At 69.1% G+C, this 224,146-nt stretch carries 226 protein-coding genes, 3 tRNA genes and 1 other RNA gene (1 of these 230 cut by a window edge); 175 read left to right on the forward strand and 55 right to left on the reverse strand.

Translation table 11 applies throughout. The features are described 5' to 3' along the window. Positions 1 to 74: 74 nt before the first annotated feature. The gene (locus WFM69_RS12980) at positions 75 to 305 is read right to left on the reverse strand and encodes a response regulator (protein WP_337005306.1); all 231 of its coding nucleotides are present in this window, start codon (positions 303 to 305) and stop codon (positions 75 to 77) included. A 228-nt stretch (positions 306 to 533) separates the two neighbouring features. Between WFM69_RS12980 and WFM69_RS12985 the strand changes: the two genes are divergently transcribed. Beyond that, on the forward strand, positions 534 to 1,676 hold the full coding sequence (locus WFM69_RS12985; protein WP_337005308.1) for a sensor histidine kinase: 1,143 nt from the start codon (positions 534 to 536) through the stop codon (positions 1,674 to 1,676). A gap of 253 nt (positions 1,677 to 1,929) precedes the next feature. Here WFM69_RS12985 and WFM69_RS12990 read toward each other — a convergent pair whose 3' ends face one another. After that, on the reverse strand, positions 1,930 to 2,673 hold the full coding sequence (locus WFM69_RS12990; RefSeq protein WP_337005310.1) for a GntR family transcriptional regulator: 744 nt from the start codon (positions 2,671 to 2,673) through the stop codon (positions 1,930 to 1,932). A gap of 171 nt (positions 2,674 to 2,844) precedes the next feature. Between WFM69_RS12990 and WFM69_RS12995 the strand changes: the two genes are divergently transcribed. The 6 genes from WFM69_RS12995 (at position 2,845) to WFM69_RS13020 (ending at position 9,419) form a co-directional block, all read left to right on the forward strand. Next, the gene (locus WFM69_RS12995; RefSeq protein ID WP_337005312.1) at positions 2,845 to 3,774 is read left to right on the forward strand and encodes a phosphate/phosphite/phosphonate ABC transporter substrate-binding protein; all 930 of its coding nucleotides are present in this window, start codon (positions 2,845 to 2,847) and stop codon (positions 3,772 to 3,774) included. Positions 3,775 to 3,900: 126 nt separating this feature from the next. Next, positions 3,901 to 4,725, forward strand: a complete 825-nt coding sequence (phnC, locus tag WFM69_RS13000; protein ID WP_337005314.1) for a phosphonate ABC transporter ATP-binding protein — start codon at positions 3,901 to 3,903, stop codon at positions 4,723 to 4,725. After that, positions 4,722 to 6,482, forward strand: coding sequence for a phosphonate ABC transporter, permease protein PhnE (gene phnE / locus WFM69_RS13005; RefSeq protein ID WP_337005316.1), 1,761 nt, complete (start codon positions 4,722 to 4,724; stop codon positions 6,480 to 6,482). The genes phnC and phnE overlap by 4 nt, the downstream gene beginning before the upstream one ends. After that, entirely contained in the window at positions 6,479 to 7,615 is a 1,137-nt protein-coding gene (locus tag WFM69_RS13010) for a TIGR03364 family FAD-dependent oxidoreductase (protein WP_337005318.1), read from the forward strand. The genes phnE and WFM69_RS13010 overlap by 4 nt, the downstream gene beginning before the upstream one ends. Next, complete coding sequence (locus tag WFM69_RS13015) at positions 7,612 to 8,319, forward strand: HAD family hydrolase (protein WP_337005319.1); 708 nt, start codon at positions 7,612 to 7,614, stop codon at positions 8,317 to 8,319. Before WFM69_RS13010 ends, WFM69_RS13015 begins: the two co-directional genes overlap by 4 nt. A gap of 11 nt (positions 8,320 to 8,330) precedes the next feature. Further along, positions 8,331 to 9,419 (forward strand): alcohol dehydrogenase catalytic domain-containing protein, encoded by a 1,089-nt coding sequence (locus WFM69_RS13020; protein WP_337005321.1) that lies wholly within the window; start codon positions 8,331 to 8,333, stop codon positions 9,417 to 9,419. A gap of 76 nt (positions 9,420 to 9,495) precedes the next feature. Here the strand turns inward: WFM69_RS13020 and WFM69_RS13025 are convergent, their stop codons facing one another. Both WFM69_RS13025 and WFM69_RS13030 read right to left on the reverse strand, forming a co-directional pair. Further along, entirely contained in the window at positions 9,496 to 9,969 is a 474-nt protein-coding gene (locus WFM69_RS13025) for a hypothetical protein (protein WP_337005323.1), read from the reverse strand. Between the two features lie 68 nt (positions 9,970 to 10,037). After that, entirely contained in the window at positions 10,038 to 10,394 is a 357-nt protein-coding gene (locus tag WFM69_RS13030; protein WP_337005325.1) for a DUF7882 family protein, read from the reverse strand. 77 nt (positions 10,395 to 10,471) lie between these two features. On the opposite strand from WFM69_RS13030, the gene WFM69_RS13035 reads away from it, so the two are divergent. From WFM69_RS13035 to WFM69_RS13045, 3 genes are all read left to right on the forward strand, one after another. Then, complete coding sequence (locus WFM69_RS13035; RefSeq protein ID WP_337005327.1) at positions 10,472 to 10,819, forward strand: DUF7882 family protein; 348 nt, start codon at positions 10,472 to 10,474, stop codon at positions 10,817 to 10,819. 86 nt (positions 10,820 to 10,905) lie between these two features. Beyond that, positions 10,906 to 11,790, forward strand: coding sequence for an SDR family oxidoreductase (locus WFM69_RS13040; RefSeq protein WP_337005330.1), 885 nt, complete (start codon positions 10,906 to 10,908; stop codon positions 11,788 to 11,790). Between the two features lie 39 nt (positions 11,791 to 11,829). Next, positions 11,830 to 12,747, forward strand: coding sequence for an EamA family transporter (locus tag WFM69_RS13045; RefSeq protein ID WP_337005332.1), 918 nt, complete (start codon positions 11,830 to 11,832; stop codon positions 12,745 to 12,747). Here WFM69_RS13045 and WFM69_RS13050 read toward each other — a convergent pair. Next, a complete protein-coding gene (locus tag WFM69_RS13050) occupies positions 12,719 to 13,498 on the reverse strand; it encodes a YidC/Oxa1 family membrane protein insertase (protein ID WP_337005334.1) in 780 nt (259 codons plus the stop codon). The two genes, WFM69_RS13045 and WFM69_RS13050, sit on opposite strands and share 29 nt — an antisense overlap. Before the next feature lie 63 nt (positions 13,499 to 13,561). Beyond that, positions 13,562 to 13,834 (reverse strand): DUF6412 domain-containing protein, encoded by a 273-nt coding sequence (locus tag WFM69_RS13055; RefSeq protein WP_337005336.1) that lies wholly within the window; start codon positions 13,832 to 13,834, stop codon positions 13,562 to 13,564. A 96-nt stretch (positions 13,835 to 13,930) separates the two neighbouring features. On the opposite strand from WFM69_RS13055, the gene WFM69_RS13060 reads away from it, so the two are divergent. The 4 genes from WFM69_RS13060 to WFM69_RS13075 all read left to right on the forward strand — a co-directional run bounded on the left by WFM69_RS13060 (position 13,931) and on the right by WFM69_RS13075 (position 16,687). Next, positions 13,931 to 14,974, forward strand: coding sequence for an NAD(P)H-dependent flavin oxidoreductase (locus WFM69_RS13060; RefSeq protein WP_337005338.1), 1,044 nt, complete (start codon positions 13,931 to 13,933; stop codon positions 14,972 to 14,974). 87 nt (positions 14,975 to 15,061) lie between these two features. After that, positions 15,062 to 16,003, forward strand: a complete 942-nt coding sequence (locus tag WFM69_RS13065) for a DUF1214 domain-containing protein (RefSeq protein ID WP_337005340.1) — start codon at positions 15,062 to 15,064, stop codon at positions 16,001 to 16,003. A gap of 34 nt (positions 16,004 to 16,037) precedes the next feature. Further along, positions 16,038 to 16,295, forward strand: a complete 258-nt coding sequence (locus WFM69_RS13070; RefSeq protein WP_337005342.1) for a type II toxin-antitoxin system Phd/YefM family antitoxin — start codon at positions 16,038 to 16,040, stop codon at positions 16,293 to 16,295. Then, positions 16,292 to 16,687 (forward strand): type II toxin-antitoxin system VapC family toxin, encoded by a 396-nt coding sequence (locus WFM69_RS13075; protein ID WP_337005344.1) that lies wholly within the window; start codon positions 16,292 to 16,294, stop codon positions 16,685 to 16,687. The genes WFM69_RS13070 and WFM69_RS13075 overlap by 4 nt, the downstream gene beginning before the upstream one ends. 1 nt (position 16,688) lies before the next feature. Here WFM69_RS13075 and purU read toward each other — a convergent pair whose 3' ends face one another. Then, positions 16,689 to 17,540 (reverse strand): formyltetrahydrofolate deformylase, encoded by an 852-nt coding sequence (purU, locus tag WFM69_RS13080; RefSeq protein ID WP_337005346.1) that lies wholly within the window; start codon positions 17,538 to 17,540, stop codon positions 16,689 to 16,691. Between the two features lie 86 nt (positions 17,541 to 17,626). Between purU and WFM69_RS13085 the strand changes: the two genes are divergently transcribed. Together WFM69_RS13085 and WFM69_RS13090 are read left to right on the forward strand one after the other, a co-directional pair. After that, positions 17,627 to 18,841: a cation:proton antiporter gene (locus WFM69_RS13085; RefSeq protein ID WP_337005348.1), complete on the forward strand. Its 1,215-nt coding sequence runs from the start codon at positions 17,627 to 17,629 to the stop codon at positions 18,839 to 18,841. Next, positions 18,838 to 19,308 (forward strand): glutaminase, encoded by a 471-nt coding sequence (locus tag WFM69_RS13090; RefSeq protein ID WP_337005350.1) that lies wholly within the window; start codon positions 18,838 to 18,840, stop codon positions 19,306 to 19,308. The genes WFM69_RS13085 and WFM69_RS13090 overlap by 4 nt, the downstream gene beginning before the upstream one ends. 19 nt (positions 19,309 to 19,327) lie before the next feature. On the opposite strand, the gene WFM69_RS13095 is transcribed toward WFM69_RS13090, so the two are convergent. Genes WFM69_RS13095 through WFM69_RS13110 form a run of 4 tightly spaced genes read right to left on the reverse strand, consistent with a single transcriptional unit; the run spans position 19,328 to position 22,712 of the window. Next, positions 19,328 to 20,044: a glutamine amidotransferase-related protein gene (locus WFM69_RS13095; RefSeq protein WP_337005352.1), complete on the reverse strand. Its 717-nt coding sequence runs from the start codon at positions 20,042 to 20,044 to the stop codon at positions 19,328 to 19,330. 40 nt (positions 20,045 to 20,084) lie between these two features. After that, positions 20,085 to 20,819 carry a LysR substrate-binding domain-containing protein gene (locus WFM69_RS13100; RefSeq protein WP_337005354.1) on the reverse strand — a complete coding sequence of 245 codons (735 nt, stop codon included), beginning with the start codon at positions 20,817 to 20,819 and terminating at the stop codon, positions 20,085 to 20,087. A 10-nt stretch (positions 20,820 to 20,829) separates the two neighbouring features. Further along, positions 20,830 to 21,141: a hypothetical protein gene (locus WFM69_RS13105; RefSeq protein WP_337005356.1), complete on the reverse strand. Its 312-nt coding sequence runs from the start codon at positions 21,139 to 21,141 to the stop codon at positions 20,830 to 20,832. Beyond that, the gene (locus tag WFM69_RS13110; protein WP_337005358.1) at positions 21,141 to 22,712 is read right to left on the reverse strand and encodes a PspC domain-containing protein; all 1,572 of its coding nucleotides are present in this window, start codon (positions 22,710 to 22,712) and stop codon (positions 21,141 to 21,143) included. Before WFM69_RS13110 ends, WFM69_RS13105 begins: the two co-directional genes overlap by 1 nt. A gap of 114 nt (positions 22,713 to 22,826) precedes the next feature. Between WFM69_RS13110 and WFM69_RS13115 the strand changes: the two genes are divergently transcribed. Both WFM69_RS13115 and WFM69_RS13120 read left to right on the forward strand, forming a co-directional pair. After that, positions 22,827 to 24,074 carry an ATP-binding protein gene (locus WFM69_RS13115; RefSeq protein ID WP_337005360.1) on the forward strand — a complete coding sequence of 416 codons (1,248 nt, stop codon included), beginning with the start codon at positions 22,827 to 22,829 and terminating at the stop codon, positions 24,072 to 24,074. Continuing rightward, positions 24,067 to 24,726, forward strand: coding sequence for a response regulator transcription factor (locus WFM69_RS13120; protein ID WP_337005362.1), 660 nt, complete (start codon positions 24,067 to 24,069; stop codon positions 24,724 to 24,726). Before WFM69_RS13115 ends, WFM69_RS13120 begins: the two co-directional genes overlap by 8 nt. 40 nt (positions 24,727 to 24,766) lie before the next feature. Here WFM69_RS13120 and WFM69_RS13125 read toward each other — a convergent pair whose 3' ends face one another. The 8 genes from WFM69_RS13125 to WFM69_RS13160 form a co-directional block, all read right to left on the reverse strand. Then, positions 24,767 to 25,174, reverse strand: a complete 408-nt coding sequence (locus WFM69_RS13125) for a DapH/DapD/GlmU-related protein (protein WP_337005364.1) — start codon at positions 25,172 to 25,174, stop codon at positions 24,767 to 24,769. Positions 25,175 to 25,254: 80 nt separating this feature from the next. Next, complete coding sequence (locus WFM69_RS13130; protein ID WP_337005366.1) at positions 25,255 to 26,028, reverse strand: DNA-formamidopyrimidine glycosylase family protein; 774 nt, start codon at positions 26,026 to 26,028, stop codon at positions 25,255 to 25,257. Further along, positions 26,028 to 26,810, reverse strand: a complete 783-nt coding sequence (locus tag WFM69_RS13135; protein WP_337005368.1) for an EI24 domain-containing protein — start codon at positions 26,808 to 26,810, stop codon at positions 26,028 to 26,030. Before WFM69_RS13135 ends, WFM69_RS13130 begins: the two co-directional genes overlap by 1 nt. A 22-nt stretch (positions 26,811 to 26,832) precedes the next feature. Further along, positions 26,833 to 31,410 carry an ATP-dependent helicase gene (locus WFM69_RS13140; RefSeq protein ID WP_337005370.1) on the reverse strand — a complete coding sequence of 1,526 codons (4,578 nt, stop codon included), beginning with the start codon at positions 31,408 to 31,410 and terminating at the stop codon, positions 26,833 to 26,835. Between the two features lie 55 nt (positions 31,411 to 31,465). Then, positions 31,466 to 32,074 (reverse strand): hypothetical protein, encoded by a 609-nt coding sequence (locus WFM69_RS13145; RefSeq protein ID WP_337005372.1) that lies wholly within the window; start codon positions 32,072 to 32,074, stop codon positions 31,466 to 31,468. 26 nt (positions 32,075 to 32,100) lie between these two features. Continuing rightward, positions 32,101 to 33,789, reverse strand: a complete 1,689-nt coding sequence (locus WFM69_RS13150; RefSeq protein WP_337005374.1) for an ABC-F family ATP-binding cassette domain-containing protein — start codon at positions 33,787 to 33,789, stop codon at positions 32,101 to 32,103. A 234-nt stretch (positions 33,790 to 34,023) separates the two neighbouring features. Continuing rightward, on the reverse strand, positions 34,024 to 34,356 hold the full coding sequence (locus WFM69_RS13155) for a hypothetical protein (protein ID WP_337005376.1): 333 nt from the start codon (positions 34,354 to 34,356) through the stop codon (positions 34,024 to 34,026). Positions 34,357 to 34,516: 160 nt separating this feature from the next. Then, positions 34,517 to 35,173 (reverse strand): alpha/beta hydrolase, encoded by a 657-nt coding sequence (locus WFM69_RS13160; RefSeq protein ID WP_337005378.1) that lies wholly within the window; start codon positions 35,171 to 35,173, stop codon positions 34,517 to 34,519. 72 nt (positions 35,174 to 35,245) lie between these two features. On the opposite strand from WFM69_RS13160, the gene WFM69_RS13165 reads away from it, so the two are divergent. The 7 genes from WFM69_RS13165 (at position 35,246) to WFM69_RS13195 (ending at position 42,686) form a co-directional block, all read left to right on the forward strand. Next, positions 35,246 to 35,851 (forward strand): NUDIX hydrolase family protein, encoded by a 606-nt coding sequence (locus tag WFM69_RS13165; RefSeq protein ID WP_337005380.1) that lies wholly within the window; start codon positions 35,246 to 35,248, stop codon positions 35,849 to 35,851. 199 nt (positions 35,852 to 36,050) lie between these two features. Beyond that, the gene (locus WFM69_RS13170) at positions 36,051 to 37,538 is read left to right on the forward strand and encodes an APC family permease (protein ID WP_337005382.1); all 1,488 of its coding nucleotides are present in this window, start codon (positions 36,051 to 36,053) and stop codon (positions 37,536 to 37,538) included. A 32-nt stretch (positions 37,539 to 37,570) separates the two neighbouring features. Then, the gene (locus tag WFM69_RS13175) at positions 37,571 to 38,347 is read left to right on the forward strand and encodes a gamma-glutamyl-gamma-aminobutyrate hydrolase family protein (RefSeq protein WP_337005384.1); all 777 of its coding nucleotides are present in this window, start codon (positions 37,571 to 37,573) and stop codon (positions 38,345 to 38,347) included. Positions 38,348 to 38,370: 23 nt separating this feature from the next. Continuing rightward, entirely contained in the window at positions 38,371 to 39,135 is a 765-nt protein-coding gene (locus WFM69_RS13180; RefSeq protein ID WP_337005386.1) for an SDR family NAD(P)-dependent oxidoreductase, read from the forward strand. After that, positions 39,120 to 40,505, forward strand: coding sequence for a glutamine synthetase family protein (locus tag WFM69_RS13185; protein WP_337005388.1), 1,386 nt, complete (start codon positions 39,120 to 39,122; stop codon positions 40,503 to 40,505). Before WFM69_RS13180 ends, WFM69_RS13185 begins: the two co-directional genes overlap by 16 nt. Before the next feature lies 1 nt (position 40,506). Next, positions 40,507 to 41,949 (forward strand): aldehyde dehydrogenase family protein, encoded by a 1,443-nt coding sequence (locus WFM69_RS13190; RefSeq protein ID WP_337005390.1) that lies wholly within the window; start codon positions 40,507 to 40,509, stop codon positions 41,947 to 41,949. Between the two features lie 14 nt (positions 41,950 to 41,963). Next, positions 41,964 to 42,686 carry a FadR/GntR family transcriptional regulator gene (locus WFM69_RS13195; RefSeq protein WP_337005392.1) on the forward strand — a complete coding sequence of 241 codons (723 nt, stop codon included), beginning with the start codon at positions 41,964 to 41,966 and terminating at the stop codon, positions 42,684 to 42,686. Between the two features lie 164 nt (positions 42,687 to 42,850). Here WFM69_RS13195 and WFM69_RS13200 read toward each other — a convergent pair whose 3' ends face one another. Further along, the gene (locus tag WFM69_RS13200; protein ID WP_337005394.1) at positions 42,851 to 43,918 is read right to left on the reverse strand and encodes a threonine aldolase family protein; all 1,068 of its coding nucleotides are present in this window, start codon (positions 43,916 to 43,918) and stop codon (positions 42,851 to 42,853) included. Positions 43,919 to 44,001: 83 nt separating this feature from the next. Here WFM69_RS13200 and WFM69_RS13205 point away from each other — a divergent pair, with 83 nt between their 5' ends. Continuing rightward, the gene (locus WFM69_RS13205) at positions 44,002 to 45,378 is read left to right on the forward strand and encodes an MFS transporter (protein ID WP_337005396.1); all 1,377 of its coding nucleotides are present in this window, start codon (positions 44,002 to 44,004) and stop codon (positions 45,376 to 45,378) included. 92 nt (positions 45,379 to 45,470) lie between these two features. Here WFM69_RS13205 and WFM69_RS13210 read toward each other — a convergent pair whose 3' ends face one another. Together WFM69_RS13210 and WFM69_RS13215 are read right to left on the reverse strand one after the other, a co-directional pair. Continuing rightward, on the reverse strand, positions 45,471 to 46,115 hold the full coding sequence (locus WFM69_RS13210; protein ID WP_337005398.1) for an SDR family NAD(P)-dependent oxidoreductase: 645 nt from the start codon (positions 46,113 to 46,115) through the stop codon (positions 45,471 to 45,473). 107 nt (positions 46,116 to 46,222) lie between these two features. Beyond that, positions 46,223 to 47,662, reverse strand: coding sequence for a DUF6421 family protein (locus tag WFM69_RS13215; protein WP_337005400.1), 1,440 nt, complete (start codon positions 47,660 to 47,662; stop codon positions 46,223 to 46,225). Positions 47,663 to 47,734: 72 nt separating this feature from the next. Between WFM69_RS13215 and WFM69_RS13220 the strand changes: the two genes are divergently transcribed. After that, positions 47,735 to 48,193 carry an Lrp/AsnC family transcriptional regulator gene (locus WFM69_RS13220; RefSeq protein ID WP_337005402.1) on the forward strand — a complete coding sequence of 153 codons (459 nt, stop codon included), beginning with the start codon at positions 47,735 to 47,737 and terminating at the stop codon, positions 48,191 to 48,193. A 15-nt stretch (positions 48,194 to 48,208) separates the two neighbouring features. Here WFM69_RS13220 and WFM69_RS13225 read toward each other — a convergent pair whose 3' ends face one another. Continuing rightward, positions 48,209 to 49,234 (reverse strand): ArsR/SmtB family transcription factor, encoded by a 1,026-nt coding sequence (locus WFM69_RS13225; protein ID WP_337005404.1) that lies wholly within the window; start codon positions 49,232 to 49,234, stop codon positions 48,209 to 48,211. Positions 49,235 to 49,279: 45 nt separating this feature from the next. On the opposite strand from WFM69_RS13225, the gene WFM69_RS13230 reads away from it, so the two are divergent. Genes WFM69_RS13230 through WFM69_RS13240 form a run of 3 tightly spaced genes read left to right on the forward strand, consistent with a single transcriptional unit; the run spans position 49,280 to position 50,958 of the window. After that, positions 49,280 to 49,642, forward strand: coding sequence for a cupin domain-containing protein (locus tag WFM69_RS13230; RefSeq protein ID WP_337005406.1), 363 nt, complete (start codon positions 49,280 to 49,282; stop codon positions 49,640 to 49,642). Positions 49,643 to 49,656: 14 nt separating this feature from the next. Beyond that, complete coding sequence (locus WFM69_RS13235; RefSeq protein ID WP_337005408.1) at positions 49,657 to 49,947, forward strand: DUF4287 domain-containing protein; 291 nt, start codon at positions 49,657 to 49,659, stop codon at positions 49,945 to 49,947. 36 nt (positions 49,948 to 49,983) lie between these two features. Then, positions 49,984 to 50,958, forward strand: a complete 975-nt coding sequence (locus WFM69_RS13240) for a 1,4-dihydroxy-2-naphthoate polyprenyltransferase (RefSeq protein WP_337005410.1) — start codon at positions 49,984 to 49,986, stop codon at positions 50,956 to 50,958. A gap of 34 nt (positions 50,959 to 50,992) precedes the next feature. On the opposite strand, the gene WFM69_RS13245 is transcribed toward WFM69_RS13240, so the two are convergent. Both WFM69_RS13245 and WFM69_RS13250 read right to left on the reverse strand, forming a co-directional pair. Further along, on the reverse strand, positions 50,993 to 51,280 hold the full coding sequence (locus tag WFM69_RS13245) for a DUF4229 domain-containing protein (protein ID WP_337005412.1): 288 nt from the start codon (positions 51,278 to 51,280) through the stop codon (positions 50,993 to 50,995). A gap of 9 nt (positions 51,281 to 51,289) precedes the next feature. Continuing rightward, positions 51,290 to 52,213, reverse strand: coding sequence for a hypothetical protein (locus WFM69_RS13250; protein ID WP_337005414.1), 924 nt, complete (start codon positions 52,211 to 52,213; stop codon positions 51,290 to 51,292). Between the two features lie 627 nt (positions 52,214 to 52,840). On the opposite strand from WFM69_RS13250, the gene WFM69_RS13255 reads away from it, so the two are divergent. The 9 genes from WFM69_RS13255 (at position 52,841) to WFM69_RS13295 (ending at position 60,780) form a co-directional block, all read left to right on the forward strand. Then, complete coding sequence (locus WFM69_RS13255; RefSeq protein ID WP_337005416.1) at positions 52,841 to 53,962, forward strand: glycoside hydrolase family 16 protein; 1,122 nt, start codon at positions 52,841 to 52,843, stop codon at positions 53,960 to 53,962. Between the two features lie 94 nt (positions 53,963 to 54,056). Beyond that, positions 54,057 to 55,934 (forward strand): DUF7507 domain-containing protein, encoded by a 1,878-nt coding sequence (locus WFM69_RS13260; RefSeq protein WP_337005418.1) that lies wholly within the window; start codon positions 54,057 to 54,059, stop codon positions 55,932 to 55,934. Positions 55,935 to 56,042: 108 nt separating this feature from the next. Beyond that, positions 56,043 to 56,333, forward strand: coding sequence for a YciI family protein (locus WFM69_RS13265; RefSeq protein ID WP_337005420.1), 291 nt, complete (start codon positions 56,043 to 56,045; stop codon positions 56,331 to 56,333). Continuing rightward, the gene (locus WFM69_RS13270) at positions 56,330 to 56,584 is read left to right on the forward strand and encodes a DUF1737 domain-containing protein (protein ID WP_337005422.1); all 255 of its coding nucleotides are present in this window, start codon (positions 56,330 to 56,332) and stop codon (positions 56,582 to 56,584) included. Before WFM69_RS13265 ends, WFM69_RS13270 begins: the two co-directional genes overlap by 4 nt. Positions 56,585 to 56,671: 87 nt before the next feature. Beyond that, positions 56,672 to 56,747: transfer RNA gene (locus WFM69_RS13275), tRNA-Met, on the forward strand. An 85-nt stretch (positions 56,748 to 56,832) separates the two neighbouring features. After that, a complete protein-coding gene (locus WFM69_RS13280; protein WP_337005424.1) occupies positions 56,833 to 58,419 on the forward strand; it encodes a DUF7507 domain-containing protein in 1,587 nt (528 codons plus the stop codon). Between the two features lie 49 nt (positions 58,420 to 58,468). Beyond that, entirely contained in the window at positions 58,469 to 59,470 is a 1,002-nt protein-coding gene (locus tag WFM69_RS13285) for a TIGR00341 family protein (protein ID WP_337005426.1), read from the forward strand. Between the two features lie 217 nt (positions 59,471 to 59,687). Beyond that, on the forward strand, positions 59,688 to 60,128 hold the full coding sequence (gene arfB / locus WFM69_RS13290) for an alternative ribosome rescue aminoacyl-tRNA hydrolase ArfB (RefSeq protein WP_337005428.1): 441 nt from the start codon (positions 59,688 to 59,690) through the stop codon (positions 60,126 to 60,128). Between the two features lie 73 nt (positions 60,129 to 60,201). Then, complete coding sequence (locus WFM69_RS13295) at positions 60,202 to 60,780, forward strand: hypothetical protein (protein ID WP_337005430.1); 579 nt, start codon at positions 60,202 to 60,204, stop codon at positions 60,778 to 60,780. A 12-nt stretch (positions 60,781 to 60,792) separates the two neighbouring features. Here the strand turns inward: WFM69_RS13295 and WFM69_RS13300 are convergent, their stop codons facing one another. Beyond that, positions 60,793 to 61,410 (reverse strand): TetR/AcrR family transcriptional regulator, encoded by a 618-nt coding sequence (locus WFM69_RS13300; protein ID WP_337005432.1) that lies wholly within the window; start codon positions 61,408 to 61,410, stop codon positions 60,793 to 60,795. Positions 61,411 to 61,480: 70 nt separating this feature from the next. Between WFM69_RS13300 and tet(42) the strand changes: the two genes are divergently transcribed. Then, positions 61,481 to 62,755: a tetracycline efflux MFS transporter Tet(42) gene (tet(42), locus tag WFM69_RS13305; RefSeq protein WP_337005434.1), complete on the forward strand. Its 1,275-nt coding sequence runs from the start codon at positions 61,481 to 61,483 to the stop codon at positions 62,753 to 62,755. Between the two features lie 7 nt (positions 62,756 to 62,762). Here tet(42) and WFM69_RS13310 read toward each other — a convergent pair whose 3' ends face one another. After that, positions 62,763 to 64,211, reverse strand: a complete 1,449-nt coding sequence (locus WFM69_RS13310) for an MDR family MFS transporter (protein ID WP_337005435.1) — start codon at positions 64,209 to 64,211, stop codon at positions 62,763 to 62,765. A gap of 72 nt (positions 64,212 to 64,283) precedes the next feature. Between WFM69_RS13310 and WFM69_RS13315 the strand changes: the two genes are divergently transcribed. Continuing rightward, a complete protein-coding gene (locus tag WFM69_RS13315; protein ID WP_337005437.1) occupies positions 64,284 to 64,883 on the forward strand; it encodes a TetR/AcrR family transcriptional regulator in 600 nt (199 codons plus the stop codon). Positions 64,884 to 64,885: 2 nt separating this feature from the next. On the opposite strand, the gene WFM69_RS13320 is transcribed toward WFM69_RS13315, so the two are convergent. The 4 genes from WFM69_RS13320 to WFM69_RS13335 all read right to left on the reverse strand — a co-directional run bounded on the left by WFM69_RS13320 (position 64,886) and on the right by WFM69_RS13335 (position 69,055). Next, positions 64,886 to 66,964 (reverse strand): bifunctional lysylphosphatidylglycerol flippase/synthetase MprF, encoded by a 2,079-nt coding sequence (locus WFM69_RS13320; RefSeq protein ID WP_337005439.1) that lies wholly within the window; start codon positions 66,962 to 66,964, stop codon positions 64,886 to 64,888. Positions 66,965 to 66,999: 35 nt separating this feature from the next. Then, complete coding sequence (locus WFM69_RS13325; RefSeq protein WP_337005441.1) at positions 67,000 to 67,806, reverse strand: tyrosine-protein phosphatase; 807 nt, start codon at positions 67,804 to 67,806, stop codon at positions 67,000 to 67,002. 107 nt (positions 67,807 to 67,913) lie between these two features. After that, on the reverse strand, positions 67,914 to 68,564 hold the full coding sequence (locus tag WFM69_RS13330) for a DsbA family protein (protein WP_337005443.1): 651 nt from the start codon (positions 68,562 to 68,564) through the stop codon (positions 67,914 to 67,916). 68 nt (positions 68,565 to 68,632) lie between these two features. After that, on the reverse strand, positions 68,633 to 69,055 hold the full coding sequence (locus WFM69_RS13335) for a hypothetical protein (RefSeq protein ID WP_337005445.1): 423 nt from the start codon (positions 69,053 to 69,055) through the stop codon (positions 68,633 to 68,635). Between the two features lie 77 nt (positions 69,056 to 69,132). On the opposite strand from WFM69_RS13335, the gene WFM69_RS13340 reads away from it, so the two are divergent. The 3 genes from WFM69_RS13340 to WFM69_RS13350 are packed head-to-tail and all read left to right on the forward strand — an operon-like array spanning position 69,133 to position 72,006. Next, entirely contained in the window at positions 69,133 to 69,483 is a 351-nt protein-coding gene (locus tag WFM69_RS13340) for a PLDc N-terminal domain-containing protein (protein WP_337005448.1), read from the forward strand. A gap of 14 nt (positions 69,484 to 69,497) precedes the next feature. Beyond that, positions 69,498 to 71,147 carry a 2-succinyl-5-enolpyruvyl-6-hydroxy-3-cyclohexene-1-carboxylic-acid synthase gene (gene menD, locus WFM69_RS13345; RefSeq protein ID WP_337005777.1) on the forward strand — a complete coding sequence of 550 codons (1,650 nt, stop codon included), beginning with the start codon at positions 69,498 to 69,500 and terminating at the stop codon, positions 71,145 to 71,147. Positions 71,148 to 71,163: 16 nt separating this feature from the next. Beyond that, positions 71,164 to 72,006: a PPK2 family polyphosphate kinase gene (locus WFM69_RS13350; RefSeq protein WP_337005450.1), complete on the forward strand. Its 843-nt coding sequence runs from the start codon at positions 71,164 to 71,166 to the stop codon at positions 72,004 to 72,006. 18 nt (positions 72,007 to 72,024) lie between these two features. Here the strand turns inward: WFM69_RS13350 and WFM69_RS13355 are convergent, their stop codons facing one another. Next, a complete protein-coding gene (locus WFM69_RS13355) occupies positions 72,025 to 73,287 on the reverse strand; it encodes an isochorismate synthase (RefSeq protein WP_337005452.1) in 1,263 nt (420 codons plus the stop codon). A gap of 56 nt (positions 73,288 to 73,343) precedes the next feature. On the opposite strand from WFM69_RS13355, the gene WFM69_RS13360 reads away from it, so the two are divergent. The 5 genes from WFM69_RS13360 (at position 73,344) to WFM69_RS13380 (ending at position 78,245) form a co-directional block, all read left to right on the forward strand. Then, the gene (locus tag WFM69_RS13360) at positions 73,344 to 73,907 is read left to right on the forward strand and encodes a DUF402 domain-containing protein (RefSeq protein WP_337005454.1); all 564 of its coding nucleotides are present in this window, start codon (positions 73,344 to 73,346) and stop codon (positions 73,905 to 73,907) included. Continuing rightward, positions 73,904 to 74,623 (forward strand): class I SAM-dependent methyltransferase, encoded by a 720-nt coding sequence (locus tag WFM69_RS13365; protein WP_337005456.1) that lies wholly within the window; start codon positions 73,904 to 73,906, stop codon positions 74,621 to 74,623. The genes WFM69_RS13360 and WFM69_RS13365 overlap by 4 nt, the downstream gene beginning before the upstream one ends. Before the next feature lie 46 nt (positions 74,624 to 74,669). Further along, the gene (locus WFM69_RS13370; RefSeq protein ID WP_337005457.1) at positions 74,670 to 75,731 is read left to right on the forward strand and encodes a polyprenyl synthetase family protein; all 1,062 of its coding nucleotides are present in this window, start codon (positions 74,670 to 74,672) and stop codon (positions 75,729 to 75,731) included. A 60-nt stretch (positions 75,732 to 75,791) separates the two neighbouring features. Continuing rightward, positions 75,792 to 77,165, forward strand: coding sequence for an FAD-dependent oxidoreductase (locus WFM69_RS13375; protein WP_337005459.1), 1,374 nt, complete (start codon positions 75,792 to 75,794; stop codon positions 77,163 to 77,165). A gap of 72 nt (positions 77,166 to 77,237) precedes the next feature. After that, positions 77,238 to 78,245 (forward strand): alpha/beta hydrolase, encoded by a 1,008-nt coding sequence (locus tag WFM69_RS13380; RefSeq protein ID WP_337005461.1) that lies wholly within the window; start codon positions 77,238 to 77,240, stop codon positions 78,243 to 78,245. Here the strand turns inward: WFM69_RS13380 and WFM69_RS13385 are convergent, their stop codons facing one another. Then, positions 78,246 to 78,884 carry a GntR family transcriptional regulator gene (locus WFM69_RS13385; protein ID WP_337005463.1) on the reverse strand — a complete coding sequence of 213 codons (639 nt, stop codon included), beginning with the start codon at positions 78,882 to 78,884 and terminating at the stop codon, positions 78,246 to 78,248. 445 nt (positions 78,885 to 79,329) lie between these two features. Then, positions 79,330 to 79,818, reverse strand: a complete 489-nt coding sequence (locus WFM69_RS13390) for a YajQ family cyclic di-GMP-binding protein (RefSeq protein ID WP_337005465.1) — start codon at positions 79,816 to 79,818, stop codon at positions 79,330 to 79,332. 188 nt (positions 79,819 to 80,006) lie between these two features. Between WFM69_RS13390 and WFM69_RS13395 the strand changes: the two genes are divergently transcribed. From WFM69_RS13395 to WFM69_RS13450, 12 genes are all read left to right on the forward strand, one after another. Next, on the forward strand, positions 80,007 to 81,215 hold the full coding sequence (locus tag WFM69_RS13395; protein ID WP_337005467.1) for a sugar ABC transporter substrate-binding protein: 1,209 nt from the start codon (positions 80,007 to 80,009) through the stop codon (positions 81,213 to 81,215). A gap of 69 nt (positions 81,216 to 81,284) precedes the next feature. Then, complete coding sequence (locus WFM69_RS13400) at positions 81,285 to 82,889, forward strand: ABC transporter permease subunit (RefSeq protein WP_337005469.1); 1,605 nt, start codon at positions 81,285 to 81,287, stop codon at positions 82,887 to 82,889. 1 nt (position 82,890) lies between these two features. After that, entirely contained in the window at positions 82,891 to 83,820 is a 930-nt protein-coding gene (locus WFM69_RS13405) for a sugar ABC transporter permease (RefSeq protein ID WP_337005471.1), read from the forward strand. 30 nt (positions 83,821 to 83,850) lie between these two features. Then, a complete protein-coding gene (locus WFM69_RS13410) occupies positions 83,851 to 84,705 on the forward strand; it encodes a chitosanase (RefSeq protein ID WP_337005473.1) in 855 nt (284 codons plus the stop codon). A 44-nt stretch (positions 84,706 to 84,749) separates the two neighbouring features. Further along, positions 84,750 to 85,082 carry a PadR family transcriptional regulator gene (locus WFM69_RS13415; protein ID WP_337005475.1) on the forward strand — a complete coding sequence of 111 codons (333 nt, stop codon included), beginning with the start codon at positions 84,750 to 84,752 and terminating at the stop codon, positions 85,080 to 85,082. Next, complete coding sequence (locus WFM69_RS13420; RefSeq protein WP_337005477.1) at positions 85,079 to 85,735, forward strand: hypothetical protein; 657 nt, start codon at positions 85,079 to 85,081, stop codon at positions 85,733 to 85,735. Before WFM69_RS13415 ends, WFM69_RS13420 begins: the two co-directional genes overlap by 4 nt. Positions 85,736 to 85,805: 70 nt before the next feature. After that, a complete protein-coding gene (locus WFM69_RS13425) occupies positions 85,806 to 85,958 on the forward strand; it encodes a hypothetical protein (protein ID WP_337005479.1) in 153 nt (50 codons plus the stop codon). A 113-nt stretch (positions 85,959 to 86,071) separates the two neighbouring features. Next, entirely contained in the window at positions 86,072 to 87,085 is a 1,014-nt protein-coding gene (locus tag WFM69_RS13430) for an ABC transporter (protein ID WP_337005481.1), read from the forward strand. 125 nt (positions 87,086 to 87,210) lie between these two features. Beyond that, the gene (locus WFM69_RS13435) at positions 87,211 to 87,582 is read left to right on the forward strand and encodes a hypothetical protein (RefSeq protein WP_337005483.1); all 372 of its coding nucleotides are present in this window, start codon (positions 87,211 to 87,213) and stop codon (positions 87,580 to 87,582) included. Between the two features lie 66 nt (positions 87,583 to 87,648). Further along, entirely contained in the window at positions 87,649 to 88,296 is a 648-nt protein-coding gene (locus WFM69_RS13440; protein WP_337005485.1) for a spermidine/putrescine ABC transporter substrate-binding protein, read from the forward strand. 83 nt (positions 88,297 to 88,379) lie between these two features. Next, a complete protein-coding gene (locus WFM69_RS13445) occupies positions 88,380 to 89,378 on the forward strand; it encodes an ATP-binding cassette domain-containing protein (protein ID WP_337005487.1) in 999 nt (332 codons plus the stop codon). Next, entirely contained in the window at positions 89,375 to 90,208 is an 834-nt protein-coding gene (locus WFM69_RS13450; RefSeq protein WP_337005489.1) for an ABC transporter permease, read from the forward strand. Before WFM69_RS13445 ends, WFM69_RS13450 begins: the two co-directional genes overlap by 4 nt. Before the next feature lie 27 nt (positions 90,209 to 90,235). On the opposite strand, the gene WFM69_RS13455 is transcribed toward WFM69_RS13450, so the two are convergent. Next, a complete protein-coding gene (locus WFM69_RS13455) occupies positions 90,236 to 93,445 on the reverse strand; it encodes an ATP-binding protein (RefSeq protein WP_337005491.1) in 3,210 nt (1,069 codons plus the stop codon). Between the two features lie 232 nt (positions 93,446 to 93,677). Here WFM69_RS13455 and rpsL point away from each other — a divergent pair, with 232 nt between their 5' ends. The 36 genes from rpsL (at position 93,678) to rplQ (ending at position 123,067) form a co-directional block, all read left to right on the forward strand. After that, positions 93,678 to 94,046 (forward strand): 30S ribosomal protein S12, encoded by a 369-nt coding sequence (gene rpsL / locus WFM69_RS13460; protein WP_017201609.1) that lies wholly within the window; start codon positions 93,678 to 93,680, stop codon positions 94,044 to 94,046. A 5-nt stretch (positions 94,047 to 94,051) separates the two neighbouring features. Further along, complete coding sequence (rpsG, locus tag WFM69_RS13465) at positions 94,052 to 94,522, forward strand: 30S ribosomal protein S7 (RefSeq protein ID WP_017201608.1); 471 nt, start codon at positions 94,052 to 94,054, stop codon at positions 94,520 to 94,522. A gap of 87 nt (positions 94,523 to 94,609) precedes the next feature. Then, complete coding sequence (gene fusA, locus WFM69_RS13470) at positions 94,610 to 96,724, forward strand: elongation factor G (RefSeq protein WP_337005493.1); 2,115 nt, start codon at positions 94,610 to 94,612, stop codon at positions 96,722 to 96,724. A gap of 160 nt (positions 96,725 to 96,884) precedes the next feature. Next, positions 96,885 to 98,075, forward strand: a complete 1,191-nt coding sequence (gene tuf, locus WFM69_RS13475) for an elongation factor Tu (protein WP_017829210.1) — start codon at positions 96,885 to 96,887, stop codon at positions 98,073 to 98,075. Positions 98,076 to 98,246: 171 nt separating this feature from the next. Continuing rightward, a complete protein-coding gene (locus tag WFM69_RS13480; RefSeq protein ID WP_045264638.1) occupies positions 98,247 to 98,459 on the forward strand; it encodes a hypothetical protein in 213 nt (70 codons plus the stop codon). A gap of 363 nt (positions 98,460 to 98,822) precedes the next feature. After that, a complete protein-coding gene (locus WFM69_RS13485; protein ID WP_337005495.1) occupies positions 98,823 to 105,782 on the forward strand; it encodes a DUF5979 domain-containing protein in 6,960 nt (2,319 codons plus the stop codon). An 807-nt stretch (positions 105,783 to 106,589) separates the two neighbouring features. Beyond that, the gene (gene rpsJ, locus WFM69_RS13490; protein WP_017201594.1) at positions 106,590 to 106,898 is read left to right on the forward strand and encodes a 30S ribosomal protein S10; all 309 of its coding nucleotides are present in this window, start codon (positions 106,590 to 106,592) and stop codon (positions 106,896 to 106,898) included. 8 nt (positions 106,899 to 106,906) lie between these two features. Next, complete coding sequence (gene rplC, locus WFM69_RS13495; protein WP_337005498.1) at positions 106,907 to 107,566, forward strand: 50S ribosomal protein L3; 660 nt, start codon at positions 106,907 to 106,909, stop codon at positions 107,564 to 107,566. A 2-nt stretch (positions 107,567 to 107,568) separates the two neighbouring features. Continuing rightward, positions 107,569 to 108,231, forward strand: coding sequence for a 50S ribosomal protein L4 (gene rplD / locus WFM69_RS13500; protein ID WP_337005500.1), 663 nt, complete (start codon positions 107,569 to 107,571; stop codon positions 108,229 to 108,231). Then, on the forward strand, positions 108,228 to 108,551 hold the full coding sequence (gene rplW / locus WFM69_RS13505) for a 50S ribosomal protein L23 (RefSeq protein WP_017829206.1): 324 nt from the start codon (positions 108,228 to 108,230) through the stop codon (positions 108,549 to 108,551). The genes rplD and rplW overlap by 4 nt, the downstream gene beginning before the upstream one ends. Before the next feature lie 20 nt (positions 108,552 to 108,571). Continuing rightward, entirely contained in the window at positions 108,572 to 109,411 is an 840-nt protein-coding gene (gene rplB, locus WFM69_RS13510) for a 50S ribosomal protein L2 (RefSeq protein WP_017201590.1), read from the forward strand. 12 nt (positions 109,412 to 109,423) lie between these two features. Continuing rightward, a complete protein-coding gene (rpsS, locus tag WFM69_RS13515) occupies positions 109,424 to 109,705 on the forward strand; it encodes a 30S ribosomal protein S19 (RefSeq protein ID WP_017201589.1) in 282 nt (93 codons plus the stop codon). After that, entirely contained in the window at positions 109,705 to 110,103 is a 399-nt protein-coding gene (rplV, locus tag WFM69_RS13520; RefSeq protein WP_337005503.1) for a 50S ribosomal protein L22, read from the forward strand. The genes rpsS and rplV overlap by 1 nt, the downstream gene beginning before the upstream one ends. After that, on the forward strand, positions 110,103 to 110,858 hold the full coding sequence (gene rpsC / locus WFM69_RS13525; RefSeq protein WP_017201587.1) for a 30S ribosomal protein S3: 756 nt from the start codon (positions 110,103 to 110,105) through the stop codon (positions 110,856 to 110,858). Before rplV ends, rpsC begins: the two co-directional genes overlap by 1 nt. Continuing rightward, the gene (gene rplP, locus WFM69_RS13530) at positions 110,858 to 111,277 is read left to right on the forward strand and encodes a 50S ribosomal protein L16 (RefSeq protein ID WP_129385843.1); all 420 of its coding nucleotides are present in this window, start codon (positions 110,858 to 110,860) and stop codon (positions 111,275 to 111,277) included. Before rpsC ends, rplP begins: the two co-directional genes overlap by 1 nt. After that, positions 111,277 to 111,594 carry a 50S ribosomal protein L29 gene (gene rpmC / locus WFM69_RS13535; protein WP_017829202.1) on the forward strand — a complete coding sequence of 106 codons (318 nt, stop codon included), beginning with the start codon at positions 111,277 to 111,279 and terminating at the stop codon, positions 111,592 to 111,594. The genes rplP and rpmC overlap by 1 nt, the downstream gene beginning before the upstream one ends. Further along, positions 111,594 to 111,911 carry a 30S ribosomal protein S17 gene (gene rpsQ / locus WFM69_RS13540; protein WP_247625175.1) on the forward strand — a complete coding sequence of 106 codons (318 nt, stop codon included), beginning with the start codon at positions 111,594 to 111,596 and terminating at the stop codon, positions 111,909 to 111,911. Before rpmC ends, rpsQ begins: the two co-directional genes overlap by 1 nt. After that, positions 111,908 to 112,276: a 50S ribosomal protein L14 gene (rplN, locus tag WFM69_RS13545; protein ID WP_017201583.1), complete on the forward strand. Its 369-nt coding sequence runs from the start codon at positions 111,908 to 111,910 to the stop codon at positions 112,274 to 112,276. The genes rpsQ and rplN overlap by 4 nt, the downstream gene beginning before the upstream one ends. A 2-nt stretch (positions 112,277 to 112,278) precedes the next feature. Next, on the forward strand, positions 112,279 to 112,626 hold the full coding sequence (gene rplX / locus WFM69_RS13550; protein WP_337005509.1) for a 50S ribosomal protein L24: 348 nt from the start codon (positions 112,279 to 112,281) through the stop codon (positions 112,624 to 112,626). Continuing rightward, complete coding sequence (gene rplE, locus WFM69_RS13555) at positions 112,626 to 113,216, forward strand: 50S ribosomal protein L5 (protein ID WP_337005512.1); 591 nt, start codon at positions 112,626 to 112,628, stop codon at positions 113,214 to 113,216. The genes rplX and rplE overlap by 1 nt, the downstream gene beginning before the upstream one ends. Positions 113,217 to 113,347: 131 nt before the next feature. Beyond that, positions 113,348 to 113,746, forward strand: a complete 399-nt coding sequence (gene rpsH, locus WFM69_RS13560) for a 30S ribosomal protein S8 (RefSeq protein WP_337005514.1) — start codon at positions 113,348 to 113,350, stop codon at positions 113,744 to 113,746. 6 nt (positions 113,747 to 113,752) lie between these two features. Then, complete coding sequence (rplF, locus tag WFM69_RS13565; protein WP_337005516.1) at positions 113,753 to 114,289, forward strand: 50S ribosomal protein L6; 537 nt, start codon at positions 113,753 to 113,755, stop codon at positions 114,287 to 114,289. Positions 114,290 to 114,291: 2 nt separating this feature from the next. After that, positions 114,292 to 114,651 carry a 50S ribosomal protein L18 gene (gene rplR / locus WFM69_RS13570; protein ID WP_337005518.1) on the forward strand — a complete coding sequence of 120 codons (360 nt, stop codon included), beginning with the start codon at positions 114,292 to 114,294 and terminating at the stop codon, positions 114,649 to 114,651. Then, positions 114,648 to 115,352, forward strand: coding sequence for a 30S ribosomal protein S5 (rpsE, locus tag WFM69_RS13575; protein ID WP_442928415.1), 705 nt, complete (start codon positions 114,648 to 114,650; stop codon positions 115,350 to 115,352). Before rplR ends, rpsE begins: the two co-directional genes overlap by 4 nt. Further along, positions 115,352 to 115,537, forward strand: coding sequence for a 50S ribosomal protein L30 (gene rpmD / locus WFM69_RS13580; RefSeq protein WP_017201575.1), 186 nt, complete (start codon positions 115,352 to 115,354; stop codon positions 115,535 to 115,537). Before rpsE ends, rpmD begins: the two co-directional genes overlap by 1 nt. Continuing rightward, positions 115,537 to 116,172 carry a 50S ribosomal protein L15 gene (gene rplO, locus WFM69_RS13585; RefSeq protein WP_337005521.1) on the forward strand — a complete coding sequence of 212 codons (636 nt, stop codon included), beginning with the start codon at positions 115,537 to 115,539 and terminating at the stop codon, positions 116,170 to 116,172. Before rpmD ends, rplO begins: the two co-directional genes overlap by 1 nt. Positions 116,173 to 116,355: 183 nt before the next feature. Next, the gene (secY, locus tag WFM69_RS13590; protein ID WP_337005523.1) at positions 116,356 to 117,678 is read left to right on the forward strand and encodes a preprotein translocase subunit SecY; all 1,323 of its coding nucleotides are present in this window, start codon (positions 116,356 to 116,358) and stop codon (positions 117,676 to 117,678) included. Next, complete coding sequence (locus WFM69_RS13595) at positions 117,675 to 118,280, forward strand: adenylate kinase (protein ID WP_337005525.1); 606 nt, start codon at positions 117,675 to 117,677, stop codon at positions 118,278 to 118,280. The genes secY and WFM69_RS13595 overlap by 4 nt, the downstream gene beginning before the upstream one ends. A gap of 1 nt (position 118,281) precedes the next feature. Further along, complete coding sequence (gene map / locus WFM69_RS13600; RefSeq protein WP_337005527.1) at positions 118,282 to 119,133, forward strand: type I methionyl aminopeptidase; 852 nt, start codon at positions 118,282 to 118,284, stop codon at positions 119,131 to 119,133. After that, positions 119,133 to 119,801, forward strand: a complete 669-nt coding sequence (locus tag WFM69_RS13605; RefSeq protein WP_337005528.1) for a DsbA family protein — start codon at positions 119,133 to 119,135, stop codon at positions 119,799 to 119,801. The genes map and WFM69_RS13605 overlap by 1 nt, the downstream gene beginning before the upstream one ends. Before the next feature lie 163 nt (positions 119,802 to 119,964). Then, positions 119,965 to 120,186 carry a translation initiation factor IF-1 gene (gene infA / locus WFM69_RS13610; protein ID WP_017201569.1) on the forward strand — a complete coding sequence of 74 codons (222 nt, stop codon included), beginning with the start codon at positions 119,965 to 119,967 and terminating at the stop codon, positions 120,184 to 120,186. Between the two features lie 64 nt (positions 120,187 to 120,250). Beyond that, positions 120,251 to 120,367 (forward strand): 50S ribosomal protein L36, encoded by a 117-nt coding sequence (gene rpmJ, locus WFM69_RS13615; RefSeq protein ID WP_005050492.1) that lies wholly within the window; start codon positions 120,251 to 120,253, stop codon positions 120,365 to 120,367. Positions 120,368 to 120,547: 180 nt separating this feature from the next. Beyond that, positions 120,548 to 120,922: a 30S ribosomal protein S13 gene (rpsM, locus tag WFM69_RS13620; RefSeq protein WP_017201568.1), complete on the forward strand. Its 375-nt coding sequence runs from the start codon at positions 120,548 to 120,550 to the stop codon at positions 120,920 to 120,922. A 31-nt stretch (positions 120,923 to 120,953) separates the two neighbouring features. Next, entirely contained in the window at positions 120,954 to 121,352 is a 399-nt protein-coding gene (gene rpsK / locus WFM69_RS13625; protein ID WP_017829189.1) for a 30S ribosomal protein S11, read from the forward strand. Between the two features lie 131 nt (positions 121,353 to 121,483). Further along, entirely contained in the window at positions 121,484 to 122,473 is a 990-nt protein-coding gene (locus WFM69_RS13630; protein ID WP_017201565.1) for a DNA-directed RNA polymerase subunit alpha, read from the forward strand. A 33-nt stretch (positions 122,474 to 122,506) separates the two neighbouring features. Next, entirely contained in the window at positions 122,507 to 123,067 is a 561-nt protein-coding gene (gene rplQ, locus WFM69_RS13635) for a 50S ribosomal protein L17 (protein ID WP_337005531.1), read from the forward strand. Between the two features lie 73 nt (positions 123,068 to 123,140). On the opposite strand, the gene WFM69_RS13640 is transcribed toward rplQ, so the two are convergent. Both WFM69_RS13640 and WFM69_RS13645 read right to left on the reverse strand, forming a co-directional pair. Then, positions 123,141 to 124,715: an AMP-binding protein gene (locus WFM69_RS13640; protein ID WP_337005533.1), complete on the reverse strand. Its 1,575-nt coding sequence runs from the start codon at positions 124,713 to 124,715 to the stop codon at positions 123,141 to 123,143. A 101-nt stretch (positions 124,716 to 124,816) separates the two neighbouring features. Beyond that, positions 124,817 to 126,028, reverse strand: coding sequence for a PAS domain-containing protein (locus WFM69_RS13645; protein ID WP_337005535.1), 1,212 nt, complete (start codon positions 126,026 to 126,028; stop codon positions 124,817 to 124,819). A 162-nt stretch (positions 126,029 to 126,190) separates the two neighbouring features. Here WFM69_RS13645 and WFM69_RS13650 point away from each other — a divergent pair, with 162 nt between their 5' ends. From WFM69_RS13650 to WFM69_RS13685, 8 genes are read left to right on the forward strand one after another with little or no spacing between them, the layout of a single operon-like run. Continuing rightward, on the forward strand, positions 126,191 to 127,207 hold the full coding sequence (locus WFM69_RS13650) for a Bug family tripartite tricarboxylate transporter substrate binding protein (protein ID WP_337005537.1): 1,017 nt from the start codon (positions 126,191 to 126,193) through the stop codon (positions 127,205 to 127,207). A gap of 1 nt (position 127,208) precedes the next feature. Further along, the gene (locus WFM69_RS13655; protein WP_337005539.1) at positions 127,209 to 127,778 is read left to right on the forward strand and encodes a tripartite tricarboxylate transporter TctB family protein; all 570 of its coding nucleotides are present in this window, start codon (positions 127,209 to 127,211) and stop codon (positions 127,776 to 127,778) included. Beyond that, the gene (locus WFM69_RS13660) at positions 127,778 to 129,325 is read left to right on the forward strand and encodes a tripartite tricarboxylate transporter permease (RefSeq protein WP_337005541.1); all 1,548 of its coding nucleotides are present in this window, start codon (positions 127,778 to 127,780) and stop codon (positions 129,323 to 129,325) included. Before WFM69_RS13655 ends, WFM69_RS13660 begins: the two co-directional genes overlap by 1 nt. A 37-nt stretch (positions 129,326 to 129,362) precedes the next feature. Next, positions 129,363 to 130,160, forward strand: a complete 798-nt coding sequence (locus tag WFM69_RS13665; protein WP_337005543.1) for a sulfite exporter TauE/SafE family protein — start codon at positions 129,363 to 129,365, stop codon at positions 130,158 to 130,160. Positions 130,161 to 130,190: 30 nt separating this feature from the next. Beyond that, a complete protein-coding gene (locus WFM69_RS13670; RefSeq protein WP_337005545.1) occupies positions 130,191 to 130,649 on the forward strand; it encodes an FAS1-like dehydratase domain-containing protein in 459 nt (152 codons plus the stop codon). Continuing rightward, positions 130,649 to 131,047: a MaoC/PaaZ C-terminal domain-containing protein gene (locus WFM69_RS13675; RefSeq protein WP_337005547.1), complete on the forward strand. Its 399-nt coding sequence runs from the start codon at positions 130,649 to 130,651 to the stop codon at positions 131,045 to 131,047. The genes WFM69_RS13670 and WFM69_RS13675 overlap by 1 nt, the downstream gene beginning before the upstream one ends. Positions 131,048 to 131,060: 13 nt before the next feature. Then, positions 131,061 to 132,194, forward strand: coding sequence for a UDP-N-acetylmuramate dehydrogenase (locus WFM69_RS13680; protein WP_337005549.1), 1,134 nt, complete (start codon positions 131,061 to 131,063; stop codon positions 132,192 to 132,194). Positions 132,195 to 132,238: 44 nt separating this feature from the next. Then, positions 132,239 to 132,640 (forward strand): VOC family protein, encoded by a 402-nt coding sequence (locus tag WFM69_RS13685; protein ID WP_337005551.1) that lies wholly within the window; start codon positions 132,239 to 132,241, stop codon positions 132,638 to 132,640. 62 nt (positions 132,641 to 132,702) lie between these two features. Here the strand turns inward: WFM69_RS13685 and WFM69_RS13690 are convergent, their stop codons facing one another. Further along, positions 132,703 to 133,902: a pyridoxal phosphate-dependent aminotransferase gene (locus WFM69_RS13690; protein ID WP_337005553.1), complete on the reverse strand. Its 1,200-nt coding sequence runs from the start codon at positions 133,900 to 133,902 to the stop codon at positions 132,703 to 132,705. A 154-nt stretch (positions 133,903 to 134,056) separates the two neighbouring features. Then, positions 134,057 to 135,151: an alanine dehydrogenase gene (gene ald / locus WFM69_RS13695; protein WP_337005555.1), complete on the reverse strand. Its 1,095-nt coding sequence runs from the start codon at positions 135,149 to 135,151 to the stop codon at positions 134,057 to 134,059. Between the two features lie 106 nt (positions 135,152 to 135,257). Between ald and WFM69_RS13700 the strand changes: the two genes are divergently transcribed. Beyond that, entirely contained in the window at positions 135,258 to 135,776 is a 519-nt protein-coding gene (locus WFM69_RS13700) for an Lrp/AsnC family transcriptional regulator (protein WP_337005557.1), read from the forward strand. 25 nt (positions 135,777 to 135,801) lie between these two features. Here WFM69_RS13700 and WFM69_RS13705 read toward each other — a convergent pair whose 3' ends face one another. The 3 genes from WFM69_RS13705 to aceA form a co-directional block, all read right to left on the reverse strand. Next, on the reverse strand, positions 135,802 to 136,233 hold the full coding sequence (locus WFM69_RS13705) for a hypothetical protein (protein ID WP_337005559.1): 432 nt from the start codon (positions 136,231 to 136,233) through the stop codon (positions 135,802 to 135,804). Positions 136,234 to 136,325: 92 nt separating this feature from the next. Continuing rightward, complete coding sequence (gene aceB / locus WFM69_RS13710) at positions 136,326 to 137,981, reverse strand: malate synthase A (RefSeq protein ID WP_337005561.1); 1,656 nt, start codon at positions 137,979 to 137,981, stop codon at positions 136,326 to 136,328. 121 nt (positions 137,982 to 138,102) lie between these two features. Continuing rightward, positions 138,103 to 139,428 carry an isocitrate lyase gene (gene aceA, locus WFM69_RS13715; RefSeq protein WP_337005562.1) on the reverse strand — a complete coding sequence of 442 codons (1,326 nt, stop codon included), beginning with the start codon at positions 139,426 to 139,428 and terminating at the stop codon, positions 138,103 to 138,105. Positions 139,429 to 139,561: 133 nt separating this feature from the next. On the opposite strand from aceA, the gene WFM69_RS13720 reads away from it, so the two are divergent. From WFM69_RS13720 to WFM69_RS13745, 6 genes are all read left to right on the forward strand, one after another. Further along, on the forward strand, positions 139,562 to 141,013 hold the full coding sequence (locus tag WFM69_RS13720) for a helix-turn-helix domain-containing protein (RefSeq protein ID WP_337005563.1): 1,452 nt from the start codon (positions 139,562 to 139,564) through the stop codon (positions 141,011 to 141,013). Between the two features lie 113 nt (positions 141,014 to 141,126). Next, positions 141,127 to 142,230 carry an ABC transporter substrate-binding protein gene (locus tag WFM69_RS13725; RefSeq protein ID WP_337005564.1) on the forward strand — a complete coding sequence of 368 codons (1,104 nt, stop codon included), beginning with the start codon at positions 141,127 to 141,129 and terminating at the stop codon, positions 142,228 to 142,230. Then, a complete protein-coding gene (locus WFM69_RS13730) occupies positions 142,230 to 143,027 on the forward strand; it encodes an ABC transporter ATP-binding protein (RefSeq protein WP_337005565.1) in 798 nt (265 codons plus the stop codon). Before WFM69_RS13725 ends, WFM69_RS13730 begins: the two co-directional genes overlap by 1 nt. Further along, positions 143,020 to 143,868, forward strand: coding sequence for an ABC transporter permease (locus tag WFM69_RS13735; RefSeq protein ID WP_337005567.1), 849 nt, complete (start codon positions 143,020 to 143,022; stop codon positions 143,866 to 143,868). Before WFM69_RS13730 ends, WFM69_RS13735 begins: the two co-directional genes overlap by 8 nt. Positions 143,869 to 143,979: 111 nt before the next feature. Further along, entirely contained in the window at positions 143,980 to 145,359 is a 1,380-nt protein-coding gene (locus WFM69_RS13740; RefSeq protein WP_337005569.1) for an NtaA/DmoA family FMN-dependent monooxygenase, read from the forward strand. After that, positions 145,352 to 146,236: a ribokinase gene (locus tag WFM69_RS13745; protein WP_337005571.1), complete on the forward strand. Its 885-nt coding sequence runs from the start codon at positions 145,352 to 145,354 to the stop codon at positions 146,234 to 146,236. The genes WFM69_RS13740 and WFM69_RS13745 overlap by 8 nt, the downstream gene beginning before the upstream one ends. 16 nt (positions 146,237 to 146,252) lie before the next feature. Here the strand turns inward: WFM69_RS13745 and WFM69_RS13750 are convergent, their stop codons facing one another. Then, a complete protein-coding gene (locus tag WFM69_RS13750) occupies positions 146,253 to 146,861 on the reverse strand; it encodes a PadR family transcriptional regulator (protein ID WP_337005573.1) in 609 nt (202 codons plus the stop codon). Between the two features lie 103 nt (positions 146,862 to 146,964). Here WFM69_RS13750 and WFM69_RS13755 point away from each other — a divergent pair, with 103 nt between their 5' ends. Both WFM69_RS13755 and WFM69_RS13760 read left to right on the forward strand, forming a co-directional pair. Next, positions 146,965 to 147,474, forward strand: a complete 510-nt coding sequence (locus tag WFM69_RS13755) for a flavin reductase family protein (RefSeq protein WP_337005575.1) — start codon at positions 146,965 to 146,967, stop codon at positions 147,472 to 147,474. Then, complete coding sequence (locus WFM69_RS13760; RefSeq protein WP_337005577.1) at positions 147,471 to 147,857, forward strand: riboflavin kinase; 387 nt, start codon at positions 147,471 to 147,473, stop codon at positions 147,855 to 147,857. The genes WFM69_RS13755 and WFM69_RS13760 overlap by 4 nt, the downstream gene beginning before the upstream one ends. A gap of 114 nt (positions 147,858 to 147,971) precedes the next feature. On the opposite strand, the gene WFM69_RS13765 is transcribed toward WFM69_RS13760, so the two are convergent. Next, positions 147,972 to 149,480, reverse strand: a complete 1,509-nt coding sequence (locus WFM69_RS13765) for a PucR family transcriptional regulator (protein WP_337005579.1) — start codon at positions 149,478 to 149,480, stop codon at positions 147,972 to 147,974. Between the two features lie 97 nt (positions 149,481 to 149,577). On the opposite strand from WFM69_RS13765, the gene gabT reads away from it, so the two are divergent. The 7 genes from gabT to poxB all read left to right on the forward strand — a co-directional run bounded on the left by gabT (position 149,578) and on the right by poxB (position 159,636). Further along, positions 149,578 to 150,945 carry a 4-aminobutyrate--2-oxoglutarate transaminase gene (gene gabT / locus WFM69_RS13770; protein ID WP_337005581.1) on the forward strand — a complete coding sequence of 456 codons (1,368 nt, stop codon included), beginning with the start codon at positions 149,578 to 149,580 and terminating at the stop codon, positions 150,943 to 150,945. 107 nt (positions 150,946 to 151,052) lie between these two features. Further along, a complete protein-coding gene (locus tag WFM69_RS13775) occupies positions 151,053 to 152,435 on the forward strand; it encodes a flavin monoamine oxidase family protein (RefSeq protein WP_337005583.1) in 1,383 nt (460 codons plus the stop codon). Beyond that, a complete protein-coding gene (locus tag WFM69_RS13780; protein ID WP_337005585.1) occupies positions 152,435 to 153,319 on the forward strand; it encodes a universal stress protein in 885 nt (294 codons plus the stop codon). The genes WFM69_RS13775 and WFM69_RS13780 overlap by 1 nt, the downstream gene beginning before the upstream one ends. Continuing rightward, positions 153,319 to 154,878, forward strand: coding sequence for an APC family permease (locus WFM69_RS13785; protein ID WP_337005587.1), 1,560 nt, complete (start codon positions 153,319 to 153,321; stop codon positions 154,876 to 154,878). The genes WFM69_RS13780 and WFM69_RS13785 overlap by 1 nt, the downstream gene beginning before the upstream one ends. Before the next feature lie 26 nt (positions 154,879 to 154,904). After that, positions 154,905 to 156,371: an NAD-dependent succinate-semialdehyde dehydrogenase gene (locus WFM69_RS13790; protein WP_337005589.1), complete on the forward strand. Its 1,467-nt coding sequence runs from the start codon at positions 154,905 to 154,907 to the stop codon at positions 156,369 to 156,371. Positions 156,372 to 156,396: 25 nt separating this feature from the next. Next, a complete protein-coding gene (locus WFM69_RS13795; RefSeq protein WP_337005591.1) occupies positions 156,397 to 157,761 on the forward strand; it encodes an NAD-dependent succinate-semialdehyde dehydrogenase in 1,365 nt (454 codons plus the stop codon). A 150-nt stretch (positions 157,762 to 157,911) separates the two neighbouring features. After that, the gene (gene poxB / locus WFM69_RS13800) at positions 157,912 to 159,636 is read left to right on the forward strand and encodes a ubiquinone-dependent pyruvate dehydrogenase (RefSeq protein WP_337005593.1); all 1,725 of its coding nucleotides are present in this window, start codon (positions 157,912 to 157,914) and stop codon (positions 159,634 to 159,636) included. A 10-nt stretch (positions 159,637 to 159,646) separates the two neighbouring features. Here poxB and WFM69_RS13805 read toward each other — a convergent pair whose 3' ends face one another. Together WFM69_RS13805 and WFM69_RS13810 are read right to left on the reverse strand one after the other, a co-directional pair. Further along, positions 159,647 to 162,445: a hypothetical protein gene (locus WFM69_RS13805; protein ID WP_337005595.1), complete on the reverse strand. Its 2,799-nt coding sequence runs from the start codon at positions 162,443 to 162,445 to the stop codon at positions 159,647 to 159,649. 22 nt (positions 162,446 to 162,467) lie between these two features. Then, positions 162,468 to 164,291: an HSP90 family protein gene (locus WFM69_RS13810; RefSeq protein WP_337005597.1), complete on the reverse strand. Its 1,824-nt coding sequence runs from the start codon at positions 164,289 to 164,291 to the stop codon at positions 162,468 to 162,470. Between the two features lie 195 nt (positions 164,292 to 164,486). On the opposite strand from WFM69_RS13810, the gene WFM69_RS13815 reads away from it, so the two are divergent. The 9 genes from WFM69_RS13815 to WFM69_RS13855 all read left to right on the forward strand — a co-directional run bounded on the left by WFM69_RS13815 (position 164,487) and on the right by WFM69_RS13855 (position 170,194). Further along, a tRNA-Trp gene (locus WFM69_RS13815) sits at positions 164,487 to 164,559 on the forward strand. 40 nt (positions 164,560 to 164,599) lie between these two features. After that, positions 164,600 to 164,872: a preprotein translocase subunit SecE gene (secE, locus tag WFM69_RS13820; RefSeq protein WP_337005598.1), complete on the forward strand. Its 273-nt coding sequence runs from the start codon at positions 164,600 to 164,602 to the stop codon at positions 164,870 to 164,872. A 42-nt stretch (positions 164,873 to 164,914) separates the two neighbouring features. Then, positions 164,915 to 165,934, forward strand: coding sequence for a transcription termination/antitermination protein NusG (gene nusG / locus WFM69_RS13825; protein WP_337005599.1), 1,020 nt, complete (start codon positions 164,915 to 164,917; stop codon positions 165,932 to 165,934). 266 nt (positions 165,935 to 166,200) lie between these two features. Continuing rightward, on the forward strand, positions 166,201 to 166,632 hold the full coding sequence (rplK, locus tag WFM69_RS13830) for a 50S ribosomal protein L11 (protein ID WP_045256170.1): 432 nt from the start codon (positions 166,201 to 166,203) through the stop codon (positions 166,630 to 166,632). 11 nt (positions 166,633 to 166,643) lie between these two features. After that, complete coding sequence (gene rplA / locus WFM69_RS13835; protein WP_337005603.1) at positions 166,644 to 167,333, forward strand: 50S ribosomal protein L1; 690 nt, start codon at positions 166,644 to 166,646, stop codon at positions 167,331 to 167,333. Positions 167,334 to 167,509: 176 nt separating this feature from the next. Further along, entirely contained in the window at positions 167,510 to 168,331 is an 822-nt protein-coding gene (locus WFM69_RS13840) for an amino acid ABC transporter substrate-binding protein (RefSeq protein WP_337005605.1), read from the forward strand. A gap of 3 nt (positions 168,332 to 168,334) precedes the next feature. Then, the gene (locus WFM69_RS13845; RefSeq protein ID WP_337005607.1) at positions 168,335 to 169,000 is read left to right on the forward strand and encodes an amino acid ABC transporter permease; all 666 of its coding nucleotides are present in this window, start codon (positions 168,335 to 168,337) and stop codon (positions 168,998 to 169,000) included. After that, positions 168,987 to 169,790: an amino acid ABC transporter ATP-binding protein gene (locus tag WFM69_RS13850; protein ID WP_337005609.1), complete on the forward strand. Its 804-nt coding sequence runs from the start codon at positions 168,987 to 168,989 to the stop codon at positions 169,788 to 169,790. Before WFM69_RS13845 ends, WFM69_RS13850 begins: the two co-directional genes overlap by 14 nt. A gap of 47 nt (positions 169,791 to 169,837) precedes the next feature. Beyond that, positions 169,838 to 170,194, forward strand: coding sequence for an iron chaperone (locus tag WFM69_RS13855; protein WP_337005611.1), 357 nt, complete (start codon positions 169,838 to 169,840; stop codon positions 170,192 to 170,194). A 3-nt stretch (positions 170,195 to 170,197) separates the two neighbouring features. On the opposite strand, the gene WFM69_RS13860 is transcribed toward WFM69_RS13855, so the two are convergent. Continuing rightward, entirely contained in the window at positions 170,198 to 170,851 is a 654-nt protein-coding gene (locus WFM69_RS13860; RefSeq protein ID WP_337005613.1) for a LysE/ArgO family amino acid transporter, read from the reverse strand. Between the two features lie 70 nt (positions 170,852 to 170,921). Here WFM69_RS13860 and WFM69_RS13865 point away from each other — a divergent pair, with 70 nt between their 5' ends. Further along, positions 170,922 to 171,866, forward strand: coding sequence for a LysR family transcriptional regulator ArgP (locus tag WFM69_RS13865; protein ID WP_337005615.1), 945 nt, complete (start codon positions 170,922 to 170,924; stop codon positions 171,864 to 171,866). Here WFM69_RS13865 and WFM69_RS13870 read toward each other — a convergent pair. Further along, positions 171,805 to 172,293: a MarR family winged helix-turn-helix transcriptional regulator gene (locus tag WFM69_RS13870; protein ID WP_337005618.1), complete on the reverse strand. Its 489-nt coding sequence runs from the start codon at positions 172,291 to 172,293 to the stop codon at positions 171,805 to 171,807. The two genes, WFM69_RS13865 and WFM69_RS13870, sit on opposite strands and share 62 nt — an antisense overlap. Beyond that, a complete protein-coding gene (locus WFM69_RS13875) occupies positions 172,280 to 174,001 on the reverse strand; it encodes an MDR family MFS transporter (protein ID WP_337005620.1) in 1,722 nt (573 codons plus the stop codon). The genes WFM69_RS13870 and WFM69_RS13875 overlap by 14 nt, the downstream gene beginning before the upstream one ends. Positions 174,002 to 174,271: 270 nt before the next feature. Between WFM69_RS13875 and WFM69_RS13880 the strand changes: the two genes are divergently transcribed. The 5 genes from WFM69_RS13880 to WFM69_RS13900 are packed head-to-tail and all read left to right on the forward strand — an operon-like array spanning position 174,272 to position 177,314. Next, entirely contained in the window at positions 174,272 to 174,892 is a 621-nt protein-coding gene (locus tag WFM69_RS13880) for a SipW-dependent-type signal peptide-containing protein (protein ID WP_337005622.1), read from the forward strand. Between the two features lie 7 nt (positions 174,893 to 174,899). Next, the gene (locus WFM69_RS13885) at positions 174,900 to 175,517 is read left to right on the forward strand and encodes a SipW-dependent-type signal peptide-containing protein (protein ID WP_337005625.1); all 618 of its coding nucleotides are present in this window, start codon (positions 174,900 to 174,902) and stop codon (positions 175,515 to 175,517) included. Between the two features lie 29 nt (positions 175,518 to 175,546). Next, positions 175,547 to 176,158, forward strand: coding sequence for a signal peptidase I (locus WFM69_RS13890; RefSeq protein ID WP_337005627.1), 612 nt, complete (start codon positions 175,547 to 175,549; stop codon positions 176,156 to 176,158). Further along, positions 176,155 to 176,820, forward strand: a complete 666-nt coding sequence (locus WFM69_RS13895; RefSeq protein WP_337005629.1) for a hypothetical protein — start codon at positions 176,155 to 176,157, stop codon at positions 176,818 to 176,820. The genes WFM69_RS13890 and WFM69_RS13895 overlap by 4 nt, the downstream gene beginning before the upstream one ends. Then, positions 176,817 to 177,314 carry a hypothetical protein gene (locus WFM69_RS13900; protein WP_337005631.1) on the forward strand — a complete coding sequence of 166 codons (498 nt, stop codon included), beginning with the start codon at positions 176,817 to 176,819 and terminating at the stop codon, positions 177,312 to 177,314. The genes WFM69_RS13895 and WFM69_RS13900 overlap by 4 nt, the downstream gene beginning before the upstream one ends. A 27-nt stretch (positions 177,315 to 177,341) precedes the next feature. Here the strand turns inward: WFM69_RS13900 and WFM69_RS13905 are convergent, their stop codons facing one another. Continuing rightward, positions 177,342 to 178,022, reverse strand: a complete 681-nt coding sequence (locus WFM69_RS13905; RefSeq protein ID WP_337005633.1) for a YqaJ viral recombinase family protein — start codon at positions 178,020 to 178,022, stop codon at positions 177,342 to 177,344. A 344-nt stretch (positions 178,023 to 178,366) separates the two neighbouring features. On the opposite strand from WFM69_RS13905, the gene WFM69_RS13910 reads away from it, so the two are divergent. The 3 genes from WFM69_RS13910 to rplL all read left to right on the forward strand — a co-directional run bounded on the left by WFM69_RS13910 (position 178,367) and on the right by rplL (position 180,697). Continuing rightward, positions 178,367 to 179,341, forward strand: a complete 975-nt coding sequence (locus WFM69_RS13910; RefSeq protein WP_337005635.1) for a hypothetical protein — start codon at positions 178,367 to 178,369, stop codon at positions 179,339 to 179,341. A 435-nt stretch (positions 179,342 to 179,776) separates the two neighbouring features. Then, on the forward strand, positions 179,777 to 180,265 hold the full coding sequence (rplJ, locus tag WFM69_RS13915) for a 50S ribosomal protein L10 (protein WP_183150716.1): 489 nt from the start codon (positions 179,777 to 179,779) through the stop codon (positions 180,263 to 180,265). Positions 180,266 to 180,313: 48 nt separating this feature from the next. Beyond that, the gene (gene rplL / locus WFM69_RS13920; protein WP_337005640.1) at positions 180,314 to 180,697 is read left to right on the forward strand and encodes a 50S ribosomal protein L7/L12; all 384 of its coding nucleotides are present in this window, start codon (positions 180,314 to 180,316) and stop codon (positions 180,695 to 180,697) included. A gap of 90 nt (positions 180,698 to 180,787) precedes the next feature. Here rplL and WFM69_RS13925 read toward each other — a convergent pair whose 3' ends face one another. Continuing rightward, positions 180,788 to 181,792 carry a LacI family DNA-binding transcriptional regulator gene (locus tag WFM69_RS13925; RefSeq protein ID WP_337005642.1) on the reverse strand — a complete coding sequence of 335 codons (1,005 nt, stop codon included), beginning with the start codon at positions 181,790 to 181,792 and terminating at the stop codon, positions 180,788 to 180,790. Positions 181,793 to 182,080: 288 nt separating this feature from the next. Between WFM69_RS13925 and WFM69_RS13930 the strand changes: the two genes are divergently transcribed. The 8 genes from WFM69_RS13930 to WFM69_RS13965 all read left to right on the forward strand — a co-directional run bounded on the left by WFM69_RS13930 (position 182,081) and on the right by WFM69_RS13965 (position 191,230). Continuing rightward, the gene (locus tag WFM69_RS13930; RefSeq protein WP_337005644.1) at positions 182,081 to 183,397 is read left to right on the forward strand and encodes an ABC transporter substrate-binding protein; all 1,317 of its coding nucleotides are present in this window, start codon (positions 182,081 to 182,083) and stop codon (positions 183,395 to 183,397) included. 105 nt (positions 183,398 to 183,502) lie between these two features. After that, positions 183,503 to 184,642 (forward strand): carbohydrate ABC transporter permease, encoded by a 1,140-nt coding sequence (locus WFM69_RS13935; RefSeq protein WP_337005646.1) that lies wholly within the window; start codon positions 183,503 to 183,505, stop codon positions 184,640 to 184,642. Beyond that, a complete protein-coding gene (locus tag WFM69_RS13940) occupies positions 184,639 to 185,601 on the forward strand; it encodes a carbohydrate ABC transporter permease (RefSeq protein WP_337005648.1) in 963 nt (320 codons plus the stop codon). The genes WFM69_RS13935 and WFM69_RS13940 overlap by 4 nt, the downstream gene beginning before the upstream one ends. 96 nt (positions 185,602 to 185,697) lie before the next feature. Then, positions 185,698 to 187,086, forward strand: coding sequence for a cystathionine beta-synthase (locus WFM69_RS13945; RefSeq protein WP_337005650.1), 1,389 nt, complete (start codon positions 185,698 to 185,700; stop codon positions 187,084 to 187,086). A gap of 71 nt (positions 187,087 to 187,157) precedes the next feature. Beyond that, complete coding sequence (locus tag WFM69_RS13950; RefSeq protein WP_337005652.1) at positions 187,158 to 188,312, forward strand: cystathionine gamma-synthase; 1,155 nt, start codon at positions 187,158 to 187,160, stop codon at positions 188,310 to 188,312. Between the two features lie 226 nt (positions 188,313 to 188,538). Then, the gene (locus WFM69_RS13955; protein WP_337005779.1) at positions 188,539 to 189,936 is read left to right on the forward strand and encodes a multidrug effflux MFS transporter; all 1,398 of its coding nucleotides are present in this window, start codon (positions 188,539 to 188,541) and stop codon (positions 189,934 to 189,936) included. A gap of 31 nt (positions 189,937 to 189,967) precedes the next feature. Beyond that, the gene (locus tag WFM69_RS13960) at positions 189,968 to 190,597 is read left to right on the forward strand and encodes a phosphatase PAP2 family protein (protein ID WP_337005654.1); all 630 of its coding nucleotides are present in this window, start codon (positions 189,968 to 189,970) and stop codon (positions 190,595 to 190,597) included. Between the two features lie 30 nt (positions 190,598 to 190,627). Then, positions 190,628 to 191,230: a GNAT family N-acetyltransferase gene (locus WFM69_RS13965; RefSeq protein ID WP_337005656.1), complete on the forward strand. Its 603-nt coding sequence runs from the start codon at positions 190,628 to 190,630 to the stop codon at positions 191,228 to 191,230. 111 nt (positions 191,231 to 191,341) lie between these two features. Here the strand turns inward: WFM69_RS13965 and WFM69_RS13970 are convergent. Beyond that, positions 191,342 to 191,429, reverse strand: a tRNA-Ser gene (locus WFM69_RS13970). A 175-nt stretch (positions 191,430 to 191,604) separates the two neighbouring features. On the opposite strand from WFM69_RS13970, the gene mpaB reads away from it, so the two are divergent. The 14 genes from mpaB (at position 191,605) to trhO (ending at position 203,035) form a co-directional block, all read left to right on the forward strand. Continuing rightward, positions 191,605 to 192,672 (forward strand): daptide biosynthesis RiPP recognition protein, encoded by a 1,068-nt coding sequence (gene mpaB / locus WFM69_RS13975; protein WP_442928373.1) that lies wholly within the window; start codon positions 191,605 to 191,607, stop codon positions 192,670 to 192,672. A 25-nt stretch (positions 192,673 to 192,697) separates the two neighbouring features. Then, entirely contained in the window at positions 192,698 to 193,951 is a 1,254-nt protein-coding gene (mpaD, locus tag WFM69_RS13980) for a daptide-type RiPP biosynthesis aminotransferase (RefSeq protein ID WP_337005659.1), read from the forward strand. Then, a complete protein-coding gene (mpaC, locus tag WFM69_RS13985) occupies positions 193,948 to 195,150 on the forward strand; it encodes a daptide-type RiPP biosynthesis dehydogenase (RefSeq protein WP_337005661.1) in 1,203 nt (400 codons plus the stop codon). Before mpaD ends, mpaC begins: the two co-directional genes overlap by 4 nt. Continuing rightward, positions 195,147 to 195,275: a daptide-type RiPP gene (locus tag WFM69_RS13990; protein ID WP_337005663.1), complete on the forward strand. Its 129-nt coding sequence runs from the start codon at positions 195,147 to 195,149 to the stop codon at positions 195,273 to 195,275. Before mpaC ends, WFM69_RS13990 begins: the two co-directional genes overlap by 4 nt. A 44-nt stretch (positions 195,276 to 195,319) precedes the next feature. Next, positions 195,320 to 195,445, forward strand: a complete 126-nt coding sequence (locus tag WFM69_RS13995; protein WP_337005665.1) for a daptide-type RiPP — start codon at positions 195,320 to 195,322, stop codon at positions 195,443 to 195,445. Between the two features lie 46 nt (positions 195,446 to 195,491). After that, positions 195,492 to 195,599 (forward strand): daptide-type RiPP, encoded by a 108-nt coding sequence (locus WFM69_RS14000; RefSeq protein ID WP_337005667.1) that lies wholly within the window; start codon positions 195,492 to 195,494, stop codon positions 195,597 to 195,599. 79 nt (positions 195,600 to 195,678) lie between these two features. After that, positions 195,679 to 196,464, forward strand: a complete 786-nt coding sequence (gene mpaM, locus WFM69_RS14005) for a daptide-type RiPP biosynthesis methyltransferase (RefSeq protein ID WP_337005669.1) — start codon at positions 195,679 to 195,681, stop codon at positions 196,462 to 196,464. After that, positions 196,461 to 198,152 carry a daptide biosynthesis intramembrane metalloprotease gene (gene mpaP, locus WFM69_RS14010; RefSeq protein WP_337005671.1) on the forward strand — a complete coding sequence of 564 codons (1,692 nt, stop codon included), beginning with the start codon at positions 196,461 to 196,463 and terminating at the stop codon, positions 198,150 to 198,152. The genes mpaM and mpaP overlap by 4 nt, the downstream gene beginning before the upstream one ends. Beyond that, a complete protein-coding gene (locus WFM69_RS14015) occupies positions 198,152 to 199,021 on the forward strand; it encodes a hypothetical protein (protein ID WP_337005673.1) in 870 nt (289 codons plus the stop codon). The genes mpaP and WFM69_RS14015 overlap by 1 nt, the downstream gene beginning before the upstream one ends. Next, complete coding sequence (locus WFM69_RS14020) at positions 199,018 to 199,746, forward strand: ABC transporter ATP-binding protein (RefSeq protein WP_337005676.1); 729 nt, start codon at positions 199,018 to 199,020, stop codon at positions 199,744 to 199,746. The genes WFM69_RS14015 and WFM69_RS14020 overlap by 4 nt, the downstream gene beginning before the upstream one ends. Next, a complete protein-coding gene (locus WFM69_RS14025) occupies positions 199,739 to 200,464 on the forward strand; it encodes a hypothetical protein (protein WP_337005678.1) in 726 nt (241 codons plus the stop codon). Before WFM69_RS14020 ends, WFM69_RS14025 begins: the two co-directional genes overlap by 8 nt. Beyond that, entirely contained in the window at positions 200,461 to 201,213 is a 753-nt protein-coding gene (locus WFM69_RS14030; protein ID WP_337005680.1) for a hypothetical protein, read from the forward strand. The genes WFM69_RS14025 and WFM69_RS14030 overlap by 4 nt, the downstream gene beginning before the upstream one ends. Before the next feature lie 98 nt (positions 201,214 to 201,311). Then, positions 201,312 to 201,875 (forward strand): hypothetical protein, encoded by a 564-nt coding sequence (locus WFM69_RS14035; RefSeq protein ID WP_337005682.1) that lies wholly within the window; start codon positions 201,312 to 201,314, stop codon positions 201,873 to 201,875. 266 nt (positions 201,876 to 202,141) lie between these two features. After that, positions 202,142 to 203,035, forward strand: a complete 894-nt coding sequence (gene trhO / locus WFM69_RS14045; RefSeq protein WP_337005683.1) for an oxygen-dependent tRNA uridine(34) hydroxylase TrhO — start codon at positions 202,142 to 202,144, stop codon at positions 203,033 to 203,035. 30 nt (positions 203,036 to 203,065) lie between these two features. Here trhO and WFM69_RS14050 read toward each other — a convergent pair whose 3' ends face one another. The 3 genes from WFM69_RS14050 to WFM69_RS14060 are packed head-to-tail and all read right to left on the reverse strand — an operon-like array spanning position 203,066 to position 207,511. Continuing rightward, on the reverse strand, positions 203,066 to 205,333 hold the full coding sequence (locus WFM69_RS14050; protein WP_337005685.1) for a transglutaminase family protein: 2,268 nt from the start codon (positions 205,331 to 205,333) through the stop codon (positions 203,066 to 203,068). After that, on the reverse strand, positions 205,320 to 206,510 hold the full coding sequence (locus WFM69_RS14055; protein ID WP_337005687.1) for a DUF58 domain-containing protein: 1,191 nt from the start codon (positions 206,508 to 206,510) through the stop codon (positions 205,320 to 205,322). Before WFM69_RS14055 ends, WFM69_RS14050 begins: the two co-directional genes overlap by 14 nt. A gap of 11 nt (positions 206,511 to 206,521) precedes the next feature. Further along, positions 206,522 to 207,511: an AAA family ATPase gene (locus WFM69_RS14060; RefSeq protein WP_337005689.1), complete on the reverse strand. Its 990-nt coding sequence runs from the start codon at positions 207,509 to 207,511 to the stop codon at positions 206,522 to 206,524. 140 nt (positions 207,512 to 207,651) lie between these two features. Here WFM69_RS14060 and ffs point away from each other — a divergent pair. The 14 genes from ffs to WFM69_RS14130 all read left to right on the forward strand — a co-directional run. After that, positions 207,652 to 207,748, forward strand: an RNA gene (gene ffs, locus WFM69_RS14065) — signal recognition particle sRNA small type. A gap of 75 nt (positions 207,749 to 207,823) precedes the next feature. Further along, positions 207,824 to 208,435 (forward strand): rhomboid family intramembrane serine protease, encoded by a 612-nt coding sequence (locus WFM69_RS14070; RefSeq protein ID WP_337005692.1) that lies wholly within the window; start codon positions 207,824 to 207,826, stop codon positions 208,433 to 208,435. Next, positions 208,432 to 209,130 (forward strand): hypothetical protein, encoded by a 699-nt coding sequence (locus tag WFM69_RS14075; RefSeq protein WP_337005694.1) that lies wholly within the window; start codon positions 208,432 to 208,434, stop codon positions 209,128 to 209,130. Before WFM69_RS14070 ends, WFM69_RS14075 begins: the two co-directional genes overlap by 4 nt. Positions 209,131 to 209,195: 65 nt before the next feature. Further along, on the forward strand, positions 209,196 to 211,313 hold the full coding sequence (gene pta, locus WFM69_RS14080) for a phosphate acetyltransferase (RefSeq protein ID WP_337005695.1): 2,118 nt from the start codon (positions 209,196 to 209,198) through the stop codon (positions 211,311 to 211,313). After that, entirely contained in the window at positions 211,310 to 212,530 is a 1,221-nt protein-coding gene (locus tag WFM69_RS14085; RefSeq protein ID WP_337005697.1) for an acetate/propionate family kinase, read from the forward strand. The genes pta and WFM69_RS14085 overlap by 4 nt, the downstream gene beginning before the upstream one ends. 100 nt (positions 212,531 to 212,630) lie before the next feature. Then, on the forward strand, positions 212,631 to 213,401 hold the full coding sequence (locus WFM69_RS14090; protein WP_337005699.1) for an HAD family hydrolase: 771 nt from the start codon (positions 212,631 to 212,633) through the stop codon (positions 213,399 to 213,401). Then, a complete protein-coding gene (locus WFM69_RS14095) occupies positions 213,398 to 215,905 on the forward strand; it encodes a glycoside hydrolase family 65 protein (protein ID WP_337005701.1) in 2,508 nt (835 codons plus the stop codon). The genes WFM69_RS14090 and WFM69_RS14095 overlap by 4 nt, the downstream gene beginning before the upstream one ends. A 165-nt stretch (positions 215,906 to 216,070) precedes the next feature. After that, the gene (locus WFM69_RS14100; RefSeq protein ID WP_337005703.1) at positions 216,071 to 218,323 is read left to right on the forward strand and encodes a DNA polymerase III subunit gamma and tau; all 2,253 of its coding nucleotides are present in this window, start codon (positions 216,071 to 216,073) and stop codon (positions 218,321 to 218,323) included. Further along, positions 218,323 to 218,916 carry a recombination mediator RecR gene (gene recR, locus WFM69_RS14105; RefSeq protein WP_337005705.1) on the forward strand — a complete coding sequence of 198 codons (594 nt, stop codon included), beginning with the start codon at positions 218,323 to 218,325 and terminating at the stop codon, positions 218,914 to 218,916. The genes WFM69_RS14100 and recR overlap by 1 nt, the downstream gene beginning before the upstream one ends. Further along, a complete protein-coding gene (locus WFM69_RS14110) occupies positions 218,913 to 219,830 on the forward strand; it encodes a DMT family transporter (protein ID WP_337005707.1) in 918 nt (305 codons plus the stop codon). The genes recR and WFM69_RS14110 overlap by 4 nt, the downstream gene beginning before the upstream one ends. A gap of 110 nt (positions 219,831 to 219,940) precedes the next feature. Continuing rightward, positions 219,941 to 221,221, forward strand: a complete 1,281-nt coding sequence (locus tag WFM69_RS14115; protein ID WP_337005709.1) for an aspartate kinase — start codon at positions 219,941 to 219,943, stop codon at positions 221,219 to 221,221. Between the two features lie 180 nt (positions 221,222 to 221,401). Continuing rightward, positions 221,402 to 222,472, forward strand: coding sequence for an aspartate-semialdehyde dehydrogenase (locus WFM69_RS14120; RefSeq protein WP_337005711.1), 1,071 nt, complete (start codon positions 221,402 to 221,404; stop codon positions 222,470 to 222,472). A gap of 82 nt (positions 222,473 to 222,554) precedes the next feature. Continuing rightward, a complete protein-coding gene (locus WFM69_RS14125) occupies positions 222,555 to 224,027 on the forward strand; it encodes a malate:quinone oxidoreductase (RefSeq protein ID WP_442928372.1) in 1,473 nt (490 codons plus the stop codon). Positions 224,028 to 224,036: 9 nt separating this feature from the next. Next, positions 224,037 to 224,146, forward strand: partial view of a thymidine kinase gene (locus tag WFM69_RS14130; protein ID WP_337005713.1) — the 5' end (the start) only. 541 nt of this gene lie beyond the right edge of the window; 110 of the gene's 651 nt are visible here — the first part of the coding sequence; its start codon is at positions 224,037 to 224,039; its stop codon lies off the right edge, out of view.

Consider the following 224,146-nt stretch of genomic DNA (forward strand, 5'->3'; position numbering starts at 1 on the left):
ACTTACGAGGTGTCCTTCCGGACTGGTAAACGTTGCTCTAGACAATCAACATTTTCCCAGACCAGAAGGACATTTCACTTCACGGCACGCCCACGAACCGCACCCGACATGGTGGATCGGGGCTCAGGCATCTGCACGTCCATCATCACGACGTCGGGCTGCTCGCGCTCGACGGTCGAGATCGCCTCGAGGCCGTCCTCGGCTTGCGCGATCACGGTGATCTCCGGGTCGCGGGAGACGAAGTGCGACAACGCCGATCGGACGAGGGGATCGTCGTCGACGATCACGACACGGATTTCCTGCATGAGGGAGAGCCTAACGGCGTGGACGCCTCACGAGCTGCATGTAGACCTTTGGCCAAAAAGGTCTGGACTTGAGGCTGATGTGCGCTGCGGAGATCGCCGAGAAGATGAATACAGACATCGACGAACGACTAACAAACGGAGGTGAATGTAATGACTTTCTGGCAGCAGGTTGGCAAGTTCTTTGGTCTCGTCCGCTAGAGTACCTGGCGAATAGGAGATAGTGAACCCATGGCCTTCGACCAATCGATCCGGCGATCTACGGATTCGTTCCGATTGGGCAGAGGCGAGAAGCTCAGCGCGATCGAGCGGATCGTCATCCTGGTCATCGTCTCCGTCACCATCGCCGTAGACGTCATCGGCTTCATCACGACTCCGGATGTGAATCCGGTAGCCCTGTTGGTGAGCGTCTCGTCCACGGCAGTGTTCGCCCTGTATCTCTGGAATCCACTCATCGCGACATGCGCCCTCGGCGTCGTGTTCGCCACATCTTTTCTGGCAGGAACCGAATCCCAGGTTCTGACCGCCGCCGCCGTCGCGGCCGGGTTGGTCATGAGACTGGGCTGGACGTCCTTGATCCTGTCGTACACCGGTGCGTTCCTCATCGCTGCCGCACTCGTCGCCAACGGCGACGTCGCGGCCGGCGTGAACGTCGGTCTCTTTCTCGTCTTCGCAACACTGGCGGGTGCTGTCGGGTTCGCCCTGCGGCTCGCCTTCGCTCGGGGCAGTCGCCTCGAGCGCGAACTCGAGGAGCGGGCCGAGCAGGAGCGCCAAGCAGTGCTCGCCGAACGACGATGGATCGCCGGTGAGTTGCACGACAGCATCGCGCACCACCTGACGGTGGTGGCGTTGCACGTGCAGATGCTCGAAGACCCCCAGACCAGCACCGACTCGCAGGAAGCGATCCGCGTCGCCGCGCGCAAGGCCATGACCGATCTCCGGTTCGTGATCGAGCTCGCGGATGATGGGCCGCAGTCCTCCAGCGTTCAGACCGGCGACCTCGCGGCCGCCGTCGACGAGGCGCAGGGCGAGTTCGAAGCAGCGGGCCACTCGGTGGCCCGCGAAGGGGACCCTCGTGACGAGCGCATCCCGCGGGCGGTCGAGATCGTCCTCGCGCGCATCGTTCGCGAGTCAGCCACCAACATCCTCAAATACGCCGGTCCCGGCGAAGTGCAGATCCATCTTCTCGTCGATGACGAGATCGCACACCTCACCCTGCGGAGTCCGCTCCCGACCACACCACGTCGAGAGCTCTCCTCCAGCCGTACCGGTCTCGGCCGCATGGCGGAGCGGGTCATGGGCGCGAGCGGAGAGTTCAGCGCCGGCGAAGTCGACGGGTTCTGGGTCGTGTCGGCCCGACTTCCGGTCGTCTGATGCCCTAGAGTGTGGAAGCACTCCTTTTTGATTCCGTCAGACCCTAGACAAAAGTCTAGAAGAGTCTCGACGTTCGACTCTTCAGGAGGGCTTGCGCCTCGGCCTAACCTGGAGGCTCCCCAGATAAAGCGTCCCCAGCGCTGCGATCGCGGGCGCGACCTTTCTGGCTTCTGAAATACTTTCCGCGCTCGCGATCGCCTTCTGCGTTAAGGGCCTGTTCTCCAGCCCGCCGCCCGCCTGTCGAGCCGCGCGATCACGCGCCGACGGCCCGCATGTAATGGCCGTCCGTGGAGATGCCGGACGCGGCCACCGTGAAGCGCACGACCTCGCTGAGGTAGCGATCCTCCGAGGCCTCGAAGATCCGCCCCTCCGCGTCGCGAGATGTGCGGGTGAGCCGCAGGATCGGGGTGCCCCGTGGCACGCGCAGGAGCGCGGCGTCCTGATCGTCGGCGGCCACGGCGTCGATCACGTGCTGCAGCGTGACGATCGGGTGTCCCACCGACGTCAGGTACTCGGTGATCGAGACCTGATCGAGGTCCACCTCGAACAAGCGCCGTCCGGCGACCTCGGTGTAGTTGAGACGTTCGAGCATGGTCGGGCGGCCGTCGAGGAATCGCAGCCGCACGACGCTGACGATGGTGTCGTCCTCGGCGACCCCGAGGCTCGCCGCCATGTCGCCGGCGCGGCGCAGGCTCAGCTCCTGCGTCTGCGCTCCCGGCGTGACCCCCAGCTCCCGCGCCCAGCGCGTGAACGGCACCGACACGTCCACGGCTTGACTGGCCTTGCGCGCGACCACACGCGCGGGCCGCCCTCGACTCGTCTCGATCAGTCCCTCGGCGCGCAGCGCCGCGAGCGCATTGCGGATCGGCCCGCGCGAGGTGTGCCAGCGCTCGGCCAGCTCCGCCTCGGTCGGCACGTCGTCTCCGGGGCGCAGTCCACCGTCGGCGATCTGGGCGCGGAGGTCGTCGGCGATCTGGGTGTACACAGCTTCAGCCACATAGGTACATTACTTCGTCATGCCCTGTGGTGCGAGGGCAGAGCCGGAATGTTCATCCAGGCGAATGCTTGGTAAACGACCCCTGAACTCTTCCGAGATAGGTACATATCTCGGGTCGGCACCTGCGAGAGTCTTCCGTGGATCACCCCTCACACCTCCTGAAAGGTCCTCATGAAGCTTCGCGCTCTCCCCGCCCTCGCCGGCGTCGCGCTCCTCGCCCTCGGCCTCGCCGCCTGTTCCGGCTCGGCCGAGGCCACCGGCACCCCGGGCGCTGACGCATCGTCGGCCGCCAGCGGCTTCGCGGTCGACGAGAACACCCTCGTCTTCGGCGTCGTGCCCGACTCGGTCGACACCGAGACGAACTACCAGCCGCTGATGGACTACATCGCCCAGATCACCGGCAAGACCGTCGAGTACCACGAGTCCACCGACTACGCCGCCCTCATCGAGGCCGCCGTCGCCGGCAAGGTCGACGTCGCCTCGTTCTCCGGCTTCACCTACGTGACCGCCACCAACAACGGCGCCAAGCTCACCCCGATCTCCTCGATCGTCACCGAAGAGGGCCAGGAGCCCGGCTACTACTCGCAGGCGATCGTGCCCGTGGGCAGCGACATCACGAGCCTCGAGGACTTCAAGGGCAAGAAGGTCTGCTTCGTCGACCCGTCCTCGACCTCCGGCTACCTGTTCCCGTCGTACAACCTGCTCAAGGCCGGCATCGACCCGACGACCGACATCACCCCGGTCTTCGCGGGCAAGCACGACGTGAGCGTCACCAAGGTCGGCGAGGGCGTCGAGTGCGAGGCGGGCTTCGCCGAGGACTCCGAGGTCGAGAAGTCCGACAAGGTGAAGGTCATCGACGAGACCATGGTCCCCGGTGCGCCGCTGGTCTACTCGTCCACGCTTCCCGACGACGTGTCGAAGAAGCTCATCGACGGACTCTCCGAGATCACGATCGACGACATCATCGCCGCCGGTATCGACAGCGCCGACACCGACGCCTTCCGCAGCGTGTTCTACGCCACGAAGCCGGTCGACGACGCGTACTACGACCTGATCCGCGACATCTGCAAGGAAACCGAAGCGGAGCAGTGCAAGGCCTGACGCACTGACCGGTCGCCGAGCGGGCGGGGTGGGACTCCTCGTCCTGCTCCGCTCGCTCGATGGCCGACACCGACCGCGACGCCTCGCCCCCTCGCCCGACGACCGGAAGACCGACAGGACACTGACATGACTGCATCCGACGCCCTCATCCGCCTCGATGGCGTGACGAAGACCTTCGGCACGACCACCGCGTTGAAGAACGCCTCGCTCGAGGTCTCCCGCGGCGAGATCGTCGTGCTCCTCGGGCTCTCCGGCTCTGGCAAGTCCACCCTGCTTCGCCACCTCGACGGCCTGGAGATCCCCACCTCGGGATCGGTCGAGGTGCTCGGCTCCGCGGTTCCTGAGCTGAAGGGGCGGGCGCTGCGCAACCTGCGCAGCCGCGTCGGCTTCATCTTCCAGCAGTTCGAACTGGTGCCGTCGCTCACCGTGCTCGAGAACGTGCTCACGGGCTCCCTCTCCGGCGTGCGCGGCCCGCGCCTCGGGCTCTGGGGATACTCGCGCGCCGCGAAGCTCACCGCGCTGGAGCATCTCGACCGCGTCGGACTGCTCGACCGCGCCTACCAGCGCAGCGACACCCTGTCGGGGGGACAGCAGCAGCGTGTGGCGATCGCCCGCGCCCTCATGCAGAAGCCCGCCATCCTGCTCGCCGACGAGCCGGTCGCCTCCCTCGACCCGGAGTCCAGCGAACAGGTCATGGCCCTCATCCGCGAGATCGCCGCCGACGAGGGACTCACCGTGGTGTGCAGCCTGCACCAGGTCGACCTGGCCATCTCGTGGGCCGACCGCATCGTCGGCCTCCGCCACGGCGAGGTCGTGCTGGACACCCCGACCGGCGACCTCACCAAGGCCGAGGTCATGGAGATCTACGGACGAGTCGCGACCACGACCGCCGAGATCCGCGCCGTCCAGGAGGAGCTCGTGGAGGCGGCGGCGCAGGTGGCCGCATCATGACGGCACTCGACGCCTCGACGGACTCCACCACACGAGGCGGAGGAACGGCTGCGCAGAACGGCGCCGGAGCGACCGTCGCGGATCGCGCCCCGAAACGCCCGATCTCGCCCGAGCGGATCGCGGCATCCCTCACGCTCACCGCCCTCGTCGTGCTCGGCATCGTCGCGGTGCAGGACGTCGGCATCTCGATCCCGGCGATGGTGCAGAGCTGGGGCAACGCCGAGAACTTCATGGCCCGTGTCGGCGGACTCACGTTCCCGGCGCCCGGCGACCTCGCCTGGCTGATCGCGCTCACGGTCGGCCTCGTGCTCGTGGGCACCCTGCTCGCCGCCGTGCTGTCGGTGCCGATCGCCTACCTCGCGGCCTCGAACACCACCCCCGCGAACGGCTGGCGCGCCGCCGCCCGCTTCATCGGCGTGCTCACCCGGGCGCTCCCCGATGTCGTGCTCGCCATGGCGTTCGTGCTGATGTTCTCGCTCGGCACGCTCCCCGGCATCCTCGCGATCGGCATCCACTCGATCGGCATGATCTCGAAGATGTTCGCCGATGCGATCGAGCAGATCGACGAGGGCCCCCGCCTCGCCATCCGTGCCGCGGGCGGATCGAAGCTGCAGGAGTTCACGGCGGGCATCCTGCCGCAGGTGCTGCCGAGCTGGGTGGCCACTGTGCTGCACCGCAACGACATCAACCTGCGCGGCAGCGTCGTGCTCGGCTACGTCGGCGTCGCCGGACTCGGCCTCGAGATGTCGTATGCGTTCAAGTCGCTCAACTACGGCAAGGGCCTCGGCATCGCCCTCGTGATCTTCCTCCTCTGCATCGCGATGGAGGTCGTCTCCAGCCTGGTGCGCGGCGCGATGCTCGGCGAGCAGAAGCACACCCGCTCGTGGATGGACCGACTGCTGCACCCGCGCCTCAGCGCCCGCACCGCCGCCGCGTCGACCGCCCGGCCCGCGTGGGCCACCAGCCCGCAGACCGCCGTGCGCCGTCCCTGGACCGCACAGCGCGTGCGGCACGCGATCGCCGGCGTCGTCGCCGTGCTCGTGGTGATCGGCAGCGTCGTGGTGAGCCAGATCAACTGGATGGACCTGTTCACGTTCTGGGCCAAGCTGCCCGAGGTCGCCGCACGATTCTGGCCGCCCTCGTTCGGCAACTACGACGCGAGCGCCATGTTCGAGGCGATGCGGCAGACCGTCGCGATCGCGCTCGCGGCGACCGTGCTCACCCTGCTCCCGTCACTCCTGCTCGGCTCGCTCGCGGCGCGCAACGTCGCCCCGAACAGCGGAGCGCGAGGGACGGCACGGCTGCTGCTCGTCGGCATCCGCGGCATCCCCGAGCTGATCCTCGCGATCGTCCTCGTGGTGATCACCGGCCTGGGTGCACAGGCCGGTGTGATCGCCCTCGCCATCGGCGGGATCGGCCTGCTCGGCAAGCTCATCGCCGACTCGTTCGAGGAAGTGGACCGCGGCCCGGAGCGCGCCCTGCGTGCCGTCGGGGCCACGCGCCTGCAGACCTACACCGCGGCGACCGTCCCACAGGGCATGCAGGCGCTCATCGGCCACAGCTTCTACATGCTCGACACCAACATCCGCGCCGCGACGATCCTCGGCATCGTCGGCGGCGGCGGCGTCGGCTACTACCTGCTCAACGCCAGCCAGGGCTCGCGCTACGAGACCGTGACGGCGATCGTCCTGATGATCTTCGCCACCGTGCTCGTGGTGGAAGGCCTCGCGATGTGGATGCGGAAGGTGTTCCGATGAACCGCCCTCTGGACACGGCCGACGTGGTCGTGGTCGGCTCCGGCATCGTCGGTCTCGGCGCTGCGTACGCCGCCGTGCGACGCGGACTGCGCGTGATCGTGGTCGATCGGACCGACGCACCCGTGGGGGCCACGATCCGCAACTTCGGCCACCTCTGCATCGGCGCCCAGGGCGGCGAGGCCCGACGCTACGCCGGCGCCTCCCGCGAACTCTGGCTGCGCCTGGCGACGGACGCCGGGTTCTGGCTGCGCGAGTCGGGCACGCTGGTCGCCGCACGGCACGACGACGAGATCGCGGTGCTCGAGGCGGCTGCCCTCGACGGGGGCATCCGGATGCTCGACGCCGCCGAGATGCTGCGGCGGGCGCCGTTGCGCGCCGAAGGACTCGTGGGCGGCGCGCACATCGAGAGCGACCTGCAGACCGATCCGCGCACGGCCGCGAGCGCCATCGTGCGGTACCTCGCCGGGCAGGGAGTCGAGTTCCGCTTCCGCACCGCCGTCACTGCGGTCGGCGTGGGGCGCGTGGACACCACCCGCGGGCCGATCAGCTGTCGCAGCGTGGTCGTCGCCGTGAACCATGACATCGACCAGTTGCTCCCCGACGTCGCGGAGCGGCACGGGATCGTGCGGTGCGCGCTCGACATGATGCGGGCGGCCGTGTCGTTCCGGCATCCGCTCAGCGCCCCGCTGCTCACCGGCTGGTCGCTCGTGCGGTACGGCCGCTTCGCGGGCGGGCCCGAGGCGACCGCGCTGCGCGAGCGGCTGCACACCGAGCGCCCCGACCTGGCAGTGCTCGACCTCAACCAGATGTATACGCAGCTCCCGGACGGCACGCTCATCATCGGCGACTCGCATGCGACATCGGCCGCGCCGGCGCCGTTCCAGCCCGAAGCCGCCTTCGCCGCCTTCCTCGCCGAGGCGGAGGCCCTGTTCGACGCCCCGGCGCCGCGGGTGATCGAGCGCTGGCAGGGCGTCTACGCGAAGGGTGCGCAGGAGTTCCTGATCGATCGGGAGGACGACGGCGTGCTGGTGCTCGCCGCGACCACCGGCATCGGGATGACCTGCGGTCTCGGTCTGGCCGAACAGAACCTCACCGCCGCCTTCGGGTGGGCAGCAATGGAAGGAACCTCATGACCACTCCTCTCGAACTCGTCGTGCTCGACATGGCGGGAACCACGGTGCTCGACGACGGCGTCGTGGAACAGGCGTTCCAGCGGGCTGCCGAGCGCACGGGCGTCGCGGACCGGATGCCGTGGGCCGAGGCGCTGGACTACGTGCGCGTGACCATGGGGCAGTCGAAGATCGACGTGTTCACCCACCTCGCCGGCGGAGACGTCGACGCCGCCACGCGAGCCACCGCCGCATTCGAAGGCGCCTACGCCGAGATCGTCGCCGAACAGGGTGTCTCCGAGGTGCCCGGCGCAGCCGATGCGATCCAGGACCTGAAGGACGCCGGACTCGCGGTCGTGCTCACTACCGGCTTCGCGCCGGTGACCCGGGATGCCCTGATCGACGGCCTCGGCTGGCACGGGCTCGTCGACCTGGTGCTGTCGCCCGTCGACGCCGGCCGCGGCCGCCCCGCTCCCGATCTGGTGCTCACGGCGCTGCTGCGCACGCGGACATCGTCCGTCGCTGCGGTGGCCGTGGCCGGAGACACCGTCAGCGACGTCGAATCCGGGCGTCGGGCCGGTGCCGGCTTCGTGGCCGGCGTGCTCACCGGCGCGCACGACCGAGCGTCGCTGAGCGCGGCAGGCGCCGATGCCGTGCTGAGCGACGTCACCGCGCTGCGCGGCGCACTCGCCCAGCGCGAGCTGCTTCCGTTCGTCGCGACCTCCTGAGCGGGCACGACATGGGAACGCTGCTGATCCGCCCTCCCGGGCATCGGAGGGATGTCGCGCTGCGCCCCGCGGCGACCGCGATGGTGTGGATCGGCGAAGGACACCCGCACGAGACCATCGCCGTGCCCGGGGTGGCGCTCGCGGACGGCGATGTGCTCGTCGCGGTCGAGATGTCGACGATCTGCGGCTCCGACGTGCACACCGTGCAGGGGCGGCGTTCCGCACCCGTGCCGCTGGTGCTCGGTCACGAGAGCGTCGGGCGGGTCATCGCCACGGGCGACGCCGGGGTGAACGCCGTGGACGGGACGCCCCTGCGCATCGGCGACCGGGTGGTGTGGTCGGTGACCGTCTCGTGCGCCGCCTGCGACCGCTGTCTGCACGGGATGCCGCAGAAGTGCCGCAGCCTGGGCAAGTACGGCCACGATCGGGTGGGCGCGCACGGCGACCTCACCGGCGCGTTCGGCACGCACGTGCAGCTGCGTCAGGGCACCGCGATCGTCCGAGTACCGGAGGCGCTGCCGGCGACCGTGCTCGCTCCGGCCTCGTGCGCCACCGCTACGGCGTGGGCGGCTGTGGCGCGTGCCGCGCGGGACCGCGACCTCGACGGTGCGGCCGTCCGCATCCACGGGGCCGGACTCGTCGGACTGTCCGCCGCCGCCATCGCCGCCGAGCAGGGCGCCTGCGTCGAGGTGCTCGATCCGAACCCGGAACGCCGGGCGCAGGCGGCACGGTTCGGCGCCGGCGTCCTCGACCGTGAGCCCGACGTCGTGATCGAAGCCTCGGGGCATGCGGTGAGCGACGCGTTCGAGGGCGTCGCCGTCGGCGGAACCGTCGTGCTGGTCGGCAGCGTCTTCCCCGCCGATCCCGTGCCCTTCGACGCGGAGAGCATCGTGCGACGACTGGTCACGGTCGCCGGTGTGCACAACTACACCGGCACCGAGCTTGCCGATGCGGTCGCGTTCCTCGCGGGACGAGGGCGGGCGTACCCGTTCGCCGATGCCGTGGGCGCGGTGCGGTCGTTGCTCGACGTCGACGCGGCGCTGGTCGAGGCGGCAGCACCGGGAGCACCACTGCGGGTCGGCCTGATCCCGGGGTGCTGAGAACAGGCGATCCCGCCGGATCAGGCGCTCTCTGTCGCGGGATGCCTGCGGCGGAGGAGCCGCCTGATCCGGTCCTTCAGGATTCCTCGGAGTAGTCCGGCCGCGGACGCTGCAGCGGCTGGTCGGAGTACTCGCCGCCCTCGCGTCCGCCGTAGGGGCGGCCGTGGTCGGCGAACTCATCGCGCGCGAACACGAAGGCCCACGGCCCCGCGGTGAAGTGCGCTCCGGTGCGCAGCGTCTCGGCGTTCGCATTCCCGTGGGTCGCATCCACTCCGAGGCTCGCGTTCGTCTCGCCTTCCCCGTGCAGGGTCAGCACGTACTCGTCGCGGTCATCGTGGGTGATCGTCGCATGCACGGGGTCGGTCTCCGCGAGGCGAAGCTCGTTCCCCTCGGCCGACCCGATCCGGACCACCTCGGCGTCCAGTGCGAACTCGGTGCGCTCGTCGTCACGCGTGATGCGCAGCCGGGGGTTCCCTGCGCCGCGCGCCGCGTGGGTAGTGGTCGGCGTATAGCCGTCGTCAGCTCGATCGTCGAGGTGTCGTTCGGTCATGGCGGGTCCTCCTCGGGGCGTTTCCCCGACAGTAGGTGCGCCGTGCCCCGCGACCGAGGGGGTTGACTTCAGGCCTCGACGGAGTCTGCTTCCACGGACGGTTCCGTGTCGCTGGCGGCGGTCGGGAGCATGTCTGCCGTCAGCAGCGTGATGCCTCCGCTGGAGTTGACGGAGTGGGCCAGGGCGGTGATCCACTCGGGACGCAGCTCGGGTGAGACGGGGTCGTCGAACACGAAGCGCAGCGGGATCGACGGATGCAGCCAGATGGTCGAGCGGCCTGCGGGTTGGCCTTCGGGATGGCGCCAGGAGAGGGTGAAGCTCTCGTTCCGGCGCAGCTTGGTCGCGATGACGACCTTGAGGTGAGCGAGGGTCAGATCGTCGATGGGGATCGGGTTGGTGCCCGAATGATAGAACAGCGCTCCCATGGGCATACGCTACGCAAGGGGGACGGATCCGACAAGCGATGCCGTCCCGGCGCGGAGCCGATCGAGGAGTAGCACGAATGGGCAAGTTCATCTACGAGGGTGGTGTGAAGACCGAGGTCGAGGATCGCGCTCTCACCCATCTGCAGCTGGTCATCACCGCGAAGCTGCGCCGCGGGGAGCCGTTCCCGTTCAGCTGGCGGGAGGACGCGAGCGTCGGCGGTGGCCGCACGACCGTGTGGATCCACCCCGGAAGCTCGCTCGTCTTCAAGTACTTCGGCAGTCGGCAGCCGTCGATCAACCGTGCCTGGATCGAGGCGCTCGCCTTCACCGCCAACGCTCCCAGCGGCCTGTACCTCGTCCCGGAGCCCGCCGAAGCCGGCGTGGAGCCCGGCACGGGAGAGGTCCCGGCCACTCCTCCGGTCTGATCCGGGTCTGCACGTGTCAACCCCCTGACGGGGGCGTGCCGACTCGGCGAGGGTGGGTCTCGTTCGACGAGACGAGGAGGATCGGCATGGCCGACAGTACACCCGACCCCAGGAACGCACACCGAGTGGCGGGGTTCCCCGCCCAGCACCAGGACCAGCCCGGGTTGACCGAGCAGACGCGACCGGAACCGGACCACGGTGAGGATTCGTACCGCGGCCACGGGCGTCTGGAAGGACGCCGGGCACTCATCACCGGCGGTGACTCCGGCATCGGCAGAGCGGTGGCGATCGCGTTCGCTCGTGAGGGTGCCGACGTCGCGATCGCTCACCTCCCGGAGGAGCAGGACGACGCGGAGGACACGCTCGCCCTGGTCCGCGAGGCGGGTCGCGAGGGCATCAGCATCGCGGGCGACCTGCGCGAGGAGGAGTTCGCCACGTCGGTCATCTCCGAGACACGCAGCGCGTTGGGCGGACTCGACGTGCTGGTGCTCAACGCCGGGTACCAGCACGACATCGACGGGTTCGAGAACCTGGAGACCGAACGGGTGCGCCGGGTGTTCGACACGAATCTGGCCGGACTGCTGTTCACGGCGCGTGCGGCGTATCCGGACCTCGAGCCGGGCGCGAGCATCATCGTGACGGCATCCATCCAGGCGTACAGTCCGTCGCCGGGACTGATCGACTACGCCATGACGAAGGCCGCGCAGGTGGCGTTCGTGAAGGCGCTCGCGGAGGAGGCGGGACCGCGCGGGATCCGGGTCAACGCCGTCGCGCCCGGCCCGATCTGGACTCCGCTGATCCCGGCGACCGGATGGGATGCCGAGCGACTGGCGACGTTCGGTGCCGACACACCTCTCGGTCGGGCCGGTCAACCGGCGGAACTCGCTGGGGCGTATGTGTATCTCGCCTCGTCCGAGTCGTCGTACACCTCCGGTTCGGTGATCGCCGTCACAGGTGGCAAGGCACTCTGACGGAGACATCGCCGCCGACGCGCCGCCTAAGCTTGTCTGGTGCAGAGACCCGCCGCCTCCGGCCCCCTCGTCGGGGTGGCGCTCGTCATCGGATCGTGTCTGTCGCTGCCGTTCGGCGCGGCCGTGGCGGCACAGCTGTTCCCCGTGCTCGGGCCGTGGGGCGTCACATCGCTGCGCGTCGCGATCGCCGCGATCCTGCTGCTCGTGATCGTGCGCCCGAAGCCGCGCCGGTGGACGCGAGCGCAGTGGCTCGCGGCCGTGCTCTTCGGCGTCTCGCTCGCGGCCATGAACGGGTTCTTCTACGCGGCGATCGACCGCATCCCGCTGGGGCCCGCCGTCGCGATCGAGTTCCTCGGTCCGCTCGTGCTGGCCGCCGTGCTCACGCGCAAGCTCGCGGACGCCGCGTGGGTGGGCGTCGCCCTCGTCGGCATGGTCGTGCTCGGCATCGACGGGATGATCGGCGCGGAACCGCTCGATCCGCTCGGCGTCGTCTTCATCCTCATCGCGGCCGGGTTCTGGGCCATGTACATCCGGATGAGTGCCCGCGTCGGCGCCCTCATCCCAGGCAGCGGCGGCCTCGCCATGGGACTGCTCGTCGCTGCGATCCTGCTCATCCCGGTGGGTGTCCCCGCGGTCTCCACGGTCGCGGCCGACCCGCACCTGCTGCTGCTCGCCGCCGTCACCGCGGTGCTCTCCTCGGTGATCCCGTACAGCTTCGAGCTCGCCGCGCTGCGACGGCTGCCGCAACGCGTGTTCGGTGTGCTGCTGAGCCTGGAGCCGGCGTTCGCGACGCTCGCCGGATGGCTGATCCTGGGGCAGGATGCGACCCCGCTGCGGATGCTGGCGATCGCGCTCGTGATCGCCGCGAGCGTGGGCACGACGCTCGGCGTGCGGAGGGACCGCCGCGACGACGGCCCCTCCGGTCCCTTCACCGCGCCGATACCGCTGACCGACTGACCGTCGCGACCGGCAGCGGGAACCGCCGGCGCAGGATGACCCGCTGCACGAGCGTCCACACCACCGTGACCGTCAGGTACAGCGCGGCGGCGAGCGGCACGAACGCGGCGAACACGGCCGTCAGGTAGTGCAGCGACGACATGACCCGCAGCATGGTCGGCGAGTTCAGCGGCGAGTCGTCGCCCTCGACGGGGACGGGACGGAACACGCGTCGGGTGATCTCGGCGACCGCGATCATCACCGCCAGCAGCACCCCGAACACCAGGAACGTGGCCGGCGTCGCGGTGCCGCTGGACAGAGCCGACACCAGGCTGGTGCCGAGCGGGGCGCCGAACAGGTCGTGCGTGAGCAGCTCGTTCGGGTGGCCGGCGATCTCGGGGCGCAGGAACAGCGTGTAGAGAAGGCCCACCACGGGCGCCTGAGCGAGCACGGGGAGCATCCCGGCGAACGGCGAGGTGTTCTCAGCGCGGTAGAGCTCCATCATCTCCTTCTGCAGGCGCTCGGGGTTCTTCTTGTGGCGGCGCTGCAGCTCGCGCAGCTTCGGGGCGAGGCGGGCCCTGGTCTGCTCGGCCTTGGCTTGAGAGACGCCCACTGGGATGAGCAGAGCTCGCACCAGCAGGGTGACGAGCACGACGGCGAGGGCGGCGGCGGATGCCCCGGCGAGCGGGGTGAGGAGGTCGGAGAGGCCGGCGAGAGCACCGTAGGCGGTGTTCAGGAGCGCGGCGAGAGGCGGGAAGGCGAAGATGTCCAAGAGAGTGTCCGTTCGTAGCGGCGGGAAGGGTCGACGAAGGCCGCGCGATCCCGCAGGAGCGGACTACGCGGCGGTCGCGACTCCCGGCGCCCGCGGACGAGGATGCCCCGCGGCATCCGGATCGCTCTGGGGGAGGAGGGTGCCGACGTCGATGGCCCGCAGGGGATGCGGGGCGTCGGAGGCGGCTTCAAGGCGCACGCTCAGCACGATCGCGAGCGTCAGTGCGGTCACGGCGAGCAGCGCGACGGCGAGACCGAGGGCTGCGGCATCCGGCATCGACACGAGGCCGAATGCGGTCGCGACGACGCTCAGCATCTGTCCGAACCACTCGCTCATGCGCACTCCTTCCTGCTGCGAGGCTAGCATCGGCTGCCGAGATGAAGGCCGTCATGGTCGGCCCTCGCGCTACGCCTCGGGCGTAACGTCGAAGGCATGAGTGACCTTCGCACCCTGCTCGGGATCGACAATCCGATCATCCTCGGCCCGTTCGGCGGGCTCTCCTCCGTCGCCCTCACCGCCGCGGTGAGCGAGGCCGGCGGTCTCGGTTCGTTCGGCCTGTACGGCTACGACGGCGACCGGATCCGCGCGACGGGTGCGGAGCTGCGTGCGGCGACCGACCGGCCGTTCGCCCTGAACATCTGGCTGCCCACGGGCGATGAGGTGGAGCCGAACCCGCAGCACACGGTGTTCGCGCAGGCGCTGCAGCCGTTCTACGAAGCGGTCGGCGTCGAGGTGCCCGCCCGCCCCGAACGGTACAACCCTCCCCTCGAGGAGCAACTCGACGCGATCTGGGAGGTCGCTCCTGCCGTGCTCAGCGTCGTGTTCGGTGTGCCCACGCCGGCGGTGATCGACGAGGCCCATCGTCGTGGCATCCGCATCATCGGCACGGCGACCACCGTCGCGGAGGCGGTCGCGCTCGCCGAAGCCGGCGTGGATGCGGTGGTCGCGACCGGAGCCGAGGCGGCCGGCCACCGCGTGTCGTTCCTGCGTCCGGCGGAGGAGTCGCTGGTGGGCACATTCGCGCTGGTGCCGCAGGTCGTCGATGCCGTGGACGTGCCCGTGATCGCGGCGGGCGGCATCGCGGATCGTCGGGGCGTGGCCGCGGCGTTCGCACTCGGGGCGGACGCCGCGCAGGTCGGGACGGCCTTCCTCGCGACGGTCGAATCCGCCGCGACCGATGCCCACCGTGCGACGATCCGCGCGACCGCCGCCGACGAGACCGTGCTGACCCGCGCGATGAGCGGACGCCTGGCGCGCGGCGCTCGCAACCGTGCCGTGCGGGCGATCGAGGCGAGCGGCACGATCGCGCCGTTCCCGATGCAGAACTGGCTCACCGGGCGCTTCCGCACCCCGGCCGGGCAGCAGAACCTCGGCGAGCTGCAGGGGCTGTGGATGGGACAGGCCGCGCCCCTCGCACGCCAGGACAGCGCCGCCGAGGTGTTCGCGGAACTGGCGGCGGGAGTGCCGCGCCGCTGAGAGCTGCGGTGGGCTCGCTCGTGATGATTGAACGCCGAGCCATCCTCCAGCATGCTGTTGGCATATCGCCGATCGAGGGAGCCAGCAATGTCAGACGCCGTCGCCGTGAATGTCGACAACTTCGCCCGCGCCGAATCGGAACTCGCGTTCGCCGCCACGCAGAAGGACGCGGGTGGTGTGAACACCTGGATCCACAATCGCGTTCCCACGCCCTTCGATCGGCAGCCGGTCATCCGGCAGAATCGGGACACCCTCTACAGCGGCGCGGTCGTGAACGTGTCGGAAGGGGCGACGATCACGATCCCCGATGCGGGTGACCGGTACCTGTCGGCGATGGTGATCGACCAGGACCACTACGTACCGCATATCTTCCACGGCGAAGGCACGCACGTACTCTCGCTCGCGGACAGCGGGACGGAGTTCGTGCTCGTCGTCGTGCGGATCCTCGTCGACCCGAACGATGCGGACGACCTGGCCGCGGTCAACCGCCTACAGGACGAGCTCGTCATCGACGCACGCGCGAGCGCGGCGTTCATGCTGCCGTCGTACGATCTCGACTCGATGAGGGACACGCGGGCACACCTGATCGGGCTGTCCCGGGGGATCGGCGACTTCCGCGGGGCGTTCGGCCGGCGCGGCGAGGTCGACGAGATCCGCCATCTTCTCGGCTCCGCCTCCGGCTGGGGCGGTTTCCCCGAGTCCGAGGCGGTGTACCTGAACGTCGATCCCGGTCTGCCACTGGGAGAATACGAGCTCACCGTCGGCGATGTCCCTGTCGACGCGTTCTGGTCGATCACGGTGTACAACGCCGATGGGTACATGGTCGACAACCCCGGGCACACGGTGAGCGTCAACAGCGTCACCGCGGTTCGCGATGACGATGGCACCGTCACCGTGCGGTTCGGGGACTCCACGGCGCCGAACAGCATCCCGATCACCGAAGGCTGGAACTACTTGGTCCGGCTGTACCGCCCGCGCCAGGAGGTCCAGTCGGGCGATTATCGGTTCCCGGAGATCGTCCGACTCTGAGGAATATGGCTAGCAATCTGGCTAGAATGGCTCCATGTCCACCCACAACGTTCTTGAGGCGCGGAACAACCTGTCGCGGCTGATCGCGGATTCACAGGCCGGCGACGACGTCGTCATCACCAAGCGTGGCAAGCCGGTTGCGAAGCTCGTGCCCGTCGGCCCGGTGGACTTGGTGCGCAGCGGCCGGTTCCTCGTCGAGTGGATCGAGCAGAACCCGGTTCCGCGGCGCTTGTCCCGTTCGTCCGCCGAACTCGATGCGCAGATCGAGGAGAGCAGGAACGCCTGGGAATGATCTACCTGGACTCCTGCATCCTGATCTACGCGATCGAAGACGGCGGACCACGGGGGATCGCCGTGAGAAACGCCCTCAGAGAGGTTGACGTCGCCGTCTCGTCCAGCCCGCTCGCGCTCCAGGAATGCCTCGTCGGTCCGCTGAAGGGTCGCAACGTGGAACTGCGTGATCGCTACCTTGACGCGTTCGACCGTATCGAGCAGATCGCCCTCGATACGAGGGCCTTCGTCCGTGCCGCGGAACTGCGGGCCGATTTCGGGCTGAAGACGCCCGACGCGCTGCATCTCGCCGCGGCTCAGCTCGCAGGATGCACCGAGCTGTGGACCAACGACAAGCGCTTCCTGGCCGCCTCGCACGGCCTGGCCGTCGACGTGACGGACCCTCGCGGCTGAGCTAGAGGATGACGGTGGACTTGCCGTGCACGATCACGCGGTCCTCCGCATGCCACTGCACGGCACGGGCGAGCACCAGGCGCTCGACGTCGGCTCCGCGGCTCTGCAGCTCTGCCGCCGACTCGGAGTGGGTCACGCGCGTGACGTCCTGTTCGATGATCGGGCCCTCGTCGAGGTCGGCCGTCGCGTAGTGCGCGGTGGCGCCGATGAGCTTGACGCCGCGGTCCTTGGCGCGCGCATACGGGTTGGCGCCGATGAACGCGGGCAGGAACGAGTGGTGGATGTTGATCACCGGGGCCTCGAGCGCGGTGATGAAGTCGTCCGTGAGGATCTGCATGTAGCGGGCGAGCACGACGAGGTCGACGTTGCCGCGCAGCAGCTCGAGCTGGCGCTCCTCCATCGCGGCCTTGTCGCCGGACGGGATGTGCACGAACGGCACCCCGAACGAGCGGACCGACTCGGCCAGGTCGGGGTGGTTGGAGACGACCATGGTGATGTCGATGTCGAGCTGCCCGCGCTGGGTGCGCCACAGCAGCTCCATGAGGCAGTGGTCGTACTTCGACACGAAGATCGCGACGCGCTTGCGGCGGGCGACGTCGTGCAGCGACCACTCCATGCCGAAACGGTCGGCGACGAGCGCGATATCGGCCTCGAGCGCGAGGCGGGCGGCCGCGAGACCGGGAAGGTGGATGACGGTGCGCTGGAAGAACCGGCCGCCCTCGGAGTCGGTCGAGTGCTGGTCGAGGGAGATGATGTTCGCGCCGTGCTGCGCGAGCACACCGGCCACGGCGGCGACGATGCCGGGCTGATCGTCGCAGGCGATGAGCAGGCGGGCGGTATCGGGCTGGGACATGGGGGCTCCTCCAGGGTGTGCATCGATTCTGCCGTGGATGCGACGAGCGGGCGAATCGCGGGAGCCGACTCGCTACTCTGAGACTCGTGGACGCGAGCGACCTCGGCCTGGTGCTGATCCCCCTGCTGGCGGTCGCGGCACCGCTGCTCGCCCGCGGTGTGCGGCCGGTGGTGCGGGTGCCCATCGTCGTGTTCGAGCTGGTGCTCGGCATCCTCGTCGGTCCTGCGGTGCTCGGCTGGGTCGAGCCCGGCGCGCTGCTGGACAAGCTCAGCGACTTCGGCCTGGCGATGCTGTTCTTCATCGCCGGTACCGAGATCGACTTCAAAGCCGTCGCGGGCAAGCCGCTCGTTCGCGCCTCCCTGGGCTGGCTGTGCAGTGTGCTGCTCGGCATCGGCCTGGGCTTCTTCTTCGTCCCCGGCGAGGGGATGGTGGTGATCGGGATCGCGCTGAGCTCCACGGCACTGGGGACCCTGATGCCGATCCTCCGCGACGCCCGGGAACTCGACACCCCGTTCGGTCGAGCGATCAGCGCGATCGGCGCGGTGGGCGAGTTCCTGCCGCTCATCGCGATCTCGCTCTTCCTCAGCACCAGGACCACGCCGATCGCCACTGCGGTGCTGCTGACGTTCGTGGTGCTGGCCGGGCTGGCCGTCCTGCTGGCGCATCGCATGCCTCACGGACGGCTGCACGGCGTCGTGCGCGCGACGCTGCACACCTCGGACCAGTTCGGGGTGCGGTTCGTGATCCTGCTCATCGCGGCCCTCGTCGGGCTCAGCGTGATGCTCGACCTCGACATGCTCCTCGGGGCCTTCGTGGCGGGCGCCGTCTGGCGGATCATCATGGCTCGCGCCCCGAAGAAGGACGCGGAGGAGGTCGAGAGCAAGATCGAGGCGATCGCCTTCGGGTTCCTCGTCCCGATCTTCTTCCTCTACACCGGCGTGACGTTCGACCTGCAGGCGCTGCTCGCCTCGCCCACGGCCCTCGCCCTGGTGCCGATCTTCCTGATCGCCCTGCTCGTGATCCGCGGGTCGGCCGCGCAGCTCTCGGCACCGGTGGGCGCGAGCACACGCGACCGTGCCGCGCTCGGGCTCCTCGCCGCCACCGGACTGCCGATCATCGTCGCCGTGACGGCGATCGGCGTGGACCAGAAGATGCTCGACTCCGGGACGGCGGCCGCGCTGGTCGGCGCCGGGATGCTCTCGGTGCTGCTGTATCCGCTCATCGGCATGACCCTGCGCGGCGACCGCGACGAGGTCGCCGGACCTGAGCGGGTCGGCGAATCGACCCAGGGAGAACTGTGACCTCTACCTCTGCACTGCTCACCCAGGCCGTGCGCGACCTCGCCGGTGCCCCGAAGGAAGGGCTCGGCGAACAGCGTGATTCACGGTGGCGCGGACGCCGCATCGTGCGTGTGGGGGAGGCCTGGCACCTCGGCGTGCTGCTGCTCACCGACACGCATGCGCTCGCCACGGCCGAGGTGCTGCGTGCTGCCGACCCCGGCCGTCGCGGCTACACCGCCGAGTCGGCTCGCGAACGCGCGGAGCGGCGGGCGGAGGCCCTGCGCGGAGGGTTCGGTGAAGGCGACGTCGTGCACGTGGGCTGGAGCGTGATCGACGTGGACGTGGTGGATGCGGGTGGCACCTCCGGCCCGCTCGCGCTCGTCGACGGCGTGCCCTCGGTGCGATGGAGCACCGCCGGCGGATTCATGCCGCTGGAGGCATACCTGCGCGAGCGGGTGCCGCTGTTGCGCGGATCCGCGGACAGCTGAGCTCCGCGGACGGCTGCGCTCAGCCGAACGTCTCGGCGAATCGACGGAGGAGAGCGGCGCCCTCGGTGACGGATGCCGCGAGCACCTGCTGCTGCACCGCATCGAACTCGTCGGGGTCGAAGTATCCCGTGGTGCGGTAGAACGTCATGCGGTCGGCGAAGTCGCGTGGAGTGGGCTCCGGATGGAACTGCGCCGCATACAGATGGGTGCCCACGCGGTAGGCCTGCACCGGGCAGACCGCGTTGGTCGCCAGGAGGGTGGCGCCGGGCGGGGTGCTCGCGGCGCTCTCCTTGTGCGCGGTGAACACGGTCAGCGCGGGGCCGCTGGGCCCGAAGACCGGATCGGTCGCGGCATCCGCGGTGGTGTCGATCACCGTGGCGCTCGCGGGTTCCGGCGTATCGACGACGACCTCGCCGCCGAGCATCCGGGTCACGACGCCGATGCTGAAGCAGGTGAAGAACGCCGCGACCTCGGCGGCCATGGCCGCCTGAGCCAGCGTGCGCAGATCGGCCTCGACGCGCAGCTGCTCCGGGGACTTCACGGCATCCGAGACGTTGAAGGGCGAGCCGCCCACCACGACGCCGCGGTAGCCGCGCAGCAGCTCGGGTCGCAGCGGGGTCTCGAGCAGGTCGAGCCGATCGACCACGTCGACGCCGAGTGCACGGCGGAATGACGCGTGCTCGGCATCCGCCGCCCCGAGCTCGGGCCGCACACAGACATACAGAAGCGAGGCCATCAGGAGATTCTAGCGATCGCGGCGTGCCCGACCGACGCCGTCACCGCGAGGAGTTCGCGGTGCGTCCGCGCACGATACCCACGAACGTCTCGACGTCGGACGTGGTCCGCTCGCGCGGCCACGCGAGCGCCACCGTCGATGTCGGCCCGTCCGTGAGCACGCGGTGGTCGACATCCTTGCGGTGATGCAGGCGGGCCAGCGACATCGGCACGATCACGACACCGACACCGGTCGCCGCGGTTGCGACGGCCTCGGCGGTCGGCAGCGCGGCGAAGGCCGCAGGCTGCGTGCCGGGGAGGCCGAGCGGGCCGAGCACGTCATCGTTGAGAGCGATCACCACCTCGCCGTCGAGGTCGGCGGGCGTGAGCTCTTCGGCGGCCATCAGGTGCGAGTCGACCGCGGCCACGACGACCGGGACCTCGTCGTACAGGGCGATGACGTGCAGGGCGTCATCCGTGAGGGGGAGACGCACGAGCGCCGCGTCGACATGATCGAGCGCGGCGCGCTGCGTGGCGGCATCGATCGGGACGAGCTCGAGCGGCACGCCCGGCATCCGCTGCTTCCAGGCATCGATCCACTTGCCGGGAGTCGCGCCGGGCACCGCGCCCAGACGGAACGTGCGCGGTGCCTCCGGCTCCGGCTGCGGGGCGTCGAAGACGACCTTGGCGGTCTTCTTCTTGTTCGTCGCCTTCCGCGTGGGCACGGCGGCCTTGTTCCGGCGCGGGGGCGTGCCGCGGCCTGCGCCCTTCGCGGACCGTCGTCCCTGATTCGCCATGGAGTCCAGGCTACTCGGCGGGCGGTGCGGGCACGTCGGGAGCCGTGGCCGGAGCCGTGGCTGCGAGCTTCCGCTGTGCACGGCGCACGAGGCCGGCCGCACCGCCGACGAGCAGCAGCACACCCACGGTCAGCAGCACGATGGTCAGGAGCGTCGTCGGCGTGAGCGTCACGAGTCCGTCGGCGACGGCCTCCCGGCGTCCGGCATCCGCCAGCATCCAGAGCGCGGTCGCGGCGATCGCGGCGAACAGCAGACCCCAGATGATGGCAGCCCAGCGGGTGCGCGGCGGCGTGATCGTCTCGGGGATCGTCGAGGTGCTCATCACTGGTCTTCCTTCGCGGGCTCGTAGATGGTGACGGAGATGGTTCCGCTCGACTGGGTGATGGTGACGGGCTGGACGGTCGTCGGCGACGTACGCTCCGAAGTCACATCCTGGACGACGACCGAGTCGCCGTTCCGCTCCACGACGGGCCAGATACCGCTGTCGATGACGCTGGCGGTCTCGCCTTCCACACGCATCCACCGCACGGATCCGGTGTCGAGCGTCGCATCCAGTTCGAGCTCGACGCCCGCGTCGACGTAGATCTCGGTCGTGCCGGAACCCTTCTCGATCACGATCGGGCGGGGTGCTCCATCGTGTTGATTGAGTGAGACGAAGAGGTCGCCGAACGGCTGACGCACGTGCGCCGACTGGTTGTTCGAGATCGACGCCCAGCCGATCGTGAACCCCTGCAGGCTGGAGAAGGCGCCCGCCACGAGTCCGCCCACGAGCGTGAGCACCGTGACGAAGGCGAGGAAGCCGCTGCGTCGGCGGAGGGCGCCGGCGACGATCATCCCGAGCGCGAGGATGAGGGCTGCGCTGAGCAGTCCGAGCGCGCCGCCGAGTGCATCTCCGCCGGTGGTGAGGCCGACGGTGGCGCCCGTGATGATGGCGAGGCCGGTCATGGTCGCGGCGAACGCGAACCCGGCCCGCGGATTCGACGCCCGACGGATGCGGCGACGCTCGGCGGCCTCCGCGGCGAACACGGCGGCCTCGGCCTGACGCTCACGGCGCAGCTGATCGCGCGCGGCCCGCTCGACATCCTGTTGCTGACGCCGCCACGCCTGATCCTGCTCTTTCCAGGCGGCATGCTGCGCACGCCAGGCTTCCAGTGCCTCGGGGTCCTGCGACCCGGGAGGCAGCGGTGCGGGCGGGGTGGGCGGAGTGGCGGCGAGCAGCGCGGTGTCGGCCGCGGAGTCGGTCGCCGACACAGCGGGGTGCGTCGGCTCGGTGGGTGAGGCGTCCGTCCCCTCGGCGGTACCCGAGTCGCCGAGGGGAGCGGACGCGTCCGGGGCCGTCTGATCTGCGGAAGCCATCGGCAGATCAGACGAGGAAGCACCCGGAGTGCGGCTGGCAGCACGCACGATCAGGAAGAGCAGGCCGGCGACGAGCACGAGCCCGACGATCCAGCTGAGGAGGGACAGTGACGACCAGCCGTCGTAGCCGAGGCCGAACAGGCGTCCGGCGAGCGGTGCCGTCGGGAACAGGCCGATCACGGCCATCGCGAGGATGCCCCACTGCACCGGTTGGTAGTCGCGCCGCAGCAGGTCGCGCACGTGCACGCGTCCGTCGATGTCGGGCAGCAGCGCCCACGCCGCGGCGTAGAGGAAGATCACCGGGAGGCCGAACAGCGCGGCGACCACAAGCACACCGCGTACGATGAGCGGGTCGATGCGCAGTCGTGCGGCGATGCCGGCGGCGACACCGCCCAGCCACCCCTCCGACCGGGCGACGCCCAGACCGGCGACCCACAGCAGGAAGCGCTCGGCCCCGCGGGGGATGCCCGGGCCGGGTGTGCCGGCGGCCGGCTCGGCGTGCTCGGCAGGGGGCGGTGGCGCAGTCGGAATCGTCATGCTTCGATCCTGGCGACATCCGCGGGGCTCCTGCCATGGGGGGATCCCCTGAGCGGCCCCTGATTCTGCGCCCGGGAGGACCCGGAGGGTCGCGGCGGATGATTGGATGGCGACATGTCCTCTTCGGCGCACGCTCCTGCGCGACCTCCGCGCGTGGCCGCGCCACCGCGTCCGCCGCTCACCCGCGATCGCGAATGCCTGGTCACCGGTGTCAGTGCGGGACTCGCCCGTCACCTGGGCGCCCGCGTGTGGACGGTGCGGGCGCTGTTCGTCGTGCTGACGCTGTGCGGCGGTGCCGGCATCCTCCTCTACGCGTGGTGCTGGATGTTCACGCCGTGGGCCGCGGGAGAGAGCGCCCCGACGCGACGGATGCCGGTGGCCTGGCTGCTCCTCGTGCCCGCCGCTGTCGGCATGCTCGTCGTCCTGGTGTGGCGCGGCGGCTCCGAGTGGTTGTCCGGGAGCATCCCGCCCGAACTCGCTGCCGTGATCGTCGGCGGCACCGCGGCGTGCGCGACGGCGGCCGGGCTCTGGGCCACCTTGATCGATCGCACCGACACCGCCCGCGGGCCGCGGCACACCCTGAGCATCCGCATCCTCGCGGTCCTGGTGCTCGCGCTGCTGTTCACCGTGCTGCTGTCGTGGCCCATCGCACGCTCCGGCGTCGCACTGGTGCTCATCCCGCTCGTCGGGCTCGCCGCCGTGCTGTCGTCGACACTGATCCCGCGCTGGCGAGAGCTCTCCGGCGAGCGGGTCCGCCGTATCCGGGAGGAGCAGCGCAGCCAGATGGCCGCCCACCTGCACGACTCGGTGCTGCAGACCCTCGCGCTTATCCAGAACCGGGCCGGGGCCTCCAGCGAGGCCGCCCGATTGGCACGCGCGCAAGAACGCGAGCTCCGCGCCTGGCTGTACGACGGGGATGCCCCGGCCGACAGCGACCTGCCGACCGACCTGCGCGACTATGCCGGGGCGCTCGAGCTCGACTACCCGGTGCGCATCGACGTCGTCTCCGCCGGTCTCTCCGCAGAGCGGGCGAGCGGCGAGTTGGCGGCCGCGGCCCGGGAGGCGATCCTCAATGCTGCCCGGCACGCGGGCGGAGAGATCTCGGTGTACATCGAGGGGAGCGCGTCGGGGGTCGACGTCTTCATCCGCGACCGCGGCACCGGCTTCTCACTGGACGAGGTGCCCAGCGACCGCCTCGGCGTGCGCGAATCGATCATCGGCCGGATGAGGCGCGCCGGTGGCGTCGGAGCTGTCCGCAGCGACGAGAACGGCACCGAAGTGCACCTGAGCATCACGGCAGGGGCCCACCACGACCGGTCTGCTGCGCGACCGGCACCCGCGCGCGAGGAGACGCATGACTGAGAGCATCCGGGTCGTGATCGTCGACGACCACTCGATCTTCCGCTCCGGCCTGCGCGCCGACCTCGACGCGACCGTGGAGGTGGTGGGCGAGGCCGCCGATGTGCCGTCGGCGATCACCGTGATCCGCGAGACGCAGCCCGATGTCGTGCTGCTCGACGTGCACCTGCCCGGGGGCGGAGGCGACGATGCGGCGGGTGGGGAAGCGGTGATCCGCGGCTCGCTGCCGACCACCACCACGTTCCTGGCCCTGAGCGTGTCGGATGCGGCGGCGGATGTCGTGCGGGTGATCCGCGCCGGCGCCAGGGGCTACATCACGAAGGGGTCTTCGGGCATCGAGGTGAGTCGAGCCGTGCACGCGGTGGCCGACGGAGATGCCGTGTTCTCGCCGCGGCTCGCCGGCTTCGTGCTCGATGCGTTCGGGGCGGTCGCGGGCGAGACCGCCACGGCGACCGACGAGCTCGACCGGCTGTCGGCACGCGAGCAGGAGGTGATGCGCCTCATCGCCCGCGGCTACGCCTACAAGGAGGTCGCGGCCGAGTTGTTCATCTCGATCAAGACGGTCGAGACGCACGTGTCGTCGGTGCTGCGCAAGCTGCAGCTGTCGTCGCGGCACGAGTTGACCGCGTGGGCGTCGGAGCGCCGGCTGCTGTGAGCGCGTCCGGCCGTGTGATCAGGTCTTCTGTGGCGCGCGGTCAGGCCGCGAGCCACAGGCCCTTCTGATTCGTCGCGACGGTGAGCCCCGCCGCGACCGTCTCGTCGTCGCCGATCCGCGCGCCGCGAACGATGCGCGCTCCTGCCCCGATGTCGGTGCGGACGCCGACGTAGGCGTGATCGCCGATCGCTGCGCCCTGACCGATGTGCGCGTGCGCGTCCACGAACGCGCCCTCGCCGATCACGGCGTCCTCGTCGATCCAGGCGCCGCGGGCGATGGTCGCCCCGGCGCCGACGCGCGCGCCAGGTTCGATATAGGCACCCGCCTCGATGTGCGCCTTCGGATGCACCTTCGCGCCATGCGCGACGAGACCCCGACCGTTCGCGTGCTTGCGGTATCGCAGCGTCGCGCCCTGGTCGTTCTCGATGTCGACGTAGTTCTTGCCCACGATTCCTCCCGTGTTCCGGAGTTCTCCGGATATATCAACAACCACGGTGGGGTCCGATTCATTCCCTCGGATGGAGGGGGTCAGCGCTGGCAGGACGGGCACCAGAACGTGACACGTTCGCGGGTGGGATCTGCGCCCTGCTCCCCGCGGCGGATGAGGGTGCCGCAGCGTCGACAGGGACGCCCCGCGCGACCGTAGACCCAGGTGCCCTGACCGGCCCGGTCGATGCCGGTGAACGTACGGTTGCGGCGGTCGCGGTTGGCCCGGATGGTGCGCACACCGAGATCGATCAGTGCGGCCACATCGACCTCGGGTGTCGGCGTGGTCGGCAGGATTCCCCGCAGGAACAGGAGTTCTGCGGCGTACTCGTTCCCGAACCCTGCCACGTTGCGCTGGTCGAGGAGGGCGACGTGGATGCTGCGATCATCGGTCTCGAGCCGGCGTACCGCCTCCGCCGCATCCCAGTCATCGGCGAGCGGATCCGGGCCCAGATGACCGACGAGCTGCTCCTCGTCGCGGGTCGGCACGACCTCGACCTCGGCGACGTCCACGCCGACCGCCTCGTGCCCGGCAGTGCCGACGATCGCGCGGACCTTGAACGCCGGATGACGCCACTTCTCGCCCGGGCGGTAGACGAACCAGGCGCCGTCCATGCGCAGATGCGAATGCAGTGTGCTGTCGCCGATGCGCATCAGCAGGTGCTTCCCGCGGGGGACCACCGCGTGCACGGGTGCGCCGGTCAGATCGAGCGTCGCGAAGCGCGGCACGCGCAGGTCGAAGCGGGTCACCTCGGAACCGGCCAGCGCCTCGTCGAGGCGCCGAGCCGTGCGGAAGACCGTGTCGCCCTCGGGCATCAGGGAGCGGGGGGAGCGATCGACGGAGACGGAGCGGGCATGGGGGCGGTGCCGCTGCGGGCGAGCATGTCACGGGCGAGCATGGTGCTCCCGGCGACCGCAGCCGGCATGATCGCGACAGCCCCGCCCGGGATGAGGAAGCACAGCTGCGTCGCCACGCCGAATCCCAGCACCCGGGCACGGCTGCCGGAGAACAGCGCGGATCGGTCGGCGGGACTGAGGTCGCGGGCATCGAACGCGCGACCCGTGAGCTCCCGGGCGAGCAGCCGACCGGTCAGGACCACGCCGGAGACCGCACCGAGGAAGCCGCCCACCGCCGGGATGAACCCGATCAGCAGCACCACGATCGCGATGAGGATGCCGAGCAGGACCAGTCGCAGTCCCTCGCCCAGCGCCGTCCAGAAGCTGCCGCCATCGGCGGGAGGAGCGTCGCCGAGGTCGGTCTCGACCGCGTGCCAGATCCGCTGATAGAACGGGTCGCCGATGGTCAGCGTCAGAGCGCTGAAGACCACGCTGGCGAGAGCGAGCGCGGCTGCCACGACCACGAAGCTCACCGCGGCACGCAGCAGGCCTCGCCACGGTTCGAACCAGCCCTCGGCGAACGGGGTCAGCCAAGCCGAGACCGACGGCAATCCGATCACGAGCGGGATGATGGCCGCCGCCAGGACGACGACCGCGATGATGGCCGGGATGAGTCCGAGCACCATGAGACCCGGGCGGGTGCGCCACAGACCGAATCCGCGCAGGAGAGTGCGGATGCCGATGGCGAACTCGCGGATCATGGCTTCCAGCGTAGGGGCAACGTCAGACGGCCTTGCGGAGCGTGTAGCCGCGCGGAGTGGCCACGAATCCGGCCTCCTGCAGTGCGACCGCCAACTCGGTGCCGTAGACGCCCTCGCCGTTCACCTTCTCGACCGTCAGCGTGTCGAGTCGGCGGGCGCGGGCTGTCGCGGCGAGATCGGATGACGCGGCCCGGAGCACCTCGCCGTCGTCGCTGAACGACAGCACCGTGCGCCCGCCGCGCTCCAGCGAGAGCACGAGAGCCCCGTCGACCAGCACGACCAGGCCGCCCGCCTTGCGTCCGGGGCGGTGTGAGACGCCGTCGAGCTTCGGCCAGCCGAGGGCGGCGCCGTACGGGTTCGCGGGGTCGGTCGCCGCGAGCGTCACGGTCTGCCGCGGCGGCGGATCGGCGAGTCCCGCGTAGGTGCGCAGTCGGTCGACCGTGCCGGAGGCGGCGAACTGCGCCGCCCCGAGCTTCTCGATCACATAGCCGCGGCGGCAGTGGCCCGCCTCCTCGAATCCTGCGAGCACGCGGTAGGCCTGGGCGAAGCCACCCGGCACGCCTTCGGCCTGCACGGCGCCGCGGGTGACCACGCCGTAGCGGTCGAGCAGCAGTCCTGCGGTCACGGTCGCGCGTCGGGCGGGGTCAGTCTCGAGTGCGGGCAGCAGCGACCAGCGTCCGCCGATCGACGGCGGGCGCGGGGTGGACGCGCCGCTGAAGGACACGCCACGGTAGGTGCGGGCGCGGGGTGCTCTGCGCTTCACCTTGTGCGCCTGCGATCCTCCGGCCAGGAGCGACCGGATCGGCGCGAACGTGTCGTTCGTGACATACCCCGACCACGTCAGCGACCACAGCGCCTCGAGCACCGACTGCTCGTTCTCGGCCGCTGCCATGTCCTTGAGCTGCGCGGCGAAGTACGCTCCTCCCACGTCGAGGGCGATCAGGATGCGTGACTCCAGCGAATCCGATGCGATCTCGGCCTCGCGCTCGGGGAGGGTGAACGGCGCGATGTCGGCGGGATGCAGCGACACCCAGCCGTCGCGCCCCGGAAGAGTGCCGTGGCCGGACCAGATGACCTCGCCCGCCGCCGTCAGCTCGTCGAGCATCGCGGGGGAGTAGTCGCGCACCCGGGAGGGGAGCACCAGCGACTCCCAGGCGCTCGCGGGGATCGGCACGCCCGCGAACTGTTCGATCACCGTGAGCACGCCGTCGACGCCCTCGAGCGGTCGACCGAGGTGCTGCCAGTCCGGCAGGAACCGCGCGTACGCCTCGGGCGAGACCGGCTCGACGGACCCGCGGATGGCGGCGAGCGACCGCATCCGCAGTCGACGCAGCACCTCGGCGTCGCACCACTCGATCGCATCGCCGCTGCCGGCGGCCTCGGGGAGGAAGTAGCCGCTGGTGACGCGACCCGCGTTCTCCAGCCGTTGCAACGTGTGGCGGGCGACCGCGGCGCCGAGGCCGAACCGCGTGGCGACGGCATCCGTGGTGAAGGGACCGTGTGTGCGGGCATGCCGGGCGACGAGGTCTCCGAGCGGATCGGCGACCGGTTCGAGGAACGCGACTGGTATGCCGGTGGGCAGAGCCGCACCGAGCGCATCGCGCAGGCGCCCGGCATCCTCGATCGCCGCCACGCGGTTCGCCCCGGCGATGGTGACGGGGATAGCACGGCGCGCGGTGATCAGGTCGTCGAGCAGGGCAGCGGCAGGACGGTCGGCCGACTCGGGGTCGAGGCGCGCTGCGACCTCCTCGGCATCGAGCGGGCCGAGCATGCGCAGCAGATCGGCGACGCCCTCCAGCCCGCGGGCGCGACGGTCGGGTTCGAGGCGCTGCGCCTCGCGTTCGAACTGCGCGATCACCTCCGGGTCGAGCAGTTCGCGGAGCTCGACCGTGCCCAGAAGTTCGCCGAGCAGTGCCGGATCGACCGAGAGCGCCGCGGCCCTGCGCTCGGCCAGCGGCGAGTCGCCCTCGTACATGAAAGCGCCCACGTAGCCGAACAGCAGGTCGCGGGCGTACGGCGAGGGCTGACCGGGCTCGGTCTCGACGAGGCGGATGCGGCGGTCGGCGATCGACGTGGCGAGCTTTCGCAGCGAGGGGAGGTCGTAGACGTCCTGAAGCACCTCGCGCAGGGTCTCCAGGATGACCGGGAAGGTGGGGTGGCGCCGGGCCACTTCGAGCAACTGCGCCGACCGCTGTCGCTGCTGCCAGAGCGGGGTGCGCTTGTTCGGGTTCGTGCGCGGCATGAGGAGCGCCCGCGCCGCGCACTCGCGGAACCGGGAGGCGAACAGGGCGGAGCCGCCGACCTCCTCGGTGACGATGTGCTCCAGCTCATCCGGTTCGAACACGAACAGCTCCGCGCCGGGCGGCTCGGCCTCGGCATCCGGGATCCGCACGATGATGCCGTCGTCGCTCGCGACAGCCGATCCCTCGACGCCGAGCCGTTCCCGGACTCGCGCATTGATGGCCAGCGCCCACGGCGCATGCACCTTCATGCCGTACGGGGAATGCAGGATGACCCGCCAGTCGCCGACCTCGTCGCGCCCGCGCTCGACGGTGAGGGTGCGGTCGGTGGGCAGCGTGCCGGTGGCCTCGCGCTGCTCGGTCAGATGGGCCATCAGATTCGCCCGCGCATGCTCGTCGAGCCCGGCGTCGATCAGCCGCTGCGTAGCCTTCTCGGGGGCGGCCGTCGACACCTCGCGGGAGAACGCCCCCAGTGCCTCGCCGAGCTCGAACGGGCGGCCGATGCCGTCGCCGTGCCAGAACGGCACCTTTCCCGGTTGTCCGTAGGCGGGGATCACGTTGACGCGGTCGTGCGTGATCTCGGCGATGCGCCAGCTGGTCGTGCCGAGCGTGAACACATCGCCCACCCGCGATTCGTAGACCATCTCCTCGTCGAGCTCGCCCACGCGGGCACCGGTGGTCTCTCCGGCCACGAACACGCCGAACAGCCCGCGGTCGGGGATGGTCCCGCCGCTGGTCACCGCGATGCGCTGTGCTCCCGGTCGTCCGGTCAACGTGCCGGCATCGCGGTCCCACACCAGCCTCGGGCGCAGCTCGGCGAACTCGTCGGACGGGAACCGGCCCGCGAGCAGATCGAGCGTCGCCTCGTAGGCCGACCGCGGCAGGGACTGGAACGGCGCGGAGCGGCGCACCGTCTCGAACCACTCCTCCACGCTGATGGCCCCGAGCGAGCTCGCCGCCACGGTCTGCTGGGCCAGGATGTCGAGCGGATTGCGCGGCACCTGGATGGCCTCGATCTTGCCCGCCAGCATCCGCTCGGTCACGATCGCGGTGTGCAACACGTCGCCGCGATGCTTGGGGAAGAGCGCCGCACGGCTGATCTCGCCGACCTGGTGTCCGGCGCGACCGACCCGCTGCAGCCCGGAGGCCGCGGACGGCGGGGCTTCGACCTGGATGACCAGGTCGACCGCGCCCATGTCGATGCCGAGTTCGAGGCTGCTGGTCGCGACGACGCAGCGCAGCACACCCGACTTCAGCTCCTCCTCGACCTGGGCCCGCTGCTCCTTCGACACGGACCCGTGGTGCGCCTTCGCGAGCACGGGGTCAGCGCCCGCGGTCGTGCCCGACTGCGCCATCATCTGCGCGGGCACCGTCGCGGCGGGCAGCTCGATCCCGGTCCGCTCGGAGTAGATCTCGTTCAGGCGACCGGTGAGCCGCTCGGCCAGTCGTCGCGAGTTCGCGAACACGATGGTGGAGTTGTTCTGCAGGATGCGGTCGACGATCGCCTCCTCCGCATGCGGCCAGATCGATCCGGTTACCTCGGTGTACTCGGCATCCGCGGCCTCGCCCGGCACACCGGGGGGCGGCGGCGGATTGGTCATGTCGTCCATGGGTACGACCACGCCGAGCTCGAAGGTCTTGGACGCCGGTGGAGCGACGATCTCGACCGGTGCCGCCCCACCCAGGAACCGGGCGACCTCGTCGATGGGTCGCACGGTCGCCGAGAGTCCGATCCGCTGCGCCGGAGTTGTCGCTCCGTGGGACCGGCGCAGGGCGTCGAGGCGTTCCAGGCTCACGGCGAGGTGGGCGCCGCGCTTGGTCGCCGCGACCGCGTGTACCTCATCGATGATGACGGTGTGCACGTCGCGGAGAGTCTCGCCCGCACGGCTCGTGAGCATGAGGTAGAGCGACTCGGGCGTCGTGATGAGGATGTCGGGCGGATCGGAGACGAGCTTGCGCCGATCGCTCGACGTGGTGTCGCCCGAGCGCACGCCCACCGTCACCGCGGGGGCGGGCACTCCGAGCCGACGGGCGGACTGCCCGATGCCGATCAACGGTGAGCGCAGGTTGCGCTCCACGTCGACGCCGAGGGCCTTCAACGGGGAGATGTAGAGGATCCGCGTGCGCGAGCCGTCTTTCTTCGGCGGCTCGGTCTCGGCCATGCGCTCGCGGAACACGCTGTCGATCGCCCACAGGAATGCCGACAACGTCTTGCCGGAGCCGGTCGGCGCGACCACCAGTGCATGCTTCCCCGCCGAGATCGCCTCCCACGCGCCGGCCTGCGCGGCGGTGGGCGCGGAGAACGCCCCCCGGAACCAGTCCTGCGTGGCGGGGGTGAAGCGGTCGAGCACGTCGCTCATTCCTCCATCTTCGCGGAGTGCACCGACATCGGGGCCGCGACGTCTGAGGACGCCGTCACCTGTCGAGGAGCAGGAGCTTGACCGTGAGCGCTGCGAAGAACAGGACGCCGAAGACCGTGGCGGCGATTCTCATCTTCTCGGTCGCGAGAGCGACGGCGGAGATGCCGCACGCGAGTGCGAGCGATGACAGCGAGATGATGCTGATCGTCACGGCTGCTTCCTGTACCTGCGCGTCGCCGTGGAAGGCGAGAACGAACGTCGTGATCAGTCCGCTGATGACGATGAGGACGAACAGGAACCAGGTCACCCAGGCGACGATGTCGACGATTCGCGTGTGGGGGAGCTTCGAGGAGGCGGCGTCCAGTTGCTGCTGCACCCTCTCCGTCGTCGGGGCATCATCGGGGAGGCGGCTGAGCGCGTGCATCCGACGGGCATCGGCGCCGAGACCACGGAGCATGGCGGCGTAGGCGCGCACCTCATGCTCCGTGGCGAGGCCGTCGATGGCGACGGCGTAGCGGCCCGCCTGATCCTCGTGACCATTCCGCCGGTACCAGTCGACGAGTGCCTGGCGTGCCGATGCGTCACCGGCATCAGCGGCGAGACGGGACTTGAGCCCGCCGAGCTCCTGCGGGCTCGGGGGGAAGTCCATCGGGTTTCGTGGCACGGCCTCATTATCCCGGTGCGCTCAGATCACGTGTCCAGTTCGACCTCCTGCAGCGCTCCCTCGGCGTCGATCTCGAGGATGAGGTCGAGGTCGAGCCGGCGCAGGAACGCATCGTCATGACTCACGACCAGCACGGCGCCGCGGTACGCGCGGAGGGCCTCGACGAGTTGGCCGACCGTGTCGAGGTCGAGGTTGTTCGTCGGTTCGTCGAGCACCACGAAGTGCGGGGCGGGGTCGGCGAGCAGCAGCGTCGCCAGCGCCACGCGGAAGCGCTCGCCCCCCGACAGCGATGCGACGGGACGATCGGCCGTGGCCCCGCGGATGAGGAAGCGGGCGAGCCGGTTGCGCAGCTCCTTCTCCGGCACCTGCGGCGCAGCGGCAGCGATGTTGTCGAACACCGAGCGCTCGTCGTCGAGACCATCGACCCGTTGCGGCAGGTAGCCGATCAGGTCGGTGTGCGCCTCGGCGCGGAGGGGCGGCCGTGCAGAACTCAGGATGTCGGCGCCAGACCGGGTCTCGTCACCGGAAATCGGGTCGGTTCTCTCGAATTCTCCTGAGTTGTGCGCGCCGCCAGCGACCAACCGCTCCAACAGGGTCGTCTTGCCCGCGCCGTTGCGCCCGACGAGGGCGACGCGCTCCGGTCCCTGGACGATCCACGACCGCTTCGCGTCACCGACCTCGGCGATGCGGCGCGACCGCGACACCTGCGGATCGGGCAGCTCGATCTTCATGGAGGCGTCGGAGCGCACGCGGCGACCTGCCTCCTCCCGTGCGGCGTGCGCGGCCTCCTCCTTCGCGCCGACCTCTGTGCGGAGCTTGCCGGCCGAGACCTCCGCCGCCATCTTGCGGCCGTGCGCGATGATCTTCGGCACCCGCTTCTCGGCCTCGGCCTTCTTCGCGGTGCGGGTGCGGTGGGCCAGCTTGACCTCCGCCTCGATGCGCTGTCGCTTCTCCTTGCGGAGTGCCTGCGCGGCGGTGGCCTCGGCCTGCCTCGCCGCATCCTGCTCGGCGTCCAGCCACGCGCGCCACTCCGAATACGGACCGCCGAACACGCTCAGCGTCTGCGCGTACAGCTCGGCCGTGTCGTCCATCAACTCCAGCAACGACAGGTCGTGGCTGACGACGATGAGTGTGCCCTTCCAGGACTGCACCATCGCCGCGAGCTTCGTCCTGGCGTCGCGGTCGAGGTTGTTGGTCGGCTCGTCGAGGAGTGTGATCGGTGCGCGGCGCAGGCGGATGCCGGCGATCGCGACGAGCACGGCCTCCCCGCCGGAGAGCTCACCGATCCTGCGATCGAGGAACTCCGGGTCGAGGCCGGCTTCGGCCAGCGACGCCGCGGCGCGTGCCTCGATGTCCCAGTCTTCGCCCACAGCGTCGAAGTGCGCCGGATCGACGTCACCCGCGGTAATCGCCCGCACGGCGTCGAGCGCTGCGGAGACGCCGAGGAGGTCGGCGACGCGACGGTCGACGTCGAGCGTCAACTGCTGCGGCAGGTAGGCGACCTCGCCGGACGTCGTGACGACGCCCGCGGTCGGGTCGAGCTCGCCGGCCATCAGTCGCAGCAGTGTGGACTTGCCGGCGCCGTTGCGGCCGACCAATCCGGTGCGTCCGGCGCCGAAAGCCCCGGAGACGCCGTCCAGCGCGGGGGAGCCGTCGGGCCAGGTGAAGGTGAGCCGGTCGAGGGTGACCGATGCATGGAGGGTGGGTTGTGACATGGGTGTCTCCTGTCGAGTGCGAGGGTGCACTGACACCGGTTCCCGCCGGAGCCCGGGAACGTCACGGGATGCGGGGGAGAGGGTCTGCCGTGGAGTCGGCGATCGTCGGGTCAGCGCGCGGAAAGTGGAGCGCGGAGGCGACGGATCAGATCAAAGGACTTCCAGACACGGCGGACAGGACTCCCCGACGATACCCGGGCGTGTCGGAGTTCCGCAACTCCCGGGCGTGTCGCGTCAGTCGCGGTCGAGGCCGAACGTGTTCTTCACCAGCGCGCGCACGTCGCGATCAAGCCCTTCGATCCGAGCGTCGACGGCATCGAAACGCGTATTGACCGTCTCCAGCCGGGCGTCGATCGTGGCGAAGCCCGCCTGCATCTCGGCGCGCAGGCCACCGACTTCGGAGCGCATCTCAGCGCGCAGGCCGCCGACTTCGGAACGCATCTCGGCGCGCACGCTCCCCACCTCGGTGCGCACGACACGAACGAACAGCGTCGACACGACCGTCAGCATGCCGAACATCAGCGCGATGAAGGCGCCCATCATCGTCCAGATCTGCGGTTCGGTCATGGTGAGCACCCTTCCATTGTGAGTCGGCCACACCAATCTGCCAACACGTCGGGTGCTTTCGAGCAGATCTGCATCGTCTCGCCCGGGGACAGTGGAGAGCGCGTCGTCCGGGTCGAGTGGGGAGGAGTGGTGACGCGGATCGGGGTGCCGCAGGTGTCGATCAGGCAGCGGCGATGCTGTCGAGCCACTTCGTCAGGAACCGGTGCACGTCGGCCAGCTCCTCTTCGGAGATGCTGTGCGTGAGGCCCGTGTACACGCGCCCGGAGAGCTCGGAGTGACCGGGGAGCCACTGCGCCGTGTGGTCGATGAGCCGGGGCGGGATGACGTCGTCGTGCGTGCCGCGCCCCCAGAACACCGCGGGACGCAGCTCGGCCAGGGACTCGTCGCGGGGCAGCTCGCCCGGTGCGGCGTATCCGCTCAGGGCCACGACGGCGGCGAACCGTTCGGGCGCCAGACGCAGCGCCTGCAGCGACACCGCCGCCCCCTGCGAGAAGCCGAGCAGCGCGATCGACGGGGCATCGCCGGCCGCCGCGTCGATCCAGGCGAGGAGCGCCTCGGCCGCGGTCGTCACGGCCTCGGGGCTGCGTCCGTCGAGGCCGTCGATCGAGTACCACGAGCGGCCCGGCATGGGCCACGGCGGGGCGAGCGGCGCGGCGACGGATGCCACGGCGATGCCCTCGGGCAGATACGGAACGAGTCCGAACAGGTCGTGCTCGTCCGCACCGTAGCCGTGCAGCAGCACCAGGAGCGGGAGCTCTCCGCGGTCGGGGGTGGACCATCGGGTCGCGGTGTCATCGATCGTCAGTTCCTCGCTCACACCGTCATCCTGCCAGCAGCCGCCGACGTGCACCCGGTGTCGGTCGTCGGAGGCGGCTGGTAGAAAGGACACATGGCGGTCCGCACACCTGATCCCGATCCGGAGCCCGACGACGAAGGTCTCGGAGGCTTCCCGGATGCGAACCCGCCCGTGCCCGATACGAACCCGGGCTGGCTGAGCGAGTTCGAGCTCGAGGAAGCACGGCGTCGACTGCCGATGCTCTACGTCGAGGCGATCCCGGTGCGCACCGACGGCTCCGGGCAGGTGACCGAGATCGGCATCCTGCTGCGGTCCACCCCGATGGGGGAGATGACCCGTACGATCGTGTCCGGCCGGGTCCGCTTCGGCGAGACCATCCGCGACGCGCTGTTCCGTCACATCGAGAACGACCTCGGCCCGATGGCCTTCCCCCTGCTGCCGCCGCAGGTGCTGCCGTTCACGGTGGCCGAGTACTTCCCGCTTCCCGGGGTCAGCGCGTTCCACGACGACCGGCAGCACGCGGTGTCGCTGGCCTTCGTCGTGCCGGTGACGGGCACGTGCGAGCCGCGTCAGGATGCCCTCGAGGTCACCTGGTTCTCGCCGGAGGCTGCGGGTTCCGACGCGGTCGCCGCCGAGATGGAGAATGGCCGCGGCACGCTCATCCGGCAGGCTCTCGCGAGCCTCGGCCTGCTGCGCTGACACCCGTCACGCACGTCTTTCTCACGCACGTCGACCCACCCCTCTTCGCGCGAGCCGGCCCGCTCCGTCCGCTCGCACGGGGGTGGCTCGCGCGCAACGGGGTGGCTCGGCGCGGACCGGAACTGAGGAGACTCTTGCGTCGCCTGGGCTAATGGGCTAGAAAGTAGACCATTAGCCCAATGGCAAAGGATGGCTCCACATGGATGCTTCGACAACGACGTCGCGCAACACCGCAGGACCGGCCACGGAACGAGACCTCCGAGGAAACCTCGGGGCGGTCGCCGTCACCTTCATGGTGATCGCCGCCGCCGCTCCGCTCACCGTGGTCGGCGGCCTCGTGCCGATCGGGTTCATCATCGGCAACGGCATCGGCTTCCCGGTCATGTTCCTGGTCGCCACCGTGATCCTGCTGCTGTTCTCGGTGGGCCTCACCACGATGAGCCGCTATCTGCCGAAGGCCGGCTCCTTCTTCGTCTTCGCCACACACGGCCTCGGTCGCACGCCGGGGCTGGCCACCGCCTACCTGGCGCTCATCTGCTACACCACGGTGCAGATCGCGGTGTTCTCCTACCTCGGCGCGACCATCAGCTCCAGCATCGTGCTGCTGGGCGGACCCGAGATCCCGTGGTGGCTGCTCACCCTCGCCACCGTCGCGATCGTCGGCGCGCTCGGCTACCGGCAGATCGAGCTCAGCTCGCGCGTGCTCGTCGTGGTGCTGCTCGCCGAGATCGGGATCGTCGTGCTCCTCGGCGCCGTCATCCTCGCCACCGGGGGAGCGGACGGAGTGACCTACGGCACCTTCCTCCTCCAGAACGTCCTCTCCGGAGCCCCTGCGCTCGGGCTGATGTTCGCGATCGCGAGCTTCATCGGCTTCGAGTCGACCGTCGTCTACCGCGACGAGGTGCGCACTCCCGAGAAGACCATCCCGCGGGCGACGTACGCATCCGCCATCGTGATCGGACTGTTCTACGCCTTCGCGTCCTGGGCGATCGTCGTCGGCGTCGGCGAGGGCGACGTGATCGACGAGGCCGCCGCCGACCCGACCACCCTCATCGCCCGCGTCACCGAGCAGTACCTCGGACCGGTGGGATCCGTCGCGGTCGCGCTGCTGTTCCTCGGCAGCATGTTCGCCGCGGTGCTGTCGCTGCACAACGTCCTCACCCGGTACCACCACGCGATGGCGAACGCCCGCGTGCTGCCCGACCGCCTCGGCACCGTGCACGCCCGTCACGGCTCGCCGCACGTCGCCTCGATCGTGCAGGTGGCGACCTCCGGGCTCGCGATCATCCTGCTCACGATCATCGGCTTCGCGCCGGAGAACATCTTCTCCTGGTTCGCCGGCATCGGCACCCTCGCGATCGTCATCCTGATGGCCGTCACCTGCCTCGCCGTCATCGTCTACTTCGCCCGCACCAAGGCGCTTCGCAGTCCCTGGCACACCGTGATCGCCCCGGGTCTCGGCTTCGTCGGGCTCGCGGTCTCGGCCGTGCTCATCGCCGCGAACTTCCCGCTGCTGGTGAGCGACGTCGACGCCGACGGCAACCCGGCCTGGGGCCCCATCAGCATCACCCTCGTCGCGGTCGTCGTGCTCGCACCCATCGCCGGGGTGATCCAGGCCGCGATCATGCGCTCCCGGCGTCCCGAGTCGTACGCGCAGATCGTCCGTCGATTCGACGAGAACGCGTGACGTCCTCGACACGCGACCGCCCCACACCAAGGATGGAGTCCATCATCAGCATCACGCCGCCCCTCCGACCCCTGATCGGCATCACCGGACGACGCACCCGTGCGGGTGTGATCGGCGCGCCGCACGGATTCGCCGACGCGCCGCTCGAGGCCTACCTGAGCGAATACGCGACGTCGGTGCTGCAGGCCGGAGGACTCCCCGTGCACCTGCCGATGGACGCGGACCCCGCCGAGCTCGTGGAGCGCCTCGACGGCATCGTGATCGTGGGCGGCGACGACGTCGACCCGCGGCGATACGGCCAGGCTCCGGGACCGTTCACACTCGCCGTCGACCCGGAGCGCGATGACTTCGAGTCGGGCGTGATCGAGGCCGCGATCGCACGCGGCATCCCGGTGCTCGGGGTCTGCCGCGGCGCGCAGCTGATCAATGTCGTCCGCGGCGGCACGCTGCGTCAGCACCTGGCACACGGCGAGGGTGAGTCGCACGGCTCCTACGCCTACCCGCGCGCCCATCGCGTGCACGATGTGCGCACGGCCGCGGGCAGTCTCGTGCACGAGCTCTACGGCGACACCACGCGCGTCAACTCGTTCCACCATCAGGCGGTCGATGCCCCCGGCCGCGGAGTCGTCGTGACCGGCACGGCGCCGGACGGTGTCGTCGAGGCGATCGAGGTCGAAGGTCTTCCCGTCGTCGGGGTGCAATGGCATCCGGAGACCTTCGACGCCGACCCGATCTTCGGCTGGCTGGTCGACCAGGCAGCCGTCTACGCGACGCTCGGCGCCGCGTCCGAAACGCAGCACGTCGCCTAGGCGTCGCTGGACAAGGAGAAGAAATGCGACACGCAGACAAGAACGCCTTCATCACGGGCGCCGGATCCGGCATCGGTCGGGAGACCGCGCTCCGCCTCGCGGGCGAAGGAGCCCGCATCCTCGTGACCGACGTCTCGGCGGAGGGTGCGGCCGAGACCGTGCGCCTCATCGAGGAGGCCGGCGGCACCGCGCTCGCCGCCGTGGTCGATGTCCGTTCGCGGGAGCAGATCCGCGCCGCGGTCGACCTCGCCCGCGAGGCGTGGGGGTCGCTGCACCTGCTCGTGAACAACGCCGGCGTCGTCACCGAGCACTCCTTCGAGACGCTGACCGAGGAGGCCTGGGACTTCGTCTTCGACATCAACCTGAAGGGGCAGTTCCTGGTGGCGCAGGAGGTCGCGCCGCTGATCGCCGAGTCCGGCGGCGGTGCGATCGTGAACCTCTCCACGGTCGAGGCGCTCGTCGTCGTGACCAGCACGGGCACCGCGCAGCCGCACTACAACGCGAGCAAGGGCGGCGTGCCGATGCTGACCAAGGCGCTCGCGGTCGAGCTCGCCGCGAAGAACATCCGCGTCAACTGCGTCGCACCGGGACCCATCGCGACCGACTTCTTCGATTACGAGAGCGTCACCAGCCCCGAGGCGCTGGAGTTCATGAAGCAGCGCCTGCTGGTGCCGCGCGTGGGCGTCCCCGCCGACATCGCCGCAGCCGTCTCGTGGCTGCTCAGCGACGAGGCGTCCTGGATCGACGGCATCCAGCTCCCCGTCGACGGAGGGTGGCTGACGCGATGATCGACGACGTGCGCCTCGCGCCGGACGAGCTCGAAGCCGCCGGCATCCGCACCGTGATCGTGGCGACCCCCGACCTCCAGGGTCGTCTGGTCGGACGCCGCATCCCCGTCGAGGGATTCGGACGCGTCGTCGAGGACGGCGTCGACATCTGCACCTGCGCCTGGGCGTGGGACATCGACCAGGGACTGGAGCTGATCGACCAGAACAAGTTCGCGCTGTGCGGCATGCACAACGGTGTGCCCGACGTGACCCTCATCCCCGACCTCGACACGCTGCGCCCGGCGGCCTGGCTGGAGGGCGTCGCGATCTGCCTCGCCGACCCCGTCGACGTGCACACGCACGAGCCGATGGCGCTCTCGCCACGCGTGCTGCTCAAGCAGGAGCTCGCGCGTATCCGCGAGCGCGGCCTCACCCCGCTCGCCGGGACCGAGCTGGAGTTCTACCTCTTCCGCAACGACCCGCGGGAGCTGCGCCGCTCCGGCTTCCGCGACCTCGACCCGACCACCCTCACCCCCTCGGACTTCATGATCCACGAGGGCAACCTGTACGAGCCGTTCTTCCAGAAGCTGCGCTCCGACCTGCGCGCCAGCGGCATCCTCGTCGAGGCTGCGCAGAGCGAGTGGGGTCTCGGACAGTGGGAGATGACGTTCGAGTACGGCGATCCGCTGGAGATGGCCGACCGGCATGCCCTGTACAAGCTGGCGGTGCGCGACACCGCCGCCCGCGCGGGCATGTCGGCGACGTTCATGGCCCGACCCCTCAACGACCAGCCCGGGTCGTCGTGTCACGTGCACGTCTCGTTCGTCGACGAGGAGGGCACGGCGGTCTTCTGGGACGAGTCGGCGCCCGATCGTCTGAGCGGACGGATGCGCTCCGCGATCGCGGGCGCACTGGAGCACGCACCGGCGCTGATGGCCTGGTACGCCCCGACCGTCAACTCCTATCGCCGCAGCAACTCGTCCGACGTGGCGGGCAGCGGGCGCACCTGGGGCTTCGACAACCGCACCACGACGGTGCGCGTGGTGGGGCACTCCCCGAAGGCGCTGCGGTTCGAGTTCCGTCTTCCCGGTGCCGACACCAACCCGTACTTCACCCTCACCGGTGTGCTCGCCTCGGCGCGCGACGGGATGGACAAGCAGACCGTGCTCGGCGATGCCGTCGTGGGCAGTGCGTACGACCTGCCGGGTGACGGCGCCATGCCCGCCGACCCGCGCCAGGCGAGCGTGCTGTTCGGGGAGAGCGCCCTCGTGCAGGAGCTGCTCGACCCCGAGCTCATCTCGCACCAGCAGGTGCTGCTCGACCACGAATGGTCGACGTTCATGTCCCGTGTCACGGACTGGGACCTGCACCGCTACTTCGATCGGATCTGACATGACGTACCCCTCCCTGCGCACCTGGATCGGCGGCGCCGCCGAGGAGAGCCCCGAGAGCGACGGCTCCTGGCTGCACGACCCGAACACGGGGGAGGCTCTGGCCGCTTCGGCGTCCAGTTCCCTGGAGCAGGTCGAGCGCGCCGTGGCAGCCGCCCAGCAGGCGCACGACGATGCACGCTGGCGCGGGCTCACCCCGGAGCGGCGGGCCGAGAAGCTCGATGCCCTGGCGGACTGGCTCGACGAGCGGGCCGAGGATGTCGCCCGTCTGGATGCGCTCAACAGCGGGGTGCCGATCTCGATCACGCGCCTCTTCGGCGGTGCGAACGGCGCGACACTGCGAGATGCCGCGCGGCGGGCGGTGGCGATCGGCGATGTGCGCGATGTCCCGTCCGAACAGGGCGGCGTGCGACTGCACCGCGTGCCGTGGGGACCGACCGCGCTGATCCTGCCCTGGAATGCGCCGAGCGCCATGGCCGTCAAGAAGACCGCGTTCGCGCTCGCCGCCGGGGCGCCGGTCGTGCTCAAGCCGTCGTCGTTCTCACCCTGGAGCGCGCAGCTCCTGCTCGAGGGCGTGCACGCGGTGGGCATCCCCGACGGTGTGGTCGGGCTCGTGCAGGGGAGCGGGGGCGTCGGTCGCACCCTGGTCGCGGATGAGCGCATCGCCGCGATCTCGATGACCGGATCGACCCCCACGGGTCGCGCGATCGCTGCGACGGCTGCGCCGCGGTTCGCCCGGCTGCAGCTGGAGCTGGGGTCGAACAACGCCGCGATCGTGCGGGCGGATGCGGACCTTCCCGCCGCGGCGAAGGCGCTGGCGGACGGGGTGCTCAAGCTCTCCGGGCAGTGGTGCGAGGCTCCGCGGCGCGTGCTGGTCGATCGCGCCCGTCGCGACGAGCTCGCGGGCCTGCTGATCGCGGAGTTCGGTCGGCGTGCGATCGGCTCGAGCCTCGACGAGGCGACCCAGGTCGGTCCCGTCGCGTTCGCCGAGCGTCGTGACGAACTGATCGAGCAGCGGGATCGACTGGCGGAGGCCGGCGCCGAGATCCTCCGCGTCACGCAGGTGCCTTCGCGGGGCTGGTTCTTCGAGCCGACCGTGGCGGTGCTGGACGGGCCGGGGCTGGCAGACGAGGTGTTCGGACCGATGCTCCTGGTCGGCGGCTACGACAGCGAGGAGGAGGCGGTGACGCTCGCGAACACCGGGCAGGTCGGCCTCGCCGGCTACGTGTTCGGCTCCGACGTCGAAGCCGCTGCCGCACTCGGCACCCGCCTGATCGCGGGCGAGGTCAAGGTCAACGGCACGAGCGTGCTCGACATGTCGCCCGAGTCGTCGCAGAGCTTCTTCGGCGCGAGCGGTCTGGGCGGGCACGGTGACGACGATGTGCTTGACTTCTTCGTGGGGAAGCAGATCGTGGGCACAGACCGCCCGGGTCTTCCCCTCTGACCGGAGGAGCACGGATGAGCGAGCGTGACGACGCGCCGCACGACTTCTCCCGTGCCGTGCTCCAGCCCGTGTCGGGGTATCAGGCCGTGGCCGGGTTCCTGCGACGCGAGATGGCGCTCGGCCGCATCCGTCCGGGCGATCGGCTTCCGCCCGAGCGTCGACTCGCCGAGCAGCTGGGCGTCTCGCGCGAGACGCTGCGTCAGGCCCTGCGCATCCTGGAAGGCAGCGGGCAGATCGTGATCTCGCGCGGTGCGTCCGGTGGTGCGATCGTGCAGGACGCCGCGCTCGACCCTCGCCTGATCCGCGAGGAGGTGCGCACGCGCTCGGCCGAGATCGGCGAGCTCACCGAGTTCCGCTCCATCGTGGAATCCGGCGGTGCAGCACTGGCGGCGAGTCGTCGCAGCGACGCCGATCTCGAGGCCATGGCCCTGGCGCAGCGCGACCTTGCCGCCGCCGTGACCAAGGCGGAGTCCCGCATCGCCGACACCGACTTCCACATTGCGCTCGCCGAGGCCTCGGGCAATTCCTTCGTGCGCGATGCCGTCGAGGAGGCGCGGGTGCGCATGTTCGAGCCCGTCGACCTGATGAGCTTCGACTTCGTGAAGGAGTCGAGCTGGGCGGCGCACGAGCAGATCCTCGATGCGGTGCGTCGGGGCGATGGCGAGGCCGCGGATGCCGCGATGCGCGCGCATCTGCGCACGACCCGCGAGGAGTTCACGCGGGTCGTCGAGTCCTGACGCGCGGCGCGCTGGTACCACCCCTTCGCCCGAATCACCCCCTTGCTCCCCGAACCACCCCTTTGCGCGCGTGCGAAGGGGGGTGGCTCGCGCCAAAAGGGGTGGGTCACCACGCTGCGCGAACGCGCATTTTCAGCGCCGGGTGACCGGCTGGCGATGAGGGGTCAGCGCGTGGTGAGGCGCGACAGTTCGGCGACGAACGCGTCGACGTCGGCCTCTTCGGTGTCGAATCCGCACATCCACCGCACCTCGCGGCGCGCGGCATCCCAGTCGTAGAAGCGGAACACGTCGCGGAGCTTGTCGGCGACGCCCTCCGGCAGGGTCGCGAAGACGCCGTTGGACTGGGTGGGCTGGGTGAACTCGACGCCGGCGATGGATCCATCGGCGATGCCGGCCTCGATGGCGAAGCGCAGGCGAGCCGCCATGGCGTTGGCGTGCTGGGCGTTGCGCAGCCACAGGTCGCCCTCGAGCAGCGCGATCAGCTGTGCCGACACGAAACGCATCTTCGACGACAGCTGCATGTTGAACTTGCGGGAGAACTTCAGGCCGTCGGCCGCGTCGGGATTCAGCACCACGATGGCTTCGCCGAGCATCGCCCCGTTCTTGGTGCCGCCGAACGTCAGCACATCGACGCCGGCATCGCGCGTGAACGCCCGCAGCGGCAGGTCGAGGGCCGCGGCCGCGTTCGAGATGCGGGCGCCGTCGAGGTGCAGCTTCATGCCGCGCTCGTGCGCGTGATCGGCGATCGCACGGATCTCGTCGGCGGTGTACAGGGTGCCGAGCTCGGTGCTCTGGGTGATCGAGACGGCCAGCGGCTGCGCACGGTGCTCGTCGCCCCAGCCCCAGGCCTCGCGGTCGATGAGCTCGGGGGTGAGCTTGCCGTCGTCGGTGGGGACGGTGAGCAGCTTGAAGCCGCCGATCTTCTCGGGGGCCGCGGCTTCGTCCACGTTGATGTGGGCGGTGGATGCCGCGATCACGGCGCCCCAGCGCGGCAGCATCGACTGCAGGCCGGTCACGTTCGCTCCGGTGCCGTTGAACACCGGGAACGCCTCGACGCCCTCGCCGAAGTGCGCCTGGAAGACCTCCTGCAGGCGCGCGGTGTACGCGTCCTCGCCGTAGGCGCTCTGGTGGCCTCCGTTCGCCGCGGCGATGGCCGCGAGGACCTCGGGGTGGATGCCGGAGTAGTTGTCGCTGGCGAAGCCCCGGATCGCGGGGTCATGCTGGATGGTCACCCGTCCAGCCTAATTGCCGCGCGTCCCCTCCCGTCGCGGCGGTGGGGTTCCGGATGTCGGAGGCCCGTCCTACCCTCGAAGGCATGGAGCGCACCGCCGCGCGTCGGGCTTTCGCCAACGTCCTCATCAACACGCTCATCGCCAACGTGACGACGAGCTTCCTGTGGTTCGCCCTCACGTTCTGGGTGTACGTCGAGACGCGGTCCGTGCTCGCGACGGGCATCATCGGCGGTGCGTACATGCTGTTCATCGCGTTCTTCGCGATGGCGTTCGGCACGATCGTCGACCGCAATCGCAAGCACACCGTCATGGTGATCTCGAGCGTCATCTCGGCGCTGGCGTTCCTCGTGGCCGGAGTCCTCTATGTGTGGCAGCCCGAGGCGGCGCTGCTCGATCTCGGCGGGCCCTGGTTCTGGTTGTTCTCTGGCGTCATCCTGTTCGGCGGCGTGATCGAGCAGCTGCGCAACATCGCGCTGTCGACCACGGTCACCCTGCTCATCCCGGAGGAGCGGCGGGCCATTGCCAACGGCCTCGTCGGCACGGTCCAGGGCATCGCGTTCCTGGTCACGAGTGTGTTCTCCGGGCTGTCGATCGGCTTCCTCGGCATGGGGTGGACGCTCGTGATCGCCATCGGTGCGATGGGCCTGACCTTCGCGCACCTGCTGTTCATCCGCATCCCCGAGGGTGCGCCGGAACCCGATCCGGATGCGTCCAGCGCGCTCGACTTCCGCGGCAGCGTGCGCGCGATCCGCCTTGCGCCCGGCCTGTTCGCCCTCATCATCTTCTCCACGTTCAACAACCTCATCGGCGGCGTCTACCTGGCGCTGATGGATCCGTACGGCCTCACGCTCTTCGACGCGCAGACGTGGGGGTTCGCGCTGGCCTTCGCCTCGACCGGCTTCCTGATCGGCGGAGGACTGGTCGCGAAGTTCGGCCTCGGCCCCAAGCCCATGCGCACGATGCTCCTCGTCGTGATCGCGATGGGACTGCTCGGGGCGGTGTTCATGCTGCGCGAGTGGTGGCCGCTGTACGTCGTCGGGATGTGGGTGTACATGGCGCTGGTGCCCCCGGTGGAGGCGGCCGAGCAGACGGTGATCCAGAAGGTCGTGCCGTTCGAACGGCAGGGGCGCGTGTTCGGTGTGGCCGCGGCGATGGAGGCGGCAGCGGCTCCGATCACCGCGTTCCTCATCGCGCCGCTCGCGGAGTTCCTGATCATCCCGTACATGAACACCGCCGAGGGCGAGCAGCAGTGGGGATGGCTGCTCGGAGAAGGGGAGGCGCGGGGTATCGCCCTGATCTGCCTCTTCGCGGGCCTGATCATGGTGGTGGTGGCCACCCTGGCCTTCTTCACGCGCTCGTACCGCAAGCTCACCGAGCTGTACGCCCAGGCGCCGGAGCCCGAGCCTGAACCGGAGGCCGAGGTCGATCCGGAGGCGGAGGTCTCCGAGCAGCGCGACTGACGCGACACGAACATCGCAGAACGACACGAACTTCGCAGACTCTCGCCAGATTCGTGCGAAGAACCTGCCGTTCTGCGAGTTCAGGCGACGGGTCAGTCCAGATCGAACACGCGATCGTTGAGCTCGGACGCGTCCTGATCCCACAGCGTGAGGATCCGTGCGACGAGAGTCTCGGGGTCGAGCGCCTTGGCGCGGAACACGACGGATGCCGCCCGCAGCGGCTCTTCCGCCTCACGCGCGGCCTTGACGTATCCCTGAGCGACGGCTCTGGTCCAGGCTTCGCTCCCAGCCTTCACCGCGGCGTAGTTCGCGCCTCCCGCGAGGGGTCGCGCGACGGCGGTGGACGACACGATCGCGAAGCGCCCGGCGGGGGAAGCGCGCAGGGCGTCGTCGAATGCGCGGCTGGTGGCGCGGACGGCATCGAGCGCGGGAAGCAGTGCCGCGAAGTCGTCGTCGGATTGCCCTGCGAGGCCGCCGCCGCCGCGCCAGCCGCCGACGAGCGGGATCACCGCATCCACGGGGCCGATGCCTGCGGCCAGCGCGGTCATGTCGTCGAGCGAGGTCGCGTCGGTGACGACCGTTTCGGCGCCGGCGACTCGATCGGTGAGCTCGGCGAGTCGCGTCGCGGACCGTCCGGTCACGACGACGCGATGCCCCGCCCCGACGAGCCTTCGCGCGAGCACCTCTCCGGTTGCTCCGCTCCCGCCCGCGAGAACGATCACGCGCCCTGCACTCATGGCCGAACCACCCCTCTTTCTGCGAACCACCCCCCCGCGAACGTACGCAAAGGGGTGGTTCGACCACAAGCGGCCGGATCGGCGTGGGCCGACCCGGCCGCGTGTCGTCAGTCGTCGCTGCCGCGGATGCCGACGGTTGACTCGATGACCGGCTTCATCTTCTTGTCGAGGGTCTCGAAGAACATCGACAGGGGGAACTCGTCGTCCATCACCGCGTCCGTGTAGCCCTTCGGCGCGCCGGCGAGGATCTCGTCCGACAGGCCGCGGGCCCACTGCGATGCGGGGTGCGGGGTGAGCGTGCCGCGGACGAGTTCGTACGCCGCGAGCCAGTGCGCGACCTTGGGACGGTCGATCGAGTGCCAGTACAGGTCGTCGATCGCGTCTCCGAGCGCCACGACCGCGTCGGGCACGGCGTCCCAGTCGAAGGCGAGGGCCGTGTCGGTCCAGTGCAGCACACCGCGCTGGTGCAGCCACGCGAACAGCAACTGCCCGCCGACCGCGTCGTAGTTGCGCGTGCGGGTGCCGGTGATCGCGAAGCGGAAGATGCGGTCGAAGATCACCGCGTACTGCACGAGGTGCGCGTAGTCGTGGGTCTCCTGCTCGATCGCCGTGAGCTCCTCGCCGGCGGCGATCCGGGCCGCGAGGGCCCGCTCGATCTTCACCGACTCGCGGAACGCGGTCATGTCGCAGCGCATCTCCTCCAGCGAGTAGAGGAAGAACGGCATCCGCTGCTTGATCATGAACGGGTCGAAGGGCAGATCGCCGCGCATGTGGGTGCGGTCGTGGATGATGTCCCACATCACGAACGTCTTCTCGGCCATCGCCTGGTCGTCGAGCATCGCGGCGGCGCGCTCGGGCAGGTCGAGGTTGGTGATCTCGGCGGCGGCCCGCGTGACGCGGCGGTAGCGGGCGGCCTCGCGGTCCTGGAAGATCGCGCCCCACGTGAAGGTCGGGATCTCGCGCATCGCGACGGTCTCGGGAAACAGCACGGCCGAGTTCGTGTCGTAGCCGGGAGTGAAGTCGACGAGCCGCAGCGAGACGAACAGCTTGTTGCCGTAGTCGCCCGCTTCGAGTGCGGCGATGAACTCCGGCCAGATCGTCTCGACGATCAGGGCCTCGACCAGGCGGTCGCTCGAGCCGTTCTGCGTGTACATCGGGAACACGACGAGGTGGCGGATGCCGTCGATGCGGTGCTGCTGGGGCTGGAAGGCTACGAGCGAGTCGAGGAAGTCGGGCACGCCGAAGTCCGAGGCGGACCAGCGGTCGAAGTCGACGACCGACGCGGCGAGGTAATCGGCGTCGTGCGGGAAGGCGGGGGCGAGGGCGCGGATCGCGGCGGTGATGGCACCGACGAGCGCGCGGGCATCGTCGTGGTGTGCGGCATCCGGGATGGATCCGTCCTTGATCTGCAGCTCGCGGATCGCGATCGCGGCGTCCTTGAGCTGCGCCCAGGCGGTGGACTGCTCGGCGACCGATGCGTCCTCGACGACCTCGGGTTCGCCGACGATGGCCTGAACAGCGGAACTGTTGGCGGAAATGAGGGACATCGGGACCTCCGATCGGAGTGTTTGACGGAAAGATTCCGGCGTATGCGGAATCCTGACGATAATCTTACAGCCATGGATGACTCTGTCGACCGTGCGATCCTGGCCGCGATCTCCCGTGACGGGCGCGCCACCCTCTCCCAATTGTCGGATGCCGTCGGCCTCTCGGTCTCGGCGGTGCAGTCGCGGTTGCGTCGGCTCGAGACCCGAGGCGTGATCACCGGTTACCGCGCGATCCTCGACCCCGAGCAGGTGGGCACTCCGCTGTCGGCGTTCATCGAGATCACCCCCCTCGACCCGGCTCAGCCCGACAACGCGCCCGAGCTGCTCGAGCACCTGGATGCGATCGAGGCGTGCCACTCCATCGCCGGTGACGCGAGTTACATGCTGTTCGTTCGGGTCGCCTCCCCGCGCGCCCTCGAGGAGCTGGTGCGCGACGTGCGTCTCGCGGCGAACGTCAGCACGCGCACCACCGTGGTGCTGCAGACCTACTACGAACACCGCCCGATCATCCCGGTGGGCTCTGCCGAGTAGTCCGTGCCGCGAGTGTCACAGCGCGGCGCCCACCAGAGCCTCGCCCAAGGGGGTGCGCAGGTGGAGCATCCTGCTCCCGTCGCGCTCGCTGGCGATCAGCCCTGCACCGCGCAGCACGGTCAGATGATGGGATGCGGTGGATATCGCAAGGCCGGCATCGAGAGCGATCTGGGTCGTCGTGCGGGCGGTGCCGGCCCGAAGCAGCATGCCCGCGCGTGCCGGACCCAGCAACGCGCCGAGAGCGTCGGCGATGTCCGCGGAATCCCGCGCCCACCCGGCCGTGACGCCTCGCGCAGGATAGAACAGGGTGGGCTGAGCCGGTGGCTCGGTCAGGACCATGCAGCCCCATGACGACATGACGGACGGGGCCAGCACGAGGCCGCTTCCGCGGCAGTCCACCTGTTCGCTGTGACGGCGCAGTGAGACGCGGACGGCGCCGTCGCCCCAGGTGACCTGCCGGTGCAGATCGCCGGCCATTCCCCCGATGCCGGTGCTCGCGATGGTGCGTGCGCGGACGGCGATGTCGGCGCGCAACAGCCGTTCGAGTTGCGGCCACACCGGGGCGAGGGCTGCGTCCCACACGGCCGACCAGGCGTCGGCGATCATCCGACGCGCCTGCTGCGGATGATCTCTCATGTCCCGCAGTGCTTGTCGGCGGGCGCCCGTCGAGCGCACCACCATCTTCTCGAAGTCCACGCGCATCGGGGCGAGAGGCGCGGCGCGCAGCTCGGCGAGTTCGACCGCGGGAGTCAGGTCCCACCGGGGTGCGGTCGTCAGGAAGTCGGGCAGGTACCCGTCGTCGCCGATCACGGTCGCGAGCAGCGCGAAGTCGTCTCGGGGCAGGCGGGCGCGCACGGCTCGCAGCCATCCCCATTGCAGGGGATGTGCCGCCGGACGCAGCAGTACCCGCACGGCGTGGGCCAGCTCGTGCCCGGGCGAGATGCCGAATCGCACCGCCTCGATGTCGCCGGGGCTCAGGTGGAACTCGACGCGGTGGTCGGGGTGCTCGACGCCCTCGACCGGAACGGAGTTTCGATCCACATCGAAACTCTAGGGCTTGCCCTGAGCGCTGTCGAGACTGGGATCATGAACAGCACACCACTTCTCCCGGGTGTCGTCGCCGCCGCCGACCTCCGCATCGGCACGGGGCGTAGCCGCCGGTTCGTCGGTGCCGACCACGGTGCTGACGTGTCGTACTTCTTCGTCGAGAATCAACCGGGGGAGGGGCCGGGAATGCACTGGCATCCCTATCCTGAGACCTGGGTGGTCATCGAGGGCGTCGCGTCCATCACGGTGGGCGAGGAGACCTTCCTCGCCCAGGCGGGAGACACGGCCACCGGGCCCGCCTACGTTCCGCACCGTTTCACGAACGTGGGCGACGGGGTGCTCACGATCATCGGCATCCACGCCTCCGCCACCATCATCCAGACGTTCCTCGACGAGGACTGAGCATCGGAGCAGACATGTCCTTCCAGGCATACCTCGACAACATCGAGACCAAGACCGGCCTCACCCCACGGCAGTTCATCGCGCTGGCGACGGAGAAGGGCTTCGACAGCACCACGAAGGCCGCACCGATCGTGGCGTGGTTGAAAGAGGACTATCAGCTGGGTCAGGGGCACGCGATGGCGCTCGTGCACGTGATCACGAAGGGGCCGCAGATCAGCGCCAAGCACGTCGGCTCGGGTGGCGCTCACGCGGATGCGTCCGACACGCTCTGGCTCGACGGCAAGGACAGCAACCCGCACGCGTGAGGGGCGGGCATCGGCCCGGCCAGTAGGATTCCCTGCGTGGCAGCATCCTCCCAGCGCAAGAAGAAGACCCAGAGTGCGAAGCGCACGCCGACCCGCACGAGCGGGAATCCGGCGAAGCGCCCGGTCGTCGAAGCGGGGCCGGTGACGGTAGCCGATTGGATCGGGGCCGCACGTCTGCGCACGCTGCCGCTCGCGATCGCGCCGGTTGTCATCGGCACGGGTGCGGCACGCAGCACCGAGCCCGAGTTCCACTGGGTCATCGCGCTGGCCTGCCTCGCCGTGGCGGTGTTCCTGCAGATCGGCGTGAACTTCACCAACGACTACAGCGATGGCGTGCGGGGCACCGATGCGCACCGGGTCGGGCCCGCACGTCTGACCGCCTCGGGCCGCGTGCGTCCGCGCACCGTGCTGATCATCGGGCTGGTGTTCTTCGCTCTCGCAGCACTCGTCGGGCTCGCGATCGTGGTGCGCACGGGGCAGTGGTGGATGCTGGCCGTCGGCGCCGCGTGCATCGTCGCCGCGTGGTTCTACACCGGGGGCAAGCGGCCCTACGGATACTTCGGCCTCGGCGAGGTCTTCGTGTTCGTGTTCTTCGGCCTGGTCGCCACTCTCGGCACGACGTGGGTGCAGATCTTCGACCTGCCGCAGCAGGCCTGGCTCGGGGCGATCGCGGCCGGTCTCTTCGCCTGCGCCGTGCTGCTCGCGAACAACCTCCGCGACATCGATCAGGACCGGTTGGTGGGAAAGCGCACGCTGACGGTGCTGATCGGCCGCCGCGCGACCCAGGTGCTGTTCACGCTGTTCGTGCTGGCGCCGTTCGTCATCGCCGCGGTCCTGGCGCTGCTGTTCCCGGTCGCGTGGATCTCGCTGCTGGCTCTGCTGGCGGGGCTGCCGGCGATCGCGATCGTCTGGTCGTACCGCCAGCCGAAGGAGCTGGTCACGGCTCTCGCCCTCACGTCGCTGACGGCGCTGCTGTACGCGGGGGCACTGTTCTGGGCTTTCGTGGCCTGATCCTTCGAGTCGAGCTCAGTCGCTCGGGCACACGTCAGTCGCGGGCGTCGGCGTCGTCGACGGCCTGGTCCTCGGCGTCGGCATCGGCCTGGCTCGCGGACGAGCGGCTCTCTCGGCGTTCCTGCAGGCGCGCAGAGGCGTCGGTCAGGGGCGCGCGCAGGAACAGCATCGAGATGCTGACGCCGATGAGGGCGGCGAAGATCGCGGCCAGCCACCAGAACTCGCGGAAGATCGGGAAGAAGAACCAGAGGATCGCGAGCGGGACGAGGAACGCCAGCAGCCGCAGCACGGTGTAGACGAGGAAAGGCGCGGGCTTCTTCACCCCACCAGTCTACGTTCGCGGTGCGGGGGCGCCGTCAGCGTCGCTGTCGATGCCGAGACGAGCGAGGGGGATGCCCCGTACGACACGGTGCCACGGGTGCTCCCCGAGTGACCACAGCAGGCGGGCATCGGGGTCGAGCGCCAGGTCTTCGCACCCGACGGGGAGCGGCACGCGGTCGCGCTGCAGTGCATCACGTGGCCCTGCCCACAGCGTGCCGGGGTGCATTCGATCCGACTGCGACACGAAGTGGCGATCGCCCCAGCGGACCGCTCCCTGCATGCGGGGGATGGCGGGGGAGAAGCGGTCGACCTCGCTGAAACTGTCGCCGTCGCTCTCGGGGACCGTGAACTCGCCGATCCGTCCGCTTTCGTCGGTGCGGTGTTCGCCGATGAGAACGCGACGCAGGGGTGTGCCGTCCTGGTCGAACACGCGCCCGAGGTAGGAGCAGCGCAGCGCCACCGGATGCACGCGGGTCCGCACCGCGGCGAGTGCCGTCGAGCCCTTGCCGCGCCCACCTCCGGCGAGCCGGTGAGCGAGTTCGCCGCGCACCTCGCGGATGTCGGACAGGTCGAACTCCCAGATGCCGCGTCCGGTCGCCGCGACGAACAGTCGATCATCGAACCAGGCGAGACCGCCGGCGTGAATCGGGGCGGGTGCGAGTCCGCCCTCATCGTCGGCGACGGCGAGGAGCACATCGAGGTGTCGTGAGCGGTCGAGGTCGATGAGGGTGACGCGCGAGGCGAGGTGCGTTCCGGTGAGTTCCTGCCGGAACCAGGTCACGGCCAGGGCTCGTCTCCCGCGCCACTCGCCGAGGTCGATGCCCTGCGGGTACCAGCGTCGGGTCCACGCTCGGGCGCTCAGCCATCGCAGGTCGACCGTGTCGCGGCGCGTGTGCCGCACCGGGCGCCAGGTCGATCCGAATGGCCAGAGCATGCTCCCCATCGTCGTCGATCGGGATGGTCGCGCGTGCGGCGACGGCGCGCTGTCAGCGTACGCACAGGGTTGTATATCGGTGACCTGTAATGTGTTACCTGCTGCGGTTCCTCCTTCCGGAGGATGAGCCTCTGCGGTCGACTCGATGGGGGTCGGGATGACCGCGGAGTGGCCGGCCCCCGCTTCGGCGGGCGGCCGGCCTCCCGGGTGCTTCGCGCCCGGCCAGTGCCACGCACTGGGAGGTGCGGCTTGGTTTCGGGTACGGGGCCGCACCTCCGCGTGGACGCACGGTGCATGGCGAGAAGCTCGCGAGGTCTTTGGATAGTCGCACAGACCTTGTAGCATGTTACGTGTTGCATGTCGTGCGCTACTGGGGAAGAACGACTGGAGAGCAGTGCAGGAGGGGTCGGTGACGGCGCGAGTTCCCACCGACGCCTCCTGCACTGTCGTCGCCTTCCTGAGGGACGCCCATGTTCATGCTCTGGTCCGGTGCGCTGCGCCGGTCACGATCCCGATCCCGACGGAAAGAGGCATCCCATGTCACCCCGACTCCGCGTCATCGTTCCCCTTCTCGTCGTGGGGAGCTGTGTCGGGTTAGCTGCGTGCAGCACCCCGGTGCAATCGCAGATGGCCGATGAAGTCACATCGACGGCTCCTCGGTCGACGCCGAACACCGAAGACCTGACGATGCCTCCGAGCGAGGAGCCGGCGACGGAGCCGCCAGCCGACGAGGAGGCCACCGACCCGGGTGCGGAGGACGCGGGCCCACCGGCGGCGTCGGTGCCGGTCCCACGGCCGGTGACGCCGGTCACTCCGGTCGCTCCGAGCAAGCCGGTCGTCCCCGCCGCTCCCGTCGCTCCGGCGTCGCCGCCGTCTTCGTCCGGATCACCCGCGCCAGAGGAGTCGACACCGCAGGCGCAGGCGCCACAGGCCGCAAGCCGTTCATCGGTGCGCGCGGCGCGGGTTCCGCTGGCCGCACCGGCGTCTCCGGTCGTGCCGCAGACCGATGACCAGTCGGATCAGGGCCCCAGTGACGCGCTCCCGGTCGGAGACCTGCCCGGCTGGCACCAGATCCTGGCGGAGGACTTCGACACCTCGTTCGCACAGGGCGGCTTCTCGAGCAGTGTCTACGCCGATCGGTTCAATACGTACGACGGCATGAAGGATACCTCGGGGCACGGGACGTACGACTCCGACGTGCTCTCCGCGAAAGACGGCGTGCTCGACTGGTATCTCCACTCGACGGCGCAGGGGCCGCGGGTCGCCGCCTTGGTGCCCGAGGTGGAACAGGGCAACTGGGGGCAGCTCTACGGCCGCTACTCCATGCGCTTCCGCAGTGATCCCGTCCCCGGGTACAAGGCGGTCTCGATTCTCTGGCCCGACTCGGACGTGTGGCGTGAGGGCGAGGTCGACTTCCCCGAGCTCTCCGACCTCGGCACTGACCCGTACATGTACGCGAACCGCTATGCCGCAGGGCGCGGCGATCTGAACGGTGACACGGCCGGCGTGCGCACCAAGGTGTCGGCCTCCGACGGGAACTGGCATGTGGCCACGATCGACTGGCAGCCCGGCAGCCTGACCTACTACCTCGACGGTGAGCGGCTCGGCACGACGACCGATCGCGTGCCGGCCACCGAGTTCCACTGGGTGCTCCAGCTCGAGACGGCCGTCAATTCACCGTCACCCGATCCGTCCGCCGCCGGCCACTTCCAGGTCGACTGGGTGGCGATGTACTCGCGTGCGGAGTGAGGAAGGGTCCGCGCAGCGGGCGCGGCGAGAGACCACCGCACGAGCAGCCGTCGGCAGACGCCGAGTCGCAATGAGCTCCACCAAGGGGGAACGAATGAGAAGAAGAACGTCCGGATTCGGCATCGCGGGGGTGATCGGCGCAGCGTTGCTGACGCTCGTGGCTCTCACGCCCGCAGCGGCGGTCGAGAACGTCTCGGGAGCCACGCTCGTGGGAACGCCGGGTGTGCGATCGACGGTGAGCACCACGACCGGCACGCCCTGCGGTGCCGGAGTGCCGGTGTGCGGGGCTCCTGTCGACGTGCACTACGGGTCGGGCGATGCCCGCAGCGTGACCTCGTACACGATCGGTGGGAGGGTCTTCGAGTTCGTTCCGACCGCCGACGGCGGCGTCGATCCCGGTACCAAGACGGCCCTGCGCGTGCCCAACGCGCAGGTCTCGACCGATCGTCAGATCATCTGGAGCGTCGACACCGGCACGCATGATGACATCCTGGGCTCCGACCCGGGATCACGGGACATGTTCGACATCCTCTCCGACGAGGTGCTCACCGACGGGGCGGACAACGTGTTCGCGAACGCGGGTGGGGCGAACGTGAACGACATCGAGCGGATCGACGTGAAACGCGAGCCGTTCGCGACGAACGATCCCGCGGGGACGGGTGTGATCATCGCCGAGCGCGGCGGCAACGATGCGTTCAAGATCGCCGCGATCACGGCTGTGGCAGCGGACGGCAGCCCGACGGCGTTCGGCCCGGTCCTGCCGATTCCGGTCTCCCAGTGGGCGGGTGCCGCGAACCTGATTCCTGCCGTGAGCGCGACCGTGCTGCGCAAGGACGTCACGGACACGGTCTGGCACCCCAGCGATGCGGTGTCGGGTCAGAACATCCGCGGGCTCTACATCTCACTCGCCGACCTGGGCATCCCGTCTGGGCAGACCGTGTACGGGGTGGCGCTCGTCGCCAACGACGAGACCAGCATGAACCCACCCGCATGGAACCTGACGACCGACGCGAACGTGAACGGCGGCCTCGATCTGGTCGCGGCGCAGTTCGTCACGACTCCGTCCATCGCCCTCGAGAAGAGCGTCACGCCGACGTCGGCGTCGAACGTGGGAGACACAATCGCGTACACCTTCCACGTCACGAACACCGGTCTCGTCCCGCTCGCGAACGTCACCGTGAACGAGACGGCGTTCACTGGCACCGGCAGCCTGGGCCCGATCACGTGCGGTCCGAACAGTGTCGCCAACGGCACAGCGACGCTTGCGGTGGGGGCCGCTATCGACTGCACGGCGACCTACCAGCTCACCGCGGCGGACACAGCGGCGGGGCAGGTCACGAACACCGCGACGACGACGGGCACGCCGCCCTCCGGTCCGCCCGTCGTGTCGCCGCCCGACGACGGGAATGTGATCATTCCGCCGGCTCCGTCCCTATCGCTCGATAAGGAGGCCGATCCGGCGACCGCTGCGGCGGTGGGCGACACGATCACCTACACGTTCCACGTCACCAACACGGGGAACGTCCCGTTGACGGACGTCAGGGTCGACGAGACCGCGTTCAGCGGCACGGGGGCGTTGGGGGTGATCACGTGTGGTCCGGATGGGATCGCGAACGGCGCGGTCACTCTCGGCGTCGGGGCGGCCATCGACTGCTCGGCGACGTACCAGCTCACCGCGGCGGATGTCACGGCCGGCACGGTGACCAACACGGCGACGACCACGGGCACGCCGCCGAGCGGACCACCGGTGGTATCGCCGCCCGATGACGGCAACGTGGAGATCCCGCCCGCGCCGGTACCGACGCCGACGCCGACGCCGACGACTGCTCCGACGAGTGCTCCGACTCCGACGGCTGGGGGTGGCCTCGCGATCACGGGTGGAGATGTTCCGGTCGTTGTGCTCATCACCGGAATCGGCGCGGTCGCGGCAGGAGCCGTCCTGCTGCTGGTCCGCCGACGCGCCCGTCGCTGATCGCGCGACCTCACCCGCCCCGCCGCCCGCTTGTCTCCGGGCGGCGGGGCGTTCCGCGAACACACCCCGACGGCGACACGCGGCGCCGTCGCAACGAAAGGATGCGAGATGTACATCGTCACGCTCACCTACACCGTCGGCCTCGATCGCATCGACCAGACTCTGCCCGACCACATGGTCTGGCTGGAGAAGGGCTACGCCAGCCGGGTGTTCATCGCCTCCGGCAGGCGCTCGCCGCGTGTCGGCGGGGTGATCCTCGCGGCCCCGGTCGAACGGTCGGTGCTCGAGGATCTGCTGCAGCAGGATCCGCTCGCTGTGCGCGGTTACGCGGAATACGACGTCGTCGAGTTCGATCCGACGACGATCGCCTCCGGCATCGTGCTGGAGCACCGCCGGTGAGCGAGCGGCTGCCGCGCTACCGATTGCTCACGGGGCCCGATGACGCCGTGTTCTGCCACCGCGTCAGCCGCGCCCTGGAGCTCGGGTATGAGCTGTACGGAAACCCCGCGCTCGCGTGGAACGGCACGAGCGGTTACGTGGCGCAGGCGGTGGTGTGGCCGGCGCAGGTCGCGCCACCGGAGCAGCCGAAGTCGACGGTTCCGCACCTGCGTCGCACGCGGGGCGATGCCGCGCCGGAAGACCTCGGGTGACCGATCGGCGTCATGCGCGGACTCATAGGGTTATCCCAGGGAACGGTCCTGGCGGGAAAGATCACGGCCGGGTAACGTCATTCCCATCGCGGCGATCCGGGCGGTCCCGGGCTTCAGTTCATACCTGATGGCGTTGCGGGTTCGACTCCCGCCGTCGCGTCCACTCCGGATCCTCGAGCCTGACACCCTCGCCCACGGAGGGCGACGACCCGTTGTCCGTGCCTGCGTGCGTCGCTACTGTGGCCACCATGCGACGTCGGAGCGGGAGCAGGACGGCAGCGATCGTCATCGGATGCGTGGTGGCGGCCATGTTGGTCGCGGCGGGAGGGGCGGCGTCCGCCGCAGGACCCGCCGTGCGCATGCAGGCGAGCGGCCCGCTGCTGCTCGATGAGGACTTCACCGGGGCGACCGCCGTGCCCGAGTTCACCGGCTATGGCAGCGCCTGTCTCACCGGCGCACCGGTCGGCGGAGCGCTCGCGGCCGGTGAGCACACCCTCGCCGGATGCCCCGCACAGGGCACGCCTCCTGCCGGATTCGAGGCGCTCTTCCCTGTGTCGCCGCCGCTCGGTGCCGCCCCTGCCGGATACCTCCGTCTCACGGACGCCCTTCCCGACCAGGCCGGCGCCGTGCTCTACGACACCCCGATCCAGGCGACGGACGGCGTCGAGATCACCTTCGAGCAGTGGCAGTACGGCGGCTATTCGACCATCCCGCAGTTCGACGGCGAGACCGCCGACGGCATCGCGTTCTTCCTGGTCGACGCGTCGGCGACCCTCGATGCGCCGGGGGCCTTCGGCGGAAGCCTCGGCTATGCGAAGAAGCTCCCCGATGACAACCCCGCAAACGCCATGGTGCCCGGTGTCGCCGGCGGCTACCTCGGATTCGGGTTCGACGTGCTCGGCAACTTCTACGGCGACTGGGAGCAGCGCGGAGCGGGCTGCTCCGGAGACCAGCTGTCCCCGGCCGGATCCTCGTTCCTCATCCCCGCACCCGGCAAGAACATGCTCACAGTCCGCGGACCCGTGGGCGCGGATCAGACCCTCGGGTACTGCTTCCTCGCCGCGACCGCGACCGGACCGAACGCCTCGACGCTCCCCGGCACCCTGCACGGAGCCACGGTCGGGCCGCTGTCCACCGACCCTGCCGCCGCGGTCACGGCGCTCGAGCCGTCGCGCCGCACGGTGACGATGCTGCTGGAGCCCGAACCCGTGCACACCATCACGGTGTCGATCGACTTCCACGACGGCAACGGTTCCCAGCAGGTGCTGACCATGCCGGCGCCGACTCCGGTGCCCGACGCGGTGAAGTTCGGCTTCGCGGCATCCACCGGAGCCTTTACCGATGTGCATCTCATCCGCACGCTCCGCATGCAGGCGATCGATCCCGAGCCCGCGCTGACGCTCACCAAGACGGTGACGCCCGCGGTCGCGGGAGACGTCGGCGAGGGTGCACAACTGCGCTACTCGTTCGTCGTCACGAACACCGGCGGCGGCACGGTCGACGACATCGTGATCGACGATCCGATGCTGGGCGTCGTCACCTGTCCGGCAACGTCGTTGGAGAGCGGCGCGTCGATGACGTGCACTGCGTCGTATCGGATCACGGCCGCCGATGTCCGTGCGGGCACGATCACGAACGTCGCCACCGTCACGGGAGAGGGACGCGGCGGCCCGGTGCCACCGCAGACGGCGACGGCCACGATCTCGACGAGCGTGCTGGCGTCGAGCGGTCTCGACGCACCGGTCGGCCTGTGGCTCCTCGCGGGTCTCCTGCTCGTCGCAGCCGGAGCGCTCGCTTCGCACCGACTTCGCACTCCACGGCACGACCGGGGCTGAGCCGGGACGTGTCCGCGGGGTCGAACACCGGCAGAGACGGAAAGGGCACATGTCGCGACTGACGCAGACGCTGATCCCGCGAACGCAACGGCTCACGGCCGAAGCGCTGCACGATGCGCTCGACCTGAGCGCGGGGGACACCCTCAGCAAGCGGACGGGCTTCCTCATCATGCTCACGCTCTCCGGCGTGATCGCGATCGCCGGGGTGCTCACCGACTCCACGGCGACCGTCATCGGCGCCATGATCATCGCCCCGCTGGGCACACCGATCCTCGGCATCGCCTGGGGTATCGTCACCGGTCACCTCCGACTGGTCGTCTCCTCGATCCTGTGGGTGCTCAGCGGCGTCGGCATCGTGATCGCCCTCGGGCTCGTGTTCGCCGTGTTCGTCGCCACCCCCGAGAGCCTCTCCACCAACTCGCAAGTGCTCGGACGAACCTCCCCGAGCCTGATGGACCTGATGGCCGCGCTCGCGACCGGATTCGCCGGCGGCTTCGCGATGTGCCGCAAAGACCTGAGCGCGGTGCTCCCCGGCGTCGCCATCGCGATCTCCCTGGTCCCCCCGCTCGGCGTGGTCGGCGTCTGCGCCGGGCAGGGTCAGTGGCCGCAGGCGCTGGGGGCCCTGGTGCTGTTCCTCTCGAACGTGTTCGCGCTCGTGATCGCCGGCAGCATCGTGTTCACCATGGCCGGGTATGCCCGGGATCCGGGATCATCCCCGACAGCGAACCGCCGCCGCGCCTACGCGATCGTCGCGACGCTGGCCCTGATCATCGCCGTCCCGCTGGCCGCCAATTCGATCGCCTCGGTCGCGATCGCGCGCTGGTCGGTCGACATCCAGAACGCCACGACCGAGTGGGTCGGGGCGGATCCCGAGGCGCACATCCACGGCGCCGTGCAGTGGACGGGGTTGACCGCGACGATCTCGCTCACGACCCCCGACGGTTCGACGCCGCCGCTCGACGAACTGCGCGACGAGATCGCGAAGGCACTGCCGTCCTACGTCGGCGTGGTGGTCGATGTCGGGCAGGGGACCGAGCTGACGGTGCAGTGACGCCGGAGGAGCGGGTGCAGTGCGGGCCAGGGGCAGGCGAGGCCAGAACATCTCCTTCTCCGGGAGACGCATCGCGTCCACTCCGTCGAAACCGGCGACGACCTCGAACACCGGCGGGAGTGCATGGCATCCCGATCGGGACGCCGAAGCTCCGCCCGCCACGCTAGCCGTGCGCCGTCGGGTCGAGGATCCGCTCGCGAGGCCGGATGATGGAGGCATGGCCACCGCTCCTCGTCCCGGACTGCGCGTCTCGGCGGGTCTCACGATCCCCGAGGCCGAGCTGTCGTGGCGCTTCTCCCGCTCGTCGGGGCCGGGAGGGCAGGGCGTGAACACTACGGACTCGCGGGCGGAGCTCGTCTGGGATGCGGCGAACTCGGCTGTGCTCTCGCCGCAACAGCGGGATCGACTGCTCGAACGGTTGAGCGGTCGACTGGTCGGCGGTGTCCTCACGATCGCCGCGTCGGAGCATCGCGCGCAGCTGCGCAACCGGGATGCGGCACGCGACCGACTCGTGGCTCTGGTCGCCGAGGCACTGCGTCCGCCGGCTCCCGCGCGGCGGCCGACGAAACCGAGTCGCGGATCGAAGGAGCGTCGGCTCAAGGCCAAGCAGCGGCGCACCGACGTGAAGAGTCTCCGTCGGCGGCCTCGCGAGGAGTGACCGCGTCCGTCGGTCGTGCGGCGATGCGCGATCGTGATCCCGCGGGAGGGTCGACGTCCCTAGGCTCGGGGCCATGGTCGAGCAGATGACGTGGGTGCCGGAGCCGGTCTACCGCCGCTCGGTCGGAATGCTCCGCGGCTGGGTGATCGCCCTGGCGATCCTCGTTCTGATCGGTCTGCTCATCCTGGGCGGAGTGGTGTTCCGCACTGTCTTCGCGACATCGCCCTTTCCCGTCGTGTCGTCGTCGCCACGGGACTGCCGCCTCGGCGGAGACAGCCAGGATCCCAAGCTCTACGTCGTCGTCGATGCCGCGATGATCGTGAGTGCGAGTCTCGCGCAGGCGTCCACGCTGGGGCCGTCGGGGCTGAAGATCGAGGCGATCGGGATCGTGCCGTCGTTGGTGCCTCTCTCGAGGCTCGACGATGCGGAGTTCGAACAGATGGTGGAGGCGGCCGGAGAGCGATCCGGCCGCCTCGACGAGAACGAGCCGACCGGCGTCATCGTGGCGGTCGTAGACACCGACGGAGAGCGCAGCGGGTACGTGAGGGGACTTCAGACGGTCTGGGCGCTGGGCGAGCCGGCTGTCGAACAGGTGATCCCGCTCGGGGTCGACTTCGCCCCGACGGGTTGCACGGTGACGACTGCGCGCTGACCCGCGTCGCTGTCAGGCCTTCGTGGCGTCGGCGAGGGCGGCCTCGACCGGATCCCAGCCGTGCTCGAGCACTCGGAACCCGGCCTCGAGTGCGGCGAGCTGGTCGTCGCTCTCCGTCACGAGCAGCTGCAGCTGCAGCACGAACCGCGCGTAGATGCGGATCTCGGCGGTGGGGTCGGCGAGTCCGAGTTCCCCGGCGATGACCTCGGCGAGGGCGTCTTCGTGGCGGAGCCACATCCGTGCGGCATAGTCGCGCAGGGCCGGGGTCTCGTTGAGGAAGCGCATGAACCGGCGGGATACCTCGTCGCCGTGCTCGCTGAGGTTCACGCGGATCTCGGACTCGTAGAAGTCGTGGATCGCACGGTTGATCGTGCTGCCGGCCGCCCGGTTCCGCACTGCGGCGACGAGCAGTTCGCGCTGCTCGTCGTCCTCGTCGAACACGAGGGCTTCCTTCTGCGGAAAGTGCGCGAAGACGGTCGTGGGGGAGACGTCGGCGGCGTCGGCGACCTCGCGGATGCTCACGTTGTCGAAGCCGCGCTCGAGGAACATCACCGTGGCGACGTCCGAGATCGCCTTGCGGGTGGCGGCCTTCTTCCGTTCGCGGCGTCCGATCGGCTCTGGGTTCGTCATGCGCACAGCCTACCGTGTATTCGATACAAAACTGGCTTGACACCAAAACTGGTACGGATACACTTTCGGTATGACTTCACTCCACTCCCTCACGCGACGGGATCAGAACCGCGCCTGGGTCATGCTCATCGTGCTCACGATGCTGACCGTCATCGGGATGACGGTCGTTCTCCCCGTCCTGCCCTTCGTGGTGCTGCAGTACGTCTCGCACGAGAGCGACCTCGCCATCTGGGTGGGTGTGCTCGAGGCGATCAACGGACTCTGCGCGTTCCTCGTCGCGCCGTTCCTCGGGCGTCTGTCCGACCGCTTCGGTCGTCGCCCGGTCATCATCGTCGCGGCGTTCGGGGCGGCATTCTCGATGGCGATGTTCGGCATCGGCGGCGCCCTCTGGGTGCTCGTCCTCGCCCGTGTCATCCAGGGGTTGACCGCTGGCGACCTGCCCGCGTTGTTCGCCTACCTCGCCGACATCACCCCGCCCGAGCAGCGTGCCAAGCGCTTCGGCCTCCTCGGCGCGCTCTCCGGCATCGGCACCATGATCGGCCCCGCGATCGGTGGTCTGCTCGCCGCGATCAGCATCCAGCTGCCCGTCTTCCTCACGGCCGCCGTCGCGCTCACGATCGCGATCCTCAGCATCTTCCTGCTCCCGGAGAGCCTCAAGCCCGGCAACCGCATCAGCACGATCCGAATGCGCGACGTGCAGCCGTTCGCAGTCTTCAAGGAGGCCTTCGGTCGCAAGGAGCTGCGCGGACTGATGATCGGCTTCGGGTTGCTCGCGCTCCCGTTCGGCTTCTTCGTGAACAACTTCAGCGTGCTCGCACTCGACTCGATCCAGTGGGGTCCGACGCAGATCGGGCTCCTCACCGCGGCCGTCGGCATCATCGACATCCTCATCCAGGGCGTGCTGCTCGGCATCCTGCTCCCGCGCATCGGCGAGCGCGGTGTGATCATCAGCGGCATCATCGCGCAGATGGTCGGACTCGCGGGCCTCGCCCTCGTGGCGTCGCTCTTCGCCCAGCCCTGGCTGTTCATCGTCGGTGCTCTCATGCTCGCCGCGGGTCAGGGCGCCTCGCAGGCGGCGATGGACGGTGCCATGTCGAACGCCGTCGGCGACGACGAGCAGGGCTGGCTCGGCGGAGCCACCCAATCGCTGAATGCCGCGATGGGAACCGCGGCCCCGCTCATCGCCGGTGCGCTCTACGCGCTCGTCAGCCATGCCGCCCCGTACTGGCTCGGCGTCGCATTGATGATCGTCGCGGTGATCGTCGTCGGTCGTGCGCACATCGCGAACACCGCCAAGCGTGCGCCGGAGGACGCAGCGCTCGAGCCCGCGGGCGCGGTCGGCTGAGCCGAGGTCACGCCTCGCGTGCGTCGACCGGTGCCGCGGGCGGAGTCGGCGTCGCGGGGGTCGCGGCAGCGGGGAGGGTGAAGCACACGGCGATCGCCACCACGGTGAATCCGACCGCCCACCAGAACGCGGTGTCGAATCCGGCGGCGAGTTCCGCGATGCTCCCGGCCCCTTCGTTCGCCGACTCCAGGATGACGGCGAGGATCGCGGTGCCGAACGCCCCACCGATCTGCTGCGCGAGCCGGGTGATGATGCTCGCGTGCGGCACCTCGTCGCGCTCCAGGCCGACGAACGCGACCGACATCACCGGGATCATCACGGCTCCCATCCCGAAGCCGCGCACCAGCAGCACCACGGCCAGCCAGAGCTCGTTCGTGGTTCCGTCGGACAGCGCGAACGGCACGGTGGCGAGGCCCATGATGAGGAAGCCGGCGATCGCGACCGCGCGCGCTCCGAGGCTGTCGGTGAGGCGGCCGGCGAGCGTGCGGCTGAGGAGTGCGCCGACACCCTGTGGAATGAGGAGCAGCGCCGCGGTGAGGGCGTCGGTTCCCCGCACCATCTGGAAGTACAGCGGCAGCAGCAGCATCGCGCCGTACAGGGAGGCGCCCGAGAGGAACAGCACGGCGGAGGATGCCGCGACCGGGCGTCGCTTGAGCAGTTGCAGATCGATGAGTCCCTGCGTGGGCGTGCGTCGCAGCTGCGCCCACACGAAGGCGGCCATCAGCACGATTCCGCCGACGAGCGGGAACCACACGTCTGCGCGGGAGAATCCGCCGTCCTGGCTCACGTTCGACAGGCCGTAGAGGATGCCGACCAGGGCGGGGGAGATCAGGAGCAGTCCGACCCCGTCGAGCACGGGTCGCCCACGCGGCGGGTCGGAGGGCAGGAAACGCCATGCCAGTGCGAGTCCGACCACGCAGAACGGCACGTTGACCCAGAAGATCCAGCGCCAGTCGAACCAGTTGAGGATGAGGCCGCCGATGGTGGGGCCGAGGATGGGGCCCAGGGCGGCGGGCAGGCTCACCATGGCCATCAGGCGTCCGAGTCCTGCGCCGGCAGGCACCTGCTGGATCGCGAGCGTCGCCATCAACGGCATCATGAGGCCGCCGCCGAGCCCCTGCAGCACGCGGAACGCGATCAGGCTCGGGGCGTCCCACGCCAGACTGCAGGCGATGGAGGCGACGAGGAAGACGGTGAGCGCGATCATCCACAGCCGCTTCCCGCCGATGCGTGCCTGCGCCCATCCCACGATCGGGATCGCGACGCCGAGGGCGAGCAGATAGGCGGTCGTCACCCATTGGATCGTGCTCACGGGGACCTCGAGGTCTTTCGCGAGGGTCGCCAACGCGATGCTCATGATGGTGCTGTCGAAGATCACGGCGAGGCCGCCGGTGACCAGGACGAGCGCCGAGACGATGGCGCTGCGGGGGACGGCGGGTGCGGACGTGTCGGCCACGATGAACTCCTCAATAAGATACATACGTGTATCTCCGATGCGAGTGTAGGTCGGGGCCGATAAGATACACAAGTGGATCTTGAACAACGGGTGCGACGACGACGCGGGCAGGAGCTCGAAGACGCGGTGCTGACCGCCGGCTGGGAGCAGCTGCTCGACGGCGGGTACAACGGCTTCACGATCGACGCCGTCGCTGAGCGGGCGGCCACGAGCCGGTCGGTGATCTACCGTCGCTGGCCCAGCCGCGACGAACTGCTCGAGGCGACGCTCACGTTCGGTCTGAACCAGGGGCGCACCGAACCGCCGGATACGGGAAGCCTTCGCGGCGATGTCCTCGAGTCGCTGCGTCGCTCGAACCGCTCCCGCGCCGCGATCGCCCCGCTCATGAGCGTGTTCATGGGTGCCTACTACGCCGAGTCCGGACGCACGTTCGCCGACGTCCGCGAGCGCGCGTTCGGGGCGTCAGCGGGGCGCTCTCTCGACGTGATCCTCGAACGGGCCGTCGAACGCGGCGAGGCCGATCCGGCCCGCCTAACCTCGCGGGTGCGCAGGGTCGCCGCCGACCTGTACCGCCACGATCTCCTGATGACGGCCGCACCGCTCAGCGATGAGGCGATCGTGGAGATCGTCGACGAGGTGTTCCTGCCGCTGGTGCGCCCCGCGTCCGCCTGACCTCAATCCTTTCCGCCGCCGCGCACGAGCTCCAGACCGGCGCCCGCGAACTGCCGCAGCGTCGCATCCGGGAGGAACGCGCGGGTGAGGGCACCGCCGATCCTGGTGAGGTCGCTCTCGTCGCGGAACAGGAGGTACATCGTCTCGTAGCGCGGATGGAACTTCTGCTTGAACCGGTGCAGCGACCCGAACCCGTAGACCGGTTCCAGGGCGTCGGCGAGCCGATCGCTGAGTGCGGCGATCATCCCCGCGTCCGGCGGATAGTCATGGGCGAGCGGGGCGCCGGAGAGCGACATGATCTCGGCGCCCTCATCGGAGAACTGCTTCGCGGAGGAGCCGATCAGGAACTCCATCACCGGTCCGAAACCGCCCTCTCGGCGCCGCATCAGGTCGAGGGTCCATCCGCGCACGGTGCCGTCCGCGCCGTGCACGGGCAGCCACGACAGGAAGCCGTCGACGTCGCCGTTGGGCGCGAGCGCGAGGGCGAGTCTCACCTCGGGGTCCTCAGCCTCATCGAGAGTGCCGAGCGTGAAGCGCATCTCCGGCAGATCCTTGTCGCCGACCCAGGCCTCGGAGATCGCGCGCAACTGCTGCTGCACACCCCACGGCTCGGCCTTGAGATGCGTCATCCGGAAGGTCATCTCCTCCCGGCCCGCCTTGTTGAGCGAGGTGCGCACCGAGTTCCACCGCTTGCCCGTGAACTCGAGTCCCGGCAGGTCGACGATCGTGTCGTCCGCCACCACGATGCTGCGCCACGTCGCGGGGACGGCGTCGCGGGTGGCCTCGTCGGCGCTGAAGAAGCACGGCACGAGACCCGCCTGCTCGGCCGTGTGGATGAACGCGGTAACCGCTTCGGCGCGGGCATCCGCGGGGCCGATCGGATCTGCCAGGGCCAGCGCGACTCCGTTGCGGCGCTGGTAGGCGACGATCCCGCCGGCCACGCGGGCATAGCTGTTGCCGTCCCACGTCGTCATCCACGACAGCGTCCCGCCGCCGTGTGCGCGCAGCTCCCGCTTCATGTCATCGACGGTCGGCGCCGGTTGGATGCCGAGTCGGGTGCGCCGTCGGGCACGGAACGCCCGACGCACCCAGACCAGGTAGACGAGCACGATCAGCCAGAGGAATCCGTTCGCGAGCGCGAGCTCGGTCTCGCCGTCCCACCGGATGTCGAGCTGTGCCTGGCTGAAGACCGTGATCAGGGTGAGCACGAGCGCCGCGACCAGCACGTTGAAGATGCCGAGGAGGAAGGCGAGCACCCACGACCAGCGGCGGCCGCGGCGCAGACCGTTCACGAGCACGAGGATCACGACGAGGTCGATCGCGAGATCGATGAAGCCCCCGGAGGCGGGGTCGGTCGGGCCGAACGGGCCGTCCGTGGGGACGAGGGTGGTGATGATCTCGACCGCACCCAGCACGATGATCGCCATCACCGCGATCAGTCGCTGCTCGCGGACGGTGGTGTGCCGCACTCGCAGTGAACGGTCGACGGCGAGGATCAGCAGCACGGCGAGCAGGTGCTCGAGATCGGCGACCTTGCCCCGGAACAGCATCGCGATGAAGACGAAGCCCAGCAGGATGAGCCAGCCGCGCACCCGCCACGGCGGGCGGAAGAGGCCGACGGCGGCGGCGATGCAGGCCATGGTGCCGCCGGATGCTCCGACGTCGAGCGCCTGCGCCTGCTCAGCCGCCCAGGCCCACGGGAACTGCGACAGCACCAGCAGGAGCAGCGCCGTCGCACAGATGGCGAACAGCTGACCGACCCAGTAGTACGCGAGCGCGACCCGGGATCCGCGGTGGTACTCCAGGAGTCCCATGCCCCAGAACCCGGCGATCGTGAACACGTAGACCCACGGCTGGTTGACGAAGAACGTGCCCGTGAACGGGGTCCACCACTTGCCGTCGGCGAGGTTCGGCAGCCCATAGGCCACGGTGCGGAACAGGTCGGTGTCCTCGAACGGCGCCCACAGCCCGCGCCACACGACGCCGACGGCGAGGATCAGCAGCACCATCACGAGCGTCGCCGGGATCCGACGCACGAAGGCGGCGACGGGGTGCGGCGAGGGGGAGAGCTCCGCTGTCATGCGCTCAGCGTAGCGAGGTGTTCCGTGGCGGGCGGCTACTCACCGCGGAGCACGCGACGCAGGTCGGCGATCTCGGCGTCGGTCATGCCCCCGCTGCGGAGGTAGCCGGTGACATCGCCGTGGTTGTCGGCGATCCAGTCGAGCGCGGTCTCGATCGCCGACGCGGGCGACTCGGTCGCCAGGGTCTTCAGCGCGGGAGTGAGGGGGATGCCGATCGTGGTGATGAGGCCGGTGAGCGAGTCGGCGAACCCGCGGGCGAGGTTCTCGCCGGTCAGGGTGTAGTCGGCGACGATCTCTTCTCGCGGCACCTCGGCGACCGACAGCAGGATGGCTGCGGCCAGCCCGGTGCGGTCCTTGCCTGCCGTGCAGTGGAACAGCACGCCGGGGCGGTCGGTGCGCGAGGCGTCGAGGACGGCGCGGGCGACGGTGGCGAACTGCGTGGCGCTGCCCTCGAGGATCGCGACGTACAGGTCCTCCAGGGTCGGCACCTGCTGCAGCACGGCGGCGACCTGGCTGACCGAGAGTCCGGAGCTGCCGGCGGCGGGCAGCATCTGCTTCACCATCTCGTCCATGGCGCCGCCCTGCACGGGCAGGGCGATCAACGTGACGCTGCCGTCGTCGGGCAGGCGGTCGGCTGCCCGCGAGCGCTCGCCGTCGGTGCGCAGGTCGATCACGGTGCCGATTCGCAGGTCGGCGAAGGCCTGCAGGCCGTCGTCGCTGAGCGTGGCGAGCGCATCCGAGCGGAAGAGGATGCCGGGGGCGAGGGTTCCTCCGTCTGAGGTCGGGAAGCCGCGGAGTTCGCGAGCGTTGTGCGTGACCTGCAGAAGCGAAGTGATGTCCATCGTGGCGGGGCCCTCTCCCTGATTTGGTCTCAGCGTATCGGGGTCCGCAACCGATATATCGCAGCTCCGGGGGTGGTGTCGCGCGACGTCACCCCCGGAAACCGTCGTCAGCGATTCACGGCCGCATCGATCGCCTGCTCGAGGTCGTCCCAGGCCTGCATCGTGACCTGTTCCCCGTCGACGAAGAAGCTCGGGGTGCTGTTCACGCCCAGCCTCTCGCCGTCGCTCTTGTCCGCCTGCACGCGCTTCGCTGTCGCGGGATCCGCGATCGCGGCGTCGTAGGCCGCCATGTCGAGTCCGAGGTCCTCGGCGAATGCGCGGAACAGCTCCGGCGTCTCCTCGCTGCCCTCGCCCCACTGCGCCTGGGTCTCGAACAGGCGGTGGTACATGTCCTCGAATCGGTCCTGCTGCGCGGCGGCCTCGGCGGCGAGGGCCGCCTGGGTGGAGTTGATGTGTCCCGGCAACGGGAAGTACCGCACGACGTAGGTGATGTCGCCCCGGTACTTCTCGCGGAGCTCTTCGACGATCGGGTAGAACGCCCCACAGGCCTCGCATTCGAAGTCGAGGAACTCCACAACTGTGACGGCGTCCGCGCCGCCCTGGTCGAGGACGTGCGAGTCGGTGCGGACGGTCTGCTGCTGATCACCTTCCGCGGGCGGGGCAGGCTGCTGTTGCGTGAGGGCGAAGATGATGCCGGCGATCAGCAGGACGACGGCGACGGCGATGGCGACGAGGGTCGCCTTGACAGAGTTCTTCATGGGGTCTCCAGACACAGGTGTACGACGAAGGAAGGTGCCGCGGGGCGGCGCGAGGCGTTCGTCGTGGTTCAGGTGCGGGAGATCGAGAGCTCGGTGAGGGTGAGGGCGCGGATCAGTGCGACCGGGCCCGCGCGGGGTGGCGTCGTGCCGCGGGGCGTGCGGCTGCCGAGCGGGCGGGTGCCGCGGCCGAGCAGCCGCCGGAAGAGCAGCACGAGGGCGATCACGCAGAGCACCGCGATGGCGCAGATGCCGAGGTCGGATGACAGCACGTCGATCGACGGCGTGCCGTCGGATGCGGCGGGGGTGGCCGCTGCCGGCGCCGCGGTGCCGGCGGCGAGGCAGAGCGTGCCGTGCACGTCGGCAGCCCCGCGCGGCGTCGACCACACGCCGATGACGAGCAGGAGCGCGAGGCCGACGGCGATGACCAGTTGTGCGATCAGCATCCGTTCGGCCCGCGCTCGCGGCATCCGGGACGGCGATGAGGGCAGCATTTCCCGCGCAGTCTAACAACGTCACACCTGTGTCTCGTCTGGGGCCGAGCGGGCGACGACACGCCTAGACTGGAGGGGTGGCGAGAGTACTGGTGATCGGCGGCTTCCTCGCCGCCGTGTTCTGGGTTTTCAGCATCGTCGACTGCGCTGTGCAGCCGGCGACGCGACACCGGGGCGTGTCCAAGACCGCCTGGGTCTTCATCGTCATCCTCCTGCCCGTCATCGGCGGCATCCTCTGGTTCGCGATCGGCCGTCGCCGTGCGAACGACCCGGGTGTCCGCCCCGTCGTGGCGCCGGATGACGACCCGGCCTTCCTGCGCCGGATCAGCAAGACCGAGCAGGATGCGCGCATCGCCCGCCTCGAGGAGGAGCTCGCCCGCCTCGACGAGGAGACCGACGAACCGCCCTCCACGGATCAGCGCCCGTGACGTCGTCGCCGGCCATGCAGGCCGCGGCGTCCCTGATCGCCGACCTCATCGCCCACGGTGTGCGTGACATCGTGCTCTCCCCGGGGTCGCGGTCGCAGGCGCTCGCGCTCGCCGCCGTGCGCTTCGCCGATGAGGGACACCTGCGCGTGCATGTGCGCATCGACGAGCGGGTGGCCGGATTCACCGCGCTCGGCCTCGCCAGGGAGACCCGTGTGCCTGCGGCGGTGATCTGCACGTCGGGCACTGCTGTCGCCAACCTGCTGCCCGCGGTCATGGAGGCGTTCCACTCCGGCGTGCCGCTGCTGCTGCTCACCGCCGATCGGCCGCCCGAGCTGCGCGGTGTCGGCGCGAATCAGGCGACGATCCAGGACGGCCTGTTCCATCCGTGGGTGCGCGATCAGCTCGACGCACCCGTTCCCGGCGACGGCGACTGGGACGGACTCGGCGCACGCGCGGTTGCGGCGGCGATGGGCGCTGCCGAGGTCGCACACGGCATTCCCGGTGTCGCGGGTCCGGTGCACCTGAATCTCCCGTCCCGGGAGCCGCTGTCGGGCACCGTTCCGGCGATCGTGGCCACGCCTGGCGAGGCTCCGCAGCCGTCGGTGGACGAGCCGTTCGTGCTCGCCCGGGGACCGCGCACGGTCGTGATCGCGGGGGCGGACGCCGGCCCCGATGCCGAGGAGATCGCGTACACCGGCGGCTGGCCGCTCATCGCCGAGATCGTGAGCGGTGCGAGGTTCGGCCGTCAGATCGTGCACGGCTACCGCCGGCTGCTGGCGCGCGACGACCTCGGGGGACGCATCGAGCGCGTGGTCGTGCTCGGGCATCCGACGCTCAGCCGTGAGGTCGCGGCGCTGCTCTCCCGACCCGACATCGAGGTGATCGCGCGGCACCACGGCGGAGAGGAGCTGAACCTCAACCACCGCACGCGCGGCGTCGATGCCGTCGCTGTGGCTCCTGGTGCCGCCGACCGTGCCTGGCTGGGCGCGTGGCTGCAGGCGTCCGCGGCCGAGACCGTCGACCTCAGCGAGCACGCGCCCGATCCGGAGGGTCTCGCATCCACCGACTTCGCCGCCCGCCGGGAGGCGGTGAAGGCCGAGCTCGACGCGGTCCGTCGTCCGCTCGATCGGGAACTCCTCGCCGACGCGGTGTGGCGCGCCACCTGGCCGCATGACCGGCTCGTCTTCGGCTCCTCGCGGTTGGTCCGTGTCGCCGATCAGGTACTGGGCGGCAAGAAGGTCCCGGTGCACGCCAACCGTGGCCTCGCCGGGATCGACGGCACGATCGCCACCGCGACCGGTATCGCCGTCGCCAGCCAGGCCGGCGGAGCCCCGGGCGTGACGCGGGTGCTGCTGGGGGATCTCGCCTTCCTGCACGATGTCGGCGCCCTGCTGCTCCCGCCCGATGAGACCGAGCCGCGACTGCAGGTCATCGTCGGCAACGACGGCGGCGGCACCATCTTCGACGCGCTGGAGGTCGCCGCGACGGCCCGTGCCGGCGACCTCGACCGGGCCTTCTACACTCCGCACACCGTGCGTCTCGAGCACCTCGCCCTCGCGTACGGGTGGGAGTACCAGCGGATCACCACCCGCACGGCTCTCGACCAGGCGCTGACCACGCCGCGCGGCGGACGTCAGATCATCGAGGTGCCGCTGGCGCGTTGACTGGCAGGATGTGCGTATGAACGCGCACACCTGGACGCAGACGCTCCGTATCGGTGAGGGGTTCCGCCTCGCCGACGTCGACCCCGACAGCAAGCCCGGGTACGACCACGGCAAGTCCCGGGGCGCGTCGGACCTGGCGGCGGGTCTGGCCGATCTCAACGTGCTGCAGGAGCGCCTGTTCGCGGAGAGCCGCGTGGGGGTGGCGAAGGATGCCGTGCTGCTGGTGCTGCAGGCGATGGACTCCGCGGGCAAAGGCGGGATCGTGCGGCATGTGGTCGGCGGCGTCGACCCGCAGGGCGTCGCGCTCGCCGCGTTCAAAGCGCCGACCGCCGAGGAACGCGAGCACGACTTCCTCTGGCGCATCGAGAAGCGGCTGCCCGAGCCCGGGTTCATCGGGGTGTTCGACCGGTCGCACTACGAGGACGTGCTGATCGGACGGGTCCGCGAGCTCGCTTCGGCGGCCGAGATCGAGCGCCGCTACGACGCCATCAACGAGTTCGAGGCCCGGGTCGCGGCATCCGGCACCCGCATCGTCAAGGTGATGCTGCACATCTCGCCCGACGAGCAGAAGTCGCGGCTCATGGAGCGTCTGGAGCGCCCGGACAAGCACTGGAAGTACAACCCGGGCGATGTGGACGAGCGGCTGCTGTGGCCGCAGTACATGGAGGCCTACCAGGCCGTCTTCGACCGCACGTCCACCGAGGTCGCGCCGTGGCACGTGATCCCCGGGAATGCCAAGTGGTACTCGCGGCTGGCGGTGCAGGAGCTCCTGCTCGCGGCGCTCGAGGACATCGACCCGCAGTGGCCGCGCGCCGACTTCGACGTCGAGGCCGAGAAGAAGCGCCTCGCCGCCAGCTGACCCGGAGGTGAACCCGCCTCAGGCGAGCGCGTCGACCAGCGGTCTGAACTTCACTCTGGTCTCGAGCAGCTCGCTCTCCGGATCCGACCCGGCAACGATGCCCGCCCCGGCGTAGGCCGTCACGCCGATCGCGTCGTCGGAAGCGACGAACTGGGCGCAGCGCAGCGCGATCGCCCATTCGCCGTTGCCCGCGGCGTCCACCCAGCCGACCGGACCGGCGTAGCGGCCGCGGTCGAAGGGCTCGAGCTCGCGGATCGCGGCGATCGCGGCCGCTGTCGGCGTCCCCGCGACGGCGGCGGTCGGATGCAGCACCTGCACGAGATCGAGCGCGGACTCGCCGTCGCCCAGCTCCCCTTCCACGTCGGTCGCGAGGTGGAACAGGTTCGGGAGCTTCAGCAGGAACGGCTGCTCGCTCGCAGCCAGCGCCCGGGTGTGCGACCGCAGGGAGGCGAGCACGCTCTGCACCGCGTACTGGTGCTCGTCGAGGTCCTTGGTGCTCGAGGCGAGGTGGGCGGATGCGGCGGTGTCGGCGTCCGCGTCGGCTCCTCGGCCGATCGTGCCGGCGAGCACACGGGCCGTGACCGTGCCGTTCTGCACCGTGACCAGGGTCTCCGGGCTGGCACCGATCAGACCGTCGACGGCGAAGGCCCACGTGTCGGGGTATCCGGTGGAGAGGGCTCGCACGAGGCGGCGCAGGTCCGAGCCGCTCGGGATGCTCCCGGTGAGGTCGCGCGCGAGCACGACCTTGCTCAGCTCGCCGTCCGCGATGCGTCCGAGCGCACCGCGCACCGAGTCCTGGTACCCCTGCGGGCTCTGCGCGCCGGGGCCCACGGTGCCGGCCCAGTGCGGTCCGTACGGCTGCGTCGCGAACGTCGACGGAGTGTCGGGGGAGTCGGGGGAGTCGGCGTGACGGATGCGGGTGCGCCAGAACCGGTCGCCATGCCGTCCCCGCACTTCCGAGGGCACGACGAGCACGCTGTCGGCGGCGGAATCCTCATCGAACACCAGCGCGCCGAACGCGACCAGTCCGGTGCCGGGGAGGGAGAGCGGATCGTCGATCTCGGCGCCCGCGGTGAGGTCGCGCCAGGCTGCTGCGAGTGCCGCGGTGCGGGGGACTGCTCCGCCGGCGGGCAGACGCAGTTCGGTGAGTGCCTCGCCGACCGCGACGATCCCATCCCCGCGCCGCAGCCAGGCGAGCGGCTGAGCGGGATCCGCGTAGGCGAGGAGGTCTTCGACCGGGTCGATCTCTCGGGTCTCCACGACCAGGGGGGTGGTGTGCACGCATCCAGCCTATGCCGCGGCGGCGAGGGGGATCCGCGCGGTCGTAGGGTGAACGGATGAGCGATGCACGTCCCGCACCCGGCACCGAGATGGTCTTCCAGTGGCGCAAGTGGGACGGGTCGCCGCACTGGCGGCACGAGAGCGTGTACCTGGGGGCGGACGAGTGGGGCGATTGGATCGGTCAGCCCGTCGGCTGGCACAGCGTGCGCCCCGGCGCCGAGTTCCACGCCGGCGGCCCCAACGTCACGCTCATCCCGGCGAGCGGAGATCACGCCGTCACGGTGAACCGGCGTCATTCCAAGGGCATGCGCATCTACATCGACCTGGGGTGGGACATCCGATGGTCCGAGGATCCTCTGCTCGCGACCGGCATCGACATGGACCTCGACGTGGTGCGGGTGGAGGGTGCGCGCGGCACCTGGGTCGACGACCGGGACGAGTGGGCGGAGCACAGTGCTCGCTACGGCTACCCCGCCGACGTCATGACCCACCTCGAATCCCTCGCGCTCGACCTCGAGGAGCGGGTCCGGGCGCGGGTCGCCCCGTTCGACGATGCCACCGCGGATCCCTGGCTCGACCGCCTCGAAGCGCTGGGGCTCGCGCCTAGACTGGACGCGTGACCTCGAACGAACCCAACCGCGCCGATCTCGGCAAGGACCCCGCCCGCGTCAGCGGCATGTTCGACCAGGTCGCGGCGGGCTACGACCGCACCAACACGGCGATGACGTTCGGCAACGACGTCCTCTGGCGTGCGGCGACCACGCGGGCCGTCGCGCCGAAGCCGGGCGAGCGCATCCTCGACCTCGGTGCCGGAACCGCGTCGTCGTCGGCATCCCTCGCGCGCAGCGGTGCCGAGGTGATCGCGGCGGACTTCTCGCCGGGCATGCTCGCCGAGGGGGAGCGTCGGCACGGCACCATGCGCAACCTGTCCTTCGTGCAGGCCGACGCCACCGACCTCCCGTTCCCGGATGACCACTTCGACGCCGTCACGATGTCGTACGCGCTGCGCAACGTGAACGACCCGAAGAAGGCGCTCCGTGAGCTGTACCGCGTCACGAAGCCGGGCGGTCGGCTCGTGATCAACGAGTTCTCGACCCCGCCGGGCAAGCTGTTCCGCGGCGCCTACCGGTTCTACAACGCCCAGGTGCTGCCGCGGGTGGCCCGCGTGGCCGGCACGAACGGCGACGCCTACGACTACCTGAACGAGTCGATCCGCGAATGGCCCGACCAGAAGCGGCTCTCGGCGTGGATCCGCGAGGCGGGCTGGACCGAGGTGGCGTACCGCAATCTCACGTTCGGCATCGTGGCCTTGCACAGAGCGCGCAAGCCCGAGTGATTTCCGCGGGCGAAACCGCGCCACCCGACGAAGGTAGGCTGGGACCGTGACTTCGAGCCCCATCGCCCCGGGTTCGCGACTGGCGAGCCGTCTCGGCTTCAGCGATCGCGTCTTCATCGGCCCTGCCGCCCGACGTGTCGCGCGCGCCATCGAGGACGGACTGGAGCTGGTCGAGACCGGCCTGGCCGAAGACGTCCGCGTCGCCGATCCACTCGCCGATGCGGCCAGTCGCTACCTGTACGAAGCCGGTGGCAAGCGCATCCGCCCGGTGCTCACGCTCCTCGCCGCCCAGCTCGGCGAGGGCAACAGGGCCGAGGTGATCGATGTCGCCAAGGCGCTCGAGATCACCCACCTGGGTTCGCTGTATCACGACGACGTCATGGACGGCGCCGACCGCCGCCGCGGTGTCCCGGCCGCGCATGCGGTGTGGGGCAACAACATCGCGATCCTCACCGGCGACATCCTGTTCTCCCGCGCCAGCCAGCTGATGTCCCGGCTGGGGGAGCGCGCCATCCGGCTCCAGGCCGACACGTTCGAGCGGCTGGTGCTCGGCCAGATGCACGAGACGCTGGGCCCGCAGGAGGGCGACGACCCGATCGCGTTCTACATCCAGGTGCTCGCCGACAAGACGGGGTCGCTGATCGCTGCGGCCACGCAGGGCGGCGTGATCTTCTCCAACGCCCCGTCGGAGTACGAGGAGCCGCTGCGGGTCTACGGCGAGAAGATCGGCGTGGCGTTCCAGCTGCTCGACGATGTGATCGACCTGTCCGCCAAGCCGGAGGAGACCGGCAAGGTTCCCGGCACCGATCTGCGTGCCGGCGTCCCTACCATGCCGTACCTGCTGTTGAAGGCCGAGGACGATGCGGCGTCCGTCGATCTGGCGGCTCGGATCGACGACGGCGTCGCGCTCATCGCCGATGGTGCGGATCCCGCGATCCTCGACGGTCCGCTGGACGAGCTGCGCGACCACGCGGTGACGCAGAAGACCCTGGAGCTCGCGCACGCCTGGACGAAGGATGCGGTCGACGCGCTCGGCCCGCTCCCGCGTGGCACGGTGCGTGAAGCCCTGACCCGATTCGCTGAGACCCTCGCCGAACGCTCCAGCTGACTCTGCGCGGCGGCCCGTCGGGTCGCGCGCCGGCTGCGACGGCATACGAAAGGACCTCCCATGACCAAGCTCAGACTGGCCATCGTCGGTGCGGGCCCCGCCGGCATCTACGCCGCGGACATCCTGCTGAAAGCGGAGCGCAAGTTCGACGTCTCGATCGACCTCTTCGAGCAGCTCCCTGCACCCTACGGCCTGGTCCGCTACGGCGTCGCGCCCGATCACCCGCGCATCAAGGGCATCATCACCGCGCTCCGCGACGTGCTCGATCGCGGGGACATCCGCCTGTTCGGCAACGTCCGTTTCGGTGAGGACATCACGCTCGACGACCTCAAGAAGCACTACAACGCGGTGATCTTCGCGACGGGTGCGATCCGTGACACCTCCCTGGAGATCCCCGGCATCGACGCGGTCGGATCCTACGGCGCCGCCGACTACGTCAGCTGGTTCGACGGACACCCCGATGTGCCGCGGGAGTGGCCGCTGGATGCCGCCGCCGTCGGCGTGCTCGGCAACGGCAACGTCGCGCTCGACGTCGCCCGCATGCTCGCCAAACACGCGGAGGATCTGCTCGTCACCGAGGTGCCCCAGAACGTCTACGAGGTGCTCAAGGCCAGCGAGATCACCGACGTGCACGTCTTCGGACGGCGCGGACCGGCGCAGGTGAAGTTCACGCCGCTCGAACTGCGCGAGTTGGGCGAGCTGCGCGATGTCGACATGGTCGTGTATGACGAGGACTTCGACTACGACGAGGCGTCGAAGGATGCGGTCGCCAGCAACAAGCAGGTCATGGTCATCGACCGCATCCTGCAGTCCTGGCGCAAGCGCGACTCCGTGAACAATGCGGGCGGAACGGCGTCGCGTCGCCTGCACCTGCACTTCTGGGCGCGTCCCGTCGAGGTGCGCACGGACGAGAGCGGCCGCGTCGCGGCGCTCGTGTACGAGCGCACCCAGCCCGACGGCGAGGGCGGCGCGATCGGCACCGGCGAGCTCCGCGAGGTCCCGCTGCAGGCGCTGTACCGCGCGATCGGCTACTTCGGCTCGCCCCTCCCCGGGGTGCCGTTCGACAAGAAACACGGCGTGATCCCGAACCGCGAGGGCCAGGTGCTCGCGAAGGACTCCAACGAGCGCGTCCCCGGCATCTACGCGACCGGCTGGATCAAGCGTGGTCCCGTGGGCCTGATCGGTCACACGAAGTCCGACGCGATGGAGACGGTGCGCCACATCATCAACGATCAGGGCTCGTGGTGGCACCCGGAGGACCCTTCGGAAGACGCCATCACCGCCCTCCTGCAGGAGCGGGGGGTGCGCTGGACCGATCTGGACGGCTGGCACCGCCTCGACGAGCACGAGATCGCCCTCGGTGCACCCGAGGAGCGGGCACGCGTCAAGGTGGTTCCGCGCGACGAGATGGTGCGGGTCTCGCGCGGCGAGTGACCACGCCACGGCTCGGGCCTCCCGCCCACGGTCGCACGCTCGGCTAGCCTGGCGGCGACGGGGGAGGAACCGATGGCCGACTGGACGCCTGATGTGCTCGGCGACGAGTTCGAGCAGCTGACGCTCGATCTGGGCACGGACGAGCAGGGACCTGTCGTGGCGACCCTGGTGCGTGCACTGCCCCCGGTGCAGGGCTGGTGGGATCGGATGCGCGGTCGCACACGACTCCTCGACGGAGTCGACGTGCTGTACGTGCACGGGTGGTCGGACTACTTCTTCCAGAAGCGCCTCGCCCGTTTCTGGACCTCCCGCGGCGCCCGCTTCTTCGCGCTCGACCTGCGCAAGTACGGCCGGAGCCTCCGTGAGGGGCAGACGCCGGGATACATCGCCGACCTCGCGACGTATGACGAGGACATCGCGGCCGCGTTGACAGCGATGGGGCGCGGTGAGGGTGGGACGGACTCTGGTCGACGCCTGGTCCTGTTCGGGCACTCCACCGGCGGCCTCACGCTGAGTCTGTGGGCTTCGCGGCATCCGGATGCGGCGGACGCGGTGATCCTGAACAGCCCGTGGCTGGAGTTCCAGTTCGCGCCGGCACGGGCCGCGCTTGCGCCGGTGGTTGAGCTGCAGGCGCGGATCCGCCCGATGGAGGTCGCGCCGCAGGTCGATCTCGGCTACTACACCCGCGCTCAGCAGGAGGTGGCCGATCCCGATGATCCGATGGACGTGAATCTCACGTGGCGCCCCGCGCAGACCATGGCCGTCTATGCAGGCTGGCTGCACGCGATCCTGTCGGGTCACAAGACGGTGGCGGCCGGACTCTCGATCACGGCTCCGGTGTGCGTGCTGCTCTCGGCGCGGTTCGTGCCGCCCACCCGCTGGTCCGACGATCTCACCTCCGGCGACTCCGTGCTGGTGGTCGACGACATCGCGCGTGCGGCGCTGCGACTCGGCTCGACCGTGACCGTGGAGCGTATCGACGGCGCGCTTCACGACGTGTTCCTCTCGCGGCACGAGGCAAGAGAAGATGCCTATGCGCGGTTGGAGCGCTGGGTCACGGGGTGGCGCGCGGCCGGCTGATCACTGCTCCACGTAGTGCATCGCGCGGGCGAACCGCTCTGCCGCTTCTCCGTCGCCGCTGCGGACCGCCTCACCGAAGTCCGCGTAGACCTGCCGCATCCGCTCGCGATCCGCGCGGGGGACCGTCCAGTCGCGAAGATTGCGGAACAGGACCATGCTCGCGTCCTCGATCAGGGTGCGGTGCTGCGCATTGCCGCTGCGCTCGCTGAGGTAGGAGAACACCGCCCAGCGCGCGTCCGAGGTCTGCGACGCGTCGTCGAGCGAATCCTCCATGTCGGCGATCAGTTCCGCCAGAGAGGCGCGCTGCGCGGAGGTGAGCCGCGGCACGGCCATGCGTGCGGCGATGCCCGCCTGGTAGCCGGCGAACTCGAGCGACTGGGTCACGGTCTCGGGGGTGACCTCGGTGACCTCGGTGAAACGGCTCGGGTACATCGTCACCATCCCGAGGCGTTCCAATCGCTGGAGCGCTTCGCGCACGGGCGTGCGCGACACGTGCAGTTCCTCCGCGACGTCGACATCGCGGATGCGCTCACCCGCGGCCAGCGCGCCGTCGATGATCTGCCTGCCGATGTGACGGAAGACCTCTTCTGCCAGAAGCTGCTTGCTCTCGCCGATGGTCGTCAAACCGATACTGCCCATGGACCTGCCCCCAGTTGCCGTTCAAACCCCGAGCGCCCCATGACCCGCCCCGGCAGGGCAACTACATCACGAAGTCGGCTCGGATGCCAATAAGCCCGCCTGACTCCGTGATCCGCGTGGGGGCGCACAGCACGGGTCGGGCGGACGGTTTCTACTCGTGTTTCTGTGGCCGACGGCGGTCGGGGCCGCCGTCGGCCACAGAAGAGACGCGAGCGCATGGAACTGCCGTGGCCTCGTCCCCACGAGGGCAGGCTCGCAATCCCGAGAAGCGCAGAGCCATGGACGGCAGTCCGTCACGTGGCGTTCGCATCAACGGTCGTATCGAGTCGACCGCTTCCAGTCTTGGGCACGCCAACCGGTATATCGGCATGCAATCTGACGGGTGCGAAAAAGGAGGGGGCGGATGCCGAAGCATCCGCCCCCTCCCACTCGCGTATCGCCGGTGTCAGCGGTAGTTGATGAACTGCAGATCGACGTCCAGATCGGCGCCCTTCAGCAGCGCGATGACCGCCTGGAGGTCATCGCGGCTCTTGGACTGCACGCGCAGCTCGTCGCCCTGGATCTGGCTCTTCACGCCCTTCGGGCCCTCGTCGCGGATGATCTTGCCGATCTTCTTCGCGTTCTCGGAGGAGATGCCGTCCTTGAGGGTCGACACGATGCGGAACTCCTTGCCGCTCGCGAACGGGTCGCCCGACTCGAGGCTCTTCAGCGAGATGCCGCGCTTGATGAGCTTGGACTGGAACACGTCGAGCACGGCCTTCGCCCGCTCCTCGGTGTTCGCGATGATGAGGATGCTCTCGCCGCTCCAGGCGATCGACGCACCGGTTCCCTTGAAGTCGTAGCGCTGCTCGATCTCCTTGCGGGCCTGGTTCAGGGCGTTCTCGGCCTCCTGGTGATCGACCTTCGAGACGATGTCAAATGAGCTGTCAGCCATAAGGGAAGTGTATCGAGCCCGCCGTTTTCCCGATGTCGTGGAAGCGTTTTCACTCAACGAGCGATCGATTGTCTCGGTCACGGGTTGATATCAACGCTGTCGTTCGTTGCAAACGACGTTGATTTCGATGCATACTGTAAGCGCTTGCAGTCCTTGCAGGTGATCAGCACTGAGAGAGGCACACACCAATGAAGGTGAACAAGAGGGGCATCGCCGCCATGGGCGCGATCGCCATCGTTTCGACTCTGACGCTTGCCGGCTGCTCCACGGGGACCAGCGGCGACGACTCGTCCTCGTCTAAGGACGGCAGCAAGCTGACCGTCTGGGTCGACGCCGAGCGCGTCGACGCGCTCAAGGGTGCCGCAGACGCGTACCAGGACAAGACGGGCGTCAAGGTCGACCTCGTGGGCAAGTCCGTCGACGACATGAAGGATGACTTCATCCAGCAGGTGCCGACCGGCAAGGGGCCCGACGTCGTCATGGGTGCCCACGACTGGCTGGGCGAGCTGTCCACCAACGGCGTCGTCGCACCGATCGAGCTCGGCGACAGCTCTGCCGACTACCTCCCGGTCGCGCTGCAGGCGGCCACCTACGAGGGCACCGTCTACATGCTCCCCTACGCGGTCGAGAACATCGCCGTGCTGCGCAACGCCGACCTCGTCCCCGAGGCGCCGACCAGCTTCGACGACATGGTCGCCAAGGGTACCTTCGTCGTGGAGCAGGGTGCCGAGGGCAACCCGTACCACCTGTACCCCTTCCAGACGGCGTTCGGCGCCCCGGTCTTCGGCACCGACGACTCCGGCAGCTACGACCCGACCGACCTCCAGCTCGGCAGTGAGGGCGGCTTCGCGTTCGCCGACTGGCTGGGCGCGCAGGGTGCCGCGGGCACGCTGAACACCGACATCGACGGCGAGATCGCCAAGCAGCAGTTCCTCGACGGCACCGCGGCCTTCTGGCTGACCGGCCCGTGGAACGTGGGTGCGGCCACCGACGCCGGCATCAACGTCGCGATCGACCCCATCCCGAGCCCGACCGGTGAGACCGCGTCGCCGTTCGCCGGTGTGAAGGGCTTCTTCGTGAGCGCCGAGTCGAAGAACAAGGTCGCCGCGAACGACTTCCTCGTCAACTACATCGGCACCGAAGACGTGCAGCTCGAGCTCTTCAAGGCCGGCAACGTGCTGCCCGCACTGACCGCCGCCGCCGACACCGCGGCATCCGACCCGATCGTCGCCGGCTTCCAGGCTGTCGGCGCCGACGCCGTGCCGATGCCCGCGATCCCCGCCATGGGCGCGGTCTGGCAGTACTGGGGCGTCGCCGAGGCGGCCATCATCAACGGAGCGGACCCGGCGTCGACGTGGCAGAAGCTCGTCGACGACGTCTCCGCGGCGATCAAGTAACAGCCAGAACACTGACCCTGCCGGGGTGGGCTTCTCCGCTCGCCCCGGCAGGCTCATGACGAGGACGACATGACAGACACCGACGAGCGCATCGCTCCTCCGACCCGACGTCAGCGCCAGGCTGCGAAGATCGCGGAGGCCGCGTCCGGCCCCATCGGCTGGATGCTGCTGAAGATCCTTCTCCTGGCCGTGGTCGACGCGATCGCGCTGAACGCCGCGTTCGTGCTCTTCGCGCACCAGGAATGGCTGATCCTCGGCGTCGTCGTCGCGGTGGCCGTCCTCGTCAACTACATCTACTTCTCCCGCAAGCGCATCGCGGCGAAGTACCTCACCCCCGGCATCATCTTCCTGGTCGTGTTCCAGGTGTTCACGTTGCTCTACACCGGGTACATCGGCTTCACCAACTACGGCACCGGGCACAACGGCACCAAGGATCAGGCCATCTCCTCGCTCCTCGCCTCCGCGCAGGAGCGGGTCGAGGACTCGCCGACCTACCCCGTGACCGTCGTCGAGCAGTTCGGCACCTACGGCCTGCTCGTGACCGACCCGGACTCCGGTGACGCGCTCCTCGGCACCGCCGAGCAGCCGCTCGAAGAGGTCGACGCCGAGTTCGAGGCAGGCAAGGCCGTCGCGGTCGACGGGTGGACGACGCTGCCCCTCGCGACCGTGTTCACCCTCTCCGAAGAGCTCGAGAAGCTGTCCGTGCCGTTCAGCGACGACCCCAACGACGGCAGCCTGCGCGCGCCCGACGGGCAGAAGGGCTACCTCTACGTCTCGACGCTCGAGTACGACAAGGCGGCCGACACGATCACCGACACCACCACCGGGATCGTCTACTCGGATACGGGCGACGGCGCCTTCACGGCGGAGGACGGGGAGCAGCTGCTGCCCGGGTGGCAGACGACCGTCGGCTTCGACAACTTCGTGCGCGCGGTCACCGACTCCTCGATCCGCGGGCCGTTGATCTCGGTGACGCTGTGGACGTTCGCGTTCGCGCTGATCTCGGTGGCGACGACGTTCTTCCTCGGGCTCCTGCTCGCGTTGGTCTTCAACAACACCCGGATGCGATTCCGCAACGGATATCGGATCATCCTGATCCTGCCCTACGCGTTCCCGGCCTTCCTGTCGGCGCTCGTCTGGGCCGGAATGATGAACGAGAGCTTCGGCTTCATCAACCAGGTCATCTTCGGAGGGGCCTCCATCCCGTGGCTCACCGACCCGGTGCTGGCGAAGGTGTCGGTGCTGCTGGTGAACCTGTGGCTGGGCTTCCCCTACATGTTCCTCGTCTGTATGGGAGCTCTGCAGGGCATCCCGGACGACGTGAACGAGGCCGCCGTCATGGACGGTGCGAACCCCTGGCAGATCTTCCGCCGGATCAAGCTGCCGCTGCTGCTGGTGACGGTCGCACCGCTGCTGATCTCGTCGTTCGCATTCAACTTCAACAACTTCAACCTGATCTACATGCTCACCAACGGCGGTCCACGGTTCAGCGACGTGTCGATCCCCGTCGGGCACACCGACATCCTGATCTCGATGGTCTACAAGGTGGCCTTCACCGGGCAGACGCGCGACTACGGTCTGGCGTCGGCCTTCACGATCCTGATCTTCATCGTGGTCGCGACGATCTCGATCATCAGCTTCCGCAAGACCAAGGCCCTCGAGGAGCTGAACTGACATGAGCACCACCAGCACCGCCACTCGCGAGCAGAGCTCCACCACCGACATCCGGGATCTCGGTCCGCGTCGTCGCAGCTTCGGCGCGTGGTTCGCCGACACCGGATGGCGGCATCTCGTCGCGATCGTGGTGAGCGCGTTCGCGCTGTTCCCGCTCCTGTACGTCGTCTCGGCCTCGCTGAACCCGAAGGGGACGCTGACCGGATCGAACCAGCTGTTCTCGGCGATCGGGATCGACAGCTACGTGCGCATCCTCAGCGACCCGCAGAATCCGTATGGGACGTGGTTCCTCAACACGCTCCTGATCGCGGTCGTCACGGGTGCGGTGACCGTGTTCATCGGCGCCTGCGCGGCATATGCCTTCTCGCGCATGCGCTTCGCCGGGCGCCGGGTGGGGCTCGTCACGATCGTGGTCGTGCAGATGTTCCCGCAGCTGCTCGCGGTCGTCGCGATCTTCCTGCTGATGTCGACGCTGGGGGACTGGTTCCCCGCCATCGGGCTGAACACGCACACCGGCCTGATCCTGGTGTACCTCGGTGGAGCCCTCGGCGTGAACACCTACCTCATGTACGGGTTCTTCAACACGATCCCGAAGGAGATCGACGAGGCCGCGCGGATCGACGGCGCCGGCCACGCGCGCATCTTCTTCGCGATCATCCTGCGCCTGGTCGCCCCGATCCTCGCGGTCGTAGGACTCCTGTCGTTCATCGGCACGGTCAACGAGTATGTGATCGCCAGTGTGATGCTCGTCGACGTGGATCAGCAGACCCTCGTGGTCGGACTCACCAAGCTCGTCGCCAACCCGCGCTACGCGGACTGGTCGGCGTTCTCCGCCGGTGCGGTGATGGCTGCGATCCCGGTGATGATCCTGTTCCTGTTCCTGCAGAAGTACATCGTGGGTGGGCTGACCGCCGGAGCCACGAAGGGCTGAGCGGTAGGCGGTGTTGTCTACGATGCGTAGATGACCGCTCCGATCCCTCCGGCCGAAGCGCGGCGCGGGCGCCGTCGTGCCGCGCTGCTCGTGATCCTCGTGATCGTGGTCTCGGCCGCGGCCGGCTTCGGGATCTGGGCGATCGTGCGCGGCGCCACCGCATCGTCGGTCACGCTGCGCGACCCGGTCAAACGGGAGATCGCGATGGAGATCGTGGCCTCGGCCGAGAACTCGACGCTCGCCTGGTACGACCGCTACGACTACATCGAGGACATCGGCGACGAACGCGGGTATACGGGTGGGCTGGTCGGCTTCACCTCGGGCACGCGCGACGTGCTGATGCTGGTCGAGCGCTACACCGAGGAGGTGCCGGGAAACGCCCTCGCCGCGTACCTGCCCGCACTGCGCGCCGTCGACGGCACCGATTCGCATGAGGGTCTCGGGGCGGAGTTCGAGGAGGCGTGGCGGGCGGAAGCCGCCCACGAGGGGTTCCAGCAGGCGCAGCGCGACGAGGTGGCGCGGCTGTATCTCGACCCCGCTGTCGACCAGGCGCTCGCAGACGGGCTGGGAGTGCTGGGACAGTTCACGTACTTCGATGCGATGGTCATGCACGGCGACTCCGGGTTCGCCTCGATCCGCGAGCAGGCGCTGGATACGGAGGACTCTCCGGTGGATGGCGGCGATGAGGCGGCGTTCCTGGGGGCGTTCCTGGATGCGCGCGTTGTCGAGATGCGCCGCGAGGCCGCGCACGAGGACACCTCCCGCATCGATACCGCGCAGCGCGTGTTCCTCGATGAGGGCAACTTCGGACTCGAGGTGCCCCTGCGGTGGTCGGTGTACGGCGATCCCTATGAGATCCTCCGGGATCCGACGTCTCGATGGTGATCGCGGTTGCAAGCTAGCTTGTCTCGCATGCTAGCTTGTCATGCATGACAGCTGACGTCGGCGCCCAGATGCGCAAGGGAGTGGTCGAGTACTGCGTGCTCGGCCTCCTCGCGCGCGAGCCGATGTACGGATGGCAGCTCGCCGACGCGCTCACGAGCGCCGGGCTGATCGCGAGCATCGGCACGCTCTATCCCCTGCTGGGTCGTCTGCGAGACAACGGCTGGGTCAGCACGTTCGATCAGCCGTCCGAGAGCGGCCCCGTGCGTCGGTACTACCGACTCACGGAGGCGGGCACCGAGCAGCTTCAGCGCTTCCGCGCGCAATGGACACCGTTCGCCCGTGTCGTCACGGGCCTCGTCGGAGAGGGACGACCATGACACCGACTGCCGCTGACGCGCTGCGCGAGGACTACCTCGCCCGGCTCGACGAGGCCATGCGCGGGCTGCCGCACGGCGTCGCGTCCGACATCCACGCCGGAATCCTCGAAGAGCTCCAGGGGCTCGACGCCGCGGCGACCGCGGCGCGGATCGCGCAGCTCGGCGATCCCGTCGTGATCGCGCGCGGGGCCCACGACGAGATGCCGTCCCTGCCGTCCACCGTCGTCGCCCCACCTGTCGCGGTGGTGAGCGCTCCGCGGCCGGCGGCGACATCGACGAGAGGTTTCGCGATCGCGGCAGCGCTGACCCTGAGCTTCGGGGGATTCCTCGTCCCGGTCGTCGGCTGGATCGTCGGAGTCGTGCTCGTCAGCCTGAGCGCACTCTGGAAGACGTGGGAGAAGGTCGTCGCCATCATCGTGCCCTTCGTGTTCACGGGGCTCTCCTTCCTGATCGTCTCGACCATGACCGGATTCTCCACGGGGGAAGCCAGCGGCTCCTCTTCGGGGACCGGGACCCCGCCCGAGAGCGGCGGCGAGAATCCGCTGGTGCCGGGGATGGGGGAGTGGCACCTCCTCGTCCTCCTGGGCTTCCTGCTGATCCCCGCATCCGGCCTGTGGCTGCTGTGGAGGCTGCGCGGACGCAGCGCACGCTGAGCCGGAAGGGCACAGCGAACGTCGGCGTTGCTTCCGGGACACGCCGACGTTCCGTCGTAGCGTGAAGGACATGGCACGGGTCGGTGGTCGCAACCTCGGGATGAGCTGGTTCGCCGGCATCGTGTGCGCGGGCGTCATCGGAGCGCTCATCTGGCTGTCGTTGCCGATCCTCCCTGTGCTCGCTGGGTTCGCCGGCGACACACTCCGCAACGTCCTCCCCTGAGGGCCGGAGCGTCGGGTGCCCGCGTGAATGACGACACGTCGGCACGCCTCCGTGAGCCCTCGCGCGCGCGGAGGTACCCTCGCAATGCACGTATCCGATGAGAGGCGCACCCCATGAGTGACCCCGACGTTCCCCAGCCCGAGAAGCCGGCTGACGTCGACGACGTCGTCGGCAGCGCGAACGCCGGACTCGACGCCGCGGCGGCCGCCCGCGCGGATGTCCCCGGCACCGCAGACGCGCCCGAGGGAGAGACGGTCGCGCCGACCGAGCCCTCCGTGGACCCCGACCTCGCCGCGTTCGAAGCCGCCGAGCGCGAACACCCCGGCACCTTCGCGCCCCCGCCCCCTGCGGCGACCCCGGCCGTCGCCGATGAGCCGCGGACGTGGGCGGACGAACCGCGCGATGCCGACGCGACCGCCGCGCTTGCGGCCCCGACCTTCGCCGCGCCCGTCGCGCACGAGGAGTCGGGCATGGCCGACGCGGCATACGCCCCCTATGCCGACGAGGCCGACACGCGCATCGTCCCCTCCGAGCCGCTCGTCGCCGCAGCCGCCGCGTCGCCGCAGCCCATCTTCGTGCAGGCTCCGGAAGCGCCGCGCGACCGCGGTAACCGCGGAACCGCCGGCGCGATCGGTCTTCTCGCGACGCTGGTGTTCGCCGTGCTGTACCTCGGCGCGACGCTCGGCCTCGGAGCGATCTCCGGCGACGTCACGGGAGAGAACATCGGCCAGACCGCCGTCGCCCCGCTGATGACGTGGGGCTACTGGACACCGGTCGTGGTCTTCTTCCTCGGCTTCTGGTTGCTCGGCGCGATCATCAACCGCGGCCGCTGGGGACTGTGGGTGGTCTTCGGCATCATCGTCGGAGTGATCGCCTACGCCGGACACATCCTGGGACAGCTGTTCGAGGCTCCGTTCTGGAAGCTCACCGCGTCCCAGGGGCTCGACCTCGTCGGGGGTCAGCTGCTCGCGCCGCTGGCCATCGCCGCCTTCGTGTTCGCCCGTGAGCTGACCATTTGGTTCGGCGCCTGGGTCGCTCGCAGCGGTGCCCGCAAGACCGAGCTGAACATCGAGGCGCAGCGCGAGTACGAGCGCACACTCGAAGCCGGCCCGACGCTGCCGAGGTAATCACGAACTCCACCACGCCGAACCCCCGCGGACCCGAGTCCGCGGGGGTTTCGGCTGTCCTCGCCACCGTCCTCGCCACGATCAGCTTCTTCGCCCTCGCGGTGTTCGGGCTCGGGGCGCTGAGCGTGGCCACCGACACCGACATCATCGCGGTGCCGGATCTCGGGCAGGCGCCGGGCGTGGTCGGCATGCTCGCGGCGGTCGTCGCGTTCGGGCTCATGCTGTGGTCGACGCTGCGGCGTCAGCGACCGTCTTACGTCGCGACGATCGCGATCGCTCTCGTCGCCGCGCTGCTTCACCTGGCGGCGGTGTGGCTCACGGTGCTCATCGGCGACGGGAACGTGGTGCTGGCGACCGCCGTCGCCGGCGATCTGGTGCGCGGCGGTGCGAGCGCGGTCATCCTCGTCGCCGGTCTGATCGCCGCGTGGGGCGGAATCGCACTGCGACGCACCCGCGCCGAGCACCCGCGCTGGCCGTGGGAGCGCGAAGAGGAGTGACCCTCTCGCCCCGCCGTCGCGTGGGAAATCGCGGCGGCGACGCGCGACGCGCCGTACGCTGGTGGGGTGGAGCGCTCATTGGAGACGCAGGTCGACCAGGCCGTCGACGCCTGGTTGCGCTGGGTGCCGCGCTGGGAGCCGGCGACCCACCGTGGTCGCGTCGCGCCCTGCCGTCGCTGCCTCGGGTCGCCGATCCTGTCGGCGGCGGGCATCGGTGCCGACACCCCGCATGGTGTGCAGCACGGACTCTCGACACGGATCAAGACGATCATCGACCATGCCGTCGCCGACTACACCGCGCGGAATCTGCCGATGCTGCAGCGCGAACTCGACCAGCAGGCCGCCCGCAACCGTGCGCGCAGCTATCGTCCGGCCGAGGATCTCGACCCGGAGTTCGACGGGCTCCCGCTCGACCCGGAGCCGGTCCCGGGGGCGCCGTTCCTGTTCACGATCGCCGGACTCGCGGATGACTCCGCCGCCGATCTCCCGGCCCTGCCGCCGCTGACGGAAGAGGCCAAGATCGCCCTCCGCCAGGAGGTCGCGCTCGCGGACGAGTACGCCAACCTGGTGGGGCGTGAGATCTGCGGCATCCTGCTGCGCCACCGCATCCAGATCCAGGCGGCGATCTCGCAGCATGTCGAGCCGCAGATCGAGGCGCTGCTGGCGGAGCTGACCGAGTCTCTGGACTCGCCGTTCGACCCCGACCTGCCCTGAGCCCGAGCCAGGGTCGCCTGCGGTGACAGTCGCTGTCAGCGCGACGACAGTGCCGTGAAAGCGGCCCGGCGGATGCTTTCCGAATGACAGATCTCACATCGGACTGGGCCGTCGAGGCCGAGGGGCTCGTGAAGGTGTTCGGTCAGAACCGGGCGGTCGACGGCGTCGACCTCCGCGTCAAGACCGGCACCGTCTACGGCGTGCTCGGCCCGAACGGCGCCGGCAAGACCACCACCATCAACATGCTCGCGACGCTGATGCGCCCGGACGGCGGCAGCGGCCGCGTCTTCGGGCACGACGTGGTGCGCGAGCCCCAGGTCGTGCGCCAGCTCATCGGCGTCACCGGGCAGTTCGCCTCCGTCGACGAGACGCTCTCCGCGACCGAGAACCTCATCATCTTCTCGCGTCTGCTCGGACTATCCCGTGCCGAAGCACGGAGAAAGTCGGTCGAGCTGCTCGAGCGCTTCGGGCTCAGCGAGGCCGCCCGCCGACCGCTCAAGGACTTCAGCGGGGGGATGCGTCGGCGCCTCGATCTCGCCGCATCCCTCATCGCGCAGCCGCCGTTGATCTTCCTCGACGAGCCGACCACGGGCCTCGACCCCCGCACCCGCGGACAGATGTGGGACACGATCAGGGAGCTCGTCGCGACCGGGTCGACGGTCTTGCTCACCACGCAGTACCTCGACGAAGCGGACCAGCTCGCCGACCGTATCGCCGTAATCGATCGCGGCAGGGTGGTCGCCGAAGGCACCGCCGACGAGCTCAAGGCCTCGGTCGGCAGCTCGAGTCTGCAGCTGCGACTCGCGGAGGCTGCCGACACCTCGGACGCGCTGCTCGCGATCGAGCGGATCCTCGGTGTGCGCGGCACGCTTTCCCCGGAGGCGGCGCGCATCACGGCGCCGATGGCCGATGCCGACCGCATCGCCGACCTGCTCATCGCTCTGCGTGAGTCCGGGATCGGCGTCTCGGAGCTCAGCGTGCAGAAGCCCACTCTCGATGAGGTGTTCCTCACGATCACCGGCCACGACGCGACCGACCAGGCGGCGTCGAGCGACACCCAGAAGGAAGAGGTGCACGCATGACGGCCATCGCACCGGCCCCGCGCCGGATGATCACCCCGGCATCGGATCGTCGGCTCAAGAACCGCACGAGCGTCGCCCAGACCGTGCAGAACACGTTCACAATGGCGTACCGCGGACTCGTCAAGATCCGTCGCACTCCCGAGCAGCTGTTCGACGTCACCCTGCAGCCGATCATCTTCACGCTGATGTTCACCTACATCTTCGGGGGCGCGATCTCCGGGGATGTGGCCTCCTACCTGCCCACGATCATCCCGGGCATCCTGGTGCAGACCGTCATCACCACCTCGGTCGTCACCGGCACCCAACTGCGCGAGGACATGGACAAGGGCGTGTTCGACCGTTTCCGCTCACTGCCCATCGCCCGCATCGCGCCGCTCTCCGGCGCACTGCTGGCCGACACGATCCGCTACGCGATCGCCACCACCCTCACCTTCACGATGGGCTTCATCATGGGGTTCCGTCCTGCGGGCGGTCTCGGCGCGGTGCTCGTCGCCGGTCTCCTCGTCATCGCGTGCTCGTGGGCGATCAGCTGGATCTTCGCCTTCTTCGGGGTGATCGCGCGGACCGCGTCGAGCGTGCAGGGCATCTCGATGCTGGTGCTGTTCCCGCTCACGTTCCTCTCCAACGCGTTCGTACCGGTCGACACTATGCCCGGCTGGCTGCAGGGCTTCGTCAACATCAACCCCGTGTCGCACCTGGTGACCGCGGTGCGTGAGATCGTCAACAACGGCGCCTTCGGAGTCGACGCCTGGATCTCGCTCCTCGGCGCCGCGGTGATCGTCGTGATCTTCGCGCCGCTCACCGTGCGGGCCTACATGCGCAAGGCCTGAGTCCTGCGCGCGAAGCGCCCTGCGTGGTCAGTCCGCGTGGGGCGCTTCGCGTATCCGCAACAGCGCCAGCGCCCTGGCGGGAAGATCGGCGGACGGATATCCCGCGACCCGGGCCCTGGCTGCGGCGACCCCTTCGCGCCCGACGATCGCGGTCGCATGGGAGCGCAGCACGTCGAGATGCAGGCTCGGCAGATCCTGGCGTCCGCCGAGTGCCTCCGCCAGGGCGAGAGCACCCAGCCCGCGCTCCCGCAGCTCGGGCACAGTCAACGCCCAGGTCGACCAGCCAGCCAGAGTCGTGCCGAGCACAGGGCGGTCGACGTGTTCCGGCCGCATCCGTGCGATGGCCAGCATGCGCGTGCGGAGGCGGTTCGCCCAGCGCACGGCCCCGAGCTCGATCCGCAGCTCGTCGAGAACGACGGCGGAGACGAGGCTCGCCATCACCATCAGGAACCACGGCGATGCGCGCTGGTCGTGCGAGCGGAAGGTGGCCATCGCGCGGTCGTAACGGGCGGCGGCGCTGTCGAACCGTCCACGGGCCCGGTCGGCCTCGGCAAGACCGACCCATCCGACCGAGGCGAACTCCAGGCCCTGCGGTGTGAGCTCGGTGATGTGGGTGAGCCGCTCGAACAGCATCTCGGCCTCGTCGAGCCGTCCGAGGCTCATCAGGCTCACTCCGCGGATCCAGTCCTGTTGGCGGCGTTCGTCGAGCGCGTCGAAGCCGTCCGAGCTGCGTTCGGCGCGGTCCATCCAGGTCAGAGCTTCCGCGGGTCGGGCGGACTGGCTGGCCACCTGCGCCGCAGAACTGGCGGACAACGACGCCAGCCAGCGGTCGCCGAGGCGCTCCGCCAGCTCCCACGCCCGCTGTGCCGCCGCTCCGGCGATCGCTGCTTGGCCCTCGTTCTCGGCGGACTGGGCGGTGAGGAACTCGCCCACCAGTCGCACCGACGCCTCCGACGACAGCCGCTGCTCCGCGAGTAGGGCGGCCATGCGAGCAGGGCGCGCGGCCACGCTGGCGACCGCGGCGAGAGCATTCCACGCGGGACTCAGGTCGCTCGAGTCCTCCCGCAGTCGGCGGACGAGGCGGAACACCCGCAATCCGCGCACGTCGTCGCCGACCAGCGCCATCAGCGCGCACACGAGCAGCACCGGTGCGACGACATCGGACGGCAGCAGCCCCGCCGAGAGGCCCTCGATCGTCGGCAGCATCACCGGAGCGAAGCCGATCAACTCGGTGAAGGCGCCGCGCACGACCCACGACGACGTCAGCGCGGCGAAGATCGACACCGCCTCCGCCTGCTGCCCGGTATCCATCGCGCGGCGCAGGGCGGCGACGAGGTTGTCGTTCTCGAGGTCGAGCTCGCGCAGCACCTCAGGACGCAACGGCCCGTACGCTCCGAACAGTCCGGCCCCCGGCTTCCGGCTGAACGCGCCCGCCCAGGCGAGCACGGCATCCCAGGCGGCATCCTCGTCACCGTCGTCGACGAGCCTGGCGAGACCGAACTCGCGCACCGTCTCCAGCATCCGGAACCGGATGCCATCGTCGCCCGCGCTCTCGACCACCACGATCAGTGACTGACCGGCAAGTCGGTCGAGCAGATCGTCGACGGTGTCCTCGCCGAGCACGGCGGCGGCGGTCGTGGCGGTGAAGCCGGCGGGAAGCACGGAGAGGAGAGCGAGCGCGTGCCGGGCGTCTGGGTCGAGCAAGTCCCAGCTCCACTCGATGACTGCCTGCAGCGTGCGGTGGCGAGCCGGTGCGGCGCGGTCGGCGGTGGTGAGGAGGGCGAACCGATTCTCCAGCCGTGCCTCGATCTGTTCGGCTGTCATGGTGCGCATCCGAGCGGCGGCGAGCTCGATCGCCAGAGGCAGGCCGTCGAGCCGCCGGCACACGCGGGCGATCACCGCCGGAGGGAGCGAGGCACCGGGGCGCACGGCCGTGGCGCGCTCCCGGAACAGGCGCACAGCGGGACCGGAGTCACCGGACTCCTCGATCGGGAGCGGCGCCAGTGGATACACCGACTCGGCCGAGATGGAGACGGGGGTGCGACTGGTCGCCAGAACGCGCAGGTGCGGCAGCGACGAGAGCATCTCGGTCGTCCAGGCGGCGACGGCATCGATGATCTGCTCGCAGTTGTCGAGCACGAGCAGGGCTGGCCGCTCGCCCAACAGCGCGACGATGCGGGTGCGCAGATCGGGCTGAGATCGTGCATCGGCGAGCGTGGTTCCGGTGCGCGTCTCGCTGATGCCGAGCGCAGCGCCGATCGCCGGCTCCAGATCGGCGGCGGCTCGGATGCTCGCCAGCGGGATGACGGCGACCATCGGTGCATCGGATGCCGCGGCCACCGCCTGTGCCAGCCGGGTCTTGCCCAGACCGCCCGCGCCGAGGATCGTGACCAGGCGCGACCGGGTGAGCTGGTCCGCGATGCGGGCGAGGTCGTCGTCGCGACCGATCAGCACGTTGGGGGCCGAGCGCAGGCCGATCCGCACCGGGGACGAGGGGGACGTGGCCTCGCCGCGGAGGATGCGCGCGTGGAGAGCCGAGGTCGCCTCTGCGGGCGAGGTGCCGAGTTCGTCGCGAAGGCGCGCGCGCAGGTCAGCGTAGACGGCGATCGCCTCCTGCGGGCGGTCGGCCGCCGCGAGAGCGGCCATGAGTCGTGTGTGCACTCCCTCGTCGAACGGGTGCGCCTCGACGAGGGAGCGCAAGGTGCCGATCGCCTCGCCGGCTCTGCCGACGGCGAGCAGGGTCCGGCTGCGGAGGTCGTCCAGCCGTCCGCGCAATGCGGCGGCGACCTCGACCAGGTCGGCGGAGACGGGCGCGTGACCCAGATCGGCCCCGACCTCGCCGCGCCAGAGCGCGAGGGCGTCGTCGATCAGCACCAGTCGAGCCGGATCGCCTTCGGGAAGAAGTGCGGCGTGGGTCTCGAGCGCACGGGCACGGGCGAGATCGGTGTCTTCCGGGGCGACGAGTGCATATCCGGCGGTGCCGCTGCGCACGAGATCGGCGCCGGCGACCGCCCGCAGCCGGGAGACGAGTGTCTGCAGAGATCCGCGCGGATTGGCCGGCAGATCGTCGTCCGTCCAGATGTCGGCGGCGATGGCCTCGACGCTGCGCGGGTGAACGGAGCCGAGGGCGAGAGCAACCAGAAGCGCGCGAGCGGTCGGACCGGGAAGCTCGACCACACCGGCATCCGACACCACGGTCGCAGGGCCGAGAACGGCGACCCGGGGCGGCTCCTTCATCACCACGCCAGCCTAGCCGTGGCGGACTTGCACTCATTTGACCGGCACGTTACGCGGCATTACAATTGATCAGGTGTGTGCACGTCTTGACGTGCGCACTGGGCGTCGGCACCTTGCCGGTCCGCTCCCACGGCATACCCACCACACCAAAAGCCCGCCGATTCCGGCGTGCCGGTGGGTCATGATGTGAAACCCATCACGCTGTCACCGTGCAGCACTAAGAGGAGAGAACGTGCCAACCATTCAGCAGTTGGTTCGCAAGGGTCGCTCGCCCAAGGTCACCAAGACCAAGGCGCCAGCGCTCAAGTCGAACCCGCAGCAGGCCGGGGTCTGCACCCGCGTCTACACCACCACCCCGAAGAAGCCGAACTCGGCGATGCGCAAGGTCGCTCGTGTGAAGCTCCGCAACGGCACCGAGGTCACCGCGTACATCCCCGGCGAGGGCCACAACCTGCAGGAGCACTCGCTCGTGCTCGTGCGCGGCGGTCGTGTCAAGGACCTCCCCGGTGTGCGTTACAAGATCGTCCGCGGCGCCCTGGACACCCAGGCTGTCAAGAACCGTAAGCAGGCTCGTTCCCGCTACGGCGCGAAGAAGGGTTGAGTTAGATGCCTCGTAAGGGACCTGCCCCGAAGCGCCCCGTCGTCAACGACCCGGTATACGGCGCACCGATCGTCACCTCGCTGGTGAACAAGATCCTCGTCGACGGCAAGAAGTCGCTGGCCGAGTCGATCGTCTACGGCGCCCTCCGCGGCGTCGAGGCGAAGAACGGCCAGGACGCTGTCGCCACGCTCAAGAAGGCGCTCGACAACGTGCGCCCGACCCTCGAGGTCCGCAGCCGCCGCGTCGGTGGCTCGACCTACCAGGTGCCGGTTGAGGTCAAGCCTCACCGCGCCAACACGCTCGCTCTGCGCTGGCTCGTGAGCTACGCCAAGGGCCGTCGAGAGAAGACGATGACCGAGCGTCTGCAGAACGAGATCCTCGACGCGTCGAACGGCCTGGGCGCCGCGGTCAAGCGCCGCGAAGACACGCACAAGATGGCCGAGTCGAACCGCGCGTTCGCTCACTACCGCTGGTAATCAGCTCCGCCCGTCCCTCGGCCACACGCCGAGGGACGGGCACCCCCTCTTCGCAGTACGACTGCTCCAAAAGATAAGGACACTCCTGTGGCACAAGACGTGCTCACGGACCTGAGCAAGGTCCGCAACATCGGCATCATGGCGCACATCGATGCCGGCAAGACCACGACGACCGAGCGCATCCTGTTCTACACGGGCGTCAACCACAAGCTCGGCGAGACGCACGATGGTGCGTCGACCACCGACTGGATGGAGCAGGAGAAGGAGCGCGGCATCACGATCACGTCTGCCGCCGTGACCTGCTACTGGAACAAGAACCAGATCAACATCATCGACACCCCCGGTCACGTGGACTTCACGGTCGAGGTGGAGCGTTCGCTCCGCGTGCTCGACGGTGCAGTCGCCGTGTTCGACGGCAAGGAGGGCGTCGAGCCCCAGTCCGAGACCGTGTGGCGTCAGGCCGACAAGTACAACGTCCCCCGCATCTGCTTCGTCAACAAGATGGACAAGCTCGGCGCGGACTTCTACTTCACGGTCGACACCATCATCAACCGTCTCGGCGCCAAGCCGCTCGTCATCCAGTTGCCCATCGGCGCGGAGAACGACTTCATCGGCGTCGTCGACCTGGTCGAGATGCGCGCGCTGGTCTGGGCGGGTGACGCCAAGGGTGATGTGACCATGGGCGCCTCCTACGAGATCCAGGAGATCCCGGAGGACCTCAAGGAGAAGGCTGCCGAGTACCGTCAGCTGCTCCTCGAGACCGTCGCCGAGTCCGACGACGTGCTGCTCGAGAAGTTCTTCGGCGGTGAGGAGCTCACGGTCGCAGAGATCAAGGGCGCCATCCGCAAGATGACCGTCGCCAGCGAGCTCTACCCGGTGCTCTGCGGTTCCGCGTTCAAGAACCGTGGCGTCCAGCCGATGCTCGACGCGGTCGTCGACTACCTCCCGAACCCGCTCGACGTGGGCTCGATCGAGGCGCACGACCCGAAGGACTACGACACGATCATCGAGCGTCACCCCGACGCGAAGGACCCGTTCGCGGCCCTCGCGTTCAAGGTCGCCGTGCACCCGTTCTTCGGTCGCCTCACCTACGTGCGCGTCTACTCGGGTCACCTCGAGTCGGGTTCTGCGGTCGTCAACTCGACCAAGAACAAGAAGGAGCGCATCGGGAAGATCTTCCAGATGCACGCCAACAAGGAGATCCCGGTCCCCTCGGTCACCGCAGGCAACATCTACGCGGTCATCGGTCTGAAGGACACCACCACGGGTGACACCCTCACCGACCCGGCAGCCCCGGTCGTCCTCGAGTCGATGACGTTCCCGGAGCCGGTCATCGAGGTCGGCATCGAGCCGAAGACCAAGGCCGACCAGGAGAAGCTGGGTGTCGCCATCCAGAAGCTCGCCGAAGAGGACCCGACATTCCGCACGGAGCTCAACCCCGAGACCGGTCAGACGACCATCAAGGGCATGGGCGAGCTGCACCTCGACATCCTCGTGGACCGCATGAAGCGCGAGTTCAACGTCGAGGCCAACGTCGGCAAGCCGCAGGTGGCGTACCGCGAGACGATCCGCAAGACCGTCGAGAAGCACGACTACACGCACAAGAAGCAGACCGGTGGTTCTGGACAGTTCGCAAAGATCCAGTTCACCATCGAGCCGCTCGACCTCGATTCCGAGAAGACCTACGAGTTCGTGAACGCCGTCACCGGTGGTCGCATCCCTCGTGAGTACATCGGCTCGATCGACGCCGGTTTCCAGGACGCGATGAACGTCGGAGTCCTCGCGGGCTACCCGATGGTCGGCGTCAAGGCGACCATCGTCGATGGTGCGGCACACGACGTCGACTCCTCGGAGATGGCGTTCAAGATCGCGGGATCCATGGGCTTCAAGGAGGCCGCGCGTCGCGCCAACCCCGTGCTGCTCGAGCCGCTGATGGCCGTCGAGGTCCGCACTCCCGAGGAGTACATGGGCGACGTCATCGGCGACCTGAACTCGCGTCGTGGCCAGATCCAGTCGATGGAGGACGCCGCCGGCGTCAAGGTCGTCCGTGCTCTGGTTCCGCTGTCCGAGATGTTCGGCTACATCGGCGACCTGCGCTCGAAGACCTCGGGCCGCGCCGTCTACTCGATGGAGTTCCACAGCTACGCTGAGGTGCCCCGCGCAGTGGCCGACGAGATCGTCCAGAAGACCAAGGGCGAGTAATCACCCTTCTGGGAGTCGGCTCCTCGTGAGCGAGGGGCCGGCTCCCAGGTCCCCTACAACTTCACATTCCCTCTCTACTAAACTGAGAACCTAACCCGTAGAGAACCGGTCGCAAACCAGTGCCCGGTCACCTCTGCAACGACGTCCTGAGGAGGACCCAGTGGCTAAGGCCAAGTTCGAGCGGACCAAGCCGCACGTCAACATCGGAACGATCGGTCACGTCGACCACGGCAAGACCACGCTCTCCGCAGCGATCTCGAAGGTGCTTGCTGACAAGTACCCGTCCGACACCAACGTGCAGCGCGACTTCGCTTCCATCGACTCGGCGCCGGAAGAGCGCCAGCGTGGTATCACCATCAACATCTCGCACATCGAGTACGAGACCCCGAAGCGCCACTACGCGCACGTTGACGCTCCCGGCCACGCCGACTACGTCAAGAACATGATCACCGGTGCGGCTCAGATGGACGGCGCGATCCTCGTGGTCGCCGCCACCGACGGCCCGATGGCTCAGACGCGCGAGCACGTGCTGCTCGCCAAGCAGGTCGGCGTTCCGTACCTGCTGGTCGCGCTGAACAAGTCCGACATGGTCGACGACGAGGAGATCCTGGAGCTCGTCGAGCTCGAGGTCCGCGAGCTGCTCGCCGGCCAGGGCTTCGACGAGGACGCTCCTGTCGTCCGCGTCTCCGCTCTCAAGGCGCTCGAGGGCGACGAGAAGTGGACCCAGGCGATCCTGGACCTGATGCAGGCTGTCGACGACAGCGTTCCGGACCCGGAGCGTGACCGTGACAAGCCGTTCCTGATGCCCGTCGAGGACGTCTTCACGATCACCGGTCGTGGCACCGTCGTCACGGGTCGCGCCGAGCGTGGCACGCTGGCCATCAACTCCGAGGTCGAGATCGTCGGACTCCGTCCGACCGTCAAGACCACGGTCACGGGTATCGAGATGTTCCACAAGCAGCTCGACGAGGCCTGGGCCGGCGAGAACTGTGGTCTGCTGCTCCGCGGCACCAAGCGTGAGGACGTCGAGCGCGGTCAGGTCATCGTCAAGCCGGGTTCGGTCACGCCGCACACCGACTTCGAGGGCACCGCGTACATCCTGTCGAAGGACGAGGGTGGCCGTCACAACCCGTTCTACACGAACTACCGCCCGCAGTTCTACTTCCGCACCACCGACGTCACCGGCGTCATCTCGCTGCCCGAGGGCACCGAGATGGTCATGCCCGGCGACACCACCGACATGACGGTCGAGCTGATCCAGCCGATCGCCATGGAGGAGGGCCTCGGCTTCGCCATCCGTGAGGGTGGACGCACCGTCGGCGCCGGTACGGTCACGAAGATCATCAAGTAAGCATCTGCTTCCTCGCAAAGGGGTCGGACCTTCGGGTCCGGCCCCTTTGTCGTTGGCGGGTCGCTTGTCGTTGGCGGGTCGTCGCGAGGGTTCCCTTTGTCGGGCCCGACATGCACAATGAGTGTGGTCGACCCGACCGGCCGACCGCACTCACGTCAGAAGGGGAATCACATGGGCATCGAAGACGCCGTGAACAAGGGCAAGGACCTCTACGAGCAGAACAAGGACAAGATCGCCGAGGCCGTGAAGAGCGAGCAGGCTGAGGACATCAGCGACAAGGTGCTCGACGGCGTCGCCGACTTCGCCAAGAAGATCGCCCCGGGTGCGGCAGACAAGATCGACGAGATCCGCGACAGTGCGGACAAGGCGGTCGGGAACGAGTAGCACCCCGCGCTTTCGCTGAGCGGCGGCACATCCTGCAGGGATGGGCCGCCGCTTTCGTGTGTGCGCGACATGGTCGTCGCCGTCGTGGCGGAGTGGCATGACCCCTTTCGGGGGTAACGCGTGCGTCGATTGGCATTCGGAAGTATCGGTATGCCAGGATGAAAGAAGTAGTCCACCCTCGACCTTTGGCTAGTCCAGAAAAGAGGTGGTTGGTCGTCTTGCCAGAGACGGCCGGACTCGTCCGTTCGCCCAAGGGGGGTGGTCGGAAGACATCGCTCTGCCGCGCGCACGAGCGTAAGTCGCCCTTGCCAGAGGGCGCGGGGAGGGCCGTCGACACGTCGACGGCTGGGGAGGAGTGCGCTCTTGCGCGCCCAGAAAACGTACGTTCATGCTGCCCGCCGCAGGCCGTGGGCCATCATCGCGGCGATCGCCGTTCTCGCCTCCGCGCTCGTGGTGCCGCCGACCGCGGCCTACGCCGCCGCCGGGGATCCCGAGTACCTGACTGTCGCGAAGAGCGTTGCACCCGAGGTCGTCTCGCCGGGGCAGCCGTTCACCTACACGCTCGCCGTCAACTGCTCCGAGAGCTCGTGCCTCGACGCGAAGCTGCACGATGCGTTCCCCGCAGGACTCGCCGGATACACGGTGCAGAACGTCTCGATGCAGCCGGGCGCTGCGAGCGTTCCGCGCAACGTCACGTGGTCCGTGGGCGGAACCGCCATCGGAGCGGCAGCCCCCTCGGTCCTCACGGCGGACACCGTGCTCGACGTCGACTTCACCGGCGCGATCAGCGCGCCCGCGGGCACCGGCCTCCAGAACGGTCAGACGTTCACGGTCACGGTCACCCTGCAGGTGCCCGACACTCTTCTGCCCGGGACGCAGGTCATCACCAACACCGCGACCACCGAGGCGACGAACTCCGCGCCCGGCATCGACGATGCGACGATCACGGTCATGACGCCGGAGACGATCGACGTCGACGTGACCAAGGCATGGTCTCCGTCGCCGCAGAGCTTCAACCCCGGTGCCGCATCGACGATCGCGCTCGGCATCACCAACGCCTCCAACGGTCCCGTCGAGACGCTGATCCTCCAGGAGCCCGCCACCGCGGAAGACGGAGCCGATGCGCTTGCGGCGAGCAACCCGTTCGTCATCACGGACTTCGCGGGCTTCGGTGCCTCCACGCTTCCTGCCGGTGCGGACACCGTCCAGACCGACCTCTACCTGCAGCAGGCGGACGGAACGTGGAAGTGGGTGCCCGGGCCTCCGGCAGCCGCCCCGCAGATCCCCGTAGGCGTCGACCCCGCCGATATCGGCGGCATCCGTCTCACCTACACCGGCACCGCGATCCAGGAGGGCGCGACCGGCACGATCGCGATCGACGTCGTCCAGCGCGAGACCAACCGCAACACCGACGCCGACCTGTCCACCGCGACGCACAAGATCGACAACGTCGTCACCGGCACGGCAGCGGTCGAAGACCGTGACCCCGTCACCGACACCGCCGGCGCCACCTACCAGGTCGTCCCGGCGACCATCGCCGCGTCCACGACCAAGAGCATCAACCCCGACCGCATCGCCGCGGGGGACACGACCGAAGCACGGATCGTCGGCGTCAACACCTCCGACATCGGCGTCAACGAGCTGCGCGTCGCCGATCTCGACTTCTTCGACGAGCAGGTTCGCTTCGGCGGCTTCCTGAGCGCACCCGTCTGGCCGGACACCGCCAGCGCCGGCGTGCTCCGCTACCACCCCCTCGACGGCAGCGCTCCGATCGAGATCGCACTGGTCGACGGCGTGGTCCCGGCCCTTCCGACCGAGACGATCTCCGGTTTCGAGATCGTCTTCACCGCGACGAACGGCCGCATCGTCCCCGCCGCGCAGACGATCATCGACTTCGCGATCGAGACCGAGGAATCGGCCATCGGCTCCGCGACCGAGCGGAAGCTGACCAACTCGGCCACCACCTCCGTCGTCGCACCCAACGGGCGCGATGCCGAGGCCAGCGACACCGCCGATCTCACGCTGCTCAAGCCCGAGATCGATGTGACCCTCACCAAGACCGTGCGTCCCTCCGCCGCGGTCGCACCGGGCGAGCGCGTCGTGACCGAGCTGAAGTCCAGCCTCACCACGACCTCCGACTACATCACGCCGACTCAGATCGTGGTCGAAGACGCCTGGACCGGCAAGAACGGATACTGGGACGCGTTCGACCTCACCTCGATCGCCCCGACCCAGGTGCCCTCGAACGCGAAGCTGACGATCCAGGTGCAGGACGCGGACGGCAACTGGCGCAGCCTGAAGGTGTTCCCGGCGCAGGCGCAGCCCCACCTGATCTCGATGACGGGCGCGGAGATCACCGCCGCCCTGCCCTCGGGCGTCTCGATCGACGACGTGCGCGGCATCCGGTTCACCTTCGACAGCACGACTCCGGACGGCTTCCCGGCAGGCACCACGGTCACGCCCTACTTCGTCTCGACGGCACGCGGGGAACTCCGCACCGGTGGTTCGACCGCCCCCGCCGGCGACGGCCCGGTGTCGTACACCAATACGGCGACCACGACCGGAACCGGCAAGACCGCGGCGGGCACCTCGCTCTCCGACACGGATGACGACACCAGCGCGGCCAAGATCGTGACCAACCCCGGTGGCGCCGGCACGGTGGGTATCGACAAGCGCTGGAGCGAGCCGACCGTGTCCGCGCAGTCCGGGCAGCTCCGCGGCACCACGCTCTCGTGGCAGGTCGGGGAAGGTTACGGCCGCGTGGCGATCTCCGATCCCGCTCCGAGCGCGCAGGCCTTCGACCCGAGCAGCGTGCCCGGAGCCGTCGCCGGCACCGTGTTCGATGCCTTCGACCTCGTGCGCATCGACCCGATCGCGGCCGATGACGAGCCGTTCAGCAACGGCTGGTACCTGAAGTACGACACGGTGGAATCCGTGCAGCTCTTCTCGGGCGGATCCTGGCAGACCGTGCCCGCTCCGGCGGGCGGCTGGGTCCAGAACGGCCGATTCGTCGGACACGACCTCGCACCGGGAGCCGCCGCGGACACGACCGGGTTCCGGATCGTCCTGGCTCCGAACGACGCAGCCCGGGCGGCGGCTGTCGCAGCCGGTGACCCGTGGGTGACCGCGCTCGGCGCAGGCGTCGGAGCGAGCAGCTCCGCGCGCACCTTCAACCTGACCTGGCAGATCCGCGACCAGAAGCGGTCCGACGGCAGCTGGGTCACCGACCAGGCGACCTACAACACCGCCGACGCCGGAGCGGTGCGCAACACCACCCGCATCGACGCCGAGCCGCTGGGCGCCGGAGCGGTGAACAGCGACAGCGACGGTGACACGATCCTCATCACCAACCCAGGCCCCGCGGTCACGGTGACCAAGTCGGTCACTCCGACGACCAACCTGCACGTGCCGCTCGCCGGCACTGCCGCGTCGTCGTACCCGACGGCGCGCTACACGCTCGATGCCCGCAACGACTCCGTCTCGGCGGCATCGTATGTGCGGGTGACCGACCCGCCGGTGTGCGCGGACGGCGCGGCCATGGCGACCTGCCAGAGTGCAGGAACCGTGGCCGGTGCGACGGGCGACCCGTTCACGGACGACATCGACTGGCTCACCGCCCCCGGACAGGGCAACCCGTTCGAGCGGTTCGACCTGCGTCGCGTCACCGTCTCCGCGACGACCGCGAGCGAGATCGACCTGGCTGCCAGCACGGTCTGGCTCCTGCGCTACGCCGACGGCGACTACACCACGGAGCGGACCACCGCCGCCGCGGTGAACGCGATGGCCGCCGAGGACCTGGCCGACGTGGTCGGCGTCAGCGTGACGTTCCAGGGCACCGACCCCGCCGTCTCCGGGGGAACGATCACCTCGTCCAACACGCTGCGAGTCGTGATGGACGTGCAGCTGCGTCCCACCCTGCGCAGCTCCGGTGACGCTCAGGTCGTCGCGGCCAACGAGCGTGTCGGCGTCGCCAACCGCGTGTTCGCGCAGTCGTACGACCCGATCCTCAGCGACGGGACCCGCACCGGTGCGCGCGATGCCGTGGCCGTGACGCTGACCGGTGGCGACCTCAACGTGGCCGCGACCAAGTCCGTCTCGCCGCGCGCCCTCACCGAGCCGACGCGAGCAACGCCCGTCACCGTGACGCTGGGCGCCAACCAGGGCACGTCACCCGTGAGCTCGCTCTCGCCCGCCGAGGTGCGTCTCACGGATGACATCGCCTCGTCGCCGCAGTTCTGGAACGCGTTCGACTTCACCGGCCTCGGAGCCATCACGGCTCCTGCCGGCGCGGATCGCGTGCGGGTGGCCGTCTTCGGCCCGTTCGGCACGGATGGCGCGAAGGAGTGGGTGGAGTCGGCTGCGACCCCGATCGCCGGAGCGACCGTGCCGGTGGCCGCCGAGCAGTACGGCGACATCGAGGGGATCCGGTTCGCGTTCTCCCGTGCCGACGGCGCATTCTTCTCACCGACCGTCCCGGCACCGCGCTGGAGCACCACCGCGGCGTTCACGGTGCAGCTGCGCGACGAGCACCGCACGAGCGGCAACCGGATCGACATGACCGGCACCATCGGCAACACCGTGACCGTCATCAGTGATCGGCTCAACGGGGAGACCTCCGCCGAGAAGACGGCGAACGCCTCGGTCTCGCTGAGCCCCGGCACCTTCCAGATCGCCGTCAACAAGCGGGTCAACGAGGGAGCGACGCACGTCGCGACCGCCGGAGACCTGCTGCCGTGGGACCTCTCGTTCACGAACACGGGTACCGGGTACCTGACGGTCGAGGAGCTCCGCGACCTGCTGCCGACGCATCTCCTCTACCTCGGTGACGACCCCGTCTACACCCCGTCGCCGACCGGTCTGCTCCCGGCCCCCGAGAGCCTGACCGAGGAGAACCGCGAGCTCGTGTTCCGCTGGCCCGCCGGTTCGCGCATGGCACCGGGGGAGACCTTCTCCGTGCGCGTGATGCTCGAGCTGCAGCCCGGCCTCGGGCTCGGCCAGCAGGCTGTGAACCAGATGACCGTGCACACGTCGGAGCGGCTGCAGGCGTGCACCAACTCGCGCGCCGGCGGCAGCGTCACCGGTGCATGGGCATCGGATCCCACCACCTGCGGCACGACCGACTACGTCACGCCCGCCAACGCCACGAGCCTGTTCGTGGTCAAGGGTGTCCGCGGTGAGCGTCCCGGTGCCGTGCACCCGACCGACTCCACCCGGATCTGCCAGCAGAACCTCGTCGTGACGGGCGGTGCGTACTTCCGCTCGCCGTGCGCCGCGAACAGCGAGATCGGCGGCACGGACTCGTGGGTCCTCCGCGCGCAGAACGGCGGCACGAGCGAGATGGCGGAGATGGTGCTGTTCGACCAGCTCCCCGTCGCCGGCGACCGGTCGCTGATCTCCGGCGCGAGCCGCGGCTCGGTGTTCCGTCCGCAGATGCTGGACGACCTCGCAGTGAACGCCCCGCAGGGGACGACCACGGTCGTGGAGGTCACGACATCGGTCGGCGTCTGCGAGGGCACGTGGGCGAACCTGGTGAACCAGGTCCCGTGTGCGCAGAACGGCGAGGTGTGGACGGTGGCCGATGGCAACACCGACTGGTCGGTCGTCTCCGGTATCCGGATCAGCCTCGACTTCCGTTCGACGGCGGCCGGTGCGCTCACGCCCGGACAGTTCGTGGATGTCAACTACAGCACCACCAACGTGATCGCGTCTGCCGCGGACCCGAGTGGTGCCCCGGCTGTCGTGCCCGCCGCGGACTCGTTCGCGTGGAACCAGTTCGGCGTGAAGTTCCGCGATGAGAACCAGACCCGGTTCCAGCGCATCGCACCGTCGCCTGTGGGCACGCACCTGGTGGTGGGTGCGCTGCAGATCGACAAGAACGTCACCGGTGCCGCTGCGGCCTACGCCCCGGACGAGTTCCGCGCCGACGTGGTCTGCACGATCGATGGTGTCACGCTCGACATGGGTGCGGATGCGACTGTCGTCCTCGACGACGGGAACGGCTTCAGCCGCCGGATCGACGGCATCCCGCTCGGCGCTTCCTGCACGGTCACCGAGCAGGGCGTGACGGGCTCGTACGGTGAGGCGACCCGCACCGGATCGCCGAGCACCGTGGTGATCTCGGAGGTCGTCGCGCCGGCGGGCCCCGTGCCCGCAGACGACATCGTGGAGCTGGGGAACGACTACACGTACTCCGGGTTCAGCGTCACGAAGGTCGTGGACACGGATGCCGTCGCCGGCAGCTTCGGCCCGTTCGACTTCACCGCGACCTGCACGACCGCGACGGGGGTTCCCGTGACCTTCGCCGGGGGAGCGACCCTGCTCGAGTTCACGCTCGCCGCGGGCGAGACGTTCACGGCGCCGGCGAACACCGTGCCCGCGCGCTCGACGTGCGTCGTGACCGAGGTCGGCAGTTCCGCGGCCGACGACATCGTGATCACCGGAACCGGGGTCACCGACCTCGGTGGCGGTGCGGCGGAGGTCGTGGTCGGAGTCGCTGCGGCAGAAGTCACGGTGACCAACAGCTACGACACCGGCGTCCTGACCGTGGTCAAGGAGGTCGACGGCGACGGAGCGGCGCTCTACGGAGCGGAGCCGTTCACGTTCTCCGTGCTGTGCACCTACCGCGGGCAGGAGATCCTGGATCTCGAGTTCGCGCTCGAGGCGGGCGGCATGCGCACGTTCGGTCCGTATCCGGCATCGACCTCCTGTGCGGTCGAGGAGATCGACGCGGCGGGCGCGACCAGCACGGCGCTCTCGCCCGTCGACGGAACCGTGACGCTCGGCGAGGGTGTCGATCCCGCGTGGACCGTCACGGCGACGAACACGTTCGATCTCACTGAGATCGACGTGACGAAGACCCGCGTCGGCGACCTGGACGCGGAGGGGGCAGACGGTGCGTTCACCGTCCAGCTCCAGTGCGTGCTGCCGACCGGTGGGGAAGACCGGATCATCGCCATCCCGGGTGGGGCGGATCGTGTGCTGAGTGCGGCGAACGGCTACCGGGCGAACTACGGTTCGCTTCCGGTGGATGCGCGCTGCGAGATCGTCGAGACGGTGGCTGGCACCGCCGTGCGGACGAGCATCACAGTGACGACGTCCCAGGCCCCGGCGGTGACCACGGCGGGGACGACCGCGACGATCGATCTCGCCGGCGCGGACGCGCCGACCGAGGTCGAGGTCCGCAACGAGTTCGTGAAGGTGCTGCCGCTCACCGGCCTCGCCGGAACGCTCGCGCTGTGGGCGGTCGTCCTGGTCCTGCTCGCGGGCGGAGCGGTCCTGTTGATCCTGGCGGCACAACGTCGCCGGTCTCGACAGGAGAGCTGACGGGAGTGCCGGGGCGAGCGCCGAAAGTGCTCGCCCCGGCACGCCCTCGGATGTGGCGCATTCGCCGCTGTATCGAGTAGGATCATTCCGACCGCCTGGGGATCTTGCGGTCGGGGAAGCCGAAGGGGTTCGGTTTCCCGAAGCACGCGGGACCACCGCGTACGAATCTGGGGATAACGATCTTGGGGATCATCGTGCGACGCGCGCACTCTGTGCGCCTGAGCGTCTCCCTGCCTGCGCGGCGGGTCTCATTCCGCCGCGCCTTCGATCGAGGAGTCAGGCGTCCCTTCACGCCGGACTACTCGCGTTCGGTGTGCCCCCTCGCACTGAACGCCCTCCCCAAGCGGGGCGAGGCATGGGGATGCCTCGCCCCGCTATCTCCTGCGATCTGACGCTCGCGCGACCCCTGTGACGACGTGCCCTGCGGGCGCGACACGCCCGGGTTTGCAGAAGTGAAATCAGCCATGGCAGAATAGACAGGTTCGATATTCCGTCGCCGCTGTGTGTGCGTCGGATCACTGCCAGGGCAGTGCATAGACGGCGAGTCCTCCGGGGCGTCGCAGGGTTCTAGGCCGCGGGTAGCAAGAACACACCCCGACACCCTTCTTGTGAAGGTCTCCGCCGTGCGCGGCGGAGGGTCGGCATCCGTTCGCCTCCGGGCGTGCGGCTGACAGCAGAACAGTGGTGCAGCAGATCGACTCGTGAGAGCCGTTCTCGTGCCGAGGCGCGAACAGCGCCGACGTGCGTCCAATGCCCCAGGGCCACCCGGTCCCGGACGGTAAGACGCTTAAAGAGAGAGAGCAGACAATGGCGGGACAGAAGATCCGCATTCGCCTGAAGTCGTATGACCACGAGGTCATCGACACGTCCGCACGCAAGATCGTCGACACTGTGACCCGTGCGGGCGCAACCGTCGTCGGCCCCGTGCCCCTTCCGACCGAGAAGAACGTCGTGTGCGTCATCCGGTCGCCCCACAAGTACAAGGACAGCCGCGAGCACTTCGAGATGCGCACCCACAAGCGTCTGATCGACATCGTCGACCCGACGCCCAAGGCCGTCGACTCGCTGATGCGTCTCGACCTGCCGGCCGATGTCAACATCGAGATCAAGCTCTGAGGTTCGACATGGCTGACATCAACTCCAAGATTTCCAAGGGCATGCTGGGCACGAAGCTCGGCATGACCCAGGTGTGGAACGAGAGCGGCAAGCTCATCCCCGTCACCGTCATCGAGCTGGCACCCAACGTGGTGACCCAGGTCCGCACGCCCGAGAAGGACGGCTACAACGCCGTGCAGATCGCGTACGGCCAGATCGACCCCCGCAAGGTGAACAAGCCGCTCACCGCCCACTTCGAGGCCGCCGGCGTCACGCCGCGCCGTCACGTCACCGAGATCCGCACCGCGGACGCCGGCGACTACAACCTGGGCCAGGAGCTCACGGTCGACGGAACCTTCGAGGCCGGCCAGCTCGTCGACGTCGTCGGCACGAGCAAGGGCAAGGGCTTCGCCGGTGTCATGAAGCGTCACAACTTCAAGGGCGTCTCGGCATCGCACGGTGCACACCGCAACCACCGCAAGCCCGGCTCCATCGGCGCATCGTCGACCCCGAGCCGCGTCTTCAAGGGCATGCGCATGGCCGGCCGTATGGGTGGCGAGCGCGTGACCGTCCTCAACCTCACGGTGCACGCCATCGACATCGAGAAGGGACTCATGCTCGTCAAGGGCGCCGTCCCCGGTGCACGTGGCCGCATCGTCTATGTCCGCAACGCAGTGAAGGGTGCCTGATCATGGCTGACTCCACTCTCGCGCTCGACGTCCTCAAGGCAGACGGCAAGAAGGCAGGCTCTGTCGAGCTTCCCGCCGCGCTGTTCGACGCCAAGACGAACATCCCGCTCATCCACCAGGTCGTCGTCGCGCAGCTCGCGGCGGCTCGCCAGGGCACGCACTCGACCAAGCGTCGTGGCGAGGTCTCCGGTGCCGGCCGCAAGCCCTTCAAGCAGAAGGGCACGGGTAACGCCCGTCAGGGTTCCATCCGCGCGCCGCACATGACCGGTGGTGGCATCGTGCACGGCCCCAAGCCGCGCGACTACTCGCAGCGCACCCCCAAGAAGATGATCGCCGCCGCCCTCCTGGGTGCGCTCAGCGACCGCTTCCGTGGTGACCGTCTGCACGCGATCGACACCTTCGGCACCGAGGGCGCGCCCTCGACCAAGGCTGCCGCGGGCTTCCTCGCCCAGGTCGCCTCGTCGAAGAACGTGCTCGTGGTCATCGAGCGCGGCGACGAGCTCGCGCTCAAGAGCATCCGCAACCTCGGGCACGTCCACGTGCTGTCGTTCGACCAGCTCAACGCCTACGACGTGCTCGTCTCCGACGACATCGTCTTCACCCAGGCCGCGCTCGAGGGCTTCATCGCCTCCAAGTCCGGCGCCAACCAGGAGGTCTCCGCATGAGCGAGCAGGCATCTGTTCTCCAGACGGCCCTGAACAAGGACCCGCGCGACATCATCCTGAAGCCGGTCGTGTCCGAGAAGAGCTACGGGCTCATCGACGAGGGTAAGTACACCTTCCTCGTCGACCCGCGCGCTTCGAAGACCGAGATCAAGCTCGCCATCGAGAAGATCTTCGGCGTCAAGGTCGCTGGGGTCAACACCCTCAACCGCGTCGGCAAGGCTCGTCGCACCCGCTTCGGCACCGGCAAGCGCAAGGACACCAAGCGCGCCATCGTCACCCTGAAGTCGGGCACCATCGACATCTTCACGGCAATCGGCTGATCCGGGGGATAAGGACAATAATGGCTATTCGCAAGTACAAGCCCACGACCCCGGGCCGTCGCGGCTCGTCGGTGGCTGACTTCGCCGAGATCACTCGATCGACGCCGGAGAAGTCGCTGCTGCGCCCGCTCTCGAAGACCGGTGGTCGCAACAACCAGGGCCGCATCACGACCCGTCACATCGGTGGTGGCCACAAGCGCCAGTACCGCGTCATCGACTTCCGTCGTAACGACAAGGACGGCGTCAACGCCAAGGTCGCTCACATCGAGTACGACCCCAACCGCACCGCGCGCATCGCGCTGCTGCACTACTTCGACGGTGAGAAGCGCTACATCCTCGCTCCGGCGAAGCTGAAGCAGGGCGACATCGTCGAGTCGGGTGCCGGGGCTGACATCAAGCCGGGTAACAACCTCCCGCTGAAGAACATCCCCACGGGTACGGTCATCCACGCGATCGAGCTCCGCCCCGGCGGCGGCGCGAAGATGGCACGTTCGGCCGGCGCATCCGTCCGTCTCGTCGCCAAGGACGGCCCCTACGCCCAGCTGCGTCTGCCCTCGGGCGAGATCCGCAACGTCGATGCGCGCTGCCGCGCGACCATCGGCGAGGTCGGCAACGCCGAGCAGTCGAACATCAACTGGGGCAAGGCCGGCCGCATGCGCTGGAAGGGCGTCCGCCCGACCGTCCGTGGTGTCGCGATGAACCCGGTCGACCACCCGCACGGTGGTGGTGAGGGTAAGACCTCCGGTGGTCGTCACCCCGTCTCCCCGTGGGGCCAGGCTGAGGGTCGTACCCGTCACGCCAACAAGGAAAGCGACAAGTACATCGTGCGTCGTCGTAACGCCGGCAAGAAGCGCAAGTAGGAGTAAGAGAAGATGCCTCGCAGTCTTAAGAAGGGCCCCTTCGTCGACGAGCACCTGCTTCGCAAGGTGGTCGTGCAGAACGAAGCCGGCACCAAGAACGTCATCAAGACCTGGTCCCGTCGGTCCATGATCATCCCGGCGATGCTGGGTCACACGATCGCGGTCCACGACGGACGCAAGCACATCCCTGTGTTCGTGTCCGAGACCATGGTCGGTCACAAGCTGGGCGAGTTCGCGCCCACCCGCACCTTCCGCGGCCACGAGAAGGACGACAAGAAGGGGCGGCGCCGCTAATGGTCGAATCCATCGCACGCGTGAAGCACATCCGCGTGACCCCGCAGAAGGCTCGTCGTGTCGTCGCGCTCATCAAGGGCAAGCAGGCCCAGGAGGCTCTCGCGATCCTGAAGTTCGCACAGCAGAGCGCCAGTGAGCCGATCTACAAGCTTGTCGCGTCGGCCATGGCCAACGCGCAGGTCAAGGCGGATCGCGACGGCGAGTTCCTCGACGAGCAGGACCTGTACGTGAAGAACGCGTACGTGGACGAGGGCACGACGCTCAAGCGTTTCCAGCCCCGTGCACAGGGTCGCGCTTTCCAGATCAAGAAGCGCACGAGCCACATCACGGTCGTGCTCTCGACGCCTGAGGTGGCTCCGGCCGCCGCGGGCGACAGCAACAAGAAGGCGAGCAAGTAATGGGACAGAAGGTAAACCCGTACGGCTTCCGTCTCGGCATCACGACGGACCACGTCTCGCGTTGGTTCTCCGACTCCACGAAGCCGGGTCAGCGTTACGCCGACTACGTCGCCGAGGACATCAAGATCCGCAACCTGCTCAAGACGCAGCTCGACCGCGCCGGTGTCTCGAACATCGAGATCGAGCGCACCCGTGACCGCGTCCGCGTCGACATCCACACCGCCCGTCCGGGCATCGTGATCGGTCGTCGTGGAGCCGAGGCCGAGCGCATCCGCGGCGACCTCGAGAAGCTCTCGGGCAAGCAGATCCAGCTGAACATCCTCGAGGTCAAGAACCCCGAGGCCGACGCTCAGCTCGTCGCACAGGGCATCGCCGAGCAGCTCTCTGCTCGTGTGGCGTTCCGTCGTGCGATGCGCAAGGGTCTCCAGGGCGCGCAGCGCGCTGGCGCCAAGGGCATCCGCATCCAGGTCTCCGGCCGCCTCGGCGGCGCCGAGATGAGCCGTTCGGAGTTCTACCGCGAGGGTCGTGTGCCGCTGCACACGCTGCGCGCGAACATCGACTACGGCTTCTACGAGGCGAAGACCACGTTCGGCCGCATCGGCGTGAAGGTCTGGATCTACAAGGGCGACCTGACCGCGAAGGAGCTCGCTCGCGAGCAGGCCAACGCGCCCAAGGCTCGTCGTGACGACCGTGGTGGCGACCGCCGCCGTGCCCCGCGCAACGAGGCACCAGTTGCAGAAGGAGCGTCGGCATAATGCTCATCCCCCGTAAGGTCAAGTTCCGCAAGCAGCACCACCCGGGTCGCTCGGGCCAGGCCACCGGCGGCACGAAGGTCTCCTTCGGCGAGTTCGGTATCCAGGCCCTCACGCCCGCGTACGTGACGAACCGTCAGATCGAGTCCGCTCGTATCGCGATGACCCGTCACATCAAGCGTGGTGGAAAGGTGTGGATCAACATCTACCCCGACCGTCCGCTCACGAAGAAGCCCGCCGAGACCCGCATGGGTTCCGGTAAGGGTTCGCCCGAGTGGTGGGTCGCGAACGTCAAGCCGGGCCGTGTCCTCTTCGAGGTCGCGGGTGTCGACGAGCAGCTCGCTCGCGAGGCTCTGACCCGAGCAATTCACAAGCTGCCGCTCAAGGCACGAATCATCAAGCGCGAGGAGGGCGACGCGTAATGGCGATCGGCACCAAGGAGCTCGCCCCGGCAGAGCTCGACACATTCGAAGACCAGCGCCTCGTCGAGGAGCTGCGCAAGGCCAAGGAGGAGCTGTTCAACCTCCGCTTCCAGTCGGCCACCGGCCAGCTGGAGAGCCACGGCCGCATCCGCGCCGTCAAGCGCGACATCGCGCGTCTCTACACGGTGATCCGCGAGCGCGAGCTGGGCATCCGTGCGACGCCCGCTCCGGTCGAGGCTCCTGCGAAGAAGGCGACCAAGTCGAAGGCGAAGAAGGCGGATTCCGCCGACGACGCCGTGAAGGAAGAGGCTGAGTGATGGCCACCAAGAAGGAAGCCGCCGTCGAGGCTGAGCACGCTGCTCACGATGTGCGCGATGCGGATGCCCGTGGGTACCGCAAGTCGCGTCGTGGCTACGTCGTCAGCGACAAGATGGACAAGACCATCGTGGTCGAGGTCGAGGACCGTGTGAAGCACCCGCTTTACGGCAAGGTCATCCGCCGCACCTCGAAGGTCAAGGCGCACGATGAGGCGAACACCGCCGGCATCGGCGACCTGGTCCTGATCAACGAGACCCGCCCGCTGAGCGCCACGAAGCGCTGGCGTCTGGTGGAGATTCTGGAGAAGGCCAAGTGATCCAGCAGGAATCCCGACTCAAGGTCGCCGACAACACCGGCGCCAAGGAGCTGCTCACCATCCGTGTTCTCGGTGGGTCGAAGCGTCGTTACGCGGGCCTCGGCGACACCATCGTCGCGACCGTCAAGGACGCGATCCCCGGTGGCAACGTGAAGAAGGGCGACGTCGTCAAGGCGGTCATCGTCCGCACCAAGAAGGAGGTCCGTCGTCCGGACGGCTCCTACATCAAGTTCGACGAGAACGCCGCCGTCATCCTGAAGAACGACGGGGAGCCCCGTGGCACCCGTATCTTCGGACCGGTCGGTCGCGAGCTTCGTGACAAGAAGTTCATGAAGATCGTCTCGCTGGCGCCGGAGGTCATCTAATCATGGCGAAGATCAAGAAGGGTGACCTGGTTCAGGTCATCACCGGATCCAAGGACGAGCGCGGCAAGCAGGGCAAGGTCCTCGAGATCCTGTCCGAGCGCAACCGCGTCGTCGTCGAGGGCGTGAACTACGTCACCAAGCACACGCGTGTCGGTCAGACGCAGCGTGGCACCAAGACGGGTGGCCTCGAGACTGTCGAGGCTCCCATCCACATCTCGAACGTCGCACTCGTCGACCCGTCGACCAAGAAGCCGACCAAGGTCGGCCACCGGGTCGAGGAGAAGACGAAGGATGGCGTCAAGCGCACCGTCCGCGTGCGCTACGCGAAGAAGAGCGGTAAGGACCTCTGATGAGCACCGACACTGCCGCGCCGGCTGGCAAGATCCAGCCGCGCCTGAAGCAGAAGTACAACTCCGAGATCAAGAAGGCCCTGCAGGAGGAGTTCGGTTACGCGAACGTCATGCAGATCCCCGGACTGGTCAAGGTCGTCGTGAACACCGGTGTCGGCGAGGCAGCTCGCGACAGCAAGGTGATCGATGGCGCGGTCGACGACCTCACCAAGATCACCGGCCAGAAGCCGATCGTCACGAAGGCCCGCAAGTCCATCGCGCAGTTCAAGCTGCGTGAGGGTCAGGCCATCGGCGCGCACGTCACCCTCCGTGGCGACCGCGCGTGGGAGTTCGTGGACCGCCTGGTCTCGCTCGCACTGCCCCGTATCCGCGACTTCCGCGGACTCTCGGCCAAGCAGTTCGACGGCAACGGCAACTACACCTTCGGTCTCCAGGAGCAGAGCGTGTTCCACGAGATCGACCAGGACCGCATCGACCGGGTTCGCGGTTTCGACATCACCGTCGTCACCACCGCGAAGACGGATGACGAGGGTCGGGCTCTGCTCCGCCACCTCGGCTTCCCGTTCCGCTCGGACGACGCACAGGCGTAACACCTCGGCGGGCTCAGTGGTCTCGTGTCACTGAGCCCGTCGATGTGCACGTACAATTGAAAATTGCGTGTCATCGCAGGCCGTCTGTCGTGTAACGGCAGCCGGAACCTCATGAACAAAGGAAAACAACAATGACAATGACAGACCCGGTCGCAGATCTGCTGACCCGTCTGCGCAACGCGAACTCGGCGCACCACGACTCCGTGACTCTGCCGTCGAGCAAGCTCAAGACGCACATCGCCCAGATCCTCCAGCAGGAGGGCTACATCGCCGGCTGGGAGACCACCGACGCTCGCGTGGGGAAGAACCTCACGCTGACGCTGAAGTACGGCCCGAACCGCGAGCGGTCGATCGCCGGCATCAAGCGCGTGTCGAAGCCCGGTCTCCGCGTCTACGCGAAGTCCACCGAGCTTCCCACGGTCCTCGGCGGCCTCGGCGTAGCCATCCTGTCCACCTCCTCCGGTCTTCTCACCGACCGTCAGGCTGAGCAGAAGGGCGTGGGCGGAGAAGTTCTCGCCTACGTGTGGTAATTCGAAATGTCGCGTATTGGACGACTTCCCATCGACGTTCCCGCGGGCGTGACCGTTTCGGTCGACGGCCGCGTGGTCGCGGTGAAGGGCCCCAAGGGTGAGCTCACCCTCACGGTGGCCAGCCCCATCGAGGTCGCGGTCGAGGAGAACCAGGTTCTGGTCTCCCGTCCCGACGACGAGCGCGAGTCGCGGTCGCTTCACGGCCTGACCCGCACGCTCATCAACAACAACATCATCGGCGTGACCCAGGGCTACACCAAGGGTCTCGAGGTCGTCGGCACCGGTTACCGCGTGCAGCAGAAGGGCAGCTCGGTCGAGTTCGCCCTCGGCTTCTCGCACCCGGTCCTGATCGACCCGCCCGCCGGCATCACGCTCACGGTCGAGGGCACCACGAAGCTCACCGTCAGCGGGATCGACAAGCAGGCTGTCGGCGAGGCAGCTGCCAACATCCGCAAGATCCGCAAGCCCGAGCCGTACAAGGGCAAGGGTGTGCGCTACGCCGGCGAGAACGTGCGTCGCAAGGCCGGAAAGAGTGGTAAGTAACCATGGCTCTCAAGTCAAAGTCTGACGCCCGCGCGCGTCGTCACGCCCGCCTTCGCAAGAAGGTCGTCGGCACCGAGGCGCGTCCGCGTCTCGTCGTCAACCGTTCGTCCCGCCACGTCTTCGTGCAGCTGGTCGACGACAGCAAGGGTCACACCGTCGCGTCGGCTTCGACGCTCGAGACCGACCTGCGCTCGCTCGAGGGTGACAAGACCGCCAAGGCCCGCAAGGTCGGCGAGCTGCTCGCCGAGCGCGCGAAGGCTGCCGGCGTTTCCGAGGCAGTGTTCGACCGTGGCGGCAACCGCTACGCCGGTCGTGTCGCCGCCATCGCCGACGGCGCCCGCGAAGGGGGTCTGGCACTGTGAGTGACAACAAGGAGAACGAAGTGACCGAAGCGGCTGCTGCCACTTCCGAGACGGCTGCCGGCACCACGCAGGCCGAGCCGGCTCGCGACTCGCGCGACGGCCGCCGCGGCGGTCGTGGCGATCGCAACCAGGGTGGCGGTCGTGACCGCAACTCGCGCGACCGCGGCGACAACCAGTTCCTGGAGCGTGTCGTCACCATCAACCGCGTCTCGAAGGTCGTGAAGGGTGGTCGTCGCTTCAGCTTCACCGCTCTCGTGGTCGTCGGTGACGGCAACGGTCTGGTGGGCGTCGGCTACGGCAAGGCCCGTGAGGTCCCCCTGGCGATCTCGAAGGGTGTCGAAGAGGCCAAGCGCAACTTCTTCCGCGTTCCGCGCGTCGGCAGCACCATCCCGCACCCGGTGCAGGGTGAGGCGGCCGCCGGTGTGGTCCTGCTCCGTCCGGCCGCTGCCGGTACCGGTGTCATCGCCGGTGGTCCGGTCCGCGCCGTGCTCGAGTGCGCCGGTATCCACGACGTGCTGTCGAAGTCGCTCGGTTCGTCGAACACGATCAACATCGTGCACGCGACGGTCGCTGCCCTGAAGCAGCTCGAGGAGCCTCGTGCGGTCGCCGCGCGTCGTGGCCTCGAGTTCGACCAGGTCGCCCCTGCGCGTCTCGTCCGCGCCGAGGCCGAGGCCATCGCCGCACAGAAGGTAGGTGCCTGATGGCCGCGCGACTGAAGGTCACGCAGATCAAGTCCAAGGTGAGCGAGAAGCAGAACCAGCGCGACACGCTGCGCAGCCTCGGTCTGAAGCGGATCGGTGACACCACCGTCCGCCCCGACGACGCGCAGACGCGCGGTTACGTCAAGACCGTCGCCCACCTCGTCAAGGTTGAGGAGATCGACTAATGGCTGAGAAGAACGAGGCCGTCGAGGCTGAGAAGGCCACGAAGAAGGCCGCCGCCCCCAAGGCTGCTGCCGAGAAGAAGCCGGCTGCGAAGAAGGCTCCGGCCAAGTCCGCTGCCGCCGACGCCAAGGCTGAGGCTCCGGCCAAGAAGCCTGCCGCCAAGAAGGCTGCGCCGAAGAAGGATGCTCCGGCATCCCGTCCCGGCGTCCTGAAGGTGCACCACCTGCGTCCCGTCCCCGGGGCCAACACCGCCAAGACTCGCGTCGGCCGTGGTGAGGGCTCGAAGGGTAAGACCGCTGGTCGTGGAACCAAGGGCACCAAGGCGCGCAACACCGTTCGCGTCGGCTTCGAGGGTGGGCAGATGCCGCTGCACATGCGCACCCCGAAGCTGCGCGGGTTCAAGAACCCGTTCCGCGTGGAGTACCAGGTCGTGAACCTGGAGAAGCTCGCGGAGCTGTACCCCAAGGGTGGCGACGTCACCATCGGCGACCTGGTCGCCAAGGGTGCTGTGCGCAAGAACGAGAAGGTCAAGGTGCTCGGCAACGGCGACATCGCCGTGAAGCTCACGGTCTCGGTCGACAAGGTCTCGGGTTCTGCCGAGCAGAAGATCGTGGCTGCGGGCGGATCCGTCAAGTAACCGCTGCACAAGAGGGGTCGGAGATTCTCCGGCCCCTCTTGTGGTTGCACACCCCGAGATCGCGGGGTGGTACCGCCTCCAGCGGGCCGCCTGCGGGTGACGAATTCCGGGAACCCCGGTTTGCGTTACCCTGGTCTTTCAGCCGTCCTTCGGGAATCGGCAACCTTTTCAGGAGGAACGTCCTTGTTTAGCGCCATCGCGCGGATCTTCCGCACACCCGACCTGCGTCGGAAGATCGGTTTCACTCTCGCCATCGTTGCGATCTACCGACTCGGTTCCAACGTCCCGGCGCCGTTCGTGAACTTCCCGAACGTCGAGCAGTGTCTCGCTGCCAACGCGGGCACCGACGGCCTGCTCGGACTGGTCAACCTCTTCTCCGGCGGTGCGCTGCTGCAGCTGTCGATCTTCGCGCTGGGCGTCATGCCCTACATCACCGCGACGATCATCACGCAGCTCCTGCGCGTCGTCATCCCGCACTTCGAGGCGCTGCACAAGGAAGGGCAGGCCGGTCAGGCCAAGCTCACCCAGTACACGCGGTACCTCACGATCGCACTCGCGCTCCTCCAGTCGACGACTCTCGTCACGGTGGCCCGCAGCGGTCAACTCTTCGGCTCGACCGATCTCGCTGCGTGCCAGCAGCTCCTGACGAACGACGTGTGGTGGGCGCAGCTGCTCATCATCATGGCGATGACCGCCGGTACCGGCCTCATCATGTGGTTCGCCGAGCTCGTCACCGAGCGTGGCATCGGCAACGGCATGTCGCTCCTCATCTTCACCTCGATCGCCGCGACGTTCCCCGGCGCCATGGGTCTCATCTGGCAGACGAAGGGCTTCGAGGTCTTCCTGCTCGTCCTGCTCGTCGGAATCATCGTGATGGGCCTGGTCGTCTTCGTCGAGCAGTCGCAGCGGCGCATCCCGGTGCAGTACGCCAAGCGCATGGTCGGGCGCCGCACCTATGGCGGCACGAACACGTACATCCCGATCAAGGTGAACATGGCGGGTGTGATCCCCGTGATCTTCGCGTCGTCGCTGCTGTACATCCCGGCGCTGATCGCGCAGTTCAACACCCCGCAGGACGGCTCGACGCCGGCCGCGTGGGTGACCTGGGTGACGACGCACTTCACGACCGGAAACAGCCCGTTCTACATGGCGGCATACTTCCTGCTGATCATCGGCTTCACCTACTTCTACGTGGCGATCACGTTCAACCCGGTCGAGGTCGCAGACAACATGAAGAAGTACGGCGGGTTCATCCCCGGCATCCGCGCCGGACGCCCGACCGCGGAGTACCTCGACTACGTGCTCACCCGCATCACCCTGCCGGGTTCTCTCTACCTCGGTCTGATCGCGCTCATCCCGCTGATCGCTCTGGCCACCGTCGGCGCCAACCAGAACTTCCCGTTCGGCGGCGCATCGATCCTCATCATCGTGGGTGTCGGTCTCGAGACGGTCAAGCAGATCGACGCGCAGCTGCAGCAGCGACACTACGAAGGGCTTCTCCGATGACAGCAACCGCACGTCTTCTCATCGTCGGCCCGCAGGGTTCCGGCAAGGGCACGCAGGGCGTGCGCATCGCCGAGTCCTACGGCATCCCGGTCGTGTCGACGGGAGACATCTTCCGCGCGAACATCAAGGAGGGGACGCCCCTCGGCCAGCAGGTCACCGCGATCCTCGACAAGGGCGACCTCGTTCCGGATGAGCTGACGAGCGAGATCGTGCGCGACCGGCTGTCCCAGGACGACGCCGCACAGGGGTTCCTGCTCGACGGGTATCCGCGCAACACCGCCCAGGTCGAGCACCTCGAGGCGTTCCTCGCGGAGCGCGGCGAAGCCCTGGACGCGGTCCTCCTCCTCGATGTCCCTCGCGAGGAGAGCCTGCAGCGCTTGACGCTCCGTGCCACCGAGCAGGGCCGTTCCGACGACACCCCGGAGGCCATCGGCCACCGCCTGGACATCTACGAGCGCGAGACCGCTCCGATCCTCGAGGTCTACGGCGCCAAGGGCATCGTCGACCGCATCGACGGTGTCGGCTCTCTCGATGAGATCACCGAGCGCATCGCCGAGGCGCTGGCCGCGCGCGGTCTTCGCCCCGCAGTCTCCGCGTCCTGAGATGTTCCGCCGGTCGATCTACAAGACCCCGGCTCAGCTGCGATCGATGGTCGAGCCGGGCCTGATCACGGCGGCGGCGCTGGAAGCCGTCCGTCCGCTGATCAAGGCCGGCGTCACCACGCTGGAGCTGGACGCCATCGCGAACCGGACGATCCTGGCGCGGGGTGCGGAGTCGAACTTCCAGCTCGTGCGTGGCTACCGGCACACCACCTGCATCTCGGTGAACGAGCAGGTCGTGCACGGGATCCCGGGGGAGCGGGTGCTGCAGCCGGGAGACATCGTCTCGGTCGACTGCGGCGCGCAGTTCCAGGGGTGGAACGGCGACAGCGCGATCACGGTCGTCGTCCCGGATCCGGAGCGTCCCGACGTCGTCGCACAGCGCGAAGAGCTCTCTCGCGTCACCGAGGGGTCGATGTGGGCGGGCATCGCCGCCATGGCTTCGGCATCCTCGATCGATGAGATCGGTGCGGCGATCCAGGAGTACATCGAGTCGCAGGGGCCGTCTGCGGTCTCCGGTGAGCCCTACGGCATCCTCCGTGAGTACGTGGGCCACGGCATCGGACGGAAGATGCACGAGGCGCCCAGCGTGTTCAACTACCGGACTCCGGACCGCGGCGAGGACGTGAAGCCGGGCCTGGTGCTGGCGATCGAGCCCATGGTGACCGCGGGTGGCGACTCGACGTTCATCGAGGACGACGACTGGACCGTGACGACCGTGGACGGCACCGACGGCTCCCATTGGGAACATAGCGTCGCCCTGCATGATGGGGGAATATGGGTGCTGACTGCGCCCGATGGCGGAAAAGCCGGACTCGCCCCGTTCGGGGTCGAGCCTCGAGAGATCGGAAAGTAATGGCAGCGGCGAAGAGCAACACCAACTGGTTCGCGATCGGCGTCTCGATCGCCGTGGTCGTGGTTCTGGTGGCGATCGGCGGACTCGTGGTGTTCCTCAACAACCAGGCGACCTCGCCCGGTGCCACGCCGAAGGCCAACGATCAGTTCAACTCCGAGACCGGAGCGATCTCGTTCGGCGACGGCGAGGACACCATCGCCGTGTTCGTCGACTTCCAGTGCCCGGTCTGCAAGACGTTCGAGGACCAGTTCGGTCCCCAGTTGGAGGCTGCGGCGGCAGACGGCCGCATCACCCTCGAGTACCACCCGATCGCCATCCTCGACCGCTTCTCGCAGGGCACCGAGTACTCCTCGCGGTCTGCGGGCGCGGCCGTCTGCGTGGCCGAGTCGCACCCCGACCTGTACCTCGACTTCGCCAAGGTGCTGTTCGAGAACCAGCCGGACGAGAACACGACCGGTCTGACGAACGATCAGCTCGCCGGCTTCGCGAAGCAGGTCGGTGCGGACGATGCCGCCTCCTGCATCACGGATGAGACATACCGCAAGTTCGGCGCCGCCCAGGCGAAGTCGCACGACATCACCGGCACGCCGACCGTCGAGATCAACGGAACGCGTCTCAACCTTCAGGACCAGGCCGACCTGAAGAAGTTCACCGACCTGATCAGCTGATCCGGCGGCCTCCGGCCTCGGGGGTCAAGTTGCCGGAAGGCTCCGGAGCGTCTAACATAGATCTTTGGTGCTTTATGCCTTGATTCGGCGTGTCCGTCGGTGCAGCACCACAAACCAATCACCCACCGCAGATCGACCGATCTGCAGAAGCGTCAGCGAGGCTATGGCTAAGAAAGACGGTGTCATCGAGATCGAGGGCGTGATCTCCGAGGCTCTGCCCAACGCGATGTTCCGCGTTGAGCTCAGCAACGGACACAAGGTCCTTGCAACGATCTCCGGCAAGATGCGGCAGAACTACATCCGCATCATCCCCGAGGACCGTGTGGTCGTGGAGCTCAGCCCCTACGACCTGACCCGCGGCCGTATCGTCTACCGCTACCGCTGATCGGTCGAGAAGTAACGGCCTGCCCCGCTTCGGGGCGGTACGAAGACAGCGAACAGGAAACATCATGAAGGTCAACCCCAGCGTCAAGCCCATCTGCGATCACTGCAAGGTGATCCGCCGTCACGGCCGCGTCATGGTGATCTGCAAGAGCAACCCGCGTCACAAGCAGCGCCAGGGCTGAGTCCCCTGGCGGGCCCGCCGATCCGATCGACGGGCCCGCGCTGTGCGGCATAGTTCACGCACATCTCACAACTGAACACACACAACGGCAGGATCAGAACCCGCGAGAGCGGGGGACACCTGGGGCGGAGGCCCCAGCACCGATCCTGTCCCACACCTCCACAACACCCAGGAGAACCGCATGGCACGTCTTGCCGGCGTTGACATCCCGCGCGACAAGCGCGTGGTGATCGCCCTTACCTACATCTACGGCGTCGGCCGTACCCGCTCGGTCGAGATCCTCAAGGCGACGGACATCGACGAGAGCATCCGCGTGAAGGACCTCAGCGACGACCAGCTGATCGCCCTCCGCGACCACATCGAAGGCAACTACAAGGTGGAGGGTGACCTGCGCCGCGAGGTTGCAGCAGACATCCGCCGCAAGGTCGAGATCGGCTCCTACGAGGGCATCCGCCACCGTCGTGGTCTCCCGGTCCGTGGTCAGCGCACCAAGACCAACGCCCGTACCCGCAAGGGCCCGAAGCGCACCGTCGCAGGCAAGAAGAAGGCCCGCTAAGCGCGGCCCCAGGGACTAGGAGAACACTTTCATGGCTGCACCCAAGGCCGCCGCGCGCAAGCCGCGCCGCAAGGAAAAGAAGAACATCGCGCTGGGCCAGGCCCACATCAAGTCGACGTTCAACAACACCATCGTCTCGATCACCGACCCGTCCGGCGCTGTCATCGCCTGGGCATCGTCGGGTGGCGTGGGCTTCAAGGGCTCCCGCAAGTCGACCCCGTACGCCGCCGGCATGGCTGCCGAGTCGGCCGCTCGCCAGGCTGCAGAGCACGGCGTCAAGAAGGTCGACGTCCTCGTGAAGGGTCCGGGCTCCGGCCGCGAGACCGCGATCCGCTCGCTGCAGGCCGCTGGCCTCGAGGTGGGTTCGATCCAGGACGTCACCCCGCAGGCGCACAACGGCTGCCGCCCGCCGAAGCGTCGCCGCGTCTGACGCGCGTCCGAGCCGCTCGGTCCTTCGGGTCCGAGCGGCTCGACGCCCGCGTGCGGGCATCGACTTCCACAACTCAAAACCTCACCCCACCACATGTCATATAGCGGGCATGTGATCGAAAGGAACACAGAGTGCTTATTGCACAGCGTCCCACACTGACCGAGGAAAAGATCGTCGAGAACCGGAGCCGGTTCATCATCGAGCCTCTGGAGCCCGGCTTCGGTTACACGATCGGCAACGCGCTGCGCCGCAGCCTGCTGTCGTCGATCCCCGGTGCTGCTGTCACCAGCGTTCGCATCGACGGCGTGCTGCACGAGTTCAGCACCATCCCCGGCGTGAAGGAGGATGTCACCGAGATCATCCTCAACATCAAGCAGCTGGTCGTCTCCTCGGAGCGCGACGAGCCCATCACGGCGTACCTGCGCAAGACCGGTGCGGGCGAAGTGACCGCCGCTGACATCTCGGCTCCGGCCGGTGTCGAGGTGCACAACCCCGAGCTCGTCATCGCGACGCTCAACGACACCGCGAAGTTCGAGCTCGAGCTCACCATCGAGCGTGGCCGCGGCTACGTCTCGGCGACGCAGAACCGCAACGAGTACGCCGAGGCCGGTCAGATCCCGATCGACTCGATCTACTCGCCGGTGCTCAAGGTCAGCTACCGCGTCGACGCGACCCGTGCCGGGGAGCGCACCGACTTCGACAAGCTGGTCCTGGACGTCGAGACCAAGTCGGCGATCAGCCCGCGCGACGCCGTCGCTTCGGCTGCCAAGACGCTCACTGAGCTGTTCGGTCTCGCTCGCGAGCTGAACGTCGAGGCTGAGGGCATCGAGATCGGCCCGGCGCCGGTGGAGGCAGTGAACTCCAGCGAGCTGTCGATGCCGATCGAGGACCTCGACCTGTCGGTGCGTTCGTACAACTGCCTGAAGCGTGAGGGCATCAACACCGTTTCGGAGCTCGTCGCCCTGTCGGAGACGCAGCTCATGAACATCCGCAATTTCGGCCAGAAGTCGGTCGACGAGGTGCGCGACAAGCTCATCTCGCTCGGTCTGTCGCTCAAGGATTCGGTGCCCGGTTTCGACGGCGCCCACTTCTACGGCGGCAGCGAAGACGAGTCCTTCTGATACCCGACCTTTCTGACCAGGAGTTAGACGATTATGCCCAAGCCCACTAAGGGTCCCCGCCTCGGAGGCGGCCCCGCACACGAGCGCCTGATGCTTGCCAACCTCGCGGCGGCGCTCTACACCCACAAGTCGATCAAGACGACCGAGACCAAGGCCAAGCGCCTTCGTCCGCTCGCCGAGCGACTGATCACGTTCGCCAAGCGTGGCGACCTGCACGCGCGTCGTCGCGTGCTGTCGGTCATCGGTGACAAGGAAGTCGTGCACATCCTGTTCTCCGAGATCGCGCCGCTCGTCGCCGAGCGTGAGGGTGGCTACACCCGCATCACGAAGGTCGGCAACCGTAAGGGCGACAACGCTCCGATGGCCGTGATCGAGCTCGTTCTCGAGCCCGTCACCCCCAAGAAGAAGGCTGCCGCCAAGGCTGCTCCGAAGGCTGAGAAGCCGGCTGAGGTCGTCGAGGAGGCTCCCGCTGAGGAGGCTCCCGTCGAGGACGCCGCCGCTGAGGACGCCGCCGACGCCGGTGCCGAGTCGCAGGCCGAGGGCGAAGCAGCCGAGGCTGCCGCTGAGGACGCTGTCGAGAAGAAGTCCGAGTAAGGACCTCGCTCATACGAAGAAGCCCGCCACCCTTTCGGGGTGGCGGGCTTCTTCGCATTCGCGGTGATTCCGGTCAGCGGGCGCGCAGATCCTTGCGCAGGATCTTGCCGGAGCTCGACTTCGGGATCACGTCGATGAACTCCACCTGGCGGACCTTCTCGTGCGGTGCGACGTGTGCCGCGACGTGAGCCATCACGGCCTCGGCGTCGAGCTCGGCGCCGGGTTGACGTACGACGAAGGCCTTCGGCACCTCCTGGCCGTCGTCGTCGAACGCGCCGATCACGGCGGCGTCCGCGATCGCGGGATGCTCCAGCAGCACGGCCTCCAGCACGGCCGGAGCCACCTGGTAGCCCTTGTACTTGATGAGCTCCTTGAGCCGGTCGACGATCCGGTAGATGCCGTCGTGGGTGACCGTGGCGACATCACCGGTGTGCAGCCAGCCCTCCGCATCGAGCATCTCGGCCGTAGCATCCGGACGGTTGAGGTAGCCGACCATCACCTGCGGTCCGCGGACCCACAGCTCGCCGGGTTCGCTGGCACCCTCCGCCGGGACGTCCACGTCGGTGCCCGTGTCCGGGTCGACGAGCCGCGCCTCGGTGTTCGGCACGAGCGGGCCGATGCTGGAGCGGTCGATGTCGCCGCGGGTCTCCGAGATGAGGTTCACTGCAGGGCTGGTCTCCGTCATCCCGTACCCCTGCGTGACGATGCATCCCAGGCGATTCGCGACGGCCGTGGCGAGAGCGCCGTCGAGCGGGGCGGCGCCCGAGAAGATGACCTTGACCGCGGAGAGGTCGTACTGGTCGACGATCGGGTGCTTCGCCAGCGCGACCGCGATCGGCGGTGCCACGAACACCCAGGTCGTGCGGTGCTCGGCGATGATGCGGAGGAACTCGGGCAGGTCGAACTTCGGCATGGTGACGAGCCCGGCGCGCTGGCGGAGCGCGAAGTTCAGCAGCACGGTCATGCCGTAGATGTGGAAGAACGGCAGCACGGCGAGCACCCGGTCGTCCGGGCCGACGCCCAGCACCGGCCGGCACTGCGAGACGTTGGCGACGAGGTTGCGGTGGGTGAGCATCACGCCCTTGGGGCGTCCGGTGGTCCCGGACGAGTAGGGGAGCACGGCGAGGTGCGTGGCCGGGTCGAACGACACCTCGGGCGCCGCATGTCCCTCGCCGAGAAGGGCCGGAAGCGACGGGTGACCTTCGGCGCCGTCCAGGACGATGACGTGGTCGGCGGGGATTCCGAGCTTCTCCGCCGCGGCCGCGGCGCCCGGGAGCAGGGGGGAGACCGTCACGAGCCAGGTCGCCCCGGCGTCGGTGAGCTGGTTCGCGATCTCGTCCGCCGTGTAGAGGGAGTTGATCGTGGTGGCGGTCGCGCCCGCGCGGAGGATGCCGTGGAAGACGGTGGCGAAGGCGGGGACGTTCGGGCACAGCACTCCGACCGTCGTGCCCACCCCGACTCCGCGGGCGGCGAGGGCGCCGGCGAACAGCTCGATCTGCCGCACCAGCTGGCGGTAGGTGGTGGTCGCTCCGCTCACGCCGTCGACGAGTGCGACGGCATCGAGCTCCGCCTCATCGAGATCGCTGAACAGGAAGTCGTAGATGGAGACTTCGGGGATCTCCACATCGGGGTAGGTACTGCGAACCATGAGATCTCCTTCGATCCGGGCAGGCCGACGGCGTCGTCGAATGCGATCCAGTGTCGCACAGAACGGCACTGCGTCCCAGGGTCGAAAGCGAAGCGGACGGCTCAGGCCGCCCGGTAGCGCGTGCTCGGGCGACCCTTGGTGGAGTAGTCGAGCGCGCGCGAGGCGCGTCCGGATGCGGCCAGGTGCTCCAGGTAGCGCCGAGCACTGACCCGAGAGATGTCGAGGTCCTCGCCGATCTCGGTCGCCGACGCATCCGTCCGTGCTGCCAGTGCCGTGGACACGCGGTCGAGGGTCTCGGCGCTCAGCCCCTTCGGAAGACCCAGGCGCTTGCGGAACGCGATGATCGCATCCGCGGTCTCCACCCTGCGCACCACATCATGGAGCTCGGTGTGGTCGCGCAGCAGCAGCGTCGCGCCGATGCCCGCGCCGTCGGCGTCGCTGCCCGTGCTGCGCGCCACCAGGACGTGGGATCCGACGATCACCGGACGTCCGGCCGACTCGCCTTCGCGGAGCACCGTCGACAACTCCTCGCCCAGCACGTCGACTGCCGACGCACCGTCGAGGTCCGCGGCATCCCGGTCGAGGAATCGCGCGGCCGCATCGTTGACGAGTGTGATGCGTCCGCCGCCGTCGACCGTGACCACACCCTCGCTGAGGCCGTGCAGAGTCGTCTCCTGGTTCTTCACGAGCGCAGCGATCTGGTGGGGTTCGAGCCGATAGATGCGCCGCCGGATGATCGACGTCACCCAGGCCGATCCGAACACGCCGAGCACCGCCGCGGCCAGCATCGCCGAGATGAGCCAGATGAGGGTCGCGCTGAACTCCTCGCTCAGCTCCGATTCCAGGATGCCCACGGACGCGGTGCCGATGACTTCGCCATCGTCGTCGCGGATCGGCACCTTGACACGCCAGGACGTGCCGAGGGTGCCGGTCTGCGTGCCGACGTACACCGCACCGGAGAGCGGGATCGAGGGATCGGTGGAGACCCGCTCGCCGATGCGCGCGGGATTGGGGTGCGAGTAGCGGATGCCGTCGGCGTTCGCGACGACCACGTAGGCGAGGTCCGACGCCTCGCGGATCACTTCGGCGATGGGCTGGATGGCGGCGGCCGGGTCGGGATCGTCGAACGCGGACTGGACCACCGGGAGCGCGGCGATCGACTGCGCCACCGCCTGCATCCGGTCCTTGTAGGCCTCGCGGAGCGCCTGCTCCTGGAACGCCCCGGCGACGATCCCGGTGGCCAGGGTCACCAGGAACACGATCAGCGCCTGCAGCACGAGCAGCTGCATCCGGAGCGTCATCTTCGAGGCCACCTGCTCATTCTCGCCCCTCCGTGCGGGAGGAGCGAGCGCGGGAGCAGACCGCCTGCGACCAATAGTTCCGTAACTCCGACCAATGGTTTCCGAAGGTTGAGCGCGACGGCGGCGCCTTCCAGTGTGGACCGACAGCATCACGAACGCTCAAGGAGGAGCGCAATGAAGAACGCACGCATCGGAGCACTGGCCGCGCTGGCGGCGGTGGCCGCACTCACCCTCACCTCGTGCGCCGGAGGCGGCGCGACCGAGGGCGGCGACGCCGAAGCCGAGACGGCCGCCGTCACCGACGTCTCGATCGTGGTCCCCGCGGATCCCGGAGGCGGTTGGGACCAGACCGGCCGTGCCCTGTCGCAGGTGCTCACGCAGGACGACATCGTCGCGTCGGCACCCGTGACGAACGTCGGCGGGGCCGGCGGCACGGTCGGCCTGGCGCAGCTCGCGAACGAGAAGGACCCGAACACGCTCATGGTGATGGGGCTCGTCATGGTCGGTGCGGTCGAGACGAACGCCTCGGCGGTCCGGATCGAGGACACGACCCCGATCGCCCGTCTCACGGACGAGCCGCTGGTCGTGGTCGTCCCGGCCGACTCGAAGTACGACACGCTCGAAGACCTCGTGGACGATGTGGTCGACAACGGCCAGGCGGTCACGATCACCGGGGGCTCCGCGGGTGGCGCCGACCACATCCTCGCCGGTCTCATGCTCGAGGAGGCCGGACTCGACGGCGCCGAGATCGCGGAGAAGCTGAACTACACGCCCAACTCCGGTGGTGGCGAGGCCGTTCCGCTGCTGATCGGCGGCAAGGTCTCCGCCGGCATCTCGGGTGTCGGGGAGTTCGCGCAGCACATCGAGAGCGGGGCGCTGCGGGCACTCGCCGTGTCGAGTGAGGAGCCCGTGGAGCAGTTGCCCGACGTGCCGACGATCACCGAGCAGGGCTACGACGTCGTGCTCACGAACTGGCGCGGGGTGATCGCGCCCGGCGGCATCTCCGAGGGGGAGAAGGACGAACTCGTGCGCGTGATCACCGAGCTGCACGAGTCGGGCGCGTGGACGGAGCAGCTGGAGACCAAGGGGTGGACCGACGCGTTCCTGGTGGGCGCGGACTTCGACGAGTTCCTGAGCGGGAACATCGAGGAAGTCACGGCGACGCTGAAGAACATCGGTCTGGTGCAGTGACATGAGCGTCCCCGGCACTCCGGGGATCGAGGAGCAGGGTGTGCGGGTCGGTCGAGACGACCGGCCCGTACACCGGCCGTCCTCCGTCCCCGTCGGCGAACTCGTGTTCGCCGCGATCATGGTCGGTCTCGGCATCTTCGCCGTGGTCGGCATCTTCCTGATCCATGTCCCCGTCGGCATGAAGGCGGGACCGACGGTGTTCCCGATCTTCGTCTCGGTGATCCTGCTCGCGTCGGCGGTCGCTGTGCTGGTCGGTGTCCTGCGAGGCGAGCGCGGCGGCGCCGAGGAGGCGGAGGACGTGGACGCGAGCCTGCCGACCGACTGGGTCACACTCGCCAAGCTCGCCGGCCTCGTGGTCGCGCACCTGCTCCTGATCGAGCCGCTCGGGTGGGCGCCCGCCGCGGCCCTGCTGTTCGGCGGCGTGGCCTGGTCGCTCGCGGCCAAGCGGTGGTGGATGGCCTTCCTGGTGGGCATCGCGATCGCGCTCGTGATCCAGGTCGTCTTCGGCGGCCTGCTCGGACTGTCGCTGCCGTGGGGGCCCGCCCTCGGTTGGCTCGGAAGGATGTTCTGATGGACAGCTGGACCCTGCTGATGGAGGGGTTCGCGACGGCGCTGCAGCCGCAGTATCTCGCGTTCGCCTTCCTCGGCGTCTTCGTCGGCACCGCGGTCGGCGTGCTGCCGGGCATCGGCCCCGCCATGACGGTGGCGCTGCTGCTGCCACTCACGTACACCCTCGACCCGGCCGCCGCCCTGATCACCTTCGCCGGCATCTACTACGGCGGCATGTACGGCGGATCGACCACGAGCATCCTCCTGAACACACCCGGGGAGTCGGCCTCGATCGTGACGGCGATCGAGGGCAGCAAGATGGCCAAGATCGGCCGCGGGGCGGCGGCGCTCGCCACCGCGGCGATCGGATCGTTCATCGCCGGGACGCTCGCGACGCTGGGGCTCACGCTGCTGGCACCGCTGCTCGCGCAGTTCGCGGTGAACCTCGGGCCGGCCGACTACGTCGCGCTCATCGTGATCGCGTTCATCACGGTCGGCGCGCTGATCGGCAGCTCGATCTCGCGCGGCATGCTCTCGCTCGGCGTCGGCCTGTTCCTCGGGTTGGTCGGCACCGACTGGCTCTCCGGACAGCAGCGCTACACGCTCGGGCTCCCGGCGCTGTCCGACGGCGTCGACATCGTCCTGGTGGCGGTGGGACTGTTCGCGGTGGGGGAGACGTTCTACATCGCCGCCCGGTTGCGGCACGGCGGCGTGGATGTGATCCCCGTCACGCGCGGATGGCGCTCCTGGATGACGAAGGCCGACTGGCGCCGGTCGTGGAAGCCGTGGCTGCGGGGCACGGCGATCGGATTCCCCATCGGCACGATCCCCGCGGGTGGGGCCGATGTCGCGACCTTCCTGTCGTACGCGACCGAGCGGAAGCTGTCGAAGCACCGCGACGAGTTCGGCCGCGGAGCGATCGAGGGTGTCGCCGGCCCGGAGTCGGCGAACAATGCCGCGGCCGCCGGCGTGCTGGTGCCGCTGCTCACGCTCGGCCTGCCGACGACCGCGACCGCGGCGATCATCCTCACCGCGTTCCAGTCGTACGGCATCCAGCCAGGGCCGCTGCTGTTCGAGAGCCAGTCGAACCTGGTGTGGGCGCTGATCGCGAGCCTCTACATCGGGAACGTGATCCTGATCGTGCTGAACCTGCCGCTCGTGGGCATGTGGGTGAAGCTGCTGCAGATCCCGCGTCCGTACCTCTACGCCGGCATCCTGCTGTTCGCGGTCTTCGGCGCGTACGCGCTGCACGCCTCGCCGACCGACATCGTGATCCTGCTGGTCGTCGGCATCCTCGGCTACTTCATGCGGAGGTACGGCTACCCGGTGGCGCCGCTCGTGGTCGGCATGATCCTGGGACCGATGGCCGAGGAGCAACTGCGCAAGGCACTGCAGCTGAGCCAGGGCGACCTGAGCACGCTGGTGATGCAGCCGTTCGCCGCAGCGGCCTACGGCGTGCTCGCCCTGCTGATCGTCGGCGGGCTGTGGCTGCGCCGTCGCCAGCGCCGCTACGAGCAGGCGCTCACGGAATCGATCGCGGTGCCGATCAAGGCCGATTCCGAGGTCTGAGTTCGAGAGGGGAGGAGGCCGCGAGTAGGCTGATCCGGTGAATGACGTACAGGCCCCGACACGTGGGCCTCGTGCCTACATCGCGTTCATCGGGATCGGCCTCCTCGCCGGCCTCCTCTCCGGCCTCTTCGGCGTCGGCGGCGGCACGGTCATCGTCCCGCTGCTGGTTCTGCTGCTGCACTTCGACCAGCGTCTCGCGGCCGGCACCTCGCTCGCCGCGATCGTGCCGACGGCCAGTGTCGGCGTCATCTCGTACGCCATGACCGGCTCGGTGGCGTGGATCCCCGCGATCATCCTCGCGGCGGGCGCCGTGGTGGGCGCGCAGATCGGCACGCGTCTGCTGCCGCGCATCTCCCAGACCGCGCTGCGGTGGGGTTTCGTCGGCTTCCTCCTCGTGGTGATCGTCAGCCTCTTCCTGGTGATCCCTTCGCGTGACGCCGCCTTCGAGCTGACCTGGCTCACCGGCATCGCCCTCGTCGGGGTCGGCATCGGCACGGGCATCCTCGCCGGGCTCATCGGTGTCGGCGGCGGCGTGATCGTCGTCCCCGTGCTGATGCTGGCCTTCGGCACGAGCGACCTCGTCGCCAAGGGCACCTCGCTGCTGATGATGATCCCGACGGCCATCTCCGGCACCGTCGGAAACCTCCGCAACCGCAACGTCGACCTGCTCGCGGCGGCGCTCATCGGCGTCTCCGCCTGCACGACGACAGCGCTGGGTGCGTGGTTGGCCACGATCGTCGACCCGACGCTGGGCAACATGCTGTTCGCGGCATACCTCGTCGTGATCGCCGTGCAGATGGCGCTGAAGGCGATCCGGGGGCGCAAGCGCGGCTGAGCCCCGGGGAGCGGCAAGTAGGATCGAGGGGTGGCAGTGAACCAAGATCTCGTCGGCCGGGAGTTCCCGCCGACCGCCCCGTACCTCGTCGGTCGTGAGAAGGTGCGCGAGTTCGCCCGCGCGGTCTTCGCCGATGCCCCGCAGCACACCGACGTCGAAGCGGCTCGCGCCGCCGGCTTCGCGGACGTCGTGGCTCCGCCCACGTTCGCGATGGTCATCCAGGACCTCACGCTGCAGCAGCTGCTGGCGCAGGAGGACTCCGGGATCGTCCTGGCACGCACCATCCACGCCGAGCAGCGCTTCACCTACACGCGTCCGATCGTGGCGGGCGACGAGCTCACCGGCCAACTGCGTGTCACCGGAATCCGGATGATGGGCGGAAACGCCATGATCACGAGCGAGGCCGAGATCGCCGATGCCGCGGGAGCGCACGTGGTGACCGCGACCAGCGTGCTGCTCGTCGGCGCCGAGGAAGAAGGAGCCGCCTGATGGGCTACACCGTCGGAGACGTGCTCGCCGAGCGCACCGTGCACCTCACCCGTGAGTCCCTCGTGCGCTACGCCGGGGCATCCGGAGACTTCAATCCGATCCACTACCGCGATGATGTCGCTGCCTCCGTGGGCCTTCCCGGCGTGCTCGCGCACGGCATGCTCACGATGGGCATCGCCTCGTCGGTCGTCGTCGCAGCCCTCGACCCCGCCGTGCGCATTCTCGACTACGGCGTGCGCTTCACCAAGCCCGTCGTGGTCGACCCGGTCGACGGCGCGGACATCCACGTGGTCGCCACGGTCGGCGCGGTCGACGACGAGGCCGCCCGCATCGACCTGAAGGTCACGTTCGGCGAGACGACCGTGCTCGTCAAGGCGCAGTTGCGCGTCGCCGTCTGATGAGGGCGGTCTGATGCAGGAGATCGATCCCATCCGTCTGGCCGAGCTGACCACGCTGCGCACCGGCGCGGCCCCGGAGCGCATGTTCGACGCGACCACGACCGCGGGGCTGATCGCGGCGCTGCGCGAGACGTGGGAGCGCGGCGACGAGTGGTTCGTCCTCGGTGGCGGATCCAACCTCTTCGTCGGTGATGAGCCGTTCGAGGGCACCGTCATCCGGGTGCACACTGCGGGCATCGAGGAGCTGCCGTCGCCGCATCCCGGGCGCATCCGACTCCGGGCGCAGGCCGGGCACAGCTGGGACGACCTGGTCGCCTATGCGGTCTCGCACGGCTACGCGGGCCTCGAGGCGATGAGCGGCATCCCCGGTACCGTCGGGGCCGCTCCCGTGCAGAACATCGGTGCGTACGGGCAGGAGATCCAGGAGACGCTGGTCGAGGTCGAACTGATCGACGAGTCGACCGGCGAGACCTCCACGGTCCCGGCATCCGAACTCGGACTGGGCTTCCGCACCTCTGTGTTCAAGCATCACCACGGCAGCGTGCCGCAGCGTCGGGCCGTGATCCTCTCCGTGACCGTCGACCTGCTGGTCGCCGGCGAGCGTGTGGTGCGCGGCGAGCAGCTGCGACGAGCGCTGAATCTGACCGACGAGACGCCGGTGCCGCTCGGGTGGGTACGCGAGCGCATCCTCGCCACGCGGGCGTCCAAGGGCATGCTCCTGAACCCGGAGGATCCGGATACCCACGGCGTCGGGTCGTTCTTCCAGAACGCGATCGTCACGGCGGCGGTGGCCCGGGCGCTGCCGCCGGAGTGCCCGCGCTGGCCGGTCGCCCCCGACCTCGATGCGGTGACGGTGATCCCGCTCGCCTCCTACGACGGGCAGGTGCCGCTGTCGAAGCAGGAGGTCGTCTCCGACGTCAAGGTGAGCGCCGCCTGGTTGATCGAGCAGGCCGGCATCCGCAAGGGGTTCAAGCTTCCGCGCTCTCGCGCCTCGGTGTCGACGAAGCATGCGCTGGCGCTGACCAACCGCGGTGGCGCGACGGCGGGCGAGGTCGCCGAGCTGGCGCGGTTCATCCAGAGCCGGGTGCACGCCGAGTTCGGTCTGGTGCTGCAGCCGGAGCCGGTGCTCGTCGGCGTCGATCTGTAGACGTCGGCCTGTAGGACGTCGGCGGTCGCGACTACACTCGCGGCATGAGCGGACTGATCCCGTACCTGCTGTTCCCCGGCAACGCCGCAGAGGCGCTGCGTCACTACCACGCGGTCTTCGGCGGTGAGCTGGAGCTGATGGACTATGCGACCGCGGGGCGACACGACGGGCCGAGCGACGCCGTCGCGCACGGACAGCTGAGCGGGCTCGTCGAGATCGCCGGAGCGGATGCCGGGCCCGATGACGACGCGGTGCAGATGGGCGGCATGTTCCTCTCGCTCCTCGGCACGGCGGACGCATTGACGCTCACGGGCTGGTTCGACATGCTCGCCGCCGATGGACGCGTGATCGACGCGCTGCAGAAGCGCCCGTGGGGCGACTACGACGGCACGCTCGTCGATCGCTACGGCATCCGCTGGCTGATCGGCTTCCATCCCGAAGACTGACATCCCCGGGAACGCCGAAGACCCCTCCCGTCTGGCGACAGGAGGGGTCTTCGGGGTTCAGCTCAGGCGAACAGCCGCTGCAGGCGCTGGACGCCCTCGAGCAGCTGGTCGTCGCCGAGCGCGTACGACATGCGGATGTAGCCGGACGGGCCGAAGGCCTCACCGGGAACGACCGCGACCTCGGCCTGGTCCAGGATGAGGTCGGCGAGCTCGAGCGAGGTGGTGGGCGTCACGCCGCCCCAGGTGCGGCCGAGCAGGCCCTGTACGTCGGGGTACACGTAGAACGCGCCGAGCGGGTTCGGCACCACGAGGCCGTCGATCTTCGACAGCTCCGAGACGATGAGCTGACGACGGCGGTCGAAGGCCTGACGCATCTTCTCGGCCTCGTCCTGCGGTCCGTTCAGCGCGGCGATCGCGGCCTTCTGCGCGACGTTGTTCACGTTGCTGGAGAGGTGCGACTGCAGGTTGCCGGCGATCTTGATGGCGTCGGCCGGACCGACCATCCAGCCCACGCGCCACCCGGTCATGGCGTAGGTCTTCGCGACGCCGTTGACGAGGATCGTCTGGCCGGCGACCTCGGGCACGGCCTGAACGATCGAGGTCGCCTTGACACCCTCGTACGTGAGGTTCTGGTAGATCTCGTCGCTGATGATCCAGATGCCGTGCTCCAGTGCCCATTCGCCGATGGCACGGGTCTCGTCGGCGGTGTACACGGAGCCGGTGGGGTTCGACGGCGAGACGAACACGAGCGCGGTGGTGCGCGGGGTGCGGGCGGCTTCGAGCTGCTCGACCGTGACCTTGTAGTCCTGGTCGGCGCCGGCGAAGACCTCGACGGGAGTGCCGTCGGCGAGACGGATCGCCTCAGGGTAGGTGGTCCAGTACGGCGCGGGCAGCAGCACCTCGTCGCCCGGGTTCACCACGGCCTGGAACGCCTGGTACACGGACTGCTTGCCGCCGTTGGTGACGATGACCTGGCTCGGAGAGACCTCGAGCCCGGAGTCGCGGAGCGTCTTCGCGGCGATCGCCTCACGCAGGGCCGGAAGACCGGGGGCGGGCGTGTAGCGGTAGCTCGCCGGGTCGGCCAGGGCGACGGCGGCGGCATCCACGATGAACTGCGGTGTCGCGAAGTCGGGCTCGCCGGCGGCGTAGGAGATGACGTCCTTACCTTCGGCCTTGAGGGCCTTGGCCTTGGCGTCGACCTTGAGGGTCGCGGACTCGGCGATGGCGGACAGCTTGCGGGAGAGAGGAGCGCGTTCGGTCACGACTACGAGCGTACTCGGGTCGTCGCACGCGCCGCGTGGCGAGTCGTCATGAAGAACCTGTGTTCTTTCGCCTCTGCCGAAGTCGGTGGTGGGACGGTCGGGAGCCGACTCGGTCTCCCTGCGCGCAGCCCCCCGGCGCAGGGAGACCGAGAGTTCAGCTCGCGACGAGACCGTGCGCCTGCGCGACGGCGTCGAGGGTGATCCGTCCGCCCTGCACGTTGAGCCCCTTCGCGAGGGAGGCGTCGTCGGCGGCCGCACGCTCCCAGCCCTTCCCGGCGATCGCCGAGACGTAGGGGAGGGTGGCGTTGGTGAGCGCGCGGGTCGCGGTCTCCGGGACCGCGCCGGGCATGTTCGCGACGCAGTAGTAGATCGAGTCGTGCACCTCGAACGTCGGGTCGTCGTGCGTGGTGGGTCGCGATCCCTCGAAGCATCCGCCCTGGTCGATCGCGATGTCGACCAGCACCGAGCCGGGCTTCATCGTGGCGACCATGTCGTCGGTGACGAGCTTGGGTGCGGCGGCGCCGGGGATCAGGACCGAGCCGATGACGAGGTCGGCCGTGGCGAGCTCCTCGGCGATGCCGTAGCGGCTCGATGCGCGGGTCTCCAGGGCGCCGCCGTACCGGTGCTCGAGCTCTCGCAGCCGGGGCAGCGAGACATCGACGACCGTCACCTTCGAGCCGAGGCCCAGCGCGTTCGCCGCCGCGTGCTCTCCGGCGACACCGCCGCCGATCACGACGGTCTTGGCGCGGGGCGTGCCGGCGATGCCGCCGAGCAGCATGCCGCGGCCGCCCTGCGAGCGCAGCAGCGAGTACGAACCCATGGTGACCGAGAGTCGTCCGGCGATTTCGCTCATCGGGACGAGCAGCGGCAGCGAGCGGTCGGGCAGCTGCACGGTCTCGTAGGCGACGGCAGTGGTGCCGGCATCGACGAGCGCGGTGGTGAGCGGGCGGTCGGCGGCGAGGTGCAGGTATGCGAAGAGCGTGAGGTCGGGACGCAGGAAACCATACTCCTGGGCGATCGGCTCCTTGACCTTGATCACCATGTCGGCCGCGCCCCACGCGTCCGCGGCGGTCGGGACGATCTCCGCACCGGCGGCGCGGTAGGCGTCGTCTGTGATGCGCGATCCGAGGCCTGCGCCGGACTGCACGAGCACGCGATGGCCCTCGCGGACGAGACGGTCGGCGCCTGCCGGGGTGAGGGCGACGCGGTTCTCGTTGTTCTTGACCTCGGTCGGAACGCCGATCTTCATTGATCCTCCAGGGATGGTTGGGTGGTTCGGCACCAAGAATCGCAGAAACATCGAGGAAACAACAGAATCAATGAAGATGATTCGATGAAGGCGGAGATCCTGAATAATGCTTCGTATGGAGACGAATTCTGACGCCCCCGAGCCGAACACTGTTCGGGCCCCTGCGCTCGACGAGATCGATGCCAGGATCGTGCGCCTGCTGACCGCGGACGGCCGCATGACCAACGCCGAGCTCGCCGGCCGCCTCGGAGTCGCCCCATCGACCGCCCACACCCGCCTGCGCGCGCTGATCGACCGCGGGGTCATCACCGGATTCCATGCCAGCGTGGACGAGCGGATGCTGGGTGCCGGACTGCAGGCGATCATCGGGGTCACCCTGCGGCCGAGCGGGCGACGGGAGAGCATCGTCGAGTTCGCCGAGCGCGTGCGGGTGCTGCCGCAGGTGATCCAGCTGTTCTTCCTCGGCGGCGACGACGACTTCCTGCTGCACATCGCTGTCGCCGACTCCTCGGAGATGCGGGAGTTCGTGCTGGAGCACCTCTCGGCGCAGAGCAGCGTGGCCTCCACCCGCACGAGCATCGTGTTCGACTACCACCGCAACTCCGTCGCGGCGTCGTTCCACTGAACCGCCGCATTCCCGCGGCCCGGAGTCAGGCGCCGTAGGAAGCGGGCAGCGCGCAGTAGTCGGCGAATCGCCGCGTGGGGTGTGTGGGGTCGGTCAGATCGACGATCGCGGCGGCGATCGTGTGCGGCGGCTCGTCGCCGGCGAGCTGCCACACCGCGAAGTTCCACATGCCCCGGGTGCCCTCCGCGAGCAGGGCTGCCGGACCGGAGATGATCAGGATGTCGTCGCCCTTCGGGGCGTTACGGAAGGCGGTCACGGTGGCGCGCACCGCCTTCTCTCCACCGTCGTCCGAATGCTCGATCTCGGTCTGCTGTCCCGCCGCGACGAGGGCGGCGGACACCCCATCCGCAGCGAGGCGCGAGCGCTCGGCATCGGCCCCGGCGACCGCGAGCAGTCGTCGACCGCGCGGGTAGAGATGCAGGAACTCGGAGGCGATGTCCGCCCAGACGTCGGTCATGACTCCAGGCTACGCCCGGGGGAGCGGACCGGCTCCGGACGCGGAAGAGCCCCCGAGTGCGGCATCCGCGACTCGGGGGCCCTTCCGTGCGCTCAGTCCTCTTCGATCAGGAACCGGCTGTACGCGCCCAACGTCAGGAACGTCGGGAACTCCTCCTGCAGGGCGACTTCGCGGAAGATCTCCGCCGCGTCGTCGAACCGGTCGCCGTGACTGCGCGTCGCCTGGGCGAGCACCTGCGCGATCAGACCCTCGATGTACTCGACCGTGATCGGGGTGCCCTCCTGCGTGGTGCGGTCCTGGTGGATCCACTGCCACACCTGCGAGCGGCTGATCTCCGCCGTCGCGGCATCCTCCATCAGGTTGTCGATCGCCACGGCGCCGAGGCCACGCAGCCAGGCCTCCAGGTAGCGGATGGCGACCGACACGTTGTCGCGCACGCCCTGCGCCGTGATCGGGCGTCCGATGTGCAGGTCGAGCAGGTCGCGGGCCTCCACATGCACGTCCGGGCGCTGCCGGTCGACCTGATTCGGACGGTCGCCGAGCACCGCGTCGAACTCCGCCTGAGCCGTAGGGATCAGATCGGGGTGGGCCACCCACGTGCCGTCGAAGCCGTCGCCGGCCTCGCGCTTCTTGTCGGCGGCGACCTTCTCGATCGCCCGGGCCGTGGCCTCCGGGTCGCGGCGGTTCGGGATCGACGCACTCATGCCGCCGATCGCGAAGGCACCCCGCTTGTGGCAGGTCTGCACCAGCAGCTCGGTGTACGCCCGCATGAACGGCACGGTCATCGTGACCTCGCTGCGGTCGGGGAGCACGAAGCGCGCGCCGCGGCCACGGTAGTTCTTGATGATCGAGAAGATGTAGTCCCAGCGGCCGGCGTTCAGGCCCGCGCAGTGGTCGCGCAGCTCGTACAGGATCTCGTCCATCTCGAACGCCGCGGGCAGCGTCTCGATCAGCACGGTCGCGCGGATGGTGCCGTGCGGGATCCCGATGTACTCCTCGCTGAACGAGAACACGTCGTCCCAGAGCTTCGCCTCTTCGCTGGACTCCAGCTTGGCGATGTAGAAGTACGGCCCGCGCCCGCTGTCGATCAGCGCCTGCGCGTTGTGCAGGAAGTAGAGGCCGAAGTCGACGAGGGAGCCGGATGCCGACGTGCGCCGGCCCGCGCGATCGATGAACCCGATGTGCTTCTCGGGCAGGTGCCAGCCGCGCGGACGCATCACGATCGTGGGCGTGCGCTCCGCGGTGACGCGGTACTCCTTGCCCTCGGGGGAGGTGAACGACAGCTCTCCGCGGATCGCATCGCGCAGCGACAGCTGCCCCTCGATCACGTTCTTCCAGGTGGGGCTCGTGGCGTCCTCCTGGTCGGCGAGCCAGACCCGCGCCCCCGAGTTCAGGGCGTTGATGGTCATCTTCGGGTCGGTGGGTCCGGTGATCTCCACGCGACGGTCCTCGAGGCCGGGCCCGGCGCCCGCCACCCGCCAGTCGGCGTCCTCGCGGATGTGCGCGGTGTCCTCGCGGAAGCGCGGGTCGTGTCCGTTGCCGATCTCGAAGCGTCGGCGCATCCGGTCGGCGAGCCGGTCGTGACGGCGGGAGGCGAAGCGGTGGTGCAACTCGGTGAGGAACGCCAGCGCCGCCGGGGTGAGGATCTCCTCGTAGCGGTCGCGGAGCGGGCCGGTGACCTCGATCGCGGGGCCCTGCTGGGTGGTCTGGATCGGAGCTGTGGTCGGGGGAGCGGTGGGAGTGGTCATGATGTGTCCTTTGAGTCGTGTCGAGTACTGCGACGAATGCGTCGAGCACTGCGGCGAAGAGGGGCCACGCGCCCGGAGGCTCCGCGCGGCGCGTCAGCGCCGGGTGGAGGGGGCGTGGGGATCAGTGGAACTGCGCGGCTTCGGTGGAGCCGGCGAGGGCGAGCGTCGCGCTGTCGGGGTTGAGCGCCGTGGAGATGACGTCGAAGTAGCCGGTACCCGCCTCGCGCTGGTGCTTGGTGGCGGTGTATCCGTCGGCTTCGGCGGCGAACTCGGCTTCCTGCAGCTCGACGTACGCGCTCATGGCGCGATCGGCGTAGCCGCGGGCGAGGTCGAACATCGAGTAGTTCAGGGCGTGGAATCCGGCCAGCGTGATGAACTGGAACTTGTAGCCCAGGTCTGCCAGCTCCTGCTGGAACGTCGCGATCTCGGCGTCGGACAGGTGGCGCTTCCAGTTGAAGCTCGGAGAGCAGTTGTAGGCCAGGAGCTTACCGGGGAACTGCGCGTGGATGGCGGCGGCGAACTCGCGGGCGAGCTCGATGTCGGGCTCGCCGGTCTCGACCCAGATCAGGTCGGCGTACGGGGCGAAGGCGAGTCCGCGGCTGATGACCGACTCGATGCCGGGGCGGATCCGGTAGAACCCCTCGGTGGTGCGCTCGCCGGTGGTGAACTGCTGGTCGCGCTCGTCGACGTCGCTGGTGAGCAGGTCGGCGGCGAGGGCGTCGGTGCGGGCGATGATGACGGTCGGAACGCCGGCGACGTCAGCAGCGAGACGTGCCGCGTTCAGCGTGCGGATGTGCTGCTGGGTGGGCACGAGCACCTTGCCGCCGAGGTGGCCGCACTTCTTCTCGCTGGCCAGCTGGTCCTCCCAGTGGATGCCGGCGGCACCGGACTGGATGAGCGACTGCGCGAGCTCGTAGGCGTTCAGCGGTCCGCCGAAGCCGGCCTCGGCGTCGGCGACGATCGGCGCCAGCCAGTCCTGGGTGATGTCGCCCTCGGCATGCTCGAGCTGGTCCTGGCGGATCAGCGCGTTGTTGATACGACGCACGACCGCCGGCACCGAGTTCGCGGGGTACAGCGACTGGTCGGGGTACGTCTGTCCGGCGAGGTTGCCGTCGGCCGCGACCTGCCAGCCGGAGAGGTAGATCGCCTTGAGGCCTGCGCGCACCTGCTGCACGGCCTGACCTCCGGTGTAGGCGCCGAGCGCCCGGACGTAGTCCTCGGTGTGCAGCAGGTTCCAGAGGTTCTCGGCCCCGCGGTGGGCGAGGGTGGACTCCTCGCGGACCGAGCCGCGGATGCGGATGACGTCTTCGGCCGAGTAGGTGCGCTCGACGCCGTCCCAGCGGGGGTCGGTGTCCCAGATCTCCTGGAGCTCGGCGGCCGTCTGAACCTGGTCTCCGGCTCGCAGACCAGCGGGGCGGGGTGTCGGGGTGTGAGCGGTGTTCGTCATGGTGTCTCCTCGGTGGATCCGGCGGCTGTGCCGGTGTGGCGTGGTTCCACTGTGAGTGAATTTCAGGGAGTGTGCCGGAGGATTTCAGAGAGAAGATCAACGGAAATTCTGTTTCTGTGACAGAATCGCGGCCATGAGCAGCATCGACGCCGCAGAAGAGACCGACGCCCTCACGATCGGGAGACGCATCCGGCAGCTCCGCACCGCGAAGGGCATGACGCTCGACGACCTCGCCTCGGCGGTCGATCGGGCGCCGAGTCAGATGTCGATGATCGAGACCGGCAAGCGTGAGCCGAAGCTCACGCAGCTGCAGGCGATCGCCCGGGCGCTGGGCGTGACGATCGACGCGCTGCTGGAGGGCGAGCCGCTCGATGAGCGCAGTGCGGTGGAGATCGCCCTGGAGCGGGCGATGAAGGGGCAGACGTTCCAGGCCCTGGGCATCGAGCCGTTCCGCATCGCGAAGTCTCTGCCCACAGATGCCCTCAAGGCGCTGCTGGCGCTGCACGGCGAGATCGACCGCCTCAAGGACGAACGCGCCGCGACGCCGGAGGAGGCCCGCCGCGCCAACGTCGAGCTGCGGCACCTGATGCGACGGCAGGACAACCACTTCGCCGACCTCGAGACGAAGGCTGCGGAGATCCTGGCGGCGGTCGGACACCCCGGAGGACCGCTGACACAGCGCACCGCGTCCGAGATCGCCGCGTATCTGGGGTTCACCCTGCACTACGCCCCTGACCTGCCGCAGACCACGCGCAGCGTCGCCGACCTTGCGAACGGCCGGCTCTACCTGTCGAGCAGGGTGCCGGCCAAGGGCGACGCCCGCACCGCCGTGCTGCAGGCGCTGTCGAGCCGCATCCTCGGGCACTCCGAGCCGCGCAGCTATGCCGAGTTCCTGCGCCAGCGCGTCGAGACGAACTACCTCACCGGAGCGCTCCTCATTCCGGAAGCACACGTGGTGCCGGCGTTGAAGGACGCGAAGCAGCGGCGATCGATCTCGATCGAGGATCTGCGCGACGCGTACTCCGTGTCGTACGAGACGGCCGCGCATCGCTTCACCAACCTCGCGACCCGCCACCTCGACATCCCGGTGCACTTCCTGAAGGTGCACGAGTCGGGCACGATCACCAAGGCCTATGAAAACGACGACGTGAACTTCCCGACCGATCGGCTCGGCTCGATCGAGGGGCAGATGTGCTGCCGCAAGTGGACCTCGCGGGTGGTGTTCGACGAGGACGACCGTTTCAACCCGTATTACCAGTACACCGACACCGGCAACGGGACGTACTGGTGCACGGCCAGGGTGGAGTCGTCGAGCGAGGGGCTGCACTCGGTGAGCGTGGGTGTGCGCTTCGACGACACGAAGTGGTTCGTGGGGCGCGACACCCCTCATCGCGGCGTCTCGAAGCACTCGGTCGAGGCGTGCTGCCGCCGCGCCCCCGCGGATCTCGAGGAGCGGTGGCGGGAGAATTCCTGGCCGAACGTGAAGACCCCGCGCACGCTGCTCGCGACCCTGCCGACCGGGGCGTTCCCCGGCGTCGACACCACCGACGTGTACGAGTTCCTGGAGGCACACGCCCCGCACTGAGCATCGGAGGGTCCCGCACGTTTCGTCAAAACTTAGTTTGATCTTGCTTAGTCAATCTTGACTATGTTACTTTCAACGAGCCATCAACGACGAACGGCCGAGAAGGGACCCTCATGGCTACTTCCACTGCGGAAACCCGATTCCGCATCACTGCCACCCTGACGTGCGTTCTCGCCGCCACGCTGACGCTCGGAGCATGCTCCGCGCAGACGCCAGGCGGCGATACCGCCCCCACGAGTGCAGGCGAATCCGACGCCTGCAAGCGGAATCAGGATGCCGGCACCATCACCTACATCTCCGGCTACGGCTACTCCGCCAGCGCCGGGCAGCTCGACGTGTTCCTCGCCGAGGAGCTGGGCTATTTCGACGACCTCTGCCTCGACGTTGAGATCAACGCCTCCGGGGCGAACGGGCAGCAGCTCGTCGCCTCCGGTCAGGCGCAGTTCACCGCGCTCGGCTCGGCGTCCGACGTGATGCTCGCCGCCGCGAACAGCAAGAACCTCACGGCGGTCGCCACCTACGGCACCACCCCGCCGTTCTCGATCTTCGGCAACGAGAAGCTCGAGAGCCTCAAGGATCTCGAGGGCGGATCGCTCGGGTACTTCATCAACCTGACCCCGATCGCCTCGGCCATGCTCGACGAAGCCGGCGTCGACGTCTCGAAGGTCGAGATGGTCAAGATGACCAACTACGACCCGACCGTCGTCGTGCGCGACCAGGTCGACGCCATCGTCGGCTACGCCTCCAACCAGCCGCAGTCGCTCAAGGCGCAGGGCCTGCCGTTCAGCGAGTTCCTCCCCGCCGACCTCGGCGTCGAGGGCACGTACAACGTGATGGAGGTCAACTCCCGCTTCCTCGCCGAGCACCGCGAGGTCGCCGCCGACTTCATGCGGGCGAGCCTCAAGGCACTGCAGTACTGCCTGGACGAGTCGGACGCCTGCATCGACAAGCTCGCGAAGCTCGCCGAGGACAACAACCAGGGCGCCGCGTTCCCGCGCGACCAGCTGGCACGCACGTGGGAGGTCGAATCCGCCTGGGTGCGCGAGAGCGCCGGCGGCAACCCCGGCGTGCAGAACGAGGCCATGTGGGAGCCCGAGTACGCGCTTGTGAAGAAGTACGGCGACGTCAAGGAACTCCCCGCGATCTCCGACATGATGGACGCCGACCTCGTCGCCGACCTGTACGACGGCGACACCCTGACCTGGCCGGCGAAGTGATGGCCGTCGCACAGGGAGCCGGTGTCGAGGTCAAGGGCGTCTCGAAGGCGTTCGGTGCAGACGGCGCCAAGGTCACGGTGCTCGACGACATCAACCTCACGATCGGCATGGGCGAGTTCGTGTCGGTGATCGGGCCCAGCGGCTGTGGCAAGTCGACGCTGCTCAAGGTCGTCGCCGGTCTCATCGACGCCGACTCCGGCAGCGTCACGATCGACGGTGAGAGCGTCACGGCGGCCTGGCGGGACAAGAAGATCGGTCTCGTACCGCAGTCGCCCGCACTGCTGCCGTGGAAGACCGTGCGCGAGAACGTCGAGCTGCCGGTGCGCATCAACCGTGGAGCGAACGGTGATCGCGCACTCCGCGACCCCGACGAGCTGCTGTCGACGTTCGGTCTCGGCCATGCCCTCAAGAAGTACCCGGGGCAGCTGTCGGGCGGCATGCAGCAGCGTGCCGCGATCGCCAGGGCGTTCGTGTTCGACCCTGCCATCATGCTGATGGACGAGCCGTTCTCGGCACTCGACGAGATGAACCGCGACCTGCAGCGGATCGCTCTGCTGGAGTTCTGGCAGTCGAACCGCAAGGCCGTCATGTTCGTCACGCACTCGGTGCCGGAGGCGATCATGCTCTCCGACCGCATCGTGGTGATGGCCGCCCACCCTGGACGCATCGCCGAGGTGATCGACGTGAACCTGCCGCGGCCGCGCACCGAGGAGGCATACGCGACGGACGAGTTCCGCGAACTGGAAGCAGTCGTGCGCGGTGCGCTGCGCGCGCAGACGGAGAAGGCCCATGTCTGAGCTGACCATGAGAGACACCACCGCCACCCTCGCCACCGCCCGCTTGAAGGCACAGCCGCGGCGTGGCACCCCGGCGTGGCTGCGCTGGGGCGCGTGGGGTCCGACCCTCATCACGTTCGTGATCGCCGCGCTGCTCTGGCAGATCGTGGCCTGGACCAACCCGTACGTGCTCCCCACGCTGGAGGCGATCGGTGCGAGCCTCGTCGACGACGCCGGCATGTACTGGTCGAACTTCCTCGTCACCCTGCTGGAGGTCGTGGTCGGCGCATCCGCCGGCATCCTCGCCGGATTCCTGCTGGCCGTGATCATGGCCGAGTTCCAGATCATCGAACGGGCCGTCATGCCGCTCGTGATCATCGTCATGGTCACCCCGATCGTCGCGATCGCCCCGGCGCTGGTGGTCGCATTCGGCTTCGGCATGGTGCCGAAGTTCATCGTGACCGGGCTGGTGGTGTTCTTCCCGATGCTCGTGAACTCGCTGGCGGGTCTGCGCGACGTCGACCAGAAGGCGATGGACGTGTTCAAGACCCTGCACGCCTCGCGGTGGGAGATCTTCCGCGAGCTGCGCTTCCCGGGGAGCATGCCATACGTGTTCGCGGGTCTCCGCATCGCCCTGCCCCTCGCGGTGGTCGGTGCCGCGGTCGCCGAGTTCGTCGCCGCCGGACAGCAGGCCGGTCTCGGCTCGCTCGTCACCACCTCCGCCGCGCAGGCGAACCTGCCCGTCACCTGGGCCAGCATCGCCCTGCTGTGCCTCCTCGGCGTGCTCCTGATCATCGTCCTCGCCCTGGTGCGCAAGCGCGTGCTCTGGTGGAGCGACGGCGAGGTCACCGCCAAGGGCTGACGCGGCATCCGGATCCCGGGGCGGCGCCCCCCCAGCCGCCCCGGGGTTCCTCCGGCGTGCCCGGAAACACCCCAGATCGACCAGAACCACCCACAAGGAAGGCACCCGCACATGACCGATCAGACCTCCGTGAAGCCGCTGCGCCTCGGCCTCTTCGAGAACGCCCAGGCGAACGACTCCGGCACCGCGACGTGGCGTCACCCCGACAACGGGCGCTACCTCTTCGACCGGTTGGACTACTGGCGCGACACCGCCCGCATGGTCGAGGACGCCGGGTTCGACTTCCTGTTCCTCGCGGACGCCTGGGGCTGGGCCGACGTCGCGGGAGAGCGCCCCGACATCTGCTCCGTCGAAGGCCTCGATCTGCCGCGCCTGGACCCGGCGATCATCCTCGCCGCCCTCATCCCCGAGACGAGCCGACTGGGTCTGGTCGCGACCGGATCGACGCTGCTCGAGCCGCCCTACTCGTTCGCGCGGCGCATGGCGACCCTCGACATCCTCTCCGGCGGCCGCATCGGTTGGAACGTCGTCACCACCGGCACGGCCGACACCGCCGTCCAGGGCTTCGGAGTGCCGATGGTCGGACACGACGAGCGGTACCTCATGGCCGACGACTTCATGCAGGTCGTCTACAAGCTGTGGGAGCAGGCCTGGGAGGAGGGCGCCCTCGAACGCGACAAGTCCGGCCGCTTCGCCGACCCTTCCAAGGTGCACCGCATCGCCCACGACGGGCCGTACTTCCGCTCGCACGGCTACGGCAACACGCAGCGCTCGCCGCAGGGCACTCCGGTGCTGTTCCAGGCGGGGGCGTCGCCGGCCGGCCGTGAGTTCGGCGGCAAGCACGGCGAGGCGATCTTCGTCGGCAGCGGCTCGGTCGAGCAGCTCCGCGGCCACTCGACCGCGATCCGCGAGGAGGCAGTGAAGAACGGCCGCGGTGCCGACGAGGTCAAGATCATGTCGGCGTTCGCCGCGATCGTGGGGAGCACGGAGGAGGAGGCGCGGCGCAAGTACGCCGAGGTCGCCGACGCGCAGAACCCCGACGTCACGGTCGCGTCCTACGCCTGGTTCACCGGCCTCGACCTCTCCGCGTACGCGCCGAGCACGCCGATGTCCGAGCTGAGCACCGAGCTGTCGCAGACCCAGGTCGCTCGCTTCGCCGACAAGACCGTCGGCGACGTGCTGGGCGACTGGCACGCGCACGGCGTCGGCGCCCGCCCGATCGTGGGTACTCCCGAGCAGGTGGCGGACCGGATGATCGAGCTCGCCGACGGTGCCGATCTCGACGGATTCCTGTTCGCCCCCGTCATCCCGCCTGCATCGACCGCGGACTTCATCGAGCACGTGCTGCCGATCCTCAAGGAGCGCGGTGCGATCGTCGAGCCGTCGAGCGAGCCGCAGTCGCTGCGCGAGCGCCTGCTCGGCACGCCGACCCCGGCGCTGGCCGATTCGCACGCGGGGGCGCAGTACCGGCGGACGATGTCGCGTGTCTGACACCCTCGCCGGTGTCGCCGTGGTGGGGAGCGCGAACCTCGACCTGGTGGTCGAGGTCTCGCGCCCCCCGCTCGTCGGTGAGACGCTGCTGGGCCGTTCCGGCGGGCGCTTCGCCGGAGGCAAGGGGTTGAATCAGGCTGTGGCCTCCGCGCGCAGTGGCGCCCCCACGCGGTTCTGCGCCGTGGTGGGCGAGGATGAGGCGGCCGAGGTGTTGGCCGAGACGCTGGCGGATGCCGGCGTCGTGGCCGCGTTGTGCCGCAGCGCTGCGACCCCGACGGGAGTGGCGTACGTGCTCGCCCTCGACGGCGGGGACAACAGCATCATCGTCGCCGCGGGTGCGAACGCCGAGCTGTCCTCGGAGGATGCGGTCGCCGGTGTCGAGGGTGCCGCGGTCGTGCTCGCGCAGTTGGAGGTGCCGGCGGCGAGCGTGGCGGCCGCATTGCGTGCGGCCCGGATCGCCGGAGCATGCACGATCCTCAACGCCGCCCCGGCGCAGCAGGCGGCGATCGGGATGCTCGCGGATGTCGATGTGCTCGTGGTGAACGAGACGGAGTGCGTCGAACTGGGCGGCGTCGAGCGGCTGCATGCGGCGGGTGCCGAGGTCGTGGTGCTCACGCAGGGCGCCGGGGGAGTGACGCTGCATCGCGCGGGGCAGGACCCCGTGCACGTCGCGGCGTTCCCGATCGATCCCGTGGACACCACCGGTGCGGGAGATGCCTTCTGCGGGGCGCTGGCCGCTTCGATCGCTCAGGGCGCGGACATGGAGGCCGCGCTGGTGCGCGCGTGTGCGGCAGGAGCCGTGGTCGCCCAGCAGCTCGGTGCGACGACGCCGCAGCTCTCGCCCGCGTCGATCGCGGCGCTGGTCTCCTCGCGCTGACGCGCTCCGCGGGGTTTCACTCCGCGGGGGCGGCGTCCTCGGTCGCGGTGCCCTCGTCTGCGGTCTCACCCGCGAAGGTGTACTCGCCGGCGCGCAGCCGCTCCAGCAGGTCGAGCAGCCACTGCTTCTCGGCCGTGAGACGGGCGGTGGAGAGGTCGAAGATCTCCCGCACGTACTTCGGGGTGGTCTCGGAGCGCAGAGTGTCCTGCACGTCGAAGCCGTTCTGCGTGATGATGGCGTCGCTCTTGATGAGGCGGTGCTCGAGGCCGGCGATGACCTCCTGGCGGCTGAGCACGAACATGAACGAGGCCACGGTCATGATGGCCTGCGTGTCGAAGGCGGCGACGTTCCAGAGGTTCTCGCGCAGCATCCGCTGCAGCTCCACTTCGCCGGCCGGCGTGATGCGGTAGGTGGTGCGGGCGGGGCGCTTGCCTTCGGCCTCGGTGCCGCTCTCGGCGATGTATCCGTCGACCTCGAGGGCGCGCAGCGCGTTGTAGATCGAGCCGGGCTGGATGTGCGCCCACTCGTCGACGTGCCAGGTCATCAGCTCGCGGCGGAGGAAGTAGCCGTGCACGGGCTGGAACTGCTTGACGGCGCCGAGGACGACGAGGCGGGTGGTCGACATGCCCCTCATGCTAACGGCTGGTGTCGCAGATTCCGGTTGTTTGCATGATCAAAATTGCCTATTATCAAAACTAGTCAAAGTTGACTAACGAAAGGAAGCCGAAATGACGACTGCCGTGACCGACGCCCTGCCGCGCGACCTGGCCCTGCGCCGGGCGTTCTCGGTGTACCCGACCGGCGTTGTCGCCCTCGCCGCGCACGTCGATGACCGTGCCGTCGGGATGGCGGTCAACTCCTTCACGTCGATCTCGCTGGAGCCCGCCCTCGTCGCCATCAGCGCCGCACGCACCTCCAAGACCTGGCCCGTGCTCCGCATGGTTCCCGAACTGGGGATGAGCGTGCTCGCCGCGCATCACGAGCCGCTCAGCCGCTCGCTCTCGGCGCGGGAGGGCGACCGCTTCGGCGGACACGACTGGCAGCGCACCGAGGGGGGAGCCGTGCTGATCTCGGACGCCGCGCTCTGGCTCACCTGCCGCCTGCACAGCACCTTCGACGGCGGGGATCACGAGATCGCGCTGTACGAGATCGCCGACGTCACCCTGTTCGACGATGTGGAGCCGCTCGTCTTCCACCAGAGCCGGTACCGCTCGATCGCCGCTCCCGAGAGCGCGTGAGCGCGCCGCTCGGGACGATCGCAGGGCTGGTCGTCCCGGGTGACGGCCGCGGACGCGTGCTCGGCTTCCCCACCGCGAACCTGGAGCTGGAGCGCGGCGAGCCGCCCGCCGACGGCATCTACGCAGCCTGGGTGCGGATCGACGATGATCCGCACCGGTGGGCGGCGAGCGTCAGCGTGGGGACCAATCCCACCTTCGCCGGCGACCGCGAGCGCCGCGTCGAGGTGCACCTGCACGACGTCGACATCGATCTGTACGGACGGCGGCTCGCGGTGGCTCTCGTCGCCCGCCTGCGTCCGACCCTGCGTTTCGATGGGGTGGATGCGCTGATCGCGCAGACGGCCGACGACGTCGCCCGCTGTCGGACTCTGCTCGCGCACTGAGTCGGGCAGGCTGCCCGAGTGCACGGCTTCGCATCGACTGCACGGCCTTGTCGCGCGGTGAGCCCGTGCACTCGACAGCATCCCGCGCACTCGGCGGGGAGTGGGGAGGGGTGCTCAGTCGCGCGCGGTCTGCAGCACCGTCCACAGCTCGGCGCGGGCGGGGAACGTGGAGAGGTCGACGTCGAGCAACGCCCCGGCCTGGGCGATGCGGGAGCGCAGCGTGTGCCGGTGCACGCCCAGCGCGGCGGCCGCGGACTCGGCCTTCGCGTCGTGCTCCAGCCAGGTGCGCAGCGAGTGCTCCAGGTCGGATCCGGTGCGGGCGTCGTGCTCGCGCACCGGGGCGAGACGCGACTCGGCGACGAGGCGGGCCTCGTCGGTCGCGAGCGCGGTGAGGATGCTCGACCCCACGGTGTCGGCATAGCGAGCGACCCCGTGCGTGCCCTGCTGGCGCAGCGCCGTGAGAGCCTGGGCGTGCGCGCGGGCGAACGAGCCGTAGGCCTCCGGCTCGGAGACGCCGATGCGGATGCCGAAGCGGGCGGCCACCTGTTCCAGCAGGGTGTCGTCGCTCGCCGAGATGCACATCGTGACCCCATCCTCCGACTCGGCCAGGAACACCGCGGTGCCGTGATCGGCGCGACGCCGATCCCACCACTCCGTCAGTGGGCCGGCCGGAGCGTCTGCCGCGACCGCCACGACCACCGGTGCCGGGGGCAGACTCCCCAGCACTCGTCGGGCGAGGCCCGGCTCGTCCGCGAGCAGCGAGCCGAGGAGCTGGGCGTGCAGCCGCCGCCGGCTCCGCGCCAACTGCTCGCTCTGCTCCAGAGCGAGCCCGGCCATCGCGATCACCGAGGTCACGACCGCACGCGCCTCCGGGTCGAGGGCGTCGATGGCCAGGGCGATCACGCCGCGCAGATGACCGCCGCGGCCGACCGTGAACAACATGAAGGTGCGATCGTCGAGCGTCAGCGACTGCCCCGCTTCCAGACCGCGGGTGAGCACGTCGACGACGCGCTCACCGAGGGCGTCGCGCATCCGTGTGCCCAGCCCGTCGCGCGGATGCGAGACGACCAGGGCGCCCGCGGCGTCGAACATCCCCGCCCACACGTCCAGGCGCCGTCCGAGCTCGGCGATGGTCGCGTCGAGACCGCTCGGGCGGAGCGCGGCGAGAGCGAGGGCACGCTGCGTGTCCAGCGCCCAGGAGCGTCGGGCATACGCCTGCGCCGCGATCGCCTCGGAGTGTGCGCGCGCGACAGCGATGAACGGGGTGCGATAGGGCACCTCGAACAGCGGGATGCCGTGGGCCGCGCACGCGGCGACGAGTTCGTCGGGAATGCCGGAGCGGTGCACCTCGGTGCCGAAGCCGAGGCCGAGGACACCGCGATCGGCGAGGCGGCCGACGTAGGTGTCGATGTCGACGGCCTCGTCGAACTGGGTGCCCGTGGTCAGCAGCGCCAGATCCTCGGAGAGGAACGGTGTCGGATCGGCGAGGTCGGAGCTGTGCACCCAGCGCAGCGGGCGTTCGAGTGCGCCTTCCGGGATGTCGGCCGCACCGGAGACGAGGGAGAGCCCGAGGTCCCGGCGCCGGAGCAGCGCCTGCAACGTCGGTTCGGCGGTGGTGGGCATGGAATCTCCGCTACTTGTACGCAATGGTGAAATCGCTGTTGAGATTGTACAGGGCGGCGAGTGCAGCGGTCTCCGGGAGGGACGTACGCTCGCGAACATGGCACTCCTCGACACCGCAGCCCCCGCAACCCCTCTCGGCGGACCCGACCTCCCCCAGGAGCGTCGTCTGGTCACGGACCTCCCCGGCCCCCGTTCGGCCGAGATCCTCGCCCGCAAGGCGGATGCCGTGGCAGCCGGCGTCGGGCACACGGTTCCGATCGCGGCGGTCGCCGCCGGCGGTGGAGTGGTCGTGGACGCCGACGGCAACTCGCTCATCGACCTCGGCTCCGGCATCGCCGTGACCACGGTCGGCAACGCGCACCCCAAGGTCGCCGCCGCCGTGGCCGCCCAGGCCGCGCAGTTCACCCACACCTGCTTCATGATCTCGCCGTACGAGTCGTACGTCGGTGTCGCCGAGGCGCTCAACCGTGTCACCCCCGGCGACTTCGCGAAGAAGAGCGCACTCTTCAACTCGGGCGCCGAGGCGGTCGAGAACGCGATCAAGATCGCCCGCAAGTACACGGGACGCCAGGCTGTCGTCGCCTTCGACCACGGCTACCACGGCCGCACGAACCTCACCATGGCGCTCACCGCCAAGTCGATGCCCTACAAGAGCGGCTTCGGTCCCTTCGCTCCCGAGGTGTACCGCGCCCCGATGTCGTACCCGTTCCGCGACGGCCTCGACGGACGTGAGGCCGCGGCCCGCGTGATCCTCCAGCTCGAGAAGCAGATCGGCGCAGACAACCTCGCCGCCGTCATCATCGAGCCCATTCAGGGCGAGGGCGGCTTCATCGTCCCCGCCGACGGCTTCCTCCCGGCGATCGCCGAGTGGAGCCGCGCGAACGGCGTCGTCTTCATCGCCGACGAGGTGCAGACCGGCTTCGCCCGCACGGGCCACATGTTCGCGAGCGAGATCTTCGGCATCGAGCCCGACCTCATCACCACGGCCAAGGGCATCGCGGGCGGCCTTCCGCTCGCCGCCGTCACCGGTCGCTCCGAGATCATGGACGCCTCGCACGCGGGCGGCCTCGGCGGCACCTACGGCGGCAACCCGATCGCCTGTGCCGCCGCGCTCGCCTCGATCGACGTGTTCGAGAACGACGGCGTGATCGAGCGTGCCCGCGAGATCGGCGTCATCCTCACCGACCGCCTCACCGCGATCCAGAAGAACGACCCGCGCGTCGGCGACGTGCGAGGCCACGGCGCGATGATCGCCGCCGAGTTCGTCGACCCGGAGACCAAGGCTCCGGACGCCGCTCTCACCGCCGCGGTCGCCAAGGCCTGCATCGCCCAGGGCGTCATCGTCCTCACCTGCGGAACCTACGGCAACGTCATCCGCTTCCTGCCGCCGCTCTCGATCGGCGACGACCTGCTGAACGAAGGCATCGACGTCGTCGCCGCGGCGCTCGCCGCAACCGCGCAGTAATGTCTGGCCGCGCTCCCGCGCGGTCAGAACCCCCTGTCCGGTCGCGACCCCAATCGGGGGATTTCGGGTCGCGACCGGCACTACTTCACCCAACGAAGGAGTTGCACATGGCTGAGATCACCCGCGACGTACTGATCATCGGTGCCGGAGCCGCAGGGCTCACGGCGGCGAACGACCTGCGGAAGGCCGGACTGTCGGTCGCCGTGCTGGAGGCCCGCGACCGTGTCGGCGGACGCCTCTGGACCGACGTCATCGACGGCGCCATGCTCGAGATCGGCGGCCAGTGGGTCTCGCCCGACCAGGACGCGCTCAAGGACGCGATCGAAGAGCTCGGGCTCGAGACGTACAGCCGCTACCGCGAGGGCGACAGCGTGTACGTCGGCCCCGACGGCAAGGTGCACCGCTTCACGGGAGAGATGTTCCCGGTCGCCCCGGACACCGAGGCGGAGATCGCCCGGATCACCGACATCCTCGATGCGCTGGTCGCCGAGATCGACCCCGACAAGCCATGGGCGCACCCGAACGCTGCCGACTGGGACTCCATCACCTGGGATGCCTGGCTCCGCCAGCAGACCGACGACGACGAGGCCGTGCGCAACCTGGCCTTCGCCACCGGTTCCGCGATGCTCACCAAGCCGACGCACGCGTTCTCGCTGCTGCAGTCGCTGCTGATGGCCGCGTCGGCCGGCTCGTACTCGAACCTCGTCGACGCCGACTTCATCCTCGACAAGCGCGTCGTGGGCGGTCTGCAGCAGGTGCCGCTGCGCCTCGCCGAGCGCCTGGGCGACGATGTGCTGCTGAACCAGCCCGTGCGCAGCCTGGAATGGTCGGACGCGGGCGTCGTGGCCACCACCGACGAGCTGACCGTCCGTGCCCGCCACGCGATCCTCGCGCACGCACCGGTGCTGTACAGCCGCATCTCGTTCGTCCCGCCGCTGCCGCGCCGCCAGCACCAGCTCCACCAGCACCTGTCGATGGGCTTCGTCATCAAGGTGCACGCGGTCTACGACCGTCCGTTCTGGCGCGAACAGGGCCTCAGCGGCACCGCGTTCAGCCCCTACGAGCTCTCGCACGAGGCCTACGACAACACCAACCACGGCGACGAGCGCGGCACCCTGGTGGGCTTCGTCTCCGACGCCAACGCCGACGGCGTGTTCGAGCTCTCGGCCGAGGAGCGCAAGGAGCGCATCCTCGAGTCGCTGTCGCACTACTACGGCCCCGAGGCCAAGAACCCGGTCGTCTACTACGAGAGCGACTGGGGCACCGAGGAGTGGACCCGCGGCGCCTACGCCGCGAGCTTCGACATGGGAGGCCTGCACCGCTACGGCGCCGACCTGCGCACCCCCGTCGGACCGATCCACTTCGCGTGCAGCGACATCGCCGGTGCCGGCTACCAGCACGTCGACGGTGCGATCCGGATGGGTCACCTCGTCGCGTCGAACATCGTCGATGCGAGTCGCGAGGCCGGCACCGAGGCTGAGAGCAACTGATGCCCGGGGCCATCGTCGTCGGTTACACGGCGACGGATGCCGGAGCGGACGCCGCCGCTCTCGGTGCACGGCTCGCCCGCAGCCTCGGCGCGCGCCTGCACCTGGTGATCGTGCTCCCGGCAGAGGGGACGCGCAGCCCCGTGGTCCCGCCCGAGCGGGCCTTCGAGGACCACATCCGCGCACAGGCCAAGCAGTGGCTGAAGGACGCCGTCGTGCGCCTGCCGCAGGAAGTCACCCGCACGGGACATGTCCGCGTCGCCGAGTCGTTCGCCGAAGGACTGATCGCCGCCGGTGAGGAGTTCGGCGCGCGTCTCATCGTCGTCGGCGCCGCCGTCGGCGGTCTGTTCGGCCGCCACCGCCTCGGCACCGTCGCGTCCGAGCTGCTGCACTCCTCGACCATCCCGGTCGCCCTCGCGCCCGCGGGGACGGCCGGGGCGGACGACCACGTCATCCCGCGCGTCACCGTCGCCGTCGGCCAGCGCCCCGGCGCGGAGAACCTGCTCGACGAAGCGGCCTCGGTCGCGACCGACAGCGGCGTCGGACTGCGCCTGGTCTCGCTCGTGACCTTCGACGTGCCGCCCGGACTCGACACCGGAGCGATCCGCGTCGTCGGCGACGCCCATGCGCAGGAAGTCCTCACGGTGGCGAAGGACCTCCTCCCCTCCGAGCTCGACGCCGTCGTCGAGGAGGCACCCGGTGACAGCGTCGAGGATGCTGTCGCGAACCTCTCCTGGCTGCCCGGCGAGGTCGTCCTCGTCGGCTCCAGCCGACTCGCACAGCCGCGCCGGCTGTTCCTGGGCTCCACGGCGGCGAAGATGCTGCACGAGCTGCCCGTCCCGATGATCGTCGTCCCGCGCACCCGCGCCGAAGCAGGAGTCAGCTGATGAGCAAGGCAGATCGGGCGACGGTGCCCGAATCGGTCACGACCGGAATCTCCCGCAAGGGACTCAGCGTCGGCACCGTCGGCGTGCTCGGCGCTTTGGTGATGGGCATCTCGTGCATCGCCCCGGCATACACCTTCACCGCAGGAATCGGCGGTGCCGTGGGTGCCGTCGGCTTCCAGGTGCCGGCCATCCTGCTGCTCGGCTTCATCCCGATGCTGCTCGTCGCCTTCGGCTATCGTGAGCTCAACAAGGCCATGCCCGACTCCGGCACCAGCTTCACGTGGGCGACCAGGGCCTTCGGCCCGTACGTGGGCTGGATGGCCGGATGGGGCCTGATCGTCGCGACGATCCTCGTGCTGTCCAACCTCGCGGGCATCGCCGTCGACTTCCTGTTCCTGCTGATCTCGCAGATCTCCGGCAACGAGGCCATCGCCGAGATCACCCGCAACCCCTTCGTGAACGTGGCCGTGTGCCTGGCCTTCGTCGCGCTCGCCGCCTGGGTGTCGTTCCGCGACGTCTCGACCTCGCAGAAGCTGCAGTACGGCCTCGTGGCGTTCCAGATCGCGATCCTCGTGCTGTTCGCCGTGATGGCGATCGTGCAGAGCGTGCAGGGCAACGCGTTCGAGCCGCACATGCCCGAGCTCTCGTGGTTCAACCCCTTCGCGATCGAGGGCGGGGTGTCGGCCATCGTGATGGGCCTCTCCGCCTCGGTCTTCATGTTCTGGGGCTGGGATGTCACCCTCACCATGAACGAGGAGGCCAAGGATCCCGAGCGCACGCCCGGTCGTGCAGCCATGCTCACGGTGCTGTCGATCATCGCCATCTACCTGCTGCTCACGGTCAGCAGCCTGATGTACTCCGGCATCGGCGACGAGGGCCTCGGACTCCTGAACGACGACATCGGCGGCAACGTGTTCTTCGCGCTGTCCGGTCCGGTGATGGGCGGCCTGGCGTTCCTGCTCTCGCTGGCGGTGCTCACCTCGTCGGCCTCGTCGCTGCAGTCGACGTTCATCTCCCCGGCCAGGACCCTGTTGGCGATGGGGCACTACGGGGCGGTTCCCCGGCGATTCGCCGGCATCAGCCCGCGGTTCTTCACGCCGGGATTCGCGACGATCGCCTCGGCCGTCGTCGCCGGCGGGTTCTACGCGGTGATGCGTTTCCTCAGCGAGGATGCGCTGTGGGACACGATCCTCGCGCTCGGCATGATGATCTGCTTCTACTACGGCATCACCGCGCTGTCGTGCGTGTGGTACTTCCGTCACCAGTGGTTCGACTCGGGCAAGGACTTCTTCTTCAAGTTCGCGAGCCCGCTCGTCGGCGGAATCATCCTGCTCGTGCTCTTCGTGATCACCGCGATCGACAGCCTCGCGCCCGACTACGGATCGATCGCCATCGGCGCTGACGCGAACGGCGAGGGCGGTATCGGCATCGTCTTCTTCATCGGCGTCGGTCTGCTCATCTTCGGGGCCGTGCTGATGCTGGTCCAGAGGCTCATCAATCCCGACTTCTTCCGCGGCAAGACGCTGAGCATGGACGCCCCGCCCAGTAGCCGCCGCTGACCCGCCCTCCTCACAGAAAGAGAATCATGAGCACTCAGACCGAACAGGCGCTTCTCGACAGCATCCCCACCGGCCTCTTCATCGGCGGTCAGTGGATCGACGGTGAGACCGGGGGCACGTTCGACGTGCAGGACCCCGCGACCGGTGCCGTGATCCGCACCATCGCGGATGCGACGCCGGCCGACGGCATCCGCGCCCTCGACGCCGCGGTCGCCGCGCAGGACGCCTGGGCCGCGACGGCTCCGCGCGTGCGCAGCGAGATCCTCCGCAAGTCGTTCGACCTCGTGCAGGAGCACAAGGAGGACCTGGCGCTGCTCATGACGCTCGAGATGGGCAAGCCGCTCGCCGAGGCGCGTGGCGAGGTCGGCTACGGCGGCGAGTTCCTGCGCTGGTTCAGTGAGGAGGCCGTGCGCATCAGCGGCCGCTACGGCATCAACCCGGAGGGCACCGGCCACATGGTCGTGTCGCAGCGTCCGGTCGGACCGTCGTTCTTCGTGACGCCGTGGAACTTCCCGTTCGCGATGGCGACCCGCAAGATCGCTCCCGCCCTGGCCGCCGGCTGCACCGTCGTGATCAAGCCCCCGGCACTCACGCCCCTCACGACCATGTACTTCGTGTCGCTGCTCGAGCAGGCGGGGCTCCCTGCCGGTGTCGTGAACGTCGTGCAGACCTCGCGCTCCAGCGCCCTGTCGGCACCGATCATCGCCGACCCGCGGCTGCGCAAGCTCTCCTTCACCGGATCGACCGAGGTCGGCCGCAAGCTCATCGCCCAGGCGGCCGAGGGCGTGCTGCGCGTGTCGATGGAGCTCGGCGGCAACGCGCCGTTCGTGGTGTTCGACGACGCCGACCTGGACAAGGCCGTGGACGGCGCGCTCGCCGCGAAGTTCCGCAACATCGGCCAGGCGTGCACGGCGGCGAACCGCTTCATCGTGCACAAGGACGTCGCCGGTGAGTTCGCCAAGCGCGTCACCGAGCGCGTCAACGGCATGAAGATCGGCCGTGGCACCGAGGACGGCGTGGCGATCGGACCGCTCATCGACGCGGATGCCGTCGCCAAGGCGGGCGAGCTCGTCGACGACGCCGTCGAGCGCGGCGCGACGCTGCTCGCCGGTGGCAAGGCCGTGGAGGGCACGGGCACGTTCTACGAGCCCACCGTGCTCACCGACGTCGTGGCCGGCAGCGCGATCCTCCGTGAGGAGATCTTCGGGCCGGTGCTCGCGATCGCGACCTTCGAGACCGAGGAAGAGGCCGTGCGTCTCGCGAACGACACCGAGTACGGACTCGTCTCGTACGTCTTCACCGAGAACCTGCAGCGCGGTCAGCGGATGATCGACGGCCTCGAGACGGGCATGATGGGTCTCAACGTGGGCGTGGTCTCGAACGCGGCCGCTCCCTTCGGCGGCGTCAAGCAGTCCGGCGTCGGTCGCGAGGGCGGCTTCGAGGGCATCCACGAGTACCTGTCCACCAAGTACACGCTGATCCCGGTCTCCTGACCGGGCGCCAAGAGGAGGAGAGAACATGACCGATTACGCCGTCATCAACCCCGCCACCGGAGAGACGCTGGCGTCTTTCGACACCTTCACGGATGCCCAGATCGACGAGGCCGTGGCTGCTGCGGACGTCGCGCACCGCGAATGGTCCCGCACCTCGACGGTCGCCGAGCGCGCGGCGCTGGTCCGTCGTGCGGCGGAGCTGCACCGGGAGCGCCGCGAGGAGCTCGCCGACATCTTCGTGCGCGAGATGGGCAAGCCCCGCGAGGCCGCCCTCGGCGAGGTCGACTTCGCCGCCGACATCGCCGAGTACTACGCCGACCAGGCGGAGTCGATCATGGCCGATCAGCCGATCGCGATCCTGGGGGAGGGATCGGCCATCATCCGCCGTTCCTCGCTCGGTCCGCTCGTCGGCATCATGCCGTGGAACTTCCCGGCGTACCAGATCGTGCGCTTCGCGGCTCCCAACCTGATCGTCGGCAACACGATCCTGTTGAAGCCCGCGCCGCAGTGCCCGGAGTCGTCGACCGCGATCGAGAAGATCTATCACGACGCCGGTTTCCCGAAGGGCGCGTACCAGAACGTGCTCGCCACGAACGAGCAGATCGCGACGATGATCGCCGACCCGCGCGTGCAGGGTGTCTCGCTGACCGGATCCGAGCGTGCGGGGGCCGCGGTCGCCGAGATCGCCGGCCGCAACCTCAAGAAGGTCGCGCTCGAGCTGGGCGGGTCCGACCCGTTCATCGTGCTGTCGACCGACGACCTCGACGCGACCGTGCAGGCGGGTGTCGATGCGCGCCTGGACAACAACGGCCAGGCCTGCAACGGCGCCAAGCGCTTCATCGTCGTCGACGGCCTGTACGACGCCTTCGTCGAGAAGTTCACGGCGGCGATGGCGGCGGTCGAGGCGACCGACCCGATGCTCGACGACACGGTCCTCGGACCGGTGTCGTCGGAGACCGCGGCGGTCAACCTGCAGAAGCAGATCGATCAGGCCGTCGAGCAGGGAGCGACGCTCCTCACCGGCGGCACCCGCGACGGCGCGTTCTTCGCTCCGACCGTGCTCGCCGACGTCACGCCCGAGATGAACGTGTATCGCGAGGAGCTGTTCGGCCCCGCTGCGGTCGTGTATCGCGTGGCGGACGAGGATGCGGCCGTGGAGCTGGCGAACGACACGACCTTCGGTCTCGGCTCCTACGTCTTCACGACGGATGCCGCGCAGGCGGAGCGCGTGGCCGACAAGATCGAGGCAGGCATGGTCTACGTCAACCTCGTGTTGGCCGACAGCCCGGAGCTGCCGTTCGGCGGTGTGAAGCGCAGCGGCACCGCCCGCGAGCTGGGTCACCTCGCGGCGGACGAGTTCGTGAACAAGAAGCTCATCCGCATCGGCTGAGTCTTCGGCTCGACCCGCCCCCTTGCGGTCGAACGGCCCCCCTGCGCACGCACGCAAGGGGGCCGTTCGCGTGGCAAGGGGGTGGTTCGCGTGGCGATGCCCCCTGATGTACCCCGAGCCTCCCGACCCTCCCGGGCGTAGGGTCGAGGCATGGCCAACGTCGCTGAGAACATCGTCAAGACTCTGCACGCCAACGGGATCGACCGGGTCTACGGCATCCCCGGGGACTCGCTCAACGGGTTCACGGATGCGCTCCGCAAGGACGGCACGATCCGCTGGGTCCACGTGCGCCACGAGGAGTCCGCAGCCTTCGCCGCCGCAGCGGATGCCGCCACCACGGGGGAGCTCGCCGTCGTGGCAGGTTCCTGCGGCCCGGGCAACCTCCACCTGATCAACGGGTTGTACGACGCCAACAGGTCGCGCGTCCCGGTGCTGGCGATCGCCGCGCACATCCCCACGACGGAGATCGGCACCGGCTACTTCCAGGAGACGCATCCGCAGGAGTTGTTCCGCGAATGCAGCGTCTACGTCGAGTACGTCGCCGATCCGAAGCAGATGCCGCGGCTGCTGGAGATCGCCATGCGCGCCGCGATCGAGGAACGCGGGGTCGCGGTGCTGGTGATCCCCGGGGACGTCGCCCTCGCCGAGATCGCCGACGATCGCGCGGTCGTCATCGAACGTGCCCGACCGGTGATCGTGCCCAGCGGTGCGGAGCTGGAGAGGGCGGCCACGCTGCTGAACGCCGCGAAGAAGGTCACGATCCTCGCGGGAGCGGGTGTCGAGGGCGCGCACGACGAGGTCATCGCGCTCGCCGACAAGCTGGGAGCACCCATCGTGCACGCGCTCCGCGGCAAGGAGTTCATCGAGTACGACAACCCCTTCGACGTCGGGATGACCGGGCTGCTCGGCTTCGCCTCGGGGTTCCGGGCGATGGAGGCCGCCGACGCGCTGCTCGTGCTGGGCAGCGACTTCCCGTACGAGCAGTTCTATCCCGACGGGGCGACCACGATCCAGGTCGACATCCGCGGCGCGCAGCTCGGCAAACGGCATCCCCTCGACCTCGGGCTCGTCGGCGATGTCCGGGCCACGGCCGAGGCGCTGCTGCCACGAGTGGCGCGGAAGGACGACCGCACCCACCTCGACGATGCGACCGCCCACTATCGCAAGACGAGGAAGAAGCTGGACGAGCTGGCCGTTCCCGCCAAGGCCAAGCGCCCGATACACCCGCAGTACCTCGCCCGGCTTCTCAACGAAGCGGCGGCCGACGACGCGATCTTCACCGCCGATGTGGGCTCGCCGACCGTGTGGGCGGCACGCTACCTCACGATGACAGAGGGGCGTCGGCTGATCGGATCGTTCACACACGGCTCGATGGCGAACGCGCTGATGCACGGCATCGGCGCGCAGGTCGCGCACCCCGATCGTCAGGTCGTCGCCCTCGCCGGAGACGGCGGACTCTCGATGATGCTCGGCGAACTGCTCACCCTCACGCAGAACAAGCTCCCGGTGAAGACGATCGTGGTCAACAACTCGTCGCTGAACTTCGTCGAGCTGGAGATGAAGGCCGCGGGCTTCGTCACGTACGGCACCGGGCTGGAGAATCCGAGCTTCGCCGCGATCGCCGAGGCGATGGGGATCTTCGCGCGCCGTGTGGAGCGCAGCGAAGACCTCCCGGATGCCGTGCGCGAGGTGCTCTCACACGACGGTCCCGCCCTGCTCGACGTCGTCACCGAGCGGCAGGAGCTGTCCATGCCGCCGGCGATCGAGGCCGCGCAGGTCAAGGGATTCGCCCTCTATGCGATCCGCACGGTCATGTCGGGCCGCGGCGACGAACTCCTCGACCTCGCCAAGGCGAACTGGCGCCAGCTGTTCTGACCGGGCGCGCTCAGCTCTCCAGCTGGGCGCGGACCTCCGCGGCCTCGCCGTGGCGGCCGAGCGCCTCGAAGACGTCGCCGAGCTCGAGCGTCGCGACCTGCCGCAGCGGCGGGTGCTCGGCGGCGTGCTCGATCGCGCTCCGGTAGACGGGCACGGCGTCGGCGGAACGGTCGTTGCCGGCGAGCACCCGGGCCGCGAACAGCTCCGAGCCACCGGCGGATCCCGGGTCGCCGAGCGCGGCGAATCCGTCGGCCGCGGTGAGCGCGGCGGCGACGGCTTCGTCGATGCGGCCCAGCTCGGCCAGAGCGCGTGCGCGGGAGTCGGTCACATCGGCGAGCAGCCAGCCGGCCTCGTGCTCCTGTGCGAGAGCGGCGACCTCGTCGAAGAGCGCGAACGCCCGCTCGTCCTGCCGCCCGCCGTACGCCTGCCCCAGGTTGTGCAGCACCTCGGTCACGGCGCCGGCGGCATCGGGTGCACGCCGCACGATCTCGGCCGCCGACTCCAGCAGCGCGATCGCGTCGTCGTGCTCATCGAACCGCGCGAGGATCTTGGCCTGCTCGGCCATCGACATCGCCTGATCGGCATGCTCCTCCGCCTGCCCGAACAGTTCAGAGGCGTAGCCGTGCGCGCCGACCGCCTGACCGAACTCGCCGGATGCGCCCAGCGCCCGGGCGAGCATCGAGGCGGTCATGGCACGGGAGCCGGGCGCGACCTCGGCCTCCTCCTCGCGCTGCAGCACGTCGCCGAAGAGCTCGGCGGCTTCCTCGGCATCCCCGACGCGCAGCATGGCGCGGGCGAGACGAAAGTCCAGTCCGGTCGTGTCGGCTCCGGCCTCGCTGCCCAGCCGCACGGCGAGACGGTAGCGGGACACGGCCTTCTCCGGCTCGTCCGCGTCCTCCCAGAGAGCCCCGGCGAGCAGGTGGGCGTCGCCGAGAGCGCGGGTCGCTCCCAGCTCCGCGAGCAGTCGGCAGGCCTCGTCGGCATCGGCCGCGCCCTCGACGTAGCTGCTGCCGCCGCCGCGCACGCGCGCCCGGGTCTGCAGCGCCTTCGCACGGTGGCCGGCGCTGACGTCGTCCTGTGCGAGGAAACGGTCGAGCAATGCGCTCCCGGCCTCCATGTCGCCCTTGCTGAGCACCGTCGAGATCGCCACCAGCGTCGTGGTGTTCGCCAGACGCGTGTCGTCAGCCTCCGCGAACGAGCGCGCGGCGACTTCGGCGTGATCGAGCGCGGCGTCCGCTTCGCCCGCCTGCAGGTGGAGGGCGGCGCGACTGATCGCGAGGTCACCGCGTGTCCAGGCGGGGAGGGCGTCGGAGACCGCGATCTCCTCCTCCAGCGCCGCCGTCGTCTCGGGGGTGTTCAGGCCGAATGTGGCGAGCCCGAGACGCTCCTCGACGTCGGCCTGCACCTCGCGCCCGGCCGCCCGCAGCGCCGCGACGCGCTCCGGCAGCAGCGCCAGGGCCTCGTCGGCGCGGTCCAGGGCGACCAGGATCCCGAGGCGCATCGACAGCAGCTGTGCGCGCTTGTAGGGGTCGTCGACGTCCAACGCGCGGGGCAGGGCTTCGAGGGTCTCGTGCTCGGCGCCGTACTGGGCGAGCTGCATCGCGCGCTCGAACCAGCCGTCCGCGTCGGTCGGGGTGATCGAGGGTGCCGTGGCGACGAAGGCGTCCGAGCGGATCGGCACGTCGTACTGCTCGCCGCGGAGCGCCCGCATCCGCTCCAGGCTCCTGGCATGCCCGTCGGTGCCGTCGCGCTCGTCGAATGCCGCGCCGATCCGATCCGCGGACGCCCATGCGGCTGCCGCGAGGTCGGCCGCGTTCCATCCGCCGTCGTGCTCGCCGAAGAACGGCACCAGGGCGGGGGAGTCGGCGCCGCGCACGGGGGTGTCGCCGTGCCCGGCGGCCGTGACGCGGTCGAGGGCCACGGCGAGGGCGGCGAGGGCGGCGAAGTGCGCGTCGACGTTGAGTCCGTCGTGCGCGAGCCAGGCGATGTGCTTCTCGACCAGGGCGAGTGCGCGTGCCTCGTTGCCGGTGAGGGCGGCGAACACGATGTTGTTGGCGACGATGCGCAGGTTGTCCGGGTTGTCCTTCGCCAGCCGGTAGCTGCGCAGGTGCGCGGTCTTCGCCTCGTCGAAGCGCCCAGCACGCAGGTAGGGGAGCAGCACACGGGAGAGCGCGTGCTCCGGCTCCTCACCGCAGGAGAAGCCGCCCTCGATCATCTCCTCGACGAGGACGATCGACTCGGCGTCGCGGTCGGTGTCGGCGAAGAAGCCGGCGATCTGACTGCGACCGCAGGCGTCGCAGTGGCTGTGCTCGTCGCGGGGCGTCGCCTCCAGCTGCACGCGCAGCGCCTCCGCGTCATCCATCCGTCCGGCGTCCCACGCATCTTCGAAGCGAGCGGTGAGCACGCCGCTCAGGCCCAGTCCCGCCGCGCGGTAGTGCGCCTCCATGTCGTCGAGCACCGCCGCGATCTGCTCCTGCGAGAACGCCGGGGAGGAACGCAGCGACGACGCCATCCACTTGAACTGCCACATCAGGTCGGCGCCGCCGTTGTCGAGGTCGGCGGGGAAGCGCTGCGGATCCGCATCGTGATGCGCGAGGCACCACGCGAACGAGTTGAGCATGACGTCGGTGGCGCCGCCCATGTTCGCCGAGGCCGTCTGCCGCATCCGTGCCTCGTACTCGAGGCGCTCGTCGCCGATCTCCATCGCCAGAGCGACAGCCTCGGAGACCAGCGCCTGTTCGGCGGGGCCCCACGGTGTGCGGTCGATCTCTTCGATCAGCTGCTGGAAGCGCTTCTTCGGACGTGCCATGGGGGTACCTTTCGGGGGAGCGTCAGCGGGCGTCGCCGAAGGGGATGCTGTCCCCTTCGAGTCCGGCCGACAGCGAGACGAGATCGGCGAGGGCGCTGGTCATCAGCGCCCGGTCGGCATCGGCGAGCGGATGATGCCCGGCGAGCAGCGCCTGGATGTAGAGCAATTGCACGGTGCGGACGAACACGGCGTCGTCCTGCACCTGCACGAGGGCGCGCACGACGCGGTTCGACCAGTTCAGGCACAGGCGGGCGCGCAGGTCGTCCTCCCGGGCGGAGGAGAGGGTCTGGTCGATGCGGTCCAGCACGCCGCCCCAGAGGGAGCCGGTGACGCCCTTGGTGCGCCCGCGGTCGATCGTGCGGAGCACCTCGGGGTCGGCCACGTAGAGGCCCGCGAGGTCGGGCCGGTCGATCGACCGCACGACGACCGAGCAGTCGGATGCTGCGAGCACGGCGGCCGCGCGCGTCTCGAGGGCCACAGCGGCGTCGCGGTCGTCGAGGGGCGGAGGATCGAGCCGATCGAGCTCTCCCGTGACGTCGACCTGCTCGACCGTGACGTGCGGGTAGAGGTCGGGCAGCATGCGGATCAGGTCGGCGTCGTAGAGGTATCCGCCGTTGACGAGCACCTCCTCGGACGGGGAGATGCCGGCGACCTGGCGGAACTCGTCCACGGTCTGCGCGAAACGGATGTGCGGGTAGCGCTCGACGAGCTCGCCGATCCGCTGCGTGCCGTGCGTGGTCTCGACGGTCAGCCAGCGGGAGATGAAGTGCGCCAGCTCCTCGTCGTGGCGCGCCAGGGACTTGAGGCCCACCTCGTGCACCGCGACGAACTGGGCGAGCCGGTGCGGTTCGCGCAGTCCCAGTTCGAGCACCCAGCGGCGGATTCCGGCGCCCAGCTGCTCGCGCACGCGTTCCAGGGCGGCATCCTCGACCAGGGACTCCCGGCTCGCGGTGGGGGCGAGTCCGGTGGAGTCGATCACAGCGCGGACGAAGAAGGCCCAGTCGGGCAGCACGTCGTCGACGCGCTCGGAGAGCAGCATCCGCCCGAGGTACATGCGCGTCGCCTGGCGCGCACCGGGAGGCGGGGCGTACGGCAGCACGTAGGCGAGGCCGCGGGTGCCCGTGGCGGGCTCGGTCAGCTCGATGATGTCGAGCGGGCTCGCCCCCAGCAGGTCGCGACCGTACTGCACCGCGCCGTCGAGGTCCCGCGCCGGTTCGAGGAACGGCACATCCCTGGTGATGTCGATGTCGCCGGTCGGCGTGTCCACGGTCACCCGCACGGGCAGGAACTCGCCGAACGTCGTCGCCAGCTCGTGCACGGCGGCCGGACGCAGCAGCTCGTCGGCGTCGAAGCGCGGCACGAGGTGCACGCTGGTGCCGATCGGCAGCTCCTCGTCGATCTCGGCCACCTGGAACGTGCCGTCGGCGCTGCCGGTCCACTCGACCGAGGCGCCTCCGCGGGCGCTGCGGGAGCGGATCACGATGGTGTCGGCGACCATGAAGCAGCTGAGCAGGCCGATGCCGAACTGGCCGAGGTAGTCGCTGCGGGGGAGGTCGAAGATGTCGCGCTTGGAGCTGCGCCCCACGGTGGCGAGCAGGTCGGCGACCTCGGTCGCGGTCAGGCCCACGCCGTCGTCGCGGAGCACGAACTCGCCGTTCTCCGCGGTCAGCGGGGTGATCCGGATGCGACCGCCCCCGCCGTCGACCTCGCGGCGGGCGGTGATCGCGTCGCGCGCGTTCTGCAGGAGTTCGCGCAGGTACACCCGGGGGCTGGAGTAGATGTGTCTGCTGAGCAGATCCACGACACCGCGCAGATCCACCTGGAACTGCTGCACATCCGCGCTCACACGCGCCCCTTTCCCCCTGCTTCCGCTCGCCGAGCCTAGCAACAACGGCGGTTCGCGATCCCGGTTCGGCAGCACCGGATGGATGCCGTATGCTTGTGGGGCAGTTGTTTTCTGCATTCTTTCGCCATGCCTGGGGTCCACGGACCGCGGGATCGTGACAGGGTGGGGAAGACACCCCGAGACCTCCCGGTCTCTAGGGCGGTAGCTCAATTGGCAGAGCAGCGGTCTCCAAAACCGCAGGTTGCAGGTTCGATTCCTGTCCGCCCTGCGCGTCAGCGCAACGCTGACACACGAAAGGTACATTCAGGATGGATCAGGACGAACCGCGCGGCGAGGTCATCGCGGCCGGCGCCACCCGCGAGAAGAAGGGCAACCCCTTCTCCCGGTTCTTCGGGGGCATCGCCCTGTTCATCCGCCAGGTCATCGCCGAGCTCCGCAAGGTCGTCACCCCGACTCGCAAGGAGCTGTTCAAGTTCACCGGGGTGGTGCTCGTCTTCGTTCTGATCGTCATGGGCATCGTCTACGGCTTGGACACGCTGTTCGCGTTCGTGACGCACTGGGTGTTCGGAATCCCTGGCTGATGACCCCCGCGGTCCCGGCCGCAGCTATGGAGAAGAAACAACGTGTCTGAACGATATTCCGACGACGCCGACTGGGCGACCGCCGCAGAGCAGTCCAGCGAGGAAGACGAAGCCCAGGAGGGCAACGTGCTCGCCGAGGAAGAGCTCTCGGTCACCTCGGCCGAGCACGTCGCGGTCCACGTCGAGGATGAGGACGGCGAACAGGATGACACGGACGACACCGACATCGACATCGACGACCCGGAGGCGGACGCGATCGTGAACGACGCTCTCAACCTGGACGAAGCGGCTGAGTCTGAGGCTGCCGCTGAGGTCCTCAACGAATCTGTGGCCGAAGAGGTCGCCGAGCTGGATGCAGCCGCGGCCGACGAAGTGACCCCCTACGACGGTCCGGACGTCAACGGCGACGAGGACTCCTCGGACGACGAGGACTCCGAGGAGGACCCGTACGAGGCGTTCCGCATGGACCTCCGCATGCTTCCGGGCAAGTGGTACGTCATCCACTCCTACGCCGGTTTCGAGCGCAAGGTGAAGGCCAACATCGAGCAGCGCAAGTCGACGCTCGAGGTCGAGGACGAGATCTACCAGATCGAGGTCCCGATGGAAGACGTGGTCGAGATCAAGAACGGCCAGCGCAAGATGGTCACCCGCGTGCGCATCCCCGGCTACGTGCTGGTGCGCATGGAGCTCACGGAAGACACCTGGTCGGTCGTGCGGCACACCCCGGGTGTCACGGGCTTCGTGGGCAACGCTCACAACCCGACGCCGCTGCGCTTCGAAGAGGCCTTCAACATGCTGAAGTCGCTCGTCGAGGTCAAGGACGTCCCGACCGCCAAGAACATCGCGTCGAAGGGCGGCGTCGCCGTCGCTCGTCCGCTTCCGGCCGAGGTCGACTTCGAGGTCGGGGAGACCATCACGATCAAGGAGGGCTCGTTCGCGGGTCTTCCTGGTTCGATCAGCGAGATCAAGCCGGAGAGCGGCAAGCTCACCGTCCTCGTCTCCCTCTTCGAGCGCGAGACCCCGGTCGAGCTGTCGTTCGACCAGGTCACCAAGATGATCTGACACACAACTTCTCGCACAGAACGCCCCGCTGGTCCGCCCGGCGGGGCGTTTCTCCTCCTCGCCAGTTCAATAACGTGCCGGAGACGTGCCCGCCCGGTGTGATTTCGATCCCGCATCGGTGGGTGGCGGAGGGGTCCGTCCTGATCGGGTAGACTTGTGTGGTTTGTGCGGCGCTTCGGCGTGCGCAGAGACGACCACGATCCGGAGATGCCGGATCCGTGGGAGAAGCGGATGCCCCGGCATCCGATTCGACGAAAGGAAAGAGAATGGCACCGAAGAAGAAGGTGACCGGCCTGATCAAGCTTCAGATCAACGCCGGTGCAGCCAACCCGGCGCCGCCGATCGGCCCCGCGCTCGGTCAGCATGGCGTCAACATCATGGAGTTCTGCAAGGCGTACAACGCCGCGACCGAGTCGCAGCGCGGCAACGTCATCCCCGTCGAGATCACCGTCTACGAGGACCGCAGCTTCACGTTCATCCTGAAGACCCCGCCCGCTGCGGAGCTCATCAAGAAGGCCGCCGGCGTCCCCAAGGGCTCCGCGACCCCGCACACCGTCAAGGTCGCGAAGATCACCAAGGACCAGGTCCGTCAGATCGCCGAGCAGAAGCAGGCCGACCTGAACGCGAACGACATCGAGGCCGCCTCGAAGATCATCGCCGGCACCGCCCGTTCCATGGGCATCACGGTCGAGGGCTGAGGAGAATAATCATGGCTACCAAGTCCAAGGCTTACAAGGCTGCCGCCGAGAAGATCGAGGCAGACCGTTTCTACACCCCGTCCGAGGCTGTCGCCCTCGCGAAGGAGACCGGCTCGTCGAAGTTCGACTCGACCGTCGAGGTCGCGCTGAAGCTCGCCGTCGACCCCCGCAAGGCAGACCAGATGGTGCGCGGCACCGTCATCCTGCCCCACGGCACCGGTAAGACCGCCCGCGTCATCGTGTTCGCCACCGGCCCCGCGGCCGAGGCAGCGATCGCCGCAGGCGCCGATGAGGTCGGCGGCGCCGAGCTCATCGAGAAGGTCGCCGGCGGCTGGACCGCGTTCGACGCGGCCGTCTCCACCCCGGAGCTCATGGGCCAGGTCGGTCGTCTCGGAAAGGTGCTCGGACCGCGTGGTCTGATGCCGAACCCGAAGACCGGCACCGTGACCCCGAACCCGGCCAAGGCCGTCGAGGAGATCAAGGGCGGAAAGATCGAGTTCCGCGTCGACAAGCACGCCAACGTGCACTTCGTCGTGGGCAAGGCATCCTTCACCGCCGAGCAGCTGAACGAGAACATCGACGCAGCTCTCGAGGAGATCGTGCGCCTCAAGCCGTCGAGCTCCAAGGGCCGCTACATCCAGAAGGGTGCGGTGTCGACCACGTTCGGCCCCGGCATCCCGCTGGACGTCAACGCCATCTGAGTCTGACTCACCGAAACGCCCCCGGGTCCGCCCGGGGGCGTTTCTGCGTCCCCGGGCAAGCCCGCTGAAACGGAGCGTCATCGGATGCGGTGAACGGCGGTGCGCCGCGTACTGTGAGGGAGTTCTCGCGACGGTCGCGTAAACTCGCACCGCGCTTCTCACCCCCAGGAGGGTCCATGTCCCGTCGTCTCATCGCCGCCACCGCACTCGTCGTCGTCGCCGCGGCCCTCACCGCCTGCAGCGGCTCGAGCAGGCCCGCGAGCACGTCGGGAAGCGGCGAGAGCTCCGCGAGTTCCGACTTCGGTCTGGTGAAGGACGGCACGCTCACCGTGGCGACCGAGGGCACCTACCGTCCGTTCAGCTTCCACGGTGACGGGGGCTCCGGCGACCTGACCGGTTTCGACGTCGAGATCATCCAGGCCGTCGCCGACAAGCTGGGCCTCGAGGTGAAGTTCCAGGAGACGCAGTGGGACGCGATCTTCGCCGGACTCGACGCCGGCCGGTTCGACGTGATCGCGAACCAGGTCTCGATCAACGACGAGCGCGAGAAGAAGTACCTCTTCAGTGAGCCGTACACGGTCTCGCCCGGTGTGATCGTCGTCGCGGACGATGACGACTCGATCTCGTCGTTCGCCGACCTCAAGGGCAAGACCACAGCGCAGTCGCTCACGAGCAACTGGTACGAGCTGGCCACCGACTCGGGCGCCAACGTGGAAGGCGTGGAGGGCTGGGCACAGGCCGTCGAGCTCCTGCGCCAGGGCCGCGTCGACGCGACCATCAACGACAAGCTGACGTTCCTCGACTACGAGAAGACCAACAGCCCGTCCGGTCTGAAGATCGCGGCGGAGACCGACGAGGCCGGCAAGCAGGCGTTCGTGTTCACGAAGGACAAGGAAGCCCTCGTCGCAGCCGTCGACGGCGCCCTCGACGAACTCCGCGCCGACGGCACCCTGGCGAAGATCAGCGACAAGTACTTCGGCGAAGACGTCACCCAGTAGTCGATGGAGAACCCCTGGCAGCTGTTCTTCGATTCGCTCGGGCCGATCGCCTGGGCGGGTCTGACGGCGACCGTGCCCCTCGCGCTGGTGTCCTTCGCGCTGGGGCTGATCATCGCCGTCGGTGTCGCCCTGATGCGGATCTCGGTGAACCCGGTGGTATCGGGCGTCGCCCGCTTCTACATCTCGGTCATCCGCGGCACGCCGATGCTCGTGCAGCTGTTCGTGATCTTCTACGGACTCCCGTCGATCGGCGTCACCCTCGACCCGTGGCCGAGTGCCATCATCGCGCTCTCGCTCAACGTCGGCGGCTACGGGGCCGAGGTGGTGCGCGCCGCGATCCTGTCCGTCCCGAAGGGGCAGTGGGAGGCCGCGTACACGGTGGGGATGAACCGCACGCACACGCTGACGCGCATCATCCTGCCGCAGGCCGCCCGGGTGTCGGTGCCCCCGCTGTCGAACACGTTCATCTCACTCGTGAAGGACACCTCCCTCACCTCGCTCATCCTGGTGACGGAGCTGTTCAAGGTGGCGCAGCAGATCGCCTCGACCACGCTGGAGTTCATGGTGCTCTACCTCGCCGCGGCGCTGGTCTACTGGGTGTTCTGCCTGGTGCTGTCGTTCGGGCAGAGCGCGCTGGAGAGGAAGCTGGACAGTCGTGTCGCCCACTGACAACGCGCCCGAGGCGCTGCTCACCGCCCGTGGCCTGCGCAAGAGCTTCGGCGACAACGAGGTGCTGCGCGGCATCGATCTGACACTGCATCGCGGCGAGGTGGTCGTGCTGATCGGGCCTAGTGGGTCGGGCAAGACGACGGTGCTCCGCGCGCTCAACGGCCTCGAGACGCCGGACGCCGGCACGATCGTGGTCGACGGCGGCCCGGAGATCGACTTCGCCCCCGACGTGAAGCCCTCGTCGCGCGTGCAGAAGCAGAAGCGGCTGGCGCTGCGGGATCGTTCAGCGATGGTGTTCCAGCATCACAACCTCTTCCCGCACCTCACCGTGCTCGAGAACGTCATCGAGGGACCCTGGCGCGTGCAGGGTCGCCCGAAGGCCGAGGTCGTGAGCGAGGCGCTGGTGCTGCTCGACCGTGTCGGCCTCGCCGACAAGGCGGATGCGCGTCCGCACCAGCTCTCGGGCGGACAGCAGCAGCGCGTGGGGATCGTGCGTGCGCTCGCGCTCAAGCCCGACCTGCTGCTCTTCGACGAGCCGACGAGTGCCCTCGACCCGGAACTCGTGGGGGAGGTGCTGCTGGTCATCAAGGAGCTCGCCGACGAGAACTGGACCATGGCTGTCGTGACCCACGAGCTGAGCTTCGCGCGCGAGGCCGCCGACCACGTGCTGTTCATGGACGGCGGCGTGGTCGTGGAGCAGGGTCCGCCCGCCGAGCTCTTCCGTGCGCCGCAGCGCGAGCGCACGCAGCGGTTCCTCACGCGCATCCTCCGTCCGCTCGACGGCGCGTGACGCCACGAATCCTCGCCGCGGGGGCTGATCGGTGACAGGATGCGGTCGTGGACACCATCGACGACTATCTCGCAGACCTCACCCCGGCGGATCGTGACGCGATCGACCGGATCTACGCCATCGCCCGCCGCGAGGCGCCGTCCGCCGAGCAGGGCAAGGGCTACGGCATGCCCGCGCTCGTGTACGCCGGCAAGCCCCTGCTCTCGGTGATGCGGGCCAAGAAGCACATCGGCATCTACCCGTTCAGCCCGGATGCCGTCGCCGCGGTCGCGCCACTCCTGGAGGGGCATCCGGGCGTCAGCGTCGACAAGGGGACGATCCGCTTCCAGCCGGAGAGCCCGATCCCGGATGAGGTGCTCGAGAGCCTCGTGCGCGCGCGGCTCGCCCAGATCGACGGTGCCTGAGCGTCAGCCGCCGAGCACCGGCAGCACCAGGCTGATCGCGATCGAGATCATCACCACGGAGATCACGGCGTCCAGGATGCGCCACGAGCGCGGAGTGCGCAGCCAGCGGCCGAGATAGCGCGCGCCGAAGCCGAGCGCCGTGAACCACAGGAGACTGGCGACCATCGCCCCTCCCGCGAAGAGCCAGCGCTCATCGCCGTGGGTGGCCGCGATCGACCCCAGCATCAGCACCGTGTCGAGGTAGACGTGCGGGTTGAGCCAGGTCAGGGCCAGCGTCGTCAGGATGACGGGTGCCAGACGTGTACGGGTGAGCGTCGAGCCTGCGGCGGCGGACTCGGTGCCGACGGAGTCCGCGGTGTCGACGTCGAGCTCCTCGCCACCGCGCCAGGCGCGGCGCGCGGCGAGGATCCCGTAGCTCAGCAGGAACAGTGCTCCCGCCCATCGTGCGACGACGACGAGCCAGGGGGCGGCCGAGAGCACGAAGCCGAGACCGGCGACACCGGCGGCGATCAGGGCGGCATCGGAGAGCGCGCAGATGACGACGACCGCGAGCACGTGCTCGCGACGGATCCCCTGACGCAGCACGAACACGTTCTGTGCGCCGATGGCGACGATGAGGGACAGGCCGAGGCCGAGACCGGCGAGAACGGTGAGCATGAACCCAGCCTAGGAATCCAGCGGCATGAGCTGAAGCAATGATTCCTACCGAACCATTAGCATCACTAATGTGCGCATCGATCCGGAACTCGCGGCCACCCTCGCCGCGATCGTCGACGAGGGAACCCTGGACGCCGCCTCGCGCCGGCTGCGGATCACGCCGTCGGCGGTGAGCCAGCGGCTCAAGACCCTGGAGCAGCAGCTCGGCCGCATCCTGGTTGTGCGCACCAAGCCGGCGCGGCTGACCGAGGCGGGAGAGGCCGTCGTGCGCCTGGCCCGGCAGGTCGCACTGCTGGAGCACGACGCACTCGTCGGCGTGGGGATCGACGAGGCGGGCGAGGCTTCGCGCATCACCATCCCGCTCGCCGTCAACGCCGACTCGATGGCGACCTGGTTCCTCGCCCCGCTCGCGCGCCTCTCGGCGGCCCACGACATCGACTTCGATCTGCACCGTGACGACCAGAACTTCACGGCGCGTCTGCTGGAGTCCGGCACCGTCATGGCCGCCGTCACGAGCGAGGAGGCGGCGGTGGCCGGATGCTCGGTGTCACCGCTCGGTGTGCTGGAGTATCGCGCGATGGCGGAACCGGGTTTCGCCGCACGATGGTTCCCCGAGGGCGTGACGACCGAGGCGCTCGCCGCCGCGCCCTTCGTGGACTTCGACCGTCGCGACACCCTGCAGCATGAGTGGCTGCGGGCCATGTCGGTCGGGCAGGAGGGGGTGCCCCGGCACTACGTCCCGGCCTCCCACGACTACGCGCTCGCCGTCCAGCTCGGGCTCGGGTGGGGGATGGTGCCGCTGTTGCAGGAGTCGCCGCGCTTGGTGCCGCTCGGCGGCCCGACGCTGCGAGTGCAGCTCTACTGGCAGCAGTGGAACCTGCGGTCGGAGCTGCTCGACACCATCGCGCAGGAGATCGCGGCCGAGGCGCGTGCGGTGCTCGGCGTCGCTCCGGTCAGGCGGTCGCGGTCGACCCCGGCGTCACCCCGGAACCGAGGGCGTGCAGCAGCCGGGTGAGGTTCCCGATGTCGGTCAGGCTCCAGTCGGCGAGAGTCTGCAGCAGCAGACCCTCCTGCGGCAAGCGGGCCGCCGCCAAACGCTCGGCACCCAGAGGAGTGAGCTGCAGCAGGAACGAGCGGCCGTCGGAGGGATCCGCGGACCGCTCGACCAGGCCCAGTTCCTCGAGTTCGCGCACCATCCGACTGACCTGCCCCTTGTCCATGAGCATCCGTTCGGCGAGGGTCGAGACCGTGACACGGTCGCACCGCGCGATCGTGGTGAAGATCTTGTAGGCGCCGGGTAGGAGGCCGGGGCTCACGCGGTTCGCGTTCTCGGTGATCACACGACGGAAGTGCGTGATCAGCTCGCTGAACTCCGCCTCGAGGGCGCGGACCGCTTCGGCCCGCGCCTCCGGGGTGTCGGGGGTGTGATCAGCGGCGGACATCGGGTGTCGCGTCGCCGTTGTCGCCCGCGCGGTCGATCACGGTCACACTGCCGGTGACCGGTGCGCCGGAGAGGGCGGTCGCGTCGGCGATGGCGACATCCGCCGCCTCGTCGATGACGTCGTCCGCGGGCACCTTCTTCGCGGCGTCCGCCTCGGCGCGCTCCGTCGTCGTCATCGTGGTGAGCGGACGGTTCGGCAGGAACAGGATCGCGATGAGGCTGAGCACGGCAAGGGGGATGCCGATCAGGAAGGCGTGCGAGATGGCCTGCGCGTAGAAGTCCTCGATGATCGAGCGCACCGGCTCGGGCAGCAGACGGACCTCGGGCAGCGTGCCGCTGGAGAGCTGGGCTGCGACCTCCGCGCCCTTCTCGCCGAGCTTCGCGATCGCGGTGCCCAGGCGTTCCTTGCCATCGGTGAACAGGCCGGTGAGGCTGTTGGCGAGCACGGCGCCCATGACCGAGACGCCGATCGTGCCGCCGAGGCTGCGGAAGAACGTGACGCCCGAGCTCGCGACACCCATCTCGCTGGGCTTCGCGACGTTCTGCACGATCAGCACCAGGTTCTGCATGGTCATGCCGACGCCGGCGCCCATCACGAACATGTACACCGAGACGAGGAAGAAGTTCGTGTCGTAGTGCAGCGTGGAGAGCATCACCGATCCGGCGATCAGCAGCACCGACCCGAGGATCAGGTAGCCCTTCCACTTGCCGAAGCGCGTCACCAGCTGGCCGATGACCATCGACGAGATCAGCAGCCCCGCCATCATCGGCAGCGTCATGAGCCCGGCTTCAGTCGGCGTGGCGCCGCGGGAGAGCTGCATGTACTGCGCCAGGTAGACCGAGGTACCGAACATCGCGACGCCGATGGAGATCGACGCGAGCACCGACAGGGTGAACGTGCGGCCCTTGAACAGCGTGAGCGGGATGAGCGGCTCGCGCACCTTGAGCTCGACGATGATGAAGGCGATGGCTGCGACGATCGCGCCACCCACCATGAGGACGGTCTCGGTGCTCCACCAGTCGAAGGTCGAACCGGCGTTGGTGATCCAGATGAGGATGAGCGAGACCGCCGCCGAGAGCAGCACGATGCCGACGTAGTCGATCGACACCTTGCGGGTGCGCTCGGTGCTGATGTGCAGCGTCTTCTGCAGGATGATCAGTGCGGCGACGGCGAAGGGCAGCGAGACGAAGAAGTTCCAGCGCCAGTTCGCGACATCCGTGATCCATCCGCCGAGCAGCGGGCCGCCGACGGTGGCGACGGCCATGACCGCGCCGAACAGGCCCATGTAGCGGCCGCGCTCCCGCGGGCTGATGATGTCGGCCATGATGACCTGGCTGAGGGCGGCGAGACCGCCGCCGCCGATGCCCTGGATGGCGCGGAACGCGATGAGGGCGTTGGTGTCCTGCGCGAAGCCGGCTGCGGCGGTGGCGCCGACGAACACGATGATCGCGATCTGGATCAGCAGCTTGCGGTTGAACAGGTCGGCGAGCTTGCCCCAGATCGGGGTGGAGATCGCCGTGGTGAGCAGCGTCGCCGTGATGACCCAGGTGTAGGCGGCCTGGTCGCCACCGAGGTCGTGCACGATGACGGGCATCGAGGTGGAGACCACCGTGGTGGCGATCATCGAGACGAACATGCCGAGCAGGAGGCCGGTGAGGGCTTCGAGCACCTGGCGATGCGTCATCTTGACGGGAGAATCCGTGGTCATGCGGGACCTTTCGCAGTCGAGGGTGGGGATGCCGCGACAGCACTGGCGCGCACGAGATGGTTGAACTGCGTCAACTATACGCGGGTGGTTGATCTTCGTCAACGATTCCCCTTCGGGCGCGCCCTCTGCGCGGAATGAGCGAATCTCTTGCGCGAAATCGCCTTGTTTATCCCTGATGAGGTCGGAGAAGATGCCAGGACACGGGAGGCTTCCCCAAGCTCCGCTCGTCGAACCGCCTTCCTGTCACTGATTCCTGAGGGGGGAACGGATATGGCAACCAAGGCAACACAGCGCAAGGTGCTCGCAGTGCTCGCAGGTGGGCTCGTGCTCGGAGTGGGCGTCGCGGTCACGCTCGCCGCCTGGAACGACTCCGAGTTCGCGAACGGCACCTTCACCGCCGGCGCATTCAACCTGGAGGGGTCGACGGACGGCACCGCCTACAGCGACCACGCGACCACCGGCACCGCGGCGACGCTCGCGTTCACTCTGCCCGCGGGGCTGGTCGGCAACATGTCGCCCACCAGCTCGGTGTATGCCGGGTTCTGGGTGCGGCTCGCCGCCGGCACCACGAGCGGCGCGAACCTCGTCGCCGCGGGAACCACCGCAGACGCCGCCGGCACCTCGAACTCCGGGCATCTCTCGTACTCGATCTACCAGCTCGCACCGGGGGCGACCTGCAACGCCGCGACCGCCACGGGCACTCCTATCGCGACCGGGGCGACGCTCGACGCGCAGACCGGCGTGACCACGGTGCCGCTGACCGCCGGTGGCACCTCGGCCGTGCCCGGCACCGCGGTGCAGCTGTGCTTCAAGGTGACGGCGGATGCCGCGCTCACACCGAGCCTGGTGACCAACGCCACCTGGAAGTTCACGGCGACCTCGACGAACTGAGCATGTGATGGTCACCCGCAGAGCGATGCGGGAGAGGCGACGGCTGCGCTCCCGCCGACTGCGAGCCGTGCTCGCGGGCGGGCTCGTGTTCGGAATCGGTGCTGCCGCCACCCTCGCCGCCTGGAACGACTCCGAGTACGGATCCGCCAGCTTCACCGCTGGCAGGTTCGACATCGTGGGCGCCGTCGATGGTGCGACGTTCTCGAGCCACGCGACGACGGGCACAGCCGCGGCGCTGAACTTCCAGCTCGCCCCGACCGCGATGGCTCCGGGCAACGCGACCTACGCGCTGTTCAGCGTGAAGACCGCGAACCCCTCGGTCGCGGGAACCCTGCAGCTGACCGCGGGCACTCCCGGTGGCACGGGACTCGCGACGTACCTCACCTACGGCGTGCGCACGATCAGCGGCACCACGTGCAATGCGACGACGTACGCCGCGGGTACGGCGGTCGTCGCGGATGGGGCGGCGTTGACCGCGAACGGTGCGACCACGCAGGTCGTGACAGCGAACGGCGGGGCGCAGGTGAACTACTGCTTCGCCGTGACGCTCCCGACCACGGCGCCGAACGCCGCGCAGGGGCTCACGATGTCGCAGACGTGGCAGATCCAGGGGACCTCGTCCTAGCGCGGACGGGACGGACAGGAGGGCGCGAGATGACGACGCCGACGACGCGACGCAGCCTGCGGGAGCAGACGCCGTCGCCCGCGGCGATCAGCTCCGCCCTGGCATCGACGCGCGCACGATCTCGTCCGGGGAGCATCATCGGCGACGTGCTGCTCTGGCTCGCCGCGGTGGCCGGCGCGATCTGCATCGTGCTCGTCGTGCTCGCCTTCACGGCGCAGATCACACTCATCATGTTCCGTACCGGGTCGATGTCGCCGACCATCCCGGCAGGCTCCGTGGCCGTCGTGCAGCGCGTACCCGCGACCGAGATCGCGGTCGGCGATGTCGTGACGGTCGACCGGGCGGGGGAGCTGCCTGTGACCCACCGTGTCGCCTCGATCTCCCCGGGTGTGAGCGCGGACGAGCGCGTCATCACGATGCGCGGGGATGCCAATGCCGCCGACGACGCATTCCCCTACACCGTCTCGTCGGTGCGGCGTGTGCTGTTCTCGGTGCCCGGGATCGCGCTGCTCATCGTCGGGATGGGCAACCCGCTCGTGCTCGGCGGTCTGACGATCGCGGCGACGACCCTCGTGGTGTGGGCCTTCTGGCCGCGCAGGGCGCGTGGACGTGGATCCGGCAGTGAGGGGGACGGGCCATGAGGCGCGCGTTCGCCGTCGTGCTGCTCGCGATCGTCGTGGTCGCGACGCCGAGTCCCGCCTGGGCGGCGCCGACCACGCAGATCATCCAGGGCTCCGTGCTCCGGCTGGTGTCGGTGGCCGACTGGGAGGCGGCCGGGAGCCTGCTTCCTGGGCAACCCGTGCGGTGGGATGTCGCCGTCAGCGCGGACGCCCCAGATCCTGGTGTCGTGCGGATCGCGGTCAGTGCGACGGGCGACGCGCACCTGCTCGTCGATGTCGCGATGTGCCTGCAGGAATGGACGGCGACCGGATGTCCGGGAGGCGAGACCGAGCTGCGCACCGCGTGGAGTATCCCGCGCGACGGTGTCGAGGTTCCGCTCGTGTCGATCCCCGACACGCAGACGGCCCACGTGCGCCTGGCCATCGTCCTCGATCCCGCGGACGACTCCGGCAGTACCGATGTGGTCGTGCATGCGCGGGGTGCGGGCGAGGTCGCGAGTGTCAGTCCGGGTGGGGGAGTCGCGACGCCCGGGGTGCCGGTGGACGCGGGAGGCCTGGCGACGACCGGGCTGCCGCCGGGGACTCCCTGGGTGATCGGCGCCGGCGTCGTGCTTCTGGTGTGGGGTGCGTTGCTGGCCGTGAGGCGTCGGCGTGCGGCTCTCGACGAGGAGCCGGGGCGATGAGGACGCCGGGTCGCGTACGCATCCTGGCGGCAGCCGCCGGCCTGTCGCTGCTGGTCGGCCTCGGCATGGCGCCCGCGGTGCAGGAGACCGATGCGAGCTTCACCGACAGCGAGTACGCGGCGCAGACGTTCACCGCGGCCACCCTGGCGACCCCGGTGGTCACGTCGTGCACGGTGACCAGCTTCCTCGGCACCTTCACCGGCTTCACGATCACCTGGACGTCGCCCTATCTGACCGTGCAGCAGCGTCTGTCCATCAACAATGTCGTCGTGGACAACACCAACGTCACGCAGAGCGGGGCCGGCCCGTACACCTACTCGTCCACGATCAGCTCCGGACTGCTGAACACGCTGCTCGGCAGCCTGCTCGGCTCGACCAACAGCGTCAAGGTCGAATCCATCTACGCCGGCACGTCGTGGGCGTCTGCGGCCGCGACACGCACGCTCTCGGTCGGCGGTCTGCTCGGGCTCGGCGGCAACAACACCTGCACCTAGCGCATCGGGCGCGTCAGACGGTGCCGGTCACTCGGCGAGGGCGAGCGCGCGGAAGGCGTCGCGTTCGCGAAGCTGCTCGCGGCGACTCGCCGCCGGATCCGCCGTGCGACTCGGAACCTGCTGCCCGGTGGTGCGGCGGTAGAGCTCGTCGATGAGGTCGGTCGCGAGTCCGACGAGCTTGGCGATCTCCCGGTCGTCGCGGTCGATCCACACGCAGCGCGGCTCGTCGTGGACGGGCGCGAAGTCGACGTGCTCCTCCCACACGAACAGGGTGCGTTCGGCGCCGAGCACATGCTGCTGCCACCACACCTGGCGGAGGTAGGTGCGGGGGATGCCGCGGAACGCCTTGTTCGTGGTCTTGATCTCGGCGAGCTTCACGCGTCCGTCGGCATCGACCGCGATGCCATCGGGGGTGGCGAGGTGGCGGTGCTCGACCTCGGCGCGGAACAGCGCGGATGAGGGGAGGATGCCGTGGGTCGCGGCGACCCAGGCGGCGATCTCGGGTTCGCGGCGCCGACCGTGATCCGTGTAGGCGTTGCCGCCGAAGCGCGGGCCGCCGCCGAGCTTCGAATCGGCGGCGCGGGCGATCGACTTCTCGGACGTGAGCCCCGCGACGTCCGTGGCGGTGATTCCCCGTGAGCGTGCTCGCATCCAGGCCACGCGGTCGCGGGAGTCCGCGACGATGCGTGCTGCGAGTTCCGGGGTCACCCTTCGACTCTAACCCCGCCCGCCGACCCCACCTTCCCTCCCACGCCGCCCGCGTTCCCCCCTCCCCCCTCCCGCTCCGTCCTTCCCGCCCCTCCCGCCCCCTCGCCCCCCTCGCCCCTCCCGTCTCGCCCCTTCCTCCTTCCCTCGAGTGCACGGCTTGTTGCCGAGTGCACGGCATTTCCACGAGAAGATCCCGTGCATTCGGCAGCTTCCCGCGCACTCGGCAGGGTTGGGAGGTGGGGGTGCACGGGGCACCGTTCCTGCACAACGCGGAGGAAAGCGCGGATGTGGGGCTCGGGCGGGGGAGAAGGTGTTGAGGGCTGGTGGCCGCGGAACCATGAGGGATGCCGACGACCGCGCCTGCCCTCACCCAGCTCGTCCGATCGCGGACGGATCTTCTCCGAAACGGATGGACGGATCGGCGCATCGCGGTCGGCGTGCAGGAGGTCGTGCTCTGTCCGATTCGTCGCGGGTGGTTCATGGATGCCGCCGAGCATGCAGCGCTGTGGCCGGAAGAGAAGCATCGGGCGCACGTGATCGCGGTGGCTCGTGACGCGAGTGGACCGGCAGTGATGTCGCATACCTCGGCGGCGGTGCTCTGGGGGCTGCCGCTGTGGGCGATGCGTCTCGTCCGTGTGCATATGACGGCACCGACACCGAGGAGGATTTCGAGCGCACCAGATGTGTTCCGCCATTTCGCACCGATTCCGCCGGCGGATGTCGCCGTGCGCGGGGGTATCCGCTGCACGTCACTGTCACGCACTGTGTTCGACCTCATCCGGACCGTGCCCCTGGCGACATCCGTGGCTTTGGCGGATGCGGCCGAGCGGCAGATGGCAGAACGGGTGCGGGAGTGGGATGTGGATGCCGTCGTCTCCTGGCGCGCCGAACTCGCACGGCGACTGCGCGAGGGCACAGGGGCGAGGGGGATCCGCCAGGCCCGATGGGTCGCCGACTTCGCGGATGGACGGGCACAGCTTCCCGGCGAGAGCGTCAGTCGCCTCCACTTGCGAGCACTCGGCTTCGCCGCGCCGAACCTCCAGGTACGGGTGGAAGGTCCGGATGGGCGTCCGTACTTCGTCGACTTCGGCCTTGATGATGTGCGGAGCTTCGGCGAGTTCGACGGGAAGTCCAAGTACCTCGACGAGGCGCTGCGATCCGGGCGCACGCTGGAGCAGGTTCTCCTCGCCGAGAAGCAGCGGGAGGACTGGATTCGAGGTCAGACGCAGTGGCGCTTTGCTCGCTGGGGGTCAGAGCACATCGGTTCTCCGGCTGCTCTGGCCGCCCGCCTCGCCTCCTTCCGCATCACCCCACCGTGACCCCCTCTCTCCCCCCCCCCCGCCCCCGTCCTCCCCGTCCTCCCCGTCCCCCCGTCCCCCGGTCCTCCCCCAGGCGTCGCCGAGTGCACGACGAGCTGCCGAGTGCACGACTACTCAGCGTCACGAAGCGGTGCACTCGGCGAGAACTCGTGCACTCGGCGACGCGAGGAGGGAGGGGGAGAGCGGGAGGGGGAGAGCGGGAGGGGAGAGGGGATTTGGGGGAGGAGTGGGGGTGAGGTAGAGTGTTCGTAACCGAAGACCGCTGGTCATCGTGTGCGCGTGAGTGCACAGGATCGAAGCTCTGCATCGCAGGGGCCCGCGCAGGACACGAACTTTCCAAAGCTCCGTGCGCTTGCGCCGGAGCTTTTCTGTTGCAGGTGGTCAAGGTCGGCGCCTCACCACCGTGCGGCGCCTCGTACACACCAAGGAGTGACCATGGCGCAGAAGGATGCATCGGTCGCCGAGCTCACGAAGTCATTCGAGAACTCGACTGCCGTTCTGCTGACCGAGTACCGCGGTCTGACGGTTGCCCAGCTCAAGGAGCTGCGCAACAGCATCCGTCAGGACGCTGAGTACGCCGTGGTGAAGAACACGCTGACCAAGATCGCCGCCAACAAGGCTGGCATCTCCGCGCTGGACGACGACCTGAAGGGTCCGTCGGCTGTCGCGTTCGTGCACGGTGACTTCGTCGCCACCGCCAAGGCTCTGCGTGACTTCGCCAAGGCCAACCCGCTTCTCGTGATCAAGGCCGGCATCTTCGAGGGCAACGCCCTCACCGCCGACGAGGTCAACAAGTACGCCTCGCTCGAGAGCCGTGAGGTTCTGCTTGCGAAGGCTGCGGGCATGATGAAGGCGACGATGGGCAAGGCTGCCGCCACCATCGACGCTCTTCGCGAAAAGCTCGAGACCGCCGAGGCCGCGTAAGCGTCCGACGTTCTCGTACAACAACCCCATCTATCTAGGAGATACATCATGGCGAAGCTTTCCACTGAGGAGCTGCTCGAGCAGTTCGCTGGCCTGACCCTCGTCGAGCTCAACGACTTCGTGAAGGCGTTCGAGGAGAAGTTCGAGGTCACCGCTGCTGCACCCGTCGCCGTCGCCGGCGCTGCGGGTGGCGCAGGCGCTGCAGAGGCCGAGGACGAGAAGGACTCCTTCGACGTCATCCTCGAGGCTGCTGGCGACAAGAAGATCCAGGTCATCAAGACCGTCCGCGAGCTCACCTCGCTGGGTCTCGGCGAGGCCAAGGCTGTCGTCGACGGTGCTCCCAAGGCCGTGCTCGAGGGCGCGAACAAGGAGACCGCCGAGAAGGCCAAGGCTGCTCTCGAAGAGGCGGGCGCGACGGTTACCCTCAAGTAATCGCGACGCTCACGCGTTTCTGATCGAAGGCCCCGGGTTCTCCCGGGGCCTTCGTGCGTTTCCGGGCCGTGCGTTCGAGGGCTCGTCGGATCAGCGCGGCGGGGCCGTCGAGTTGCGCACCACGAGGGCGGATGCGGCGTCGATGCGTTCCAGCGGTGCATCCGGGTGATCCATCCGCTGCGTCAGCAACCGCACCGCCTCATGGCCCTGCTCCCGCGGCGACTGTCCGATCGTGGTGAGGGCGAACATGTCGGCGTGCTCGTGGTCGTCGATGCCGACCACGCTGAGCTCGGTCGGCACCGCGATGCCCAGACGTCGGGCGGCGATGATGGCGCCGATCGCGGCCTCGTCGCAGACGCCGACGATCGCGGTCGGGCGACGTCGTCGGTCGCCGAGGAGTCCGGCCGCCGCGGTGTAGCCGCCGGGCATGGTCGGCGCTGCTCCGGCCACGCGGGCATGGGCCGCGAGACCGGCAGCCTGCAGCGCCCCGTGGTACCCGTCCAGCCGCCGCGCATCGCCGAAGCTCAACTCGGCTGCATCGGTCGATCCGCCGACGAAGGCGATGTCGGTGTGCCCCAATTCGATCAGATGCTCGGTGGCGATGCGGGCCGCGGCGGTGTCGTCGATCGACACCGCGCTGGACCCCTCGCTGTACGGGCCGACGCTCACCAGCGGTCGCCCGGTCCGTTGCAGTCGCTCGAGCTCCCTGGCGCTCGGCTGGATGCCGACCGCGATGATCCCGTCGAACCGACGGCCGGGGAGGACGCTCTCGAACAGGCGCTCCCTGGTCTGCGACCCCTCCGGGACCCCATAGAGCGCGAGGTCGTAGTCGAGCGTGAACAGCGCCTCCTGGATGCCGGCGAGCAGCTCGGCGAAGAACCACCGGTCCACGGGCGGCATCACGACGCCGACGGTCTGGGTGCGCCCGGTCGCCAGGCTCGTCGCGGAGGAGTGCGCCACATAGCTGAGGTCGCGCGCCGCGTCTTCGACGAGCTGACGGGTGGCCTCCGAGACGTAGCCGCGTCCGCTCAGGGCCCGACTCGCGGTCGCCTTGGACACGCCGGCACGTGACGCGACATCCGCGATCGTGCTCATCGGTCCTCCTCGACCTGATCACGCGAGTGCGTGGACGCGGCGCGGTGGGGGCCGCGCCGGGTCACAGCGTAGCGGGTGCACGCCGGAAAAGGAACCGGTTCCATACCCGCGGCGAGGGAGCGCTCCCATCGGTGACGAACAAGCGCGAGGAATGGTTGTCAGCTTGTGACACTTGCGTGTTGTGCCGGGAAGCGACCCGCCAGTATGTTGGCCTGGAATCGGTTCCCGAACGATGCCGCGGGGTGGCGTCAATCCGGAGGGACCCTGTACTCGAAGAGGAGAATTCACATGGCTCTGTCACAGCGTTCCCGGCGTTTCGCGCCGCTCGCCCTGCTGGGGGTCGCGGGCATCGCGCTCGCCGGTTGCGGGGCTCCCGGAGGAGCACCCAGCACTGGCGGTGGCGACGGCGGTAGTTCCACCGTCACGATCTACGGCACGATCGTCGACGACGAGGCCAAGCTCCTCCAGGAATCCTGGAAGGACTGGGCCGACGAGAACGGCATCACCATCAAGTACGAGGGCAGCCAGGACTTCGAAACGCAGCTCGGCACCCGCGCACAGGGCGGAAACCCGCCCGACATCGCGATCTTCCCGCAGCCGGGCCTGTTCGCCGACTTCGCCCGACGCGACTACCTCAAGCCTGCTCCCGCGGACGTCGAGAAGAACGCGAACGAGTACTGGACCGAGGACTGGGTGAACTACGGCACCGTCGACGGCACCTTCTACGGTGCGCCGCTGATGGCCAACGTCAAGGGCTGGATCTGGTACTCGCCGGCGAAGTTCAAGGAGTGGGGCGTCGAGGTTCCGAAGACGCTCGACGAGATGACGGCGCTGACCGACAAGATCCAGGCGGCGACCGGCACTCCCGCGTGGTGCGCCGGCTTCGAGTCGGGCACGGCGACGGGCTGGCCGGGAACGGACTGGGTCGAGGACTACGTGCTGCGTCAGTCCGGCCCCGAGGTCTACGACAAGTGGGTCACCAACGACGTCAAGTTCACCGACCCGGACATCAAGAAGGCGTTCGACTCGGTCGGCTCGATCCTGCTGAACCCGGCCAACGTGAACGCCGGCTTCGGTGACGTGCGCTCGATCAACTCGACCGCGTTCGGTGACGTGGCTCCTGCTCTCGCCGAGGGCAAGTGCGCGCTCACCCACCAGGCGTCGTTCCTGTCGGGCTTCTTCCCCGAGGGCACGAAGGTCGCGGAGGACGGCGACGTCTGGGCGTTCATGCTCCCGGGCGAGTCCGAGGGCGACACGGCCGTGACCGGCGCCGGTGAGATCGTCGGCGGCTTCAGCGACTCCGAAGCGACGCAGAAGGTGCTCGCGTACCTGTCCAGCCCCGAGTGGGCGAACAGTCGCGTCAGCCTCGGCGGCGTCACCTCGGCCAACAACGGCCTCGACCCGGCGAACGCGAAGGACCCGATCCTCCAGGAGACCATCAAGATCCTGCAGGACCCGGACACCACCTTCCGCTTCGACGCGTCCGACCTGATGCCCGGTGCCGTCGGCGCCGGCACCTTCTGGAAGGGCATGGTCGCGTGGGTCAACGGCACCTCCACGGATGAGGTGCTCACGCAGATCCAGACCGGCTGGCCGTCCAGCTGATCCTGGGGGGAGGGGCCGCCCCGCAGCGGGGCGGCCCCTCTGCTCTCCCGGCGTGCACATCGACGTGCACGCCGATGATCCGGTCCGCGTGATGAAGGGGAATCCGTGAACGCGACTATTTTCTTCCAGTGGATCGGCCAGCTCCCGCCGGTCCTCCAAGCCGTCGCCGTGGTCATCGCCTTCGCGGTGGTCGTGGCGGTCATCCTGCTCCTGGTGGACATCGCTCCGCGCAGGGGCACGCTCTACACCTTCGTGCGACTGGCGATGTGCCTTCTCATCCCGCTCGCCGTGATGTTCTTCTTCAACTCCTATTACTGGGCGATGGGGGTCGCGGTTCTCGTCGGCGCCCTCTTCTTCTGGCTGGACTACCGCTCCCGCGATGGCGCGGGCTACCTGATCCAGCTCGTGGCGTTCATGGCGCCGGCACTGCTGCTCCTGCTCGTCGGCCTGATCCTGCCGTCGATCCAGACGATGTTCGCGTCGTTCATGAACTCCTCGGGGAAGGAGTTCGTCGGCCTGTCGAACTATCTGTGGATCTTCACGCAGTCCGACGGCGTCACCGCCGTGATCAACACGATCATCTGGGTGCTGCTGGTGCCGACGGTCTCCACGATCGTCGGTCTCGCCTACGCCGTGTTCATCGACCGCACCCGCGGCGAGAAGATCTACAAGGTGCTCGTCTTCATGCCGATGGCGATCTCGTTCGTCGGCGCGAGCATCATCTGGCGGTTCATCTACGAGTACCGCGGTCCGCAGTACGAGCAGATCGGTCTGCTCAACCAGATCCTCGTGTGGTTCGGCGGCGCGCCGCAGCAGTGGCTGCTCAACGAGCCGTGGAACAACCTGTTCCTGATCGTGGTGCTCATCTGGGTGCAGACCGGTTTCGCGATGGTGGTGCTGTCGGCCTCCATCAAGGGCGTCCCGGCCGAGCTGCTGGAAGCCGCGGAACTGGACGGCGCGAACGCGTGGCAGCGGTTCATCTCCGTGACCGTCCCGGCGATCCGCCCAGCGCTCATCGTGGTGCTCACGACCATCTCGATCGCCTCGCTGAAGGTGTTCGACATCGTGCGGACCATGACGGCCGGAAACTACGGCACCTCGACGCTCGCGAATGAGATGTACACGCAGTTCTCGAAGTTCGAGGCGGGGCGCAGCGCCGCGCTCTCCGTCATCCTGTTCATCCTGGTGCTGCCGATCGTCATCTACAACGCGCGCCAGATCAAGAAGCAGCGGGAGATCCGATGACCGACACCGTGAAGTCAGACACCGCCCTCAGCACGCGCGCGATCACCACGGGTGGCGGGTTCGAGGGCGCCGCGGGCCGCGCACGCAAGCGGCTGTCCCGCCCCTGGGCGACGGTCGCGTCGATCGTCATCGCGTTCCTGTGGACGATCCCGACGCTCGGCCTGTTCATCTCGTCGTTCCGGCCGCGGGATCAGATCCAGACGACCGGATGGTGGACGTTCTTCGCCGACCCGGAGGTGACGCTTGAGAACTACGTCGACGTGCTGCAGTCGGGCACGACGCAGCTCACGATCCTCGAGTCGTTCGTCAACTCGATCGCGATCACGATCCCGGCCACCGTCGTGCCGCTGATGATCGCGTCGATGGCGGCTTACGCGTTCGCCTGGATCGACTTCAAGGGCCGCAACGCGCTGTTCATCTTCGTGTTCGCCCTGCAGATCGTGCCGATCCAGATGGCCCTGGTGCCGCTGCTGAGCTCGTTCTCCCGCGGGATCGTGCTGTTCGGCGTGCCGGTCACTCTGCCGCTCGACGCCTCGTCGGGCTACGCGCAGGTGTGGATCGCGCACTCGATGTTCGCGCTCCCGCTGGCGATCTACCTGCTGCACAACTTCATGTCGGAGATCCCCGGAGAGATCATCGAGGCCGCGCGTGTCGACGGCGCCTCCCGCGGACAGATCTTCTTCCGCGTGGTGCTGCCGCTGACGATGCCGGCGATCGCCTCGGTCGCGATCTTCCAGTTCCTGTGGGTGTGGAACGACCTGCTCGTGGCGCTGGTGTTCGCCGACGGTGCCGCGGCGCCGATCACGAAGCTGCTCGCCGAGATCACCGGCACGCGAGGCAACGACTGGTACCTGCTCACCGCCGGCGCCTTCGTGTCGATCATCGTGCCGCTGATCGTGTTCTTCGCCCTGCAGCGGTACTTCGTCCGCGGCCTGCTGGCCGGATCGACGAAGGGCTGACCTCCGAAAGACACCGGGGGCCTTTCGAGAGAACGGATGCCGCGGTCGGGTGCAACACAGCCCCGATCGCGGCATCCGCGCGTCTACCCTGAAGTCATGAAGTACGCAGACTCGATCGTCGACCTCGTCGGCGACACGCCCCTCGTGAAGCTGCAGCACGTCACCGAGGGCGTCGCGTGCACCGTGCTCGTGAAGCTCGAGTACCTGAATCCCGGCGGGTCGTCGAAGGACCGGATCGCGGCGCGCATCATCGACGCCGCCGAAGCCGCCGGCGACCTCGAGCCCGGTGGGACGATCGTCGAACCCACCAGCGGCAACACCGGCGTGGGCCTGGCCCTGGTCGCCCAGCAGCGCGGGTACAACTGCGTCTTCGTGGTGCCGGACAAGGTCGGCGAGGACAAGATCGACGTGCTGCGCGCCTACGGTGCCGAGGTCGTGGTGACCCCGACCTCGGTCGCGCCCGACAGCCCCGAGTCGTACTACAGCGTGAGCGATCGGCTCGCCCGCGAGATCCCCGGTGCGTTCAAGCCGAATCAGTACGAGAACCCGAACGGGCCGCGCAGCCACTATGAGACCACGGGACCGGAGATCTGGCGGGACACCGACGGCACGGTCACGCACTTCGTGGCAGGCGTCGGCACGGGCGGTACCATCACGGGCACGGGGCGGTATCTGCGCGAGGTCTCCGAGGAGCGCGTGCGCATCATCGGCGTCGACCCCGAAGGCAGCGTCTACAGCGGCGGCACCGGTCGCCCGTACCTCGTGGAGGGCGTCGGCGAGGACATCTGGCCTGGTTCGTACGACCCGACCGTGCCGCACGAGATCGTGGCCGTCGGCGACGCGGAGGCGTTCGCGATGACCCGCCGCCTCGCGCGCGAAGAGGGCATCCTCGTCGGCGGATCGAGCGGGATGGCTGTCGTCGGAGCGCTGCGCGTCGCCCGGGAGCTGCCCACCGATGCGGTGATGGTCGTGCTGCTGCCCGACGGCGGACGCGGCTACCTCTCCAAGATCTTCAACGACGGGTGGATGCGCTCCTACGGCTTCAGCGATGTGGAGGAGGGGGAGACCGTCTCCGACGTGCTGGCCGCCCGCGCGGTGCGGCAGGCACAGGCGCCCGGCCCCGGCATCCCGGACCTGGTGCACGCGCACCCGACCGACACGGTGCTCGAGACGATCGGGATGATGACCGAGTACGACGTGTCGCAGCTGGTCGTGCTCAGTGCAGAGCCGCCCGTCATGATGGGCGAGGTCGTCGGCACCGTCGACGAGAAGGGGCTGCTCGACCTGTTGTTCCGCGGTGAGGCCAACCCGACTGATGCTGTCGGCTCGTACGTGGGGGAGCGGCTTCCGCTCGTCGGCATCCATGCTTCCGTGGCCCAGGCCCGTGCCGCGCTCGCCGAAGCCGACGCGCTGCTGGTCACCGAAGACGGCAAGCCGTACACCGTGCTGACCCGGCAGGACCTGCTCGCGTACCTGTCGCGCTGAGACGACGGGTCGACGGACGCGGGACGTAACGGGACGACCACCGCCGTGAGGGCGGACGTAGGCTGAGAGGCATGTCCGACCACGCTTTCGCCACCCGAGCCATCCATGCGGGACAGGCGCCCGACCCGACCACGGGCGCGATCATCCCGCCGATCTACCAGGCATCGACCCACGTGCAGGACGGCATCGGCGGTTTCCGCGAGGGATACGAGTACAACCGTGCGGGCAACCCCACGCGCTCCTCGCTCGAGACGCAGCTCGCCGCGCTCGAAGGCGGCGTGCGTGCGCTCTCCTTCGCCTCGGGACTCGCGGCGGAGGATGCGCTGCTGCGCGGCATCCTGAAGCCCGGCGATCATGTGCTGCTCGGCAACGACGTGTACGGCGGGACCTACCGGCTGCTCACGAAGGTGCTCGCGCCCTGGGGCGTCGAGACGACCACGGTCGAGCTCTCCGACGGAGACGTGCTGCGCGCGGCGATCCGCCCCGAGACGAAGATCGTGTGGCTGGAGACGCCGAGCAACCCCCTGCTGAAGGTCGTCGACATCGCGCTGACCGCCGAGATCGCGCACGCGGCCGGTGCGATCGTGGTCGTGGACAACACCTTCGCCTCGCCCGCGCTGCAGCAGCCGCTCGCCCTCGGTGCCGACCTGGTCGTGCACTCCACGACGAAGTACCTCGGCGGGCACTCGGACGTGCTCGGCGGTGCCGTCGTCTTCGGTGACGACCGCTTCGTCGACCAGGTGAAGTTCCAGCAGTTCGCGGTCGGCGCGGTATCGGCGCCGTTGGACGCCTGGCTCACCACGCGCGGTATCAAGACGCTCGCGCTGCGAATGCGCCAGCACTCCGAGAACGCGCAGGCGATCGCCGAATGGGCGTCGTCGCGGCCGGAGTTCGCGCAGGTGTACTACCCCGGACTGGCCTCGCACCCGGGGCACGAGATCGCCGCGACGCAGATGAGCGGATTCGGCGGGATGCTCTCGCTCGGACTCGCGGCGGGCGCCGATGCGGCACGGGCGTTCGCCGAGGGCACCTCGCTGTTCCAGCTGGCAGAGTCGCTCGGCGGCGTCGAGTCCCTCATCGGATACCCGCCGGACATGACGCACGCGTCGGTGCGGGGCACCGAGCTCGCGGTGCCCGAGAACGTCGTGCGGCTCTCGGTCGGCATCGAGGACGTCGACGACCTGATCGCCGACCTCGAGCACGCTCTTCCGCGCACGGTTTCCTGACTCCCACGGTCCCTCGCGAACGCCTGGCGGGATCGAAAACGTGCCGGAAAAGGGTTCCGGGGGAGCGTTCTTGATCCCGCGGTGCGGTCTGGGGGAGCGGTATCGATCCCGTGACGCGCGGGGTGGACGGCGGGGACGGACGGTGGGACGCGGGGCGGCGGTAACATGAAGGGTTCCCGTGGCGAATCGATTCGACCACGCATCCGCCGAACTCTGGAAGGACGTCGTGTCCGACGCTCCCCGCACTGACTCCATCCCCGCACAGCCGGAGCACCCCGCCGACGACGACACCACGATCCCGCAGCCCGAACGCACCGAGACCGGAAGCATCCGCACGTCGACCGCGACCGGAGCCATCCGCACGCTCGGGGCGAACCCGGCGACCGCGCCGATCATGCTGCACCCCGGCGACGCGATCTCCCTCGGGCGACGTACGCTGTACATCATCCTGCTCGGCGCGCTCACGGCCCTCGGGCCGTTCACGATCGACCTGTACCTTCCCGCGTTCCCCGTGCTGGAGCAGGACTTCCAGACCACGGCCGCGGCGATCCAGCTCACCCTGACCGGCACGATGATCGGCTTCGCCCTCGGCCAGCTCGTGGTCGGACCGCTCAGCGACAAGGTCGGTCGGCGCATCCCGCTGATCACGGTCACGGCTCTGCACGTGCTGGCGAGTCTCGGCGCGGCATTCGCCCCCGACCTCGGACTGCTCAGCGCCGCCCGGGTACTGATGGGCGTCGGCGCCGCGGCCGGAGGAGTCGTGGCCATGGCGATCGTGCGCGACCTGTTCGGTGGACGCCGACTCGTCGTCATGCTCTCCCGCCTCGCGCTGGTGTCGGGCGTCGCGCCGGTCATCGCACCGCTCATCGGCTCCTGGCTGCTCACCCTCATGCCGTGGCGCGGGATCTTCGGCGTGCTCGCCGCGTACGGCGTGGTGATGCTGCTGTCGACGATCCTCTTCATCCCGGAGACGCTGCCCGTTGCCCGCCGGCAGGACCGTGGCGGCGCCACGATGCTGCAGCGCTACCGCTCCGTGCTCTCCGACCGGGTGTTCCTGGGGGTGCTGGTGATCGGCGGCATGACGTTCTCCGGCCTGTTCTCCTACCTGTCGGCCTCGCCGTTCCTGTTCCAGGTGACCCACGGGCTCGATGCCCAGCAGTACGGTCTGCTGTTCGCCGTGAACTCGCTCGGCGTGGTCGTCGGCGTGCAGACCGCCTCCCGCCTCGCGGCACGCTTCGGACCGCAGTGGGTCATGGCCTACTCAACCGCGGTGCTGCTGCTCGCGGGCATCGCGATCATCGTCACCGATCAACTCGGTCTCGGGCTCTGGGGCACCATCGTCCCGCTGTTCGTCTTCATGACCGCGTGCGGATTCACCTTCCCGAACGTGCAGGTGCTGGCGCTCGATCGCCACGGCAAGGCCGCAGGAACCGCCGCCTCGATCATCGGTGCGACGAACTTCGGTGTCGCCGGACTCATCTCGCCCGTGGTCGGGTGGCTGTCGCACGACGCCGGGATCACCGCCACCACCATGGCCTCGGTCATGGTCGGCTGCGCGGCCATCGGCATTCTGTCGCTGTGGCTGGTCGTGCGTCCGCGCTCGGTCGGGATGCTCGCTCCCTGAGTCTTCAGGTGTCGTCCGACAGAATGGGACGATGAACAGGCGGATGCTGCTGTGGTGGGGAGTGGGCCTCCTCGCGCTCGCGACAGCGCTCGGCGCCCTGGTGGTGTTCGCCTACCCGCAGACACCCGGCTTCGACCGCTGGTGGAACGACACGATCTCCGCCGCCCGCGCCGACGGGATGGTCGACTTCGCGCTCGTGCTGAACTGGATCGGCGGCGGCTGGGTGGCGATCCTCGGGGTGCCGCTGCTGACCATCGCCGCGCTCGTGCTCGGACGTCACTGGCGGGGCGCGGTGTTCGCCGCCCTGAGCTTCGCCGCGAGCGCCGGGGCCGTGCAGCTGCTCAAGCAGCTCTTCGGCCGTGCGCGGCCCGACGACATGCTGGTCGTGAGCGATTACGGGTCGTTCCCGTCGGGGCACACCGCGAACGCCGCGACCATCGCGCTCGTGCTCTGGGTGCTGTTTCCCCGGGTGTGGGTCGCGATCGTCGGTGCCGCATGGGTCCTCGCGATGGCGCTCTCACGCACCTTCCTCTCGGTGCACTGGGCCAGCGACACCCTCGGCGGAGCGCTGGTCGGTGCCGGCGTCGTACTGGTGCTCGCCGCCTGTCTGCTGCCCTGGATCCAGCGGACGAAGAGCGGGATCGAAGCGCCGATAGGCTGAACGGAACCCCATCCGTCCAGAGGAGTCGTCGTGTCCCGCATCCGTCCGTACCGCCCCACCGATCGTGCCGCGCTGTACGAGATCTGCGTGAAGACAGCCGACGCCGGCGGAGACGCGACCGGCATCCTGTCGGACGATGCCCTGTGGGGGGAGCTGTTCGCGGTGCCCTACGCCGAGCGGCACCCCGACCTCGCCTGGGTGGTCGAGAGCGACGACGAGCGCACGATCGGGTACATCGTGGCGACCGACGACACCGACGCGTTCTACACCTGGTTCCGCGACGAGTGGTGGCCCGCGCTCGCCGAGCGGTATCCGCGACCCGCCGAGATCGTCACGCGCGAGGACCGGATGGTCGACTACGGGTACAGCCGTGCGCCCGGGATCGAGCCCAACACGGTCGACCACCCGGCGCACCTGCACATCGACCTGCTGCCAGAGATGCAGGGGCAGGGGCTCGGAAGGCAGCTCATGCAGACGCTGTTCGCCGAGCTGACCCGTCGCGGCGTGCGCGGACTGCACCTCGGGATCGACCCGAACAACGCCGCGGCGGCCGCGTTCTACGAGCGGATCGGGATGACCCTGCTTCCCGCCGACCCCGGCGGACAGATCTACGGCGTGCGCTTCGACGGCTGACGTCGGAAGAGTCGCGAAGAGCCCCTGCGGATGCGGGGGCTCTTTCGGTTTGTGACCAGTGCTCGATAAACACGAAAGAGCCCCCGCTGGCGCGGAGGCTCTTTTCGTGTCTGGCGGTGACGGCGGGATTCGAACCCGCGGTTGCTTGCACAACACACGCTTTCCAAGCGTGCTCCTTCGGCCGCTCGGACACGTCACCAGGGAACAACCTGTCCATCCTATCCGATCGACCGCGTGCCACGTGACAGAGCGCTGAAGGTACATCCTTGTGTCCCGCTCGCATTATATTGCATGTCACACGTGACGTTTATAGCCTCGGATGAGGACGCATCGTCTTCGATTGGTTACCACGTTTCTCTGGGGGAAGTATGCAGGTGAGCTCGACCACGGCGCCACGGAGCAGCCATCGCACGGCGACGGCGTTCGAGCAGTACGTCAGTGGGAGACGGGCGATCGTCGAAGGGGCGGTGTTCTTCGTCGAGTCCGGAGAGCATGTCGAGGCCGTGGTGGGGCAGACCGGGCCCGGCGACGTCGTGTTCGCTCCGGCGGACTCGGGGCGGCAGGATGATCCGCGAGTCGTCGGCTATGACGGCGCCTTCCGCGAGCCCGGCGACGAGATGATCCTCGACGGCCGGCACACGTTCGAGTTGCAGGACTACGTCGCGGCGCCCTTCATCTCGATCGTCGGGCTCACCGTCATCCGCCAGGCGAGTGCCGAGGGAGTGGCCGCGTTCCTGAGCGACGCCGACATGGCCCGGGAGTCCGGCGTCTTCGTCGACCAGCTCCTGAGCAGCGCCGTGCTGCTCGACTCCCGGGCCTCTTTTCTCGGCGCCGACCCCGCCGGAGGCTCGCTCGCTCGCGTGCACGTGACGCGGGGTGGTGAGTATCGCGACGGTCCGGACGGACTCCTGCTCGGCGTCGTCGGGGACGCGCGAGCGGACCTGGAAGCACGCGCGATCGAAGGTGCCGGGCGAGGGCGGGCCTTCGCGCGCCTCGTCGATCGCGGCACCCTCGAAGCCGACCTCGACGACAGGCCCTGGCTCGCGCGGTACGTGGCGGCGGTCGACCTGCTGCGGCAGTGGGACGGGGTGCCCGCACGCCCGGCGATCTCCGGTTTCGGCGGACACCTCGTGCCGGCGCTCGACGAACTCCCGGCGCCCGCGGGCATCGTCTCCGCGGATGCGCCGTACCTGCTGACAGGTGACGGCGAGGAATACGTGCTGATCGATCCGTCGAGTCGCAGGCGGTTCCGGCTGGGGGCCGATGCTGCGCGCGGAGTGGAGTGCCTGATCGCGACCGGAGACGAATCGGCCGCGGCTTCTCTGCTCGCCGCCGAGCTCGGGCGACGGACGAATGCGGCGATGGTGGCGGTATGCGAGATCCGCGAGCGGTTCGCCGGCGTAGGGCTCGACCTCCTCGCGACGTCGGGCGATTCGGCGTGACGTGCAACAGCGAGCGGAGCGGCGGATGAGCAGCGCCCCGACCGCCCTCTGGGAGAGCTTGACGGCGCCCAGCACCTGGGGGCGCGCGGAGGCGCTTGCCGTCGGTGCCGAGGGCGTCCGGGTGTCGACGGCGGACGGGCGGTCGATGCTGTGCGCCACGAGCGGGCTCTGGAACGTCCCGCTCGGCTACGGCAACCTCGCGGTCGCCGAGGCGGTGGGCGAATCTCTCCGCTCCGCGTCGTACCTCTCACTCTTCCGCTCATCGCACACCTACGCGCGTGAGGCGGCGGAGGCGCTCCTCGCCCTCACCGCAGGCCGTTACGCCCGCGTGATCTTTGCGACCTCCGGCGCAGCAGCCAACGATCTGACGATGAAGCTCGTCCGTCAGGCCGCCGCTCTCCGGGGCCGACCGGATCAGAACATCATCGTCGGCCTGAACGGCGGATACCACGGCCTGACCTACGGAGCCCTCGGACTCAGCGGCGATGCACTGGGGCAATCCGTGTACGGCGTCGATCGCCGCAACATCCGTCACGTCTCACCGCACGACGGCGGAGCACAACTGCGGGCGCTGTTCGCCCGGGAAGGGCATCGGATCGCAGCGCTGGTGCTTGAACCGATACTCGGATCGGGCGGATTCGTGCTCGACGAAGATTTCCTCGCGGCCGTCGCCGACGTCCGCGCCGCGTTCGACGTCGTGCTGGTCGCCGACGAGGTGGCGACCGGCTTCGGGCGCACTGGCGAGCTCTTCGCTTCGACTCGCTGGCCGGTGGCGCCCGACGTACTCCTGCTGTCGAAGGCGCTCACCAACGGCGCTGCGGCGGCGTCGGCGGCCCTCGTCTCCGCCGAACTCTGCGACGTCTTCGACCGTCGCGATGCGATCTTCGTACACGCCGAGACCCAAGCGGGGACTCCGGCGTCGTGCGCGGCGATCCTCGCCACCTTGTCAGAATTCGTGCGCATGGACGCCGTGGGAATGGCGCGGAACCTGTCGGACGACCTCGATCGGACGATCGCGCGGATATCCGCGCATCCGGGAGTGATCGGAACCCGGGGTGCGGGCTGCTTCCGCGCCGTCGTCCTGGCTCGCGACGGACGCCCGCTCGACGGCCCGGACATCGCGGAGGTCGTGGGATCGATCCGACAGGCGGGCGCCATCGCGCAGCCGGGACCGAGCTGCATACAACTGGTTCCTGCATTCACCTACACAGCGGCTGATCTCGACGAGCTCGAGACCGCGGTGCTGCGCGGCCTCGACGACAGCGAGGTAACCGCATGATGTCGATCTCGGAGTCGTACGATCCGCTGCGGGTGACCGCCGGTCTGGGGGCACTGGCAGCCGCTTTCCACCGCTTTCGTCTCGGTGGCCGTCCTCTCGTGCTGCGCGACGCGGCTGTCGACCCGGTGGCATTCACGCTGCCACCGGGAGCCGTGGAGATCGAGGTGGATGCGCGCAGCACCGACGTCATGCTGGTGCCGCGGGCGATCCAGTCGGGGCGGCGGGCGACCTCGGTCGTGGCCGTGGGCGGGGGGACCGTGCTCGACGCGGCGAAGATCGTCCGACTGCTCCTCGTCGATCCCGGCCTCGCGACCCCGCTGCAGAGGCTGGTTCCGCGGAGCGGATTCGTGCGCCTCCCGAGTATCGCGTCGAGATCGGCGACGGAGCTTGCGCTTCTGGCCGTGCCCACCACATTCGGCACCGGGTCAGAGGCGAGCAGAGTCGCATGCCTGCCGACTGCGTCGGGGCGAAGGCTGATCTTCGGCGAGGGTCTTCTCCCCGATCATGCGGTGCTCGACCCGGTGCTCACCGCGACGCTGTCGCGCTCGATGCAGATGGAAGGCCTGTGGGAGATCATCCTCCGGATCCTGGGGCCGGCCATCGGGAGCGGGGGCGACCTCGCCGCCGATTCGGATGCCGAGGCGATCGTCAGCCGGGCGGCACGGCTGGCGGAACAGCTCAGGATCGGCTTCCTGAGCCCGGAGGAGCGCCTGCTCGCGGCGCAACTCAGCGCGGCGAGCCACCGCAGCTGGGCGCTCATCGGTCGGCGCAGCTACGCGGCGAAGCACTGGTACCTCGCGAACGAACTCTCCTGGGTGACCGGCACACGCAAGATGCCGGCGACGGTCGCGATCCTGCCTGCGCTCTGGAGGCGTATCGCCGATGGCGACCAACGGTGGGGATTCGCCGAGAGGCTCGCGCTGGCGTGGTCGTGGCTCTGCGACGTGATCGCCGGACTCCCCGCCGATCCTCGGGAGGGTCTTCCGTTGCTGCTGGGCCGCTGGGGGCTTCGTCCGATAGCGCGGCCGACCGAATCGGAGCTGCGCGAGACAGTCGAGCGGATCCACTCCTCCTGGGGCGGGTCGCTTCCCGCCCTCGGCCGCATCGAGCCGGACGCCGTGGCGGAGATCCTCGCGGCGTCCTTCCCTCGAGGGGCGAGCCTGTCCGCGACCGTGCGAGAGGAGGTGACACACACATGACCACACCACTCGACATCCGCATCGAAGAGCTTTCGACGATGGACGCGCCGAGCGAATGGAGCGAGTTCGTCAACGGCGTTCTCACCGGGATCGCGATCGTCGCGATCGGCGCCGCGGTGACCTGACGACTGGGTGCCCCATCGCGACAGAGGAGAGGAGGTGAATGCGCATGGAGATTTCGAACGACCTCCGTTTCGAAGAGCTGGAGTCGATGGACACCCCTGACTTCTGGACCTGGTACGCCGCCGTGAAGATCGGCGTCGTCGTCGGCCTCATCGGTCTCGCCGTCACCTGAGCGGCACCGAGTCGACGCTCGAAGACCCTCGGGAGGAGGTGAGCACATGGATCTGAGCTTCGAAGAGATCGAGGCGATGGACGCACCCGAACCGTGGTACATCATCGTCGGCGACATCATCATGATCATCGGCGCCGCAGCCGCGATCACCTGACGCAGGATGCAGCGGGGGCCACATCTCGACGTGTGGCGCCCGTTGTGTCCCCCCCACGAATGAAGGACGTCTTCGTCTCATGACACATCTCCACGGATCCGCGGCCCGACTGCTCGCGGTCATCGCTCCAGGAACGCCCGTCGGCGACATCTACGGCGACCGCGGCTCGGAGGTCTACGACGCGATGACACGCGGCGACGACAGCGAGGTGCGTGAGATCCTGCGCGCCGGCCGCCGGACGACGGGGAGGATCCTCGAGCTCGCGTGCGGCAGCGGGCGGTTCACCTTCCCGCTCGCCCGTCTCGGGCGCGAGGTCGTGGCGCTCGACAACTCGCCGCGGATGCTCGAACTGCTGAGCGTCCGTGCCGAGAGGACAGGCGTGCGCACGATCCGTTCGCGCGTCGGTGACATGAGCGACTTCGAGCTGGGCGGACGGTTCGGCCTCATCGTGCTCGGGACCACATCGATCTCGCTGCTAGCACGAGACGCGCGTCGAACACTGCTCGGCGCCGTGCGGCGGCATCTGGCTCCCGACGGAACCTTCCTCGTCTCCGTGCGAACGGACGAATCCGACACTGGGGAGGGCGCAGCGCGAGTCATCCCCCTGCCCGGTGACGAGACGGACGTCGTCCTCCTGGGGGAACAGCGCGACGTCTCCGCCGGTCATCGTGACGTGAGCATCCTGCGCCTTCACCGCCGTGCTGACCTCCTCGACGTGGAAGTGTTCGCCTCGCGCGTGCACCTGCTCGGTGCGCGGCAGCTGTGCGAGGAACTGCGGGAGGCAGGTCTGACCGTGCGTGACACGACACCGGTGCGGGTCGCGGCGGAGGGGCCGGCGATATCGATGATCGAGTGCGGCCTGTGACCGACGAGGCAGGGGAAGGTCAGGCCGCCCGCACCTCCGCGGATTCCTTGCGGCCGCAGCTCGGCGCACGCATCACCGTCGATGAACCGATCGATGAGCGTGGTGCATGGATCATCGCCGACGAAGGCGTGCCCAGGGCGCGGGTATCGGCGCCGGTCGCGGAGGCGGCGCGTCGGTTCACCGGTGCACGCACGGTCACGCAGATCGCCGAGGATCTCGGACCGCCGTGGACATCGAGTGACGTCGACACGATCGTGCAGCGCCTCGCGACCGCAGGCATGCTCGACGGCACCACGCGACGTCGGACGGAACAAGGATCAGGACGCCTGCGGTTCCGTCCTCCGCTCACCGTGCAGCTCAGCGTCGGCGATCCGAGCGTCCTGTTCGCCGCGTTGCGTCCGGCGACGCGGATCCTGATCGGCCGGGCGGGAGCCGTCGGCGCGCTGGTGATCGTCGCCGCGGGGATGATCGCGGCGATCGTCGGCGCCGACGATATCGCCGGCGTGCTCCGCCAGCCAGTGCCCCTCCCGGTCGTGTTCGTCCTCAGTTCGGCGATCGTGCTCACGACGCTCATGCACGAGATCGGTCATGGGGCGACCCTCAGCCGCTTCGGGGGCGTCCCGCGGCGTATCGGGGCGATGCTGTTCTACCTCGCTCCCGCGTTCTTCTGCGACGTCACCGACGGCTGGCGTCTCGGTCGGCGTGGTCAGCGGGTCGCCGTCGCCCTCGCCGGGCCTGCGGTGCACCTCGTGTGTGCAGCCGCCGCGATGCTCGCCTCCCGGTGGGTCTCCGCGCCGCCCGCACACGTCGTGCTGGTGCTCTACGCACTCTCGTGCGTGGTGATCGCGGTGCTCAACCTGCTTCCGTTCGTACAGCTCGACGGATACCTCGCGCTGATGTCGGCTCTGGATCGACCGCATCTGCGTCGCGAGGCCATGCGCGAGGCGTCCGAGGTGCTCGGAAGCGTCCTGCTCGGAACCCGGCGCGACCACACCGGGAGGACAGCGACCGCCAGGCACGCCATGTTCGTGGCATACGGAGTGGGATGCCGGGTCTTTCCGGTGCTGCTCGTGGGGTACATGCTCTATCGGTCCGCGGATACCGTCGCAGGCATGGGGACCGTGCCGGCCGCCGCGTACCTGCTCACGCTGGCGCTGGTACTCGTCGTCGCCGGGGCCGGCGTGGCGCGGGGCGTCCGTGCCACAGCGGTCAGGAGCCCGAAGCCGCGGAGGATCGTCGGGACCACGGTTGTCGGCGCGGCCCTGGCCGTCGTCGCACTCTTCCTCATCCCGATCCATCCGATGATCCAAGTCGGCTATGTCTCGTCCGCGGGCGGGACGGTCCGGCTCGTCGCGAGCAGCGCAGACCAGCTTCCGGGCCCGGGCACCCCGATCGTGTTGGAGAGCAACGGCATCGTACTGCGCTCCACGGTGGGGACGGGGACGGTCGGGGGCGGCGAGCCCGAGCGCGAGACGGTGGACCTCGCCGCGCTCGTGCCGCTCACTCAGAGCACCCTCACCACGCCCGTCAGCACCATATCGCTGGTCGACGTCGAACCAGGCGCCGGAGGGCTCCCGGAGTGCGGGAGGGCCGAGTACGCCGACACCGGCTCACCCATGATCGGGAGCTGGCTTTGGCATGTCTTCCTGATCCGTCCGCTCTCAGCGCTCGGATCGGGGTGGTCGTGATGTCCGAGACATCGGGAGAGGGCACCGAACTTCGTCGGATCCTCCGTGATGCCCTGTCGAAGACCGCCGGAGAACTGGATGTGCGGATCGACGCGGATCCCGTGTACGGCTGGCGCGACCGGTCGATCGGCACCGCCGTCATGCGGGGCACGGAACGCCTGTGGGTCCGGATCGTCTGGGCGCGTCCCGAATGGGCGCGGGGGATGTGGTGGATGGGGAACCAGGACGCCGGTGTCATCCGGATCACGGAGAAGCCGAATCTGGTCGAGGTGCGCGAGTGGCGGGAAGGTCCACTCATGCTGCGCGCGGAGCTCATGACGCTGGTGCCGGGTTCGCCGTGCGCGCCGACTGCTGAACTGCGGCGAGACCCCGATCTCGAAGCGGGATGGTGGGAGGCGCTGGAGCACTCTCTGGCCGCGATCTCCGCCACACCGACCGACCGCCTTGCGCTCGATCCCGTGAGCGTGCGCCGTCGCATCGCCGTGTTCTTCGATCACGAGGTCGACATCGACCCGGCAAGGTGGCAGGCAAGCCACGGCGACCTGCACTGGAACAACTTGCACGCCCGGCCTCTCGCGATCGTCGACTGGGAGGCCTGGGGGCTCGCGCCTCGCGGATACGACGCCGCATTCCTGCTCTGCCATGCACTGCACGTGCCGACCGTGGCCGCCGAGCTCACGCGGCGCTTCCGCGACGATCTGGAGAGCGTGGACGGTGTGGTGTCGCAGCTGTACGTGCTGACCAAGCTGCTCACGCGTGCCGACGGAGGCGCTCACCCCGACCTCGTCCCGCTGATCCATCTCCACGCGGACCGGCTGATCGGCCGCGTCCGTGTCACCCGACCCACCACCCGAGGAGTGAAACCATGACAACGGTCGCCAGCTTCGATGGATTCAGCAAAGCCTACGGAGGCGATGCCGTCGTCAGGGATCTGAGCTTCACGGTGCAGGCAGGATCCGTGGTGGGTCTTCTCGGCCCGAACGGTGCGGGCAAGAGCACCGCGATGCGCGGGCTGGTCGGCCTGCTGCGCCCGACCTCCGGGGAGGCGAGGGTGTTCGGTGCACCTTTCGGGACGCTGCCGAATCCCGCACGCCGGGTGGGCGTCCACATGGACGGCCTGGGCTTCGAGACCGGGATCACCGCTCGTCGCCACCTCGACGTCTATCGGCTCGCCGTCGGCATGCCGCGTTCCCGGATCGATGACGTTCTCGAGCAGGTCGGCCTGACGGAGCATGCGGGAAAGCGGGTGCGTAGCTATTCGACAGGGATGCGTCAGCGCCTGGGACTTGCGACGGCCCTGATCGGCGATCCCGAGTTCCTCGTGCTCGACGAGCCCGCCAATGGCCTCGACCCCGGTGGGATCCGCTGGCTCCGTGTCTTCCTCCGCTCGTTCGTGGAGAGTGGAGGCAGCGTCCTGATCTCGAGCCATCAACTGGCGGAGCTGGAGCACACCGTCGATCGGGTCGTCGTGATGCGACGGACGCTCCTGTTCGATGGTCCCCTCGCCTCGCTGACGTCGGGTGGCGCTTCCACGCTCGAGGAAGGTTACTTCGAACTGATCGATCGCGCCGAAGGTGGGGCGCTCCGTGTCTGAGGTCCTGAAGAGCGAGCTCCTGCGCAGCATCAGCGGCTTCGCGATGCTCGGTGTCGCCTCATTCGTGATCCTGATCCCAGGTCTGACGCTGAGCCTGGGGCCGCCCCTCGACGGTCTGCGCGCGCTCGACGACGGCATGGCCACGCGCATGGTGTTCGGACTGATCGCCTCCGTCGGCATCGTGGCGATGTACCTCGGGAGCTATGCGGTCTCGCCTGAGTTCTATTACCACTCCATGCCGCGGACGGTGGTGATCTCCTCGCTCAGGAAGGTCTTCGCGGCGAAGCTGATCTCCAGCGCGGTCACGAGCGCCGGGCTGTGCCTGGTCGGAGTCGTCGTCTGGGCGGGCGTGACCGCTGTCGTCCTCGCGACGAACGGTCGGCAGACGCTGATTGACGGCGCGTGGTGGACGATCGTCGGCGGGTCGCTCTTCGCGGCGGTCTGCGGCGGAGTGATCGGGGCGGCCGCTGGATGGATCCTCCGGAACTACTACGCGGTGTCCGGTCTCGTCCTCATGGTCCCTCTGATGATCGAGCTTCCGCTGCTGTTCTCCGCTCCGGAGGTCGAGCGGTTCTTTCCGGTCGGGGCGTTCGCCGGCGTGACGGGAGCGCCGATCGACGGGTTGCTGCCCTGGTGGGGGAGTGCGATCGTCCTGTTCGCGTGGGCTGCCGTATCGGCTGCGCTCGCCGCGGTCGTGGTGCGGCGGCGGGACGGGTGACCGTGATCGGGGACATCGTGCTCGCGGTGGACCGACGACGATGGATCAGGGCGCTCTCGGCCGAGCTGCGGCGCCTCCGAGGCGACGCGCTGCCGTGGATGTTCCTGCTGCTGACGGTGTTGCCGGCGGTGTCGCTGGCTGCGTCGCTCCCCGCGGAAGTCCGCGAGGCGCCGTCGCCCGTGCGTCGCGCGCTTTTGGACGCAGTGGCTTCGTCGGCGGTCGGCGGGTTGCTCCTGTTCGCCGCGCTACTGGGCGCGCTGGCGGTCGCACTGGCCGCCCGCACCGGGGTCCTGGCACGCGAGCTGGTGTGCGGTTCCGCCCTGTACGTCTTCGTCGCGCGCGGGTTCTCAGGCGTCCTCGCCAGCACTCTCTTCGGCGTGGTCGGCGTGGCCCTTCTCGGTGCTGTGTCCTTCGGCGTCTCCGGGGAGGTGCTGATGGAGCCCGGAATATCCGTGCGGTCGGTCGGTGCGGTCATCGGCGCGGGGTTCTGGGGATACCTCATCGGGGTGATCGTGCGAAGCCCCATCCTGGTCCTGTTCGTCGTCCCACTGTCGCTGGTTCCCGGTGAACTCTTCGCCGGAGCGCCCCCTCGTGTCACCGAGTTCCTGCCCCACCCCGTACTGCTGTCTCTCGCGGGGGTGTCCTCCGGCGGGCTCGATGGCCCCGGCACCGCGGCTCTCCTGGCTGCGTGGTTCCTCGGGCTCGGTGTGCTGGCGGTGCTCGTGGTTCGCCACCGGGACAGGCTCTGAGTCGGCCGCGGGCGACGTCCAGCGGGGCTCGAGAGCCCAAGAGCGAGGCGTCAAGCCAAGGTTGACATTGCAAATCGTGTCAACCTAAGGTTGACGGTATGGCAGACATGGAATTCACCATCCGTGCGGGGCTCGCCGAGACGATCGCGAAGATCGAGCCCGGCCTGGACGACCGTTTGAGCGAAGAGCCCCTGGCTCACCTGCGCCTCGTCGCGATCCTCGCGAACATCTCTGAAGAAGCGGACGATACGTTGCGCAGTGCCGTCGACGCGGCACGTGCAGTCGGCATGACGTGGGGGCAGATCGGCGACACGGTACATGTGTCGCGGCAGGCCGCACAGCAGCGTTTCGGTCGTCCTGCGCCGACGGTCGACCCCTCGCGGCGTCGGGTCATCACCGTCACCGCGTTCACCGAGATGGAGCGACTCGCGCAGGAAGGGCGGCGCGGATGGCATTCGGTGGGATTCGGCGCCCTTTTCCACGAACTGGCTCCGTCCGACGAACAGTGGCAGCACAAGCGAGTGAGCGTGTTCGCTGGCCATCACGATCTCGAAGCCGACGGCTGGCAGAAGATCGGCGGCGCCTGGTTCCCCTGGGCGTACTACGCGCGTCCCACCGGCACCCCTGTCGACCCTGCAGAACGAGAGGTAGGAGAGGGATGAGGATGAACGATCACGCCATCGAGGTTCGAGGACTCACGAAGAGGTACGGCCAGCAGACCGCAGCGGAGGATCTGTCGTTCATCGTGCCGCGCGGGGCTCCCCGCGCACCCTGATCCTGGACGAGCCGGCGAACGGGCTGGACCTCGGTGGCATCCGCTGGCTCCGCGGCTTCTTCCGCGGATTCGCCGAACGCGGCGGCACTGTGCGATCTAGGTGGCCGCACCGGACGGACGTGCCGGCACAGACGCACCGCGTAAAATCCCAGGGTGGCAACCCCCAAGATCGTCCTCTTCTACGCCTTCACGCCCCTCGCCGACCCCGACGCGATCCGCGTGTGGCAGCGCGACCTCGGCGAGGCGCTCGGTCTGCGCGGCCGGTTGCTCATCTCGAAGGACGGGATCAACGGCACGCTCGGCGGCGATATCCGCGCGCTGAAGAAGTGGTCGCGGTCGTTCCGCGCGTACGCCCCGTTCGCCGACGCCGACATCAAGTGGAGCGAGGGGACGGGAGTGGATGCCGTCGGTCTCAGCCTCGACTTCCCGAAGCTGAGTGTGAAGGTGCGTGACGAGATCGTGTCGTTCGGCGCACCCGGCGAACTGCGCGTCGACGAGCACGGTGTCGTCGGTGGCGGCACGCGGCTGACGCCGGAAGAGCTGCACGCCCTGATGGACGAACGCGGCGACGACGTGGTCTTCTTCGACGGTCGGAACGCCCTGGAGGCGCAGATCGGTCGGTTCCGCGGCGCCGTGGTCCCCGACACCGAGACGACGAGGGACTTCGTGCGGCTGCTCGATTCGGGCGCCTATGACGATCTCAAGGGCAAGCCCGTGGTGACGTACTGCACCGGCGGCATTCGCTGCGAGGTGCTGTCGAGCCTCATGACGGCGCGCGGCTTCGGCGAGGTGTACCAGCTCGAAGGCGGGATCGTCCGCTACGGCGAGAAGTACGGTGATGACGGGCTCTGGGACGGATCGCTGTACGTCTTCGATGGCCGCGGCTCCGTCGACTTCTCCGACCATGCCCGCGTGATCGGGGAGTGCGTGGGGTGCGGTGCTTCGACCAATCGCACCGCGAACTGCCCCGACCTCTCGTGCCGTTCGCAGTTCGTGGTGTGCGAGACCTGCGTCGCGGTGCCCTGCACCGTGCACGCAGCAGCCTGACACTCGCCCAGGCGGAACGCGCGCCCGCGGTCAGGTGGCCGTGCCCGGCTCGGCCGCCCGCACCGCGTACAGCGACCGCGGCAGCACCGCGGCGCGCAGCCTCGTCCCTCGATCGACGCTGCGGTGCAGACTCCGGATCACCTCGCGCAGGGGCCCGGCGAGGTCGTCGTCCACCACCCCCGATTCCGCATAGTTCGCCCGTTCGACGGCGTCCGTCAGACGTCGCAGCGCACCTGCGTCCACCCCGTTCTCGCGCACCAGACCGGCCGCCCGCATGCGCGGGGTGTCCGCGTCGGAGACGGGCAGCTGTAGGTCGATCAGCGTGTCGCGCAGCTCGGCCCACGCGGCGGCCGGGTCGCCGCGGCGGGCACGCTGCATGCGCGTGCGGCGCTCCACGAGGCGGATGAGCGCGGGCAGCAGGAGCAGCACCACGACCCCGAGAGCGATCGCGGTCACGGGCGTCGGGTCGATGCGACGTGCGGCCGCAGCATCGGACGAGTTGTTCTCGGTCTCGCCACGGTCGGCCTGCGGGTCGGTCGTCTCCTCGGGCCTCGGCGCGCTGCTCGGCGCGGGCGCGGACGGATCCGAGCCGCCGCCGTTCTGCGTCACACCCGCCCGGAACGCCGTGGGCACGCCCAGCGACGCCGTGGGCTCGAACGGCACCCACCCGATACCGGGGAACAGCACCTCGGGCCAGGAGTGCAGCTGGTCGCTGGTCACCGAGAACACCGACTCGGTGCCGCGCTTCTCGTCGGTCTTCGCACCGGGGAGGTACCCGACGACGATCCGCACCTGCATGTCGAGGCTCTCCGCCATCAACGCGAACGCACCGGCGAAGTGCACGCAGTACCCGGACCGCACGTCGAGGAACTGCGCGACGGCGTCGGCGCCCGTACCGTCGAAGCCCTCCTCTACCGGTGTCTCCAGCGAGTAGGTGAACTGGGAGCGGAACCAGCTCTGTAGCGTCACGAGCCGGTCGTAGTCGGTGGTCGCGTCGGCGGTGACCTCGGCGGCGAGCTGCGGGATGATCGCGGGAAGGTCCACGGGTTCGGCATCGGGATCGACGACGGGGGCTGCGGCATCGACGGCGCGGATCTGCTCGAGCGTGGGGATGATCCGTGAGGAGGTCACCGTGTAGTCGTTGCCGACCGCATCGGCGGTGCGCGAGAAGAGCGTGCGGTTGTCGGGCGAGACGCGCCACGAACCGCTGAGCCCCTGCACCGCGGTGGCCGGATACGGCACCGGAAGCCAGGAGCTCGACATCCGCAGCACCCGCACCGAGGTGTTCAGCTCTTCTGTCGCGATGTCCTCACCCCATTCCGGGGTGCCGAATCCTTCGCTCTGCGCCTGCAGGTCGCCCTCGTCGGGCTGCCAGACGCGCCCGTCGAAACGCGACAGCGTCGTCAGGCGCAGGTACGGGGCGCTGTCGCCCTTCGCGGCGACGGTGAGCACCTCGACCGGGTTCGGTTGCCGCAGGTCGTCACCGAGGCGCAACGAGGCGTCGACAGTCACGCCCACGCCGTTGCCGGCCATGCTGGTGGCGACCGGAAGCGCAGGCGCGATGACGAGCGTCGTCGCCAGCGCCGCCGCCCCGACGCCGACGGCGACCGAGGTCGACGATCGGCGGGGCGATTCCGGATGCTGGCGCGCGGTGTACCGGAACAGGAGCAGCGCGATCACGGCGAACATCACGAACCAGACGACGTTGGTGTCGCCGAGCGTGATGATCATCGGTGCAGCGCCGACGGCGCCCACGAGCAGGCTCGCCAGCACCGCCGAGCGATGCGCGACCAGGTGATCGAGCAGGATCGCGACGACCGCGAAGCCCGCGCCCATCACGGCCGTGAGTGCGGGGGAGGGATCCAGCGGAGCGGAGCCGAACACGATCGCCTCCCAGGCGGTCGCGCCGAGTGCGCCGAACAGCGCCATCGAGGTCGAGGTGGGGATGATCCCGAGGATCGCGGTGTCGCCCGCTGTGAGCTGCGTGAGCACGGCGATCGCGACGAGGATCTGCGCGCCGAGCGTGACGACGTCGCCGATCCATGCGGCGCGACGACGCAGCAGGTGGCGCACCAGCATCCCGGTGCCCGCCACGGCGAGGATCACGAAGAAGACGGTGAGCGACCACATGCCGGGAGAGATGACGGCGGTGAACGGCCACGTCGAGACGAGGGTGGCCGTGGCGGCGAGCGCCCCCGACCCGACCACGCCGACCCGCTCCTCCCGGTCCCGATGCCACTGCGGAGGCCGCGGGGCGGCGGCGGGCGCGGTGGACGGCGCACGCTCAGCGCGGAACATCGCCGACTCCGATCCGTGCGGACACGGCATCCTCCCAGGCCTCGGCGATGTCCGGGCCGAGAGGCGTCACCGTCCAGCCGTGCGTGGCGGAGGCGTCGGCGGCGCCGGGGAGCAGCTCGGTGCTGAACAGCATCGGCGCGGTCGCTCCGGCCGGGCGCAGCAGCGCGGCGTCCTCCTCGTCGAGGCGACCGGTGATGTACAGCAGGGGGCCCGGCGGGGTCCCTCCGATCAGCGAGGCCAGGTCGCGACTCTCTCCGCGCGGCGCGACCATCGCGAGCGCCACGAGCAGACCGTCCCGGTCGTCCTCATGGCCGCGCAGCGCTCCGAGCAGCGCCCCGCTGCTGTCGATCACGTCGACGCTGTAGCCCTCGGAGGCGAGGTGCACAGCGGCGGAGGCGCAGAGCGACACGGCGGCTTCGAAGGCGGGGTCGGCATCGATGCCGGGTGTCTCCCAACGGCTGCTGCTGCGGTCGAGCACGACGACCGCGTCGGGGCTCGACTCCTCTTCCTCCTGGCGCACCATGAGCTGTCCGCGGTGCGCGGTCGCCCGCCAGTGGATGCGCCGCATCGAGTCGCCAGGGATGTAGCCGCGAGGCGACAGATTGTCGCTGCCCTGGCCGAGTCGGGTGGAGGAGGTGTGCGCCGTGCCTCCGGCCGCTCCGACCCGCACGGCCAGCGGGGCGAGCGCGAAGATCTCAGGGACGACCGTGACGCTGCGGGTGTCGCCGAACGACTGCTCGCGCTGCGCCAGGCCGAACGGGTCGACGGTGCGCAGCAGGAGCGGACCGAGCGGCCACACCCCGCGCCGCACACCGGTGATGAGGTAGGTGAGCTGGCCGGTCTGCGGGGGGTACTCCCCGCCGGCGTCGCCGCTCACCGCCTCGGGAAGCGTGTCGTGCCACAGTCCGCGAGGCACGCGGAGCGCCTTCACGGCGAAGCGGACGGTCACGCGCGAGGTCTCCGACACGGTCAGCAGATCGGTGGAGATCTGCCGGGTGACGGTCCCCGAGCGTCGGGGAAGGCGCACCGCGAGCAGCGAGAACAGGGTGAGTACGGCCAGCAGCACGCCGATGTAGAGCAGGATGCGGGCGCCGAGCAGGTTGGCGGCGATCACGCAGCCCAGTGCAGCGATGAGTGCACCGGCGCCGCGGGCGGTGAGGGATCGGCGTCGTCGCATGATGGTCTCGGTCAGGAACGGGTCGCCACGGGCACCCGCACCCGCTCGACGATCTGGGAGAGCGCGGCTTCGACGGGCTGCGCCCCCGCGCGATGCGCGCCGCGGGCGGGAAGCAGCCGATGCGCGAGCACGGGGATCATCAGGGCGGTGATGTCGTCGGGGATCACGTAGTCGCGTCCGTCGAGCGCTGCCCACACCTTCGCGGCGCGCACCAGCTGCAGTGTGGCGCGGGGGCTCGCCCCGAGATGCAGGTTCGGGTCGACCCGGGTGGCCTGGGCGAGTGCGACGGTGTACTCCTCGAGGGCGGGTGCGACGTGGACGGCGCGCGCCCACGCGATGAGCTGGGCGATGGAGGCGGCGTCGGCCACGGGCGACACGGCCGACAGCGGGCTGACGACGTCGCGCTGACGGAGCATGAGCGCCTCCGCGGCTGCATCCGGGTACCCCATCGAGATGCGCATCATGAAGCGGTCGCGCTGGGCTTCGGGCAGTGCGTAGGTGCCTTCCATCTCGAGCGGGTTCTGGGTCGCGACGACGAGGAAGGGCTCGGGCAGCCGGTGTGTGGAGCCGTCGACCGTGACCTGGCCCTCCTCCATCGCCTCCAGCAGCGCGGACTGGGTCTTGGGCGAGGAGCGGTTGATCTCGTCGGCGATCACGATGTGGGCGAACACGGCGCCGCGCTTGAACTCGAACTCGCGGTCGACGGGGTTGTAGACCGACACCCCGGTCACGTCGCCGGGGAGCAGGTCGGGGGTGAACTGGATGCGGCGCACGGTCGCGTCGACGCTGGCGGCCAGCGCCCGGGCGAGCATGGTCTTGCCGACTCCGGGCACGTCTTCGATGAGCAGGTGTCCCTCGGCGAGGAGGCAGACGAGCGCGCTGCGCACGGCATCCGGCTTGCCGTCGATGACCTGGCCGATGGAGTCGAGGATCGCCGACGTCTGCGCGGCGAAGCGGTCGGCGTCGATCGTCACCGGGATCAGGGGGGAGTTCTCGGGCATTCGTTCCCTCTCGCGTCGGCGCTGCGGTGCGTTACTCGATCGTAACCCTGCGGGAGGGGTACGGCTCTGGCAGGTTCCCCAGAGGATGCGGGCCGGGACGTGCGCGGTTCGGACCACCGCGCGCATCGGGTTAGGATGGATACGGCTCTCCGCGTGGCGGCATCCAGGCCAATTCCCCCAGGGCGGAAACGCAGCAAGGGTAACCGGGCTCTGCTGGGTGCGCGGAGGGTCATTTTCTTTGCCCTGGCGTTCTTTACCCTGGCGCTTCCCCGCACACACTCGACCGTCAGCCGCACCTGCGACAATCGTCCGGTGACCGTCACCCCGGCGCCCCAGGCGCAGCACCCGCTCGGCCGATTCGCCTCGCCCGTGCTCCTGCTCGTCGCGATGTGGGTCGTCCAGTTCGCGGATGCGATCCTCCCCGGCTCTTTCACCGGCTTCGGTCTGCGGTCGTGGGACGTCTCCGGACTCGGGGGGATCGTGCTCGGTCCGCTCCTGCACGCGAACTGGCAGCACCTGATCGCGAACTCCGTGCCGTTCCTGGTGCTCGGCTGCCTGGTCGCGGTCGAGGGCGCCCGCCGGTTCTGGACCGTGACCGCCATCGTCGCAGTGATCGGCGGGATCGGCACGTGGGTGGTGAATGCTCCCGGCACACTGACCGTGGGGGCGTCCGGCCTGGTGTTCGGCTACTTCGGCTACGTGGTGATGCGCGTCTTCGCGCCGGGGCGTGTGGCCCATCGCATCCTGTACGCCGTGATCGCGCTCGTCGTGATCGCCCTGTACGGCGGATCCATGCTCGCCGGGGTCTTCGGGGCCGCCGAGGGGATCTCCTGGCAGGGGCACCTGTTCGGCGCGATCGGCGGCGGCGTCGCCGCGTTCGTCGGGCGGCGACCGCGGGCCGAGCGCGGCGCCCTGACCTCATGAGCGCGGGGCGGGTGCCGTCGCGGGCGAAGCGCGCACCCGCGAAGAAGCCCGCGGCACGGCGGAAGAGGAGCACGGCGCGACGTCGTCGGCCGGCCACCCGGCGACAGACCGCCGCGCGCCTGCGACGGCGGAAGATCCTGCAGCGCGTGCTCCTCTCGGCCGGGGCGGTCGTGGTCCTCGGAGGCCTGCTCGCGCTCATTCCGCTGGGGCTCGCGCGCGACCCCGCGCCCCTCTGCATCGACCAGCCGCAGACCTTCCCCGAGGCGGGGATCGAGGGGTGGCATGGCGAACAGCTCGAGAACGCCGCGACGATCATCCGCACGGCGCAGACCCTGGGCTTCGCGCGGGACGGACAGATCCTCGGCGTCATGACTGCGATGGGCGAGAGCAGCCTGCGCAACATCGACTACGGCGACTGGGAGACGAGCGGGTTCACCAACCCGGACGGCTCGCGCACCTCCAGCATCGGGCTGTTCCAGCAGCAGGACTGGTGGGGGAGCGTCGAGCAGCGCATGGATCCGGCGACCGCGGCGACGCTGTTCTTCGACCGGCTCGGGCGGCTCCCGGACTGGCAGACGATGGCGCCCTCCCACGCGATCCACCGAGTGCAGATCAACACCGACCAGGACTACTACGCGCGATTCCAGACGGATGCCACAGCCGTCGTCGATGCTATGTCCGGCCCCTGCGAGTGAGGTCGTCGCCTTTGTTCCGGGATGACGCCCGGCGGACCGGGGGACGCCCCGCCTAAGCTGGGATCGTGGCGCGAAGTATCTACATCACCTCGGCCGAAGGCCATACCGGCAAGTCGACGATCGCCCTCGGGGCGCTCGACGCCCTGATGCGCGTCTCGCCGCGGGTGGGGGTGTTCCGACCGATCGCGCGCTCGGTCACCGCGCGTGATGAGATCCTCGAGCTGATGCTCGCGCACGACGGCGTGCACCTCGACTACGAGGACTGCATCGGCGTCACCTACGACGATGTGCGCGCCGACCCGGAGGCAGCGCTCTCGACGATCGTGGCGCGGTTCAAGGCCGTCGAGGCGCAGTGCGACTCCGTCGTCATCATCGGCAGCGACTACACGGACGTCGCGAGCCCCGCCGAGCTCGGATTCAACGCCCGCATCGCCGCCAACCTGGGCACCCCGGTGCTGCTCGTGCTGAGCGGCCGCGACCAGCAGCGTCAGGCCGAGCAGCTCGGCACCACCACCGCGCGTCCCGCCGCGGCGATCGCGCAGATCGCCGCGCTCGCGCTGTCCGAGCTCGCCGCAGAACGGGCGGAGCTGTTCGCGGTCGCCGTGAACCGGGCCGACCCCGAGTCCCTGGACGCCATCATCGACGCCGTCCGGTCGGCGCTGCCCGGGGAGCGCACCCCGGTATGGGCGATCCCGGAGGACCGTGCCCTCGTCGCGCCGTCGATCCGGGGCATCCTCGCGGCTGTGGACGGGAAGCTGCTCCAGGGCGACGACGACCGGCTGACCCGCGAGGCGCTGACCATCGTCGTCGCCGGCATGTCGATGGTGAACGTGCTGCCGCGGCTCACCGAGGAAGCGGTCGTGGTGATCCCCGCCGATCGCACCGAGGTGCTGCTGGCCGCTCTGCTCGCGGACTCCTCCGGCACCTTCCCGCGCATCGCCGGCATCATCCTCAACGGACCGTTCCCGCTGCCGGAGCCGATCGTGCAGCTGCTCGACGGCTTCGCATCCTCCGTGCCGATCATCACGACCGATCTCGGCACCTACGACACGGCCGTGCGGGTCATGAGCACCCGCGGGCGCATCTCGGTGGACTCGCGTGCCCGGTACGACCGTGCGCTCGGGCTGTTCCAGGCGCACGTCGACATCGCCGAGCTCACGACGCAGCTGGGGCTCGCGGAATCCCATGTCGTGACGCCGCTCATGTTCCAGTACGGACTCATGGAGCGTGCCCGCGCCGACCGCCGACGCATCGTGCTCCCGGAGGGTGACGACGACCGCATCCTGCGGGCCGCCGCGACACTCCTCGCCCGGGAGGTCGCCGACCTGACGATCCTGGGTGATGAGGGCGCGATCCGCGCCCGTGCCGGCGAACTGGGCGTCGACCTCGCCGCCGCGCAGGTGCTCAGCCCGACCGACCCCGCGCTGGTCGAACGCTTCGCCACCGAGTACGCGCGTCTGCGAGCCCACAAGGGCATCACGCTCGCGCAGGCCGCCGACACCGTGACCGACGTCTCCTACTTCGGCACGATGATGGTGCACCTGGGTCTCGCCGACGGCATGGTCTCGGGCGCCGCGCACACGACCGCGCACACCATCCGTCCGTCGTTCGAGATCATCAAGACCAAGCCCGGCGTGAACGTGGTCTCCAGCGTGTTCCTGATGGCGCTGGCCGACCGGGTGCTCGTGTACGGCGACTGCGCCGTGATCCCCGATCCCACCAGCGAGCAGCTCGCCGACATCGCGATCTCGTCCGCCACGACCGCCCGGCAGTTCGGCATCGACCCGCGCGTGGCCATGCTGTCGTACTCGACGGGCGAGTCTGGGTCCGGCGCCGATGTCGACAAGGTGCGCGCGGCGACCGCGCTCGTGCGCGAGCGGGCGCCGGAGCTGCCGGTCGAGGGGCCGATCCAGTACGACGCGGCGGCGGACGCGGCCGTCGCGAAGGCGAAGCTCCCCGATTCCGCGGTGGCCGGGCGGGCGACGGTGTTCGTGTTCCCCGACCTCAACACCGGCAACAACACCTACAAGGCCGTGCAGCGCTCCGCCGGGGCTGTGGCGATCGGGCCCGTCCTGCAGGGGCTCAACAAGCCCATCAACGACCTGTCCCGTGGGGCGCTGGTCGACGACATCGTCAACACGGTCGCCATCACCGCGATCCAGGCGCAGGGAGATTCCGCATGAGCGCGATCCTCGTGATCAACAGCGGATCCTCTTCGCTCAAGTACAGTCTGATCGACATCGAGCAGGAGAACCTGCTGGCGAGCGGGCTCATCGAGCGAATCGGCCAGGATGCCAGTCCGGTCGCGCACACGGTGCGTCCCGCGGCCGACGGCGACGCGATGCCGACCGTGCTCGACGCGACCTATCGCAGTGATCGCCCGATCGCGGATCACGCCGGGGCGTTCGAGGTCATGCGGGAGCAGTTCGCGGCTCACGGTCCTTCGCTGGAGGAGCACCGTCCCGTCGCGGTCGGACACCGCGTGGTCCACGGCGGCGCGCGCTTCTACGCCCCCACGCTGATCGACGCCGATGTGGAGCGCCAGATCGAGGAGCTCGCGGTGCTCGCGCCCCTGCACAACCCCGCGAACCTCGCCGGCATCCTCGCCGCCCGTGCCGTGTTCGAGGAGGTGCCGCACGTGGCCGTGTTCGACACCGCGTTCCATCAGACGCTCCCGCCCGCGGCCTACACCTACGCGATCGACGCCGCGCTCGCCGCAGAGCACCGGGTGCGCCGCTACGGCTTCCACGGCACGAGCCACCAGTTCGTGAGCGAGTCGGCCGCCGCGTTCCTCGGCCGCGACCTCGCGGGGCTCCGACAGCTGGTGTTCCACCTCGGCAACGGCGCGTCGGTGACCGCGATCGACGGCGGCCGCTCGGTCGAGACCTCGATGGGACTCACGCCGCTGGAGGGACTCGTCATGGGCACGCGCTCCGGCGACATCGATCCCGCGGCGCTCGTGCACCTGTCTCGACGGGCCGGCCTCTCGATCGACGAACTCGACGCGCTGCTCAACACCCGCAGCGGTCTGGCTGGTCTCGCCGGTCGCAGCGACATGCGCGACATCCTCGCCGGGGTTGATGCCGACGACGAGGCCGCGATGCTCGCGTTCGACGTGTACGTGCACCGCCTGCGCGCCTACGCCGGCGCGTACATCGCCCAGCTCGGGGGAGTGGACGTCATCTCCTTCACGGCAGGCGTCGGCGAGAACGCGGCCCCGGTGCGGGCGGCCGCGATGGCGACGCTCGGGTTCGCGGGAGTCGAGATCGATCCGGTCCGCAACGAGGCGCGCGAGCGCGGCATCCGCCGCATCTCCACGGACGCCTCGCCGGTGGCCGTGCTCGTCGTGCCCACCGATGAGGAGCTGCAGATCGCGCGGCAGACGGCCGAGCTGCTCTGATCCGTCCGCGGGGGTTACCCCGTGGCGCGCGACCGCATTACGCTGGCACAGTGGCACGGAGAGGTGCCGGCCCGACGATCGCCCTTCTCCTGGAGGCTCTGTGCCAGAAGCACTGCCCGACCTGTTCCACGCCGACGGCGTGCTCTTCGACCTCGACGGCGTGCTGACCCCCACGGCCGAGGTGCACATGCGCGCCTGGCAGGCCGTGTTCGACGAGGTCTTCGCACGCTGGGGCATCGAGCCGCCATACACCGACGCCGACTACTACGACTACGTCGACGGCAAGAAGCGCTACGACGGGGTCGCCAGCCTGCTGCACAGCCGCAATGTCGAGGTTCCGTGGGGCGAGGTCGACGACGATCCGTCGGAGGAGACCATCTGCGGCATCGGCAACCGCAAGAACGCCGCCTTCGCCGACTCGCTGCGGGGTCAGGGCATCGCGCCGTATCCCGGTTCGCTCGCTCTCGTGGAGCGCCTGCACGCCGCCGGCATCCCGCTCGGCGTGGTGTCGAGCTCGAAGAACGCGGAAGAGGTGCTGGGCGCCGCCGGCATCCGCTCCTTCTTCCGCATCGTCGTTGACGGAGTCGTCGCCGAACGCGAGGGACTCGCCTCCAAGCCCGCCGCCGACATGTTCGCTGCAGGCGCCACCACTCTGGGAGTGCATCCGGCTCGCGCCGTCGCGGTCGAGGATGCCACCTCCGGCGTCGCCTCCGCGTCCGCAGCCGCCATCGCGACCGTGATCGGCGTCGACCGCGGGGCCGGCGCCGACGCCCTCCGCGCGGCCGGGGCGACCGTCGTCGTCGACGACCTGGCCCTGCTCCTCCCCGAAGACAGCACCGACACCCGCACCGACATCCCGGAGACCGCATGATCGACCGCGACCGCTTCCCCGTCGACCCGTGGCGACTGATCGACACGCACTACTCGGAGGAGGGCGTCGGCGAGACGCTGTTCTCCGTCGGCAACGGCTACCTGGGTCTGCGCGGCAACCACATCGAGGGTCGCGGCGCCCAGGAGCACGGCACCTTCATCAACGGCCTGCACGAGACCTGGCCGATCCGCCACGCCGAGCAGGCGTACGGCTTCGCCGAGGTGGGGCAGACCATCGTCAACGCCCCGGACGCGAAGGTCATGCGCGTGTACGTCGACGACGAGCCGATCTCGCTCGACGACGCCGACGTGCGCGAGTACCGCCGCACGCTCGACATGCGCACCGGCGTGCTGACGCGCCACGTGGTGTGGGAGACGCCGTCCGGCAAGCGCGTGCGCATGCGCGACGAGCGCATCGTCAGCTTCGAGGAGCGCCATCTCGCGGTGCTGCGGCTCGAGGTCGTGGTGGAGAACGCCGACGCTCCGGTGACGATCAGCTGCCAGCTGCTGAACCGGCAGGACGGCGCCGGTGTCTACGCGGGAACCCCGATCGGCACCAAGGCCGCCGCATTCGACCCGCGCAAGGCGGAGAAGATCGCCGATCGCGTGCTGGAGCCGGCCGAGCACTGGCAGGACGGACTGCGCTCCGCGCTCTCCTACCGCGTCGCCGATTCCGGGATGACGGTGGCGGTCGTCGCCGATCACATCGTCGAGACCGAGAACGAGTACAACGCCCGCACGCTCGTCGAGCCCGACATCGCGAAGAACGTCTTCCGGGTGCAGGCGAAGGCCGGCGTGCCGATCACGGTCACCAAGCTCGTCAGCTACCACACGTCCCGCGGCGTGCCTCCGCGCGAGCTCGTCGACCGCTGCCGTCGTTCCCTGGACCGTGCCGCACAGGAAGGCGTCGAGACGGTGTTCCGGCGCCAGCGCGAATGGCTCGACGCGTTCTGGGAGCGCAGCGACGTGCAGATCGGCGGACGCGACGACCTGCAGCAGGCCACCCGCTGGTGCCTGTTCCAGCTCGCCCAGGCTTCGGCGCGTGCCGACGGAGCCGGTGTCCCCGCGAAGGGCGTGTCCGGATCCGGGTACAGCGGGCACTACTTCTGGGACACCGAGATCTACGTGCTCCCGTTCCTCACCTACACGTCGCCCCGGTGGGCGTACAACGCGCTGCGCGCGCGGGTCGGGATGCTCCCCGCCGCGCGTCGCCGTGCCGCGCAGCTCAACGAGGCGGGCGCGCTCTTCCCTTGGCGCACGATCAACGGCGAGGAGGCCTCGGCGTACTACGCCGCCGGCACCGCCCAGTACCACATCAACGCCGACATCAGTTTCGCGCTGGGCAAGTACGTGCGTGCGACGGGGGACGAGGAGTTCCTGCGTCGCGAGGGCGCCGACATCGCGATCGAGACCGCGCGCCTGTGGGCGACCCTGGGGTTCTGGCGCGCCTCGCGCCTGGTCGGCGAGGCCGGTGCGGGAGACGGGATCGAGACGTTCCACATCCACGGCGTCACCGGTCCCGACGAGTACACGACCGTCGTGAACGACAACCTGTACACGAACGTCATGGCGCGCTACAACCTGCGCTACGCCGCGAAGATCGTGCGCGAGATCAGAGAGAGCTACCCCGACGACTACGTGAAGCTCGTCGACCGCACGGGCCTCGGCCCCGGCGAGGCCGAGGCATGGGATCGAGCCGCGGAGGCGATGTACATCCCGTACAGCGAGGGTCTGGGCATCCATCCGCAGGATTCCCTGTTCCTGGAGCGCGAGGTGTGGGATCTCGCCAACACCCCCGCCGAGCAGCGTCCGCTGCTGCTGCACTTCCACCCGCTGGTGATCTACCGCTTTCAGGTGCTGAAGCAGGCGGATGTCGTGCTGGCGCTGTTCCTGCAGGGCAATCACTTCACGCCCGAGGAGAAGAAGGCCGACTTCGACTACTACGACCCGCTGACCACGGGAGACTCGACGCTCTCCGCGGTCGTGCAGTCGATCCTCGCGGCCGAGGTCGGCTACCAGGACCTCGCGCAGAAGTACTTCGAGCAGTCGCTGTTCGTCGATCTGCACGACCTGCACCACAATGCGGCCGACGGCGTGCACGTCGCCTCCGCCGGTGGGGTGTGGACGGCCCTGGTGTGCGGTTTCGGCGGCATGCGCGACTACGCCGGAGACCTGAGCTTCGACCCGCGGCTGCCCGCGGCGTGGCCGTCGTTGTCGTTCCCGCTGCAGTGGCAGGGGTCAACGCTGCACGTCACCGTGACGAAGGACGAGCTGCGCGTGCAGGTGCGCAGTGGTCCTCCCGTGCCGTTCAGTGTGCGCGACACCGCGTACATCGCGACCACCGAGGCCGAGGTCGTGGTGCCGCTCGCGGATCAGGGGCCGCTGATCCCGGGCCGACCCACGCTGCGTCAGTTCGCCGACGCCCGACGCGAGGACGGCACGCGCATGTCCGCGTCCGTCCCGGTGATCACGACGACGATCCCGGTGATCGAGCCGATCGACTGACCGGTCTCTCTTTCTCCGCCTTTCGCCGCGCGAGCCACCCCTCTCTGCGCGAGCCACCCCGTTGCGTGCGCACGCAACGGGGTGGCTCGCATGAAAGGGGGTGGCTCGGGCTTCCGGGAGGAGGCCGGCCCGCCGAAGGTCGGTGGCACGCCGTAGGCTGGTGTGGTGACCACAGCCCTCTACCGCCGCTACCGCCCCGAAGCATTCGGCGAGATGATCGGGCAGTCGCAGGTGACCGATCCGCTCATGACGGCGCTGCGCGGCGACCGGGTCGGCCACGCCTACCTGTTCTCCGGTCCTCGCGGCTGCGGCAAGACCACCTCTGCCCGCATCCTGGCCCGTTGCCTGAACTGCGCCGAGGGGCCGACCGACGTGCCCTGCGGCGTGTGCCCGAGCTGCGTCGAGCTGTCTCGTGCCGGCGGCGGATCGCTCGATGTGGTCGAGATCGACGCCGCGAGTCACAACGGTGTCGACGACGCGCGCGACCTGCGCGAGCGGGCCACGTTCGCCCCCAGCCGCGACCGGTACAAGATCTTCATCCTCGACGAGGCGCACATGGTGACCCCGCAGGGGTTCAACGCGCTGCTCAAGCTCGTCGAGGAGCCGCCGGAGCACGTGAAGTTCATCTTCGCGACCACCGAGCCCGAGAAGGTGCTCGGCACCATCCGCTCGCGCACCCACCACTACCCGTTCCGGCTCGTGCCGCCCGCGGCCATGCTCGAGTACGTCGAGAAGCTGTGCGCCGAGGAGGGTGTGATCGTCGAGCAGGGCGTGCTGCCTCTCGTCGTCCGCGCGGGCGGAGGGTCGCCGCGTGACACGCTGTCGCTGCTCGACCAGCTGATCGCGGGTTCCGACTCCCCGGCGGGATCCGAGACCGTCACCGTCGGCTACGCACGCGCCGTGGCGCTGCTCGGCTACACGCATGCCGCCCTGCTCGACGAGATCGTGGACGCGCTCGCCGGGGGCGATGCCGCTGCCGCGTTCCCCGCGATCGACCGCGTCGTGCAGACGGGTCAGGATCCGCGTCGCTTCGTCGATGATCTGCTTGAACGTCTGCGCGACCTCATCGTGATCGCCGCTGTCGGCGCGGGGGCTTCCGCGGTGCTCCGAGGGATCGCCGACGACGAGCTCGACCGCATGCGTCGTCAGGCTGAGGCGTTCGGTGCGTCGCGTCTGTCGCGCACAGCCGATGTGGTCAGCGCCGCCCTCGACGACATGTCGGGTGCGACGTCACCGCGCCTGCACCTCGAACTCATGGTCGCTCGCGTCCTCGCGAGCGCGACGGATGCCCCGGCTGCATCCGTCGAGGGCGCTTCCGCCCCGGCCCGGACAGGGCCCGCATCGGCGACGGCACCTGCTCCCGCGCAGCCCGCACCCGTGCCGTCGACGCCCGTCGCCGCTGCGCCCGTTCAGGCACCTGTGCCCGTTCAGACACCTACGCCCGCCATCGCCGCGGAGGCTGCTCCGGCGGCACCGGCGGCGGCACCGACCGCCCCGCCCGTCGAAGCGGCCGCACCGGCCCCGGCTGCCGCGCCCGAACCCGTCGTCCCGCAGGGACCGGTCACGTTCGAGCGCATCTCGGCATCCTGGCCGGCGGTCCTCACCCGGCTCGAGGGCATCAGCCGCACGTCCTGGTTGCTGGCCACGGCCGTGCAGCCGCTCGCCTACGTGACCGACACCGAGGTGCTGACGCTCGGGTTCACGAGTCAGCACGACGTCGCGAAGTTCAAGGGCAACACCCCGGGCTCCGGGCCGTCCGATCACCTGCGATCCGCGATCGAGCATGAGCTCGGCGTCAAGGTGAAGTACCTTCCCGCGCCGATGCCCGCCGGCGGTGCCCCGCGCCAGCCCGCGGCATCCGGTTCTTCGGCACCGGCCGACGCCGCTCCCGCATCGGAGCCTGCGTCAGCGGGTTCTCCCCGCTCACAGACCCGTGGCGCGTCGGCATCGGCGGTGACGGAGTGGGCGGTCGCGCCGATCCCCACGACGCACGACACCGACCCGAGCGCGCCGGCGCCTGCGCCGCCGCTGCCGGTCGACGACGAACCTGAGGAGGTCGAGGCCGCGGCATCTGCGCCGCTTCCGCCGTCCGACGGTGCGATCGATCGCGACGAGCCTCCGCTCCCCGGCGACGACGACGCCCCGGCCTACGACGACGAGCCCCCGTACGATCCGGCGTACGAGCCGCCGATGCCGCGGCAAGCTCCCTCCGCCGCGCCGACTCCTTCCACCCCGCCGGCTCCCTCCGCCGCGCCGACTCCACAGGCGCAGCGCGCCGCCGCCGCGGCACCGGTCGTCGTCGAGCGCTCGCCCTCCGTCGGGGGAGTGCAGCGCTACGGTGAGGCCGTGATCCGCCAGGTGCTCGGCGCGACGTTCGTGCGCGAAGAGCCCTACGAGCCCCCGACGAGGTTCTCCTGATGTATGACGGAATCGTTCAGGAACTGATCGACGAGTTCGGTCGGCTCCCCGGCATCGGTCCGAAGTCCGCCCAGCGGATCGCGTTCCACATTCTGCAGACGCCGACGTTCGACGTCGCGCGTCTCGCCGAGCTGCTCAGCGAGATCCGCGCCCGCGTGCGGTTCTGCGAGGTGTGCGGCAACGTCTCCGAGCAGGAGCGCTGTGCGATCTGTCGCGACCCGCGCCGCAGTCAGGCACTGATCTGCGTGGTGGAGGACGCGAAGGATGTGGCCGCGATCGAGCGCACCAGGGAGTTCCGCGGGCTCTATCACGTGCTCGGCGGGGCCATCAGCCCGATTGCGGGCATCGGCCCGGACGACCTGCGCATCGCTCAGCTCATGACCCGTCTGGCCGACGGCACGGTGCAGGAGGTCATCCTCGCCACCAACCCGAACCTCGAGGGGGAGGCGACGGCGAGCTACCTGAGCCGTCTGCTGACGACCATGCAGATCACGGTGTCGCGCCTCGCCTCGGGGCTGCCCGTCGGCGGCGATCTCGAGTACGCCGACGAGGTCACGCTCGGGCGTGCGTTCGAGGGTCGGCGCATCCTGTGAGCCCGAACGCGGGTTTCTCGCGTCGAGGATGGTTGCTCTTCGGAGCGATGGCGCTGCTGTGGGGCGTGCCGTATCTGTTCATCAGTGTCGCGGTCGAGTCGTTCTCGCCGCCGGCGATCGTGGCGGGGCGCACGCTCATCGCCGCGCTGCTCCTGCTGCCGTTCGCCCTCCGCAGCGGCGCCCTGCGCGCGGCGCTGAAGCACTGGCCGTGGGTGCTCGCGTTCGGGGCGGTCGAGATGGCGGGGCCGTTCCTGCTGCTCGGCCACGCCGAGATGACGCTGCCGTCCGGGATGACGGGCCTGCTCGTGGCGACGGTTCCGCTGTTCGCCGCACTGATCGCGCTCGGCGGGGGCGACCGCGGGGTGCTGCGGCCCGCCAGGGGCATCGGTCTGCTCGTGGGATTCATCGGCGTGGCGATCGTCGTCGCGGGCCCCGGTCTCTTCGGCGGCGAGGTGAGCCTGCTCGCCGCGGGTGAGGTGCTGCTGGTCGCGGTGCTCTATGCGATCGCCCCCTTCATCGTGGCGCGCAAGCTCAACGACGTCCCCTCGCTGGGCACCATCACGCTGTCGCTGCTCATGATCGGCATCGTCTATCTTCCGATCGGCCTCCTCACCCAGCACCAGGTGCCCACGCTGCCGTCGATCGCGGCGCTCCTCGCGCTCGCGGTGATCTGCACGGCCGTGGCGTTCCTGGCGTTCTTCGCGCTCATCCGCGAGGTGGGTCCGGTACGGGCGCCGCTGTTCACCTACGTCAACCCGGTGGTCGCGATCGTCCTCGGCGCGATCGTCCTCGCCGAACCGCTGACCCCCGGTCTGCTGCTCGGCTTCCCGCTGATTATCGTCGGCTGCTGGTTCGCGGCCACCGGCGGTCGTCTCCGCCCGGTCTCGCCCGAGGCGCTCCCTCCCGCTCTCTGATTCCTCCCCGCGCGCGCACCACCGGGCGTCGTGACACATGCGCAATGGAGCATACGGACGCTCCGTAGAATGAGCGTGGGCGGATCCGCCCGTCATCCCAGGGAGTGATCGTGGCCCTCATCGTGCAGAAGTACGGCGGCTCATCCGTCGCCGACGCAGAGAGCATCAAGCGCGTCGCCAAGCGCATCGTCGACACACGCCGTGCCGGTCACGACGTGGTCGTGGCGGTCAGCGCGATGGGCGACACCACCGACGAGCTGCTCGACCTCGCGAACGAGGTCGCGCCGATCCCCGCTCCGCGCGAGCTCGACATGCTCCTCTCCAGCGGAGAGCGCATCTCGATGGCGCTGCTGGCGATGGCGATCCATTCGATGGGCTTCGAGGCGCGCTCCTTCACGGGCAGCCAGGCGGGCATGATCACCGACTCGCAGCACGGTGCGGCTCGCATCGTCGATGTCACCCCTGTGCGCCTGCGCGAAGCTCTCGACGAGGGTGCGATCGTGATCGTCGCAGGCTTCCAGGGCTTCAACCGCGACACCCGCGACATCACCACGCTCGGCCGCGGCGGCTCCGACACCACCGCCGTCGCGCTCGCGGCCGCGCTCGACGCCGACGTGTGCGAGATCTACAGCGACGTGGACGGCATCTTCACCGCCGACCCGCGCGTGATCCCGAAGGCGCAGAAGCTCGATCACGTCTCCAGCGAGGAGATGCTCGAGCTGGCCGCGAACGGCGCCAAGGTGCTCTACATCCGCGCCGTCGAGTACGCACGCCGTCACGGCGTCCTGATTCACGCTCGGTCGACCTTCTCGTCGTCCGAGGGCACTTACGTTCTGGGCGAGGGCATGAAGAACCCTCGCGAAGCCGAGGGAGCAGTCATGGAAGAACCGATCGTCGCCGGCGTCGCCACCGACTTCAGCCAGGCCAAGATCACGGTCGCGGGCGTGCCCGACGTGCCGGGCAAGGCGGCCGAGATCTTCAAGATCGTCGCGAAGTCCGGCGCGAACGTCGACATGATCGTGCAGAACGTGTCGGCGACGGGACGCACCGATATCTCCTTCACGGTCCCCAAGGCCGATGCGGCGGCAGCGCTCAAGGCGCTGGCCGGCGATCAGGCCGAGGTCGGCTTCCAGAACCTGATCCACGACGACCAGATCGGCAAGCTGTCGGTGGTCGGCGCGGGCATGCGGACGCACTCGGGTGTCTCGGCGACGCTGTTCGAGGCGCTGTCGGCGGGTGGCATCAACATCGAGATGATCTCGACCTCCGAGATCCGCATCTCCGTGGTGCTGCGCGACACCGACCTCACCGAGGCGGCCCGCACCGTGCACACCGCCTACGGGCTCGACGGCGACGCCGAGGCCACGGTGCACGCCGGCACCGGCCGCTGATCTCTGCCATCCGTCACCGCATTCCTGCCGACCGGGCAGGAGGTCGGGGCCACGCGGCAACGCCCCACCCGGTCGCGGTAGACTCGCCGAAACCCTGCCACCGGCGCCAGGCGCAGCCTCAGCACCCCGACGCCGCGCCCGAAGCCTCGTACGCAGTACCGCACGACGCCAAGGAACATCATGACCCGCATCTCCGAATCAGGACTCTCCGTCGCCATCGTCGGCGCCACCGGCCAGGTGGGCACCGTGATGCGCGAGATTCTCGCCGAGCGGTCGTTCCCGATCCGCGACCTGCGTCTGTTCTCGTCGGCTCGTTCTGCGGGCACGGCGATCGAGTTCGGTGGCGCGACGGTCATCGTCGAAGACGTGGAGACGGCGGATCCTTCGGGCATCGACATCGCCCTGTTCTCGGCCGGTGCCACCGCGAGCCGTGCCTACGCGCCGCGTTTCGCCGCTGCGGGCGCCGTGGTCGTCGACAACTCCAGCGCCTGGCGCATGGACCCCGAGGTGCCCCTCGTGGTCAGCGAGGTCAACCCGCACGCGATCGACGAGCGCCCGAAGGGCATCATCGCCAACCCGAACTGCACGACCATGGCCGCGATGCCGGTGCTGAAGGTGCTGGATGCCGAAGCCGGTCTCGAGCGTCTGATCGTGTCGACCTACCAGGCGGTGTCGGGTTCGGGTCTCGCCGGGGCGCAGGAGCTCCTCGGCCAGGTCGAGGGCGTCCTCGCGCAGGGTGACACGCTCCGCCTCGTCCACGATGGCTCGGCCGTCGACTTCCCGGAGCCCGAGAAGTACATCGCCCCGATCGCGTTCGACGTGATCCCCTTCGCCGGCAACCTCGTCGACGACGGCGACAACGAGACCGACGAGGAGAAGAAGCTCCGCAACGAGAGCCGCAAGATCCTCGAGCTGCCGGGTCTCCGCGTCGCCGGTACCTGCGTGCGCGTCCCGGTCTTCACGGGCCACTCGCTCTCCATCAACGTCGAGTTCGCCCGCGATATCACGCCCGAGCGTGCTCGCGAGGTGCTGAGCGCAGCCCCCGGCGTCGTCCTCGACGAGGTCCCGACGCCGCTGCAGGCCGCGGGCAAGGACCCGAGCTTCGTGGGGCGCATCCGCGCCGACCAGTCCGCGCCGGAGGGCAAGGGGCTCGTGCTGTTCCTCAGCAACGACAACCTGCGCAAGGGTGCTGCGCTGAACGCGGTACAGATCGCGGAGATCCTGGCCGAGCGCCTCGCCGTCATAGCCTGACCGCATACCCTCATACGGAAGCGGTCTGGTGGGACGCCGTCGCATGGTCTGCGGCGGCGCGCCCGCGAACTAGACTGGCTCGGTGACTGAAAACGTCGATGTCGTCCTGATCGGCGGTGGCATCATGAGCGCCACCCTGGGTACTCTCCTGCACGAGCTGCAGCCGGAGTGGAAGATCGTCGCCTTCGAGCGACTCTCCGAGGTGGCTCAGGAGAGCTCGAACCCGTGGAACAACGCCGGCACGGGCCACGCCGCCCTGTGCGAGCTGAACTACATGCCGCAGCAGGGCGATGCGCCCCTCGACCCCGCCAAGGCGGTGTCGATCAACGAGCAGTTCCAGCAGAGCCGCCAGTTCTGGTCGTCGCTGGTCGAGAAGGGCGTGCTCGACGCGCCGTCGACATTCATCAACGCGACCCCGCACATGACGTTCGTCCGTGGCGAGAAGGATGTCGCGTATCTCAAGGCCCGCTACGAGGTGCTCAAGGAGCAGCCCCTGTTCGCAGGCATCGAGTACAGCGAGGACTCCCGAGTCATCAACAAGTGGGCGCCCCTGCTCATGCAGCAGCGCCGCAAGGGTGAGCCGTTCGCAGCGACGCGCGTGCCGGCCGGCACCGACGTCGACTTCGGCGCCCTGACCCACCAGCTGTTCGACCACCTCACCGAGTCGGGCGTCACGCTGCGCACGAACCACGAGGTGCGCAGTCTGAAGAAGCAGAAGGACGGCACCTGGCTGGTCAAGTACCGCAACAGCATCGGGCACACGCCGAACGAGGTCAGGGCGCGCTTCGTGTTCGTCGGGGCCGGTGGCTGGGCGCTCAAGCTGCTGCAGAACTCGGGTATCCCCGAGATCAAGGGCTACGGCGTCTTCCCGATCGGCGGGCAGTTCCTCAAGACCAGCAACCCGACGATCGTCGCGCAGCACAAGGCGAAGGTCTATTCGCAGGCCTCGGTCGGCGCTCCGCCCATGTCGGTCCCGCATCTCGACACCCGCGTCGTCGACGGTGAGGCGTCGCTCATGTTCGGGCCGTTCGCGACGTTCAGCCCGAAGTTCCTCAAGAACGGCTCGATGCTCGACATCGTGTCGCAGGTGCGCACGCACAATCTGCTGCCGATGCTCCAGGTCGCGGTCAAGAACCCCGACCTGATCACGTACCTGATCGGTGAGCTGCTCAAGAACCACGCGAAGAAGGTCGACAGCCTCCGCACGTTCATGCCGACCGCGAAGGATGAGGACTGGACTCTCATCGACGCCGGACAGCGCGCCCAGGTCATGAAGAAGGACCCGAAGAAGGGCGGCATCCTGCAGTTCGGCACGGAGGTCGTCGCGGCGTCTGACGGATCGATCGCGGGTCTGCTGGGTGCTTCGCCCGGGGCCTCGACGGCGGTGCCGATCATGCTCGACCTGCTCAAGAAGTGCTTCCCTGCGGAGTACCCGGGCTGGGAGCCCGAGCTGCGCGCGCTCATCCCGACGTTCGGCGAGAAGCTGAACGACGATGCGGCGCTCGCGGAGGAATCGACCACGGCGACGGCCGCCGCTCTCGGCATCAACGTCTGAGGTCGCACCGTGGCGAAGCTCTACTTCCGCTACGGCGCGATGAACTCGGGCAAGTCGACGTCCCTGCTGCAGGCCGCCTACAACTACGAGGAGCGCGGGCAGCGGGTGCTGCTGGCGAA

This window comes from Microbacterium sp. LB12 (genome assembly GCF_037150835.1).
In the GTDB taxonomy this organism is placed as follows: Bacteria; Actinomycetota; Actinomycetes; order Actinomycetales; family Microbacteriaceae; genus Microbacterium.

Excerpts from the sequence above, each read along its gene's own strand:
- WFM69_RS13740 (WP_337005569.1), top strand. The coding sequence starts at position 143,980 with ATGACCGATCAGACCTCCGTGAAGCCGCTGCGCCTCGGCCTCTTCGAG.
- WFM69_RS12980 (WP_337005306.1), bottom strand. The coding sequence starts at position 305 with ATGCAGGAAATCCGTGTCGTGATCGTCGACGACGATCCCCTCGTCCGA.
- rplB (WP_017201590.1), top strand. The coding sequence starts at position 108,572 with ATGGCTATTCGCAAGTACAAGCCCACGACCCCGGGCCGTCGCGGCTCG.
- rpsK (WP_017829189.1), top strand. The coding sequence starts at position 120,954 with ATGGCTGCACCCAAGGCCGCCGCGCGCAAGCCGCGCCGCAAGGAAAAG.
- WFM69_RS13360 (WP_337005454.1), top strand. The coding sequence starts at position 73,344 with ATGAGCGATGCACGTCCCGCACCCGGCACCGAGATGGTCTTCCAGTGG.
- WFM69_RS13040 (WP_337005330.1), top strand. The coding sequence starts at position 10,906 with ATGGCCGACAGTACACCCGACCCCAGGAACGCACACCGAGTGGCGGGG.
- WFM69_RS13395 (WP_337005467.1), top strand. The coding sequence starts at position 80,007 with ATGAAGGTGAACAAGAGGGGCATCGCCGCCATGGGCGCGATCGCCATC.
- WFM69_RS13805 (WP_337005595.1), bottom strand. The coding sequence starts at position 162,445 with ATGGCACGTCCGAAGAAGCGCTTCCAGCAGCTGATCGAAGAGATCGAC.
- WFM69_RS14050 (WP_337005685.1), bottom strand. The coding sequence starts at position 205,333 with ATGTTCCGCGCTGAGCGTGCGCCGTCCACCGCGCCCGCCGCCGCCCCG.
- purU (WP_337005346.1), bottom strand. The coding sequence starts at position 17,540 with ATGTCCCAGCCCGATACCGCCCGCCTGCTCATCGCCTGCGACGATCAG.
- WFM69_RS13175 (WP_337005384.1), top strand. The coding sequence starts at position 37,571 with ATGGAGTCCATCATCAGCATCACGCCGCCCCTCCGACCCCTGATCGGC.
- WFM69_RS13730 (WP_337005565.1), top strand. The coding sequence starts at position 142,230 with ATGGCCGTCGCACAGGGAGCCGGTGTCGAGGTCAAGGGCGTCTCGAAG.
- rplD (WP_337005500.1), top strand. The coding sequence starts at position 107,569 with ATGGCTGACTCCACTCTCGCGCTCGACGTCCTCAAGGCAGACGGCAAG.
- WFM69_RS13755 (WP_337005575.1), top strand. The coding sequence starts at position 146,965 with ATGACGACTGCCGTGACCGACGCCCTGCCGCGCGACCTGGCCCTGCGC.
- rplJ (WP_183150716.1), top strand. The coding sequence starts at position 179,777 with ATGGCGCAGAAGGATGCATCGGTCGCCGAGCTCACGAAGTCATTCGAG.
- WFM69_RS13220 (WP_337005402.1), top strand. The coding sequence starts at position 47,735 with ATGGATGACTCTGTCGACCGTGCGATCCTGGCCGCGATCTCCCGTGAC.
- WFM69_RS12995 (WP_337005312.1), top strand. The coding sequence starts at position 2,845 with ATGAAGCTTCGCGCTCTCCCCGCCCTCGCCGGCGTCGCGCTCCTCGCC.
- WFM69_RS13785 (WP_337005587.1), top strand. The coding sequence starts at position 153,319 with ATGAGCAAGGCAGATCGGGCGACGGTGCCCGAATCGGTCACGACCGGA.
- WFM69_RS13060 (WP_337005338.1), top strand. The coding sequence starts at position 13,931 with ATGAGTGACCTTCGCACCCTGCTCGGGATCGACAATCCGATCATCCTC.
- WFM69_RS13335 (WP_337005445.1), bottom strand. The coding sequence starts at position 69,055 with ATGCTGCCCTCATCGCCGTCCCGGATGCCGCGAGCGCGGGCCGAACGG.
- rpsM (WP_017201568.1), top strand. The coding sequence starts at position 120,548 with ATGGCACGTCTTGCCGGCGTTGACATCCCGCGCGACAAGCGCGTGGTG.
- rplV (WP_337005503.1), top strand. The coding sequence starts at position 109,705 with ATGGTCGAATCCATCGCACGCGTGAAGCACATCCGCGTGACCCCGCAG.
- rplK (WP_045256170.1), top strand. The coding sequence starts at position 166,201 with ATGGCACCGAAGAAGAAGGTGACCGGCCTGATCAAGCTTCAGATCAAC.
- WFM69_RS14075 (WP_337005694.1), top strand. The coding sequence starts at position 208,432 with ATGAGCGCGGGGCGGGTGCCGTCGCGGGCGAAGCGCGCACCCGCGAAG.
- rpmC (WP_017829202.1), top strand. The coding sequence starts at position 111,277 with ATGGCGATCGGCACCAAGGAGCTCGCCCCGGCAGAGCTCGACACATTC.
- WFM69_RS13215 (WP_337005400.1), bottom strand. The coding sequence starts at position 47,662 with ATGTCCCTCATTTCCGCCAACAGTTCCGCTGTTCAGGCCATCGTCGGC.
- WFM69_RS13265 (WP_337005420.1), top strand. The coding sequence starts at position 56,043 with ATGTACATCGTCACGCTCACCTACACCGTCGGCCTCGATCGCATCGAC.
- mpaM (WP_337005669.1), top strand. The coding sequence starts at position 195,679 with ATGACACATCTCCACGGATCCGCGGCCCGACTGCTCGCGGTCATCGCT.
- WFM69_RS13295 (WP_337005430.1), top strand. The coding sequence starts at position 60,202 with ATGGTCGAGCAGATGACGTGGGTGCCGGAGCCGGTCTACCGCCGCTCG.
- WFM69_RS13150 (WP_337005374.1), bottom strand. The coding sequence starts at position 33,789 with ATGTCACAACCCACCCTCCATGCATCGGTCACCCTCGACCGGCTCACC.
- rplP (WP_129385843.1), top strand. The coding sequence starts at position 110,858 with ATGCTCATCCCCCGTAAGGTCAAGTTCCGCAAGCAGCACCACCCGGGT.
- WFM69_RS14015 (WP_337005673.1), top strand. The coding sequence starts at position 198,152 with ATGTCCGAGACATCGGGAGAGGGCACCGAACTTCGTCGGATCCTCCGT.
- WFM69_RS13195 (WP_337005392.1), top strand. The coding sequence starts at position 41,964 with ATGAGCGAGCGTGACGACGCGCCGCACGACTTCTCCCGTGCCGTGCTC.
- rplX (WP_337005509.1), top strand. The coding sequence starts at position 112,279 with ATGGCGAAGATCAAGAAGGGTGACCTGGTTCAGGTCATCACCGGATCC.
- WFM69_RS13940 (WP_337005648.1), top strand. The coding sequence starts at position 184,639 with ATGACCGACACCGTGAAGTCAGACACCGCCCTCAGCACGCGCGCGATC.
- WFM69_RS13380 (WP_337005461.1), top strand. The coding sequence starts at position 77,238 with ATGGCCGACTGGACGCCTGATGTGCTCGGCGACGAGTTCGAGCAGCTG.
- rpsC (WP_017201587.1), top strand. The coding sequence starts at position 110,103 with ATGGGACAGAAGGTAAACCCGTACGGCTTCCGTCTCGGCATCACGACG.
- WFM69_RS13210 (WP_337005398.1), bottom strand. The coding sequence starts at position 46,115 with ATGAGTGCAGGGCGCGTGATCGTTCTCGCGGGCGGGAGCGGAGCAACC.
- WFM69_RS13260 (WP_337005418.1), top strand. The coding sequence starts at position 54,057 with ATGAGAAGAAGAACGTCCGGATTCGGCATCGCGGGGGTGATCGGCGCA.
- WFM69_RS13130 (WP_337005366.1), bottom strand. The coding sequence starts at position 26,028 with ATGCCCGAGGGCGACACGGTCTTCCGCACGGCTCGGCGCCTCGACGAG.
- WFM69_RS13790 (WP_337005589.1), top strand. The coding sequence starts at position 154,905 with ATGAGCACTCAGACCGAACAGGCGCTTCTCGACAGCATCCCCACCGGC.
- WFM69_RS13330 (WP_337005443.1), bottom strand. The coding sequence starts at position 68,564 with ATGAAGAACTCTGTCAAGGCGACCCTCGTCGCCATCGCCGTCGCCGTC.
- WFM69_RS13775 (WP_337005583.1), top strand. The coding sequence starts at position 151,053 with ATGGCTGAGATCACCCGCGACGTACTGATCATCGGTGCCGGAGCCGCA.
- WFM69_RS13725 (WP_337005564.1), top strand. The coding sequence starts at position 141,127 with ATGGCTACTTCCACTGCGGAAACCCGATTCCGCATCACTGCCACCCTG.
- WFM69_RS14085 (WP_337005697.1), top strand. The coding sequence starts at position 211,310 with ATGAGCGCGATCCTCGTGATCAACAGCGGATCCTCTTCGCTCAAGTAC.
- rpsJ (WP_017201594.1), top strand. The coding sequence starts at position 106,590 with ATGGCGGGACAGAAGATCCGCATTCGCCTGAAGTCGTATGACCACGAG.
- WFM69_RS13035 (WP_337005327.1), top strand. The coding sequence starts at position 10,472 with ATGGGCAAGTTCATCTACGAGGGTGGTGTGAAGACCGAGGTCGAGGAT.
- WFM69_RS13110 (WP_337005358.1), bottom strand. The coding sequence starts at position 22,712 with ATGACGATTCCGACTGCGCCACCGCCCCCTGCCGAGCACGCCGAGCCG.
- rplW (WP_017829206.1), top strand. The coding sequence starts at position 108,228 with ATGAGCGAGCAGGCATCTGTTCTCCAGACGGCCCTGAACAAGGACCCG.
- ald (WP_337005555.1), bottom strand. The coding sequence starts at position 135,151 with ATGAAGATCGGCGTTCCGACCGAGGTCAAGAACAACGAGAACCGCGTC.
- rpsS (WP_017201589.1), top strand. The coding sequence starts at position 109,424 with ATGCCTCGCAGTCTTAAGAAGGGCCCCTTCGTCGACGAGCACCTGCTT.
- WFM69_RS13720 (WP_337005563.1), top strand. The coding sequence starts at position 139,562 with ATGAGCAGCATCGACGCCGCAGAAGAGACCGACGCCCTCACGATCGGG.
- WFM69_RS13735 (WP_337005567.1), top strand. The coding sequence starts at position 143,020 with ATGTCTGAGCTGACCATGAGAGACACCACCGCCACCCTCGCCACCGCC.
- WFM69_RS13660 (WP_337005541.1), top strand. The coding sequence starts at position 127,778 with ATGGACAGCTGGACCCTGCTGATGGAGGGGTTCGCGACGGCGCTGCAG.
- WFM69_RS13020 (WP_337005321.1), top strand. The coding sequence starts at position 8,331 with ATGGGAACGCTGCTGATCCGCCCTCCCGGGCATCGGAGGGATGTCGCG.
- WFM69_RS13960 (WP_337005654.1), top strand. The coding sequence starts at position 189,968 with ATGAACAGGCGGATGCTGCTGTGGTGGGGAGTGGGCCTCCTCGCGCTC.
- WFM69_RS13445 (WP_337005487.1), top strand. The coding sequence starts at position 88,380 with ATGACAGATCTCACATCGGACTGGGCCGTCGAGGCCGAGGGGCTCGTG.
- WFM69_RS13115 (WP_337005360.1), top strand. The coding sequence starts at position 22,827 with ATGTCCTCTTCGGCGCACGCTCCTGCGCGACCTCCGCGCGTGGCCGCG.
- WFM69_RS13675 (WP_337005547.1), top strand. The coding sequence starts at position 130,649 with ATGGGCTACACCGTCGGAGACGTGCTCGCCGAGCGCACCGTGCACCTC.
- WFM69_RS13385 (WP_337005463.1), bottom strand. The coding sequence starts at position 78,884 with ATGGGCAGTATCGGTTTGACGACCATCGGCGAGAGCAAGCAGCTTCTG.
- phnC (WP_337005314.1), top strand. The coding sequence starts at position 3,901 with ATGACTGCATCCGACGCCCTCATCCGCCTCGATGGCGTGACGAAGACC.
- infA (WP_017201569.1), top strand. The coding sequence starts at position 119,965 with ATGGCTAAGAAAGACGGTGTCATCGAGATCGAGGGCGTGATCTCCGAG.
- rplF (WP_337005516.1), top strand. The coding sequence starts at position 113,753 with ATGTCGCGTATTGGACGACTTCCCATCGACGTTCCCGCGGGCGTGACC.
- WFM69_RS13320 (WP_337005439.1), bottom strand. The coding sequence starts at position 66,964 with ATGACAGCGGAGCTCTCCCCCTCGCCGCACCCCGTCGCCGCCTTCGTG.
- WFM69_RS13450 (WP_337005489.1), top strand. The coding sequence starts at position 89,375 with ATGACGGCCATCGCACCGGCCCCGCGCCGGATGATCACCCCGGCATCG.
- WFM69_RS14000 (WP_337005667.1), top strand. The coding sequence starts at position 195,492 with ATGGATCTGAGCTTCGAAGAGATCGAGGCGATGGACGCACCCGAACCG.
- WFM69_RS13155 (WP_337005376.1), bottom strand. The coding sequence starts at position 34,356 with ATGACCGAACCGCAGATCTGGACGATGATGGGCGCCTTCATCGCGCTG.
- WFM69_RS13100 (WP_337005354.1), bottom strand. The coding sequence starts at position 20,819 with ATGGCGAATCAGGGACGACGGTCCGCGAAGGGCGCAGGCCGCGGCACG.
- WFM69_RS13685 (WP_337005551.1), top strand. The coding sequence starts at position 132,239 with ATGAGCGGACTGATCCCGTACCTGCTGTTCCCCGGCAACGCCGCAGAG.
- WFM69_RS13120 (WP_337005362.1), top strand. The coding sequence starts at position 24,067 with ATGACTGAGAGCATCCGGGTCGTGATCGTCGACGACCACTCGATCTTC.
- WFM69_RS13640 (WP_337005533.1), bottom strand. The coding sequence starts at position 124,715 with ATGGTTCGCAGTACCTACCCCGATGTGGAGATCCCCGAAGTCTCCATC.
- WFM69_RS14120 (WP_337005711.1), top strand. The coding sequence starts at position 221,402 with ATGACCCGCATCTCCGAATCAGGACTCTCCGTCGCCATCGTCGGCGCC.
- recR (WP_337005705.1), top strand. The coding sequence starts at position 218,323 with ATGTATGACGGAATCGTTCAGGAACTGATCGACGAGTTCGGTCGGCTC.
- WFM69_RS13910 (WP_337005635.1), top strand. The coding sequence starts at position 178,367 with ATGCCGACGACCGCGCCTGCCCTCACCCAGCTCGTCCGATCGCGGACG.
- WFM69_RS13995 (WP_337005665.1), top strand. The coding sequence starts at position 195,320 with ATGGAGATTTCGAACGACCTCCGTTTCGAAGAGCTGGAGTCGATGGAC.
- WFM69_RS13420 (WP_337005477.1), top strand. The coding sequence starts at position 85,079 with ATGACACCGACTGCCGCTGACGCGCTGCGCGAGGACTACCTCGCCCGG.
- mpaD (WP_337005659.1), top strand. The coding sequence starts at position 192,698 with ATGAGCAGCGCCCCGACCGCCCTCTGGGAGAGCTTGACGGCGCCCAGC.
- WFM69_RS13010 (WP_337005318.1), top strand. The coding sequence starts at position 6,479 with ATGAACCGCCCTCTGGACACGGCCGACGTGGTCGTGGTCGGCTCCGGC.
- WFM69_RS13325 (WP_337005441.1), bottom strand. The coding sequence starts at position 67,806 with ATGGACATCACTTCGCTTCTGCAGGTCACGCACAACGCTCGCGAACTC.
- aceA (WP_337005562.1), bottom strand. The coding sequence starts at position 139,428 with ATGACGAACACCGCTCACACCCCGACACCCCGCCCCGCTGGTCTGCGA.
- WFM69_RS13140 (WP_337005370.1), bottom strand. The coding sequence starts at position 31,410 with ATGAGCGACGTGCTCGACCGCTTCACCCCCGCCACGCAGGACTGGTTC.
- WFM69_RS13875 (WP_337005620.1), bottom strand. The coding sequence starts at position 174,001 with ATGACCACGGATTCTCCCGTCAAGATGACGCATCGCCAGGTGCTCGAA.
- mpaC (WP_337005661.1), top strand. The coding sequence starts at position 193,948 with ATGATGTCGATCTCGGAGTCGTACGATCCGCTGCGGGTGACCGCCGGT.
- WFM69_RS13075 (WP_337005344.1), top strand. The coding sequence starts at position 16,292 with ATGATCTACCTGGACTCCTGCATCCTGATCTACGCGATCGAAGACGGC.
- WFM69_RS13425 (WP_337005479.1), top strand. The coding sequence starts at position 85,806 with ATGGCACGGGTCGGTGGTCGCAACCTCGGGATGAGCTGGTTCGCCGGC.
- WFM69_RS13280 (WP_337005424.1), top strand. The coding sequence starts at position 56,833 with ATGCGACGTCGGAGCGGGAGCAGGACGGCAGCGATCGTCATCGGATGC.
- WFM69_RS13605 (WP_337005528.1), top strand. The coding sequence starts at position 119,133 with ATGGCAGCGGCGAAGAGCAACACCAACTGGTTCGCGATCGGCGTCTCG.
- map (WP_337005527.1), top strand. The coding sequence starts at position 118,282 with ATGTTCCGCCGGTCGATCTACAAGACCCCGGCTCAGCTGCGATCGATG.
- WFM69_RS14020 (WP_337005676.1), top strand. The coding sequence starts at position 199,018 with ATGACAACGGTCGCCAGCTTCGATGGATTCAGCAAAGCCTACGGAGGC.
- WFM69_RS13795 (WP_337005591.1), top strand. The coding sequence starts at position 156,397 with ATGACCGATTACGCCGTCATCAACCCCGCCACCGGAGAGACGCTGGCG.
- WFM69_RS13180 (WP_337005386.1), top strand. The coding sequence starts at position 38,371 with ATGCGACACGCAGACAAGAACGCCTTCATCACGGGCGCCGGATCCGGC.
- WFM69_RS13055 (WP_337005336.1), bottom strand. The coding sequence starts at position 13,834 with ATGAGCGAGTGGTTCGGACAGATGCTGAGCGTCGTCGCGACCGCATTC.
- rpsH (WP_337005514.1), top strand. The coding sequence starts at position 113,348 with ATGACAATGACAGACCCGGTCGCAGATCTGCTGACCCGTCTGCGCAAC.
- WFM69_RS13890 (WP_337005627.1), top strand. The coding sequence starts at position 175,547 with ATGACGACGCCGACGACGCGACGCAGCCTGCGGGAGCAGACGCCGTCG.
- WFM69_RS13840 (WP_337005605.1), top strand. The coding sequence starts at position 167,510 with ATGTCCCGTCGTCTCATCGCCGCCACCGCACTCGTCGTCGTCGCCGCG.
- WFM69_RS13895 (WP_337005629.1), top strand. The coding sequence starts at position 176,155 with ATGAGGCGCGCGTTCGCCGTCGTGCTGCTCGCGATCGTCGTGGTCGCG.
- rplR (WP_337005518.1), top strand. The coding sequence starts at position 114,292 with ATGGCTCTCAAGTCAAAGTCTGACGCCCGCGCGCGTCGTCACGCCCGC.
- WFM69_RS13300 (WP_337005432.1), bottom strand. The coding sequence starts at position 61,410 with ATGACGAACCCAGAGCCGATCGGACGCCGCGAACGGAAGAAGGCCGCC.
- WFM69_RS13880 (WP_337005622.1), top strand. The coding sequence starts at position 174,272 with ATGGCAACCAAGGCAACACAGCGCAAGGTGCTCGCAGTGCTCGCAGGT.
- WFM69_RS12985 (WP_337005308.1), top strand. The coding sequence starts at position 534 with ATGGCCTTCGACCAATCGATCCGGCGATCTACGGATTCGTTCCGATTG.
- WFM69_RS13190 (WP_337005390.1), top strand. The coding sequence starts at position 40,507 with ATGACGTACCCCTCCCTGCGCACCTGGATCGGCGGCGCCGCCGAGGAG.
- WFM69_RS13255 (WP_337005416.1), top strand. The coding sequence starts at position 52,841 with ATGGCCGATGAAGTCACATCGACGGCTCCTCGGTCGACGCCGAACACC.
- WFM69_RS13405 (WP_337005471.1), top strand. The coding sequence starts at position 82,891 with ATGAGCACCACCAGCACCGCCACTCGCGAGCAGAGCTCCACCACCGAC.
- WFM69_RS13400 (WP_337005469.1), top strand. The coding sequence starts at position 81,285 with ATGACAGACACCGACGAGCGCATCGCTCCTCCGACCCGACGTCAGCGC.
- WFM69_RS13950 (WP_337005652.1), top strand. The coding sequence starts at position 187,158 with ATGTCCGACCACGCTTTCGCCACCCGAGCCATCCATGCGGGACAGGCG.
- WFM69_RS13480 (WP_045264638.1), top strand. The coding sequence starts at position 98,247 with ATGGGCATCGAAGACGCCGTGAACAAGGGCAAGGACCTCTACGAGCAG.
- WFM69_RS13945 (WP_337005650.1), top strand. The coding sequence starts at position 185,698 with ATGAAGTACGCAGACTCGATCGTCGACCTCGTCGGCGACACGCCCCTC.
- phnE (WP_337005316.1), top strand. The coding sequence starts at position 4,722 with ATGACGGCACTCGACGCCTCGACGGACTCCACCACACGAGGCGGAGGA.
- secE (WP_337005598.1), top strand. The coding sequence starts at position 164,600 with ATGGATCAGGACGAACCGCGCGGCGAGGTCATCGCGGCCGGCGCCACC.
- WFM69_RS13025 (WP_337005323.1), bottom strand. The coding sequence starts at position 9,969 with ATGACCGAACGACACCTCGACGATCGAGCTGACGACGGCTATACGCCG.
- WFM69_RS14035 (WP_337005682.1), top strand. The coding sequence starts at position 201,312 with ATGGCAGACATGGAATTCACCATCCGTGCGGGGCTCGCCGAGACGATC.
- WFM69_RS13285 (WP_337005426.1), top strand. The coding sequence starts at position 58,469 with ATGTCGCGACTGACGCAGACGCTGATCCCGCGAACGCAACGGCTCACG.
- WFM69_RS13250 (WP_337005414.1), bottom strand. The coding sequence starts at position 52,213 with ATGCTCTGGCCATTCGGATCGACCTGGCGCCCGGTGCGGCACACGCGC.
- WFM69_RS13455 (WP_337005491.1), bottom strand. The coding sequence starts at position 93,445 with ATGAAGGAGCCGCCCCGGGTCGCCGTTCTCGGCCCTGCGACCGTGGTG.
- rpmJ (WP_005050492.1), top strand. The coding sequence starts at position 120,251 with ATGAAGGTCAACCCCAGCGTCAAGCCCATCTGCGATCACTGCAAGGTG.
- WFM69_RS13870 (WP_337005618.1), bottom strand. The coding sequence starts at position 172,293 with ATGTCCGCCGCTGATCACACCCCCGACACCCCGGAGGCGCGGGCCGAA.
- rpmD (WP_017201575.1), top strand. The coding sequence starts at position 115,352 with ATGGCCGCGCGACTGAAGGTCACGCAGATCAAGTCCAAGGTGAGCGAG.
- arfB (WP_337005428.1), top strand. The coding sequence starts at position 59,688 with ATGGCCACCGCTCCTCGTCCCGGACTGCGCGTCTCGGCGGGTCTCACG.
- WFM69_RS13845 (WP_337005607.1), top strand. The coding sequence starts at position 168,335 with ATGGAGAACCCCTGGCAGCTGTTCTTCGATTCGCTCGGGCCGATCGCC.
- WFM69_RS14055 (WP_337005687.1), bottom strand. The coding sequence starts at position 206,510 with ATGCGACGACGCCGATCCCTCACCGCCCGCGGCGCCGGTGCACTCATC.
- rpsG (WP_017201608.1), top strand. The coding sequence starts at position 94,052 with ATGCCTCGTAAGGGACCTGCCCCGAAGCGCCCCGTCGTCAACGACCCG.
- WFM69_RS13780 (WP_337005585.1), top strand. The coding sequence starts at position 152,435 with ATGCCCGGGGCCATCGTCGTCGGTTACACGGCGACGGATGCCGGAGCG.
- rplE (WP_337005512.1), top strand. The coding sequence starts at position 112,626 with ATGAGCACCGACACTGCCGCGCCGGCTGGCAAGATCCAGCCGCGCCTG.
- WFM69_RS13925 (WP_337005642.1), bottom strand. The coding sequence starts at position 181,792 with ATGAGCACGATCGCGGATGTCGCGTCACGTGCCGGCGTGTCCAAGGCG.
- WFM69_RS13990 (WP_337005663.1), top strand. The coding sequence starts at position 195,147 with ATGACCACACCACTCGACATCCGCATCGAAGAGCTTTCGACGATGGAC.
- WFM69_RS13700 (WP_337005557.1), top strand. The coding sequence starts at position 135,258 with ATGCTTCGTATGGAGACGAATTCTGACGCCCCCGAGCCGAACACTGTT.
- WFM69_RS13655 (WP_337005539.1), top strand. The coding sequence starts at position 127,209 with ATGAGCGTCCCCGGCACTCCGGGGATCGAGGAGCAGGGTGTGCGGGTC.
- gabT (WP_337005581.1), top strand. The coding sequence starts at position 149,578 with ATGGCACTCCTCGACACCGCAGCCCCCGCAACCCCTCTCGGCGGACCC.
- WFM69_RS13430 (WP_337005481.1), top strand. The coding sequence starts at position 86,072 with ATGAGTGACCCCGACGTTCCCCAGCCCGAGAAGCCGGCTGACGTCGAC.
- rpsQ (WP_247625175.1), top strand. The coding sequence starts at position 111,594 with ATGGCCACCAAGAAGGAAGCCGCCGTCGAGGCTGAGCACGCTGCTCAC.
- WFM69_RS13095 (WP_337005352.1), bottom strand. The coding sequence starts at position 20,044 with ATGGCCTCGCTTCTGTATGTCTGTGTGCGGCCCGAGCTCGGGGCGGCG.
- WFM69_RS13170 (WP_337005382.1), top strand. The coding sequence starts at position 36,051 with ATGGATGCTTCGACAACGACGTCGCGCAACACCGCAGGACCGGCCACG.
- WFM69_RS14060 (WP_337005689.1), bottom strand. The coding sequence starts at position 207,511 with ATGCCCGAGAACTCCCCCCTGATCCCGGTGACGATCGACGCCGACCGC.
- rplA (WP_337005603.1), top strand. The coding sequence starts at position 166,644 with ATGGCTACCAAGTCCAAGGCTTACAAGGCTGCCGCCGAGAAGATCGAG.
- menD (WP_337005777.1), top strand. The coding sequence starts at position 69,498 with ATGCAGGCCGCGGCGTCCCTGATCGCCGACCTCATCGCCCACGGTGTG.
- WFM69_RS14095 (WP_337005701.1), top strand. The coding sequence starts at position 213,398 with ATGATCGACCGCGACCGCTTCCCCGTCGACCCGTGGCGACTGATCGAC.
- rplQ (WP_337005531.1), top strand. The coding sequence starts at position 122,507 with ATGCCCAAGCCCACTAAGGGTCCCCGCCTCGGAGGCGGCCCCGCACAC.
- WFM69_RS13230 (WP_337005406.1), top strand. The coding sequence starts at position 49,280 with ATGAACAGCACACCACTTCTCCCGGGTGTCGTCGCCGCCGCCGACCTC.
- WFM69_RS13595 (WP_337005525.1), top strand. The coding sequence starts at position 117,675 with ATGACAGCAACCGCACGTCTTCTCATCGTCGGCCCGCAGGGTTCCGGC.
- WFM69_RS13930 (WP_337005644.1), top strand. The coding sequence starts at position 182,081 with ATGGCTCTGTCACAGCGTTCCCGGCGTTTCGCGCCGCTCGCCCTGCTG.
- WFM69_RS13900 (WP_337005631.1), top strand. The coding sequence starts at position 176,817 with ATGAGGACGCCGGGTCGCGTACGCATCCTGGCGGCAGCCGCCGGCCTG.
- rplO (WP_337005521.1), top strand. The coding sequence starts at position 115,537 with ATGGCTGAGAAGAACGAGGCCGTCGAGGCTGAGAAGGCCACGAAGAAG.
- WFM69_RS13070 (WP_337005342.1), top strand. The coding sequence starts at position 16,038 with ATGTCCACCCACAACGTTCTTGAGGCGCGGAACAACCTGTCGCGGCTG.
- WFM69_RS13680 (WP_337005549.1), top strand. The coding sequence starts at position 131,061 with ATGCAGGAGATCGATCCCATCCGTCTGGCCGAGCTGACCACGCTGCGC.
- WFM69_RS13205 (WP_337005396.1), top strand. The coding sequence starts at position 44,002 with ATGGAGCGCACCGCCGCGCGTCGGGCTTTCGCCAACGTCCTCATCAAC.
- WFM69_RS13885 (WP_337005625.1), top strand. The coding sequence starts at position 174,900 with ATGGTCACCCGCAGAGCGATGCGGGAGAGGCGACGGCTGCGCTCCCGC.
- poxB (WP_337005593.1), top strand. The coding sequence starts at position 157,912 with ATGGCCAACGTCGCTGAGAACATCGTCAAGACTCTGCACGCCAACGGG.
- WFM69_RS13235 (WP_337005408.1), top strand. The coding sequence starts at position 49,657 with ATGTCCTTCCAGGCATACCTCGACAACATCGAGACCAAGACCGGCCTC.
- WFM69_RS13650 (WP_337005537.1), top strand. The coding sequence starts at position 126,191 with ATGAAGAACGCACGCATCGGAGCACTGGCCGCGCTGGCGGCGGTGGCC.
- WFM69_RS13375 (WP_337005459.1), top strand. The coding sequence starts at position 75,792 with ATGACCAAGCTCAGACTGGCCATCGTCGGTGCGGGCCCCGCCGGCATC.
- rplL (WP_337005640.1), top strand. The coding sequence starts at position 180,314 with ATGGCGAAGCTTTCCACTGAGGAGCTGCTCGAGCAGTTCGCTGGCCTG.
- WFM69_RS13350 (WP_337005450.1), top strand. The coding sequence starts at position 71,164 with ATGAACGCGCACACCTGGACGCAGACGCTCCGTATCGGTGAGGGGTTC.
- WFM69_RS13065 (WP_337005340.1), top strand. The coding sequence starts at position 15,062 with ATGTCAGACGCCGTCGCCGTGAATGTCGACAACTTCGCCCGCGCCGAA.
- WFM69_RS13705 (WP_337005559.1), bottom strand. The coding sequence starts at position 136,233 with ATGACCGACGTCTGGGCGGACATCGCCTCCGAGTTCCTGCATCTCTAC.
- WFM69_RS13135 (WP_337005368.1), bottom strand. The coding sequence starts at position 26,810 with ATGATCCGCGAGTTCGCCATCGGCATCCGCACTCTCCTGCGCGGATTC.
- aceB (WP_337005561.1), bottom strand. The coding sequence starts at position 137,981 with ATGACCACTCCCACCGCTCCCCCGACCACAGCTCCGATCCAGACCACC.
- WFM69_RS13750 (WP_337005573.1), bottom strand. The coding sequence starts at position 146,861 with ATGTCGACCACCCGCCTCGTCGTCCTCGGCGCCGTCAAGCAGTTCCAG.
- WFM69_RS13105 (WP_337005356.1), bottom strand. The coding sequence starts at position 21,141 with ATGAGCACCTCGACGATCCCCGAGACGATCACGCCGCCGCGCACCCGC.
- WFM69_RS13015 (WP_337005319.1), top strand. The coding sequence starts at position 7,612 with ATGACCACTCCTCTCGAACTCGTCGTGCTCGACATGGCGGGAACCACG.
- WFM69_RS13410 (WP_337005473.1), top strand. The coding sequence starts at position 83,851 with ATGACCGCTCCGATCCCTCCGGCCGAAGCGCGGCGCGGGCGCCGTCGT.
- WFM69_RS13765 (WP_337005579.1), bottom strand. The coding sequence starts at position 149,480 with ATGCCCACCACCGCCGAACCGACGTTGCAGGCGCTGCTCCGGCGCCGG.
- WFM69_RS13165 (WP_337005380.1), top strand. The coding sequence starts at position 35,246 with ATGGCGGTCCGCACACCTGATCCCGATCCGGAGCCCGACGACGAAGGT.
- WFM69_RS13390 (WP_337005465.1), bottom strand. The coding sequence starts at position 79,818 with ATGGCTGACAGCTCATTTGACATCGTCTCGAAGGTCGATCACCAGGAG.
- WFM69_RS13415 (WP_337005475.1), top strand. The coding sequence starts at position 84,750 with ATGACAGCTGACGTCGGCGCCCAGATGCGCAAGGGAGTGGTCGAGTAC.
- WFM69_RS13860 (WP_337005613.1), bottom strand. The coding sequence starts at position 170,851 with ATGCTCACCGTTCTCGCCGGTCTCGGCCTCGGCCTGTCCCTCATCGTC.
- WFM69_RS13030 (WP_337005325.1), bottom strand. The coding sequence starts at position 10,394 with ATGGGAGCGCTGTTCTATCATTCGGGCACCAACCCGATCCCCATCGAC.
- rplC (WP_337005498.1), top strand. The coding sequence starts at position 106,907 with ATGGCTGACATCAACTCCAAGATTTCCAAGGGCATGCTGGGCACGAAG.